This is a genomic window from Dokdonella soli, assembly GCF_039523175.1.
In the GTDB taxonomy this organism is placed as follows: Bacteria; Pseudomonadota; Gammaproteobacteria; order Xanthomonadales; family Rhodanobacteraceae; genus Dokdonella_A; species Dokdonella_A soli.
In genome coordinates, this window is record NZ_BAAAEU010000024.1 from 1 (window position 1) to 230,686 (window position 230,686).

Annotated in this window: 185 protein-coding genes, 13 tRNA genes, 1 other RNA gene, 4 pseudogenes and 2 riboswitches; of the genes and pseudogenes, 78 read left to right on the forward strand and 125 right to left on the reverse strand. The window is 65.2% G+C overall.

From position 1 onward, the window contains the following. From ABD002_RS14020 to ABD002_RS14030, 3 genes are all read left to right on the forward strand, one after another. Positions 1-296, forward strand: a 296-nt coding sequence (locus ABD002_RS14020; protein WP_343792166.1) for an integrase core domain-containing protein, incomplete at its 5' end; no start/stop codon positions are given. A gap of 106 nt (positions 297-402) precedes the next feature. Then, positions 403-939, forward strand: coding sequence for a MarR family winged helix-turn-helix transcriptional regulator (locus ABD002_RS14025; protein ID WP_343792168.1), 537 nt, complete (start codon positions 403-405; stop codon positions 937-939). 69 nt (positions 940-1,008) lie between these two features. Next, positions 1,009-2,130 carry a S41 family peptidase gene (locus ABD002_RS14030; RefSeq protein ID WP_343792170.1) on the forward strand — a complete coding sequence of 374 codons (1,122 nt, stop codon included), beginning with the start codon at positions 1,009-1,011 and terminating at the stop codon, positions 2,128-2,130. On the opposite strand, the gene ABD002_RS14035 is transcribed toward ABD002_RS14030, so the two are convergent. After that, positions 2,124-2,345: a hypothetical protein gene (locus ABD002_RS14035; protein ID WP_343792172.1), complete on the reverse strand. Its 222-nt coding sequence runs from the start codon at positions 2,343-2,345 to the stop codon at positions 2,124-2,126. The two genes, ABD002_RS14030 and ABD002_RS14035, sit on opposite strands and share 7 nt — an antisense overlap. A 147-nt stretch (positions 2,346-2,492) precedes the next feature. Beyond that, on the reverse strand, positions 2,493-5,642 hold the full coding sequence (locus tag ABD002_RS14040) for a S8 family serine peptidase (protein ID WP_343792174.1): 3,150 nt from the start codon (positions 5,640-5,642) through the stop codon (positions 2,493-2,495). Between the two features lie 579 nt (positions 5,643-6,221). Beyond that, positions 6,222-6,457: riboswitch (cobalamin riboswitch) on the forward strand. A 215-nt stretch (positions 6,458-6,672) separates the two neighbouring features. Here ABD002_RS14040 and metE point away from each other — a divergent pair. Next, a complete protein-coding gene (metE, locus tag ABD002_RS14045) occupies positions 6,673-8,964 on the forward strand; it encodes a 5-methyltetrahydropteroyltriglutamate--homocysteine S-methyltransferase (RefSeq protein WP_343792176.1) in 2,292 nt (763 codons plus the stop codon). Between the two features lie 267 nt (positions 8,965-9,231). Here the strand turns inward: metE and ABD002_RS14050 are convergent, their stop codons facing one another. Then, the gene (locus ABD002_RS14050) at positions 9,232-9,864 is read right to left on the reverse strand and encodes a hypothetical protein (RefSeq protein ID WP_343792178.1); all 633 of its coding nucleotides are present in this window, start codon (positions 9,862-9,864) and stop codon (positions 9,232-9,234) included. A gap of 689 nt (positions 9,865-10,553) precedes the next feature. Here ABD002_RS14050 and ABD002_RS14055 point away from each other — a divergent pair. From ABD002_RS14055 to ABD002_RS14070, 4 genes are all read left to right on the forward strand, one after another. After that, positions 10,554-11,288, forward strand: a complete 735-nt coding sequence (locus ABD002_RS14055; RefSeq protein WP_343792180.1) for a helix-turn-helix domain-containing protein — start codon at positions 10,554-10,556, stop codon at positions 11,286-11,288. 245 nt (positions 11,289-11,533) lie between these two features. Beyond that, positions 11,534-14,464 (forward strand): TonB-dependent receptor plug domain-containing protein, encoded by a 2,931-nt coding sequence (locus ABD002_RS14060; protein WP_343792182.1) that lies wholly within the window; start codon positions 11,534-11,536, stop codon positions 14,462-14,464. A 296-nt stretch (positions 14,465-14,760) separates the two neighbouring features. Next, positions 14,761-15,312 carry an ECF-type sigma factor gene (locus ABD002_RS14065; RefSeq protein ID WP_343792185.1) on the forward strand — a complete coding sequence of 184 codons (552 nt, stop codon included), beginning with the start codon at positions 14,761-14,763 and terminating at the stop codon, positions 15,310-15,312. Positions 15,313-15,376: 64 nt separating this feature from the next. Then, on the forward strand, positions 15,377-18,220 hold the full coding sequence (locus ABD002_RS14070; RefSeq protein WP_343792187.1) for a serine/threonine-protein kinase: 2,844 nt from the start codon (positions 15,377-15,379) through the stop codon (positions 18,218-18,220). A 205-nt stretch (positions 18,221-18,425) separates the two neighbouring features. Here the strand turns inward: ABD002_RS14070 and ABD002_RS14075 are convergent, their stop codons facing one another. The 13 genes from ABD002_RS14075 to ABD002_RS14135 form a co-directional block, all read right to left on the reverse strand. Further along, positions 18,426-19,163, reverse strand: coding sequence for a hypothetical protein (locus ABD002_RS14075; protein ID WP_343792189.1), 738 nt, complete (start codon positions 19,161-19,163; stop codon positions 18,426-18,428). 637 nt (positions 19,164-19,800) lie between these two features. Further along, a complete protein-coding gene (locus ABD002_RS14080) occupies positions 19,801-20,151 on the reverse strand; it encodes a winged helix-turn-helix domain-containing protein (protein ID WP_343792191.1) in 351 nt (116 codons plus the stop codon). A gap of 358 nt (positions 20,152-20,509) precedes the next feature. Next, a complete protein-coding gene (gene katG, locus ABD002_RS14085) occupies positions 20,510-22,693 on the reverse strand; it encodes a catalase/peroxidase HPI (protein ID WP_343792193.1) in 2,184 nt (727 codons plus the stop codon). Between the two features lie 409 nt (positions 22,694-23,102). Further along, positions 23,103-23,576, reverse strand: a complete 474-nt coding sequence (locus ABD002_RS14090) for an OsmC family protein (protein WP_343792195.1) — start codon at positions 23,574-23,576, stop codon at positions 23,103-23,105. A 10-nt stretch (positions 23,577-23,586) separates the two neighbouring features. Beyond that, positions 23,587-23,874, reverse strand: coding sequence for a GNAT family N-acetyltransferase (locus tag ABD002_RS14095; protein WP_343792197.1), 288 nt, complete (start codon positions 23,872-23,874; stop codon positions 23,587-23,589). Positions 23,875-23,910: 36 nt separating this feature from the next. Next, positions 23,911-24,429, reverse strand: a complete 519-nt coding sequence (locus tag ABD002_RS14100; RefSeq protein WP_343792199.1) for a DsbA family protein — start codon at positions 24,427-24,429, stop codon at positions 23,911-23,913. Continuing rightward, entirely contained in the window at positions 24,426-24,923 is a 498-nt protein-coding gene (locus tag ABD002_RS14105) for a redoxin domain-containing protein (protein WP_343792201.1), read from the reverse strand. Before ABD002_RS14105 ends, ABD002_RS14100 begins: the two co-directional genes overlap by 4 nt. A gap of 90 nt (positions 24,924-25,013) precedes the next feature. Beyond that, the gene (locus tag ABD002_RS14110; protein WP_343792203.1) at positions 25,014-26,987 is read right to left on the reverse strand and encodes a ferritin-like domain-containing protein; all 1,974 of its coding nucleotides are present in this window, start codon (positions 26,985-26,987) and stop codon (positions 25,014-25,016) included. A 26-nt stretch (positions 26,988-27,013) separates the two neighbouring features. After that, entirely contained in the window at positions 27,014-27,547 is a 534-nt protein-coding gene (locus ABD002_RS14115; RefSeq protein ID WP_343792205.1) for a Dps family protein, read from the reverse strand. An 83-nt stretch (positions 27,548-27,630) separates the two neighbouring features. After that, complete coding sequence (locus tag ABD002_RS14120; RefSeq protein ID WP_343792207.1) at positions 27,631-28,929, reverse strand: acetyl-CoA C-acetyltransferase; 1,299 nt, start codon at positions 28,927-28,929, stop codon at positions 27,631-27,633. Positions 28,930-29,187: 258 nt separating this feature from the next. Further along, positions 29,188-30,066, reverse strand: coding sequence for a DUF2182 domain-containing protein (locus ABD002_RS14125; protein WP_343792209.1), 879 nt, complete (start codon positions 30,064-30,066; stop codon positions 29,188-29,190). Then, positions 30,033-30,797 carry a DUF899 domain-containing protein gene (locus ABD002_RS14130; RefSeq protein WP_343792211.1) on the reverse strand — a complete coding sequence of 255 codons (765 nt, stop codon included), beginning with the start codon at positions 30,795-30,797 and terminating at the stop codon, positions 30,033-30,035. Before ABD002_RS14130 ends, ABD002_RS14125 begins: the two co-directional genes overlap by 34 nt. Positions 30,798-30,827: 30 nt before the next feature. Beyond that, the gene (locus ABD002_RS14135; RefSeq protein ID WP_343792213.1) at positions 30,828-31,481 is read right to left on the reverse strand and encodes a glutathione S-transferase family protein; all 654 of its coding nucleotides are present in this window, start codon (positions 31,479-31,481) and stop codon (positions 30,828-30,830) included. 196 nt (positions 31,482-31,677) lie between these two features. Here ABD002_RS14135 and ABD002_RS14140 point away from each other — a divergent pair, with 196 nt between their 5' ends. Together ABD002_RS14140 and ABD002_RS14145 are read left to right on the forward strand one after the other, a co-directional pair. Next, positions 31,678-32,838: a helix-turn-helix domain-containing protein gene (locus ABD002_RS14140; RefSeq protein ID WP_343792215.1), complete on the forward strand. Its 1,161-nt coding sequence runs from the start codon at positions 31,678-31,680 to the stop codon at positions 32,836-32,838. 69 nt (positions 32,839-32,907) lie between these two features. Then, the gene (locus ABD002_RS14145) at positions 32,908-33,555 is read left to right on the forward strand and encodes a Vgb family protein (protein ID WP_343792217.1); all 648 of its coding nucleotides are present in this window, start codon (positions 32,908-32,910) and stop codon (positions 33,553-33,555) included. Positions 33,556-33,700: 145 nt separating this feature from the next. Here ABD002_RS14145 and ABD002_RS14150 read toward each other — a convergent pair whose 3' ends face one another. From ABD002_RS14150 to ABD002_RS14160, 3 genes are all read right to left on the reverse strand, one after another. Further along, positions 33,701-36,313 carry an alkaline phosphatase family protein gene (locus ABD002_RS14150; RefSeq protein ID WP_343792219.1) on the reverse strand — a complete coding sequence of 871 codons (2,613 nt, stop codon included), beginning with the start codon at positions 36,311-36,313 and terminating at the stop codon, positions 33,701-33,703. Positions 36,314-36,752: 439 nt separating this feature from the next. Continuing rightward, a complete protein-coding gene (locus ABD002_RS14155) occupies positions 36,753-39,047 on the reverse strand; it encodes a TonB-dependent receptor (protein WP_343792221.1) in 2,295 nt (764 codons plus the stop codon). A gap of 186 nt (positions 39,048-39,233) precedes the next feature. Continuing rightward, positions 39,234-40,409, reverse strand: a complete 1,176-nt coding sequence (locus ABD002_RS14160) for an alpha-D-ribose 1-methylphosphonate 5-triphosphate diphosphatase (protein ID WP_343792223.1) — start codon at positions 40,407-40,409, stop codon at positions 39,234-39,236. Positions 40,410-40,487: 78 nt separating this feature from the next. On the opposite strand from ABD002_RS14160, the gene phnF reads away from it, so the two are divergent. Then, entirely contained in the window at positions 40,488-41,234 is a 747-nt protein-coding gene (gene phnF, locus ABD002_RS14165) for a phosphonate metabolism transcriptional regulator PhnF (RefSeq protein WP_343792226.1), read from the forward strand. A 14-nt stretch (positions 41,235-41,248) separates the two neighbouring features. On the opposite strand, the gene ABD002_RS14170 is transcribed toward phnF, so the two are convergent. The 6 genes from ABD002_RS14170 to ppsR form a co-directional block, all read right to left on the reverse strand. Next, entirely contained in the window at positions 41,249-42,409 is a 1,161-nt protein-coding gene (locus ABD002_RS14170) for a TIGR03364 family FAD-dependent oxidoreductase (protein ID WP_343792228.1), read from the reverse strand. After that, positions 42,406-43,749, reverse strand: coding sequence for a DUF5690 family protein (locus ABD002_RS14175; RefSeq protein WP_343792230.1), 1,344 nt, complete (start codon positions 43,747-43,749; stop codon positions 42,406-42,408). The genes ABD002_RS14170 and ABD002_RS14175 overlap by 4 nt, the downstream gene beginning before the upstream one ends. 16 nt (positions 43,750-43,765) lie before the next feature. Then, a complete protein-coding gene (locus ABD002_RS14180; protein WP_343792232.1) occupies positions 43,766-44,488 on the reverse strand; it encodes an HAD family hydrolase in 723 nt (240 codons plus the stop codon). A gap of 490 nt (positions 44,489-44,978) precedes the next feature. Next, positions 44,979-45,512: a Dps family protein gene (locus tag ABD002_RS14185; protein ID WP_343792234.1), complete on the reverse strand. Its 534-nt coding sequence runs from the start codon at positions 45,510-45,512 to the stop codon at positions 44,979-44,981. Positions 45,513-45,786: 274 nt separating this feature from the next. Continuing rightward, entirely contained in the window at positions 45,787-46,296 is a 510-nt protein-coding gene (locus ABD002_RS14190; RefSeq protein WP_343792236.1) for a DUF1249 domain-containing protein, read from the reverse strand. Positions 46,297-46,450: 154 nt separating this feature from the next. Beyond that, positions 46,451-47,266 carry a posphoenolpyruvate synthetase regulatory kinase/phosphorylase PpsR gene (gene ppsR, locus ABD002_RS14195; protein WP_343792238.1) on the reverse strand — a complete coding sequence of 272 codons (816 nt, stop codon included), beginning with the start codon at positions 47,264-47,266 and terminating at the stop codon, positions 46,451-46,453. Positions 47,267-47,436: 170 nt separating this feature from the next. Here ppsR and ppsA point away from each other — a divergent pair, with 170 nt between their 5' ends. Then, entirely contained in the window at positions 47,437-49,809 is a 2,373-nt protein-coding gene (ppsA, locus tag ABD002_RS14200) for a phosphoenolpyruvate synthase (protein WP_343792240.1), read from the forward strand. Between the two features lie 914 nt (positions 49,810-50,723). Here the strand turns inward: ppsA and ABD002_RS14205 are convergent. Both ABD002_RS14205 and ABD002_RS14210 read right to left on the reverse strand, forming a co-directional pair. Next, on the reverse strand, positions 50,724-51,257 hold the full coding sequence (locus ABD002_RS14205; protein ID WP_343792242.1) for an REP-associated tyrosine transposase: 534 nt from the start codon (positions 51,255-51,257) through the stop codon (positions 50,724-50,726). Positions 51,258-51,328: 71 nt separating this feature from the next. Then, on the reverse strand, positions 51,329-52,375 hold the full coding sequence (locus ABD002_RS14210; protein WP_343792244.1) for a hypothetical protein: 1,047 nt from the start codon (positions 52,373-52,375) through the stop codon (positions 51,329-51,331). A 423-nt stretch (positions 52,376-52,798) separates the two neighbouring features. Between ABD002_RS14210 and ABD002_RS14215 the strand changes: the two genes are divergently transcribed. Then, positions 52,799-53,617, forward strand: coding sequence for a CHAD domain-containing protein (locus ABD002_RS14215; RefSeq protein WP_343792246.1), 819 nt, complete (start codon positions 52,799-52,801; stop codon positions 53,615-53,617). Positions 53,618-53,674: 57 nt separating this feature from the next. Here the strand turns inward: ABD002_RS14215 and ABD002_RS14220 are convergent, their stop codons facing one another. Further along, complete coding sequence (locus tag ABD002_RS14220) at positions 53,675-54,811, reverse strand: RMD1 family protein (RefSeq protein WP_343792248.1); 1,137 nt, start codon at positions 54,809-54,811, stop codon at positions 53,675-53,677. 118 nt (positions 54,812-54,929) lie between these two features. Here ABD002_RS14220 and lexA point away from each other — a divergent pair, with 118 nt between their 5' ends. The 4 genes from lexA (at position 54,930) to ABD002_RS14240 (ending at position 61,448) form a co-directional block, all read left to right on the forward strand. Next, entirely contained in the window at positions 54,930-55,574 is a 645-nt protein-coding gene (gene lexA / locus ABD002_RS14225; RefSeq protein ID WP_343792250.1) for a transcriptional repressor LexA, read from the forward strand. 6 nt (positions 55,575-55,580) lie between these two features. Then, entirely contained in the window at positions 55,581-56,330 is a 750-nt protein-coding gene (imuA, locus tag ABD002_RS14230; protein ID WP_343792252.1) for a translesion DNA synthesis-associated protein ImuA, read from the forward strand. A 73-nt stretch (positions 56,331-56,403) separates the two neighbouring features. Continuing rightward, positions 56,404-57,876 (forward strand): Y-family DNA polymerase, encoded by a 1,473-nt coding sequence (locus tag ABD002_RS14235; protein WP_343792254.1) that lies wholly within the window; start codon positions 56,404-56,406, stop codon positions 57,874-57,876. Positions 57,877-58,043: 167 nt separating this feature from the next. Continuing rightward, positions 58,044-61,448 (forward strand): error-prone DNA polymerase, encoded by a 3,405-nt coding sequence (locus ABD002_RS14240; protein WP_343793264.1) that lies wholly within the window; start codon positions 58,044-58,046, stop codon positions 61,446-61,448. Here the strand turns inward: ABD002_RS14240 and ABD002_RS14245 are convergent. Next, positions 61,442-61,663 carry a hypothetical protein gene (locus tag ABD002_RS14245; protein WP_343792256.1) on the reverse strand — a complete coding sequence of 74 codons (222 nt, stop codon included), beginning with the start codon at positions 61,661-61,663 and terminating at the stop codon, positions 61,442-61,444. The two genes, ABD002_RS14240 and ABD002_RS14245, sit on opposite strands and share 7 nt — an antisense overlap. Positions 61,664-61,984: 321 nt before the next feature. Continuing rightward, complete coding sequence (orn, locus tag ABD002_RS14250; RefSeq protein WP_343792257.1) at positions 61,985-62,554, reverse strand: oligoribonuclease; 570 nt, start codon at positions 62,552-62,554, stop codon at positions 61,985-61,987. A 101-nt stretch (positions 62,555-62,655) separates the two neighbouring features. Between orn and sbcB the strand changes: the two genes are divergently transcribed. The 3 genes from sbcB to ABD002_RS14265 all read left to right on the forward strand — a co-directional run bounded on the left by sbcB (position 62,656) and on the right by ABD002_RS14265 (position 66,843). Beyond that, a complete protein-coding gene (gene sbcB, locus ABD002_RS14255) occupies positions 62,656-64,089 on the forward strand; it encodes an exodeoxyribonuclease I (protein WP_343792259.1) in 1,434 nt (477 codons plus the stop codon). Between the two features lie 547 nt (positions 64,090-64,636). Further along, positions 64,637-66,040 (forward strand): serine hydrolase domain-containing protein, encoded by a 1,404-nt coding sequence (locus tag ABD002_RS14260; protein ID WP_343792261.1) that lies wholly within the window; start codon positions 64,637-64,639, stop codon positions 66,038-66,040. Positions 66,041-66,156: 116 nt separating this feature from the next. Then, entirely contained in the window at positions 66,157-66,843 is a 687-nt protein-coding gene (locus ABD002_RS14265; protein WP_343792263.1) for a DUF2461 domain-containing protein, read from the forward strand. Here the strand turns inward: ABD002_RS14265 and ABD002_RS14270 are convergent. Then, the gene (locus ABD002_RS14270; RefSeq protein ID WP_343792265.1) at positions 66,810-67,007 is read right to left on the reverse strand and encodes a hypothetical protein; all 198 of its coding nucleotides are present in this window, start codon (positions 67,005-67,007) and stop codon (positions 66,810-66,812) included. The genes ABD002_RS14265 and ABD002_RS14270 overlap by 34 nt on opposite strands. 172 nt (positions 67,008-67,179) lie before the next feature. On the opposite strand from ABD002_RS14270, the gene ABD002_RS14275 reads away from it, so the two are divergent. The 11 genes from ABD002_RS14275 to ABD002_RS14325 all read left to right on the forward strand — a co-directional run bounded on the left by ABD002_RS14275 (position 67,180) and on the right by ABD002_RS14325 (position 86,562). Next, the gene (locus ABD002_RS14275; RefSeq protein ID WP_343792266.1) at positions 67,180-68,433 is read left to right on the forward strand and encodes an efflux RND transporter periplasmic adaptor subunit; all 1,254 of its coding nucleotides are present in this window, start codon (positions 67,180-67,182) and stop codon (positions 68,431-68,433) included. Between the two features lie 112 nt (positions 68,434-68,545). Further along, a complete protein-coding gene (locus ABD002_RS14280; RefSeq protein WP_343792268.1) occupies positions 68,546-69,310 on the forward strand; it encodes an ABC transporter ATP-binding protein in 765 nt (254 codons plus the stop codon). Beyond that, entirely contained in the window at positions 69,307-71,745 is a 2,439-nt protein-coding gene (locus tag ABD002_RS14285) for an ABC transporter permease (protein ID WP_343792270.1), read from the forward strand. The genes ABD002_RS14280 and ABD002_RS14285 overlap by 4 nt, the downstream gene beginning before the upstream one ends. A 48-nt stretch (positions 71,746-71,793) precedes the next feature. Beyond that, positions 71,794-74,190 carry an ADOP family duplicated permease gene (locus ABD002_RS14290; RefSeq protein WP_343792272.1) on the forward strand — a complete coding sequence of 799 codons (2,397 nt, stop codon included), beginning with the start codon at positions 71,794-71,796 and terminating at the stop codon, positions 74,188-74,190. A gap of 169 nt (positions 74,191-74,359) precedes the next feature. Next, on the forward strand, positions 74,360-76,777 hold the full coding sequence (locus tag ABD002_RS14295) for an ADOP family duplicated permease (RefSeq protein ID WP_343792274.1): 2,418 nt from the start codon (positions 74,360-74,362) through the stop codon (positions 76,775-76,777). 11 nt (positions 76,778-76,788) lie between these two features. Further along, on the forward strand, positions 76,789-79,203 hold the full coding sequence (locus ABD002_RS14300; protein ID WP_343792276.1) for an ADOP family duplicated permease: 2,415 nt from the start codon (positions 76,789-76,791) through the stop codon (positions 79,201-79,203). Between the two features lie 33 nt (positions 79,204-79,236). Then, entirely contained in the window at positions 79,237-81,675 is a 2,439-nt protein-coding gene (locus ABD002_RS14305) for an ABC transporter permease (RefSeq protein ID WP_343792278.1), read from the forward strand. 22 nt (positions 81,676-81,697) lie between these two features. Next, positions 81,698-82,381 carry an ABC transporter ATP-binding protein gene (locus ABD002_RS14310; protein WP_343792280.1) on the forward strand — a complete coding sequence of 228 codons (684 nt, stop codon included), beginning with the start codon at positions 81,698-81,700 and terminating at the stop codon, positions 82,379-82,381. Between the two features lie 49 nt (positions 82,382-82,430). Continuing rightward, positions 82,431-83,819 (forward strand): sigma-54-dependent transcriptional regulator, encoded by a 1,389-nt coding sequence (locus ABD002_RS14315; RefSeq protein WP_343792282.1) that lies wholly within the window; start codon positions 82,431-82,433, stop codon positions 83,817-83,819. Between the two features lie 151 nt (positions 83,820-83,970). Continuing rightward, the gene (locus ABD002_RS14320; protein WP_343792284.1) at positions 83,971-85,296 is read left to right on the forward strand and encodes a sensor histidine kinase; all 1,326 of its coding nucleotides are present in this window, start codon (positions 83,971-83,973) and stop codon (positions 85,294-85,296) included. Positions 85,297-85,362: 66 nt separating this feature from the next. After that, complete coding sequence (locus ABD002_RS14325; RefSeq protein ID WP_343792286.1) at positions 85,363-86,562, forward strand: MFS transporter; 1,200 nt, start codon at positions 85,363-85,365, stop codon at positions 86,560-86,562. Positions 86,563-86,599: 37 nt separating this feature from the next. Here the strand turns inward: ABD002_RS14325 and epmA are convergent, their stop codons facing one another. From epmA to ligA, 3 genes and pseudogenes are all read right to left on the reverse strand, one after another. Further along, the gene (gene epmA / locus ABD002_RS14330) at positions 86,600-87,532 is read right to left on the reverse strand and encodes an EF-P lysine aminoacylase EpmA (protein ID WP_343793267.1); all 933 of its coding nucleotides are present in this window, start codon (positions 87,530-87,532) and stop codon (positions 86,600-86,602) included. 240 nt (positions 87,533-87,772) lie between these two features. Continuing rightward, positions 87,773-88,072: pseudogene (locus tag ABD002_RS14335) on the reverse strand (endonuclease domain-containing protein); the annotation flags it as partial. Between the two features lie 191 nt (positions 88,073-88,263). Beyond that, positions 88,264-90,624, reverse strand: a complete 2,361-nt coding sequence (gene ligA / locus ABD002_RS14340; protein WP_343792288.1) for an NAD-dependent DNA ligase LigA — start codon at positions 90,622-90,624, stop codon at positions 88,264-88,266. 124 nt (positions 90,625-90,748) lie between these two features. On the opposite strand from ligA, the gene ABD002_RS14345 reads away from it, so the two are divergent. Next, positions 90,749-91,591: a tetratricopeptide repeat protein gene (locus tag ABD002_RS14345; RefSeq protein ID WP_343792290.1), complete on the forward strand. Its 843-nt coding sequence runs from the start codon at positions 90,749-90,751 to the stop codon at positions 91,589-91,591. A 175-nt stretch (positions 91,592-91,766) separates the two neighbouring features. Here the strand turns inward: ABD002_RS14345 and ABD002_RS14350 are convergent, their stop codons facing one another. Beyond that, positions 91,767-93,650, reverse strand: a complete 1,884-nt coding sequence (locus ABD002_RS14350) for an HAL/PAL/TAL family ammonia-lyase (protein ID WP_343792291.1) — start codon at positions 93,648-93,650, stop codon at positions 91,767-91,769. Between the two features lie 99 nt (positions 93,651-93,749). Further along, positions 93,750-95,147: a histidine--tRNA ligase gene (hisS, locus tag ABD002_RS14355; protein WP_343792293.1), complete on the reverse strand. Its 1,398-nt coding sequence runs from the start codon at positions 95,145-95,147 to the stop codon at positions 93,750-93,752. A 217-nt stretch (positions 95,148-95,364) separates the two neighbouring features. On the opposite strand from hisS, the gene ABD002_RS14360 reads away from it, so the two are divergent. Then, a tRNA-Pro gene (locus ABD002_RS14360) sits at positions 95,365-95,441 on the forward strand. A 236-nt stretch (positions 95,442-95,677) separates the two neighbouring features. Beyond that, the gene (locus ABD002_RS14365; protein WP_343792295.1) at positions 95,678-96,580 is read left to right on the forward strand and encodes an ion channel; all 903 of its coding nucleotides are present in this window, start codon (positions 95,678-95,680) and stop codon (positions 96,578-96,580) included. A gap of 119 nt (positions 96,581-96,699) precedes the next feature. On the opposite strand, the gene ABD002_RS14370 is transcribed toward ABD002_RS14365, so the two are convergent. Together ABD002_RS14370 and ABD002_RS14375 are read right to left on the reverse strand one after the other, a co-directional pair. Further along, positions 96,700-97,062 carry a hypothetical protein gene (locus ABD002_RS14370; protein ID WP_343792297.1) on the reverse strand — a complete coding sequence of 121 codons (363 nt, stop codon included), beginning with the start codon at positions 97,060-97,062 and terminating at the stop codon, positions 96,700-96,702. Between the two features lie 411 nt (positions 97,063-97,473). Next, positions 97,474-98,559 carry a PIG-L deacetylase family protein gene (locus ABD002_RS14375; protein WP_343792299.1) on the reverse strand — a complete coding sequence of 362 codons (1,086 nt, stop codon included), beginning with the start codon at positions 98,557-98,559 and terminating at the stop codon, positions 97,474-97,476. 210 nt (positions 98,560-98,769) lie between these two features. Between ABD002_RS14375 and ABD002_RS14380 the strand changes: the two genes are divergently transcribed. Next, positions 98,770-100,152, forward strand: a complete 1,383-nt coding sequence (locus ABD002_RS14380) for a glycosyltransferase family 2 protein (protein WP_343792301.1) — start codon at positions 98,770-98,772, stop codon at positions 100,150-100,152. A gap of 92 nt (positions 100,153-100,244) precedes the next feature. On the opposite strand, the gene argH is transcribed toward ABD002_RS14380, so the two are convergent. The 8 genes from argH to ABD002_RS14420 all read right to left on the reverse strand — a co-directional run bounded on the left by argH (position 100,245) and on the right by ABD002_RS14420 (position 109,557). Beyond that, on the reverse strand, positions 100,245-101,534 hold the full coding sequence (gene argH / locus ABD002_RS14385; RefSeq protein WP_343792302.1) for an argininosuccinate lyase: 1,290 nt from the start codon (positions 101,532-101,534) through the stop codon (positions 100,245-100,247). Next, positions 101,527-102,873 (reverse strand): proline--tRNA ligase, encoded by a 1,347-nt coding sequence (gene proS / locus ABD002_RS14390; RefSeq protein WP_343792303.1) that lies wholly within the window; start codon positions 102,871-102,873, stop codon positions 101,527-101,529. The genes argH and proS overlap by 8 nt, the downstream gene beginning before the upstream one ends. A 49-nt stretch (positions 102,874-102,922) precedes the next feature. Further along, on the reverse strand, positions 102,923-103,882 hold the full coding sequence (argC, locus tag ABD002_RS14395) for an N-acetyl-gamma-glutamyl-phosphate reductase (protein WP_343792304.1): 960 nt from the start codon (positions 103,880-103,882) through the stop codon (positions 102,923-102,925). 4 nt (positions 103,883-103,886) lie between these two features. After that, positions 103,887-105,194 carry an acetylglutamate kinase gene (locus tag ABD002_RS14400; protein WP_343793269.1) on the reverse strand — a complete coding sequence of 436 codons (1,308 nt, stop codon included), beginning with the start codon at positions 105,192-105,194 and terminating at the stop codon, positions 103,887-103,889. A 96-nt stretch (positions 105,195-105,290) separates the two neighbouring features. Beyond that, entirely contained in the window at positions 105,291-106,388 is a 1,098-nt protein-coding gene (locus tag ABD002_RS14405) for an acetylornithine deacetylase (protein ID WP_343792305.1), read from the reverse strand. Then, positions 106,385-107,587 carry an argininosuccinate synthase gene (locus ABD002_RS14410; protein ID WP_343792307.1) on the reverse strand — a complete coding sequence of 401 codons (1,203 nt, stop codon included), beginning with the start codon at positions 107,585-107,587 and terminating at the stop codon, positions 106,385-106,387. Before ABD002_RS14410 ends, ABD002_RS14405 begins: the two co-directional genes overlap by 4 nt. A 65-nt stretch (positions 107,588-107,652) precedes the next feature. Then, a complete protein-coding gene (locus ABD002_RS14415; protein WP_343792309.1) occupies positions 107,653-108,657 on the reverse strand; it encodes an N-acetylornithine carbamoyltransferase in 1,005 nt (334 codons plus the stop codon). Positions 108,658-109,017: 360 nt separating this feature from the next. Beyond that, positions 109,018-109,557 (reverse strand): glycine zipper 2TM domain-containing protein, encoded by a 540-nt coding sequence (locus tag ABD002_RS14420; RefSeq protein WP_343792311.1) that lies wholly within the window; start codon positions 109,555-109,557, stop codon positions 109,018-109,020. A 220-nt stretch (positions 109,558-109,777) separates the two neighbouring features. Between ABD002_RS14420 and cysS the strand changes: the two genes are divergently transcribed. Both cysS and ABD002_RS14430 read left to right on the forward strand, forming a co-directional pair. Further along, positions 109,778-111,229 (forward strand): cysteine--tRNA ligase, encoded by a 1,452-nt coding sequence (gene cysS / locus ABD002_RS14425; RefSeq protein ID WP_343792313.1) that lies wholly within the window; start codon positions 109,778-109,780, stop codon positions 111,227-111,229. Then, on the forward strand, positions 111,213-111,656 hold the full coding sequence (locus tag ABD002_RS14430) for a SufE family protein (protein ID WP_343792315.1): 444 nt from the start codon (positions 111,213-111,215) through the stop codon (positions 111,654-111,656). Before cysS ends, ABD002_RS14430 begins: the two co-directional genes overlap by 17 nt. A gap of 78 nt (positions 111,657-111,734) precedes the next feature. Here the strand turns inward: ABD002_RS14430 and ABD002_RS14435 are convergent, their stop codons facing one another. The 19 genes from ABD002_RS14435 to ABD002_RS14525 all read right to left on the reverse strand — a co-directional run bounded on the left by ABD002_RS14435 (position 111,735) and on the right by ABD002_RS14525 (position 126,043). Beyond that, positions 111,735-112,556 carry a hypothetical protein gene (locus tag ABD002_RS14435; RefSeq protein ID WP_343792317.1) on the reverse strand — a complete coding sequence of 274 codons (822 nt, stop codon included), beginning with the start codon at positions 112,554-112,556 and terminating at the stop codon, positions 111,735-111,737. Positions 112,557-112,634: 78 nt separating this feature from the next. After that, positions 112,635-113,564: a 2-dehydropantoate 2-reductase gene (locus ABD002_RS14440; protein WP_343792319.1), complete on the reverse strand. Its 930-nt coding sequence runs from the start codon at positions 113,562-113,564 to the stop codon at positions 112,635-112,637. 9 nt (positions 113,565-113,573) lie between these two features. Next, complete coding sequence (locus tag ABD002_RS14445; protein ID WP_343792321.1) at positions 113,574-113,939, reverse strand: PilZ domain-containing protein; 366 nt, start codon at positions 113,937-113,939, stop codon at positions 113,574-113,576. Positions 113,940-113,941: 2 nt separating this feature from the next. Continuing rightward, positions 113,942-114,919, reverse strand: coding sequence for a DNA polymerase III subunit delta' (gene holB, locus ABD002_RS14450; RefSeq protein ID WP_343792323.1), 978 nt, complete (start codon positions 114,917-114,919; stop codon positions 113,942-113,944). After that, a complete protein-coding gene (tmk, locus tag ABD002_RS14455) occupies positions 114,916-115,554 on the reverse strand; it encodes a dTMP kinase (RefSeq protein ID WP_343792325.1) in 639 nt (212 codons plus the stop codon). Before tmk ends, holB begins: the two co-directional genes overlap by 4 nt. Before the next feature lie 11 nt (positions 115,555-115,565). Next, positions 115,566-116,624, reverse strand: coding sequence for an endolytic transglycosylase MltG (gene mltG, locus ABD002_RS14460; protein ID WP_343792328.1), 1,059 nt, complete (start codon positions 116,622-116,624; stop codon positions 115,566-115,568). A 103-nt stretch (positions 116,625-116,727) separates the two neighbouring features. Next, positions 116,728-118,080: an aminodeoxychorismate synthase component I gene (locus ABD002_RS14465; RefSeq protein ID WP_343792330.1), complete on the reverse strand. Its 1,353-nt coding sequence runs from the start codon at positions 118,078-118,080 to the stop codon at positions 116,728-116,730. 140 nt (positions 118,081-118,220) lie between these two features. Continuing rightward, complete coding sequence (gene fabF, locus ABD002_RS14470) at positions 118,221-119,459, reverse strand: beta-ketoacyl-ACP synthase II (RefSeq protein ID WP_343792332.1); 1,239 nt, start codon at positions 119,457-119,459, stop codon at positions 118,221-118,223. 211 nt (positions 119,460-119,670) lie between these two features. Then, positions 119,671-119,910 (reverse strand): acyl carrier protein, encoded by a 240-nt coding sequence (gene acpP / locus ABD002_RS14475; protein ID WP_132000193.1) that lies wholly within the window; start codon positions 119,908-119,910, stop codon positions 119,671-119,673. Positions 119,911-120,122: 212 nt separating this feature from the next. Further along, complete coding sequence (gene fabG, locus ABD002_RS14480) at positions 120,123-120,866, reverse strand: 3-oxoacyl-ACP reductase FabG (RefSeq protein WP_343792334.1); 744 nt, start codon at positions 120,864-120,866, stop codon at positions 120,123-120,125. A 221-nt stretch (positions 120,867-121,087) separates the two neighbouring features. Then, positions 121,088-121,414, reverse strand: coding sequence for a hypothetical protein (locus ABD002_RS14485; protein ID WP_343792336.1), 327 nt, complete (start codon positions 121,412-121,414; stop codon positions 121,088-121,090). Between the two features lie 201 nt (positions 121,415-121,615). Then, positions 121,616-121,885, reverse strand: a complete 270-nt coding sequence (locus tag ABD002_RS14490) for a DUF899 family protein (protein WP_343792338.1) — start codon at positions 121,883-121,885, stop codon at positions 121,616-121,618. Between the two features lie 163 nt (positions 121,886-122,048). Continuing rightward, positions 122,049-122,483, reverse strand: a complete 435-nt coding sequence (locus ABD002_RS14495; protein WP_343792340.1) for an SRPBCC family protein — start codon at positions 122,481-122,483, stop codon at positions 122,049-122,051. Further along, positions 122,476-122,811: an ArsR/SmtB family transcription factor gene (locus ABD002_RS14500; RefSeq protein WP_343792342.1), complete on the reverse strand. Its 336-nt coding sequence runs from the start codon at positions 122,809-122,811 to the stop codon at positions 122,476-122,478. The genes ABD002_RS14495 and ABD002_RS14500 overlap by 8 nt, the downstream gene beginning before the upstream one ends. Before the next feature lie 108 nt (positions 122,812-122,919). Further along, a complete protein-coding gene (fabD, locus tag ABD002_RS14505) occupies positions 122,920-123,870 on the reverse strand; it encodes an ACP S-malonyltransferase (RefSeq protein WP_343792344.1) in 951 nt (316 codons plus the stop codon). A 1-nt stretch (position 123,871) separates the two neighbouring features. Further along, positions 123,872-124,117, reverse strand: coding sequence for a hypothetical protein (locus ABD002_RS14510; protein WP_343792346.1), 246 nt, complete (start codon positions 124,115-124,117; stop codon positions 123,872-123,874). A gap of 15 nt (positions 124,118-124,132) precedes the next feature. Next, positions 124,133-125,104 (reverse strand): beta-ketoacyl-ACP synthase III, encoded by a 972-nt coding sequence (locus ABD002_RS14515; RefSeq protein WP_343793272.1) that lies wholly within the window; start codon positions 125,102-125,104, stop codon positions 124,133-124,135. Positions 125,105-125,296: 192 nt separating this feature from the next. Next, complete coding sequence (gene rpmF / locus ABD002_RS14520) at positions 125,297-125,491, reverse strand: 50S ribosomal protein L32 (protein ID WP_343792348.1); 195 nt, start codon at positions 125,489-125,491, stop codon at positions 125,297-125,299. Between the two features lie 42 nt (positions 125,492-125,533). Beyond that, positions 125,534-126,043: a YceD family protein gene (locus ABD002_RS14525; protein ID WP_379988563.1), complete on the reverse strand. Its 510-nt coding sequence runs from the start codon at positions 126,041-126,043 to the stop codon at positions 125,534-125,536. Positions 126,044-126,175: 132 nt separating this feature from the next. Here ABD002_RS14525 and ABD002_RS14530 point away from each other — a divergent pair, with 132 nt between their 5' ends. From ABD002_RS14530 to ABD002_RS14555, 6 genes are all read left to right on the forward strand, one after another. Beyond that, on the forward strand, positions 126,176-126,607 hold the full coding sequence (locus tag ABD002_RS14530) for a hypothetical protein (RefSeq protein WP_343792352.1): 432 nt from the start codon (positions 126,176-126,178) through the stop codon (positions 126,605-126,607). Positions 126,608-126,618: 11 nt separating this feature from the next. Further along, entirely contained in the window at positions 126,619-127,200 is a 582-nt protein-coding gene (locus ABD002_RS14535; RefSeq protein WP_343793274.1) for a Maf family protein, read from the forward strand. A 109-nt stretch (positions 127,201-127,309) separates the two neighbouring features. Continuing rightward, positions 127,310-128,260, forward strand: a complete 951-nt coding sequence (locus tag ABD002_RS14540) for an AAA family ATPase (RefSeq protein WP_343792354.1) — start codon at positions 127,310-127,312, stop codon at positions 128,258-128,260. 4 nt (positions 128,261-128,264) lie between these two features. Beyond that, positions 128,265-129,251: a DUF58 domain-containing protein gene (locus tag ABD002_RS14545; protein WP_343792356.1), complete on the forward strand. Its 987-nt coding sequence runs from the start codon at positions 128,265-128,267 to the stop codon at positions 129,249-129,251. Further along, entirely contained in the window at positions 129,244-131,205 is a 1,962-nt protein-coding gene (locus tag ABD002_RS14550; protein WP_343792358.1) for a transglutaminase TgpA family protein, read from the forward strand. The genes ABD002_RS14545 and ABD002_RS14550 overlap by 8 nt, the downstream gene beginning before the upstream one ends. 80 nt (positions 131,206-131,285) lie before the next feature. Next, positions 131,286-131,864: a Slp family lipoprotein gene (locus ABD002_RS14555; protein ID WP_343792360.1), complete on the forward strand. Its 579-nt coding sequence runs from the start codon at positions 131,286-131,288 to the stop codon at positions 131,862-131,864. 18 nt (positions 131,865-131,882) lie between these two features. Here ABD002_RS14555 and ABD002_RS14560 read toward each other — a convergent pair whose 3' ends face one another. The 4 genes from ABD002_RS14560 to dnaX form a co-directional block, all read right to left on the reverse strand. Next, positions 131,883-132,227, reverse strand: coding sequence for a histidine triad nucleotide-binding protein (locus tag ABD002_RS14560; RefSeq protein WP_343792362.1), 345 nt, complete (start codon positions 132,225-132,227; stop codon positions 131,883-131,885). A gap of 83 nt (positions 132,228-132,310) precedes the next feature. Next, positions 132,311-132,910 carry a recombination mediator RecR gene (recR, locus tag ABD002_RS14565; RefSeq protein ID WP_343792364.1) on the reverse strand — a complete coding sequence of 200 codons (600 nt, stop codon included), beginning with the start codon at positions 132,908-132,910 and terminating at the stop codon, positions 132,311-132,313. Position 132,911: 1 nt separating this feature from the next. After that, complete coding sequence (locus tag ABD002_RS14570) at positions 132,912-133,235, reverse strand: YbaB/EbfC family nucleoid-associated protein (RefSeq protein WP_343792366.1); 324 nt, start codon at positions 133,233-133,235, stop codon at positions 132,912-132,914. Positions 133,236-133,465: 230 nt separating this feature from the next. Beyond that, on the reverse strand, positions 133,466-135,106 hold the full coding sequence (dnaX, locus tag ABD002_RS14575; protein WP_343792368.1) for a DNA polymerase III subunit gamma/tau: 1,641 nt from the start codon (positions 135,104-135,106) through the stop codon (positions 133,466-133,468). 208 nt (positions 135,107-135,314) lie between these two features. Between dnaX and ABD002_RS14580 the strand changes: the two genes are divergently transcribed. The 4 genes from ABD002_RS14580 to ABD002_RS14595 all read left to right on the forward strand — a co-directional run bounded on the left by ABD002_RS14580 (position 135,315) and on the right by ABD002_RS14595 (position 136,636). Further along, positions 135,315-135,406, forward strand: a tRNA-Ser gene (locus tag ABD002_RS14580). Between the two features lie 192 nt (positions 135,407-135,598). Further along, positions 135,599-135,695, forward strand: an RNA gene (gene ffs, locus ABD002_RS14585) — signal recognition particle sRNA small type. 426 nt (positions 135,696-136,121) lie between these two features. Further along, positions 136,122-136,319: a hypothetical protein gene (locus tag ABD002_RS14590; RefSeq protein ID WP_343792370.1), complete on the forward strand. Its 198-nt coding sequence runs from the start codon at positions 136,122-136,124 to the stop codon at positions 136,317-136,319. Between the two features lie 53 nt (positions 136,320-136,372). Beyond that, the gene (locus tag ABD002_RS14595; RefSeq protein WP_343793276.1) at positions 136,373-136,636 is read left to right on the forward strand and encodes a hypothetical protein; all 264 of its coding nucleotides are present in this window, start codon (positions 136,373-136,375) and stop codon (positions 136,634-136,636) included. 148 nt (positions 136,637-136,784) lie between these two features. On the opposite strand, the gene ABD002_RS14600 is transcribed toward ABD002_RS14595, so the two are convergent. The 6 genes from ABD002_RS14600 to ABD002_RS14625 form a co-directional block, all read right to left on the reverse strand. After that, the gene (locus tag ABD002_RS14600) at positions 136,785-137,228 is read right to left on the reverse strand and encodes a molybdenum cofactor biosynthesis protein MoaE (RefSeq protein WP_343792372.1); all 444 of its coding nucleotides are present in this window, start codon (positions 137,226-137,228) and stop codon (positions 136,785-136,787) included. Continuing rightward, the gene (locus ABD002_RS14605) at positions 137,225-137,464 is read right to left on the reverse strand and encodes a MoaD/ThiS family protein (protein ID WP_343792374.1); all 240 of its coding nucleotides are present in this window, start codon (positions 137,462-137,464) and stop codon (positions 137,225-137,227) included. Before ABD002_RS14605 ends, ABD002_RS14600 begins: the two co-directional genes overlap by 4 nt. Further along, entirely contained in the window at positions 137,461-137,973 is a 513-nt protein-coding gene (moaC, locus tag ABD002_RS14610) for a cyclic pyranopterin monophosphate synthase MoaC (protein WP_343792376.1), read from the reverse strand. Before moaC ends, ABD002_RS14605 begins: the two co-directional genes overlap by 4 nt. Positions 137,974-138,061: 88 nt before the next feature. After that, on the reverse strand, positions 138,062-139,108 hold the full coding sequence (gene moaA / locus ABD002_RS14615) for a GTP 3',8-cyclase MoaA (protein WP_343792378.1): 1,047 nt from the start codon (positions 139,106-139,108) through the stop codon (positions 138,062-138,064). A gap of 1 nt (position 139,109) precedes the next feature. After that, the gene (locus ABD002_RS14620) at positions 139,110-139,877 is read right to left on the reverse strand and encodes an MBL fold metallo-hydrolase (protein ID WP_343792380.1); all 768 of its coding nucleotides are present in this window, start codon (positions 139,875-139,877) and stop codon (positions 139,110-139,112) included. After that, on the reverse strand, positions 139,874-140,632 hold the full coding sequence (locus ABD002_RS14625; protein WP_343792382.1) for a 3-deoxy-D-manno-octulosonic acid kinase: 759 nt from the start codon (positions 140,630-140,632) through the stop codon (positions 139,874-139,876). The genes ABD002_RS14620 and ABD002_RS14625 overlap by 4 nt, the downstream gene beginning before the upstream one ends. A 75-nt stretch (positions 140,633-140,707) precedes the next feature. Between ABD002_RS14625 and ABD002_RS14630 the strand changes: the two genes are divergently transcribed. Then, positions 140,708-141,805, forward strand: a complete 1,098-nt coding sequence (locus tag ABD002_RS14630) for a glycosyltransferase family 9 protein (protein WP_343792384.1) — start codon at positions 140,708-140,710, stop codon at positions 141,803-141,805. Here the strand turns inward: ABD002_RS14630 and ABD002_RS14635 are convergent. Further along, positions 141,796-142,188, reverse strand: coding sequence for a DUF6165 family protein (locus tag ABD002_RS14635; protein ID WP_343792386.1), 393 nt, complete (start codon positions 142,186-142,188; stop codon positions 141,796-141,798). The genes ABD002_RS14630 and ABD002_RS14635 overlap by 10 nt on opposite strands. A 263-nt stretch (positions 142,189-142,451) precedes the next feature. Here ABD002_RS14635 and ABD002_RS14640 point away from each other — a divergent pair. Then, positions 142,452-142,542 (forward strand) — tRNA-Ser (locus ABD002_RS14640). A 223-nt stretch (positions 142,543-142,765) separates the two neighbouring features. Here the strand turns inward: ABD002_RS14640 and ABD002_RS14645 are convergent. After that, positions 142,766-142,918, reverse strand: coding sequence for a hypothetical protein (locus ABD002_RS14645; RefSeq protein ID WP_343792388.1), 153 nt, complete (start codon positions 142,916-142,918; stop codon positions 142,766-142,768). A 134-nt stretch (positions 142,919-143,052) separates the two neighbouring features. Here ABD002_RS14645 and ABD002_RS14650 point away from each other — a divergent pair, with 134 nt between their 5' ends. Next, on the forward strand, positions 143,053-145,641 hold the full coding sequence (locus ABD002_RS14650; RefSeq protein ID WP_343792390.1) for a choice-of-anchor Q domain-containing protein: 2,589 nt from the start codon (positions 143,053-143,055) through the stop codon (positions 145,639-145,641). Positions 145,642-146,559: 918 nt separating this feature from the next. Here the strand turns inward: ABD002_RS14650 and ABD002_RS14655 are convergent. Continuing rightward, positions 146,560-151,284 carry a S8 family serine peptidase gene (locus ABD002_RS14655; protein WP_343792392.1) on the reverse strand — a complete coding sequence of 1,575 codons (4,725 nt, stop codon included), beginning with the start codon at positions 151,282-151,284 and terminating at the stop codon, positions 146,560-146,562. A 289-nt stretch (positions 151,285-151,573) separates the two neighbouring features. On the opposite strand from ABD002_RS14655, the gene ABD002_RS19730 reads away from it, so the two are divergent. Then, positions 151,574-151,699: an FG-GAP repeat domain-containing protein gene (locus ABD002_RS19730; RefSeq protein ID WP_425545133.1), complete on the forward strand. Its 126-nt coding sequence runs from the start codon at positions 151,574-151,576 to the stop codon at positions 151,697-151,699. 17 nt (positions 151,700-151,716) lie between these two features. Here ABD002_RS19730 and ABD002_RS14660 read toward each other — a convergent pair whose 3' ends face one another. The 4 genes and pseudogenes from ABD002_RS14660 to ABD002_RS14670 all read right to left on the reverse strand — a co-directional run bounded on the left by ABD002_RS14660 (position 151,717) and on the right by ABD002_RS14670 (position 155,780). After that, positions 151,717-153,423, reverse strand: a complete 1,707-nt coding sequence (locus tag ABD002_RS14660) for an ATP-binding protein (protein ID WP_343792395.1) — start codon at positions 153,421-153,423, stop codon at positions 151,717-151,719. A 402-nt stretch (positions 153,424-153,825) separates the two neighbouring features. Further along, positions 153,826-154,107, reverse strand: a pseudogene (locus ABD002_RS19735) (winged helix-turn-helix domain-containing protein); the annotation flags it as partial. A gap of 37 nt (positions 154,108-154,144) precedes the next feature. Next, positions 154,145-154,315, reverse strand: a pseudogene (locus ABD002_RS14665) (nuclear transport factor 2 family protein); the annotation flags it as partial. A 565-nt stretch (positions 154,316-154,880) separates the two neighbouring features. Continuing rightward, positions 154,881-155,780 (reverse strand): LysR family transcriptional regulator, encoded by a 900-nt coding sequence (locus tag ABD002_RS14670; protein WP_343792397.1) that lies wholly within the window; start codon positions 155,778-155,780, stop codon positions 154,881-154,883. A gap of 160 nt (positions 155,781-155,940) precedes the next feature. On the opposite strand from ABD002_RS14670, the gene ABD002_RS14675 reads away from it, so the two are divergent. Continuing rightward, complete coding sequence (locus ABD002_RS14675) at positions 155,941-156,318, forward strand: VOC family protein (protein ID WP_343792399.1); 378 nt, start codon at positions 155,941-155,943, stop codon at positions 156,316-156,318. Next, complete coding sequence (locus tag ABD002_RS14680) at positions 156,305-157,111, forward strand: SDR family NAD(P)-dependent oxidoreductase (protein WP_343792401.1); 807 nt, start codon at positions 156,305-156,307, stop codon at positions 157,109-157,111. The genes ABD002_RS14675 and ABD002_RS14680 overlap by 14 nt, the downstream gene beginning before the upstream one ends. A gap of 244 nt (positions 157,112-157,355) precedes the next feature. On the opposite strand, the pseudogene ABD002_RS19740 reads toward ABD002_RS14680, so the two are convergent. Next, positions 157,356-157,439, reverse strand: a pseudogene (locus ABD002_RS19740) (isopropylmalate/homocitrate/citramalate synthase); the annotation flags it as partial. Positions 157,440-157,873: 434 nt separating this feature from the next. After that, the gene (locus ABD002_RS14690; protein WP_343792403.1) at positions 157,874-158,776 is read right to left on the reverse strand and encodes a DoxX family protein; all 903 of its coding nucleotides are present in this window, start codon (positions 158,774-158,776) and stop codon (positions 157,874-157,876) included. A 666-nt stretch (positions 158,777-159,442) separates the two neighbouring features. Here ABD002_RS14690 and ABD002_RS14695 point away from each other — a divergent pair. Continuing rightward, complete coding sequence (locus tag ABD002_RS14695; RefSeq protein ID WP_343792405.1) at positions 159,443-162,187, forward strand: Ig-like domain repeat protein; 2,745 nt, start codon at positions 159,443-159,445, stop codon at positions 162,185-162,187. A gap of 94 nt (positions 162,188-162,281) precedes the next feature. Here the strand turns inward: ABD002_RS14695 and ABD002_RS14700 are convergent, their stop codons facing one another. Continuing rightward, positions 162,282-162,677, reverse strand: coding sequence for a hypothetical protein (locus ABD002_RS14700; protein ID WP_343792407.1), 396 nt, complete (start codon positions 162,675-162,677; stop codon positions 162,282-162,284). A gap of 377 nt (positions 162,678-163,054) precedes the next feature. On the opposite strand from ABD002_RS14700, the gene ABD002_RS14705 reads away from it, so the two are divergent. Together ABD002_RS14705 and ABD002_RS14710 are read left to right on the forward strand one after the other, a co-directional pair. Further along, positions 163,055-163,633 (forward strand): YceI family protein, encoded by a 579-nt coding sequence (locus ABD002_RS14705; RefSeq protein WP_343792409.1) that lies wholly within the window; start codon positions 163,055-163,057, stop codon positions 163,631-163,633. Positions 163,634-163,966: 333 nt separating this feature from the next. After that, entirely contained in the window at positions 163,967-165,184 is a 1,218-nt protein-coding gene (locus tag ABD002_RS14710; protein WP_343792411.1) for a hypothetical protein, read from the forward strand. Between the two features lie 106 nt (positions 165,185-165,290). Here the strand turns inward: ABD002_RS14710 and ABD002_RS14715 are convergent, their stop codons facing one another. Beyond that, entirely contained in the window at positions 165,291-167,222 is a 1,932-nt protein-coding gene (locus tag ABD002_RS14715) for an SUMF1/EgtB/PvdO family nonheme iron enzyme (protein WP_343792413.1), read from the reverse strand. A gap of 176 nt (positions 167,223-167,398) precedes the next feature. Here ABD002_RS14715 and ABD002_RS14720 point away from each other — a divergent pair, with 176 nt between their 5' ends. The 7 genes from ABD002_RS14720 to ABD002_RS14750 all read left to right on the forward strand — a co-directional run bounded on the left by ABD002_RS14720 (position 167,399) and on the right by ABD002_RS14750 (position 174,120). Further along, positions 167,399-168,481, forward strand: a complete 1,083-nt coding sequence (locus ABD002_RS14720) for a ribonuclease D (RefSeq protein ID WP_343792415.1) — start codon at positions 167,399-167,401, stop codon at positions 168,479-168,481. 60 nt (positions 168,482-168,541) lie between these two features. Further along, positions 168,542-168,703, forward strand: coding sequence for a hypothetical protein (locus tag ABD002_RS14725; protein ID WP_343792417.1), 162 nt, complete (start codon positions 168,542-168,544; stop codon positions 168,701-168,703). 95 nt (positions 168,704-168,798) lie between these two features. After that, positions 168,799-171,300: a bifunctional aspartate kinase/homoserine dehydrogenase I gene (gene thrA / locus ABD002_RS14730; RefSeq protein WP_343792419.1), complete on the forward strand. Its 2,502-nt coding sequence runs from the start codon at positions 168,799-168,801 to the stop codon at positions 171,298-171,300. Positions 171,301-171,403: 103 nt separating this feature from the next. After that, positions 171,404-172,327, forward strand: a complete 924-nt coding sequence (locus tag ABD002_RS14735) for a homoserine kinase (RefSeq protein WP_343792422.1) — start codon at positions 171,404-171,406, stop codon at positions 172,325-172,327. Then, positions 172,324-173,628: a threonine synthase gene (gene thrC / locus ABD002_RS14740; protein WP_343792424.1), complete on the forward strand. Its 1,305-nt coding sequence runs from the start codon at positions 172,324-172,326 to the stop codon at positions 173,626-173,628. The genes ABD002_RS14735 and thrC overlap by 4 nt, the downstream gene beginning before the upstream one ends. A gap of 193 nt (positions 173,629-173,821) precedes the next feature. Next, positions 173,822-173,897 (forward strand) — tRNA-Ala (locus ABD002_RS14745). Between the two features lie 148 nt (positions 173,898-174,045). Further along, positions 174,046-174,120, forward strand: a tRNA-Val gene (locus tag ABD002_RS14750). A gap of 301 nt (positions 174,121-174,421) precedes the next feature. Here ABD002_RS14750 and ABD002_RS14755 read toward each other — a convergent pair. Further along, positions 174,422-176,095: an amidohydrolase gene (locus tag ABD002_RS14755; protein ID WP_343792426.1), complete on the reverse strand. Its 1,674-nt coding sequence runs from the start codon at positions 176,093-176,095 to the stop codon at positions 174,422-174,424. A gap of 264 nt (positions 176,096-176,359) precedes the next feature. Here ABD002_RS14755 and ABD002_RS14760 point away from each other — a divergent pair, with 264 nt between their 5' ends. Beyond that, complete coding sequence (locus ABD002_RS14760) at positions 176,360-177,064, forward strand: PP2C family protein-serine/threonine phosphatase (RefSeq protein WP_343792428.1); 705 nt, start codon at positions 176,360-176,362, stop codon at positions 177,062-177,064. A 126-nt stretch (positions 177,065-177,190) separates the two neighbouring features. On the opposite strand, the gene dnaQ is transcribed toward ABD002_RS14760, so the two are convergent. The 3 genes from dnaQ to ABD002_RS14775 are packed head-to-tail and all read right to left on the reverse strand — an operon-like array spanning position 177,191 to position 179,114. Next, positions 177,191-177,901, reverse strand: coding sequence for a DNA polymerase III subunit epsilon (gene dnaQ / locus ABD002_RS14765; RefSeq protein WP_343792430.1), 711 nt, complete (start codon positions 177,899-177,901; stop codon positions 177,191-177,193). Further along, on the reverse strand, positions 177,898-178,368 hold the full coding sequence (gene rnhA / locus ABD002_RS14770) for a ribonuclease HI (RefSeq protein ID WP_343792432.1): 471 nt from the start codon (positions 178,366-178,368) through the stop codon (positions 177,898-177,900). Before rnhA ends, dnaQ begins: the two co-directional genes overlap by 4 nt. After that, the gene (locus ABD002_RS14775; protein ID WP_343792434.1) at positions 178,365-179,114 is read right to left on the reverse strand and encodes a methyltransferase domain-containing protein; all 750 of its coding nucleotides are present in this window, start codon (positions 179,112-179,114) and stop codon (positions 178,365-178,367) included. The genes rnhA and ABD002_RS14775 overlap by 4 nt, the downstream gene beginning before the upstream one ends. 230 nt (positions 179,115-179,344) lie before the next feature. Here ABD002_RS14775 and gloB point away from each other — a divergent pair, with 230 nt between their 5' ends. Genes gloB through ABD002_RS14790 form a run of 3 tightly spaced genes read left to right on the forward strand, consistent with a single transcriptional unit; the run spans position 179,345 to position 182,310 of the window. Next, positions 179,345-180,127 (forward strand): hydroxyacylglutathione hydrolase, encoded by a 783-nt coding sequence (gene gloB, locus ABD002_RS14780; RefSeq protein WP_343792436.1) that lies wholly within the window; start codon positions 179,345-179,347, stop codon positions 180,125-180,127. Beyond that, a complete protein-coding gene (locus ABD002_RS14785; RefSeq protein ID WP_343792438.1) occupies positions 180,124-181,470 on the forward strand; it encodes a transglycosylase SLT domain-containing protein in 1,347 nt (448 codons plus the stop codon). The genes gloB and ABD002_RS14785 overlap by 4 nt, the downstream gene beginning before the upstream one ends. Positions 181,471-181,527: 57 nt before the next feature. Then, complete coding sequence (locus tag ABD002_RS14790) at positions 181,528-182,310, forward strand: enoyl-ACP reductase FabI (RefSeq protein WP_343792440.1); 783 nt, start codon at positions 181,528-181,530, stop codon at positions 182,308-182,310. Positions 182,311-182,679: 369 nt separating this feature from the next. Here the strand turns inward: ABD002_RS14790 and ABD002_RS14795 are convergent, their stop codons facing one another. The 24 genes from ABD002_RS14795 to ABD002_RS14915 form a co-directional block, all read right to left on the reverse strand. Beyond that, positions 182,680-184,599: a SurA N-terminal domain-containing protein gene (locus ABD002_RS14795; protein ID WP_343792442.1), complete on the reverse strand. Its 1,920-nt coding sequence runs from the start codon at positions 184,597-184,599 to the stop codon at positions 182,680-182,682. A gap of 277 nt (positions 184,600-184,876) precedes the next feature. Beyond that, a tRNA-Val gene (locus ABD002_RS14800) sits at positions 184,877-184,951 on the reverse strand. A gap of 65 nt (positions 184,952-185,016) precedes the next feature. Next, positions 185,017-185,289, reverse strand: coding sequence for an HU family DNA-binding protein (locus ABD002_RS14805; protein WP_343792444.1), 273 nt, complete (start codon positions 185,287-185,289; stop codon positions 185,017-185,019). 298 nt (positions 185,290-185,587) lie between these two features. Then, positions 185,588-188,053, reverse strand: a complete 2,466-nt coding sequence (gene lon / locus ABD002_RS14810) for an endopeptidase La (RefSeq protein WP_343792446.1) — start codon at positions 188,051-188,053, stop codon at positions 185,588-185,590. A gap of 127 nt (positions 188,054-188,180) precedes the next feature. Beyond that, entirely contained in the window at positions 188,181-189,458 is a 1,278-nt protein-coding gene (gene clpX / locus ABD002_RS14815) for an ATP-dependent Clp protease ATP-binding subunit ClpX (protein ID WP_343792448.1), read from the reverse strand. A gap of 117 nt (positions 189,459-189,575) precedes the next feature. Further along, on the reverse strand, positions 189,576-190,226 hold the full coding sequence (clpP, locus tag ABD002_RS14820) for an ATP-dependent Clp endopeptidase proteolytic subunit ClpP (RefSeq protein WP_343792450.1): 651 nt from the start codon (positions 190,224-190,226) through the stop codon (positions 189,576-189,578). A gap of 26 nt (positions 190,227-190,252) precedes the next feature. Continuing rightward, positions 190,253-191,530 carry a trigger factor gene (gene tig, locus ABD002_RS14825; RefSeq protein ID WP_343792452.1) on the reverse strand — a complete coding sequence of 426 codons (1,278 nt, stop codon included), beginning with the start codon at positions 191,528-191,530 and terminating at the stop codon, positions 190,253-190,255. A gap of 89 nt (positions 191,531-191,619) precedes the next feature. Next, positions 191,620-191,701, reverse strand: a tRNA-Leu gene (locus ABD002_RS14830). A gap of 64 nt (positions 191,702-191,765) precedes the next feature. Next, a tRNA-Lys gene (locus ABD002_RS14835) sits at positions 191,766-191,841 on the reverse strand. 126 nt (positions 191,842-191,967) lie between these two features. Continuing rightward, a tRNA-His gene (locus ABD002_RS14840) sits at positions 191,968-192,044 on the reverse strand. A gap of 107 nt (positions 192,045-192,151) precedes the next feature. Next, a tRNA-Arg gene (locus ABD002_RS14845) sits at positions 192,152-192,228 on the reverse strand. Between the two features lie 81 nt (positions 192,229-192,309). Beyond that, positions 192,310-192,386: transfer RNA gene (locus tag ABD002_RS14850), tRNA-Pro, on the reverse strand. A 158-nt stretch (positions 192,387-192,544) separates the two neighbouring features. Beyond that, positions 192,545-192,621 (reverse strand) — tRNA-Arg (locus ABD002_RS14855). 644 nt (positions 192,622-193,265) lie between these two features. After that, positions 193,266-193,358, reverse strand: a tRNA-Ser gene (locus tag ABD002_RS14860). A 99-nt stretch (positions 193,359-193,457) separates the two neighbouring features. Beyond that, positions 193,458-193,673, reverse strand: coding sequence for a carbon storage regulator CsrA (gene csrA / locus ABD002_RS14865; RefSeq protein WP_343792454.1), 216 nt, complete (start codon positions 193,671-193,673; stop codon positions 193,458-193,460). A gap of 259 nt (positions 193,674-193,932) precedes the next feature. Next, positions 193,933-196,578, reverse strand: coding sequence for an alanine--tRNA ligase (alaS, locus tag ABD002_RS14870; RefSeq protein WP_343792456.1), 2,646 nt, complete (start codon positions 196,576-196,578; stop codon positions 193,933-193,935). 181 nt (positions 196,579-196,759) lie between these two features. Beyond that, a complete protein-coding gene (locus tag ABD002_RS14875) occupies positions 196,760-197,233 on the reverse strand; it encodes a regulatory protein RecX (RefSeq protein WP_343792458.1) in 474 nt (157 codons plus the stop codon). Between the two features lie 4 nt (positions 197,234-197,237). Next, positions 197,238-198,269 (reverse strand): recombinase RecA, encoded by a 1,032-nt coding sequence (gene recA, locus ABD002_RS14880; RefSeq protein WP_343792460.1) that lies wholly within the window; start codon positions 198,267-198,269, stop codon positions 197,238-197,240. 121 nt (positions 198,270-198,390) lie between these two features. Further along, positions 198,391-198,900 (reverse strand): CinA family protein, encoded by a 510-nt coding sequence (locus ABD002_RS14885; RefSeq protein WP_343792462.1) that lies wholly within the window; start codon positions 198,898-198,900, stop codon positions 198,391-198,393. A 106-nt stretch (positions 198,901-199,006) separates the two neighbouring features. Continuing rightward, positions 199,007-199,408: an acyl-CoA thioesterase gene (locus ABD002_RS14890; RefSeq protein WP_379988621.1), complete on the reverse strand. Its 402-nt coding sequence runs from the start codon at positions 199,406-199,408 to the stop codon at positions 199,007-199,009. Next, the gene (locus tag ABD002_RS14895; protein ID WP_343792466.1) at positions 199,395-200,411 is read right to left on the reverse strand and encodes a ribonucleotide-diphosphate reductase subunit beta; all 1,017 of its coding nucleotides are present in this window, start codon (positions 200,409-200,411) and stop codon (positions 199,395-199,397) included. Before ABD002_RS14895 ends, ABD002_RS14890 begins: the two co-directional genes overlap by 14 nt. 136 nt (positions 200,412-200,547) lie before the next feature. Continuing rightward, positions 200,548-202,869 (reverse strand): ribonucleoside-diphosphate reductase subunit alpha, encoded by a 2,322-nt coding sequence (locus tag ABD002_RS14900; protein WP_343793278.1) that lies wholly within the window; start codon positions 202,867-202,869, stop codon positions 200,548-200,550. 323 nt (positions 202,870-203,192) lie between these two features. After that, a riboswitch (cobalamin riboswitch) is annotated at positions 203,193-203,411 on the reverse strand. 18 nt (positions 203,412-203,429) lie between these two features. Then, positions 203,430-204,287, reverse strand: a complete 858-nt coding sequence (locus ABD002_RS19745; RefSeq protein WP_379988540.1) for a YeeE/YedE family protein — start codon at positions 204,285-204,287, stop codon at positions 203,430-203,432. After that, positions 204,284-205,162 (reverse strand): MBL fold metallo-hydrolase, encoded by an 879-nt coding sequence (locus ABD002_RS14915; RefSeq protein ID WP_343792468.1) that lies wholly within the window; start codon positions 205,160-205,162, stop codon positions 204,284-204,286. The genes ABD002_RS19745 and ABD002_RS14915 overlap by 4 nt, the downstream gene beginning before the upstream one ends. 163 nt (positions 205,163-205,325) lie before the next feature. Between ABD002_RS14915 and ABD002_RS14920 the strand changes: the two genes are divergently transcribed. The 4 genes from ABD002_RS14920 (at position 205,326) to ABD002_RS14935 (ending at position 211,518) form a co-directional block, all read left to right on the forward strand. Continuing rightward, positions 205,326-205,700: a hypothetical protein gene (locus tag ABD002_RS14920; RefSeq protein WP_343792470.1), complete on the forward strand. Its 375-nt coding sequence runs from the start codon at positions 205,326-205,328 to the stop codon at positions 205,698-205,700. Positions 205,701-205,765: 65 nt separating this feature from the next. Then, on the forward strand, positions 205,766-207,055 hold the full coding sequence (locus ABD002_RS14925; protein ID WP_343792472.1) for a TolC family protein: 1,290 nt from the start codon (positions 205,766-205,768) through the stop codon (positions 207,053-207,055). A gap of 3 nt (positions 207,056-207,058) precedes the next feature. Continuing rightward, the gene (locus tag ABD002_RS14930) at positions 207,059-208,342 is read left to right on the forward strand and encodes an efflux RND transporter periplasmic adaptor subunit (protein WP_343792474.1); all 1,284 of its coding nucleotides are present in this window, start codon (positions 207,059-207,061) and stop codon (positions 208,340-208,342) included. Continuing rightward, entirely contained in the window at positions 208,339-211,518 is a 3,180-nt protein-coding gene (locus ABD002_RS14935; RefSeq protein WP_343792476.1) for an efflux RND transporter permease subunit, read from the forward strand. Before ABD002_RS14930 ends, ABD002_RS14935 begins: the two co-directional genes overlap by 4 nt. A gap of 19 nt (positions 211,519-211,537) precedes the next feature. On the opposite strand, the gene ABD002_RS14940 is transcribed toward ABD002_RS14935, so the two are convergent. Further along, on the reverse strand, positions 211,538-211,807 hold the full coding sequence (locus tag ABD002_RS14940; RefSeq protein ID WP_343792478.1) for a metal/formaldehyde-sensitive transcriptional repressor: 270 nt from the start codon (positions 211,805-211,807) through the stop codon (positions 211,538-211,540). 54 nt (positions 211,808-211,861) lie between these two features. Here ABD002_RS14940 and dmeF point away from each other — a divergent pair, with 54 nt between their 5' ends. Continuing rightward, positions 211,862-212,794 (forward strand): CDF family Co(II)/Ni(II) efflux transporter DmeF, encoded by a 933-nt coding sequence (gene dmeF / locus ABD002_RS14945; protein ID WP_343792480.1) that lies wholly within the window; start codon positions 211,862-211,864, stop codon positions 212,792-212,794. Positions 212,795-212,819: 25 nt separating this feature from the next. On the opposite strand, the gene ABD002_RS14950 is transcribed toward dmeF, so the two are convergent. Genes ABD002_RS14950 through ABD002_RS14965 form a run of 4 tightly spaced genes read right to left on the reverse strand, consistent with a single transcriptional unit; the run spans position 212,820 to position 216,566 of the window. Beyond that, a complete protein-coding gene (locus ABD002_RS14950) occupies positions 212,820-213,035 on the reverse strand; it encodes a GDCCVxC domain-containing (seleno)protein (RefSeq protein ID WP_343792482.1) in 216 nt (71 codons plus the stop codon). Further along, positions 213,025-213,681 carry a c-type cytochrome gene (locus tag ABD002_RS14955; RefSeq protein ID WP_379988536.1) on the reverse strand — a complete coding sequence of 219 codons (657 nt, stop codon included), beginning with the start codon at positions 213,679-213,681 and terminating at the stop codon, positions 213,025-213,027. The genes ABD002_RS14950 and ABD002_RS14955 overlap by 11 nt, the downstream gene beginning before the upstream one ends. 12 nt (positions 213,682-213,693) lie before the next feature. Further along, positions 213,694-214,749, reverse strand: coding sequence for a copper resistance protein B (locus ABD002_RS14960; RefSeq protein ID WP_343792484.1), 1,056 nt, complete (start codon positions 214,747-214,749; stop codon positions 213,694-213,696). After that, complete coding sequence (locus tag ABD002_RS14965) at positions 214,746-216,566, reverse strand: copper resistance system multicopper oxidase (RefSeq protein ID WP_343792486.1); 1,821 nt, start codon at positions 216,564-216,566, stop codon at positions 214,746-214,748. The genes ABD002_RS14960 and ABD002_RS14965 overlap by 4 nt, the downstream gene beginning before the upstream one ends. A gap of 187 nt (positions 216,567-216,753) precedes the next feature. Here ABD002_RS14965 and ABD002_RS14970 point away from each other — a divergent pair, with 187 nt between their 5' ends. Together ABD002_RS14970 and mutS are read left to right on the forward strand one after the other, a co-directional pair. Continuing rightward, positions 216,754-216,903, forward strand: a complete 150-nt coding sequence (locus tag ABD002_RS14970) for a hypothetical protein (RefSeq protein WP_343792488.1) — start codon at positions 216,754-216,756, stop codon at positions 216,901-216,903. A 506-nt stretch (positions 216,904-217,409) separates the two neighbouring features. After that, positions 217,410-220,028 (forward strand): DNA mismatch repair protein MutS, encoded by a 2,619-nt coding sequence (gene mutS, locus ABD002_RS14975; protein ID WP_343792490.1) that lies wholly within the window; start codon positions 217,410-217,412, stop codon positions 220,026-220,028. A 68-nt stretch (positions 220,029-220,096) separates the two neighbouring features. Here the strand turns inward: mutS and ABD002_RS14980 are convergent, their stop codons facing one another. The 3 genes from ABD002_RS14980 to sugE all read right to left on the reverse strand — a co-directional run bounded on the left by ABD002_RS14980 (position 220,097) and on the right by sugE (position 221,945). Beyond that, positions 220,097-221,092, reverse strand: coding sequence for a TolB family protein (locus ABD002_RS14980; RefSeq protein ID WP_343792492.1), 996 nt, complete (start codon positions 221,090-221,092; stop codon positions 220,097-220,099). 95 nt (positions 221,093-221,187) lie between these two features. Further along, positions 221,188-221,616 (reverse strand): RNA-binding S4 domain-containing protein, encoded by a 429-nt coding sequence (locus tag ABD002_RS14985; RefSeq protein WP_343792494.1) that lies wholly within the window; start codon positions 221,614-221,616, stop codon positions 221,188-221,190. Next, positions 221,613-221,945 (reverse strand): quaternary ammonium compound efflux SMR transporter SugE, encoded by a 333-nt coding sequence (gene sugE, locus ABD002_RS14990; protein ID WP_343793282.1) that lies wholly within the window; start codon positions 221,943-221,945, stop codon positions 221,613-221,615. Before sugE ends, ABD002_RS14985 begins: the two co-directional genes overlap by 4 nt. A gap of 547 nt (positions 221,946-222,492) precedes the next feature. Here sugE and ABD002_RS14995 point away from each other — a divergent pair. The 4 genes from ABD002_RS14995 to ABD002_RS15010 all read left to right on the forward strand — a co-directional run bounded on the left by ABD002_RS14995 (position 222,493) and on the right by ABD002_RS15010 (position 226,730). Next, entirely contained in the window at positions 222,493-223,800 is a 1,308-nt protein-coding gene (locus ABD002_RS14995; RefSeq protein ID WP_343792496.1) for a DEAD/DEAH box helicase, read from the forward strand. Between the two features lie 134 nt (positions 223,801-223,934). After that, positions 223,935-224,453 carry a Spy/CpxP family protein refolding chaperone gene (locus tag ABD002_RS15000; protein WP_343792498.1) on the forward strand — a complete coding sequence of 173 codons (519 nt, stop codon included), beginning with the start codon at positions 223,935-223,937 and terminating at the stop codon, positions 224,451-224,453. A 340-nt stretch (positions 224,454-224,793) separates the two neighbouring features. After that, positions 224,794-225,483, forward strand: a complete 690-nt coding sequence (locus ABD002_RS15005) for a response regulator (protein ID WP_343792500.1) — start codon at positions 224,794-224,796, stop codon at positions 225,481-225,483. Between the two features lie 2 nt (positions 225,484-225,485). After that, positions 225,486-226,730, forward strand: coding sequence for a sensor histidine kinase (locus tag ABD002_RS15010; protein ID WP_343792502.1), 1,245 nt, complete (start codon positions 225,486-225,488; stop codon positions 226,728-226,730). 38 nt (positions 226,731-226,768) lie between these two features. On the opposite strand, the gene ABD002_RS15015 is transcribed toward ABD002_RS15010, so the two are convergent. The 3 genes from ABD002_RS15015 to ABD002_RS15025 all read right to left on the reverse strand — a co-directional run bounded on the left by ABD002_RS15015 (position 226,769) and on the right by ABD002_RS15025 (position 230,659). Continuing rightward, positions 226,769-227,263 carry an MgtC/SapB family protein gene (locus ABD002_RS15015; RefSeq protein WP_343792504.1) on the reverse strand — a complete coding sequence of 165 codons (495 nt, stop codon included), beginning with the start codon at positions 227,261-227,263 and terminating at the stop codon, positions 226,769-226,771. Positions 227,264-227,347: 84 nt separating this feature from the next. After that, complete coding sequence (locus ABD002_RS15020; protein WP_343792506.1) at positions 227,348-228,610, reverse strand: winged helix-turn-helix domain-containing protein; 1,263 nt, start codon at positions 228,608-228,610, stop codon at positions 227,348-227,350. A gap of 108 nt (positions 228,611-228,718) precedes the next feature. Beyond that, positions 228,719-230,659: a M61 family metallopeptidase gene (locus ABD002_RS15025; RefSeq protein WP_379988530.1), complete on the reverse strand. Its 1,941-nt coding sequence runs from the start codon at positions 230,657-230,659 to the stop codon at positions 228,719-228,721. Positions 230,660-230,686: the final 27 nt, after the last annotated feature.

Consider the following 230,686-nt stretch of genomic DNA (forward strand, 5'->3'; position numbering starts at 1 on the left):
ACACCGCTCAGGTGCTGATGGACTGGTGTACTGCCCAGGGTGTCGAGCTTCGCTACATCCAGTCTGGCAAGCCGAACCAGAATGCCTACATCGAACGCTTCAATAAGACCTACCGCACCGAGGTACTCAACGCGTACCTGTTCGAGAGCTTGGAGCAAATCCGCGAGATCACCGACATCTGGTTGAGCCGCTACAACGAAGAACGCCCGCATGAGGCACTCGGCAACCTGCCGCCGAGTGTCTATCGCGAAGCCTGCGAACGGGCACAACTTTCTCATTTTGAATGCGCTACTTGACGGGGAAGGCTACGTGCGCGCTTGATTGAGCCGAAATTTCATGTGCGCAGAGCCATGACTGATGGCATATTTAAGCGCTTATATAAGTACCGTTATTCTAAGACCCATGAAACGCACTCTGGGCACTCAACTGCGCCACTTGATCGATTTGCTCGACGCCGCCGTCGAGGCCGCCTATGCGGAAGCGGGACTGGACTATCGCCCACGCTACACGCCCGTGATGAAGTCGCTGGCGGAACGTGAACCGCTGACGCTGGGCGATATTGCCAACCTCGCCGGTATCACCCAGCCGGCGGCGACGCAAACCATCGCGCTGATGCGTGAGCAGGGCTTGGTTCGGGTCACGGCGGGATCCGCAGACGCGCGTCAGAAGCTGATCCGCTTGACCGCCCAGGGGCAGGCGCTGCTGCCGCAATTGCAAGCCTGCTGGCTGGCGACCGAACACGCCGCGCGCGACCTAGAAGCGGAGCTGAGATTGCCGCTGTCGCAAACCCTGGAAAGCGCCATTACAGCACTCAGCGCACGGTCCTTTGGTACGCGTATACGCATCGCGCGTGACGCGCTCGCCAATCGCCGCGGCGACACCGGAGCGAAGCGGACGCGCGTTGCGCACAAGCGCAACGCGCGTCCTTGCTCGCCCTGACACGTGCCGCCCACGCCCATCACACACGCTGAGTAATCCAGTTAGTCCCCCTAGCCATCGGAGCTGTCCATGCTGCACACCACCCCCCGCCGTCTACTGCGCCATGGTTGCTGCCTGTTGTGCGCGCTGCTGCCCCTGTCGGCCGCCATCGCGCAATCCATTCCCGGCGGACCCGCGCAGGCCGATATGACCGTTGACACCACGCAACGCGACCATGTCGTCGAGGCCCTAATCCAAGCTTTGAATCAGGGTTATGTATTTCCCGAGCAGGCGCGCAAGATCGAGCAATCTCTGCGTGCGCATCGCAGGCACGGCGACTACGACAAGCTGAGCAGCGCGGAGAAACTCGCGGCTACGCTGACCGAGCAGTTGCGCGGCGAAACGAACGACCAACACCTTCTAGTCGTCTACAGCGAGCCAGAGATTCCCGAACAAGATGCCAATCACAAACCCTCTGCCGAGGAACAGGCCGAGGAATTGGCAGCGATGAAGTCGCATAACTTCGGCATCGAACGCGTCGAGCGCCTGCCATTCAATATTGGCTATCTCGACCTGCGCGCATTCGCGCCACCGAAAGAAGCCGCCGGCGCCATCGCAGCCGCCATGACCCTGTTGTCCAATACGCAGTCGCTGATCATCGACCTGCGCAGGAACGGCGGTGGCGAACCGCCGACCGTCGCCCTGATCGCGAGCTATCTGCTCGACGAGCGCACGCATTTGAACGACATCTATTATCGGGAAGGCAATCGCACCGAACAGATGTGGAGCGCGGACTTCGTTGCGGGGTCGCGCTACGGGCAGACCAAGGATGTCTACCTGCTCACCAGCAAGAACACCTTCTCTGCGGCCGAGGATCTGAGCTACACCCTGAAGAACCTCAAGCGCGCTACCCTGGTCGGCGAGACCACCGGCGGCGGTGCGCATCCCGGCGACTTCGTGCGTATCGACGCTCATTTCAGCGTCTTCGTGCCCAACGGCCGCTCCATCAGTCCGATCACGCACACCGACTGGGAAGGCAAGGGCGTCACGCCCGACCTCGCGGTGCCGGCCGAAGATGCGTGCAAGACAGCCCAAATGGCGATACTCAAGAAACTTCTTGGCTCGGAACACAACCCGCGTTCGGTCGCGCGATTGAAGGATAGGATTGCAAAGGTGGAACAAGAGAATACCGCGGGATCGATGGATCAGTAGTCCACGCGCCCAAGGCCGAGCATCGTTGCGAACCCCCTCCCTGCTGCGTACTGCGATGGCAATCGCTTCAGGGACTTCACCGTGAATCGAACCGGTTGCCGGCCCTGGACGATCTTCTCGATGATGTCCGGTGCGAGCAGCGAGCTGTAGTGGATGCGTGCGACGTAGCGTTCGTCGATATCCTCAGTCTTGGCAATCTCTCGGACCGATGGCATCTCTCCTGAGATGAGTTGCTCGTACATCCCAGTCAGCGTTGCTCAGACCGCCAAGCAACAGGGTTCGGTCGCGTCAATGAGGCTGCTACAACAAGTGATGCCTCGAACTACGGCGGGGTTCAGTGCGAACCCCGCCGTTCTTCCGACTCAGTGTTGTGTTGCGGTTACCGGTACCGCAAAGACCGGATGTGTTGCGTCGTTGCTGTCGAGGCACAGCAACGTGGCTGCCGTCGTCTTTCCGGGCGGGAACTTCGTGCTGTCCACGTTCACGGTTACCGCACCGTTGAGCAGGCCTCCCAACGTCAATGTCGGCGGTGTAGTGGTCAGCCAGGCCGCGCCGCAAGGAGCGATCTGCTCGATGTGCATGGCCATGCCCGGGAAATCACCGCTCAAGGTGTCATCGGTCCAGTTGCCTGTCGAACCGGTGAAGATCAGGCCGGGATCGATGTTCTGGGCATTGGTGCCGTTCGCAGCCGTCGACTCGAACCACAGCCAGCCGTTCGCGACGGCACCCGTACCGAACGTCGACGCTTCCAGATAGACCACCATCCAGTACTTGCCTGCGGGGAGATTGGTAGGCGTGACGGAAGGCGCAGCGGTCAGATCGAGCGAGATCGTGTTGCCGGCTACGTTCAGGCCAGCCGTGGTTCCGATCGTCGCAACGTAGTTCCAGAGGTAGCTAGGGGCGACGGTGTCCGGATTTCCACTCGGCACTCCGGCCATGTCGCCGTAGATCTCGAAATGGATCTTCCGCCCGGCGAAGTTGGTCGCCAGGCTGCCCCTCGATGGTGACAGGACGAATCCAGGGAAGATCAATCTGGACACGTTCGTGCCGGGGATGCTGACCACGAAATCGTCCGCCGCGTATGCGCCGTGCGGTCCCTTGTCACCCCATTTGTCGGCGAAGAAACCGAAATTGCCCTGGCTCGGCTGATCAATCACGACACCGCTTGCCGCTGTGGTCGTGTTGTCGTTGGTCTTGGTGACATTGAGCGTCGGGCCACCGATGTTGTTGACGCTGAGTGCCGCGGACGTGGTGGTCTGACCGTTCGCGATACTGAGCGCAAGCGGCGACGGCACGGTGGCGATCGCCGGCCTAGGCACCCTGATCGCCATCGGCAAGTGCAGCGGCGACAGGCTGGCATCGCTCGGCGTGAGAACCATCTCACCGAAATGGAAATTGCCGTCGGCGTTGTATCGGGTCGCGTCAACACGGATGTTCAAGGGCTGGCTGTTCGAGTGTGCCGCAACCGTCAGGGTCGGCATGCTCGCCGTGGCGGCGACATCCCCCGTGAAGCTCACCGCCCATGTGACCGAGTGATCCTGCGTGCTGCGGAACTTGCGCGTGAACGAACACGTTGTCGTGCTGGTCGGGCCCGTCGTGGAGACGGTGATGCAGGCATCCTTCTGCATGCTGGCAAGATTGAGCGCGCTGGGCCCGATGCTGCCGGGCTTTCCGGCATTGGCGGGATTGGCGTTCGAGAAGTTCAGACCCGTCTCGTTCATCACCAAACCGGCCCGGCTGGCGACATACGCCTGGATGCGTCCCGAGCCCCGATCGAAGAAATCGCTGAGCGTCGCGCCATCCGGTTTGGTCAAGCCTGCTTCCGTTGCAGTCATCATGAGCGCCGACTTCACCTCCATCGGTGTCCAGTCCGAATGCATGCCCATCAGCAGTGCGCCGGTACCGGCCGTATGCGGGGTCGCCATCGACGTGCCATCGTAGAAGTCGACGTTGTTGGCTCCGGCAGGCGTGCCGTCGTTCGCGACGGACGCCAGGACGGCCACGCCCGGCGCCTGCACATCCGGCTTGATGGCGTCGGTACCGACCGGACCAAGCAGGCTGAAGCTGGCTAGTTTGTCCGGCTGGGCCGGCAGGCGCGAATTGGCGGGGTAGCCGATATTCATGGCGGTACCCGGATGAGCTGCCGCGTAGACCTCAAGGGCGTTGCCCTGCCCGCTGCTCGTGGTAAACACCGGAATGGTCTGTGCAGCACCGCTGCTGATGTAGTCGTCGGTCGAATTGACCAGCAGTACCTGGACTGCACCCGCGGCCTTCGCATTCGCCGCCAGCGCATTCGTGCCGCAAGGGCCGCTCACGAAATGCAAGATGGCCATCTTGCCGGTGAACGTGCCTGATGGAAGCGCAGCGCAATCGTTGGCCGCACCGAAGTTCGGACTGACCGCCAGCACGGTCGCAATCGGCCCGCTTGGCTGGGTCGAGTTGGGGGCCGTGTTCATGCCGATTGGACCAGGTGCACCTGCACCCGAAACCGTCGCGGAGTAACCCAGGGGGCCACCCGTGTGGTTGCCCGCGGCAACCGTCGTGACCCATGGCTCCCAGTGATTTGCTGTTCCTGGGAGCGTTACCGGTGTGGTCTCGTTGTTGCCCGCCGCCGCCGCGACGAAAATGCCGGCATCGGTGGCTGAGAGGAATGCTTGCGAAACCGGATCATTCCAAGGATCGAGGCCGCCGCTGATCGAGTAGTTCAACACATCGACGATGCCGTCCTGGATCGCCTGGTTCGCCGCGGCGGCGAGCGCGGATGTGGAACCGTTTCTGTTGTAGAGGCCACGGTAGATCACCAGGTTGGCGTGCGGTGCGACACCCGACAGATGTGCTGTAAAGCTGCCGATGGTGGCGGAACGGCTGTTGCCGCCAGCGGTGCTGCCGGTGTGGCTGCCGTGGCCATCGAGCGGACTGTCCTCAACGGATTGAGCCGGCTCTTTGGGCTCCTGCACACCCAATTCGTCGTAGACGCCGATGACCTTGTCATTGCATCCGCCGGCCAGATTGATGCCCTGCACGCCGCATTGACCGATGTAGTGGCCAGAACCCAATGGGTTCTGGATGTGGTAGCCCTGATCGTCGACGGCTGCAAACGAGGGACTCTTGCTGTTGTAGCCGGTATCGATATTGCCGATGACGACACCGTCGCCTCGATAGCCCAGCAACGATTCGAAGCCGTTAGCGAACAGCGTGTCCTGCCCCGCCGGAGTTCCCCACCAGATCGAGGAGGCCCCGATGAAGCCCGGACCGACGTCGCTCGCCTGATGGACGATGTAGTCAGGCGTGACTGAAAGGACGTCGGGCAGCTTTTTCAGCTTCGCAACATCGCTTGCCGAAAGCCCGTCTATCACTGCAGCGTTCAGCGCATGCGCCATCGTCGATACCACGTTCGGCGTGCGGCCCAACGTCATCGCAATAGCACTCAAGTGGCTGGCCTGCCGGCCCTCGAGGTACTGCCGGTAGTTCGCCACCGCTGAATTGGCCGAATCGAGGTGCAGTCGGCCCAAGGCTCCGTTCGCCTTGTAGGGACCGACGGCCTGAACGGAGTTTGCCCCCGCCTGGCCCGCGAAATAGGTTGGTATCGTCTGCTCGACAAACCGCACGATGTAGCGATTCGGAACGGACTCCCGGGCAACTACAGTGGAGCTTCCGGAAGGCCCGTCGTCCGTGGAAGCCGATCCGGCGAACGCTGGCGCTACGGCCATCCCCGTACTACCAATGATTGTCGCGATTGCTGCTGCCAGCGGCCACTGCCGCGTGAAACGAACACCCATCACCGTGTCTCCTTCGATTGGCCCCAGATTCCGTCGAACCCGCCGACTCCCCCAGCGGCGCTGCACTACGAGACGTTGATTCATGCCTCTCCCCGTCTCGTGCCAGCTCATCGACCATTGCCACGCCCTACTACGGGGCAAGCGCCATCACGGCGGCGCCCCGTCACATTTAGTCAATGACGAATGAGCGACCCGGTTTTGAAATGGCCATCACTCAGGAGCCCTGTACTCGCTGGATTGCCGGGATTGGCTGGCGCCTTGCCGGAAGGGCCCGTCGACGCAGCGATGCTTGACGTCGTCCGATGCTGCGCGTACTTTTCCACGCGTCGATGGTTTCCATCGCTCTATCCGCATAGAGCGATGGAATTAAAAGGGAAGCCGGTGCGGCCGTCATGGGCCAATTCCGGCGCTGCCCCGCAGCGGTGTGTGGAAACGACCTTCGCCAGTAGCACTGGTCCCTAAGGACTGGGAAGCGGCGGACACTAGGCGAAGCGCTGATGCGCTTCACGTCCACGAGCCCGAAGACCTGCCTCGTCCAGGGAGAGATCCCTGTTTGACCTGGACCTTCCGTGGGGAAGCGGCCGGAGCTCTCGCACGATGCATTTCCATCGTGCGCGTACTCCCGCGCGCTCGCCACGCAGTTCCGGTTCGCCCGCGGGGGCGAAGGTCGCTGGCGTGACGAATCCCTTGTCTGTACTTGCAGGCGAGTCGACGCGCGGTTCCTTCGTTCCTCACTGCCACTGACGCATGAGGAATTGCATTCATGACTCTTGTTACCAATCTCGGCTTTCCGCGCATCGGCGCGAAGCGTGAGCTCAAACACGCACTCGAGGCCTACTGGCGCGGCGAAAGCTCGCCGCAGCAGCTGCAGGACATCGCGAAGGATCTGCGGCACCGACACTGGCGTATTCAACGTGAAGCCGGCGCAGACTCCGTGCCTTGCAACGACTTTTCTTTGTACGACCAGGTCCTCGACATGGCGTTTCTGTTCGACGCCATCCCCGACCGTTACCGGAAGCTTGCCGATCGCGATCCGCTAGAGGGTTATTTCGCGCTGGCACGCGGGGCGCAGAATGATGAATTCGATTTGCGCGCCCTCGAGATGACGAAGTGGTTCGACACCAACTACCACTACCTCGTTCCAGAGCTGCAGAGCACCCAGACCTTTCAACTTCGTGGCGACAAGCCGGTCGCCGAGTACCTGGAAGCGAAGGCGCTGGGCCTCGAAGCGCGTCCGGTGTTGCTGGGTCCCGTCAGTTTTCTAATGTTGGCGAAAACTGTCGATGGGAGCGATCGCCTGGCACTGTTGGATCGACTGCTGCCCGTCTACATAGAATTGCTCGGTCGACTCAAGGCCGCCGGCACCCAATGGGTGCAGATCGACGAACCCTGCCTCATCCTCGATCAGGATGCGGACGATCATGCGGCCTATCGCCGTGCTTACGCGGCATTCGCGAATGTGGATCGTCCCAAGCTTGTGCTGACGACTTATTTCGGCGCCCTCGGCGACAACCTCAACCTCGCTGTGGACCTGCCCGTCGACGGATTGCATGTCGACCTGGTTCGCGCGCCCGATCAATTGGATGCTGTACTCGACGCGTTGCCGGCAGAACGGACGTTGTCACTCGGTGTCGTCGACGGACGCAATATCTGGCGTACCGATCTCGATCGCGCGGTGCCGCTTGTACGCCGTGCGCATGATCGACTCGGCGGTGACCGCCTGCAGGTCGCGCCGTCTTGTTCACTCTTGCACGTGCCGGTCGATGCAACACTTGAGACGTCGCTTCCCTCCGACATCCAGTCCTGGCTTTCGTTCGCGCGACAGAAAGTCGAGGAAGTGCGCGCCATCGTCGACGCGCTGAACGGTCTCGTTTCCTCGGTGGATACGCTCGATGTTGCACGCGAACGGCGAGAGACGCGGAGCACCTCGAAAAGAGTCCACAAACCCCGTGTCGCGGAACGCGTGGCCTCTCTCGAAGCATCGTCCGCACGGCGTCGCTCCGCCTATCCGAAACGCCGAGTTCTGCAGGAAGAACGGATGCGGCTGCCGCTATTCCCGACCACGACGATTGGCTCGTTTCCGCAGACACATGAAGTGCGAGAGGCGCGCGCGAAGCACAAGTCCGGCAAGCTGTCGGATGCCGCCTATGACGCTTTCCTGGTGGCTGAGACGGAAAAGTGTGTGCGTTTCCAAGAGGAAATCGGCATCGACGTGCTCGTCCACGGCGAATTCGAGCGCAACGATATGGTTGAGTACTTCGGCGAGCAGCTCGATGGTTTTGCTTTTACGAAGAATGGCTGGGTACAGAGCTATGGATCGCGTTGCGTCAAGCCCCCCGTCATCTACGGCGATGTCGAGCGTCCGGCGCCAATGACGGTGCGCTGGTCGCAGTATGCGCAGTCGCTGACCGACAAGCCGATGAAGGGCATGCTGACCGGACCGGTGACGGTACTGCAGTGGTCATTCGTTCGCGATGACCAACCCCGAGCCGCCACCTGCCGGCAGATAGCACTGGCGCTGCGCGACGAAGTGATCGATCTTGAACGTGCGGGGATTCGCGTGATCCAGATCGACGAACCCGCGTTGCGCGAAGGTTTGCCATTGCGGCGAGCAGACTGGCAGGTCTATCTGGACTGGGCGGTGGAGTGCTTCCGTATCACAGCGTCGGGAGTTGCCGACGATACGCAGATCCACACGCACATGTGCTACTCCGAGTTCAACGACATCATTGACTCGGTCGCGGCGATGGATGCCGACGTGATCTCGATCGAGACCTCCCGCTCGCGCATGGAGCTGCTCGATGCCTTTGTGAAGTTTCGCTATCCCAACGAGATCGGGCCGGGCGTCTACGACATCCACTCACCGCGCGTGCCATCCGTGGACGAGATGACGGAGCTGCTGGAGAAAGCAGGCGCTGTGCTCTTCCCCGAGCAAGTGTGGGTCAACCCGGACTGTGGGCTGAAAACCCGCGGTTGGCCGGAGACGCGCACGACGCTCGCCGCGATGGTCGAAGCTGCGCGGCGGTTGCGATCTTCCGTAGAAAAAACAACCTGAGTCATGTCGAAGTGTCCGCTGCTCGCCTCGGTTGGGCAGCGGACATTTCCATCAGGTCGCTTGTCCCGCCACGCGACGGCGCACAGCGCGCATTTCAGGCGCCTCGTGATGAACCAGGGTTTCTGCTCAGGGCACCCACTCGAGCTCGCTGGTCGCCACGGTCAACCCCTGTCCAGGTTGTTCGCAGTGACGTTGCATTTGATGGTTCGACCCTGTGGGAGCAACCTGACCAGCGACAGCCGGACTTTGACACCCGCGCAGTCCTAATCAATCGGGCGCCCGACTCTGGGCGATCAGATTGGCAAGAAGGAGTAGGAAACTTCCGAAGATGGAGGAGATGAACCCGATGACTCGGCTCCTTTTCTGTGCCGCCCCGTTGGCGTTCATTGCCTTCTCCACTTCAAAGAGGCTGTTCTGCAGCAACGGGACGCGCGCTTGCCCTTTGGCGATGACCACCTGCTCAGCCTGCTTCAACTGGGTGAAGTTCGCGAACGAGAGATTCGCCCGCGCTTCGTCGTTGAGCTTCTCGTAGGCATCGTAGGTCTGGCGGTAGTCGAGCTGCTTGGCGATCGCCAATGCGCCGATCATGTTGCGAACGGGGGTCCCGCGATCGAGCATGTTGCCCTTATAGATCAGGCTGGCGACTTCCTGGCGCGCACTGTCCTGGAGCGCCAGGATGAAGATCAAGTCGCCCTGCTGATTGGCGATGAAATACTCGGATGCGATGCTGTTCAGCGATTGGACCTGCTGGGTCAGATCAGCCTTCGTGTCGGACAACTGCCTCATCGCTTCGCCGAGCCGGTCGACGACGATGAACGACCACGCAGTGCCGATCACACCCAATACGAAACCGGCGACGACCGAAATCGTCTTAGCGTGACGGACCAGAAAGCGAGGCATCGCCCCTCCGAACCTTGGTTCACCTTCAAGAATATCCGCCAACCCGCTGCTCAAGTCGAGCACCCTCCGGGCGGGAAGAATTTCTCGGTCTAGGCCGAGATGGCCACCAACATGGAGGCGTCGCAACTGCGGCCTCAAGGAGGTCGAGGCCGAGCTGTCGCAGCTCAAGCGCATGCGCGGCGATCCGGCGCTTGAGCATCATGCGCTAAGGGATCTCCTCTCGCGAAAGCTCTGAGCCAGGCGCGGCGATTGGAACTGCGCCTGGCCATGCAAACCCATCGCCACCCAAGTGCGCGACGTGCCGATCGAGCGCTGGCATTGCCACGCTCGGTGCGGCGCTACCAGCCGCGACCGCGCCCGCGTACCGAGGCACTTCTACGCATTCGCTTCCTGCCGAGTCGGTAGTGCAGGTCTTCGAAGCGCAGCCGCCGACCCGCCAGCGGACGTGCCGAGCGCTTGGTCACGGCTGCGCAATCATGTGTCGTTTTCCGCTTATAGGAATAGACCACAAGAGCGGAACCTATATGCGGATTGAATACGAGCAGTTGGCAAATAGTGGCAGGGTGGCTTGGAACGTCGATGGCGATCACCCGTCGGATCTGCTGAGGGTCCTTGTCGGGTTCGGTCGAGGCTGCGTCCTGCACGGAAAAACCACCTCACTACCCGTGTTGATTCCATTGCGCGGACATGTGCGCGTATCCGAAGGCGGCAATGTCCAGAGGACGCTGGCGCGCGGCGAGTTGTTCGTGGCGGAGATCGGGCAGGAGCTGCAGGTGATTGGGCAAGGCGCGGCCGTTTGGCTCGTGCTGCTCGCGAACCCCGCCCTCTGGCGGCGGCTGATTGGCAGCTCGACCGATGTCTTGCTTCCAGATCCCGTGCTGCTGCCGGCGGTGCATGGTGCCGACCGCGAGATACGCCGCGTTGCGGTGCGTCTGGTACGCAGCGTGTCTGCTGAACCATCGAACGATGCCGATGCGGTCGCGGCAGCGCTGGTGTTCACAGACCTGCTTGTCGATCTGCAGTCGGATTTCGAGCCACTCGTCGGACGCTGCCCGGGCCGCACGCTTTCACAGCGCCGCAGCGTGTTCCTGCGCCTGAAACGCGTGCGCAACTATATGGAGTCAGAAGGCAACGTGGATCTCGGAATCACCGGTTTTGCGCGCATGGCGAACTACTCGCCGTGTCATTTCGTTCGCGCGTTCTGCGCTGTGTACGGCGAGACGCCGCATGCGGTGCTCGTCGAACAGCATCTTCGACGAGCGCACAGGCTGGTCAACGACACATCGCTGACGATCAGCGAAATCGCAACAGTCGCCGGATTCGAGGACCGATGCGCGTTCGCGCGATCTTTCAAACGCCGCTTTGGCCAGACGGCCACGGTGGTGCGTGCATATGGTCAAGGTGCCGGGCGCGATGCCGCGTAGTCGCTCCGCTCGTTCTTCCGGAGCCTTCGCCGAGACGCCGCGATATCGAGCGAACAATTTCTGCATGGGCTTTTGCGAAAAATCGCCCAAGACGTGAAGTTCACATTTTCTTAATCTCGAAAGCAGTCCGCAGCGCGATGGGCGGACAGACATCCAAGAACCTGGAGACCTCTATGCAACACACGCTGCTCCAAGAATCGATCGAGCGAGCCCTGAACCCAGCCGCTACGATCGCGAAGACCACCATGAGCGTCACTCCGATCGCCGCATTGGCGACATTCGGTTTGCTTGTTGCACCGGCATTCGCGCAAGACGCCGCACAGGACCAAAGCGGTCAAAAACTTGAAACCATCACGGTGACGGGTTCGAACATCCGTCGCGTCGATATCGAAACGTCCAACCCGGTCGTCACCATCGATCGCGCCGCGATCGCGAAGTCCGGCAAGCTGACCCTCGGCGATCTCGTTCAGCAGCTGCCGGCGGTCACCGGTCCGAACACCAACCCGCAGGTCAACAACGGCGGCGGTACCGGTTCGTCGAGCATCGGCCTGCGAGGCCTCGGCTCGCAGCGCACGCTGGTCCTGATCAACGGCCACCGCTTCCTCAGCGGCGATCCGAACGCGATTCCGGCCAACATGGTCGAGCGCATCGAAGTGCTGACCGACGGCGCCTCGTCGGTGTACGGTTCGGACGCGATCGCGGGTGTCGTGAACTTCATCCTGCGCAACGACTACCAGGGCGCGGAGTTCTCGACGAGCTACGGCATTTCCGATCACGACGACGGCACCAGCAAGGGCTACCAGTTCACGTTCGGCCAGAGCTCCGACAAGGGCAGCATCATGGCCGGCGTCAGCTACAAGAAGATCGACGGCGTGCTGTCCAGCCACCGCTCGTTCTCGAAGAACGCGGTCTCGCGCTCGGGTACGACGAGCGCCCCGATCCAGACTGTCATCGGCGGTTCGACCCGGTCGCCGTACGGCCACATCTTGATTCCGGCCGCGTTCAAGCCGGATTTCCCAGGCTGCAAGTCCGGCTACATCGCACGCAATCCGGGCGCGAGCGGCCTGAACGTCGCCACCGATTACCACTGCTATACCGACAGCGACAAGTACAACTACGCGACGGTCAATCTGGTCCTGACTCCGCAGGAACGCACCGGCCTGTTCCTGAACGGCAACTACAAGCTGACCGACAACGTCGAAGCCTACCTGTCGGTGCTGCACAACAAGACCTCGGCGGCGTTTCAGCTCGCCCCGGCGCTGTTCGGCTCGCCGTTCGGTGCGGTGGTTTCCAAGGACAATTACTACAACCCGTTCCACGAGGACTTCAAAGATAAAGCGGGCTTCTTCACCACGCGTCTCGAGTCGCTGGGCAACCGCCGCGCCCAGACCGGTCGCAACGACGATCAGGCGTCGACCGGCTTCAAGGGGTCGTTCACGGTCTGGAACGAGCAGCAGTGGAACTGGGACATCGGCTACGACTACGGCCATGCGACCTTCCAGACGTTAACCCTGGCCCTGCCGAACGTCGACAAGCTGAATATCGCGATGGGTCCGTCGTTCCTCGACACCGACGGGATCGTCAAGTGCGGCAAGCCGGGGGCCATCATTGCAAACTGCACGCCATTCAATCCATTCAACGTACAGGATCCGAACAGCGTGGCAGTTCTGCGCGCCAACGGCTCGCCGGGCGTCAGCAACCTGTTCCTCAAGGAGACAGTTAAGCGCATCGACCTGAACGGCGGCCTGTTCGAGCTGCCGGCCGGCACGATGCAGCTCGCGGTCGGCGCGAACTACCGCACCGAGTACACGAATTCCGCCGTCGATACCAGCCTCGTCACCAACAGCCTCGGCCGATGCACGCTGGGCAGCCAATGCGCCTCGGCGCTGCAGGGCGGCTACAACGTCAAGGAAGCGTACGCGGAGTTGTTCATCCCGGTCCTCAAGGACCTGCCGTTCGCGCACGCGTTGAACGTGACGGTCGGCGACCGCTTCTCGAAGTACAGCACGTTCGGCAGCACCAACAACTCGAAGATCGCGATCGAATATCGCCCGATCGAGGACCTGCTGCTGCGCGGCACGGTGTCCAAGGTGTTCCGCGCACCGACGGTCACCAACATCTTCGGTGGCGCCGCAGCCGCTGCCCCGAAGATCTCGCGGGATCCATGCGCCTTCAACGCGCCGACGCCGACGACGCCGAATCCGAACGCAAGCAATCCGGCCTGTCTTGGCGTGCCGGCGCTGGGCTCGTTCTCCAACGAGAATGTGACCCAGGCCACGCAGCTCGACAACGCGATCTCTTCGGGCGCCAAGTACGCGAACTTCCCGATCGGTCCGGAGTTCGGCAAGTCGTTCGACTTCGGCGTGGTGTACGACCCGCATTGGCTGGAAGGTCTGTCAGTCAGCACCGATATCTGGCGTATGTACCTGAAGAACAACATTACCGGCGTTGGCGCGCAGAGCGTGATCGACCTGTGCTTCGGCGGCCAGACCCGGTATTGCCCGCTGATCAGTCGCGTCACCAGCGGTGCCCGCCAGGGTCAGATCCAGCTCCTCACCCAACCGACCACCAACCTCGGCCGCGTGGACGTGGGCGGTGTCGACTTCGCCGGCAACTACCGTCTGCCCGAGACCGCGTTCGGCCGCTTCAAGGTCGGCCTCAACGCGACCTACATGAAGCGCTACGACGTGGAGACCGCGCCGGGTCTGGCGGCCAACTCGGTCTATCACTACGCCGGTCACTTCATGAACTTCGGTTCGGCGCAGGCGTCGGCGTGTCCGGGTGCGGGCGGCGGCATCTGCCTGTTCCCACGCTGGCGTGCACAGGCCAGCCTCGGCTGGCAGATGGGTCCGTTCGATGCGTCGTGGGCGATGCGCTACATCGGTCGCTTCCGCATGGGCTCGCAGGCGGCGTCGCAGGACACCCATCCGTACGGCTCGGGCAACCCGTCGCTGGACGGCCTGTTCACCGACTTCGGTGCGACGGTCTACAACGACGTGCAGTTCGGCTACAACCTCGAGGCGCTGAACACGCGCATCGACGTCGGCATCAACAATATCTCCGACAAGCAGCCGCCGTTCCTGTACGCGAACAACACGCTGAACGCGAACACCGACCCGAGCGACTTCGACCTCTTGGGCCGCTACTATTTCGCACGCTTGACGGTCAAGTTCTAAGCTCGGTTCGCGCAATGACTCAGGCCGCGCGGATTCCCGCGCGGCTTTTTTTATACGACGATGAGCAAACCGACCTGACCAGATTTCGGCAGCCATCCGCATGGCGACGGGGCCGAGACCGGGCAGGAAGGCTGTGGAATCCGGTGGAGGGACGGCAACCCCGCTTGGCGGCGACGGCCTCCGACACGTTTTCGGGATCGACGCGACGTTGCGCCGCGTCCGGGCGTCTTTACGATGTCCCGGCCGAGGCTTGCGATCATGTGCAGCGTCCAATCGCGTGGCTCCAGCAGCCCATGTTGAGCGCCGAACTCGACATTACCGGCCTTCTGCAGCGCGATGCGCCCGCGCTCGACATGCTGATCCCGCAAATCTATGAACCGTTGCGTCGGCTGGCGCGTCGCCAGCGCCAGCGGGAATCTGCGCATACGCTCCAGACCACGGCGCTCGTCCACGAAACCTGCCTGGTGCTGATGAAGCAGGATGTGGCGAGGTTCAGCGACAGCGCGCACTTCTATGCCTATGTGAGCCAAGTGATGCGTCACGCCCTCATCGATCATGCGCGGTGCCGCAAGGCGCTCAAGCGACAGGCTCCGGCGGAATTCGCGTTGCAGGGGGAAGAAGCCCGGACAGATCCAGATTCCATCATCGATTTGCTGGCGCTCGATGAGGCGCTCAATCGCCTTAACACGATCGACGCGCGACTTGCGCAGATTGCGCAACTCAAGCTGTTCGCGGAGCTTAGCTGCCGCGAGATTGCCCGTGTGCTCAAGGTCAACTCGCGCAGCATCGATCGCGACTGGCTGAAGGCGCGCGCGTTCCTGAGCGATTGCTTGCAGGCGCCTTCATGAGCACCCTTGGTTCCCCGCCGTGCCGTTGCGCGAACGATGGGCACATCCGTCGCGGAGACGCGCGATGAACGCGGCTTTCGCCGATCGCTGGACCGAAATTGAGCCCCTGCTCAACAGGATATTCGACGTGCCTGACGAAGCGCGCGCCGCGTGGTTGCAACGGCATTGCCCGGACGCGACGCTGCGTGCACTCGTCGAAAGAACGCTAGGAAACACGCGTCGTGCAGAGGCACTCGAACGGGGCATGTCGCAGTGGCTCCCCGAATCGGCCGAAAAATGGCGCGATGATGTCATCGAGACGGCGTTGCCGAGGATTGCCGGCTATCGCGTGGTCGACTTCATCGGCGCGGGCGGCATGGCCAGTGTTTTCAAGGCGGAACGCGACCTGCCTGGAGGCCCGCAAACGGTCGCGCTGAAGTTGCTGCGCGTGAATGTGCACGACCCGCAGGAGCGTGCGCGCTTCCTGCGAGAACAACGCATCCTTGCGCGGTTGCAGCATCCGCACATCGCGCAATTGCTCGATGCGGGTTTCACGCCAACGGACACGCCATACCTCGCGCTCGAGTTCGTGGCCGGCGACACCCTGCTCGCGCACTGCGATCGGCACCGGCTGGGTATCCGCGCCCGCTTGGCCGTGTTCGTCGACGTGTGCACGGCGGTCGAGCATGCGCATCAGAATCTTGTCGTGCATCGCGACTTGAAGCCAAGCAATGTGCTGGTCAGCACCGACGGCCGCGTCAAGCTGCTCGATTTCGGCATCGCCAAGTTGCTGACCGGCGATGATGACGCCACGCGCACCGAGGCGTGCCGGTTGACGAGGGCATACGCTGCTCCAGAGCAGCTCGTCGGCGACCCGGCGACTACGGCGATTGACGTCTACGCGCTCGGTGTTCTGCTCGGCGAGTTGCTCGGCTGCAAGCGCGTTGGCGAAGGTAATGGCGACATCACCTTCGGCAGGGTCTTCGACGATGCGGCGGCTGCGGCGCGTGGGCTGAGCGCGAGCGCGTTGAGACGCCAGCTTCGCGGGGATCTGGCGGCCATCGTGCGAAAGGCGACGCAAGCCGATCCGAACCTGCGCTATGCCAGCGCGGCCGCGCTGCGTGGGGACTTGCTGGGCTACCTGCGTGGCGAACCCATTCAAGCACGGCCCGATGCGCCGGGCTATCGCCTGCTGAAGTTCGTGCAACGTCACACACTAGGGTTTGCGTTCGCCGCGCTGCTCGCCGCGACAATGGCCGCGGCTACCGCATTCAGCGCCAAAGAGGCAGCGCTGGCGAATCGCTCGGCGGATCGAGCCGAAGACGAAGCCGCCAGGGCTCATGCGGTCCAGTCATTCCTGCAGGGTCTTTTCGACAGCGCAACCCCGGGTGCCGCCGCGGCCGAAAATGCCGAAGAGCTTCTTGCGCGGGGTCGTGAGCGCGCGGACCGTGATTTCGCAGCCAGTCCGGTGTTGCGTGTGGAGATCCTTGGCCTCATCGGCGATCTGCAGCGGCGCAGTGGCTATCCGGACCATGCACGCGAACCGCTGGAGAGCGCGGCCACATTGGCCAGACAAACGTTTGGGGCCGGAGACAAACGCACGCTGTATATCGAATATCTGCTCGCGAAGCTGGCGTACGACGTGGGGCATTTCCGCGAGGGCGCTGCGCGCCTGCAGCAAGCCTTGGACGACTTCCACACAAGCGCGCATGCAGGATCAAAAGAAGAAGTGCAAGCGATGGCGTGGCTGGGCGGCTTGCATCAGCGCATCGGTGATTCTCGCAAGGCGGAAGCCTTGGGGGGAGATGCATTGGCCATTGCACGCCGGATACTGCCGCCTGACGATACGACCCTGACCGAGGCAGTCACCAACCTGGGCTGGGTATACACGGAAACCGGTCGCCCCACGGATGCCGTGTCGCTGCTGGGCGAGGCGTTGGCGAGCAAGCGCCGTCTGCTCGGCGAACAGCACGCCGATGTGGCGGATGCCATGGCATTGCTCGCGTCTGCGATGTTCAAACTCGGACGCTATGGCGAGGCCGAGCAGCTCATGCGTGGGGCGGCGGCAATCGACGCAAAGGCTTACTCGCGACCGCATCCTCGTGTGGCTTCGCATCTCAACGATCTAGCGACCGCGCTGGCCCTCGAAGACAAACTCGACGAAGCGATCGACTACTACCAGCAGTCGATCGCGCTGGGTCGCCGGATTTTTGCCAACGGGGATCTCAATAGCGCCATCGCGTTGACCAACGTGGCCGGAGTACGCTTTGAGCAGGGTTTGTATGCCGACGCGGAGGTGACCATGCGGAGCGGCATCGCCGAGAAGACTCGCCTCCTCGGCGCCGACTATATCGACAACGACTGCGATTACGACAAAGCCAGCCTGGCGCGCATCTTGATCCCTCTGGGCAGGCTCGACGAAGCTCAAGGGTTGCTGGACGAGGCCATCGCCGAAGGCCACAGGCGACGCGGCGGTAGTCATGCCGATGTCGCCTTCGCGCTGGTCGTCCAGGCCCGCCTCCTGGCTGCTCGCGGCGATCACGCGCAAGCGGCAACGAGCGCGCGCGAAGCCGTCGCCCTGTACGGGGCATTGGAGCAGCCAAACAGCAGCAAGGCTATCGCGGCGCTTCTGGTCCTTGGCGAGAACCTTCGGGCGCTTGACCGGAATTCAGAAGCGCGGACGATTCTCTCCGCGGCCTTGGATAACGCCCGCGCGTCCTCTCCGCCGGCACCATCCATGCTTGTGCGCGCGCTGACCGAATTGGCGCGCACCGAGGATGCGCTGGGACATTCCGCGAATGCACTCGAATTGCGCACCGAAGCCAGGGCGTCGATCCCCTCGATTCCGCCCGGCCGCAACATCGAACGTGACGAGGCGAAGCGATGGCTTGCGGAAATGCTCACGATGAAAGTGTGCTTGACTGATTAGGGTTCGTTCGCTGCAGCTGGCTACCAAACGCCGCTGATCATTATTGCGAGCGCCTTGACGCCATGATGACGCGACGCTGAGGAGCAGTGGCTGTCTCAGCGTCGGCCGGCATGCTTCGTCCCGCGACGCCTATGCCCACGATTGCGGCAGTCTCCTCAGTCGGGAGGCCAAGGGGATAGCGGTGGTTCTGTGCATTTTATTTTGCTTAATGTGGGAGGCAAAGAGAAGCGCGATAGGTGCACAGGGCCGCGAGAAGACCCTTTTCATCAGCCAAGATCTTGGCCTTCTCCGATTCTCCGACGAGATGGATAATGTAGCTTTGCTCAGCGACGCCATCTTTGATAACAAACGGAGAGAAATTGCTGGAGGAAGCCGGGACGGCCCCAATGTCATCGTTGGTGATATTGGGGGCATAGAACATCAGGTGCGGCATGGGCATGGTGTGAACGTTTCCATCGGGCATCCATGTACGCATGATTGGCGCGGCCATATAAGATAGACCAGATTTTTCCGGAGCTTTATAGGTCCTGTTTTTGTAGCGTTTTACAATTTCGGCTTTCAAGGCAACAGGACTCATTCCTTGAACGCGAAGCGTGGCCACATCCATGATGACTTTCAGGAAGGTCTTTGAGCCTTCAGCGTCGTAGCAGAATGGAACATAGATGTCGTTGCGAAAGTCAGCCTGATCCCATTCAGTGCGCGATACAAGACAGGTCACGCCGCTCGTTCCCTGCAGGGAACGTTGATAGCCTTTCGCGGGATCAAGGAGATAAACGGTTGCCTTGTCTCGCATCTCTGGGGGCAATGCGCTTTGTGCAAACTGAGTTTCGAGCTTGGCTGGCATTTGCTCGATAGTTGTCTCAGCCGCCCGGCTCGGAGATGCCGATATACCGACCACAACAAGATTGATCGTGGTTATTGCCAGAAAAAATTTAGTATTCATAACTCTCCATTCTATTTTACCAGATAGCCCGCTGATGTGAGCGAATAGCTGACGAGCAAAGCAATAGCGAGAACAATATTCTCTGAATATTGGACTCCTCAGATTTTCTTGATCGATCTCGTGCCGTCAGATCGTCAAGTCAGTGCCGGCGTGCGCGCCTCCGCAGCGCGAATCCTGTAACCCGCGCATGAGTGACGCGAGTGCGCAGCGATCGAACATCGGCCAGAACGAAGAGGCAAGCCCAACCCGAGCACCGTTCGCGCTTACTTCACTAACGACGTTTGGTTCGCCTATGGACGTTTACACACGCGATGCCGTCGCAGCTTGCTGATGTACTGACCGGAACTGTGGTCACGGCTGTCCATCGAGACACTGAATACCCTGAAGATTCCCCTGTTCGTGGGGAATTCGCGCACCGAGACGGGCTCTTTGGAATCTGCACGCACGGCCACACACCCGCCGGTTTGGAGGCCCTATCTCCAAATCGGCTTTTTATGCGTCGCATGCGGGAATTTGGGGAATCGCCACCGGACAATTTCGGTCTCTGCTCCCCTGCCCCGAATTCTGGCGCCTGTCTCTGCCGCCCTGTTTTTGCGGGTCCCGGTTCCCGCTGATCTGGATTGGACAGGCAACTGGGTTAGTACGGGTGTCTGCCGCCCTTCAGTCGCGCAGACGCTGCGACGGGGGCGGCCCAGTGATAACCGAAGCGGGTAGTGGTGCGGATGGCCGTGTGCTCGCCCGCCGTGTCTCCGATCGCTCGGCGCGCTCGCAGCATCGTCTGCACAAGCAACGTCTCACCGACTTCGGCGCGGCCCCAATCGGCCGCAATCAGCTCATCGCGACCGACGGCGCGGTCGCGACGCTCGATCGGATACGCGAGGCACTCGAAGGACTTGAGCGGCAAGGAAACACGCTCGTCGCCCCTCCATAGCTGGAGCGCCGCGGGATCGAGGCGGAAGTTGCGGAATCGAAAGATCGGTCGACGCATACGCGTCAGCGTATCGCAGCGCGCCCAGCGTTTGCCATATCGCGAACGGCCCTTCCAGAGAACGCTCCTGCATGGGGCAACTCAAGCAACGCGCAGCGATCGATAACCGGCCACTGAGTGTGGCCTTGCGGCAACCCTTTGCTCCATTCCTCTTCTACGACCTGATCGGCATGGTTGTGTGGTGCCTGGCGGGCATCGTCCTCGGTGCCGTTTTCTCCTCAGCGATCGGCGATGTCCTACATTTCCTGGATCGTTTTTTCGTGAATCGCCCCCGGTACTCGCCCCCACCCGACCCACAAAATTCCAGAGCCGGGTGGGGGCTGATCCGGTTCAGTAGACCCGGATCCCACGCTTCGAATCACGCAAGAGCAAAACGATCCAGATTCATCACCTTGTTCCAGGCCGCCACGAAGTCGTGGACGAACTTCTGCTTCGCGTCCGAGCTTGCATAGACTTCGGACAACGCCCGGAGCTGAGCGTGCGAACCGAAGACGAGATCGACGCGCGTGCCGGTCCACTTGAGTTCGTCGGTCTTGCGGTCACGCCCCTCGAACAGGTCCTTGGCATCCGCGACCGGCTTCCACTCCGTGCCCATGTCGAGCAGGTTGCGGAAGAAGTCGTTGGTCAGCGCCTCTGGTTGTTGGGTGAAGACGCCGTGCTTGGCCTTTCCGACGTTGGCGTTGAGGACGCGCAGGCCGCCTACCAGCACCGCCATCTCCGGCGCGGAGAGGTTCAGCAATTGCGCCTTGTCGACCAGCAGCGCCTCGGCCGAAACACCGTATCCGCCCTTGAGGTAATTGCGGAAACCGTCTGCGATCGGTTCGAGCGCGGCAAAGGATTCCACGTCGGTCTGCGCCTGCGAGGCATCCATGCGCCCAGGCGTGAAGGGAACCGTCACCGCGTGACCGGCATTCTTCGCCGCCTGCTCGACACCGGCGCAACCGGCCAGCACGATCAGGTCGGCAAGGGAAACCTTCTTGCCGCCGGATTGCGCAGTGTTGAACTCGCTCCGGATGCCTTCGAGTGTTTTCAATACCTTCGCCAACTGCTCAGGCTGGTTGACTGCCCAATCCTTCTGCGGCGCCAGACGAATGCGCGCGCCGTTCGCGCCGCCGCGCTTGTCGGAGCCGCGGAAGGTGGACGCCGACGCCCAGGCGGTCGACACCAACTGAGAAACCGCCAATCCGGAAGCGAGGACTTTCTGTTTGAGGGAAGCAATGTCCTTCTCGTCGATCAGCTTGTGATCGATGGCGGGAATCGGGTCTTGCCAGATCAGTTCTTCGGCGGGCACTTCCGGGCCGAGATAGCGCGCGCGCGGTCCCATGTCACGATGAGTCAGCTTGAACCAGGCACGCGCAAACGCGTCGGCGAGCTGGCCTGGGTTTTCCAGGAAGCGCCGCGAAATCTTTTCATAGGCCGGATCGACACGCAGCGAGAGGTCCGTGGTGAGCATCGTCGGCGCGCGGCGCTTCGACGAGTCGAAGGCATCGGGAATGGCGCCTGCGCCGGCGCCGTTCTTCGCAACCCACTGATGCGCACCCGCCGGGCTCTTGGTCAGTTCCCACTCGTAACCGAACAGGTTTTCGAGGAAATTGTTGCTCCATTTCGTCGGCGTAGTCGTCCAGGTGACTTCCAGCCCGCTGGTGATCGCATCGCGCCCCTTGCCCGTGCCGAAGGCGCTCGCCCAGCCGAGCCCCTGCGCTTCAAGGCCGGCAGCCTCGGGCTCGGGCCCGACGTGGGAGGCGGGGCCAGCGCCGTGGGTCTTGCCGAAGCTGTGGCCGCCCGCGATGAGCGCGACGGTCTCTTCGTCGTTCATCGCCATGCGCGCGAAGGTCTCACGAATATCCCTGGCTGCCGCGATCGGATCGGGATTGGCGTTCGGGCCTTCCGGGTTGACGTAGATCAGACCCATCTGCACCGCAGCGAGCGGATTTTCGAGATCGCGTTCGCCGGAATAACGTTTGTCTCCGCCGAGCCAGGTTTTCTCCGAACCCCAATAGACATCTTCGTCCGGCTCCCAGACGTCCTTGCGTCCGCCACCGAAACCGAAGGTCTTGAAGCCCATCGATTCCAATGCGACGTTGCCGGTCAGGATCATCAGGTCGGCCCAGGAAATCTTCCGGCCGTACTTCTGCTTGATCGGCCATATCAATCGTCGCGCCTTGTCGAGGCTGACGTTGTCGGGCCAACTGTTGAGCGGCGCAAAGCGTTGCTGGCCCGATCCCGCGCCGCCGCGGCCATCACCCGTTCGGTAGGTGCCTGCGCTGTGCCACGCCATGCGGATGAAGAGCGGGCCGTAGTGGCCGAAGTCCGCCGGCCACCAGTCCTGCGAGTCGGTCATCAGGGCGAGAAGATCCTTCTTCACCGCGGCGAGATCGAGGCTGTTGAATTCCTTCGCGTAGTCGAAGTCTTCCCCCATCGGGTCCGACTTGGAGGAATGCTGCTGCAGGATCTTCAGGTTCAACTGGTTCGGCCACCAGTCGCGATTGGACGCGCCGCTGCCAGCCGCATGATTGAACGGACACTTCGCTTCGGTCGACATGGCTTCTCCTTGGGTGAGTGGGTTTGACTGTCGAGGCCAGTCTGGAACTCGAGCTCCGATGGATCAAATTGTTCTTGCCAATGACTTCCATAGTGACGGCATATCAATGACACGAGTCATCTCTCCCTCGTGGTTCCGGAGGGTGAGGGACAAGGGTGACCAGGGGAGCGGCGTCAGAAACTCATGAGCACAGGCAACGAGCACTGCTGATGATGCCGAAGCGGCCTCAATGTCGCTCAAAGTGGCGGATATCTCCTTGCGCCCGAGTGTCGCTGAGCTCGTGAAGTAAGCAAGGCCCGGAAGCGACTCCTTGAAATCCAAGAGCCAGCTCTCTACAAAAGCCCCTTCCCTCCGACGTTGGTGGTTTGGCGCTCTCTGGAGAAGATGTCCACCGTGGGTCGAAAGCAGTCTAGCCCGCGAGGGTGCTGACGATCCGTATTCCGGATGCCAGCGAGCGATGCACCGGGCATTTGTCCGCGATCTCCATGATCTTCGCTTTCTGCTCGGCGCTCAGCGACCCGCTCAGCTCGATCTCGCGATCGATGCGGTCGAGCATCGCAGGCCTGGTTTCACAGTCCCTGCAGTCGTCGATATACGTCTTCGAATGTCTCAGGCGTACGAGAACCCTTTCGAGCGGCCACTTCTTTCGCCGCGCGTACAGTCGCACCGTCATCGACGTGCAGGCCCCGAGCGCCATCAGCAGCAGCTCATACGGACCCGGGCCTCGATCATTGCCGCCCGCGTCGACCGGTTCATCCGCGATCAGGCGATGGCGGCCGTCGAACAGGTTTTGTTCGAAGTCTCCCTCGCCCGTCTCGACGACGACCGTGCGCGGTTCGACATCGAATTCGCGAGTGCGCACATCCTTCATTGCATCCGTCATGAACGATTCCTCATGGCGAAGGGCGCGCGACCAGATCCTGGAATTCCGGATGCTTCTGGATGTACGCAGCGACGACCGGGCACTGCGGGATGACTTTCTCGCCGTGCGTGCGCGCCGCCTCGAACACCGCACGCGCCAGGACGGAAGCGAGACCGCGACCGCCCAGCGGCGGCGGCACCACGGTGTGGATGAACGTGATCAGGCCCGGTTCGCGCCGATAGGTCACGAACGCCGTGTTGCCGTCGATGACCAGCTCATAACGGTGATGCGAAGGGTTGTCCACGACCTCTTGCGACATGATCGATGCTCCAGGTTCGCTCGTTGATGGTGTGATCTAATCCTGTCTCCTGAACAATTCGATCAGGCTGTCGGCATCGCGCGGACCGTCGTAGCGCTGTCCGTTGATGAACAGGCAAGGTGTGCCGTTGACACCGCTGCGTACGCCGCCGGTGAAGTCGTGGCGCACGCGCTCGGCGAAGTCGCCGCGCAAGGTGGATTCGATGAGGGCCTTGTCGAATCCCAACTGGGCCGCGTAGCCGACCAGGCTGCGATCATCGAGTGCTTCCTGGTTTTCATAGAGCAGATCGTGCATCTCCCAGAATCGACCGATCGTCGTCGCTGCTTCGGCGAACTCCGCTGCGCGCTCGGCATGCGGATGCGCATTGGTCAGCGGGAAATGGCGGAACACGAAGCACAGTGCGTCGCCCATCGCCTGCTGCAGGGCCTTGAGTTCGGGATACGCCTCGCCGCAGTAGGGACATTCAAAGTCGCCGTATTCGACCAATACGATGCCGGCATCGCGCGGCCCCTGCACGTGATCGGCCGGGCCAACCGCAGGTGTGAGATGGCTCATGAGGAAGATCCCTGTTTGCGCGGCAACTTGTCGAGTGCGTCGAGGATGCCGTCGGCGCCCGGATTGATGCCGATCGGTGACACGTAACGCCAGCGCACGATGCCGTCGGCGTCGATCACGAACAGCGCGCGCTGGCTGGTGCCGCCGGATGCCTCGTAGACGCCGTAACGCCGGGCGACATCTCCCTTCGGTTCGAAGTCGGCCAGCAACGGGAAGTGCAGCTTGCGATCGCCCGCAAACGCGGCATGGCACCAGACGCCGTCGACCGATATGCCGATGATTTCTGAGTTGTAGGCGCGAAACTCGGCCAACAGTTCGTTGTACAGGCTGACCTGGTCACCACACACCGGACTCCAGTCGGCGGGATAGAACACGAGGACGACGGGACGGCCGCGAAGCTCGGACAAAGAGACCGTTTGATCCGGCGTTGAATGCAGGGTGAAGTCCGGCGCGGGCTGGCCGATCTCGACGGTCACCGGAGTTGCACTGGACATCGCGGACTCTCCTATGGCGCTCAACTCACACGAACGTTCGATGCTGCACGCGCGATTCGCCACCTCGCATATTGACCGCTGCGCTTTCGCTCAGCCTTGGCTCCTGAAACCGATGCGGGCATGGCTCCCATCGCAGAAAGGTTTCGTGTTGCTGGCGCCGCATCGACAAAGACGCGCACTTTGCACGCGGGCCACGACGCGCCCGGTGCCGCTCGTGATCTCGAGGTTGCCGCGAACCTGCAGTGGACCGTCGATCTGTGGATCGACGCTCAGCGTGCCGTCCCTCGTCTCGAGCATGTCTGCCTGACCGGTTGCCGGTTCGCCCGTGGCTGCGAATCCGACATCGTGATGGGAACCGTCACAGAACGGCTTGTTCTTCGAGGCGCCGCAACGGCACAACGTTGCGCGATAACCGGCCGCGTTTCCATCAAGGCGGATGTCAGCGCGGACCGCATACGGTCCGGCCTCGCGGATCGCGATCAGGTTGACCGGCGGCGCGGTTTCATCGGGACGCCCGTCCTTGCGCTTGTAGCGGATCGCCCCGGACGGGCACGCATGCGCGATCGCGGCCAGTGCCTCGACATCCATCGCATCGGGGTGGATCCATGGGCCCTGGACGTTCGCGAGAAAGACACGCGGCGCGCCGGTCACGCAGAACCGCGCATGGATGCAGCGTTTCGCCTCGAAGTCGAGCGTGAGGTGCGTGCCTTCGACCACCTCCACGCCGTCCACGACGGAAGACTCGACGACGGTCTCGACGGGCGTCGCTGCAGCGGTTTCACGAACCGGCGCTGCCTCAACATATGCGAACTCACGTTCCCCGCGCGCCGCCAGCGCAACGAGTTGCCGAGCGGCCGCATCGACCCGCGAATCCGGTGATGCCACGCGCAAGGCCTCGGCCGCTGCGGAAAGTTCGTACAACCGTTCGACGAAGAAACGTCGCGCGGCCGAACCCTCGGGAAACGGCGCGGAGTCTCGCAGCGCCGTGAAAGACACGCCAGCGTGACACTCCGGATTCGACGGGCCTGCAGGCAGCCGAGCCGCGCGTTCGCCGAGCAGCGCCATCGTCTGCATCAGCGCGATCGCGATGTCTACGGCCAGCGCCTTCTCCGGATGAGGCCCGCGGACCGAATACGCATAGGCGATGAGCCGCAGCATCAATCCGTAGGCGGCGTTCGCGAGGTCGACCGTCGTCGAGGCCTGCTCGTTCTCGATCCACACGCGCCCCTCGGGTCTCGGCGGCCGGCGCAGCACCGGATTGCGGGCCGCCGGGAACGCGGGCGCGAAGGACGGATTGGCGGCGAGCAGATGCGCGTACTCCGTCCGTATCGCGACGAATTTCTCGAAGTGCGAGTCCGTGCTTCCCTCCGGCGCGCCTTCGCCCTGCGCGACGATCGCATCGAACGCGGCGAGCGCAGTCTTCAGGCAGATCACGCGCGCCGCGCCTTTCATTTCGACTTCCGAGGGCGAAAGCTGCAGCGCCGGGTCGCCGCAGAACGCGGCCTTCTCGCCGACGCCATCGGCGAACCGGCGCAGGTTGACGCTGAGCTGCGCATAGAACGCGCCCACGGTCTCGTAGTCGAGCGCCATCGGCGTCAGGCGCGGCGCCCACATGCCGCGCGTGAATGTGCGTTCCGGCTCGAAGCCCTGGCCGTCCGGCTCGTTCGATCCCGCGGGGCGCTCGAGATAGACGAAATGCTGCAGCGTGCTCGCGTCGAACGGAGCCAGCTTCACGACGACGCCGGCTGGAAGATAGCCGGGGTCGAGCGGAAAATTGCCACGACCGAAGCGTGGAACGCCGCCCAGTGCGGAGGTGATGTTCCACACCGCGACGAGGTGCCCCATCTCGCCGATCGCGATATCCAGGATTGCCCGCCGCCAGCGTGCGATGGCAGCCGCTTCATCCGGCGTCAGCCCCTCTGCCTCGCCGGATTTCAGGCTGAACGCGGCATAGAGATACGTACACATGAGGTTGTGCTCGAGCTCGGCCGCCTCGTAAAGCGTATGAATGAGCTGCTCGCGGCTCGGCACGCCGGAACTCGCAGTAGATTCGTTGAATGTCATCCAGTCCTCGTCATCATCACGATCGATCAGCCGCGACGGCCGGCTTCGAACAGGAACCACGTGCGCCGCTCGGTCTCGTCGATCCAGTTTTCGATCAGGCTGGCCGTCGCGATATCGCGATGCACGTCGCAGACGTCATGCACCTCGCGCAGGCGCGCGGCAAGCATCTTGTTGTCCTCGCGCAACTCGGCCAGCATGTCCAGCGGATCGACATACTCGGCGTCGTTGTCCTTCACCCGCTGCATGCGGGCGATCTGACCGATCGAACGCAGCGTCGCGCCGCCGACCTTGCGGATGCGCTCGGCGATCGGATCGGTCATCGCATAGAGCTTGTCCGCCTGCTCGTCCAGCAGCAGGTGGTAGTCGCGGAAATGCGGCCCGCTCATGTGCCAGTGGAAATTCTTGGTCTTCAGGTACAACGCGAAGACATCCGCGAGGATCGCATTCATGCCGCCGGCGATGTCCCGCGTCGCCTTGGGTTTCAGGTCCGTTGGCGTGATCAGCGGCGCTTCCTGCCGGCGCTTGAGATCATCCGTCTTGCTTGCACTCTGCTTGGCCATGGTCGTTCCTCGGGGGATGTGACGCGTCCGGAGATTACGCCTCGAACGCATCGTGAAAAAGTCGATCGTTTCGGCTCGGCGCCCTACCCCTCCAGTATGGCGGTTACGCCGAGGCCTCCGGCGGCGCACATCGAAATCAACGTGCGGCCCGACGTCCCCGTCTTCGCACGATGCAACGAGAGTTGCTTGGCGGCGCTGGCGAGAATGCGCGCACCGGTGGCGCCGAACGGATGACCCAGACCCACCGAACCGCCATTGACGTTCATGCGGGTGCGATCGATCGTGCCCAAGGGTGCGCCAAGGCCCAGAGCGTTGCGGCAGTAGTCCGCGCTTTCCCAAGCCGCCAAGGTGCACAGCACCTGACCGGCAAATGCCTCGTGGATCTCGTAGAAATCGAAATCCTGCAAGGTGAGCCCGTTGCGGGCGAGAAGCCTCGGCACGGCGTACGCCGGCGCCATCAGAAGGCCCTCGGGCTTTGGACCGAAGAAGTCCACCGCCGCACTCTCCGCATCGACCAGCCATGCCTGCGGCGAGTGACCGCGATCGGCGGCCCACGCCTCCGACGCAAGCAGCACCGCGGCGGCGCCGTCGGTCAACGGCGTCGAGTTGCCGGCCGTCAGCGTGCCATGGCCGGACGTGAGATCAAAAGCTGGCTTCAGCTTCACCAGCTTCTCCATCGACGTGTCGGCGCGCAGATTGTTGTCGCGCTTCAGTCCGCCGAAGGGCACCAGCAGGTCGTCGTAGAAACCCTGCTCATAGGCGCGAACACCATTGCGGTGGCTGGCCAGAGCGAGCGCGTCCTGCGCTTCGCGGCTTATCTTCCATTGCTTCACCATCTGTTCGCAATGCTCACCCATCGACAGCCCCGTACGCCGCTCGTTGACGTTCGGGATCGAGGGTTTGAGCATCGACGGGCGAAGCTGCATCAGCATGCGCACGCGCTCGGATGTCGTCTTGCCGCGGTTCAAGGCGAGAATCAGCTTGCGCAGTTTCTCGTTGACCGCAATCGGCGCGTCCGATGCCGAATCGACACCACCGGCGATGCCGACTTCGATCTGGCCCAACGCGATCTTGCTTCCAACCAGCACCGCCGTCTGCAGCGACGTCGCACAGGCCTGCTGCACGTCATATGCGGGTGTCTGCGGCGAGAGCCCGCTGGACAGTGCGGCCTCGCGGCTGATGTTCGCGTCCCGCGAGTGCTTGAGAACGGCGCCGGCGGCGACCTCGCCAAGCCGCTCGCCGTTCAAACCAAAGCGATCGACGACCCCTTTCAGCGCGGCGGTCAGCATGTCGATGTTGCTAGCATCCACGTACTGCGTGTTCTGGCGCGCGAACGGAATGCGCGCGCCGCCCAGGATCCCGATCCGTCGAACAGGTTTCATGCCTTGGTCCTTTTATGCGACGCCAGCGGCGAGAGCATCCACCCGTGTTGCCGACAAGCACACGGCGATGCAGTGTCACTCACCTGCGCGTCCGCGTCGACCGGAAAGTGCTTGCGAGCCGACTGGGCCAGCACGACGCTTGGTTGTCCTTGCGCAATGTGCACGGATAAACGGATAACAGGAATGCGCCAGCCGTGCGACTTCCGGCCTATGATTTGAGCATGGGAAGAAGCCCGATGAGGGCGCGATGCGGACGCGTCATGCGAGTCCGGCTGCTCGCGCGATCAGAAACAACCCTGCCCCAACGACGACGAATCCAATGGCTCGGGCGATGCGCTCACCGGCCGGCGCGAGGCGTTCGACAGTGATGGCTGCCGTCACGACAACCATGGCATACAGGTCCATGACCCCGATGACGAAGAGGATTGCCGTCAAGCCGGCACAGCAGTAGCTGCAGTGGAGGCCGAGGTGCAGGCCGTGTCGCCAAGCCGTGCCGGCGTCTGCTGGAAACGTAGGGCCGCACACCGGTTCCTTCCGGCAGCAGGCAAGGTGATGCGCCTTCCATGCGGTGAACTGGAGCGCGCCGGCGATCAGCACAACCCCTCCGACCGCGATCGGAACGGTGCGCGCCAGCGCAGGCATCTGCATCTCGACCGCTGCCAGCGCGACACCCATCGGAAAGGCGGCCATTCCGAACACGGTCCACACGCAGAAGTACCCGGCGCCCACTAGCGCGGTCAGTCGACCCAGGCGCGTCTCGCCTGTCCTGCCGACGGCCTGGCGGTAGCGCCACAGCATGGGCACGAGGGACGGCAGCATCATCGCCACCATCATCACGAACCACATGCCGAGGAACGACGCCGCGGCGTTGGACCATGTCTGTCCGGGCATCCGCATCCACGTCATCGACATCGCCCAACCGCCGGGCATCGGCATCGCGCCCATCGCCGTCATGGACGCGCGCCCGACAATGGTCACCGCCGCGCTGGCGGCGAAGAGCAGCGCAGAGACGCCGAAGAAAGCTCGCTGCGAAGCTCGCTCGGCAACCATCTGTCGTGCGGCCTCCCGTTCCACGACTGCGCGATGACACACCATGACTTCGTTCAGTGCTTGCCGTACTCGTCGTGGCGCTTCCACCAGACGCCCGTCTCGTTGCGCCCCCTTGGTGCGCGATCGAGCCATTGGTACATGCCCCAGAGGCCATCGAGCCCACGCGCATAAGTGGAATAGGTGTGGTAGACGACACCGTCCTCGAGCACGAACGTGCTCATGCCCGGGCGGTCGCGCACGTACGTGGCCGCGTCCGTGCCGCACGTGGCCGCGAACTGATGGACGATCTCCGGGAGCTGCGCCTCGACGATCGGGTGGCCGCCGCGCCGGTAGTTGTATTCGACGCCGCCGGCGCGCTGCTGCGCCTCGGTGATCGAGACGTTGAAGTCGAAATTGAAATCACCGTCGCTCGCGGACGCCCACGGAAACGTCCACCCCAAGCGTCGCTTGTACGCCTGCAGTTTCGCGAGCGGCGCCCGCGACACCGCCGAAAGCGTGACGTCGTGGTTCGCCAGGTGCACGACGAAGCCGTCGAAGCCGTCCGCAATCATCGAGCAGGATGGACATCCCGCCGCGTAATCGGGCCCGAACATGAAGTGGTAGACGAGGAGCTGCGAGCGCCCTCTGAAGAGGTCCACCAACGAGGCGCCCCCCTCGTCAGTCTCGAATCGATACGCCTTGTCGATCCGAACCCACGGCAGCTCCTGCCGCCGCCGCGCCATCTCGTCGCTGCGCCGCGTAAGTTCCTTCTCGGCCTGGAGCAGCTCGAGCCGCGCTGCCAGCCACTCTTCGCGTGTTGCGGTCTTGTGGTCGTTCATCATTGTTCTCCTCTGTCTGCGCGCTCGAACTCAGGCTGCGACCGCTTCGTTGCGGGCGTAGTCGGCCAACTGATCGCGCAAGGCCGTCTGGAATGCCGGCCGCGCCTCACAGCGCTTGACGTAGGCGTCGAGAAGCGGGAATCCGGCGACCAGATCCGTATGCCGAATGAACCTCAGCGCGGTCGTCATCAGAATGTCGGCCGCGGTGAAGCGGCCCAGCAGATACTCGCGGCCGTCGAGCCATTCGGACAGCGCGGTCAATCGAACCCTTACCTGGTCCACGGCTGCAGGACGCCGCAGCTTTGCCCACTCTTCATCACGGTGCTGCAGATCCATCACCGAAAGAGTCCAAACCGGCGGTTCGACGGTATCGAGCGCAGCGAACATCCAGGCCAGCGTTTCAGCGCGCCGGTCTGAAGGCATGAGCGCCTCGCAATGCTCGGCGATGGCATGGACGATCGCACCCGATTCGATCAGGGTTCCCTCGCTGGATTCAAGCACCGGCACCAATCCAAAAGGATGCTTGCGCTGATAGGTATCGGAATGTCGCTCTTCGATACCGATGAACCGACTTTCATAAGCAAGCCCGGCCTCTTCGAGCGCCCAACGCACGCGCAGATCGCGCACTAACCCTTGCGCAAAAGCCGGCACCGAGCGAAAGCCCCAAACAGCGATCTTTTTCATGTCGTTTCTCCTCGCTTCTCGTGTTGTGGCACCGGTTGTTTCCGGCGCCTTGGTGGGTGGTCGTGAGATAGACTGCGACCGAACCATCGAACGGTGGGAGTGACAAGCTTGGCGCGATTGAAATGAGCCTGTTCCGATGGACTCACTGATCACGGCTGCGGCGCGCGCACTCGCGGCGGGTGATCCGCTCGGCGCTTTGAAGCGCGTCGCCCTGCGCGACGACGCGCCTGCGCTCGCGCTTCGAGGCATCGCGATGGCGCAGCTCGGCGATCACGTTCGAGCGAAAGCGCTCCTGCGAAGTGCCGCGCAAGCCTTCGGCAAGAAAGAGGCTGTAGCCCGCGCGAGGTGCGTGGTCGCCGAAGCCGAGATCGCGCTTGCCTCGCGCGACCTCGCCTGGCCTGCGAAGGCGCTCGACGCGGCGCGGGCGACGCTCGAAGAGCACGGCGACCGCGTGAACGCCGCGCATGCGCGGTATCTCGAAGTCCGGCGCCTCCTCCTGATCGGGCGCCTCGACGAGGCCGAGCGTGCGCTCGCCGAGCTCTACCCAACACCCTTCCCGCCTGCGTTAACAGCGGTCCACGAGTTGGTGGTCGCGGGGATCGCGATGCGGCGCCTCCGGGCGAAGGCGGCACGCGCGGCGCTCGCTCGGGCCGAGAGCGCAGCACGCCATGCAGGTATTCCTGCGTTGGCGGCGGAGATCGAAAGCGCACTCCTCGTCCTGAACACGCCCGCTGCGCGCCTGATTGAGGGTGGCGCGGAGCGACTCCTTCTGCTCGAGGAAGTCGAAGCGTTGCTGGCATCGAAAGCATTCGTCGTGGACGCTTGCCGTCATGTCGTGCGTGACGAAAGCAAGGTGGTCTCGCTCGCAAAGCGTCCGGTGTTGTTCGCGCTCGCGCGCGCGCTGGGTGAAGCGTGGCCGGGAGATGTATCGAGGGATACGCTCATTGCGCGCGCATTCCGATTGAAACTCGCCGATGAATCGCATCGCGCGCGCCTGCGAGTCGAAATGGGGCGGCTTCGCAGGATGCTGCGCACGCTGGCCGATGTGAGCGCGACGAAGCGGGGCTTTGCGCTGGCGCCGCGCCGCGCATGCGAAGTCGTGGTTCTGGCGCGGCCCGTTGAAGAGAAACATGCCGCTGTGCTCGCCTTTCTCGCTGACGGCGAATCGTGGTCGACCTCGGCGCTTGCGCTTGCCCTTGGCGCGAGCCAGCGAACCGTGCAGCGCGCGCTCGACTCGCTTGCGGCAGCCTGCAAAGTGCAGTCATTCGGTCGCGGGCGAGCTCGTCGCTGGACGACCCCGCCGATGCCGGGATTCGCGACGGCCTTGTTACTCCCGGCTCCTCTCGCGTTTGACTAGGATGAAACCATGAAAAGATCAACCGCTGATATCGTTCGCGAGTACGGACCCTTTCCCGGTGCCGATAGCGTGGGTGGCGTCACCTACGACGGCGAGAACGTCTGGTTTGCTTCAGGAGACAAGCTGAACGCCTTCGATCCCGCGAACGGGAACGCAGTACGCTCGATCGATGTCGCCGCGCATGCGGGAACGGCCTTCGATGGCCAGCACCTGTTCCAGCTTGCCGAGGATCGCATCCAGAAAATCGACCCGGGGACCGGTCGCGTGCTCGCCACGATTCCGGCGCCCGGCGGCGGCGGCGACTCAGGGCTCACGTGGGCCGAAGGAACGCTCTGGGTAGGACAGTATCGGGACCGGAAGATCCATCAAATCGATCCCCAGACCGGCACGATTCTTCGCACCATCGAGTCCAACCGCTTCGTCACCGGAGTCACCTGGGTCGATGGAGAGTTCTGGCACGCCACCTGGGAAGGTGACGAGAGCGAGTTGAGGCGAGTCGATCCTCGAACGGGAGAAGTCATGGAGAGCCTCGAGATGCCCGCTGGAGTCTACGTGTCGGGGCTCGAGTCCGACGGCGGCGATCGGTTCTTCTGCGGAGGCGGCAGCAGCGGGAAGGTGCGAGCCGTCCGGCGTCCCGGGCGAGGCTCCGAGATCTCCGTCGGCTCCACGAGCACGCAGTCGAAGCGGCCCTCGCGAGCGGCAAGCCGCAGGGATTGACCATCGCCTGGATTGACCGGCGGCGGCGCTCGATAGCCGCCGTGATCGTGCAGCTGGATCACCACTGATTTTTCGGACACCACAAGTCGAGAAAGCGGGCCGGCCCCAAGGGCCGGCCTGATCGAAGGCTCTCTACGAGCCTTATCTACTGGACAGTCAGAGTGACGTCATCGAGGGCGAAGGTTGTGTTCCCCGAGGACGAACTCTCTGTGCCGGTGAACTTGATCGTCACCGTCTGGCCAATATAGGCAGCGAGACTCGCCGTGTGCTCGATGTATCCGGACACCACATCGAGGTTCGAGAAGGTCGCCGCCGTTCCGAGTACCGTGCCCGACGTATCGAGCACTTGCACCGTCAGTGTGTCTTGTACGGTTCCGGTCTTGCTGCTGTCGACGTGCAGCCAATACGAAAGCGTTGTAGTCGTTTTGCCCGTCGGAATCGACACCTGCTGCGATAGCGTGTCGATGGCTGCGCTGCCATACCCGTCGAGCCAAGCAAAATAGCTGCCAGTATGCGGATACTGTCCGCTACCACAACTCGTCGCAGTACAGATATCGCTCGTCGTGCCCGTCCAGGGTGATGACCCGCTCTCAAAGCCCGTGTTGCCCAGCAGCTGGCGCGGACCACCGCTACCGGAGACTGCCACCACCTTGGTTGCTGAGTTGGTCCTTCCGCTGGCGCTGTCTGTGACCGTCTCGGTCACGCTAAAGGTGCCTGGCGCCGCATAGGAGTGGCTCGGGCTGGCCGCGGCGGAAGTGCCGCCGTCGCCGAAGGTCCACGCATGCGCGGAAATCGTGCCGCCGCTGTCGGTGGACTTGTCGGTGAAGTTGACCGACAGGCCACTGGCGACGAAGCCGAAATTCGCTGTCGGGGCGCCACTCGACTGGCCGACAAGCAGCAGCGACTCCCCCGCTTGGCCGCCCTGATAGATGTTCGATATCTCGCTGGCGCTGAGCACGCGCGACCAAATTGCCAGATCGTCGACATCGGCGGTCGCCGAATACGTACCGTTGCCACTACCGCCTATCAGTGTGTTGTAGTTCGCACTCAGCGAGACGGATCCCGTTGCGCCGAGCGTGCTGGTGTTTTTAGTTGCTCCATCCAGATAGGCAATGACCTGATTTTGCGTGCGGCTGAACGTCACAGAGACCAGGTGCCAGTTGCCGTCGGAGATCGAAAGGGCCACGTCGTGACGCGTGCCGCCAGCCGTATTCCAGTTGATCGCCTTGTTCGGCGTCGTCGCAATCACCCAACCGGGATAGCTGCCACTGGTCCAATCCTTGTTGCCGAAAATCGCGGCGTCCGTCGATGAGGTTGTGCGCACCCAGAGCGACAGCGTGAAATCGCCGGCATACACGCTGTCGAGATTGCCGAGCGAGGCGGCCCAATCACTCGGGCCGCTGCTGCTGTAGCCGTTGTTACTGAAACTGGCGGCCGCGCCGAACTTGCCGGCGACATAGCGCGCCGTGCCGCCGAGCACGTTGGCGCTCACGGTGCCGGCCTGGGCAGTGAGGTTGTTGTCGAGGTTGAGATATGTCACCAAACCCGTCGTATCCACCGGTACGATCGGATTGGTCCGCGCGACATACACGGGAGCCGAGCTGACGACGTTGCCGCCGTCGTACAGGGCTTTGACGCTCAACGTATCGTTACCCGCGGGTGCGTTGTTCCAGGTGAAGGTATACGGCGCCTGCGTCGCTTCGCCGAGCAAGCTTGCGCCGTTGTAGAACTGCACCTTGTTGATGCTGTGTCCGTTGGCGATGACGCTGGCGCTCAACGTGACAGTGCCGGCCATCGCGCTCGTCAGATTGCCCGGACTGTCCAGGGAGGCGATGGGCTGCGGGGCTGCGGTATTCCAGATGTCCGTGATCGGTGCAGCGCTCGCCGCGGCGCCGGCATGGCCGAGACCGTACATGTCCTCGAGCGTGCGCAGCACATTGTAGTGATTGATAGTCTCCGCGTAGTTTCCTGGCGTGACCATTGGCCCGATGAACAATGTCGCGATGTGATTGGTATCCGGCGCGTCTCCTCTCGATTCATCCCAGGTGAGGATCAACAAACTCCTGTGCGTCATCGCCCACTGCGCATAGCCGGACATGTGCAAACGCAGCCAATTGTCGCCGTGATGCACTCCGTCGTTGTGCATGTTGTCGTCTTCGGTCGCGTGTACGAAAGAGACGGTCGGTAGCTGGCTGTAGTCCGACGGAAAGTCCTGCATCGTATGCATGACTGAAGGCGGCATCGTGTTGGCCGGCTGGGGTGTAGCCGTGCTGGTCCACCAGACCGCAACGTTTTCGCTCGGATAGTAGGTGCCGTACGGACTGGAATATCCGCCCTCCGCCGTGCCGCCGAAACCATCGCTGGGCAGACCCTCTGCGTACTGGATAAACGTATCGCCAGCACCAAACAGTTGCGCGCCGAGGTTGGGTACCGTGAGCGGAAGATTGGCCGGCGTCTCATTCGCGACGATGCCCTGGGCACTTCCGGAAAAGAGTTCCATGTAGTTGGGTTCGCTCGGATGCTGCACGCCATGCGAGTCGGTGAAGCTGGCAGCGATCGGCAGCAGCGCATTGATGAACGGCGCGCCGGTATTCGGGTCGGCATTACCGACGATGTCCGCGTAGTCCTTGTTTTCCATCATGACGACGACCACGTGGTCGGGACGTGGAACGGTGGATGCTTGAGACTGCGTAGCCGCTCCAATGGCGGTCAATAGCAGCATGGAACTGCAACGCATGGCGCTCGCGAATTGACGCATGGTGCTGTCTCCGGAAAGGTGGGTGGAAGAGGCACCATCGCAACGACGCACCGGCCACACTGTGCCGATGCGAGTATGTGATCAGATACCTCACCCAGGGATTCCATACCTGGATGAGGTCAGTCGAATGTAGGTGCGGCTGCACGCCCGTTGCAGCGAGTAGCCAGACGCACGAACCTGTCTAACGCGTTCGGCTTTCGTGGCGCACCGAATAGATCGACGTAGCGAATTGCTCGCTGCGTCATCGCGTGGCGGTGACGTTTTCGCTCACCCTTGGATGAGGTCGAATAGACCCACTGGCTCAGACGATCAACCAACGCGTGGAGTGAATCGCTGGCGCTGGAATTGAGGTTGGGCCGACTGCGGGAAGTTGCTCGCGTGCAGGGCTACGCGTTGGAGCGGACGCCTGATACCAGGCGTCCGCATCGCCGACCACTCATCAAAACGACAGGTCGACAGTCAAGAATGCCTGGCGAGGAGCGCCGACCAACAAGGTGTCAAACGTGCCAGCCGGATCGCTACTGGTGAAACCATTGCTGTCGATCGTGGCAATGTACTTCTTGTTCAGCAGATTGCTGATCGCCAGCGACACCTTCAAGTTCTTCGTCCAGCCGACATTCCTGGGCTCCCACGACAGTCCTGCATTCCACAACCAGAAACCCGGAATGCGCTGGTCGTTCACGTACGTGTAGTAGCGCGCACCGGTATATTTTGTGCCGAGGTTCGCGCGAAAGTCGCCGTAGCGATAGGAAACATCGCTCGCGAACATCTGCTTCGGTGCATCGACCACTGTCTTGCCTTTGGTGGGAACGAGCACGCCGCCATCGGAGTAGCTATCGCGGTACGTCGAATCGTTGAACGTCGCGGAGTTGAACCAGCGCAAGTTCTCGGTCGGCTGCCACTGCAGCGTGAACTCGGCGCCGCGCGCGTTGACGCGGCCAACGTTTGCGATCTGGTTGGGACAACTGACCACGCCGGCGCAGGGCACGATGACGAGCAGGCGGTCCTTGAAATCGACGTTGTACAGCGCGAGCGATGACTGTATCTCCGGCGTCACGTAGCGCAAGCCCGCCTCGGTCGTAGTCGAGCGCTCGGGCTTGAGCGAGTTCTTCAACCCGTCGAAAGTCGCTTGGCTCGACGACCAGGCGCCGTTCGCGCCCGGCTCGAACGCATTCTGATTGACCGCCAGCGACGCGAATGTCTCGAAGCCGCCGCCAAGTCTGTAGTTGAGGCCGAGCTGCGGCAGGAACGCACTTTCAGCAGCCAGCGCACCGGCGGCGCGTCCCGGCACCAACGCCACCGCATTGGTGTTGACGTTGTGACCCTTGAAGCCGGCATCGACTTTGAGGTTATCGTCCAGGAAGCTCAAGCTGTCTTGCAAATACCACTGTCGCGTGAGCGTGGTGAAGCGCTGACGAAACTTGACGTGGTAGTAGGTATCGTAAATGGCGTCCTGATCGATCGGCCCCGGTATCGGTATCGGCTGGAAGCTGCGCGCGATGGTGTATTCGCTGTTCTCGAACCAGAAGCCACCCTGGATGTGGTGCATGCCGATGTCGTAGTTCAACGACGAAATCAGGCCCCCGCGCTGCATCAGATAGTGCGACAACCGAAGAGCGATCGGCTCTTCACCGGGCGCTGGGCTGTACGGAAGATCCGAAATTGGCGCGAACCAATGGCCCTGGCCGAGATCGTGATGAAAATACGGCTGCACGCTCAAGCTCAGGTTGTCGCTGAGATTGAATTCGCCCTTGAGCGAGCCGAGTTCATCGTGGCGGATGCCGTTGCCGTTGTAGTAGGTATCGTCTGGATTCGTGATGCAGCCCGAGTAGTTGCCGTTCGCGATCGCGACCGAGCGCTGCCAATCGGGAGCGAGGTAGTCGAAGTTGTAGCCACAGCGATGCAGGGTATCGATCGACATGTCGATATACGGCTGCTCGATGCGGCGTACCACGTCGAGGATTCCGGTGAGGCTGCCGCCGTTCCAGGCGTAGACGAATTTGCCGTTGATCTGTTTCTGCGTCTGGCTGTCGTCTCCTTTCCATTTGTCGGCATTTGTGAGCATGGCGGCCAGGTAGCCGCTGAAGCCGTTGAGATCGCCGGAGTCGCCGCGCACGAAAACGCGGCGGAAATTGTCCGAGCCGCCGGTGACGTTGACGCGCACGCCCGCCACGGCACTGGGGTTGTCGGTATGCAACTCGACCGTACCGCCGAGGTTGCTGGTCGATGCGGTGCCGAGTCCCCCGGACCCCTGCGCAAGCGTCAGCTCGCCAAGGTTCTCCGGGATCCAGGCGCGCGTCGTGGTGAGTCCGTCGCCCGTGTGGTAGTCGGTATTGCCCAGCGGGATTCCATCCAGCGTGTAGCCGAGCTGGGTATGGTCGAAACCGCGGATGGTAATGCGCTGCGACCACTCGTCCGTTCCGAACGGATCGTCGGAGACGAAGTGCACGCCCGGCAGTGTTCCCAGTATCTGGATCGGGCTCGTGCCCGGCGTGTACCGTTCGATCTGCGCTTTGTCGACACGTTGTACTTGCCGCGTTTCGCTTTGGCCAACGACCGAGATCGTCCCGAGGGCGCTTGTGTCTGGACTGGCATCGGCAGCGGGTGCCGTGTTTGCGTTGGACGCCGCGGCGTCGGGTTGTGCAATATCGTTGTTGCCGAGGGGATCGGCAAACGCAGGGGTCGCTGCGAATCCGAGCAGGGCCAGGTAGAGCGGGGTGCGTAGCAGATTCATTGTCGTACTCGTAGTAGATGCGTAGTCAGCGCGTGCGGGCCCTCCATGGCAGTCCCGAACGCACGCTTGCGTGGCGCGCATTGAACAGAGGGCGAGTTACGCGGCAGCGGCAGGTGATGGACTGCGCGGGTGGGTTGTCTACTGCGGACCGTGAAAGACCTGCGCCCGGCGGTCGTTGGCGGGCGCCTAATACATGCGAGCGCCGCGCACCCAGACGGCTTGCACGACGGGGAGACTGCCCGTCATGCGTACTCGCACGAGATCGGCACGCTGGCCCACGACGATCCCGCCGCGATCATCGAAGCCGAGCGCACGCGCCGGCGTACGGGTCACGGCAGCAACCGCACGCGGAAGGTCCCAACCTACGGATTCGTGCAGAAGGAAAGCGCCATGCAACAAACTGGCAGGCACGTAATCGGACGAAAGGATGTCGAGGCAATTGGCCTGAGCGAGTTCCAGCGCGGCCACATTGCCTGCATGCGAGCCGCCGCGTATCAGGTTCGGCGCTCCAGCGACGACCGCGAGGCCGGCTGCGCGCGCAGCGTGCGCGGCACCTCGCGTCGTCGGGAATTCAGCGATGGAGGCGCCGATCTGCAGCGCCTCGATCACATGTTCGGGCTCGGCATCGTCGTGGCTGGCGAGCACGAGCCGGTGCTGGCGCACCAGCGCAAGCACATCAGCCAGATGATTGTTGCGATAGCGGCTTTGTTGTTCGACGCGCGCCGCGATGAGCTTGATGAACTCGGCATCGTCCCAGGTAATGCCGCTGCGCGCGTAGAAACGGCGATACTGTTCGCTGTCGCGATACTGGCGTTGGCCCGGCGTGTGATCCATCACCGATAGCAAGCGCACGCGTGCGTGCGACACAAGCGGCCCCAGCAGCGCAGGCAAGTACGGATATGCAAGCTCGCAGCGTAGATGCAGGTAGTGTTCAGCTCGCAACAAGCCTTCCACGGAAGCGCGATCGAGCGCCGCGACCGTATCGGTCAGCGTTGCACTGCGCACACTGCCCTCTTCGAGATCGCCCAGCGTTACCGCAGCCAGCGCCGTAGTGATGCCTGCGGCGATCAATTGCGCATCGTGGCTCAGTACCGCCGACAGTCCCGGCCAGAGCACTCCGGCGCGGGGCATCAGATGTTTTTCCAGATTGTCGGTGTGCAGCTCGATCAAACCCGGCAGCACATAGTCGCCTGCGCAGTCGTATGTCGCGCCGGGCGCATCGCTTCGGCGTTCGATAGCTTCTATATGGCCGGCGCGTATGCGTAGCGCGCCATGTACGACGGCATCGGGCAGGATAAGTCGCGCATTGGTTAGACGAACAGCTTGTTCGGCCTGCGCAATGGGAGGGGCAAGAACGGTCATGGGACTGCAATCAAGAGCGGCAATGCTGCTCTGCTTATGTAATTCGCATCACTTCTAGCAACTGCCGATGGAAGACTCATGACAATACGGGTAGCCAAAGTGCAGATGCGCAACGCCAGCCAGCCGCTCTGGCGTCAGATCGAGCACGACCTGCTGAAGCGCATCCAGGCGGGCGAGCTGCGCCGCGGTGAGCGATTGCCTTCGGCATTGGCACTGGCTCGGGATCTGGGCGCGAATCGCCATACCGTACGCCGCGCGCTCGCCGCGCTGGAACAGCGCGGTCTGCTGCGCACGGAATTGGGTCGCGGCAGTTTCGTGTGCGAGGAGTCCTACGACTATCCAATCGGCCGCCGCACGCGTTTCACCCAGAACATGTCCCGGCTCAATGTCGAGGGTGGCAACGACGTGCTGGCCACCGGCATCGTCACGCCGCCCCCGCGCATCGCCAAGGCGCTCGCCCTGCTCCCCGGCGAATGCGCCTGGCGGACCGAATCTGCGGCTTGTGCGGAGGGCAAAGTCCTTGATCATTGCGAAGCGTACTTTCCACTGAAGCGTTTTGCGAAACTCGATCAGGTGTTCCTGCGCACGCGCTCGGTCACGCGCACGCTCGCCGAGTTCGGCATAACCGACTATTTCCGACGCTATACCAAAGTGTCGGCCAGCCTTCCCGGCGAAGCGACCGCACGCGTGCTCGGCCAAGCTGCCCGGCGGCCGGTATTGGTCGTGGAATCGCTCAACGTCGACACGCAAGGCGTGCCGGTGCAATACGGCCTCACGCGTTTCGCCGGCGAACGCGTGCAACTGGTGCTGACGACCGACGATTGAAGGGCGGAGCCTGCTCAGGCCGTTGCGAGCGACCGCGTCGATCGATAGGCTCCGGCGACCACTTCATCGGCAAGACCCAGCGACAAGGTCATGCCGAGTCCGCCGCCACCGATGGCGTTGACGATCGTCACGCCGGGCTCGGCTTCGACGACGAACTCGCTGCTGCCATCGGTCAATTTCGGATAGATGCCGTGCCAGCTCTGCGCTATGCGCGGATCGGGGAATCGTGCGAAGCGTGCGAGATAGTCGAGCACCTTCGCGTTGATCGCGTGCTCGTCGAACGGATCATGGGTGTGTGCATAGGCATGCGAATCGCCGAGCGTGATCTCACCGCGGCCGTTCTGCGCTGCCATCACGTGGATGCCGAGATCGAGCAGGTCGCCATGCTCGGCTTGATAGCGCGCGCGTAACTGAGCGATGTCGGCCGCAGCCTCAAAACCGGCGTAGTGCACCAGCGACAGCCCACCGCACAATGCGGGCCCTATACGGAACCCTTCGGGCTGCGCGGCGAGGCGCAGCATCTGCAATTTGCAGCGCGTGAGCGGCGCGGCAGCGAACAGGTCGGGATAGAGCTGCTCGAACTCCGGGCCGTTGCAGACAAAAATGCGGTCCGCCTGGAACCTGCGCGTTCCGGAGTAAGCCACGCCTTGTGTCACCGATGTAACCGGCGTGCGCCAGTGGAAACGCACGCCGTGGCGTTCTCCGAGATACCCCGGCAGCGATGCAATCACTTCGCGCGGATCGATCACCATCTCGTCGGTATTGAATAGCGCACCGCGTAAACCGTCGGCAACCAGCGCCGGTGACATGGCGAGCGCGGCCTCGCGCGTCAGCAACCGGCACGGGCGAACTCCATGATTCGCCGTCGCGTATTGTTCGAGAACCGCCCATTCGTCGTCCGCATACGCAACGTGCAGAGAGCCGCAGCGGTCGTGCCAGAGGCGCGCTCCCGCCAGCAATTCGAGCCAGATGTTGCGCGTCCGCAGCGCTCGCTCGTAGGGCGCGCCATTCGGCACTCCGATTGGCCAGACCATGCCGAAGTTGCGAATCGACGCACCGACTGCACGTTCATGCCGTTCGAGCACGGTCACTTCATTGCCACGTACAGCCAGCGCGCGCGCGATGGCGAGACCGACGATGCCTGCGCCGATCACGATGACGGATTCTTTCTTCACTTGGCACCTGCGATGGCTGGAGCGGAAACCAGCGGCGCGCCGGATTCGTGGCGCGCCTTGGCGTAGAAATACATGGCCGAGCACGCGACGCTGACCGCACCCAGCAAGGCAAGACCGAGTACGCAGTAGGCAAGAAACCCTGTCCATGACACATGCAGCCAGCCACTCTCGCGGACAAGGACCACGGCGATGCTTCCCAGATATCCGAAAGCGTCGCACACGTACATCATGAAGCCGACGTTACCCGAACCTTTGAACGTGGCCACCATGCGTTCCTCGAACGCGCAAGTGAACGGCACATAGGCAAGATACAAGCCGAAGCCGACCAAACCGAGCCACCACAGCGGAGGAAGCGTGCCGGCACGAAACGCGAGCGTCGCGCATCCAGCGAGTATCACGCCGGTGAACATCATCGCGTGCACGAGCATGAGCGCGCGCAAATTCTCCCGCACCATCACCAAGCCGGCGGTGCACAAGAGCAACAGAAAGGCGATGGGTGTCTCGACCTGCGCAAACAATGCGATGCGATTGCCGTAACCCAACTCGGTGAACAGCTCGATTTCGAAACTGTCGCGAAAATCCCGCACGATGGTCAAAGCCGCATAACAGAAGACCATCAACGCGATACCAGGCAGAAAACGCGTCGCGAAACGGCGCCGATCGGCGGCCGACATAGGTACGCGCGCGCCGCGCAGACCCCTATCAGCCGCATCCGGCTGCGGCATCCGTTCCAGCACGACAAGACACGCCAGCAACAACGGCACGAACGCAACGCCGGTGAGCACAGGCATCCAGTATTCGCTGACGCCCAAAGCGAGGAAATAGCGGCCAGCGGTTTTCACAATGCCCGACGCGAAGATCATGCTCGAAGCCATCATCGCGCCCATCAACTCGGTCGAGCGCCGCCCCTCGAGATAACTGAACAACACGCCCCAGACCAGACCCAGCGGCAAGCCATTCAGGAACAGGAACGCGATGTTCCACGGCGATGGTGTCAGTGCGAAGCCAAGAAGCGCGAGCGCTGCTGCGCCGATCAGCAGCAGCAGGAAGCGCGCGCGGCCCACGCGCTTGAGCCCGGAAATCACGCGAATGCCGAGAAACTTGCTGCACATGTAGCCAAATATCTGCGCGATGACCAACCACGCCTTGTAGTCGAGGCCGAGAACGTGCTGGCCGGTGAACGTGGCTGCCGCGAACGGCCGGCGAAACGCATACATGCACAGATAGGCCGCCATCGCCGCGCCGCCAGCGAGCACGCTGGCAAACAGGCGACTGCGCCATGATGCGTACGAGACGGCAGGCGCGGCGGCGCACGGCGAGACGGCGTCTTGAGCAATCATCACGATGCGCCTGGGCTTACAGCAAACCCGGCAAGTCCTGCAGGCGATCTATGATGTGATCCGGCTCGAAAGGCAGGAGCGCCTGGCGCGTAAACGCGCCGGTCGTCACCGCGACGACAAGACCGGCGCCGGCGTTGCGGCCCTCGCGAATATCGACTTCGGTGTCGCCGACCTTTACGACGCTGCGCGCGTCGGTCAGGCCTTGCCGTGCCATCAGCGTGCGGATCATGTGGGGTTCGGGGCGACCAGCGGGCACTTCGTCGGTCGCGATCAGATCGTCGATCACGCCGGCTCGCAACCAGCCGAAGCGCTCCACAATCGCGTCAGCGATAGAGCGCGAAAACGCGGTGTTCAGTGCCACGCGCATCCCGCTCCTGCGCAGTTCGGCGAATACCGCTTGCGCGTCGGCCATCGGCGCGACTTCATCGCTTTCCTGATAGCAACGCAGCATGCGCGTTACGAAATCACCATGAATGCGTTCCACTCGATCAGCGTCGGCGCGCTGCTCCTGCGCAAGCAGAAGGCGCCGGATTGCCTCGGGCTTTTTGTAGCCCATCAACGGCTGAGCGGCGGCTTCGTCCACTGCACAACCATCGTCTGCCAGCGCCCCGACCAAGGCACGTGCGACCAGGCCCGGGTCGCGCACCGTGGTCCCGGCCATGTCGAACACGACCATCTTGTAATTCATGCTGTTTCCCATATGCCGGGACATATTGGCCCCGGCAAAGAGCATCACCATGACAAGATCGCGACAATCGATGGGACTTGTCTAAGGCGAACGCCAGCAGCTCCGTCCGTTACTCAGGAGTGGGACAGGGTCGTGAACACCCATTTGCGAGGCGTATTCCTGGCCATGAAATACGACATCCCGGCGATGCTGAAGGTAGAGGCCAATCGTTGTGGCGTCGTCGTCCAATGCGACCGCCACGACCGATCGCCCGTCCGCCTACGGCGCGAGTTCGCGCCATCTGTTTGCCCGAAGCCTGCTCTTCGCAGAGCTAGCTACCGAACTCGCGCGTCCGAGAAAGGCATTACTAAACCGCTCGGGCAGCCTCCTCGACTTTGAGCTACGCGTAAACCGCGCGTCGCCTCGGCCGTATCGCATCGAACGCAGTTCGTTGCAGGCGGCGGAGGGCCGCTCAGCGACGAGTAATTGAAGGTGGCGCCCGAGCCGGTGAAAACCGGGCGCCTGATCGAGGATGTTATGCGTCATCCAGCCCTCTGACGGGCTAACCTCGGCGACCCGCTTCGAACAGGAACCACGTGCGCCGCTCGGTCTCGTCGATCCAGTTTTCGATCAGGCTGGCCGTCGCGATGTCGCGATGCACGTCGCAGACGTCATGCACTTCGCGCAGGCGCGCGGCGAGCATCTTGTTGTCCTCGCGCAACTCGGCCAGCATGTCCAGCGGATCGACATACTCGGCGTCGTTGTCCTTCACCCGCTGCATGCGGGCGATCTGACCGATCGAGCGCAGCGTCGCGCCGCCGACCTTGCGGATGCGTTCGGCGATCGGATCGGTCATCGCATAGAGCTGGTCCGCCTGCTCGTCCAGCAGCAGGTGGTAATCGCGGAAATGCGGCCCGCTCATGTGCCAGTGGAAATTCTTGGTCTTCAGGTACAACGCGAAGACATCCGCGAGGATCGCATTCATGCCGCCGGCGATGTCCCGCGTCGCCTTGGGTTTCAGGTCCGTTGGCGTGATCAGCGGCGCTTCCTGCCGGCGCTTGAGATCATCCGTCTTGCTTGCACTCTGCTTGGCCATGGTCGTTCCTCGGGATGTGACGCGTCCAGAGACTACGCCTCGAACGCATCGTGAAAAAGCCGATCGTTTCGGCTCGGCGCCCTACCCCTCCCACGCCCGCGGCTGGCGATGCAATTCGCCTTGGCTTTTCGTGCGCAACGCACTTCCTGACCCGCCGGCAGTTGCTTCCGCACCACAGCCCGAGCGAATTGTTGCGCGTCAACCTTGCCTGATTGGCTGTGCGCTGGATTCACGGCTCGCAGCATGCGGGGACGCAGCGATGGCGCTGACAAACCTACGGGCGCGACGCCGATCGGTCCAGCGAGGCCAACGCAGCGACCGGCGCCGGCATGGATTCCAGTGTGCCGATCGAATGTCCCTGCTCGGCCAGGTATTCGAGCCAGCGGTTCAGGAATGAACTCATGCGCACGCGCTGCTGGAAGATGCTGCGCGCCGGACGCAACGGGCCGATTGCGCGCGTGAGACGGCGGTCGGCGCGGCAGTCGAGCACCTCGGCCATGTGCGCATCGTGGTACATGCGCAGTTGCGCCGATGGCGCGCTCTCGCCGGTCTCGCTGTCGACGAAGCAGTAGGTCAGGTGCAGATCGAGCGTGTAGCGATGGCGTTCGAGCACGTCGAGGCGCAGATCGAGGCCGTCATCGAGCGAGGAGACATAGCTGCCGATCGCGAGCGCTTGCGGCGCGAACAGGCGCGCCAGCCGATGATAATTTTCCGAATACAGACCCATCAGCCACGAGAAGCGGCTTGGCAACAGCGATTGCGGGCGTTCAAGGACGGCTGACATGGGGGCGATCATAGGCGCGGTCTGCAGGCGCCGACAGTCTTATGTAGCGCCCACCAGCGCGGTAAGATGGGGTTCCTCGCACGGCTTCCAAGCCGGCCGTCCGATCTCTCCGGCGCTCCCCCGAAGCGCGGTGCCCCGCTGTCCGGGGCCTCCCCTAGAACATGTGCTTCTCGATGCCGAGCTGGGCGAGGATCTTGCTCGCGATCTCCTCGATCGAGGTATGCGTCGTGTTCTGCACCGCGATGTTGTCGCGGCGGAACAGCTTGTCGGCCTGCTCGAGCTCCCAGCGGCATTGCTTGAGTTCCGCGTAGCGGCTGCCCGGCCGGCGCGCCTCGCGCACCTGGGCGAGACGCTGCGGATCGATCGACAGCCCGTACAGCCGCGCGCGCTGCGGCACCAGACGTTTCGGCAGTTCGAGACGTTCGAGGTCTTCCTCGGTGAGCGGGTAGTTCGCCGCTTTCACGCCGTAGTGCAGCGCCATGTAGAGGCAGGTCGGCGTCTTGCCGACCCGCGACACGCCGACCAGGATCACGTCGGCGTCGGCGTAGTTCACGTCGATGCCGTCGTCGTGGGTCAGCGCGTAGTTGGTCGCGTTGATGCGCGCCTCATATTCGGTGAAGTCGGTGAGACCGTGGGCCTTGCCGACGCGGGAAGCACGTTTCGTGCCCAGTTCCGCTTCGAGTGGACCGATGAACGGCGCAAACACGTCCAGCATCAGCGCGCCACTCTCCGCGACGATGTCACTGAGCTTCTGGTCCATGATCGTGTTCACCACGATCGGCCGCGCCCCGGTCTGCGCGTAGGTGGTCTTGATGCGCACGGTCGCTGCCCGCGCCTTGTCTTCTGCGTCGACGAACGGAATGCGGTAAGTATCGAATTCCGCCGTGTCGAACTGGGTCAGCACGCTGTGGCCGATCGTTTCGGCGGTGATGCCGGTACCGTCGGAGATGTAGAAGATCGTGCGGCGCATGGGTTTTCCGGGCTGCGGAAGCGAACGCGAGTCTACGGGAAGGCGCACCGCCGAGCGCTCCTTTCAGGGGGAGGGCCGGAGCCTGAAACTTGCCCGAACCCGCGCAAAGCCCGAAAATTGCCGGCCTTGCCGGCGCCGCCCGGCCTCTCCCCACATCCCGGAGTATCCCCTTGAGCGACCTGGTCCTTTGGCTCGATGAGCTGCGCATGTCCGATCTCGGCAAGGTCGGGGGCAAGAATGCCTCGCTCGGCGAGATGATCGGCAACCTCGCCAAGCTCGGCGTCTCGGTGCCGGGTGGCTTCGCGACCACCGCGCAGGCGTTTGAGGACTATCTCGAGAAGAGCGGACTGGCCCGGCGTATCCAGGACCGCCTCGCCACGCTCGATGTCGAGCACGTCGACGCGCTGACCGTGGCCGGCACCGAGATCCGTGGCTGGATCGTCGACACGGCCCTGCCGAAGGAACTCGACCAGGCGATCCGCGACGCCTACGCGAAGTTGTGCAAGGACGCCGGCGCCACCGATATCGCGGTCGCCGTGCGTTCCTCCGCGACTGCCGAAGATTTGCCGGATGCCTCATTCGCGGGACAGCAGGAAACGTTTCTCAACGTCGTCGGCATCGACGACGTGCTGCACAAGGTCAAGGAAGTCTTCGCCTCGCTCTACAACGACCGCGCGATCGCCTACCGCGTGCACCACGGCTTCAAGCACGAGGACGTGTTCCTTTCCGCCGGCGTGCAGCTGATGGTGCGCTCGGACGTCGGCGCGTCCGGCGTGCTGTTCACGCTGGACACCGAATCCGGCTTCCGCGACGCCGTGTTCGTGACCGGCAGCTACGGCCTCGGCGAGATGGTCGTGCAGGGCGCGGTCAACCCGGACGAGTTCTATGTCTACAAGCCGACGCTCACGGCCGGCAAGCCGGCGATCCTGCGCCGCCAGATCGGCGCCAAGCAGCAGCGCATGGTCTATTCGAGCAAGCCGGGCGAGCGCGTGACGATCGAGGACACGCCGGCTGCCGACCGCGCGAAGTTCTGCATCGGCGATGCCGACGTGCATGAACTCGCCAAGCAGTCGCTGGTCATCGAGACGCACTACGGCCGCCCGATGGACATCGAGTGGGCGAAGGACGGCATCACCGGCATGCTCTATATCGTGCAGGCGCGCCCGGAGACCGTGAAGTCACGCGTGCGTGCGACGCAGATCGAACGCTTCCAGCTCAAGTCACGAGGCCCGGTGCTCGCCGAAGGCCGCTCGATCGGCCAGAAGATCGGCGCCGGCACCGCGCGCGTGATCCGCTCGATCAAGGACATGGCGCGTGTGCAACCCGGCGACGTGCTGGTCGCCGACATGACCGACCCGGACTGGGAACCGGTGATGAAGCGCGCTGCCGCGATCGTCACCAACCGCGGCGGCCGCACCTGCCACGCCGCGATCATCGCGCGCGAACTCGGCGTGCCCGCGGTCGTCGGCACCGGCAATGGCCTCGATGCGATCAAGGACGGCCAGGACGTCACCATCTCCTGCGCCGAAGGCGACACCGGCTTCATCTACGAAGGCAAGCTCGACTTCGAGCGCATCACCGCCGACCTCGGCCATATGCCGCCGGCGCCGCTGAAGATCATGATGAACGTCGCCAATCCCGAACGCGCGTTCGACTTCGCGATGCTGCCGAACGCCGGTGTCGGCCTCGCCCGCCTCGAGATGATCATCGCCAGCCACATCGCGGTACATCCGAAGGCGCTGCTCGAATACGATCGGCAGGACGCGGAAACGAAACGCCAGATCGACGAACGCATCGCCGGCTATGCGAGTCCGGTCGATTTCTATGTCGACCGCCTCGCCGAAGGCATCGCGACGATCACTGCCGCGTTCGCGCCGAACCCGGTCATCGTGCGCCTGTCCGACTTCAAGTCCAATGAATACGCGAACCTGATCGGCGGCAAGCGCTACGAACCGCACGAGGAAAACCCGATGATCGGCTTCCGCGGCGCGAGCCGCTACGTCGATCCGAGCTTCGCCGACGCGTTCGCGCTGGAATGCCGCGCGATGAAGAAGGTCCGCGACACGATGGGCCTCACCAACGCGTGGGTCATGATCCCGTTCGTGCGTACCCTCGACGAAGGCCGCAAGGTCATCGAGGTGCTGAAGAAGAATGGCCTCGTGCAGGGAGAGAACGGGCTCAAGATCATCATGATGTGCGAAGTCCCGTCGAACGCGCTGCTCGCCGATGAATTCCTCGACATCTTCGACGGCTTCTCGATCGGCTCGAACGACCTGACCCAGCTCACGCTCGGCCTAGACCGCGACTCCAGTATCGTCGCCAACCTGTTCGACGAGCGCGATCCGGCCGTCAAGAAGATGCTGTCGATGGCGATCCAGACGGCCAAGAAGAAAGGCAAGTACATCGGCATCTGCGGCCAGGGGCCGAGCGACCACCCGGATCTTGCCGAGTGGCTGATGGATCAGGGCATCGAGTCGCTATCGCTGAATCCGGATACGGTCGTCGATACCTGGCTCAAGCTGGCGAAGAAGAAAGCCAGCTGATTCCACCTCGCCAAGCGCAGTCTTGAACGCCGCGACGGTTCACGCCGTCGCGGCGTTTTTGTTCGTGCCGACCATGAGCCTTCCCCGCGCGCAGCACCGCGGCTTGCCCGGCCGCCGCAGCATGCAAGCATCGACCTCGACAGCCTTTGGAAAAGGCGGCGAGATTAGGCCGCCGGATTAGGCGGCACGATCAGCGGAAGTCGTTGATCCGGCCAAAGAAGTTCCGATGGCCGATCCCCGGGTGGCTGGATTAGGGTGCGGGAATAGGCTTCACTTTCAAACCGAGTAGTAGTTAGGCGGCAAGGAGGGACGTTATGCCAGGTAGGTCGGTTGCTGCTGCCGCTGTAGTTGTCTCGCCCTTCATCGCACCACTTGCCGCATCTTGTATTTTTGCCCGCGCGGATTCGCACGTTCCCGTTTTCATCATCTTTGCCTCGTTGCCGGTTCTTTTGGCTGCGCTTTGCATTGGTTTCTTCGGTAGCCTATTTTTCGCATTCAAAACGCGTACGTTTGCTTGGGTTCTTATCACCGTGCAACTTTTGCGGCTGGCGGCATTTCCGCCTCAATCTTGCACGACACCTTCACGTTTGGTCACTAGGCTCGTGGCCCATGCCCTCTAACTATTCGCTCGAGCGGACCGCTGCGGATGGGCTGCGATAGACTGTTAGGCACTGCGGCAGCAGCCGCTTAGCTCAAGCGTTAGGAGTCATGCAATGCAGTGTTTTGCGCATTCGAACGAAATCGCCGAGGGCCTGTGCAAATCCTGCGGCAAAGGCGTTTGTCGCTTATGCGCAATTCAAATCGATCGCGGCCTTGCCTGCTCCGAGGACCGTAGGTTGGGGTGAGCTTGCGAACCCCAACATCACGCGTACACCAATGTTGGGCATCGCTGCGCTCAGCCCAACCTACCCCCATCACTCGGAACGTTCGGCACGCGCGATGGCCAACTCTGGCGCGGCAGACCAATCGGCGCTCATTTCGCCTGCCCGTATATAGCGATGGATCGACGAATACGGCCAATCCGACGCTCGGCTCGCGTGCCCATGCTTGACCGGATTGATGTGCACGTAGTCGACATGACGTCGCAGATCGCCGTCATCGCGGATCTGGTGCTCCCAGAATCTTCGTTGCCAGATCCCGCGCTCGCCCTTGCGTAGACGGCTCTCCCGGATGGATTCGCCACGTTCGATACGCCGCGAGAAGCCCGCTTTTATCAGCATCCAGCGGGTAGAGAAATCCGCATCACCGGACGGCAAGCTCCATACCGCGTGCAGGTGATCCGGCAGTACCACCCAAGCCACGACCCCGAACGGGCGCTTGTCCTTGACTTCTCGCACGGCGTTCCGCAATGCGTCGATACGTTCCACCAGCAGGCGGCGGGAACGGTCGGCGAGGTTGACCGTAAAGAAGTACGTGCCGCCTGGGGCGTTGGCTCTCCGGTAACGCATGTCGCATCATCAGCCGGTCGCGTTGGGGTTCGCAAGCTCACCCCAACCTACGCCCTGCGTAACACGCCCCTTCAACGCGTGAACGCCGTGGCCGCGAGCAGTGGCCGCGCCTTCTTCATGGAACGCCGCCGCTTCCCGCCGGGCTCCGCCTCCGTCCCGTAGATCGGTTGCCGCGTCGCGACGATCAGGCCGAGCGCATCGAACGCGTTCACCACGTCGAACACGTCGGCCATGTGCGCCTTCGCGGACGCGGCGATGCGGTGCAGCGGCGCCTCGCGCATCAGGGTCAACGCGATGCGATGCTGCTTTCGATAGTCGGTATCGACCTGGAACCAGCGCTTGAGCCGGTAGTTCGCGCTGGGGTCGAGATGCTCGGCGAGCCAGCCGTTCGAGCGCAGCAGCGCGTGCAGCCAGCGCAGGCGCGCGAGCGGCCTTGCGGGCAGCTCCTTGCGCAATGCCGCCAAGGCGTGTCCGCCGACGCGGCGGCGCTCCTGGCCGTTGACGGCATCGAGAAAGTAGGGCTCGAGGTCGAGCATGCGCGCGCTGGTGTGGAACGTGTCGGTGACCGGATCGATCAGCAGCGCCGGGAGGCCGGGGCGTTCGAGCAACACCGCTCCGCGCTGGATCAACGCATCGAGGTTGGTGCAGGCGCGTACACGCTGGATATCGAGGAAGCAGGCGCGTGTCGACGGGGCGGTGGTGGGCCTGTCTTCCCGATGGGGCGCCTTGCGTACCTGCGGCACCACGACGCGACGCTCGGGTGCGCTGAAGTCCGAGTGTCGGCGCGGACCCGGCGCCGCGGTGTGGCCGACGTGATTGAGCAGACCGGCAATCGCCTTTGCGCTGATCGGCCGGTGCACGATGAGTTCCGCATCCAGCACGTCCGCACCGGGATCGGCGAGTACGGCGAAATGCCGACCTTCGTCCAGCGCACGCACGCGCGCGCAGCGGCCGCCGAAGTCGGTGAGATCGGACAGGACCAGATCGATGTCGTCGTCCTCGCCGGCGAACGACCATGTGTGATCGAGCAGCGGCTGCACCACGCGCAGGAAGGTTGCGATCTCGGCCAGATCAGCGGCGCCTGCGCCGGCAACGACCAGATGTTTCCGGGTTTTCATCGCGGACAGGGGTTCCGACGCGCCTTGCGGACAGATGCATGACGCTTGTGGTCGCCATTATCCGAACCGGAGCCGGCAAAAGTGTGCGCGCCTGCGTGGTTTCGCAACCCGACGCCTGCCCCGGAGTGCCTGGATGCGGCCCGTCCCGGTCGCGACGGCCGGACCTGACAATGGATCATCCGTTTGCCTGATGCGCTCTCACCCCGTAGTCCGACATTGACGCGCACCTGCCAAGGATTCCCCATGCGAACCGCCCTGCCCGATACAGGCGCTGGCGGCAATGACGTGTCCACCACCTTCGCCATGGCGAGGTGACTGCGGTTTCGCCAACCTCGAATGGACACGCTATGCTGACCGCATCGAAGTGCTTCGGCCTGCCGAGTGGGTCAACTCGACGTTTCCTCAACGCTCCCGTCGCCCGTATTGTCGGGCATCTGGCTGCGCAACTACGCGGCTGCGGAGCTTGCGCGGGCGATCGCCTGCCTGGCGTGGCGCGGCGGGCGCTTCCACACCGGCATACATCAGGCGCGCAAATCCTTGCGCCGCACGCGCGCCACACTCGCGCTGGGCATGCCGGCGCTGGGTCCGGGCGCGATCCTGATCGATCGCGAACTGCGCCGCATGAACCGCCGCCTGTCGAAGCTGCGCGATACGCACGCGCTGGTGGAAACGCTGGACCTGCTGCTCGAGAAAGTCGATGACGACGCTGCATCACGCGTCCTGCGCCGCGCGCGCCGGATCGCCGCGCATGCGCGGGCCGGGTGTGCGCGCTCGACCTTGACCGACGACCCGCAGCTGCAGGACAAGCGCGCACTGCTGGCCGCCCTGCAGGCCGCGCTGCCTGCGCTGCGCTGGGATGCGCTGAGCGAAGCCGACATGTGCGCCACACTCCGGCTCGGCCAGATCCGTGCCGATGAAGCAGGCGCGCGGGCGCAGGCCAACGGCCGCGACGAGGACTGGCATCGCTGGCGTCGCCGCGCGCGGCGCCTGTCGCAGCAACATCGCGCGCTCGGCGACCTGGCCGCGCAATTGCCCGAGGCCGGACACCGCCACAAGGCTCTGGCCGTCCTGCTCGGAGAGGCTCAGGACTACTCACTGCTGCGCGAGCATTGCGGCAAACGGTCGGCATTCGCCGAGTCCGATCGCCAGGTGCTGCGTGCGTTGACGGACCAGGGCATGAAGCGTCTTCGTGAGCGTGTCGCGAAGGTGATCGTGGAATCCGCTGCCGACATGCCGGGCTAGCTTCATTCACCCTCGCGTACGTATCGCCTGATTGCATGGCGCGGCGCTTGCGGACTCTCAACGACGCAGCAGCGCCAGCACGATCTCGATCACGATCAGGAAGACGATCGCGAGTTCGAGCAGCTCTGCGCGGCGGCTCGAAGCTTCATCGTAAAGCGCGGCATAGGTGTCGCGGATGATCGCGAGCTTGCGGTCGACCGCTGCGCCCAGCTTCGGCACGCGGAACAGCTCGAGCGCGGATGCGTAGATGCGCGCGAGATAGACGTCCTCGGTGACCTGCAGCGCGTTGTCCACCTTCTCGGTGAGTTCGGTAACCTCCGCCACCAGCGTGTACAGATGGCGCGCGAGCCGCGCGAAGCGGCGCGCCGCGAGCAGCGACGCTGCGCCGCGCGCCTCCTCGACCAGGTCGTACATGCGCGGCAGTTCCGCATCGAGCAGTTCGTCGTAGTAGCGTAGCTCCAGCAACTGCGCGTTCGCGACCTCGAGCACTTCGGCGACATCGGAATCGCCGCGTGGTTCGTAGATGAATGCGCGATCCCAGGTCAGCACCACGAGATCGTCCTCGTAGTAGGAAAAGCTCTGGCGCAGCAGGTCGCGCCGCGCGCCATCCGAAAGTCTGCGGCGCTCGCCCGACAGCAGCGGCGCCAGGTCGACGCGGTTCTGCAGCTCGATCGCACTCAGTCGCTCGCCGAGTTCGTGGACCTCGGCCAGCAGATAGTCTTCTTCCAGTGCCGCGCTCGAAGGACGCAACAGCGCCGGTGCGATCAAAGCGCGCACCTGGCCGAGCAGGCTGTCCCAGATCGCGTGCCGCGCGGCAGGGCCGATGGCCTGGTCTACCGACACGACATGGCCGACGAATTCCGACCAGGGCAGGTCCGTCACCGGCACGCGCAGGGCCAGCACGACCACACCGAAATCGTAGAACCGTGCGGTCGCGCCAACCTCGACCTCCACCCCACCGACGCTCAACGTCACCGGGCCCAGCCCGAGCGACACCGGTGGCACACCGAACGTGAGGGCTTTCTCGGGAACCGAGTTCAGTCTTCCGCGGTTGCTCATGATGCTGGTCCGCGCCGAGCACAGGGCCTCGACCCGGCCGAGATCGATCGAGTACGCGATATCGAAATGCCGCAGCACGACGATGGAGCCCGATTTCACCGTGACTTCGGCGCTTGCGGTGGCATCGCTTGCCATGGAAACCCTTCGGATCGGCATCAGGAATGCCACGCGAGCATGGCAGGTGGAAGTTTGCGCGCACTGGATTGCGTCCGAGGGCTTGCAGAGAACAACCAATATACGTACATTAGTACGTATGGACGATTTCCGCCTCACCGCTAACCAGCAACGCGTACTCGAGTGCATCCGGCATCATCTGGAACAGCACGGCCGCGCGCCAACCCTGAGGGAAATCTCTGAAAATCTTGGACTTAGCAGCCATAGCTCAGCCCAGGACTACGTCGAGGCCCTGGTCCGCAAGGGCGCGCTCGAACGTTTGCCGTATCATCGCGGCCTGCGCCTTCCGCATCGCTCACGGGCGCTGGCGGCAACCCAGCTTCCCCTCGTCGGCCGGGTTGCCGCCGGCAGCCCGATCCTCGCTGCCGAGAACATCGAAGCGCACCACGGCGTCGATCCCGACCTGTTCCGCCCACGCGCCGATTACCTGCTGCGCGTCGTCGGCCTCAGCATGCGCGACGCCGGCATCCTCGACGGCGACCTGATCGCGGTGCACCGCAGCGCCACGGCCGAGCATGGCCGCATCGTCGTCGCGCGACTCGATGACGAAGTCACCGTCAAGCAGCTCGATCACCGCAATGGCCAAGTGCGCCTGTTGCCGGCGAATCCGGATTTCGCGCCGATCGAGATCGACCCGCGTCGCCACGCGTTCGCGATCGAGGGTCTCTATGTCGGCCTGATCCGTCCAGATGCCCTTCCGTCCCGAACCCATCGACAAGGATGAGTCACGATGTTCACTTCCAGCTCGCCTGACGTCAGCACATCCTTCCCCGAATCAGCGGATTTCGCGCGTATTGCGCCGACTTCGCCGCGCACGCTTGCGCGGCCGGCCTTGGCGCCCGCATCGGTGCGCCCAGCCCGTGACGAGACTGCACTGGCCGGCGTGCTGCGCCATCCCGGCATCTGGCGGCGCAGCACATCGACGGTCATGGCCGTCGATGCGCAGCCGACCGGTCTCGCCGAACTCGATGCGCTGCTGCCCGGTGGCGGCTGGCCGCGCGGCGCGCTCAGCGAGATCCTGATCGAACAGGACGGCATCGGCGAATGCAGCCTGGTTCTGCCCGCGCTCGCTGCGCTCACGCAGGCGCGTCGACGCATCGCGCTGGTCGCGCCACCGTACATTCCCTATGCACCGGCGCTGGCTGCGGCCGGCATCGATCTCGCCCAGCTCGTGCATATCGACGCAGGCGCCACGGACACGCACTGGACTGCCGAACAATGCCTGCGCGCCGGTTGCTGCGGCGCCGTTCTGAACTGGCTGCCGAACGTCGACTACCGCCAGCTGCGTCGCCTGCAACTCGCCGCCGAAACCGGCGCCGCGATCGGCTTCGTGTTCCGCCCGCTCGGCGCGGCGAGCCAGACCAGCCCGGCTGCATTGCGCCTGATGGTCACCGCCTCTGAAAACGGACCGCGCATCGAGATCCTGAAGTGCCGCGGGCGCATCGACGGCAGGACGCAGGCGATCCGCCTGCGCGCCTGACTGCGCCGAGGCATGCGTGTTCTGGGCCTGCCTCCGCTTTCCCCGGCTGGCGCTGGATGCGGTCCGCGCCGACATGGGCGCGCAAGCCTCCAACAAGCCTTTTGCGGTCATCGATGGCCCGACGCAGCGCCGGCAGATCGTGATTGCGAATGCGCCCGCGCGAAAAGCGGGCGTGCGCGCCGGCCAGCCGCTGGCGACTGCGCAGATGCTCTGCCCTCGCCTTTCCGCAACGCCGCGTGATCGCGCAGCGGAACGCCAGGTACTGGAATCGCTCGCGAACTGGGCCTACCGCTTCAGCGCCGGGATCAGCATCGCCGCACCGGACACGCTCTTCCTCGAAGCCGGTGGAAGCCTCGGGCTGTTCGGCGGCTGGCCCACGCTGGAGCGACGGCTGCGCAGCGAACTCGGCACGTTCGGATTCGCCTGTTCGCTGGCCGCCGCACCAACCGCAGCCGGCGCGTGCGTGCTCGCAACACATGCGGACGGCATCGCGATTCCCGCGATCGCGCAGCTGGCGAATGCGCTCGGCGCCGTGCCGCTTGTCGCGAGCGGATTGGACGACAGGATCGTCACGGCACTCCACGGCATGGGCTTCCGCGAATTGCATGACCTGTTCCGCCTGCCCCGCGCCGAACTCGCGCGGCGTATCGGAGAGAACGCACTCGATCATCTCGACCGCATGCGCGGCCTGCTCGACGAAGCACTCCCGCGCTGGCGGCCAGCGGACCGGTTCGAACGGTGCATCGAATTTTCGTTCGGCATCGAGGCGCAAGGAGCGCTCGCGTTTCCGCTGCAGCGGCTGGTCCGCGAGTTCGCGCTGTTTCTGACCGCGCGTGACGGCGGTGTGCAGCGCTTCGCGCTGGTGCTCGGCCATGAGCGCGGCGCAAGCACGCGTGTCGAGATCGGTCTGCTCACGCCGCAACGCGACGCGACGTCGCTGTTCGATCTTGCTCGCACACGACTCGAACGCATCGAACTCGTCGCGCCCGTGCATTCGCTGACCCTGCATGCCGACGACCTGCCGTCGCTGTGTCCGCTGCACCGCGACCTGTTCGACAGCAATCACCGCGAGCAGCTCGACTGGCCGATGCTGGCCGAACGCCTGCGTGCGCGACTCGGCGACGGGGCGTTGAAGGGTCTGCGCTGCGTAGCCGATCACCGCCCCGCTCGCGCATGGCACTTCGTGCCGGCCACCGATGCCGTTGTCGCCCCCACGAGCGGCCGTAGGAGCGGCTTCAGCCGCGATGCTCTTTCTTCCGGCGTTCCAAGACAAAGCATCGCGGCTGAAGCCTGTCCTGAGCCCAGTCGAAGGGCCGCTCCTACAGGGAATACACGGCCATTCTGGCTGCTGCGTCAGCCGATCGTGTTGCGCGGCACGCCACCACGCGTGCTCACCGGTCCCGAGCGCATCGAAAGCGGCTGGTGGGACGAACGCGACCAGCGCCGCGACTACTACATCATCGAAACGCGCTCCGGCCAGCGCGCCTGGGCATTCGTCGAAGCCGGAACCACGGTGAACTGGACGCTGCACGGCTGGTTCGCATGAAGCCGTCCAAGCCACCGAAGCGCCGGCATCTGCGCGCGCCGATCGAACCCGACATCGCGAACGAGAGTGATCACGATCCGCGCAGCGTGTTGCACAAAATACAGCGGCACCCTGCAGGCGATTCGGCCGAAGCCGATTCAATCGTGCACAGGGATAGCCGTCTCGGCATGGAAAAGGCCTACGCCGAACTGCACTGCCTGTCGAACTTCTCGTTCCAGCGCGGCGCATCGAGCGCGCCCGAACTGTTCGAGCGCGCGAAGAAACTCGGCTATGCCGCGCTCGCGATCACCGACGAATGCTCGCTGGCCGGCATCGTGCGCGCGCTCGTCGCGGCGGAAGCGAGCGGCGTGAAGCTCATCGTCGGCTGTGAAGTGCTGCTCGTCGACGGCCCGAAGCTCGTGCTGCTCGCGCGCAACCGGGATGGCTACAGCGACCTCTGCAAACTGATCACGACAGGACGTCGACGCAGCGCGAAAGGCGAATACCGCCTGGCTCAAACGGATGTGGAGCAACTCGGCGACGGTGTGCTGGCCTTGTGGTCGCCACCGCATCGGACGAAGCCCTGCGATGAAGAAGCCGCATGGATTTCGCGACATTTCGCCAACCGGGCCTGGATTGCCGTCGAGCTGCATCGTGACGCGGACGATCCATCACGTCTCGCCACGCTTCGGGCGCTCGGCGAGCGCCACGAACTTCCCCTCGTCGCGAGCGGCGACGTGCACATGCATGTGCGCCGCCGTCGTGCACTGCAGGACGTGATGAGCGCGATCCGGCTCGGCTGCACCGTCGCCGAAGCCGGCCATGCACTGTTTCCGAACGGTGAACGCCATTTGCGCTGCGTCGAAGACATCGCGTCGCTGTATCCGCCGTCGCTGCTCGCCGAGACACTGCGCATCGCGGCGCTGTGCACTCTCGACTTGCGCAAGCTCGACTATCGCTACCCATCCGAAGTCGTTCCGCAGGGACTCCACGCCATCGAACACCTGCGCGACCTGACCTGGAAAGGCGCCGCCGAGCGCTGGCCCGACGGCATCCCTGCCGACGTGCGCGAACAGGTCGAAAAGGAACTCGACCTCATCGAGTACCTGAAGTACGAACATTTTTTCCTGACCGTCGCGGACATCGTGCACTGGGCGTGTGGGCGCGAGCCGCCGATCCTGTGCCAAGGACGCGGCTCGTCGGCGAACTCGGCCGTTTGCTACTGCCTTGGCATCACCGCGGTTACGCCCGAAAGCGGCAATCTTCTGTTCGAGCGCTTCCTGTCGAAGGAACGCGATGAACCGCCCGACATCGATGTCGACTTCGAGCACGAGCGCCGCGAGGAAGTCATCCAGTACGTGTTCGACAAGTACGGTCGCGACCGCGCCGCACTCGCCGCGACCGTGATCAGCTACCGCAGCAAGAGCGCGGTGCGCGACGTCGGCCACGCACTCGGCATCCCGGATGACCAGCTCGATGCATTGAGCGGACTGTTATCGCGCATCCGCAGCGGCCAGCCGTTCGAGACGGTACTGCGCGAAAGCGGCTTCGATCCGGCCAGCCGCGCCCTGCGCCGGCTGTTCGCACTCGCCGGCGAGCTGCGCGGCTTTCCGCGCCATCTGTCGCAGCATGTCGGCGGTTTCGTGATCTCTGACCAACCGTTGCACCATCTCGTGCCGGTCGAGAACGCGGCGATGCCGGACCGCACGATCATCCAATGGGACAAGAATGATCTCGAGGAAATGCGCCTGCTCAAGGTCGACGTGCTCGCGCTCGGCATGCTGACCGCGTTGCGCAAATGCCTCGACCTCCTGCATGCGCACGGCCTGTGGACGCGGCCTCGCCGTGGCGGAAAGCCGGTCCTGCAAGACATTCCGCCGCCTGATGACAAGGCCAGCGAGGAGGTCTACGAGATGATCTGCGCAGCCGACACGATCGGCGTGTTCCAGATCGAATCACGCGCGCAGATGTCGATGCTGCCGCGGCTGAAGCCGCGCAACTTCTACGATCTCGTGGTGCAGATCGCGATCGTGCGGCCTGGTCCGATCCAAGGCGACATGGTCCACCCCTACCTGCGCCGGCGCAAAGGCGAGGAAAAGGTCAGCTATCCGCAATCGCGCTTTGAGCGCGAGTCGGGACGCGGCACTTCGGCGGTCAAGGGCGTGCTCGAACGCACGCTCGGTGTGCCGATCTTCCAGGAGCAGGTGATGAAACTGATCCAGGCCGTCGCCGGCTTCACGCCCGGCGAAGCCGACCAGCTGCGCCGCGCAATGGCCGCCTGGGGACGCGGCGGCGACCTCGAACCGTTCCGCGAGAAGATCCGCGGCGGCATGCTTGCGCGCGGCTACGACGAAGCGTATTACGAACGCATCTTCGAACAGATCAAGGGCTTTGGCGAATACGGTTTTCCGGAATCGCACTCGGCGAGTTTCGCCAACCTCGCCTGGGCCTCGTCGTGGCTCAAGCACTATCACCCGGCCGCGTTCACCTGCGCGCTGCTGAACTCGCAGCCGATGGGCTTCTACCAGCCCTCACAGCTGATCCAGGATGCGCAGCGGCATGGAGTGCACGTTCTGCCGGTCGATGTCATGACCAGCGAATGGGATTGCACGCTGGAACCAGTAAAGCCCTCTCCCTCGGCGATGAATCCGCTGCACGAAAAAGCTCAGATCAACGCGCGAGTAAAGCCCTCTCCCCTAAGCTCGCTTGGGGGAGAGGGTTGGGTGAGGGGGCGGGGGTCCGAGGTCTCGCAAGCAGTCGTCCCTGAAGCGCCCACCAGTCGGCATCCTGCCTCCTCCGAAAACGGCATACGCGATGCCTGTGGGCATCGCGTGAGCATGCCGTTTTCGACCCCAACGATGAAACCGTTGGGGGAGAGGGAGCAGGCTGCGCTGCGCTTGGGCCTGCGCGAAGTCCGGGGACTGTCGGAAGACGTCGCCACACGCCTCGTCACCGCACGTCGCGAGGCGCCTTTCCACGATGTCGCGGACATGACGCGCCGCGCCCGCGTCAGCGCCCCCGAACGCGCGCGCTTGGCCGATGCGGGCGCCCTGCAGAATCTCAGCGGTCATCGCTATCGGGCGCGCTGGGAAGCCGCCGGCGCGGAACTGCCGGCGCCCATCCTCGAAAACGCGGTGATCACAGAAGCCCGGGTCACACTGCGCAGTCCCTCGCTGCGTGAGGACGTGATGACCGACTACGCAACACTCGGCCTTTCACTGACGCAGCATCCGCTGTCACTGGTCCGCGATGAACTCGCTCGGCGGCGTGTGTCTCCGGCAAGCGTGACCACGGACTCGGCGAATCGCGGACGTCCGCTGCGCTGCGCGGGGCTCGTCACCGTGCGCCAGCATCCAGGTACAGCGAAGGGCGTCACCTTCGTCACACTCGAAGACGAAACCGGCCAGGTCAATGTCGTGGTCTGGCGCGCGCTGGCGCAGAAGCAGCATCGCGTGTTGCTGGAATCGACCGTGATGGCGGTCGATGGCGTGCTCGAAGCCAGCGATGGCGTGCATCACCTGATCGCGAAGCGGCTGCACGACTTCAGCGCGCTGCTGCCGGAGTTCTCGTTCGCGTCACGGGATTTTCATTGAACGCAACCGCCACGACCTTGCGCTGCGGCCCGCTCCAATTCCGCGAGTACCGGATGCGACGACAGCATCGGGAACATGCGCGCCTTCGGCATGAACATGATCGAGTCGCCGAACGGAGTTGTGCGGCCGAAATGGACGGTAACGGGATTGCTGTTGATCCAGCGAATCTCGGTGACGCGATCGATTGCAGTCACGGGCACGGCAATCTCGCGCACGTAGTTCGAGACGTGCAGGACCGTACCTTCAAGCCGCACATGTTTCAGGAATACACCGTATCGCCAAAGCATTGCACTGATGGCGAGCTAGGCGCACAGAACGATCCATTTGAGGATGGCAGGGGTTGGCTGACGGTCGCTTCCCACCGGAGCCGGGTCCAGGAACAGCAGCACGGTCGTAAAACCCAGTGCACAGAACATGAGTGGCGGAAGCACGAACTTCCATCAGGAACGTCAGTCCGGATGACAACGATTCCGCCCGCGCTTCACTGCTCCCATGCCTTCCGCTCATCGTGCTCGCACTCCATTCAACGCGCGCTCTCAGGGCGCTTCCAGCGTCCCCGCGATACGCCCCATGAACGGCCGGTAGTAGCGCAGCTCGGCGATCGAATCGCGCACGTCGCTGAGCGCCGTATGCGCGGAGTCCTTGGCGAAGCCGCGACTCACCTCGGGCGCCCAGCGCCGCGCAAGTTCCTTGATCGTCGAGACATCGAGGTTGCGATAGTGGAAGAACCGCTCCAGGCGCGGCATCCGCCGGTACAGGAAACGGCGGTCCTGGCAGATCGAATTGCCGCACATCGGCGACTTGCCGGCCACCGCCCACTGGTTGAGGAATTCCATCGTCAACGCCTCGGCCGTCGCGAGATCGATGCGGGAATCGATGACGCGCTGCCACAGGCCCGACTTGCGATGCTGGTTGCGGTTCCAGTCGTCCATCGCCTCCAGCCGTTCGACCGGATGTGCGATCGCGAACTCCGGCCCTTCGGCCAGCGGGTTCAGGTCCTTGTCGGTGACGACCGTCGCGATCTCGAGGATCGAATCGTTGTCGGGATCGAGCCCGGTCATCTCCAGGTCGATCCAGATCAGGTTGTCCTCGCTCGGCTCGCGCATGCATTCCTCCGGCAGTCCGAGCCCGAGTCTAGGCAAGCCGCGGCGTGTTGGAAACCCTCGGCTCGCAGCGACCGCACCTGGCCCGCTATGCTCGCGGCACGATGACACAGACCTTCCTCTGGCACGACTACGAAACCACCGGCGCGGATCCGCGCCGCGACCGGCCCGCGCAATTCGCCGCAATCCGCACTACGCTCGATCTCGAACCGATCGGTGAGCCGGTCTCGCTGTACTGCAAGCCCGCACCGGACGTGCTGCCACATCCGGAAGCCTGCCTGATCACCGGGATCACGCCGCAGCAGATGCAGCGCGAGGGCGTGATCGAGGCCGAATTCGCCGCGGTCGTCAACGAACACATGGCCGAGCCCGGCACCTGCAGCGTCGGCTACAACTCGCTGCGCTTCGACGACGAGTTCACGCGCCATCTGCTCTATCGCAACTTCCACGATCCGTACGAGCGCGAGTGGAAGGATGGCAATTCGCGCTGGGACCTGATCGATCTCGCGCGCCTGTGCTACGCACTGCGCCCGGACGGCATCGAATGGCCGCGACGCGAGGACGGCTCGCCGAGTTTCCGCCTCGAACATCTCGCCGGCGCGAACCATATCGTGCAGCAACGCGCGCACGATGCGGTCTCCGACGTCGAGGCACTGATCGGCTTCGCGCGCCTGATCCGCGTGCGCCAGCCGCGGCTCTGGGAGTTCTATTTCGGCCTGCGTCGCAAGCAGCGCGTGTTCGAGCTGCTCGATGTCGCACGCATGACGCCGCTCGTGCACGTATCCTCGCGCTATCCGGCCAGCCGCGGCTGTCTCGCACTGATCGCGCCGCTGGCGATGCATCCGACCTTGCCCAACGGCGTGATCGCCTACGACCTCGACATCGATCCGGCGCCTCTGCTCGAACTCGACGCCGACGATGTCGCGGACCGCGTCTTCACCGCGCGTGCGGACCTCCCCGAAGAGGTTGAGCGCATTCCGCTGAAAGTCATCCATGCGAACCGCGCGCCAGCGCTGGCCCCGATCAGCGTGCTGAAAGGCGTCGATCTCGCGCGCATCACGCTCGATCCGGAACGCGCGCTCGCGCATCTGGAACGCCTGCGCGGCGTCGACGGGCTCGCCGCGAAACTGCAACGCGTGTTCTCCCGCGGCGAGGCACGCGCCGCAGCCGCCGACCCGGAACTGGCGCTGTATGACGGCTTCCCCTCCGATGCCGACAAGCAGTTGCTGCGCAGTGTGCGCAAGACGCCGCCCGAGCAGCTCGGCACGCACGCATTCCCGTTCCGCGATGCACGCTATCCGGAACTGCTGTTCCGCTACCGCGCGCGCAACTGGCCGGGCACGCTGAGCGCGGATGAAAGCGAACGCTGGGATGCATTCCGCCGCCGCCGACTGGACACCGCCACGCCGCTCACCGCACTGACGCGAGAGGACTATCTCGCGACGATCGCGCGCCTGCGCGCCGATCCCGCCCTGCCCGCGGACCAGCAACCGCTACTCGACGCGCTGGAGAGCTGGGAAGGCGAGCTGCGCGGATGACCGCGTCGTCAACCCACCATGCGAACACTCCGCCTGAACGCGGAGCGAACGCTCGACCAATTCGTCGCCCCCGGCGAACGCCGGGGTCCAGTGCCTTTCATGCACGCCCGGCGACGGCGCTGGATCCCGGCGTTCGCCGGGACGACGAGCATTCTTCGCGCAGGGTGCGAATACTCGGCCCGGGCGCGGAGCGAATACTTCACCCGGACGCGATGCGAACACCCCACGAACGCAACGCGAACACCCCACCAATTGGTCGCCCCGGCGAAGGCCGGGCCTGGTGCCTTTCATGCACGCCCGGCGACGGCGCTGGGTCCAGGCGTTCGCCGGGATGACAAGTATCGGGATGACAGGTATCGAGACGACGAACGCGCAGGCACCATCGACTCCGCATGACGCATGCAAGGAGGCAGCTCTGCCCTTGCCGCAACTACAATGGCTCGGCGACTACCCTGTTTCCGGACGCATCCTGCTTCGAGCGAATCCGCTCGCGGGTAGACTGCGCGCCGGTCCCGCTTGGTGAATCCTTGAATCGAGGCATTTCGGAATGATCCTGCGCTATCTCAAGCGATTCGTCGGAATCGTGCTGGCACTCGCACTGACCGTGGCCGTCTGCATCGCCGTATTCGGCAGAGACCTCATGCACATCGCCACCGGCTCGGTGAGCCATGCCCTGTGCGCAGCGACGTTCATCTCCGGCTTCGACCCGGACCAGGTGTACAGGGAACAGGAACTGCCTGAAAACGGCATGCACTGGATCGACTGGGCGCTGCACTACGACATCGACCGCGTTCGACAGGAGGTCCGCACCACCGTTGTCGGCGCATTCGGCGCTCGCGCGGTGTTCCGCCAGGGCCTCGGTTGTGTCCTCGTCCATGGCAATGACGAGATACCGCGCGTCGATGCCGAGGTGAGGGAACCCGTCGCGGCCAGCGCGTTCGCCGGACCGAACGTCGTGGAACCGACCGATCCGGCGCTGCGCAAAGCGCTGGATTTCGCCTTCGCCGAACCGGACCCGGTGCACCTGCGCTGGACCAAGGCCGTCGTGGTCCTGCATGACGGCAGGCTGATCGCAGAACGCTATGCGCCAGGCTACGGGCCGGACACGTCGATCTGGGCTCACTCGCTGTCGAAGTCCCTGACGAGCGCTCTCATCGGCATTCTCGTCAACCAAGGCAAGCTGCGGCGGGAACAACCCGCGCCGATCGCTGCCTGGGGCGACCCGGCGGACCCGCATCACGCGATCACCGTCGACCAGCTCGTGCGGATGACCAGCGGTCTGCCGTTCGACGAAACCAACAGTCCGGTCAATCCGGCGACGCGCATGTGGTTTCTGGAGCGCGACATGGCGGGCTATGCGGAGCACGAGCCGCTCGCACATCCGCCGGGCACCGCCTGGGGCTACAGCAACCTCGGCTACCTGATCCTCTCGCGCATCGTCCGCGACGCGGCCGGTGGCGGCATTGTGGACGCCGAACGCTTCGCGCGCCGCGAGCTTTTCGAGCCGCTGGGCATGCGCACGATGACGATCGATCACGACATCACCGGCACGCCGCTCGGTGCGAGCCACACCTACGGCTCGGCGCGCGACTGGGCGCGCTTCGGCCAGCTCTACCTCGACGACGGCGTCGCCGACGGACGTCGCATCCTGCCCGAGGGCTGGGCGTCCTACAGTGCTTCGCAGTCCCTTGATACCGGCTACGGTGCCGGTTTCTGGACCAATCTCGTCAACGAAGGAAGCGTGCCGATCTGGAATGCGCCCTGGGGCATGCCGCGGCTTCCGAAGGACATGTTCTTCGCTCGCGGTTACCTCGGGCAGTACATCGTGATCGTGCCGTCGGAACGCCTGGTGGTGGCACGCTTCGGCCTGACGCACGACGGCAGCACCGGCATCGGCGGCGCGGTCGCCGACATCATCACCGCACTGCATGGACAGCCGGCCCAGCCATAACATGGACATCGCGCGCCGCGCGCTGCCGTCGGCACAGCGCGATGCGCTGTACGACTATCAGTGATAGGAATGCCCCTCGCTCCAACGACCTTCAAGCATCGAGTCCGCCAAGACCTATGGGAACGTCCTACTTCAGCAACGCCACGTTCAAGTTCCTGCGCGACCTTGCCGCCAACAACAGTCGCACGTGGTTCGCCGCGAACAAATCACGCTACGAGGACGTGCTTCGCCAACCGTTCCTGCGCCTGATCACGGACTTGCAGGCGCCTCTTGCAAAGATCAGCACGCACTATCGCGCCGATCCGCGTCCGCAAGGCGGCTCGCTGTTCCGCATCCATCGCGATACGCGCTTCGCGAACGACAAGGCGCCCTACAAGACCTGGGCCGGCGCGCGATTCGCGCACGAGCGGCGCCGCGAGATCGAGGCGCCGTCGTTCTACCTGCACATCCAGCCGCGTGACAGCTTCACCGGCGGCGGCATCTGGCATCCGGAGCCGTCGACGCTGAAGAAGATCCGCGAATTTCTCGGAGACAACCCGGCGGCGTGGAAGAAGGCGACGCAGGCGAAGGCGTTCCGCGAACGCTTCGAATTCTTCGGCGAGAACCTGACGCGCCCGCCACGCGGCTTCGATCCTGCGCACGAACTGATCGAAGACCTGAAGCGAAAGAACTTCGCGGCCGGACAGAGTTTCGCGGATGCGCTCGCGTGCTCGGATGAACTGCTGCCCTTCACCATCGATACGTTCAAGCGCATCGCGCCGATGATCGACTACCTCTGCGCAGCGGTCGAACTCGAGTTCTGATCGCGCCGCTGCTGCATCGGCCGCAACACCACGGTCGCCGTCATGCCAGCCGCGAGCGTGACGCCGGCTGGCAGGTAATCGGGGTCGATCGCGATGCGCACCGGCACGCGCTGGGCGAGACACACCCAGCTGAACGTCGACGCCACATTGGCGAGCAGGTTCACGCAGGTCGGATTGTCGATGTCGCCACTTCCGCGCCTGTACGCACGCGGCCACCCGACTGTTCGCTGGCGGACAATCGTTCTGCGACGCCCGCTATCCGCCTGAAAATAATCCGCAGAAACAACACAGTAGATAGCATCCTCGGCGTGGCACGATCCCTGCTGTAATGCCGGCATGGATATCGCCCGCCCCGAACTCAAACAACGCAAACGCCGCCGTCAGTATCTGATCGGCGCTGGCGTCGTCGCTCTGATCACCGCCGCCGGCGTCGGACTCGCCGCACTCGGACCGGCGATGCCATCGGTCGATCGCTCCGGTGTGCTCATCGGCACGGTGAAACGCGGCGAGCTGCTGCGCGAGGTGCGCGGACCCGGCACGCTGGTGCCGAAGGAGATCCGCTGGATCGCCGCCGAGACCGCCGCGCGCGTCGAACACATCGTGGTCAAACCCGGCGCCACCGTGCAGCCGGATACCGTGATCCTCGAACTCAGCAATCCGGAAGTCGACGACCAGTTGCTCGCCGCCAAGGCGGCCGTGACCGCGGCGCAGTCCGATCTCGCCGCCAAGCGCACCGACCTCAGTTCGAAGCTGCTTGACGAGCAATCCGCATTCGCGCACGCAAAGAGCGACTATGAAGCCGCGCGCATGCAGGCCGAGGCGGAGAAAGTCGTCGCCGAGAAGGGCGTGATCCCGGCCGTGCAGTACAAGAAGAGTCTGGTCGTGCTCGAACAGCTGAAGAACCGCGTATCGATCGAGGAGCAGCGCGTGGGTGAATTCCGGCGCAATATCGCCGCGCAGATCGCCGCCGAACAGGCGCGCCTCGACCAGCTCGCCGCCACGCGCGAACTGCGCCAACGCCAGGCCGACGCACTGCATCTGCGCGCCGGCATCGCCGGCATCCTGCAACAGGTGCCGGTCGAGGAAGGCCAGCAGGTCGCGGTCGGCACGAACCTCGCGCGCGTCGCCAAACCCGGCGAACTGATGGCCGAATTGCGCATCGCCGAAACGCAGGCAAAGGATGTCGCGCTCGGCCAGCCGGTCAAGGTCGATACGCGCAACGGCATCGTCGATGGCAAGGTGCTGCGCGTCGATCCGGCCGTGCAGAACGGCACGGTGCAGGTCGACGTGGAACTCGTCGGCATGCTGCCGGCCGGCGCGCGGCCGGATCTGTCGGTCGACGGCACGATCGAAATCGAGCGCCTGCCGGACGTGCTCTATGTCGGCCGCCCCGCGTTCGGCCAACCCGATTCCGAGGTGCGCCTGTTCAAGGCCGACCCGGCCAGCGGCGTCGCCAGCCGCCTGCCGGTGCTGCTCGGCAAGAGTTCGGTGAACCTGATCGAGATCCGCCGCGGCCTGAATGTCGGCGACCAGGTGATCCTGTCCGACACCAGCGCGTACGACCAGCATGACCGGATCAGACTGAAATGACCCAGGCGCCATCGTCCCGGCGAATGCAGAGACCCGGCGTCTCTCCCGCGCCCAACCACACCGAGTCCCGGCTTGCGCCGGGACGATGAACACCCGCGAGGACCCTGCACCGATGAACGAGCAAACCCAGAACGGTTCCCTGATCCGTCTCGACAGCATCAAGAAGGTGTTCCTGACCGACGAGGTCGAAACGCACGCGCTGGCCGGCGTGCACTTCGACATCCGCCGCGGCGAGTACGTGTCGATCTCCGGCCCGTCCGGCTGCGGCAAATCGACCCTGCTCGCGATCCTCGGCCTGCTCGATACGCCGAGCGAAGGCGCCTACACGCTGAACGGTCGCGAGGTCGCCGATATCGGCGCCAGCGAACGCGCAGCGATCCGCAACCAGGAAATCGGCTTCGTGTTCCAGGCGTTCAACCTGATCGGCGACCTCAGCGTGTTCGAAAACGTCGAGCTGCCGCTGACCTATCGCGACGGCGTGTCCAAAGCCGAACGACGCGAACGCGCGATCGGCGCGCTCGAGCGCGTCGGCATGGCGCATCGCGTGAAGCACTACCCGGCGCAACTTTCCGGCGGCCAGCAGCAACGTGTCGCAGTGGCGCGCGCGCTGGTCGGCCAGCCGTCGATCCTGCTCGCCGACGAACCCACCGGCAACCTCGACTCGAAGAACGGCGAGGCCGTAATGGCCCTGCTCGACGAATTGCACAAGGCCGGTTCGACGATCTGCATGGTCACCCACGATCCGCGCTACGCGGAATTCGCCGATCGCCGCATCTTCATGTTCGATGGCAGGGTCGTCGACGAGGCAACCATGCACCGCCTGCGCCACGAGGAAGACCAGCGCCTGATCCGGCCGCGCGAGCGCGTGATGCCATGAATCAACTGACCGACGACCTGCGCCGTGCGCTGCGCTCGCTGCTCGCGCGACCGACGTTCTTCGTCACTGCTGTACTGACCTTGACCCTCGGCATCGGCGCGGTCGCGGCGATCTTCACCGTCTACGACGCAGTGCTGCTGAAGCCGTTGCCGTTCGCACACGCGGATCGGCTCGTGCGCCTGACGCGCACCCAGCCGCCGGTCAAGCTCGGCACGCTCTCGATGCCGGCGTTCACCGACTGGCGCGATGGCAGCGGCACGGCCTTCGATGCGATCGGCGCCTACTACGCCGAGACGCGCAACCTCGTCGGCGTCGGCGACGCACAGCACGTGACCACCACCATGGTGTCCCCCGGATTCTGGGACGTGTTCAGCCAACCGCTCGCATTGGGCCGCAGCTTCGGCAACGAGGAGGAAAACCGCACGGAACGCGCGGTCGTACTCAGCGACGTGCTCTGGCGCGAGCGCTTCGGGGCATCGGCGGACGTGATCGGCCGCAGCATCGACCTCAGCGGCGAATCGTTCCGCGTCGTCGGCGTGGCGCAGCCGGGCTTCCGCTATCCATCGGATGCGCACGTGTGGATTCCGACGTTCATTCCGACTCACGCGGCGCGAGACAAACGCGGCATGCATTTCCTGCGCGTCGTGGCGAGGTTGCGCGATGGTGTTTCGATGGCTCAGGCCAGCACCGTGATGAAGGGCATCACCGACGACGAAGCACGCAACTTCGCGGACGAGGAAGCCGGTATAAGCGTCGGCATCACGCCGATGCAGGAGCTTGTCGGCAGCGACCTGCGCCAGCCGCTGCACATGCTGTTGATGGCGGCAGCGCTGGTGCTGCTGATCGCCTGCGCGAACCTGGCCAACCTGATGCTCGCCCGCGGCCAGTCGCGCGCACACGAACTCGCTTTGCGCAGCGCACTCGGCGCCGGCCAGGCCCGCCTGATCCGGCAAGTGCTGGCCGAGGCGCTGCTGATTGCGCTCAGTGGAGCCGCCGCGGGACTTCTCGTCGCGAAGCCGGCCATCGCCGGCCTGCTCGCGCTCGCGCCGGATCTGCTGCCGGCCTACAACGCGCCGGACATCGACCTGCGCGTGATCGCCGCGACCACCGCCATCGCGTTGGGCACGCTGCTGCTGTTCGGTCTGCTGCCCGCATGGCGAGCCGCCTCGATCGATCCGATCCAGTCGCTGCAAGGCGCCTCGCGCAGCCAGACCGGCAGTCGCAGACAGGTTCGCGCGCGTGCCGCGCTGGTTTCCGCCGAGGTCGCCCTCGCAACGACCTTGCTCGCCGGCGCCACGCTGCTGATCGACAGCCTGCGCCGCGTCAGCGAAGTCGATTCCGGCATCGGCTCGTCGCATGTGCTGACCGCCCAGTTCTCGATCTCCACACCGGTCGTGCAGCCCAACGAGAAGATGGATGCGTGGGCCGCGCGTGCGATGGGACAATTGGCTCCGCACCTCGATGCAATCCAGGCCCATCTGCGCGAGCTGACGGGCGTCGAATCCGTCGCCCTCAGCGATCGCCTGCCCGCTTCCGGCGACTGGGGTTGGAACGGGAATTTCGAAGTGATCGGCCAACCGCATGACGACAAGGCCGCCGTCGAGTACCGCTTCGTCAACCCTGACTACTTCCGCACCTTCGGCATTCCGATCAAGGCGGGCCGCGCCTTCGACGCGCTCGACGGCACGCAGTCGCTGTACCCGACTGCCTTGCTGGTCAACCAAGCATTCGCCGACCGCTACATGGCGGGCGGCGATCCACTCAGCCGCGAAATCAAGACCTTCGGCGGCCCCGCTCCGCTTCGCGTGATCGGCGTGGCCGGCGACGTGCGCCAGGCCGGCCTCGACCAACCCGCCAACCTCGAGGTCTATTTTCCGATCATCAAGGCGGTGAAGGGCGACCTGACCGTCGCGATCAAGGTGCAGGGCAACGCGATGAGCTACGCCGAGCCGTTGCGGCGCGCGATGCGCGAAGCGGTTCCCGACGCGCCGGTGTATTCGCTGCGCACGATGGACGAGGTTACGGGAGAGACGCTGCGCCTGCGCCGCTTCAACATGATCCTGATGAGCGCATTCGCCAGTGTCGCCGTGGCGCTCGCCGCGATCGGCCTGTACGGCGTGATCGCCTACTCCGTCGGCCAGCGCCGCCGCGAGATCGGCCTGCGCCAGGCGATCGGCGCGTCGGCGCGCGATGTGCAGCGTCTCATGCTCGGCGCCGGCCTGCGCATGATCGTTCCGGGTCTGATCGCCGGCATCCTCGGCGCGCTCGCACTCGGTCGCATGATCGCCGCGCAGCTTTACGGCGTCGGCGCCACCGATCCCGTCGTGCTCGGCGGCGTCACCGTCCTGCTCGCGCTCGTTGCGCTGGCCGCCTGCGCGGTGCCCACGCTGCACGCCGCGCGCGTACCGCCGATGGAGGCGCTGCGCGATGAGTAAGCGTTCACAAGATTCCGCAACCCACGCGTGTCGACGAAGGGACTGCCCATGAACTTCCTGCAAGATCTGCGCTTCGCGATACGCAGCCTGCGCGCCCGTGCCGGCACGGCCGGCTTCGCGGTACTGACCCTCACCGCCGGCATGGCGTCGGCGATCGCGATCTTCTGCGTGATCGACGCGGTGCTGCTGCGCGCATTGCCGTATCCGCAGGCGGATCGGCTCGTGCAGATCCGCGAGCTCGCCGACAACGGCCACAGCATGGCGCTGGCGATGCCCAACTATGCGGATCTGGCCGCCTCAGTCGATGCCTTCGACGCGATAGCCTTCCACAACGCCTATCCGGACACGATCCGCAGCGGCGACACGACGATCCGCGCCACCGTCGGCACCAGCGGCGGCGATTTCTTCCGCGCGCTCGGCCAGGCACCGCAACTCGGCCGCGTATTCGCCGCGAACGAACACGAACCGGTCGCGGTGATCGGCTATGGCCTGTGGCAGAACCTGCTGCAGGGTCGCGCCGATGTGCTCGGCCAACCGCTCGATATCGGCAGCAAGCGCTACACCATCATTGGGGTGATGCCGGCCAGTTTCGCGTTTCCGGAACGCACCGTCGCCTGGCTGCCGATGCTGGAACCCGACGGCAACTCGCGCACCTCGCACAATTGGGAAGCCTTGGGGCGGCTGCGCGCAAACGCGGATCTCGATCAGACGCGGCTCGCTGCGAACGCACTGGCGACGCGCCTGAAAGCGCGCTTCGGCAAGGACATCGACGCGGTCGCGTTCGGCCTCACCCCGCTCGGCGACGCGATTGCCGCACCGGTGCGCAGCGCGCTGCTGCTGCTCGCGGCCGGCACCGCATTCCTGCTGCTGATCGCGATCACGAATACGACCAACCTGCTGCTCGCGCTGAACGGATCGCGCACACGCGAACTCGCGGTACGCGCCGCGCTCGGCGCGAGCGCGGCGCGACTGGCGCGGCAAGTCCTGCTGGAAAGCCTGCTGATCACCGCCATCGCGACGACGCTCGCACTGGGCGTGGCCTACGCCGCGGTGCATCTGCTCGTCCGTCTCGCCGGCGACAGCCTGCCACGCGCGGACGAAGTCCAGCTCAGCGTCGGCATCGTCGCGCTCAGTGTGTCGGCCGCACTCGCGATCGCGCTGGTCGCCACTGCCGCGGTGCTGTGGAGCAACCGCAAGCAGAACCCGATCGGCGAACTTCGCGAAAGCGGCCGCGGCCAGTCGCCGAGCCGCAGCCATCTGCGCACGCGCGCGCTGCTGCTGGCCGGACAGACCGCGCTGACCACCGTGCTGCTGATCGGCGCCGGTCTGCTCGGACGCAGCTTTCTCGCGCTGCTTGACGTGGATCCCGGCTTCGATGCCGAGGGCGCAGTCAGCGTGCAGGTCTCACAGCCGTGGACGCGCGACACCGCAGCCGCCGCAGCCACCACTCGCCGTTACGACGAACTCATGAGCACGTTCGCGCAATTGCCGGGTGTCGGCGCGGTCGGCGGCGTCAGCAGCCTGCCGCTGACCGGCGGCGCCGATGGCGCGTTCTGGGACGGCAGCGTGACCAGCCTCGGCCAATCCCCGCCGCCACCGATCGGCTACGCCCAATTCCGCGTCGCCAGTGCGGACTATTTCAGGGCGGTCGGCATCCCGCTGCTGCGCGGACGCAGCTTCGACAGCAGCGATCGCGCCGATGGCGCACCCGTCGCCGTGATCAGCGCGGACGCCGCGCGCGCGGCCTGGGGCGAGCGCGATCCGATCGGCCAGCGCATCCAGGTCGGCAACATGGACGGCGACATGCGCGCGGTCACCATCGTCGGCGTGGTCGGCGACGTGCGCGAGCGAAGCCTCGACCGCGCGCCGATGGGCGCGGTCTATGTCGATCTCGATCAACGCCCGGTCGTCGCCGCCGAATTCAACATCGTGGTGCGTTCCACGCTGCCGATCGCCACGCTGATGCCGACGCTGCGCGGCACACTCGAACGCCTTGCCACCGGCATCCCGTACAGCCTGCGCCCGCTGGCCGACGTGCGCGCCGCGGCGCTCGCGGATCGCCGCTTCAGCCTGATCCTGCTCGGTGCGTTCGCCAGCGTCGCATTCGTGCTCGCGATCGGCGGCCTGTACGGACTGATGGCGTTCGCGGTCGGCCAGCGCCAACATGAATTCGCGCTGCGCCAGGCGCTCGGCTCGTCGCGCAGCCGCATCGCGCGGCTGGTGCTCGGCGGCGGCCTGCGCATCGGCGCCGGCGGCGTCGCGCTCGGCCTCGTCGCCGCATGGTTCGGCGCACGTGCGGCACGCAGTCAACTCTACGGCGTGCCCGCCAGCGATCCGTGGACCCTGATCGGCGTCAGCGCACTGTTGCTCGTCACCTTGCTGCTTGCCTGCCTGCTGCCGGCGCGACGCGCCTGCGCGGTCGCGCCGCGCGATGCGTTGAGTTGATGAGTTGAGTTGAGGTGGAGTGAGGTGAGCTTCCCTTCTCCCGTCGGGCGAAGGTGGCGCGAAGCGCCGGATGAGGGTTCGGGCAAGCGTGGTGGTTCACGCTCGTGCCGAACCCTCACCCCAACCCCTCTCCCGATGGGAGAGGGGCTTACCAATCGAGGAGTTTCCGATGATCGGCGTATTGCATGAACTCAAAACTGCCGCGCGCGCCATCGCGACACGGCCCGCGTTCTCCGCGCTGGTCATCGGCGTGCTGGCGGCGGGACTGGCCTGCGTGATCTTCATGCTGGTGATGGTGAACGCCTTCGTGGTCCGACCGCTGCCGTTCGCGGCGCCCGAACAACTGTTGCACGCGGGCATTGCGGACAACCACGGCAGCGACAGCCTGGACGACGTCGCCGGACGCGACCTGATCCAGCTGCGCCGCCAACTCGAGGGCAGCGCCGAAGTCGCCGGTTTCGAGCAGGCGACCGTGAACCTGAGCGACCTCGATCGCCCCGAGCGTTTCGACGGCGCGAAAGTCAGCGCGAACCTGTGGCGCGTGTTCGGCGTCGCACCGATGCTCGGGCGCGATTTCGCGGCGGACGACGAGCATCCGGGCAGCGCGGCGGTGGTCATGCTGTCGTGGGATCTGTGGCAGCACCGCTACGGCGGCGACCGCGCGATCGTCGGGCGCCAGGTGCGCGTCAACGCGCAGCCGGCGACGGTGATCGGCGTGATGCCGGCGGACTTCAGCTATCCCTACAAGGAAGTCGTCTGGATACCGGCGAGCCTGAGCGAGGCCACGCCCGCATCGGACGACGACGCCTACACCGTCGTCATCCGGCGTCACGCGAATATCGAAAACGCCGCGATCACGGCCGCACTCGATACCTGGTTTGCCGGCGCAGCGCGCGCGGAGCCGGACCGGTTTCGCGGCCTGCACATGGGCATCGAACCGCTGTCGTACCTCACTGTGAGCCGCACCACGCGCGCGGTGCTCGACGTCATGCTCGCCGCGGTCGCCTTGGTGCTGCTGGTCGCCTGCGCGAACGCGGCGAACCTGTTGCTGACGCGCACGCTCGGCCGCGGCCAGGAACTCGCCGTGCGCGTCGCGCTCGGCGCCAGCCGCGCACGCCTCACCTTGCATCTGCTGATGCAGAGCCTGCTGCTGAGCCTGATCGCGACGCTGATCGCGCTGCTGCTCGCCAAGATCGGCGTGGCCTGGCAGCACGCGCAATGGCACGCAGCCACCAATGGACCGCCCCATTGGCTGCGCTTCGACATGGACCCGATCGTGATCGCGCAGGTGGTTGGCGTCGCGCTGCTGACTGCCCTCGCGACCGGCCTGCTGCCGGCCTGGCGCGCCGGCGGCGAAGCGCTGGCCGGAAACCTGCGCGATGGCACGCGCAGCGTGGCCGGCGGACCGTTCGCGCGCATCAGCCGCATTCTTGTCGTCGGCGAGATCGTGCTGTCCTGCGCGCTGCTGATCAGCGTCGGCACGATGGTGCGCGGCATCGCCGCGCTTGATCGCATCGATGTCGGTATCGACAGCTCGCATCTGCTGACCGCACGGCTCGGCTTGTTCGCCAACACCTATCCGACCGGTGCAGACCAACTGCGTCTGTACGAGCGCCTGACCGACCGGCTGCGCGCCGATGCGGGCGTCGTCGACGCCAGCGCCTCGACCCTGCTGCCGCTGCGCTACAGCAGTGGCCTCGACGTGCTGCCCGAAGGCACGCCGTTCGACGGAGGCCCGCTGCCGCAGGTGCGCCAGGGAGCCGTCGACGATCATTTCCTTTCCGCCTACGGCGTCCGGCTGCTCAGGGGCCGCTTCTTCGACGACCGCGACCACGCGGATGGCGAGCGCGTCGCCGTGGTCGACCAGCATTTCGCCGATCGCTACAAAGCCGGCGGCGACGTGATCGGTCGGCGCTTCCGCACCGATCCGCGACAGGCCGACGGACCCGTCGTGACCGTGATCGGCGTCATCGCGCCGCTCAGGCTGAACAGCCCCGGCGCCGAGCCGCAACCCGCTTTGCTGACTTCGCTGCGTCAGGCGCCGGCGCGCTTCGTCAGCCTGGCCGTGCGCACGCGCAGCGAGCCGGCTGCCTTCGCGCAGCATCTGACCGAACTGATGCGCCAGGTCGATCCGGACACGCCACTGTACTGGGTGCGCGACTATGCGGCGGTCGTCCGCGACGTCACCTTCGGCGAACGCGTGGTCGCGCAGTTGTTCGGCATTTTCGGAGTGATCGCGCTCGCTCTCGCCGGCGCCGGCCTCTACGGCGTGGTGGCATTCAACGTCAGCCAACGCACCCGCGAGATCGGCGTGCGTCGCGCGCTCGGCGAACCCAACGCCAGCGTGTTGCGCAACGTGTTTGCCCGCACAGGTTGGCAACTCGGCGTCGGCCTCGCGCTCGGACTCGCCGCCGGCATTCCGTTCACTCGCCTGTTGACGCGCTCCCTGCCCGCCATCGCCGCCAGCGATCCGATGGCGATCGTCAGCGCCCTGCTCGTGCTGATCATCGCCGCATTCCTTGCCGTAATCCTGCCGGCGCGGCGCGCGCTGCATGTCGATCCGATGATTGCGCTGCGGCACGAGTGAGGAGTCTTACGTTGAATACCCTGCTGAAAGAATTCAGGAACGCCGCGCGCGGCATCCTGGCACGGCCTGCGTTTTCCGCGCTCGTGGTCGGTGTGCTCGGCGCCGGGCTGGCCTGCGTGATCTTCATGCTGAGCATGCTCAACGGATTCGTGTTGCGGCCGTTGCCGTTTGCGCAGCCGGACCAACTGCTGCAGGCGGGTTTTCACGGCGATGGCGGCCTCGGCGATGTGTTTCCGGTGACCAGCCAGGACCTGATCCAGATTCGCCATCGCCTTGCGGACGTCGCAGCGGTCGGCGGCATCGCGCGCTCGACCATCAGCCTCAGCGACCTCGACCAACCGCAGCGCTACAACGGCGCGCATGTCAGCGCGAACCTGTTTCAGGTGCTTGGCATTGCGCCCCTCCTCGGCCGCGATTTCGCTGCCGAGGACGAGCGACCCGGCGCGCCGCTGGTGGCGATACTGTCCCACGAATTGTGGCAAGCAAGGTATGGCGGCGATCCCGCCATCGTCGGCCGACAGGTTCGTGTCGATGCGCACGCGGCAACGGTAATCGGCGTCATGCCGAAGAATTTCAGCTATCCGCGCAGGGAATCGGTGTGGGTGCCGGCGGCACTGGTCGAAGGCGAAAAGGCCGACGCCTACGCCTATTGGCCGGTGCTGCGTCGGCATGCCGACATCGGCGACACCGCCGTCGTCAGCGCCTTCGAGAGCTGGTTCGCCGATGCCGCGCGCGCCGATCCGGCGCGTTTTCGTGGGCAAAGTCCGCAAGTGGAGCCGCTGGCGCGCATGGCGGCCGACCGCACGACGCGCTCGACGCTCGGCATCATGCTCGCGGCGGTGTTCATGGTGCTGATCGTCGCCTGCGCCAATGCGGCGAATCTGCTGCTGACACGCACGCTGGCGCGCAGCCAGGAATTGTCGGTGCGCGTCGCGCTCGGTGCCGCACGCAAGCATCTGATCACGCACCTGCTCGCCGAGAGTTCTCTGCTCAGCCTGATTGCGACTGTGATCGGATTGGCTCTCGCACGCGCCGGCGTGAGCTGGCAGCAATCGATGCTGCGCGAGTCGGAATTCTTCCCGCTGTGGCTGCGCTTCGATATCGACGACACGGTGGTCCTGTTCGCACTCGGCGCCGCCTTGCTGACCGCGCTGGTCACCGGCGTTCTGCCCGCGTTGCATGCCGGCGACATGGCTGCGGCCGGCCACTTGCGCGATGGCTCGCGCAGCGTCGGCAGCAGTTCCTTCGCGCGTGTGAGCCGCGTGTTGGTCATCGGCGAGGTGGCCTTGTCCTGCGCGCTGCTGATCTGCGTCGGCACCGTGGTGCGCGGCATCTTCGCGCTCGATCGCAGCGATCTTGGCGTCGACACCCACCATCTGCTCACCGCGCGCGTCGCGCTGGTCGCGAATGCCTATCCGACCAGCGCCGACCAGTTGCGTCTGTACGAACGAGTCGCCGCGCGCCTGCGCCTGGAAACCGGCGTGGTCGATGCAACGGTCGGCACCGCGCTGCCGGGCACTTATTTCAACGAAGGCCATACCGTGCTGGCCAGCGGCGTGGTGCCCGGCGACGGCGAACTGCCGCAAGTCTATTCGGGCGCGGTCGACGAACACTTCGCCGCAGCCTACGGCATCAAGCTGGAGCAAGGCCGCTTCTTCGACAGCCGCGATCGCGCCGACAGCGATCGCGTGGCCGTCGTCGATCGAACCTTCGTCACGCGCTACGGCAATGGCGAATCGGTACTCGGTCGCCAGTTCCGCCTCGACCCGCGCGATCCGAAAGGAACCACGGTCACCGTGATCGGCGTGATCGGCACGCTGACGCTCGACACGCCCGGCCAGCCGATCCAACCGGCCATGCTGGTTCCGCTCAGCCAGAACGTATTCCGCATCGCCAGCATCGCGGTGCGCACGCAGGGCGATCCGCTCGCATTCGCGCCGCGCCTTGCCGAGGTCATGCGCGAAGTCGATGCCGATACACCGCTGTACTGGCTGCGCGACTACCCGGCCGTGATCCGCAACATGACCATCGGCGAGCGTTCCGTGGCGAAGAGCTTCGGCGCGTTCGGCATCATCGCTCTGATCCTCGCCGCCGCCGGGCTCTACGGCGTGATGAGCTTCACGGTGGGACGACGCACCCGCGAGATCGGCGTGCGCCGCGCACTCGGCGCGCCGACCTTGCCGATCCTGCGCAACGTGTTCGGCCGCAGCCTGCTGCAACTCGGCGGCGGATTGGTTATCGGCGTCGTCGCCGGACTGCTGTTCGCGCGCCAACTGACCGGCTCGCTGCAGAGCATCGAAGCCACCGACTCGCTGGCCGTGCTCGGCGCGCTCGGCGTGCTGACCCTCGCCGCCACGCTGGCGGTGATCGTGCCGGTGCGCTGCGCGTTGCGCGTCGATCCGATGGTGGCGTTGCGCAATGGGTGAGTCACCCCTGCTCGTTCAACCAGAGGAAATCCCATGTTCGCGATCCTGATCCAGGACATTCGCCATGCGGCTCGGCAACTGCTGAGGCAGCCCGGCATGACGGTGTTCGCGGTGCTGTCGCTGGCGATCGGCATCGGCGCCAGCACGGCTCTGTTCAGCGCGGTCAACACCGTCCTGCTGGCGCCGGTGCGCGGCGTCGGCACGGCGCACGAGCTGGTCGAACTCGGCAGCACAAGGCATGGCGAAGGATTCAACACGTTCTCGTACCCGGACTATTCCGACTACGCTGCGCGCGCCAAGGACGTTGCCAACGTGTTCGCCTACGCGCTGGAGCCGCTCAACGTGAGTGTCGCGACCGAGCCACAACGCGCGCTCGGCATGGTCGTCAGCGGAAATTATTTCGACGCGCTGCAGGTATCGGCGTATCGCGGCCGCCTGCTCAATGCGAACGACGACCATGCCGGCGCACCGCCCGTCGCCGTGGTCACCTATGCCGCATGGCGCAAGTATTTCGACGCAAGCGATGCGGCGATCGGCAAGCCTGTTTCGATCAACGGCCACGCATTCACCCTGATCGGCGTCGCCGCGCCCGAGTTCAGCGGCACCATCGCCGTACTGGCACCCGCGTTCTATGTGCCGGTGACGCAACGCCCCCTGCTCAAATCCGGAGCGCCGCGGATGCTCGACCAGCGCACTTCCCGCTCGTTGAGCCTGGGTGCGAGGCTGGCACCCGGAGCGACCACGGCGGTTGCGCAAAGCCAGCTGTCGGCGATCGGTGCCCAACTCGCGTCGGAGTATCCGCGGCCGCGGATGGATGGCGGAATCCGCATGGTTCCGCTGCGCGGCATGCCGCAGGAGTTTCGCGGTGCATTGATCGCGTTCTCAGGTCTGCTGTTCGCTCTGATCTCGCTGGTGCTGCTGGTTGCCTGTGTCAATGTGGCATCCATGCTGCTGGCGCGCGGCGAAAGCCGTCGCCACGAGATCGCGATGCGTTTCGTACTCGGCGCGAGCCGCGCTCGCGTGATGTCACAACTGCTGGCGGAAAGCGTGCTGCTGGCGCTTGCGGCCGGCGCGATCGGCGTGCTGATCGGCGACTGGTGCTGCCATGCGCTGACGCGCGTCGATCTGCCGACGCCGATTCCTGTTTCGATGCAGGTGTCAATCAATGGCAGCGTGCTGCTGTTCGCGCTCGGCTGCACCGCCATCACGGCGCTGGCGTTTGGATTGCTGCCGGCGCTGCGTGTGTCGAACCGCGCGCCAGGCGCCAGCCAGGCCCTCGCGGGCCGCCAGATCGTCGGCCACCGCTCGCGACTCGGAGGCGCTCTGGTGGTCGCGCAAATCGCGCTGACCATGTTGCTGCTGGTCTGCGGCGGCCTGTTCCTGCGCGCGCTGCAGCGTGGGTCAGCGATCGACTCCGGCTTCGATCCGCAGCAGATCCTGACTGCCGATTTCAACCTCGATCCGAGCGGCTACCCGGAACCGAGGCAACTGCAATTGCAGGAGAGCCTGCTCGATCGCGTGCGCGCCTTGCCCGGCGTGGAACACGCGGCACTCGCCGCCGTGATTCCGCTGGATGCCAGCCAGCGCATGAATTTCGGCAGCTTCCAGGTGGCGGGTATCCCCGAAGACGCGCTGAGCCCCGATGCCAACCTGGTATCCCCGGGGTATTTCGAGACGCTCGACATCACCCTGCGTGGGCGCGGCTTCAATGCGCGGGATGTGAAGGGGGGCGCGGAAGTCTGCGTGGTCAACGCCACGTTGGCGCACCGGCTTGCCCCGGATGGCGACGTGCTCAACCGCAGTTTCAGCTTCGGCTCCGACAAGGACCTGCGCACCCTGACCGTGGTCGGCATCGCGCCAGACGGCAAGTACACCTCGTTCAATCAGGAAAACGAACCCTTCCTGTTCCTGCCGTTGACGCAATCGCCGCACGCGGAAACCTCGTTGATCGTGAAAACCGCGCTGCCGGCCAACGCATTCGCCGGACCCTTGCGCGGCGAACTGCGCGCACTCGATGCTTCATTGCCTGCTGGACAGGTTCATCCCTTGACCGATGTCATTGCGCTGTCGTTGCTTCCGCAGCGGATCGCCGGCATGACTTCGCTCGCGCTCGGCGCCATCGGCCTGCTGCTCGCCGGCATCGGTCTGTACGGCCTGATCGCCATGCACGTGGTGAGCCGCACCCGCGAATTCGGCGTACGCCTCGCATTGGGAGCGAGCCCCCAACGCATTCTGTCCGAGGTGCTGCGCCGTGGTGCGCTGCTGTCGGGGATGGGTCTGGCCATCGGCGCCGTGCTCTCGCTGGGCGCCGCCGCGCTCGTCTCCAGCCTGTTGTTTGGCGCCAACGTCGGCGACGCGATCGCGTTCCTCGTCGCAGGCGCGTTGCTCGCCGCCATTGCACTGCTAGCCTGCTGGCTGCCGGCACGGCGCGCTGCAGCGGTTGACCCGGTCGTCGCGCTGCGCAATGAATGACTCCAGCCTTCAGGACCAACCCATGCCTCTGATCGAACTCCGCGACCTCGAAAGATCCTATCCCCTCGCCGGCGGGCGCAGCTGGGTGCTGCGCAACATCCATCTCGACATTGGCGAAGGTGAGTTCGTCAGCGTGATGGGGCCATCGGGCGCGGGCAAGAGCTCGCTGCTCAACGTGCTGGGACTGATGGATCACGACTGGCAGGGCGGCTATTCGCTCGACGGTACTGCCGTCGAGAAGCTGAATTCGAAGCAACGCCAGACGCTGCAGCGCGAAAAGGTCGGCTTCATCTTCCAGCACTATCACCTGATCGACGATCTCAAGGTCTGGGAAAACCTCGACCTGCCGCTGCAGTACCGCGACGTTCCGGCGAAGGAGCGCGCGGCGCAGGTCGCCGACCTGCTCGACCGCTTCAACATCGTCGGCAAGAAGGACCTGTATCCGAGCCAGCTCTCCGGCGGCCAGCAGCAGCTGGTCGCCGTTGCGCGCGCGGTGATCACCAAGCCACGCCTGCTGCTCGCCGACGAGCCGACCGGCGCGCTGCATTCGAGCCAGGCACGCACGATCATGGACCTGCTGCACGAACTGCATCGCGGCGGCATGACCATCGTGCAGGTCACGCACAACGAGGGCTACGCGAAGGAAGCGCAGCGCATCGTGCGGTTGTTCGACGGCTGGATCGAGAAGGTGGCTTCGGCCGCTTGATCTTGCGCAACCGGCGGGCTCACCTCAGGATGCGCCAAAAGGAGAATTCATGTCCGCCAAGGAACGCCCCTGCATCCTGATTGCCGACGACCAGCGCGACGTGCGCGAGGCACTGCGTTTGCTGTTCAAGGCCGAGGGCATCGATGCGACCAGCGTCGACGGGCCGCGCGCCGCGCTGGACGCGCTGCGCCGGCAGCGTTTCGATGTGGCGCTGATCGATCTCAACTACACGCGCGATACGACGTCCGGTCGTGAAGGTCTCGACCTGCTGCGTGAACTCAAGAAGCTGGACAGCGAATTGCCCGTCGTCGTGATGACGGCGTGGGGCACCATCAATGTCGCGGTCGAGGCGATGCGTCACGGCGCCGGCGATTTCATCGAAAAACCATGGGACAACCAGCGCTTGATGAGCGTGCTGGGCAATCAGCTCGCGCTCGGCCGTTCGCGTGGCGAAGCCGCCCGATTGAAGCGTGAGAACGAGATCCTGCGCGCCGATGGCGATGCGGAATTCGTCGCTGAATCCAGGGTCATGCGCGCGCTGCTGGCCCAGCTCGACCGGGTTGCTCCCACCGACGCGAACGTGCTGATCCTGGGTGAGAACGGAACCGGCAAGGGCGTCATCGCGCAGCGGCTGCACGCCGGCTCGAAGCGTGCCCAGCGAACGCTGGTCAAGGTCAACATGGGCGGCATCCCGGAATCCGTGTTCGAGGCCGAGATGTTCGGCCACGTGCGCGGCGCGTTCACCGACGCCAAGAGCGATCGCATCGGCCGCTTCGAACTCGCCGACGGCGGCACGCTGTTCCTCGACGAGATTGCCAATATCCCGACGGCCCAGCAACCCAAGCTGCTGCGTGTCCTCGAGGACGGCGAACTCGAGAGAGTCGGCTCCTCGCGCACGCTGAAGGTCGACGTGCGCCTGATCTCGGCGACCAATGCCGATCTCGCCGCCGAAGTCGCGCGCGGCGCGTTCCGCAAGGATCTGCTGTTCCGCCTCAATACGGTCGAGTTGCGCCTGCCGCCACTGCGCGAGCGCGAGGCGGACATCGCGCTGCTCGCACAGGCGTTCCTCGCGCATTTCGCGAAACGCTACCAGCGCGACACGCTGCGCTTCGCGCCTTCGGCGCTGCGCGCGCTCGAAGGCTATGCGTGGCCCGGCAACGTACGCGAACTTTCGCATGTGATCGAACGCACGGCGTTGATGCTGGACGGCGATGTGGTCGATGACGCCGCGTTGAATCTGAAACCGGGCACCACGCACGCGCTGTCCGGCGCCGCGGCGCTCGCTGCCAGCGGATCGATGACTGTCGACGCCGCCGAGGAACAGCTCGTGCGGCAGGCGCTGGAAAGCACCGGCGGCAATATCCAGCGCGCCGCAACACTGCTCGGCTTGAGTCGGCCGTCGTTGTATCGCCGCATGGAGAAGTACGGAATCGAGTGAGTGGCGAGCCATCTTCGGCGAGTAGGTTGGCGGTGAGCGAAGCGAACCCCAACGGTCCAAACGCTCGATGTCTGCGACGTGTTGGGGTTCGCTTCGCTCACCGCCAACCTACGATGCACACGAAAACCGCAGTTGGGCAACGACAGTCACGATGCGCGACAAACGATTCCGCTGGAACTACGAAACGCGCGTTCTTGCCGGCGCGCTGCTGGCCACCGCGCCGGCCTTGCTCGCGCTCGCTGTCGCACTGGGATTCGCACTGGACGATCACGCGCGCGCCGCGGCGATCTGGGGCGTTGTTGCCCTCGTCACGATCGGCCTCGTTTTCGTCCTGCGCCGCAACGTGGTGTATCCGCTCTACACGTTGTCAAACTTGCTCGAAGCGCTGCGCGAAGGCGACTATAGCTTGCGCGGCTCGCGAGCCCGACGCGGCGACGCGATCGGCGAAGTGGTGCTGGAAATCAATGCGCTGTCGCAAACCCTGCGCGAACAACGGCTCGCATTCGAGGAAAAGAGCGCGTTGCTGGCGAAAGTTGTCGCTGCGCTCGATATCGCCGTGCTCGCGTTCGACGCGGAAGGCCGGCTCAGGCTCGCCAATCCCGCAGCCCAGCACCTGCTCGATGCCACTTCGGCAGAATTGGCCGAACAAACGGTACAGTCGCTCGATCTCGATGATTGCCTGGCCATCGCCGACGTGCGCATGCTCGAGCGCAGCTTCGCCGGCGGCAGCGGGCGCTGGGAAGTCCGCCACGCGCGCTTCCGCGAAAACGGGCGCCCTCACGATCTGCTCGTCATCACCGATCTCAGCCGCGCGTTGCGCGAGGAGGAACGCCTCGCCTGGCAACGCCTGCTGCGCGTGCTCGGCCACGAGCTGAACAATTCGCTCGCGCCGATCCGGTCGATGGCAGGCACGCTGACCAAGGTGATCGCCTGCGAGCCGTTGCCCTCCGATTGGCGCGACGACGTGCAAGGCGGCCTGCGCGTCATCGGCGATCGTGCCGAGGCGCTCGCGCGTTTCATGTCGCGCTACACGCAGCTCGCGCGGTTGCCACCGCCGAACCCGCGGGAAATCGAGTTCGGCGCGATTGCACGCCGCGCGGCGCTGCTCGAACAACGCGTGGCTATCGCCATCGACGCAGGTACGACGCTGCACCTGCATCTCGACTCCGATCAGATCGAACAGGCACTGATCAACGTGACGCAGAACGCGGCCGACGCCGCGCTCGCGGGCGGCGGCAGTGTGACGTTGCGCTGGCGCGTCGCCGATGACGCGCTGATCGTCGAGGTGATCGACGACGGTCCCGGCCTGCCTCCCAGCGAAAATCTGTTCGTGCCGTTCTTCACGACCAAACCCGGTGGCTCCGGCATTGGTCTCGTCCTGGCCCGCCAGATCATCGAGGCACACGGCGGCACGTTGACCCTGGAGAATCGCCGCGACGTACGCGGCTGCATCGCGCGGCTGCGCCTTCCCGTGTGAGCGCGACGCCCGACCTGTGCGTCGTACGCTTCCGCGCTGCTCGACGAATATGTCAGGCTCGGCGCCATGCGACCGATTCCCGCCACCCGCCTGTCCGGCTTCTATTTCGCCTACTACGCCGCACTCGGCGCGTTCACGCCGTACTGGAGCCTGTTCCTGAAGGCACGCGGGCAGGACGTGGCTGCGATCAGTGTGCTGATGAGCCTTTGGTACGCGACACGCATCGTCGCGCCGAGTTCGTGGAGCTGGCTCGCGGAGCGCTCACCGCGTCCGGTGCGCTGGCTGCGCATCGGCTGTGCGATCACCTTCGCCAGCTTTGCGCTGTTCCTGCTGCCGATCGACTTCGCGGGATTGTTCGTCGCGATGTGCGTATTCTGCTTCGCCTACAACGCGGTCATGCCGCAGTTTGAGGCGATCACGCTGTCACACCTGACCGGCCGCAGCGAGCTGTATGGCCGCGTCCGGGTCTGGGGCTCGATCGGCTTCATCACCGTCGTGGCCGTGTTCGGTCTCGCGTTCGATCACGTTCCGGTCACGTCATTGCCGCTGCTGATGCTGCCGCTCTACGCGGGCCTGCTGGCAAGCAGCTTTTGCAACGACTACGGCGCGGACATCCCCGACGCGTCACCGGCGCGGACCGGCTTTCGCGAGCACCTGCTGCGTCGCGAAGTCATCATCTTCTTCGTGGTCGCGCTGCTCACGCAGATCTCATTCGGCCCTTACTACACTTTCTTCTCGCTGTACCTTGAACAGCACGCCTACCGGCCGTCCGCGCTCGGCGCGTACTGGACGATCGGGGTCGCCGCCGAAATCCTGATGTTCTTCCTCTCGGCTCGTGTGTTCATGCGCTGGGAGCCGACCTACGTGCTGGTCGTCGCGCTGGTCTCCGCCTCCCTGCGTTGGTGGGTGACCGCACTGCTGCCCGACAACATCCTGTTGATGGCGCTGGCGCAGGTGACGCACGCGCTCAACTTCGCCGCGTTCTTCGCCGCCTGCATGCAGTTGCTCGTGCGCTTCTTTCCGGGACGCCTGAATGGCCACGGCCAAGGGCTCTACTACGGGTTCTCGTCCGGCGTCGGCGGCGTTCTGGGCGCCTTGCTGGCCGGTCGGCTGTGGGCGATCGACGGCGGGCGGACTGCGTTCCTCGTGGCCGGCGTGATCGCCGCACTCGCGACCATCCTCGCGTTGCTCATGCTGCGTCCACGCCGGCGTCCCACGTCCGTCGGGCACTGCACCGACGAAGACCGTCGCGAGAAGCTGAGCTGAGGCCCGACGCGCACGCCGCCGCAGAGACGCCGGCGGCTCAGGCGTTCGCGAACGGAAACGCGATCATCTCGCGAATGTCGTCGCTTCCGGCGAGGCACATCAAGAGGCGATCGATGCCCAGCGCGACGCCGGCGCAGGGCGGCATGTCCTGGAGCGCCGCAAGCAGACGCTCATCGACCGGCAACTCACGCTGGCCGCGCGCACGGCGGCGCGCGTTATCCCGCTCGAAGCGCGCACGCTGTTCGGCTGCGTCGGTCAATTCGTGATAGCCATTCGCGAGCTCGTACGGCCCGAGATACAGCTCGAAGCGCTCGGCGACCGGAGGATCGCCGTCGCGGATCTTCGCTAGCGCGCATTGCGTCGCCGGAAAATCGTGGATCAGCGTGACGTGGTCACGCGACAGCGCAGGCTGCAGGTGATGCGTTATCAACAAATCGAGCCAGTCGTCACGACTCAGGCTCTGCGCATCGATGCGAAATTCGGCGAGCGGCGCCTGCAGCGCCTCGATCGACGCGCAAAACGGGTCGATGCCGAGCTCCGCTGTGAACCACTCGCGATAGGTGCGCTCGACGACGTGCGCGCTGCGCCCTACCAGCGCGAGTGCCGCGTGCACGAGATCGCTTGCCTCCGTCATCAGGCGGCGATGGTCGATGCCGACGCGATACCACTCCAGCATCGTGAACTCGGGATTGTGGCGCTGCCCGGCCTCGCCATTGCGGAACACGCGACCCAGCTCGTAGCAGTCGCCGACGCCCGCAGCCAGCAGGCGCTTCAACGGAAACTCCGGCGACGTGCGCAGCCAGCGCTCGCGCGCGCCGGCATCGGCATGACCGGAGAACATCGTGCTGAAACTCTCGATGTTCGGCTCGGTGTTGCCGGCTTCGCTGAGCATCGGCGTCTCGACTTCGAGCACGTGTCGCTCGGCGAAGAACGCGCGGATCAGGGTGTAGAGCCTTGCGCGCAGGTGCAACGCCGACCAGGAATCCCTGACTTCGCTGGACCTACTGCCATTGGCCGGCAGGCTCGCGATCTGTGCGCTCCGCCCCCTCTCCCAACCCTCTCCCCCCAACGATGAAGCTGTTGGGCGGAGAGGACTTTCATCGCTCGCCCGTCTGGCGGATGAGTCGGGGACCGCTTGGCTCCCTCTCCCCCGACGCAGTCGGGGGAGAGGGTTGGGGTGAGGGGGCGGGGCATCGGTCAGCGCGGCGACGATGGCATTCAGAACATCGCCGGTTTTTTCCAGCGCATCGTTGTTCCAGAAACGCAGCACGCGAAAGCCCAGTGCTTCGAGTGCCTGATTGCGTTTCACGTCATAAGCATGCTGGTCAAAATGCTGGCTACCGTCGAGCTCAACAATCAGGCGATGCTCGACGCTGACGAAGTCAGCGATATACCCATCGAGTGGATACTGGCGGCGGAACTTCGCGCCAAGCTGGTTCGCGCGCAAGCGCGACCAGAGCTTCCTCTCGGCATCGGTTTGCGCCTTGCGCAGGGTTTTGGCACGTTCCACGCGTTACCTCTGGGCGACGCGATTGGCCCGCACTTCGCGCATTCGCGGCCCCGCCCCCTCACCCCCACCCTCTCCCCCAACGATAGAGCCGTTGGGGGAGAGGGAGTGGATCGGCACGCTCTTGAAGCCCTCTCCTCCAAGCTTGCTTGGGGGAGAGGGTTGGGTGAGGGGGCGGGGCTCCAGGCACGCGATCACGTTGGATGCCCAATGAAAAACGCCAGCAGGCGTTCCTCATCCCAGATCTCGACGCCGAGTTCCCGCGCCTTGTCGAGTTTCGAGCCGGCGGATTCGCCGGCCACCACGAAGCTGGTCTTCTTCGACACACTGCCGGCGACCTTCGCGCCGAGCGCTTCGAGCTTCGCCTTCGCTTCGTCGCGGGTCAGTCCGGACAACGTGCCGGTCAGCACGACGGTGCTGCCCTCCAGCGGCCCCGTTTCGATGGCCGCTGCGCCAGCGGTCGCCGCGCGCAATTGCTCAACCGCATGCTCGCAGCGCAGCAGCAGATCGCGCCCGTCGTGGGTGACGATGAACGCCTGCACGGCATCAGCCGTGTCGCGCGGCAGACCGGCACCGGCCAGCGCGACCGCATCTGCCTTCAGCATGGCGCCGATCGAATCGAACGCGGCAGCAACCTGTTCTGCGCGCTTTGCGGTGAGTTTCGGAATCTCGGCTTGCTCGAGCACGCTCGCCATCGCCAGCTCGGCGCGCAGCTTTGCCGACGGCGCGTGCATGTCGATGATCGTCACGCCGCGTGCGATCAGGTCGTCGATCACTTTCTGGTTGCCAGGCTGCTGGAAGAACGCATCGATCGCGCGCGCGACTTCGCCGCCGATGTCCGGCACCAGCTTCAGGATCGGCCACGGCAGATGACGAATCAGTGCGAGGTCGCCGAACCAGACGGCCAGCGCCTTCGCGGTGCTTTCGCCTACATGTTCGATGCCGAGCGCGTAGAGAAACCGCTCCAGCGTCGTGCGCCGGCTGTGCCCTATCGCTTCGATCAGGTTCTCGGCCCACTTGGTCGCGACCTTGCCGGCCTTGACCCCGCTCTTGAGGAGATGTGCCGGTGTGGTGCCATCGCGCTCGTCAGCGCGGCGTTTCATCTCGAGCAGGTCGTCGAGCCTGAGCTTGTAGAGATCGGCGACGGACGTGACGTAGCCGAGTTCGCCCAAATCCTCGATATAGCGCTCGCCGAGGCCGTCGATGTCCATCGCGCGGCGCGCCGCGAAATGGAAGATCGCCTGCACGCGCTGGGCGGCGCAGGTCAGTTCGCCGGTGCAGCGCGCGACGACTTCGCCTTCCTCGCGCACGATATCCGAGCCGCAGATCGGACAATGCGCCGGCATCTGCCAGGGCTTCGCGTGCGGCGGCCGATGTTCCGGGATCACGCGCACGACCTCCGGGATCACGTCGCCGGCGCGGCGCACGATCACGGTGTCGCCGACCCGCACGTCGAGGCGCGCGACCTGGTCGGCGTTATGCAGCGTCGCGTTGGTCACGGTGACGCCGCCGACGAACACCGGCGCGAGCCGCGCGGTCGGCGTCGCCGCACCGGTGCGGCCAATGTTGACATCGATCGCCTCGACCGTTGTCTGCTGCTCCTGCGCCGGGAACTTGTGCGCGATCGCCCAGCGCGGCGTGCGGCCGACGAAGCCGAGTTCGCGCTGGCCGGCGAGGTCGTCGAGCTTGTAGACGACGCCGTCGATGTCGAACGGCAGCGCGTCGCGCTGCGCGCCGATGCGCGCGTAGTACGCGAGGCAGCCGGCCGCGCCGCGCGCGGTGTCGACCAGCTCGCTGACCGGAAATCCCCATTCACGCAGCTTCTTCAGCGTCGCCGAATGCGTCGCCGGCAACTCGCCGCCTTCGACCACGCCCAGCGCGTAGGCGTAGAACGCGAGCGGACGCTGAGCGGTGATGCGCGGATCGAGCTGGCGCAGGCTGCCGGCGGCGGCGTTGCGCGGATTGACCAGCGGCTTGATTCTGCCTTCCGACGCGCGCGCCTTTTCGTTGTAGCGCTCGAAACCGGCGCGCGGCATGTAGACCTCGCCGCGCACTTCGAGCACGCGCGGCCAGCCCTTGCCACGCAACTTCAAAGGGATCGCCTTGATCGTGCGCAGGTTCGGTGTCACCTCCTCGCCTTTCTCGCCATCGCCGCGCGTCGCGCCGCGTACGAACATGCCATCGTCGTAGCGCAGGCTGATCGCGAGTCCGTCGAATTTCGGCTCGACCGAGAAGAGTGGATCGCGCACTTCCAGGCGCTGCTCGATACGGCGCTCGAACTCCTCGACCTCGGCGTCGCTGAATGCATTGCCGAGCGAGAGCATCGGGATCTCGTGGCGCACCGTCGCGAACGCGCCTGATGGCGCGGCGCCGACCCGCTGCGTCGGCGAGTCCGGTGTGACCAGTTCGGGATGCGCCGTTTCCAGCGCGACGAGTTCGCGCATCAGCCTGTCGTATTCGGCGTCCGGGATGTCCGGATCGTCGAGCACGTGATAGCGGTGATTGGCGTCCTCGATGCGTGCGCGCAGTTCGGCGGCGCGGGCGGCGGGTTCCATGTCGACGGCATGTGTGCGGTTCATTGCTGCGAAGTTTACCGGGCTTGCCGCAGGGCGGCGTGACGACCCACGCAAGGCGCGTTCAAACTCGGGCTGCCGACCCGCAACCACCGAGGATACGACGATGGCGAAGAAAGCCTGGGCCGCTTTTCCGTATCCGGACAAGGCCTTCGACTATGCCGGCGACAAGCTCGCCAAGGCGTGGCCGGCGCTGCATGCGGGTGACCAGGAACCGTTTCCGGACGAGAAGCGCGTTGCCGCCCTTCTCAAATCCAGCCCGAAGCTAGGCGAGGACCCGAAGGCGATCGCGACCGCATTGCAGGATGCCTGGCGCGCGTTCCATCGCGGCGACTTCCAGCAAGCGTTCGAGGACGCTGTTGCGCTGAAGGCGCTCGGCGCCTCGGTCGCGGTCAAGGCCGGCGGCATCCACGCGACCTATCTGGTCGACGATGCCAAGGCGAAGACCGCGCGCTACGAGGAACTGATCGATCTTGCCGATGCGGCGATCACGGCGCTGCCGGACGAAGCGAACAGCCACTACCGGCACGCGTTCGCGATCGGCCGTCTCAGCCAGACCATCTCGATCACCAAGGCGCTCGCGCAGGGCCTGGCCGGCAAGGTCCGCGCCTCGCTCGATGCGACGCTGGAACTCGCACCGAAGCACGCCGAAGCGCAGACCGCGCTCGGTCTCTATCACGCCGAGATCGTCGGCAAGGTCGGCGGCATGCTCGCCAAGCTCACCTACGGCGCGAGTGCGATCGATGCGGAGAAACACCTCAAGCAGGCGCTCAAGCTGACGCCGGCGTCACCGATCGCGTGGATCGAATACGGCAACGGCCTGCTGCTCCTGCATGGCGAGAAGCGCGAGGACGAAGTCGCTGAAGCCTACGACAAGGCCGCCAGGCTGAAATCGCATGACGCGATGGAAGCGCTCGATGCGGCGTGGGCCAAGGAGCAGCTCGCATAGGCGACCGCGCTCCGCCAGCCGCTTCTATGGCGCACTGCATGACGTCGCTGCGCGCAAGCTCGATCGGCCATGTCGCGCACGTATCCAGCTCCGCCCCCTCACCCAGCCCTCTCTCCCAACGATGAAGTCGTCGGGGGAGAGGGAGTTAAAGGCGAGCCTGAGCGTCGGGAGATCCTCAGCCCAAACCACCAGCGGTAATCAGCTCGCAGATCACGCGCACGTCGCCATCCATCGCGCGGTCGCGGGCCATGAACGCGATGTGTTCGCGGATCTTCGCGTGCGCACGTGCGACCGCGGCTCCCGCATGGAAGTCCTTCGCTCCGACGAGCGATTTCGCCAACGCCTGCACTTCGCTCTCGAACTGTGCGCGCGCCGGATGGTTCGCGTCCGGCGCGTTCGCGATCTTCGCCGCGAGCGCGCGCCAGTCGCCGCGCTGGGCGAGGCGGCGCGCGGCATTCAGCATGTCCTGCCGGTAGTCGAGCGCCTGCGCGGCGGTGTACAGCTCCAGCGCGAGCACATGGCCGAGGTCCTCGGTCATCTCGAGCACGTGGCGCGCCTCGTTCGCGCCCATCGAGACATGATCCTCGGCGTTCGCGCTGGTCGGAATCGAATAAACCGAGGCCGGATGCGCACGCGTGGCCAAGTCGTTGACCAGCGCGGCGGCGGTGTATTGCACGATCATGAAGCCTGAATCGGTCGCGTCCTCGTTGCCGATCAGGAACGCGGGCAGGCCGTCGTTGGTCGCCGGATCGACGAGCTTGTTGAGACGCCGCTCGGAGATCGACGCAAGCACCGGGATCGCGGCCTTCACATAGCTCATCGCCAGCGCGAGCGGCATGCCGTGGAAATGGCCGGCCGAGATCACCTGATCCTCGATCACCATCGTTCCGGATTTATCAGGAAATATCAGCGGATTGTCGGTGACCGCGTTGAGCTCGATGTCGATCACGCGGCAGGCCTGATCGAACGCATCGCGCACCGCGCCGTGCACCTGCGGCATGCAGCGCAGGCAGTAGGCGTCTTGGGGCTGGTGCTTCTTGCCGCCCTTGAACGGCAGGAAGCGCTGATAGAACGCCTCGCGGCCATGACGCTGGCTGGGTGGCACGTAGTCCCAGGCGATGTCGAAATGCTGTTTCTGGTCCTCCGCGTCGCTCCACGAGTCGGCGAGCCAACTGCGGAAACGAGGCACGAGGTGATAGGGAATATCGGTCAGCGTCGAGCCATCAAGCAGCTCGCGCACGTGTCGCGCGGTCTCGACCTGGCCCGGATGCGGGCGCAGCGCATGCACTTCCTCGCGCAACGCGCTGCCGCGACCGGCGAACGCGTCGAGTGTCATCGCGGCGGCGAGATCCGCGGTCGCGAGCAGACTCTCCATCCGATCCAGCGCGAGCACGGCGGTCGCGAGCATCTGCGTGGTGCCGTTGTTCAGCGCGAGGCCTTCCTTGAACGACAGCCGTACGGGTGCCAGGCCCGCGCGCTTCAACGCCTCGGCGCCGGACAGGCGCTCGCCATCGAAGAACGCCTCGCCGCCACCGAGCAACACGATCGCGAGATGCGACAACGGTGCGAGATCGCCGCTCGCGCCGACCGAGCCTTTCTCCGGGATCACCGGAATCACGCCGCGATTGAGCAGATCGGCCAGCGCCTTCAGCGTGGAGACGCGGATACCGGAATACCCGCGCATCAAGGTGTTGATGCGGATCGCCAGCATCGCGCGCACGACTTCGGTGCTGAATGGCTTGCCGACGCAGACCGCATGCGTGATGACGAGGTTGTGCTGCAGTTCCTCGAGCAGCGTGCCGTCACGCTGCTCCGGATTGCCGCCCGGCAACTCGTCACGCGCGCGGTGAGCGCCGAGCAACTTGTCGGCATTGCTGCCGAAGCCCGTGGTGACGCCGTAAATCGGTTCGCCGCAGTTGACCTTGTCGGCAAGGAAATCCGCTGCGCGCTGCACGTGCGCAAGCTGCGCTTCGTCGAGCGCGATGGCGGCGCCGTGGCGCGCGACCGCGACCAGTTGTTCGCGGGTCAAGCTGTTGCCGTCGAGAAGAATCGTCTGCATGTGCATGAAAGAGTTGGGTAGGAGCGGCTTCAGCCGCGATGCTCTTTGTGAAAGTTGCCAACCAGGAATCGCGGCTGAAGCCGCTCCTACAGGTCGGTTTTATCCGGCAGCGGCTTTTCCCATCACCGCCGCCTGCTCGATCTCCACGCGCAAGGTCTCGGCGAGTTCCGCACGCGCGACCTCGAACTGGTCCTGCTTGCGCAGGTCCTTGACCGTGACGACGCCCTTCGCAATCTCGTCCGGACCGAGCACGAGCACGAAGCGGATGCCGGCGCGGTCCGCGTACTTGAACTGCCTGGCCAGCTTGCCCGGCTCGACGACCGCCTCGGTATTGATCCCGGCATCGCGCAGTTCGGTCGCGAGTTCCAGATAACGCGGCAGTTCGTTCTCGTCCATCTGCGCGACCAGCGCCTGCACCGTGCTGCGCCCACCCTTCAGCAATCCCGCTTCGCGCAATTGCCAATACAACCGCGTCGCGCCGATCGAGATGCCGACGCCGGGCAGGCGCGACTTCGTGTAGTGGCTGGCAAGGTTTTCGTAGCGCCCGCCCGAGCAGATCGATCCGACCTGCGGATGCCCGTTGAGCGTGGTCTCATAGACCGTGCCGGTGTAATAGTCGAGGCCGCGCGCGATCGAGAGATTCAGCGCGAAATGCGATTCCGGCACGCCGAATGCCTTGACCAGGCTCAGCACTTCCTTCAACTCCGCCCTGCCCTGTTCGAGCGCCTCGCTGCCGATGCCGAGCGCGTCGAGCTTCGTCAATGCGTCGGCGAGCGAGCTCGATCGGAACTGCACGAAGTCGAGCAGCTTGGCGGCGACATCGGCCGACAGGCCGAACGCGTCGCCGGCCAGCGTCTCTCGCACCGCATCCGCGCCGCGCTTGTCGAGCTTGTCGACTTCGCGCAGCACCGCACCCTGTCGCTCGGCATCGGCGATGCCGAGGCCTTCGAGCCAGCCGCGCATCAGCTTGCGGTTGTTGATCTGGATCGTGAACGCGCCGATGTCGAGGTCGCGGAACACGTTGTAGATGACCGCCGGCAACTCGGCGTCGTAGCGCACCGACAGCTGATCCTTGCCGACCACGTCGATATCGCACTGGTAGAACTCGCGGAAGCGACCGCGCTGCGCGCGTTCGCCGCGGTAGACGCGCTGGATCTGGTAGCGCCTGAACGGGAACACGAGATCGCGCTCATGCTCGGCGACATAGCGCGCGAGCGGCACCGTCAGGTCGAAACGCAGCGCCAACTCCGGCACTTCGCCGGCACCGGCGGCCTGCAGCGCGCCGGTCGACTGCACGAAATAGACCTGCCGCTCGGTCTCGCCGCCTTCCTTGGTCAGCAGCACGCTGGAGAACTCCATGACCGGCGTCTCGATCGGCAGGAAGCCGAAACGCTCGAAATTGCGCCGGATCGAATCCTGCATGGACTGGAACGCGACCTGGTCGAGCGGCAGCAGCTCGAGCACGCCGGGCATCGTGCGGGCTTGGGTGACGGCCATCGGTTTCCTTCGGATCGGCGCCGCGGCGGGGGAACGCACGGCGCGTGGAACAGTGATCGTCTAGATTACCAGATGGGTCGCGGATCCCGATCCTGCGCGCGTCGTCGCCCGCGTATCTGCGCCGCACGAAACCGGCCCACCGACCGGATGGTTCGATGATCGGTTGCGCCAGCGCCGGAGCGCCGTTAGAATTCGCGCCCCGCTACGGCGGTCCGGTCGGGGTGTAGCTCAGCCTGGTAGAGCGCTACCTTCGGGAGGTAGAAGTCGCAAGTTCGAATCCTGTCACCCCGACCAATAGAATCAACGAATTAGGCCACCGTGACCCGGTGGCCTTTTTCGTTTCTGCATGCCTTGAAGCAAAGCCTCGAGAGCAGCTTGGCGCACCTCGGCCGCACACTGTGTTCCAACGTTGTCACCGAGGTGACGACAAGGATACCGTTCGGCGTGCGGCGTCCTGATCCTGCGACGATGGATAACCGCCTACCACCTGCTGCTGCGTTGCAATTACCCCGTTTTGCAGAGATCCATCCATGACCAAAACATCGCACCGCCACCATGGTATTACGGTCAAAGTGGGTCAGGTCGAAGTCACCAAGCTCGGCGTACCGCGGTTCAGTCCGCACGATGCTTATCACCTGATCATGTCGCTGACCTGGCCGCAGTTCTTCGCCGGCGCCATAACGGTGTATCTACTCGCGAATCTCGTGTTTGCGACGGTCTATTTCCTTGGCGACCACGCGATCAACAACGCAGCCACATTCTCCGACTGCTTCTTTTTCAGCGTCGAGACCCTGGCGACAGTCGGTTACGGAAACATGAGTCCGGCCACCTTCTATGGACACTGCGTCGCGACATTGGAGATCCTCAGCGGCATGTTGAGCATGGCGGTGATCACCAGCCTGGTGTTTGCGCGCTTTTCCAAGCCGACGGCGCGCATCCTGTTCAGCCGCGTTGCGGTCATCTCCCCCTACAACGGCGTGCCGACGCTGATGCTGCGCGTGGCGAATCAGCGGCGCAGCTATATCGTCGAAGCAGCGGCGTCGCTCGTGCTGGTGCGTGACGAAGAAACACCGGACGGGCACAGCTTGACGCGCTTCTACGATCTGAAGCTCGAGCGTGCGCGTTCTCCGATGTTCGCGCTCAGTTGGCAGATCATGCATCGCATAGACGAGGCGAGCCCGCTGCACGGCGTCACCGCGGAGGCGATCAGGGACGGCGACATGCGTCTTGCGGTGACACTATCGGGCGTGGACGAGATCTTTGCTGCCGGTATCACTGCGCGCCACTCATACTCGCACGAAGACATTTTGTTCGAACGCCGCTTCGTCGACATCTTCAGTGAAGGTGACAACCCGCGGCATACGTACGTGGATCTGGGGCGTTTCCACGATCTTGAGGCCGAGGCCCCGGCGACCGAAATTTCCGCAGGATGAATGAAGCCAACAACGGATGAGGACACCAAAGCTCGCCTCGGCGCCCTGACCTTCAGGCACAAAAAACCCGGCACGAGGCCGGGTTTTTTGTGTCGATCGCGACGCGCTGGCCGAATGCGTCAGCGCTTCGATTGCTTGCGGTCGCCCGGACGGCTCTTGGACTGCGGGCCGGCCGACGGCTGCGGGTCGAGGTCATTGAGCAGTGCACGCAGGTCGACGGATATCGTGGCGCCGTTGCCGGCGATGTCCAGCGCCGCCATCGAACGTTTCGACAGTGCTGCACGATCGATGTACAGCTCGCGATCCTGTTCCGGTGGGCGCGTCGAGCTGCACAGGTTGCGGTTCAAGCGCAGCAGGCTGGTGCCGGAGCGCTGCCAAGGTTGGTCGGGCGAGAGCCGCTTGACCATCACGCTTTCGAGTTTGACGACGACGGTGTCTTCACTCACTTCCGCGCAACGCCCGATCCCGATATCGTAAGTCATGGAGTCTTGCATCCTCTAACAGTCAACAGGTTACACTCGTCCTCTCGCGCGACTTGAAACACGACACTTTCGGCCGTGGGCTTTCGCCGGGCGTAGGAGAACTGTCTATTATGAGGCCCCGCCCGTAAGATTCCGTTAGCCAAGCTCGAAATCGCTTTGCGTTTACATTCCAATAGTTTGATTTAAATAATAATTATTACAAATCCATGGCGGTCATGGATGGGACGCATTTGTCCCTCTGGCTTCGCGTAGACGCCGGCTGTCCCGCATCTACGTCACCCGTGACGTGCTCGGCCAACCACGCTCAACCGCCTCTGGTGTCCTCGATCGTCCACGCAGGCGGCCGCAACGCACAACGTCGCCCCATCGACCATCGCTGCGCCGTGCGTGCGAACTGGCGCCAGCCATCACTCAGGTCAGGCCGGCCGCAGGCCGCCGTTCGACGAACGGCGCGGAACCCTGCAGCAGCTCGTGCGTGTCGTGCCAGCATTCCCTGTCGAAGATGTTCAGGCGCGGCTTGACCCGATCGAGCTTCGCGTAGACCGCGAGCAGCGGCGCCGCATGCGCCGGCAAGGTCAGAATCAACGCGCCATCGGTCCATTCGACCGGCAACCTGCGGCCGTGCGTGTCGATGAGGGTTGCGGGCGCCGCACCCCTGGCCGGGAGTCGTGGCAGTGCGAAACGGAACCTCAGCGTTTCCGTCTTCGTCGCAAGTACGACCAGCAGTTCGTGACGGCGATGCAATGCCCAGCCGGGACGATGCGGGATGCGGATTTTCACGGACTCGGCGTGCGGTACGGAGACCGTGTTATTCGCATCGAAGTTTTTCGCATCGATAATGTCGAAGCACTCGGGCCGGGCCGCAAGAGCGAGCAGGCGGCGCCGACTCAGCGCGATCTGGCTGAGGTGAGCGAGCATGGCCTGCTGCTTGCGATGCTGGCCTGCCGCGTCAACCGCGGCCACGCGCGCATTCTCGAGGGCCTTGTCACCATGCACGACATAGCCGAGGCGGACACACGCACGGCCAGCGCGCAGCAACGCGAGATCGAACATCACGCGCAGCGCGCTGTGGTCCGGATGACGATCGCCCAATGCCGGCAGCGCGACATGGGTCGGCGCGAATGCGGCGATCTCGTCGGCGAGCGCGACGATCGCGCGATCATCACGCATCAGGTCATCGGTCAGGCCCTGGTCCGGCCAGCCCAGGAAGCGGGCGGACTGCATGTCCACGCCCAGCACCGCTAGCGCCGCTGTCGCCTCGCGACGCCGCCGCTCGCCCCAACGCGCACGCTGCTGGGGTCCGATGCGCCATCGCCGTTCGAGCCAACGCTGTGGCCACGGATTGTTGTCGCCATCGGTCGCGAACACGACGCGCAACGCTGCACCCGCAGCCAGCGCGGACTGGATCAGCGCGCCCGTAGCCAGCGTTTCGTCGTCCGGGTGCGGCGCGAACACAAGCAGGCGGTCATTGGAGGACAGTAGCAACGACGCCGTCATCGATCTTCCATTTCGGTAAACACGGGATCGCGGCGGATCGCCGCGTGATGTGCGGCAGCCTACCTGAAGTAGCCGGACAGCGGCGAGATCAACGGTACGCGCTGTACCGCGACGACAACAACACGCCTGATTGAAATTGCATGGTTCCGTTCATGCACGGTTATCGCATGGACCGGAAGATCGCGCCCTTCGAACACCCGTGTTCCTCTCATGCAGAATCCGACAGCAGCGGCGCGGCCGCAGGGCTCTACGCGCCGCGCGCACGACTACCATGAAATCCCGGGCGACAGCTTCTACCGTCTCGTGATCCTGCTCGGCTTCGCGCTGATGCTCTATGCGAGCTGGCGTTTCAACGTGTTCCACGGTGTGCTGCATTCGGCGCGCCATCATGAATGGGGCCGCTTCGTCGTCGGTCCGGCGATCCTGTGGGCGGCGATGGGTCTCTTGATGCTGCTGTTCCGCACGCTGCTCTGGTTCCGCTACCGCACGCCGCCGCTGGCGAACGCAGCCGATGCTCCGACGATGACCGTGATCATTCCGGCGTACAACGAGGGCGCGATGGTCGCGCGCTCGATCGAATCGGTCGCGCAGGCACACTATCCGCACGACCGCCTGGAGATCTTCGTCGTCGACGATGGCAGTGAGGACGACACCTGGGCGCACATCCAACGCGCGGCCGACGCGTTTCCCGCTCTGGTCACGCCGCTGCGCTTCGAGCGCAATCGCGGCAAGCGCGCCGCTCTCGAGGCGGGCTTCCGGCGCGGTCGCGGCGAAGTGATGGTCACGATCGATTCGGACAGCGTGATCGAAGCGGACACGTTGCTCGCGATGGCTGGCGCATTCCGTGATCCGAAAGTGGGTGCGGTGGCCGGCAAGGTCAGCGTGTTCAATCGCGAGGATGGGCTGATCCCGCGCATGCTGAAGGTGCGTTTCGCGCTGTCGTTTGATTTCCTGCGCGCGGTGCAGAGCACCTATGGCACCGTCTACTGCTGTCCGGGTGCGCTCGCCGGCTACCGATCGAGCGTCGTGCGCAAGGTGCTGGATGCGTGGATGAAGCAGCGCTTCCTCGGCCGCGCCTGCACCTACGGCGAGGATCGCGCATTGACCAATGACATCCTCAACGAGGGTTACGACTGCGTCTACCAGCGTGCCGCGATCGTGCATACGCTGGTGCCGACGACCTACCGACGCCTGTGCAAGATGTTCCTGCGCTGGGACCGCAGCTACGTGCGCGAGGAACTGCGCTTCATCGGCGGCATCGTCTGGAAGCGGCCATTGCGCGCACGCGCGATCGCGATCGTGGAATTCCTGATCACCAACCTGCGCTATCCGATCGGCTGGGCGACGCTGGCGCTGCTGGTCTCGATGACGCCGGTGCATCCCGAAGTGCTGCTGCGCTTCTGCTGTGCGTTGCTGCTGGTTTCCGCGTTCAACATGCTCTACTACCTGCGCAGCGAGCGCAGCTGGGATTTCATCTACGGCATCGGCTACGCGTTCTTCTCCGCGTTCGCGCTGTTCTGGATCTTCCCGTACGCGCTATGCACCGCGCGCGCAGGGCTGGCTGACGCGCTGACGCTGCGCGACTGTGGGTAGGAGCGGCTTCAGCCGCGATGCTTTCCTCGCGCTCGTCAAAAGCGCAAGAGCATCGCGGCTGAAGCCGCTCCTACAGAGGCGCGCAGGCGCCCTTACAGGGCCTTCAGACGCGCGCGCAACTCGTCCAGGCGCAGATCGGCGGCAGCACCCGGCGACACGCGCGCGGCCAGGCTCGACTCCGGCGTGCGGCCCTGCCCGGCTGATGCGGCGGTTTCCGCAGCCTGGCGGTACGCCTCGCGGAACGGCACGCCGGCCGCGGCCTGCTCGATCGCGACATCGGTCGCGTACATCGCAGGTTCGATCGCGGCACGCATCGCCGGCGCATTCCATTCGAACCGGGCGAGCAGGTCCGGCAGCAATTCCAGCGCCGCGAGTCCGTGCGTGAACCCGTGGAACAGAGACCCCTTCGAGAACTGCAGGTCGCGCTGGTAGCCGGACGGCAGCGACAGCAGGTGCTCGATCTCGGTGCGCGCCGCAGCAACGCTCGCATAGCTCGCACGCATCAGCTCGACGACATCCGGATTGCGCTTGTTCGGCATGATCGAACTGCCGGTCGTGTATTCGGAGGGCAGCGTCACGAAGCCGAACTCCGCCGTCGTGAACAGCGACAGATCCCAAGCCAGGCGACGCAAATCGAGCAGCGCAGTGCCGAGCGCATCGAGCGCGCCGATCTCGAACTTGCCGCGCGAAAGCTGCGCATAGATCGGGTTGACCTGCAGCCGCGCGAAGCCGAGCGCTCGCGTCGTGTACCCGCGGTCGAGCGGCAGGTTTACGCCATAGCCGGCCGCGGTGCCGAGTGGATTCGCATCGATCCACGCGAGCGTGTCGCGCGCGCGCCGCGTGTCATCGATGAACGCCTCGGCGAAGCCGGCGAACCACAGTGCGGTCGACGACACGACCGCGCGCTGCAGATGCGTGTAGCCCGGCAGCGGCAGGGACTCGCGTCCGGCACGGTCAAGACAAGCCTCGGCGACTGCGCGGCACGTCGTGAGCAATTCGCCCAGCTTCGCCTTCAGCCACAGTCGTGTCGCGACCAGGATCTGGTCGTTGCGGCTACGCCCGGTGTGTACCTTGCGGCCGGTGTCGCCAAGGCGTTCGGTCAGGCGCGCCTCGATCGCCGAATGGCCATCCTCGTAGCGCGCGTCGAGCACGAAGCGTTCGTGGCGGAAATCGTCGGCGAGCATGTCGAGTTCGCGCGTGATCGCATCGGCCTCCGCCACACTCACGATCCCGATGTTCGCGAGGCCACCGACATGCGCCTTGCTCGCTTCAATGTCGTGCAGGAAGAACTCGCGATCGAGCATCACGTCGTCGCCCGCGAGGAAGCGCATGATGCGCTCGTCGGTGCGCGTGCCGGATTTCTGCCATAGCAGGTCACTCATGCCGATTCCTCTCTGTGCTCGCGTCGACCAGCCGCGCGACAACCGCTTCGATCGGCAGTTCGCTGCGCTCGCCGCTGCAACGCCGTTTCAGTTCTGCCATGCCATTCGCCAATCCGCGTGGGCCGACCGCGATCTGCCATGGCAGGCCGATCAGGTCCATGTTCGCGAATTTCGCGCCGGCGCGAGCGTCGGTGTCGTCGTGCAGGACGCCGATGCCGCGCGCCTCGAGCTTCGCACGCAGCTCGGCGCAAGCCGCCGCGGTCGCCGGGTCGCCCGGCTTGACGTCGAGCAGGCCGACATCGAACGGCGCGACCGCATCCGGCCAGACGATGCCGGCTTCGTCGTGACAGGCCTGGACGATCGCACCAACGAGACGCGACACGCCGATGCCGTACGAGCCGCCGTGCAACGCGCGCGCGGAACCGTCCGGCATCGTCACCTGCGCACGCATCGCCTCCGAATATTTCGTGCCGAAATAGAAGATCTGGCCGACCTCGATGCCGCGAGTGCGCAGCCGCCGCGGCTCGGGAACCTCCGCTTCGTAACGTACCGGATCGTGCACGTCCGAGGTCGCCGCGTAGCGCGTAGTCCACTCGCGAATCACCGGTTCGAGATCGCCATCGTAGTCGACATCGGCATCCGGAACCGGCAGGTCCAGCACGCCACGATCGCAGTACACCTCGGACTCGCCGGTCTCGGCGAGCACGATGAACTCGTGCGACAGGTCGCCGCCGATCGGTCCGGTTTCCGCGCGCATCGGGATCGCCTTGACGCCGAGGCGCGCGAAGGTGCGCAGGTAAGCGACGAACATGCGCTGGTACGAGCGACGCGCGCCGGCCTCGTCGAGGTCGAACGAATAGCCGTCCTTCATCAGGAACTCGCGCCCGCGCATCACGCCGAAGCGCGGCCGCTGCTCGTCGCGGAACTTCCACTGGATCTGGTAGAGGTTGCGCGGCAGGTCGCGCCACGAGCTGACCCCGGCACGGAAGATCCCGGTGACCATCTCCTCGTTGGTCGGTCCGTACAGCATCTCGCGCTTGTGACGATCGCGGATGCGCAGCATCTCGGGGCCGTAGGCCTCGTAGCGGCCGCTCTCGCGCCACAGGTCGGCGAGCTGCAGGGTCGGCATCAGCAGCTCGATCGCGCCGGCGCGATCGAGTTCCTCGCGCACGATGCGTTCGATGTTCTTCAGTACGCGCAGGCCGAGCGGCAGCCAGGCGTAGATGCCGGCTGCCTCCTGCCGGATCAATCCGGCGCGCAGCATCAGGCGATGCGAGGCGATCTGTGCCTCGGCGGGATTGTCCTTCAGGGTCGGCAGGAAGTAGCGGGAGAGTCGCATGGGTTTCCTCGATGCGGATTGGCGATTTCGGATGCGTGACGCATACGCGTCACGGTCGCGGGATCGCCTCCATCTCATCGAAACCGAACGCGAGGTTGAGGTTCTGCAGCGCCTGCGTCGCGGCGCCCTTGAGCAGGTTGTCGAGCGTCGCGACGATGACGACGCGCTTGCCGCCGGGTGCGACCGCAAATCCGCCGACTTCCGCATAGTGCTTGCCCGCGATGGCGCTTACCCACGGCGCCTCATCGATCACCCGGACCAAAGGCTCGCCGTCATAGAACTCACGATAGTGCGCCTTGACCGCATCAGCGTTCGTCGACTGCTGCAGCCACAGATTCACCGTCATGGTGATGCCGCGGAAGTGCGGCCCGACGTGCGGCATGAACTCGACCGGCACGCCGAGCTGGCGCGTGACTTCGCGCTCGTGCAAATGATCGACCAGTGCATACGGCATCAGGTTGTCGCGCAGCTTTTCCGGGTTGTTCTTGTCCGACGGTGTGGTGCCGGCGCCGGAATAGCCGGATACGCCGAAGCAGGCCGGTGGCGCAGCGAGTTCGTCCTTCAGCGGCGCAATGGCGAGCTGCATCGCGGTCGCATAGCAGCCGGGGTTGCTGATGCGCTTCTGGCCGGCATAGCGCGTGCGCGTGAGTTCAGGCAGGCCGTAGTACCAGGCATTGTCGAAGCGGTAGTCCGCCGACAGGTCGACGATCACGGCGTCCGGCTTCTCCGCATCGATCGCGGCGACGATCTCCTTCGCCTTGCCGTTCGGCAGCGCGAGCACGACCGCATCGGCGCGTCCAGCGGCCACCGCCTCGTGCGACAGGTTCTCGTAGCGCAGCCCGCCGGCGAATTCGGCGACGTGATCGGTCACGCGCTGGCCGTCCAGCTCGCGCGAGGATACGAACGCGAGTTCGAGGCCGGGATGGCGCGCGATCAGGCGGATCAGCTCGGCGCCGGTGTGGCCGCGCGCGCCGACGATGCCGACCGATTTGACGTCATGGGCATTCATCGTCTCAGTCCGTCAGCGTCGGAGTGCGTTCGCGGCAATGCGCGACGCAACGCTCGATGTCGGTGAAGTCCTCGATGCCGTACCAGAACACCTTCCACTTCGGCATCTTGATGCAGCCGTCGCTTTCGGCGAAGTAGAACGCATTGACCGGATTGCCGCGACGCGAACGCCAGAACAGGTGCGGCGTCTGCTCGCGCATGACCTGCCACACGGCACGGCCGAGGCCTTCACCCTGCGCGTCGTCGAGCACGGCGAATTTGTCGAGATAGATGTGGTTGTCCTCATCGGTCAGGATCACAGCCGCACGGTAGTTCTCGCTGACATAGGCGCGCTGCAGGCGCGTGCGCTGGAAATAGTCCGGCAGCAGGCGACGCCCGAACGCGGATTCGATCAGCTCCTTCAGGCGCGGCAGGTCGAGTTCGTCCCATGCACCCACGCGCAGCACGCGTTCGCCGCGCCGCACCAATGTGCCCGAGCCCTTGTGGGTGAACAGCTCCTTGGCCAGCTCCGACGGTTTGGTGATCGACACCGACGACGACGGCGGCAGGCCATCGAGCAGGTCCTTGATCTGCTCCAGCTTCACCCGCATGCCACCGTTGATCCACGGCTGCGCGATCAGGTGCTCGTACTCGGTGGACAGGTTGATCGAATCGATCACGCGGCCATGCTCGTCGAGCAGGCCGCCGGTCCCGGTCAGGAACACGATCTTGTACGGCTGCAGCACCTGCACCAGTTCGTTCGCGGCGAAGTCGGCATTGACGTTGACGATCTGGCCGTCGCCGGTTTCCGCGAGCGAGGCGATCACCGGGATCGAGCCGACCTTGATCGCGGCCTCGATGCCGTCGGTATCGACGCGCACGACCTTGCCGACCAGGCCGTAGACGTCGCGATCGAGGTACTCGGCCTCGAACACGCCGGACTGGATCGAAGTCGCGCGCACGCCCTGCGCCTGCAGCGCCTCGACCAGCTTCAGGTTCTCCTGCCGCATGACCTGGCGCACGACCGCGAGCACGGCCGCGTCGGTCACGCGCAGGTTGTCGACCGTGCGCTTCTCGATGCCGGCCGCCTTCATGCGCTCGTCGAGCTGCGGGCCGGCGCCGTGCACGACGATCGGCGTCAGGCCGACCTGCTGCAGGAATGCGAGCGAGGACACCAGCGCGTCGAGTTCATCGCGCAGGATCGCGCCGCCGACCTTGACCACCGCGAAGCGGGCAGCGTCGAGCTGCGAGAAGCGTTTCAGGTATTGCTGGATCTCCTTCGTGCTGGCCATGTTGGACAGCAGGCGGACGATCGTGGTGCGCATATCGGCCATGGTCACGTGCGACTCAATTCCCGCATACCGGAAGCAACCCCCGATCGCCGCGGGCGTTCGAGGACGAGAGCGCGGCGCGCGCGGACAGCGGGGCAGTCATGGTGTCTTCTCCAGCAGGCGTTGATAGGTAGTAGCGACGGCTTCGAGCTGGTCCAGCGCGACCCATTCGTCGGCGCTGTGCGCCTGCGCAATGTCGCCGGGGCCGTAGACGATCGTGGTGTAGCCAGCCTGCGAGAACAGCGCAGCCTCGGTCCAGAAATCGACCGCGTTGCCGATGGTCAGATCCAGCGCATCGGCTAGATCGCGTGCAGCGAGCCGGCGTGCCTCGGCGTGTGCGATATCGCCGGCCGGCAGCGACGGGCCGCGGAAGGTTTCCGTGAATTCGACAGGAGCAACCTCGGCGAGATCACGGAACGTGCGCAGCAGATCGTCGGTGTCCATCGACGGCAGAGGACGGAAGCCGAAGCGTACTTCGGCACCCGGCGCGATCACGTTCGCCTTGATGCCGCCCTCGACACGGCCGATATTGAAACGCAGACCGGTGAGTCCGCCGAAGCGCGCATGCGAGAGCGAGTCGACATGATCGAGCGCCCGATCGCCCCAGCGGATCGCCTGGTGCAACGCGCTGTCGGTCATTTTCTGTTCGCCCGACGCATGGCCCGCGCGACCGGCGAAGCGCATCAGTACCGAGCTGATGCCGCGATGCGCGAGCACGGCTTCGCCGCGCGTCGGTTCGGCAACGATGACTGCATCGATTGCCGGCGACTCACGCAGGAACGCTGCGATACAACGCGGATCGTTCGCCTCCTCGTCGCTGGTGAACAAGAACGCGGCCTCTCCGTCACTCGCCTGCGCAGCGGCGACCAATGCCGCCGCGGCGCCCTTGATGTCGCAGGCGCCGAGGCCGATCGCGCGATTTGCGCTCACGCGCAGTTCGTGCGGGCTGGCGGTCCACGCCGGCGAATCCGGCACGGTGTCCAGGTGCACGTTGAACAGCCATTTCGGCGCGCCGCGCACGGCGTACAGGCTGACTGCGCCGGCGCCGTGGTCGGTGACTGTGCAATCGAAGCCCGAGAGCTGCGCACACAAGTAGTCGAAGATGCCACCGGTACCCATTGCACGCGGCGGATTGCGTGTGTCGAATGCGACCAGCGCACGCAGGTGAGTGAGCGTGGCATCGAGCAGGTCGCTCACTTGACGGAGCCCCGGTTCACTTCCGCCCACAACGTCGAGCTCATGCCGAACAGCTTGATGAAGCCCTCCGCCTCGGCCACGCCCCAGTCCGCCGCCTGCGCATAGGTCGCGCCCTTCGCGTTGAGGATGTGCTTCGACTCGATCGCGACCGCGTTGACGACTCCGCCGCTGGTCTCCAGCATCACTTCGCCATTGACCATCGCCTGGCTTGATTGCAGGAATGCCTCGAGGTCGGTCTTCAGCGGGTCGTGGAAGAAACCTTCATAGACCAGCTCGACCCACTTGCGCGCGACTTCGGGCTTGAAGCGGTTCTGCTGCTTGGAGAGCACCGCTTCTTCCAGTGCTCGGTGCGCGGTCAGCAGCGCGGTCAGGCCCGGCGCTTCGAAGATGATGCGTCCCTTGAGGCCGATCGTGGTGTCGCCGGTGTACAGGCCACGACCGACACCATATTGCGCGAACAGGCCGTTGAGCTTAGCCAGCATCGTGTGGCCGGCGATCTTTTCAGCGTCCAGCGCGACGGCCTCGCCGTGCTCGAAGCTGATCTTCACGCGCAGCGGCTGCGACGGCCATTCCGCACGCGGCTTGCACCAGCCGCGCACACCCTCGCCGGGCGCCTGCCAGCGGTCGATCTCGCCGCCGGACATCGTGAGTCCGAGCAGGTTCTCGTTGATCGTGTACGCCTTCTGCTTGGCGCGCACGCCGAAGCCGCGCTCCTCGAGGTACTTCTGCTCGTAGGCGCGGACCTCGGTGTGTTCCTTCTGGATCTCGCGGATCGGCGCGACGATCGTGTAGTCACCGAGTGCCTTGACAGCGAGGTCGAAACGCACCTGGTCATTGCCCATGCCGGTGCAGCCGTGCGCGATCGCCTTGGTGCCGAGCTCGGCCGCGCGCTTCAGCGCCGCCTCGACGATCAGGTAGCGGTCCGACACCAGCAGCGGATACTGGCCCTGGTAGCCCTCGCCGGCCCAGACGAACGGTTTGACGAAGTCGCTCCAGATCGCCGGGCCGCCGTCGACGGTGACGTGCGAGGCGACACCCAGTTCCTCCGCGCGCTGCTCGATGAACGCACGCTCTTCCGCGTCCACGCCGCCGGTATCGGCGAACACGGTATGCACGCTCCAGCCGCGCTCCTTGAGATAAGGCACGCAGAAGCTGGTGTCGAGGCCGCCGGAGAAGGCAAGAACGATGGATTTGCTCATTTCGATTCTCGTAAGGTGGGCCTCGGCCCACCGTGGTAGTGGAATGGATGGGGTGGCTGAAGCCCCTACGACACCAGCGCCGCCATCACCGCCTTCTGCACGTGCAGCCGGTTCTCGGCCTCGTCGATCGCGATGCAGGCGGGTGAATCCATCACCGCGTCGGTGGCCTTGACGTTGCGGCGCAGCGGCAAGCAGTGGCTGAACACGCCATGGTCGGTCAGCGCCATCTTGGCTTCGTCGACGATGAAGTGCTTGTGCGCATCGCGGATCGGCTTTTCATCAGCCCAGCGACCGAAGTACGGCAGTGCGCCCCAGCTTTTCGCATAGACGACATGCGCGCCGCGGTACGCGCTCTGTGGATCGTGGCTGATCGTCAGCGACCCGCCGTTCTCGGCGACATTCGCCCGTGCGAAATCCATGTAACGCGAATCCAGCACGTACTCTGGCGTCGGGCACAGCAGGGTCACGTCCATGCCGTAGCGCGTGGCGATCTGCAGCGCGGAGTTCGCCACCGCGGTGTTCAGCGGGCGCGGGTGGTAGGTCCAGGTCAACACGTATTTCTTTCCGTGCAGGTCCCTGCCGAAGCGCTCCTGCAGCGCCTGGATATGCGCAAGCTCCTGGCATGGATGGGTGATCGTTTCCATGTTGATCACAGGCACGGTCGCGTACTTCGCGAACGCATGGATCACGCGGTCCTGGCGATCGATCGACCAGTCCTGGAATTTCGGAAACGCGCGCACGGCGATCAGGTCGACATAACGAGAAAGCACACGCGCGACTTCGGCCACGTGTTCCTCGGTCTCGCCGTCCATGACCGAACCGACATCGAATTCGATCGGCCACGCGTCCTTGCCTGGTGCCAGCACGACGGCGTGACCGCCGAGCTGGAACGCACCCAGCTCGAAGCTCGTGCGCGTGCGCATCGAGGGATTGAAGAACAGCAGCGCGATCGACTTGCCTTCGAGCTGACGACCGGCCTTCGAGCGCTTGAACGCCGCCGCCTGGTCGAGCAGCGCGTCGAGATCGGCGCGGGACCAGTCCTGGGTACTGAGAAAATGGCGTAGCGTCATCGAGGGTTCCTGTTGTTTCGTCGAAGATCAGGCCGGAAAAAGCTCAAAAACAAAAACCCGGCGCTCGGGCCGGGTTTTATAGTCGAAGCGTATTGAAGACGCGCGACAGCCTACCCGGCGGAATGGCGGGGTTCCGGTCGGCGCGCGCGCGAAGTCATGCCAGCGGCCATGCGGGCGCTGGTGACAATCTGCGGCTGGGCGGCGACTCTGGACATCGGGCTGGTCGTAGGGGGAAACAAAACGGAAACGCAACTTACCGGCAAACGTGACGCAGTGCAATATGCGGTTCGCGCGAGCATCTAAAGCAAAACGACCAGGCAGTGCCTGGTCGTCATTCCTACCGCGAACCCAAGTGTGAGGTCACTCGGCCGGTTCGATGCTCACGCGCACGCGCAGGCGGTCACCCGGATCGTAATTCAGGCGCGACATATAGACGTCGCCGCGATAGCGGTACTGCACGTCGTAGGCAACGATCCGACGCTCGTCGGCCATGTCCTGGACGACCCGGCAATGACGCTCCGTATCGGTGTAGTAGCGATCATCGCCCTTCGCGACGTTGTTACCGACCGCGCCGCCGACGACCGCACCGGCGACCGTCGCCGCCTTGCGACCGTCGCCCTTGCCGACCGTACTGCCGAGCACGCCGCCGACGATGGCACCGAGCACGGTGCCGGCTGCGCGATTGCCATTGTCGACGTGGCGTTCGACAGGCACGTCCGCACATTCCTCGCGGGGAGCGCTGGTCTGCACGCGGTCATAGATCGGGTCGACGCGCAGCACGTCGGCCCACGCCACCTTCACGTTGTCCGGCGGGCCGCCGCGGTCGTAGCCGCGATCCTGTGCGCTGGCCTGGGTTCCCACCAGGAGCAGCGCGAGTGCCACGAAAACCATCACTTTCATCACAGCCTCCAAACTTGAAACCGCCACGCTGCGCCGGTCGATGCCGGTCTGGTCACGCGCGCAGTTCCTGCAAATTCGCGACGATTACAGCATCCGATCGCTGAACCCAACCCTAAGCCCACCTCCGCATAACCCCTTCCATGCGTTCAGAAAAGTCGCCGTTCCGGCAGAGGGCGCAGGCTCCTCCTGCTATCATCGAAGACCGCAGAGGCCAGCCCTGATGCAACTGAGACTCCATAACAGCCTGACCCGTCGCACCGAGGATTTCGTCCCCGCCGACCCCGAGCGCGTGACGATGTACGTCTGCGGCCCGACCGTCTACAACTACGTGCATATCGGCAATGCGCGCCCGCCGGTCGTGTTCGGCCTGCTCGCGCGGCTGTTGAAGCGGCGTTATCCGAACGTGGTCTACGCGCGCAACATTACCGACGTCGACGACAAGATCAATACAGCCGCCAAGGATGCCGGCGTGCCGATCGACGCGATCACCTCGCGCTTCGCCGCCGCCTACGTCGCGGACATGGCCCGGCTCGGCGCGGACATGCCGGACGTCGCGCCGCACGCAACCGGGCACATCAGCCAGATCGTCGCGATGTGCGAGCGCCTGATCGCGAATGGCCACGCCTACGCGGCCGAGGGCCACGTGCTGTTCGACGTCGCGAGCTTCGCCGAGTACGGCCGCCTGTCCGGCCGCTCGACCGAGGACATGATCGCCGGCGCCCGCGTCGAGGTCGCGCCGTACAAGAAGAACCCGGCCGACTTCGTGCTCTGGAAGCCGTCGACGCCGGACCTGCCCGGCTGGAACAGCCCGTGGGGCCGCGGCCGCCCCGGCTGGCATATCGAGTGCTCGGCCATGGCCGAGGCCCACCTCGGCGAGACGATCGACATCCACGCCGGCGGCAACGACCTGATGTTCCCGCACCACGAGAACGAGATCGCGCAGAGCACCTGCGCGCACGGCGGCAAGGTGTTCGCGCGCTACTGGCTGCACAACGGCATGCTGACCTTCGACGGGCGCAAGATGTCGAAGTCGCTCGGCAACGTGCTGATGCTGCACGAACTGCTGGAGAAGTACCCGGCCGAGGTGCTGCGCTTCCTGCTGCTGAAGGCGCACTACCGGCAGCCATTGGACTGGTCGGACACGGCGCTGCAGCAGGCACGCGCGACCCTGGATGGCTGGTACGGCGTGCTGCGCGACCTGGCCGACGTCGAGGTCGACGCGGCCGATTGCGCGGTGCCTGCCGACCTCGAAGCAGCCCTGCTCGATGACCTCAATACACCCGAGGCCTTCGCGGCGATCGCGCGCCTTGCCAATGCCGCCCGTGCAGCCGACACGTCCACAGCGAAGCACGCCGCCAAGGCGGCCCTTCTCGGTGCAGGCGAGATGCTCGGCATCCTGCGGCAGGACCCGGAGCACTGGTTCAAGCAGGATCTGCAGCACGTGGATTTTCGGGGAAATGACTCCATATCCGCAGATGCACAGGCTGACACGGCAGTCCTGAAGGTCAAGGAGATCGATCGCTTGATCGCAGCGCGCGACGAAGCGCGCAAGGCGCGCAACTTCGCCGAGGCCGATCGCATCCGTGACCAGCTCGCCGCCATGGGCATTGTGATCGAGGACAGCGTCCACGGAACACGTTGGAAAGTCGTGAACAATGAATGCACTGCTTGACTCCGTCGACACCAGCGCCGAACAGGCGCAGGCCACGATCGCCGACGAATTCGCGTTCTTCGGCGACTGGACCGAACGTTACCAGTACCTGATCGACCTCGGCCGCAAGCTGCCGCCGTTTCCGGACTCGCTGAAGACCGAGGAACGCAAGGTGCACGGTTGCCAGTCGCAGGTCTGGCTGCTGCCGAGCGGCGACGCGCGGCGGCTGGATTTCCAGGCGACCAGCGATTCATCGATCGTGTCCGGCCTGATCGCATTGCTGCTGCGGGTGTACTCGGGCCGCTCCGCGCAGGAGATTCTCGCGACCGAGCCCCGCTTCATTGAAGCGATCGGCCTCGCCAAGCATCTGTCACCGACCCGCTCGAACGGACTCGCCGCGATGCTCGCGACGATCAAGCAGTACGCGCGCGAGGCGCTCGCGCACTGATCGGAAGCGGCGCCGCTCGAGCTTTCGGCTCCTTCCATCGCTGCGCTCCGGACCGCTCGCCGTCAAACCCGCCGACGCCTATCCGCCGCGGCGCTCGGCAATACGCGCACGAGCGCGCTGCAAGGCTCCGTCCAACAAGCGATCGCTGCGGCTGCGCCGATACTCGAGCCAGGCACGCAGCAGGCTGGCAAGCATCAGCGGGATCCAGATCAGGGTTGCCAGCGGCCACACGTTGACGTCCTGGCAAATTCCCGTCCAGAGGTCGCAGCGCGTTACCGTGCCGAAACGAAGGAGCGTTTCAAGTCCGCGCGTGAACAAGGCCCAGGCAGCGACACCGAGCAGGATGGGCAACGTCAGGTCGAGCACGATGGCCCACCACGGCATCACCAGTACCGTGACCAGAAGACCGAAAAGGAAACGCTGGGAAGAGCCGGCCAGCAGCAGGGCCATCACCAGGCTGACCAGACCGCGCTTGATCAGCCATGGCAGGTGGCTGGCCAACCATTGAAGGAATCCACCGGCCGCCACCAGCGTGGCTGGGGGCTGCTCCACGAGCTGCACGGAGCGCTCGACCAGCGCATCGACGGCATGCCCACCGATCGCGCCCAGTCCGCGGCTGATCGCACCGGCCGTGGTCGTGGCAGCCGCCAGCGCGTCGCCAGGCTCTTCGGGGGGCATTCGCCGGGCGTTTGGAAACATCGGCTCACCCCGCCACGCGGCGGCTGTCCGGGCCACACGTCGGGGTTCGAATACGAGGAAGGCCACGCCCGCAACCATCCACCAGAAGGCCAGCGCAAATTCGCTGGCACGATGCAGGTGCCGGTCGATGTCCACGTCCGCCGCACCTGCCGACAACGGTTCGATGTGATCGACGAGGCCTGAGCCGGGCGGCAGCAACAACGGAAACGTCTGAATGAGCACCGGCCAGCACAGGATCAACAGGACGGTGAAAGCGGCGAAAACCAGACTGCGCATGGATCAGTGTCCGATCGCCGCTGCCTGCGACAACTCGTGGACACGCACATGCGCGAGCGCTGCAGCGAGCAGCGGCGTGTCGAGAGCATGCGCCCATGCGCGTTCACGCAGGTCGCCGAGAATATGTTCGCATTCGGTGCGTGCACCGCGTTCGACGTCTCGCAACATCGACGCCTTCAGCGGCGAACCCGGCATCGTCAGGATGCGCTCGGCCTCGGCCATCGCGACCGCCGACGGAGCATGGCCGCAACGCTGCGCGGTTTCCGCGCATTCGGCATACAGACGGCGCGCCAGTTCGACGCCCTCGGGACTCGCGACGATCTCGCCGACCGAGCCGCGCAGCAGGCAAGTCAGTCCCGCAAGGGCCGCAATGAAGACGAACTTGTCCCACATTGCCGCCAGGATGTCATTGCGTTCGATGACATTCGCACCCAGCTTGCGGAGGCCGGCGCTCGTGACCGCCGGCACCGGCGAGGCCGGATCGCGGCTGCCGAAGGTCAGTCGATCCAGTGTCCCGAACTGGCGGATCGCGCCGTCGGCATCGAGCGTCACGGAGATATGGCAGAGGCCGCCCAGCACACGCGCCGGGCCGAAAGCGGCATCGAGCATGTCGAGTTGGCGCAATCCATTCAACAGGGGCAGCACTCGAGTATCGGCGCCGACCGCGGGAGCCATCGCAGCGATCGCCGAAGCGAGGTCGTAGGCCTTGCACGACAGCAGGACCAGGTCATGGCGCGCGCCCGGCGCGATTTCGGTGACTGCGGTGATGGGTTGTGCGAAAACACCGGCGTCACTGCGCAGGCGCAAACCCGTTTCAGCAAGCAATGCCGCGCGGGCCGGACGCACCAGGAACGCGACGTCGTGTCCCGCCTCGATCAGGCGCGCGCCGTAATAGCCGCCGATCGCGCCCGCACCGAGGATCAGGACGCGCATGCGGACCGCCTACATCGTGTGGGTCGGGCGTTCCTGGGTCAGGATGCCGGCCAGGATCGATTCGATCTTGGTGCGCGCAGCCTCGCCGTCGGAGGAATCGTTGAACTGCACGCCGATGCCGGCCATGCGGTTGCCCTGCGCACCGGACGGCGTGATCCAGACGACCTTGCCGGCGACCGGCAGGCGGTCCTTCTCGTCCATCAGCGAGAGCAGGATAAACACCTCGTCGCCGAGGCTGTAGCGCTTCGCGGTCGGCACGAACAGGCCGCCGCCGCGCACGAACGGCATGTAGGCGTTGAACAACGCGCCCTTGTCCTTGATCGCGAGCGACAGGATGCCCTGTCGCGGTGCTCCGCCCGATGCCGGCGTGGCCATGTCTACTCTCTCCGTGCAGTGGTTTCCCCCGACTGCCACGCGCGCAGCAGATCGAGCAGGACCAGATCGATGCGCAGCGTCGTCGCGAGCAGGCCGCGCGCACGATTGGCGCGGCCGGACCACGCCGCTAGCTTCGGGATTTCGTCGCGCGCGGTCAAGCCGAGCGCACCACTGCCCCCTAGGGCGAGGCTGCGCGCCTCGTCGCGCGCCAGTCCTGCAGCGAACCAGAGCCGTACGTCCGGACGATCCGCGGCCCAGCGCTCGGCGACTTCGGATGCCGTCCGGCGTCCACGCACAAGGGCGGCGAGATCTTCCGCGCAGGCCTTGCGCACCGTGATCGTCTCGTCGGCAAGCCAGCCGAGCGCCAGCCCCGGGTTGCCGAGGCTGGCGTCGAGCGCGGCCGCGGCCTGCGCCGGCTCGATGCGCTGCGCGCGCAGCCACGCGATCGATTCCTCGCGCGTCGGCGGCCGGATCTTGATGCGTTGGCAACGGCTGCGGATCGTCGCCGGCAGGCGTGCGGGATCGTCGGCGATCAGCATGATGATCGTCGCGGAAGCCGGCTCCTCGAGGGTTTTCAGCAAAGCATTGGCCGCGCTCGCATTGAGGCGGTCGGCCGGATCAATCAGAGCAATCTGCAGGCCGCCGAACTGGCTCGACATCGCGAGCCGCTGCGAGAGCGCGCGCATCTGGTCGATCGTGATCTCGGTGCGCGGCTTGCCGTCGTCACGCAGTTCGAAGGTGACGCGCACGAGGTCCGGATGCGAGCCGGCGGCGACCAGCTGGCAGGCACGACACACGCCACAGGCATGACCATCGGCCGTGCGCTGCGTGCACAGCGCGGCGGCGACCAGCGCATCGGCGAGTGCGCGCTTGCCGAAACCGGCCGGCGCCGCAAACAGCAAGCCGTGATGCAGGCGCTGCTCCGCCAGCGCACCGGCGAGCACGCGCCAGGATTCCGCAAGCCAAGCCTGCAGGCTCATGCGTCCCTCGTGACGGAATCGACATAGGCATCGATCGCCGCGCAGGCGGCTTCGCGTACCGCATCGACCGGTTGACCCGCGTCGATCACGCGGAACCGCGCGGGTTCGGCCGCGGCGCGCGCACGGTAGGCGGCGCGCACGCGCTCGAAGAAATCCCCGTTCTCCAGCTCGATGCGGTCGGCCTGGCCGCGCGCACCCGCGCGCGCCATGCCTTCGGCGACCGGTAGGTCGAGCAGCAGGGTGAGATCCGGCTTGATCAGGGCGGCCCAGCGTTCCAGATCCTCGATGCGCGCGAGCGGCTGGCCGCGGCCGCCACCTTGGTAGGCAAAGCTCGCATCGGTGAAACGGTCCGACAGCACCCAGCGCCCGGCGCCCAGCGCGGGTTGGATCACTTCGCGCACCAGCTGCGCGCGCGCCGCGAACATCAGCAGCAGTTCGCTTTCGGGGCAGACGTCCTTTCGCACCGGATCCAGCACGATCGCGCGCACCGCCTCGCCGAACGCGGTGCCGCCGGGTTCGCGCGTGACCACCACATCATCGAGGCCGCGGCTCGCGAGACGTTCGCGCACGGCTTCGAGCACGGTGCTCTTGCCGGCGCCCTCGCCGCCTTCCAGGGTGATGAGCCGTCCACTCATGGGGCGTCCGTTCATGGATTCCGGTGCAACTGGTACTTCTGCACCGCACGGTTGTGCGCGTCCAGGGTCGGCGAGAATTCGTGGCTGCCGTCGCCACGTGCGACGAAGTACAGCGCGTCGCCCGCAGTCGGATGCAGTACCGCCTCGATCGCGACTGCACCCGGCAAGGCGATCGGCGTTGGTGGCAGGCCATCGCGGGTATAGGTGTTGTACGGCGTGTCGGTATCCAGATCGCGGCGGTGAATGGTGCCGTCGTAGGCGTCGCCGAGGCCGTAGATCACGGTCGGATCGGTCTGCAGGCGCATGCGGAACTTGAGGCGACGCAGGAACACGCCGGCGATCAGCGGCCGCTCGTTCGGCTGCGCGGTCTCCTTCTCGACGATCGAGGCGAGGGTCAGTGCCTGGTATGGCGCATCCAGGTTAACGTCGGCTCCGCGCGCGGCCCAGAGCTTGTCCAGGGTCTTCTGCATCGACGCACGCGCGCGCTTGAGCACGTCGAAATCGGACTCACCCTTCACCCAGGCATAGGTTTCCGGCAGGAACCAGCCCTCCGGTTTGCCGTCGTCAATACCGACACGTCGGGCGATGTCCTCGTCGGATGCGCCTGGCAAGGTCTGTACGAGTCCGGCTTCCGCAGCGAGCGCGAGCCGCAGCTGCCTGAACGTCCAGCCATCGACGATCGTGAAACGATGCTGCACAACCTCGCCGGCGGCCATGCGGCGCAGCAGTTCGCGCGGCGTGATCCCCGGCGGCAGCGCGTACTCGCCGGCATGCAGGCGACCGGCGACGCCGAGTTCGCGCCCCAGCAGGCGCCAGTACAGCGGTGCGGCGCGGCTGACGCGCTCGCGGCGCAACTGGCGCACGATGTCGCGGTAGCGCGCGCCGCGTGCGATATCGATCGTCGCATCGGCGTGCGCGCCGGGCAGCGGCGACTCGGTGAAGCGCCGGTAGTCGAGCCAGGTGGCGACTGCGACGCCGACGATCATGAGCAGCACGAGGAGGATCAGCAGGCGCATCGCGGCGCCCCCTCGCACTGCATGCGGATTCAGCGGGTTTCGGAAGGTCGGCATAGGTCGGGCAGCGTAACCGGATTGGGTAGCGGAGAGCGAGGGATTGGGGTGATCAGGAGCTGAAACGGCATCCATCGTCGCCCCGGTGCGTCGCTCTCGGCCTTCAGCCCTGCGCACCCAGTGCGCGCAACATGCCGCGCGCCTTCGCGCGTGTCTCATCGAGCTCGCGTTCCGCGATCGAGTCGGCGACGATGCCGGCGCCGGCGCGCAAGCTCACCTCGTCACCACGCAGGGTCAGGGTGCGGATCAGGATATTGAGGTCGAGGTCGCCGTCACGGTTCAGATAGCCGAGCGAGCCGGTGTAGGCGCCGCGGCCGACGCGCTCGAGGTCGGCGATGATCTGCATGCAACGCACCTTCGGGCAACCGGTGATCGTGCCGCCCGGAAACACCGCGCGGATCGCCTGTCCTGGTGTCATGCCGGCGCGCAAGGTACCGCGCACATTCGAAACGATGTGGTGCACATGCGCGTAGCTCTCGACCGCCATGACCTCGTCGACGACGACGCTGCCGGGCACGCAGATGCGGCCGAGATCGTTGCGCTCCAGGTCGATCAGCATCACGTGTTCGGCACGTTCTTTCGGATGGCCGACCAACTCGCGGACCATCACTGCGTCGTCATCGACGCCGCGCGGGCGGGTGCCGGCGATCGGTCGCGTCTGCACCGTGTCGCCACGGATTTCGATCAGGCGCTCCGGCGACGAGCTCGCGATCGCCCAGTCCTGCGTTTGCAGCAGCGCGGCGAACGGCGCCGGATTCGCCTGCCGCAACGCGGCGTAGAGATCCGCTGCGGCCGGCGCGGCCGTGCAGCGCGCACGCCATTCGCGCGAGAGGTTGACCTGGAAAACGTCGCCGGCGCGCAGATGCTCGTGGATGCGCGCAACGCCCTCGAGAAAATCTGCCGGCGCGTCCTCGCCGATTGCAGAAACTACAAGCGGCGAAGGTTGCAGCACGGGCGCCGCATCGAGATCGGCCTGCAAGCGGTCGAGCAGGTCGCGACGCCCTGCCTCGGCAACCAGAACCGTGCGTTCGCGCTCGTGATCCACGACGACGGCGGCCGGGCAGCGCAGCGCCAGCGCCATCGGTAGCGCTTTGTCGCGCGGCGCCGGCAGATGCAGGCTCGGCTCGATCTCGGCCGCGAGTTCGTAGCCGAGATAGAGCAGCCAGCCGCCACGGAACGGCAGCTCTACCGCGTCGGCGCGCGGCAACCGCGCGGCACGCCACGCCTCGTCCAGTGCTTCCAGGAAGCGCGCACCAACGCGCTGGCCGTGTGCATCGCGCACCCCATCCGCATCGAGCCGCAGCGTGGCTTCCGGAAACGCGAACAGGATGTCGTAGCGCGCCCGCGCGTTGCCACGCGCGACGCTTTCGAGCAGGCCGGGATAACGGGCGGGATTGGCAGCAGCGAGCGACAGCAGGTCGCGAGCGCCCGGAAGTTCACGAATGAGCGAAACCATCGCCTGCCGCTTCCTGTAGGAGCGGCTTCAGCCGCGATGCTGTAGCCCTCCCCTTCAAGCCTGTCCTGAGCGCGGTCGAAGGAGGGAGGGTTGGGTGAGAACGGTATTCGGCAGCGAGAGCATCGCGGCTGAAGCCGCTCCTACAGGCGACGGAAGACCAGGGTGCCGTTGGTACCGCCGAAACCGAATGAATTCGACAGCACGACATCGAGTTTCGCCTCGCGCGCGGTGTGCGGCACGAAATCGAGGTCGCAGCCTTCGCCCGGATTGTCGAGGTTGATCGTCGGCGGCACCACGTTGTCGCGCAACGCGAGCACCGAGAAGATCGCCTCGACACCGCCCGCCGCACCGAGCAGATGGCCGGTCATCGACTTGGTCGAGCTGACCATCAGCTTGTTCGCGTGATCGCCGAACACGCCCTTGATGCCGTAAACCTCGGCGACATCGCCGGCCGGGGTCGAGGTGCCATGCGCGTTGATGTACTGCACGTCGGTCAGGTTCAACCCGGCGTCCTTGACGGCCGCGGCCATGCAGCGTCCGCCGCCCTCGCCATTCTCGATCGGCGCGGTCATATGGAACGCGTCACCGCTCATGCCGAAGCCGACGAGCTCGCAATAGATGCGCGCGCCACGCTTCTTCGCATGCTCGTAGTCCTCGATGACCAGCACGCCCGCGCCGTCGGAGAGCACGAAGCCGTCGCGGTCCTTGTCCCACGGACGGCTGGCCTTCTCCGGCTCGTCATTGCGCGTGGACATCGCGCGCGCCGAGCAGAAGCCGCCAACCGCGGTGCCGACCGTCGAAAATTCAGCGCCGCCGGCGACCATCACGTCGGCATCGCCGTACTGGATCATGCGCATCGCGAGGCCGATGTTGTGCGTGCCTGTGGTGCAGGCCGTCACGCAGGCGATGTTCGGACCCTTCAGGCCGAGCATGATCGACAGGTTGCCGGACGCCATGTTGATGATCGAACTCGGCACGAAGAACGGCGAGATCTTGCGCTGGCCGTGTTCGTGATAGGTGATCGCGGTCTTCTCGATTGTCGCGATGCCGCCGATGCCGGCGCCGACCGCGACGCCGATGCGTTCCTCGTCGTGCTCGTGCGGATGCAAACCGGCATCCGCGAGCGCCTGCACCGAGGCGGCGATGCCGTAGTGGATGAACGGGTCCATCTTCTTGACGTCTTTCGCCGCCACGTACTGCGCGGGATCGAAGTCGCGGATCTCACCGGCGATGCGCGTCGGGAACGTCGACGCATCGAAATGCGTGATCGGGCCGATGCCGCTGCGTCCGGCCGTGATGTTCGCCCACGCACTCGCAACGTCGTTGCCGACGGGACTGACGATGCCGAGACCGGTGACTACGACGCGACGCTTGCTCATGGCTAAAACTTCTCGATTCCAGCGATCGGCGAGATCGCGATTGCTCTTGTCGAAAAGTGCGGCCAAGGATGGCCGCTTCTGGACTCTCACGGCCGAGGATGCCCGCAAGCAGGACCATACTTCTCGATTGCGGCGATCATGGATGATCGCACGAGTAAAACGAAAGCTGCGCCTCGTGGGCGCAGCATCGCGTGACGCTTGAGGCCGAGGCTCAGGCCTTGACGTGTGCCTTCACGTAGTCGATCGCCTGCTGGACCGTGGTGATCTTCTCGGCTTCCTCATCCGGAATCTCGCATTCGAATTCCTCTTCGAGCGCCATCACCAGCTCGACCGTATCCAGCGAATCCGCGCCGAGGTCGTCAACGAACGACGCGTTCGGCGTGACCTCGTCTTCCTTCACACCCAGCTGTTCGACGACGATCTTCTTGACGCGCTCTTCGATAGTGCTCATGTGTACCTGTACCTCCCGATGGGAATTCGTGCGGCGGGCGGCGCATTCGGCGGCGCCGAGCCCGAAAAAGACGCCGCATTGTAGATGAAGCAGGGAACAGGGGCTAGGGATGAGGTGCGACGGCGCCAAAATCGGGATTCGCCGCCAGCGGCCGCGCCACAGACGGGTATTCCGACGGCAGCGCCCGACTGCACACCCGCTTCCCTCGATCCTCAGGGCATGTACATCCCGCCATTGACGTGCAGCGTCTCGCCGGTGATGTACGCGGCCGCCGGCGAAGCCAGAAACGCGACCGCCTTGGCGATATCGTCGGCGGCGCCGAGACGACCGAGCGCAATCTGACCGAGCAGCGCGTTGCGCTGCTCTTCCGGCAATGCACGCGTCATGTCGGTATCGATGAAACCCGGCGCGACGACGTTGACCGTGATGCCGCGCGAGCCGATCTCGCGCGCCACCGACTTCGAGAACGCGATGATGCCGGCCTTCGCCGCCGCGTAGTTCGCCTGACCCGGATTGCCGGTCAGGCCGATCACCGAGGCAATCGAGATGATGCGGCCCTTGCGCGCCTTCACCATGCCGCGCAGCACCGCCTTCGAGCAGCGATAGACCGAACTCAGATTGGTATCGAGGATCGCCTGCCAGTCCTCGTCCTTCATGCGCATCAGCAACTGGTCGCGCGTGATGCCGGCGTTGTTGACCAGGATCGAGACCGCGCCAAATTCCTTCGTGATCGCATCGATCAGCGCCTCGACCGCAGCGCCGTCGGTCACGTTCAGTGCGCGCCCGGTGCCGCCATGCGCGGAGAGACGTTCGCCGATCGCGTTCGCGCCCGCTTCCGTCGTCGCGGTGCCGATCACTTTCGCGCCGAGCGCCGCCAGTTCATCCGCGATCGCCGCGCCGATACCGCGGCTCGCGCCGGTGACCAGCGCGATTTCACCTTCGAATAGCTTGCCCATCGTCCGGCCCGTTCGTTTATGCGATCGTCCATGATCGCAAAAGACCGAGCAACCATCCATGCCTGCACTGTTCAAAAACGCGAGGGCGCGAACCTTACACGGAATCGTTGGTGCCCTGCACGCCGGCCTGGGCCGACTGGCGATTCTCCAGCGAGCCGCAAATCCCCTGTCGCATCACGCCGCTTCGCGCTGGTGCGGTACGGGCGGCCAGAAGTGGCGAATCAGGGACGGGTCTTGTCGTCGACCCGACGCCAGCTCGAACGGGTCTCTATGCCGGTAATCGTCGTGGTCGATGTCATCGACTTGCCGTCTTCTGAAATCACGTACTTCTCGTCACGTCGACTGCCATCGGCGAACAGCAACGTGGCAGCGATGTGCTGATCCCCGGGATCTTCGGCGTCGACTCTGTATTGGTGGTGGAACCCCCCCCTGACTGGATGGACATGCATCAGGACATAGCCGCCGGTCTTGTAGGTCGGGTCGACCGCGTCGAAATACAGCTCGTCATTGCCGTCACCCCAGTGCCCGACCAGCTGGGTGGACGGCAATCCGAGGCTGGAGAGATCCCTGTCGACGTCCGTGCGATGCGAGCATGCACTCAGTGATATCGCGAAAAGCGCGCACCAAAGAATCTTCCACCGCATACAGCCCCTCCCGGTAGTGGTATGCCAGCGAACGATCCCGCATCGATCGTACGCGATCCGAAGGCACGGACCTTACATGGAATCGCCGGAGCGCGGCATATGCCGTCAATGGCAACAGGCGGCACCCAGGTTGCCGTACCCGTCGTGCCGGCGCAGCCAGTACATGCCGCGATCGCCCTCGTCGCGCCTCGCCGGCACGATGTCGAGGTAGTGATAGGCGACGTTCAGCATGTCGAGGCCACGCGCATAGGTCGAGGTCGAGTACGTATGGAAGACCTGGCCTGACGGATCCTTGCAGAACACGCTGACTCCCTCGCGTTCGGAGAGCGCGGGATCCTGAAGCGTGAAGTTGTAGTAGGCCTTCTTGTTCGCCACCTCCTCATCGATCGCCGTTGCCGGACGACACCCACTTGGACGTCCATCCCATTCTTTTCCTGTATGCAGCGATTTTTTTCCGGCGACGCGCGCGAAACGGCGATCAGCGTGACGTCCGTTGCCGCGGCACGCCGTGCAGATAGCGCACATCGGTTGTCTTCTTCTAGACCAGACGCTTGATCAGCGATTCCAGGAATTGCGACCAGCCGCCACGATGGTCTTCGGCCAGCGCCTCGGTCGGCAGTCCCTCGTGGGTCAGACGCAGCTCGGTCTGCTTGCCGCGCGACGTCAGCTCGATCGTCACGACCGATTCCTTGCCCTGCGTGCCTTCGCTGACCCAGGTGAATTCGAGCAGGCGCGGACGCTCGACGCGCAGGTAGCGGCCGTAGTGCGGATAGATGCGCTCCTGCCATGGCATTTCGATGTAGAACAGACCGTCCACACGAGGATCGACGCTCGCGTTCTGGCCGTCGGCGAGCCACGCCTTCACGCTGGCCGGATTGACCCAGGCGTCGAACATGCGCTCCGCACTCGCCTCGTAGGTGCGCGGCACGCTGGTGCTGAACGGCCCCATCGCTTTTTCATTGCGCTCAGTCATCGACTTTCTCCCCGTTGTCGGTCCTCGCAAGAAATTCGCCCAGCGCATCGAGACGCTGGTTCCAGAAGCGTTCGTACTGTGACGCCCAGCGCGCGATCTCGCGCAACGGCAACGCACGCAGGTGCAGGTAATGCTCGCGCCCATGCCGGTGCCGGCGCACGAGCCCGGCACGTTCCAGCACCTTCACATGCTTGGACACCGCGTTGAGCGACATGTCGAACGGCTGCGCGAGATCGGTCACGCGCACCTCGCCCCGTGTCAGGCGGGAGACGATGCGGCGCCGGGTGGGATCCGCAAGCGCGGCGAACGCGAGATCGAGTTTCGACATGGCAGCAGTAATTCAACCTTTAGGTTGAATAATACGCCACTCAAAAAGCGCGTCAAGCGCGTGCATTCAGCAGGGAAGCTTGAGGTGCAGCGGTGCGCGGTGCAGCGTTCAGCCGCGCCAGTCGCCCAGCGCCGCGTCGAATTCGCCTGGCGTACCCAGCGCGCGACCGTCGATCGCCTTGTCGATGCGCTTGACGAGACCCGTCAGCACCTTGCCCGGCCCGCATTCGGCGATGCGTGTCGCACCGTTCGCAGCGAGCGCCTGCACGCATTCGGTCCAGCGTACCGGCAGGTAGAGCTGGCGCACCAGCGATTCGCGGATCTCCGCGAGTCCGGGATGCACGCGGGCATCGACGTTCTGCACCACCGGAATCCGAAGCTGGCTCCAGCTGTAGGCCTTGATCGCCTCGGCGAGACGATTCGCGGCTTCGCGCATCAGCGGCGTATGCGAAGGCACACTGACCGCCAGCTTGACCGTCTTGCGCACCCCACGTTCGGTGAGCTTCACCAGCGCGGCGTCGACGGCCTGCACGTGGCCGCCGATCACGATCTGGCCGGGCGAGTTGTAGTTCGCCGGCGTGACCACATGATCGCCCGAGACTTCGCGGCAGACCTCCTCGACCAGCGCATCGTCCGCGCCGAGCACGGCGGCCATTGCACCGACGCCTTCCGGCGCAGCTTCCTGCATCGCCTGGCCACGGATGCGCACGAGGTGCGCGGCATCGTGCAGCGAGATCGCGCCGGCCGCGACCAACGCGGTGTATTCGCCGAGGCTGTGCCCGGCCAGCCGCGCCGGCATCACACCACCGGCCGCGAGCCATACGCGCCAGACCGCTACACCGGCCGCGAGCAGCGCCGGCTGCGTGTATTCGGTGCGATTCAGCATCGCTTCCGGGCCGCCTTGCGACAACGCCCACAAGTCGACGCCCGCGCCTTCGGACGCTTCCGCGAACGTCTCGCGCACTTGCGGATGCAGCTCGCCGAGTTCGGCCAGCATGCCGATCGACTGCGAGCCTTGGCCCGGAAAGACGAACGCGAGCACGGAGGAATGCGTATTCATCTCAAACGTGTTCCGTATGAAGATTGTTGTAGAGCGCGAGCATGGACCATGCCATCACGAGCACGGCGAAGCCAGCCGCGCAGATGCGGTTGACGTGGGCGTCAAGAAGGCGGCCGTGCGGGTAGCGCCCCGCCGTCATCAGCAGAAGCGCGTAACGCCCGAGGTTGAACAGCACGATGTTCCAGACGAAAGCGATGAAAACCGCTTTCAAGGCGGCGGCGACAGCGTCGATCGCTTCCGACAACATCGCCGCAGCAGCCGGTCAGTATTTCAACAACGCCGACGACCAGGTAAAGCCGCCGCCGAACGCTTCCAGCAACAGCGTCTGCCCGCGCTTCACCTTGCCCGAGCGCACCGCTTCGTCGAGCGCGAGTGGCACCGAGCCGGATGAGGTGTTGCCATGGCGGTCGACGGTCACGATCACGCGCTCCATCGACAGCTTCAGGCGCTTCGCGGTCGCCTCGATGATGCGCAGGTTGGCCTGGTGCGGAATCAGCCAGTCGATGTCGGATTCGTGCATGCCGGCCGCCTCGAGCGTCTCCTCGACGATGCGGTCGAGCGTCTTCACCGCGACCTTGAACACCTCGTTGCCGGTCATCAGCACGCGCACGCCGGCGTTCGGCTCACCGAGCTGGAAGCCGGCGGAAACGCCGACCGGGTTGTACAGAAGATGCTTGTAGGCGCCGTCCGCGTGCAACTTGGTGGTGATGATGCCGGGTTCGCTCGAGGCTTCCAGCACGACCGCGCCGGCACCGTCGCCGAACAGCACGCAGGTGGAGCGATCGCTCCAATCGAGCATGCGCGTCAGTGTCTCGGCGCCGACGACGAGCGCCTTCTTCGCCTGGCCGCTGCGGATGAACTGGTCGGCCACGCCGAGCGCGTACATGAAGCCCGAGCAGGCGGCATTGACGTCGAACGCGGCGCAGCCGTTCGCGCCGAGGCGGTGCTGCAGCAGGCAGGCGGTCGAGGGAAAGATGATGTCCGGCGTGGTCGTGCCGAGCACGATCAGGTCGAGGTCCGAACCCTTGATGCCGGCCGCGTCGAGCGCGTGGGTGGCCGCGTAGAAGGCCAGATCGCCGGTGGTCTCGCCGTCCGCGGCCATGCGCCGCTCGCGGATGCCGGTGCGCGAGGCGATCCACTCGTCGGTGGTGTCGACGCGCTTCTCGAGGTCGGCGTTGGTGACGATTTTCTCCGGCAGGTAACTGCCGGTGCCGGCGATGCGTGAGTAGATCAGGGTCGTTCCCCGGTCGATGTTTGCGGAATCAGGCGACGAACGCCTGACTCGTCCTGACGCCCGCCGCGCTGCGGTGGGCGGTGCCGCCAAGCCTCGCCTTCCCGGCTTCGCCAAGCGACCATGCCGCGGATGTCCCTCCCGCGGCCTTCATCCGGGCGCGATGCCTTGCGGGGCGTCGCGCAACCGAAGGACTCAGTCTTCGTTGCGAGCCTGCGTCTTCGACTCGATGACCTTCTTGCCGCGGTAGTAGCCGTCCTTGGTGACGTGGTGGCGAATATGCACCTCGCCCGAGGTCGGATCGGTCGACAGCTGCTTGGCGGTCAGCGCGTCGTGGGAACGGCGCATGCCGCGCGTGGAAGGGGTTTTGCGACTCTTGGCAACAGCCATGACACTCTCCGGTTGTGGTCCGCATTGTGCTGCGAACCGCTTTCAATGTTTTTTCAGCGTCCCGAGCACCGCAAACGGGCTGGTCGGCTTGGTATCGGACGGCACCTCGTCGTCCGAACGGTCACTCCACTCCAGCGGAGCGCCAGGCTTCAGCGGCACCACCGGCAACGCGAGAATCAGTTCATCCTCGATCACATCGGCGATCACCAGTTCACCCTCCGGCACGAGCAACGGCTCGTAACCCGGCGGCAGCGAAGCTTCTTCGCTTTCGTCCGCGATCAACCCGAGACGCTGGTCGATCGACACACGATAAACGAAGGGCTCCAGTGTACGCTGGCAGAGCAGCGGCAATCCCGCCTCCACGCGCAGCGCGAGGTAGGAGACACCGAGCCCGTCCTTGCCGAATTCGACCGCATAGTGCGCCTCGCCCTCATCCGAGACGAGGCTTCCGCGCAAACGATGCATCGAGGCCAGCGGCAGCACACCATCGAATGTGCGCCGCGCCTGCACTTGGCGTGCAACATCCACGCGATCTGGCAGGGCCGAAGACATAGGGCGCGCGATGGTAGGTGCGCACCCCTGCCCTGTCAACCCGAATCGCCGGATTTGCCCCCCGCCGGCCCGGACAGCAGACTAGGCGAAGCCGGGTATACCGGCCCACGCCCTCCCGCCAGCAAGGTAGCCGTGACCATCCTTCTCCTGTGTGCCGCGACCGCGCTGCTGGTCGTACTCCTCGCCTGGTTGCGTGAGCGCCAGCTGCGCCGCAAGCCGCGCCTGCTCGGCGAGATTCTCGACCTGGCCGACGCGCTGGAGCGCGAGCTGCTCGAATGCCGCACGCGGCTGCGCGAGATCCCGGCACTGACCGCGAACCTGCCGCCATCGGACCAATTGTCGGCCCGTACGACACTGGCGGCCGAGCCGCAGGTGCAGGACGCCTTGCGCGACCTGCTCGCGCACCGGCTCTGGCTGAAGGAACATGCGACACAAGCCACCTACACCGAACTGCTCTCTGCGCGCGATGCGCTGGCCTCCACGCGATCCGCGCTGGCGACCCAGCTTGCACGCCTCGCCGACGTGCGCGCCGACTTCGAGCACACCCGCGCGACGCTGCGATGACGCCCGCCCGCATCGATCTGGTGCTGGCATCCACATCGCGCTACCGGCATGAGCTGCTGGCGCGCCTCGGCCTGCCATTCCGTGCGTTGGCCCCTGATGTCGACGAAGCCCCGCAGGTCGGCGAAACACCCGTCGTCCTGGCCGCGCGCCTGGCGGAAGCAAAAGCCCGCGCAGTCGCTGCGAACTGCCCGGACGCGCTGGTCATCGGCAGCGACCAGGTCGCCGACCTCGACGGAAGCGCGATCGGCAAACCCGGCTCTCCGGACGCCGCCCGCGCCCAGCTCGCCGCGTGTTCCGACCGCAGCGTGGTCTTCCGCACCGCGATCTGCCTGATCGACACGCGTGCCCGCCCACCACGGGCGCATGCCGAAATCGACCTCACGCGCGTCGTTTTCCGCCGTCTGGACGCCGAAACGATCGCCCGCTATGTCGCTGCCGAGCAGCCGCTCGACTGCGCCGGCAGCTTCAAGGCCGAAGGACTCGGCATCGCGCTGTTCGAACGCATCGAGACCGCAGATCCGACCGCGCTGATCGGGCTGCCGCTGATCGCACTGGCGCGGCTGCTGCGCGCGGCCGGCGTGGCGTTGCCGTAACCCGTGCCCGAAGCGCGATGGGGCGCGCGTTCACCGACCAGCGCGCGTCGCTACACTGCCGGCTCCGGCATGCCTTGCGTTGCACGGCCAAGCACCCAGATCGAACGTCATGATCGAATCGCCGAAAGCCGCCCTTCCAACCGAACTGCGCGATCCGCTGGCGCGCGCGATCGCCCAGGTCAACACCGTGGTACTCGGCAAGCGCCGCGAGGTCCGCCTCGCGTTCGTCTGCCTGCTCGCCGGCGGCCATCTGCTGATCGAGGACCTGCCCGGCGTCGGCAAGACCACGCTCGCGCATGCGCTCGCGGCCACGCTCGGGCTCGGCTTCCAGCGGGTGCAGTTCACCTCGGACCTGCTGCCGTCGGACATCATCGGTGTCGGCATCTACGAACGCGAGGCGAACCGCTTCCGCTTCCACCCCGGTCCGCTGTTCACGCAATTGCTGCTCGCCGATGAGATCAACCGCGCGATGCCGAAGACGCAGAGCGCGCTGCTCGAGGCGATGGCCGAGGAGCAGGTGACCGTCGACGGCACCACGCACCGGCTGGCGCCGCCGTTCTTCGTGGTCGCGACGCAAAATCCGCTCGACCTCGCGGGCACCTGGCCGCTGCCCGATTCGCAGCTCGACCGCTTCATGCTGCGCATGAGCCTTGGCTACCCGGACCGTGACGCCGAGCGCGCGATGCTCGGCGCGGCCGACCGCCGCGGCGTCATCGAGGCGCTTTCGCCGTGCCTGACACCGGAACAGATCATCGAGCTGCGCCACGCCTGCACCGCGGTATTCGCAAGCCCGGCCCTGATCGACTATGTGCAGGCATTATTGGCCGCCAGCCGCACGCATGCGGAAATCCGCGTCGGCCTGTCGCCACGCGCCGGTCTCGCACTGCTCGCGGCGGCGCGCGCGCATGCGCTGCTCGCCGGGCGCCCGCATTGCGTGCCCGAGGACGTGCAGGCGGTGTTCCCGTTCGTCGCCAGCCATCGCCTGACTCCGGGTGCCGGCGCGCGCGTGGATCGCGACAAGCTGGCGCTGCAATTGCTCGAGTCGACGCCGGTGCGGTGAGCCGATGTCCGCGTCGATCGCCGGGCTGCGCACGCGTGTCCTCGCCGCGGCCGAACGCCGCCTCCCCGCGCTGACCCGCCTGCGCCGCACGGAACCGCTGCCGATCCGGCTCGACCGCCGCCGCATCTATGTGCTGCCGACGCGCTTCGGTCTCGGCTTCGCCGCGTTGCTGTTCGTGATGCTGCTCGGCGCGTTGAACTACGGCAACAACCCGGCATTGCTCTTGACCTGCCTGCTCGGCGCGGCCGCGGGCGCGAGCGTGTTCTTCGGCTTTCGCATCCTGAGCGGCCTTTCGCTGCAACGGCTGCGCGCCGACGAGACGCATGCGGGCGAGCCACTGCGGCTGCATCTGTGCTTCACGCCCGGCGCGCGTGTACGCCCCAGCCTGCGCCTGCGCCGCGGTGACACCGAAACCGCGTTCGCAGTGCAGGCGAATGTGGATTGTGACGCCGCCCTGAGCGTGCCAGACACCCGGCGCGGCTGGTTCCGGCCCGGCCGGATTCGTGTCTGGACCGAGTACCCGCTCGGGCTGTTCCAGTTGTGGAGCTGGCTGCATCCGGACAGCGAATTCCTCATCTATCCGGCGCGCGAAACGCCGCCGCCACCGCTGCCTTCCGGCGACGGTCGCCTCGGCGAGCAGCTGAATGCCGGCGCCAGCGAGGAGCATGCCGGGCTGCGCGACTATCACCCGACCGATGCCTCGCGACTGATCGCGTGGAAGGCCTCGGTGCGCCACGACAGCCTGCTGGTCCGCGACGTCGAACGTCGCTCGGGTGAGGCGCTGACGCTCGATTACGCCGGCCTGCGCGGCCTCGACACCGAAGCGCGTATCCGCCGGCTCACCGCGTGGGTGCTCATCGCGGAATCCGCGCAGCGCAGCTACACCTTGCGCCTTCCGAACGAGACCATCGGCCCCGGCCTCGGCGCGTCGCAACGCCGCGAGTGCCTGCGCGCGCTTGCGTTGCTGCCGGCGGATGGCGCGCATGACTGAGCGCCTCGACGATCGCCAGTTCGCGATACTGACCGCAACTGTCGCGGCGACGCTGGCGACGCACCTCGGTCACCTGCCGATCTGGCTGGCCGCATCGCTCGCGATCCTGCTGCCGCTGCGCGCATGGACGCGACGGCGCGGCGCGGCCGCCGTCGGCGCCTGGATCCGGTTGCCACTGACCGCGCTGCTTTTCGTACTGGTGATCACGAACTTCGGCAACGTGTTCGGTCGCGAACCCGGCAGCGTGCTCGGCTGCGGCCTGCTCGCGCTGAAGCTGCTGGAGACCGAGAAGGTGCGCGACGCGCGCGTTGCACTCGGCTTCGCGGCATTCGTGCTGATGTCGGCATTACTGTTTGCGCAGAGCCTGTTGTTCACGCTGCTGATCTGCGCCGTGCTCGTGCTGTTGCTCGCCGCGCTGGTCGCGCTGCAGCCGGCGCCGATCGCGCCGTCGCAACCTTGGCGTGCGCCGCTGCGGCTCGCCGCGCTGCTGCTCGGCGCCGGCCTGCCACTCGCCGCTGCCGCGTTCGTGCTGGTACCGCGACTCGGCTCGCCGCTGTGGGGTTCGCCCGGCAACGACACGCTCGCGCGCACCGGGCTCAGCGAACGCATGGCGCCGGGCGACCTCACGCAATTGCTGATCGATGACTCGCCGGCGTTTCGCGTCGACTTCGATGGAGCCGTACCGCCGCCGCAGCAGCGCTACTTCCGCGCGATCGTGCTCTGGGATTTCGACGGCACCAACTGGACGCGCGGCCGCTTGCACGACTACGGACCACCCGAAGCGCTCAAAGACGCCGGCGCGCCGATCGACTACACGATCACGCTCGAGCCGACCGATCGTCGCTGGCTGCCCGCGCTGGACCTGCCGCTGGGTGCGCCCGCGACCACCCGACTCGGCGCCGACCGCACCCTGATCGCGAACGCGCAGGTCGTGCAGCCGCGCCAGTACCACGTGCAGTCCGCCCCCGCCTACACGCTGGCGCCGACGCTCAGTACTGCGCAGCGCACCCGCGCGCTGGCGTTGCCGGACGCCTTCGACCCGCGCTCGCGTGCGCTGGCCGGGCGCTGGCGCGCCGAGGGCCGCGACGACGATGCGGTCGTCCATGCAACGCTCGAGCTGTTCCACGCCAGCTTCACCTACACGCTGAGTCCACCGCTGCTCGGTCGCGACTCGGTCGACGATTTCCTGTTCGACACCCAACGCGGCTTCTGCGAGCACTATTCGTCCGCGTTCGTGTTCCTGATGCGCGCAGCCGGCATCCCCGCACGCGTGGTTACCGGCTACCAGGGCGGCTGGTGGAGCGCGGCGAACCGTTACCTGCTGGTGCGCCAGTCCGATGCGCATGCCTGGGCCGAGGTGTGGATGACGGGTCTTGGCTGGCAGCGTGTCGATCCGACCGCAGCAGTCAGTCCGGCGCGCATCGAACGCGGAGCGGCGGCTGCGAACGGCAGCGCCGGCTGGGCGCAATCGGACTGGCTGCGCGGGCTACGCAACCAGCTCGACTTCGCGAACCGGCTCTGGACCGAAGGCATCATCGGCTTCGATGCGCTGCGCCAGAAAGGCCTGCTGACACCGTTCGGCGTCACCGACGCGAATCCGGGCGACCTGCTGCTCATGCTGTCCGCGGCGCTCGGCATCGCGATGCTGATCGCGGCAGCCTGGGCGATGTGGGGCAGCCCGCGTCGCCACGGCGACGCGCTCGATCAGGCATGGGCGCGGCTCGGCACGCGGCTCGCGCGCGCCGGTATCGCGCCGCTCCCGAGCGAAGGCCCATTCGATCTGCGGCAACGCGCGCATGCCGCGGCACCGGCCTTGTCCGCGATGCTCGACCCATTGATCGAGGACTACGTCAGCCTGCGTTACGGCATCGGTGAACCGGCACCTGAACGGATTGCCGCATTCACCGTGGCGGTGCGTAAACTTCGTGTGCCCCAGCGCGTACAAACATCATGATGGCGCAACGAATGGGCATTCAGCCACGTCCCGGTATCATGCGGACTTGGCAGGTATCCGCCGATTGACAGAGGTTTCCGATGAGCAAGCAATACGCGATCGTTCTCCTTGCGGCTGGCCTCGCATCCTGCGCGACCGTACCGACGCCGCTGCAGGGCCAGTTCTCGGCGGCGATGCCGCGTGACACGGCGAATGCCGGCAGCGGCCAGACCGTGCGCTGGGGCGGCGAGATCATCAAGGTCGAGCCCAAGACGGATGCGACCTGCTTCGAGATCCTCGCGCGCCAACTCGACGACAGCGCGCGCCCACGCTCGAGTGACGCCAGTGGCGGACGCTTCATCGCCTGCCGCAATGGCTTCTATGACCCGGAGGAATTCCAGCGCGGTCGCGATCTGACCATCGTCGGCCGCGTCACCGGTACCGACCGCGGCAAGGTCGGCGAATTCGACTACAGCTATCCGCATGTCGCCGCCGACGCGATCTATCTTTGGCCGAAACGGCCGCTGTATGTGCGGACGCCGTACTACGACCCCTGGATGTACGGTTTTGGCCCGTACTGGGGTTACGGCCCGTACTGGGGGCCGTACTGGGGCGGTGGGACCGTGATCATCCGCGAGCGCCCGAACACCCCGCCGAATCCAAAGCCGACCGGCCACTGAAACCCGGCGCTGGCCGGTTCAGCCGGGCGGCCACTGCATGACACGGCCACCGAGCAGGTGCAGATGCAGGTGGAACACGGTCTGGCCGCCGTCGCGGTTGCAGTTCATCACGCAACGATAGCCATTCTCGGCGAGACCTTGCGCCTTCGCATAGCGCGTTGCCGCGAGCACGAGCTTGCCGACGCTGAGCGAATCGGCGTCGGTCAGGTCGTTCAAGGTCGCGATCGGCGTCTTCGGCACGAACAGCACATGCACCGGCGCCTGCGGGTTGATGTCGCGGAACGCGAGTACGGCTTCGTCCTCGTAGACGATGTCTGCGGGAATCTCGCGGCGGATGATCTTGGCGAACAGCGTGTCGGTCATTGAGCGGCGAATCGGGAATGGAGAATCGGGAATGGTAGAGCAGGTTTCCCCAATTCCCAATTCTCCATTCCCAATTCCCGGCCCTAAAGCGTCTGGCGCCCGCCGAACGCGTGCGCGAGCGTACCGCGATCGATGAACTCCAATTCGCCGCCGAGCGGCACGCCATGCGCGAGCCGGCTCGCACGAATGCCAGCCGCCCGCGCGAGCTGCGCAAGCAGATGCGCGGTTGCCTCGCCTTCGACAGTCGGGTTGGTCGCGACGATGAGCTCCTGCACCTCGCCTTCGGCCAGCCGCTGCGCGAGCAGGTCGAGGCCGAGTTCCTTCGGTCCGAGCCCGTCCAGCGGCGACAAGCGCCCGAGCAGCACGAAATAGTGACCGCGGAAACCGGTCGCCTGCTCGATCGCGAGCTGATCGACCGGTGTCTCGACGACACAGAGCAGGCTGCGGTCGCGCGAAGGATTCGCGCACAGCGCACAGATCGGCTCTTCGCTGAACGTGCGGCAGCGCGTGCAGTTGCCGATGCGCTCGACCGCGGCAGCGAGCCGCTCGGCCAGTTTCCTCGCTCCGGCACGGTCGCGTTCGAGCACATGGAAAGCCATGCGCTGCGCGGTCTTCGCGCCGACGCCGGGCAGGCAGCGCAGCGCGTCGATCAGGTCGGCGAGGAGTGGCGAACCGGAACTCACGTCAGAATGGGAGCTTCAATCCGGCCGGCAGGTTCATGCCCGCGGTCAGGCCACCGAGCTTTTCCTGACTCAGCGCGGCGATCTTGTTGACCGCGTCATTCACCGCCGCTGCGACCAGATCCTCGGCCATCTCCGGATCGTCGGCGAACAGCTTGCGGTCGATCGTCACGCGACGTACCTCGTGACGGCCGCTCATCAGCACGCTAACCAGACCGCCACCGGCCTGACCGGTGACTTCGGCCTGCGCAATCTCCTCCTGCGCGCGCTTCATGTCTTCCTGCATGCGCTGCGCCTGCTGCATCAATCCGGCAAGTGGACCCTTCATGGCGACTCCATGTTTCAGTTTTTTGAGAAGTGCGGCCAAGGATGGCCGCTGGTAGATCTTCCGAACTCTGAACGTCCGCAAGCCACGCGGCCGTCCAGATCACAGCGATCCCGGAAGGATCGCTCAAGTTTGAAAAGTGCGGCCATGGATGGCCGCCGGTAGATCTTCCGAAGCCTGAACTTCTGCTAGCTTTGCGGCCGTCCAGATCGCGGCGATCCTGGAAGGATCGCTCAAGTATCCGCCGGGCGCACGCTCTCTGGAATCACGCGTGCGCCGAAGGTGTCGATCAGGGATTGCACGAGCGGATCGCCATGCACCGCATCCGCGGCGGCCTGCCGGCGCGAGTTGTCGGCGCGCGCGCGCTGCTCCGCAGGGCTTTCCGAGCCGCCGGTGTCGCGCTCGAATTTCACCTTGACCTCACGGCCGAGCGCCGCACCGAGGCGCTGTTCGAGCTGCGCGACCATCGGCCCGACCGCGAGATGCTCGTGCGCCGGCTTCAGCGCGAGCCGCACCAGCCGTTCCTCGATCGCCACCAGGCTCGCGTGCCGCGCAAGCTGACCAACCGGGCCGCGCAGCTCGGCGCGTTCAATCAGGTCGGACCAATCGTTCGTCGAATGGGGGGCGCTGGCGGTCCTGGGGACGCTTGTGTCGGCGACACGCGACGGCTCCGATGCGGAGGGCCGAGCGCCGACCGCTGGGGGCTGAGGGCTGGACACCGCAGCACGCGTGGATGCCGGCGTCGCACGCGCGGCATTCGGCGTCGCCGCGACCGACGGTGTACGCGATGGCGTGACGCCGGCTGGAGCAAAGGCGAGCATGCGCAGCAGCGCCATTTCGAAACCGACGCGCGGCGTCGGTGCCAGCGGCAGGTCGCGCCGGCCGGTCACCGCCATCTGGTACCAGAGCTGCACGTCCTCGGCACCGACGCGACCGCTCAGCGCGAGCAGCTCCGCATCATCCTCGCCGGCTGCAGCCGGAATCAGCTGCAGCAACTGGATGCAGTGCAGCAGGCCGGCCAGTTCGTCGAGCACCTGCGCGAAATCCGGCGCGAAGCTTGCGATGCGCTCGATCTCATCGAGCAGCGCCGCCCCGTCACCGTTCGCGAGGACATCGAGCAGCACGCGTACCTTGGCGCGCTCGACGGTACCGAGCATCGCATGCACCTCGCCCGCGTGCAGCGCGCCGCCGCCGTGTGCGATCGCCTGGTCGAGCAGCGAGAGTCCGTCGCGCAGCGAGCCGTCCGCCGCGCGTGCGAGCACGTCAATGCCCTCCGCATCGAACGCAATGCCCTCGGCGCGGAGGATGTGCTGCATCTGGCCGGTGATCTGCTCCGGCGTCAGGCGCTTCAGGTTGAACTTGATGCAGCGCGACAGCACCGTGACCGGCAGTTTCTGCGGATCGGTCGTCGCAAGCAGGAACTTGACGTGCGGCGGTGGCTCCTCGAGCGTCTTCAGCAGCGCGTTGAACGCGCTCTTCGAGAGCATGTGCACTTCGTCGATCAGGTAGACCTTGTGGCGGCCACGGGTCGGCGCGTACATCGCGTTGTCGATCAGCTCGCGCACGTTGTCGATGCCGGTGTTGCTGGCCGCGTCGATCTCGAGCAGGTCGACGAACCGGCCTGCGTCGATCTCGACGCACGCGCTGCATTCGCCGCAGGGGTTCGAGGTCGGGCCCTTCTCGCAATTCAGCGACTTGGCGAAGATGCGCGCGATCGTGGTCTTGCCGACGCCGCGCGTGCCGGTGAACAGGAACGCATGGTGTAGCCGCCCGCTGTCGAGCGCGTGGGTGAGCGCGCGCACGACGTGCTCCTGCCCGACCAGTTCGGAAAAGCGGCGCGGACGCCATTTGCGCGCGAGGGCTTGGTACGACATCGGAGATCCGCGTATGCAGGGCTGGATTGTAGCAAGCGGGATGTTAGCCGACTGGAGGTCCGGCGCCTCGCCGGGAAGCGTTCCGCTTGTATGCGGAGGGTGCGCCTAGTATCCTCCGCGGCCCGCAATGCGGGCGCGACATGAGGTGAGGCAGGATGCCGATCGGCGATCGCTCCATGGACGGATCGGATCGCAAGGTTTCAAATGCGGAGAGGTGTCCGAGCGGTTGAAGGAGCACGCCTGGAAAGTGTGTAAACGGGTCAAACCGTTTCGCGGGTTCGAATCCCGCCCTCTCCGCCAGTTTCGAAAAGGTAGCAAGCATCACGTCTGATCGCAGCTTCGTCGAAGCTGAAAGGGCGGGATGCGAACCCGCGAAATAGGTAAACCGGGTTCGACAAATTCGTCTGGAACGAATTTGTACAGCGAAGCTGCCCGCAGGGCGAGGCACAGGATGTGCCGAGTACATCCCGCCATCCAAGTTTATGGCGGCTCCGTCGGTTCTCCCGCGACGATAGCTTGCAAACCCCGCCAGGTCCGGAAGGAAGCAACGGTAGTGAGTGATTCGGGCGCCGGGATGTAGCTGGCGGAGCTGCCACCCTCCAAAGCCTTAGAGCAGTCCTCAAGCAGCCCTCCCTTGGCCGGCCCGGCCGCCCACGGCCGGTCGATCGGCCATGCGCGCAATGCCCGATGGCGTTGCGTGAGCACGGCGCCTCGCTCGCCAGACCGAAAGGAAGCGACGGAAGGCGATTCGGGTGCCGCCAAAATGCGACGGGCCACCCGGCATCCGTCATCGCAGATACGCGAAGACAATTACTGCGAAACGGATCGCTTATTTCATTATTTCCAATGTCACCCGTTTCCAGTATGGTCCAGCGCGGTCGATAGACGTCATCGCGCAACGGTCGCCCCTGCCCGCTCGCGAAACAATCGGACGATTCGACACCGTCGCGGCGCCGCATCTCCGGTTCCCCGGATGCATGCAGCGTCGAACACTGCCAGGCAAAGGGGGGATACCGTGGGACTGTTCAGCAACTGGTTCAAAGGCAAGCCCGCCCAGCAGACGCCGCCGGCACAAACCGTGCTGAGCGCAGTCCAGCCACCCACCCGCTCCATCAAGTACGACGCGAGTCTGGTCGCCAAGCTGAAGAGCGACCACGGCGAGCTGGTCGAGCTTTACGGCACGCTTGGCAAGGATGCGCAAGCGGGCCGCTAGCCGGTATCCCGAACAGTCTGCTCTCGTTCAAGACGCGTCTCGAGGCTCATCTGCTGACCGAGAACGTGCATTTCTACGTCTACCTCGAACAATCGTTCAGGGGCGACGAAGAGAACAAGGCGCTCATCCACGACTTCCGACGCGAGATGAACGGCATCGCGCGCGGCGTCGTCGAATTCGTGCGTCGCTACCAGCAGGCTCCGGTAAGCGCAGACAACTGCGCCGCATTCCTCAAGGAATACGAGGCCGTAGGCAAGCTGCTGGTGATGCGGATCGAGCGCGAGGAAGGCAATCTGTATCCGCTGTACCAGGCCTAGGACTGCGCGACCACGCAACCGGACCCCGCGCGATCCGGTCGACGGCATCACGACAACGCGATCGCCGTCGGCTTGGTCTCGAGAGCGGTGCGCCGCTTCAGCCAAGCGCGGTCACCTTCTCGTACACGATGCCAAGCCGAGCGGATAGTCAGTCGGAAGCGGGCCCGACGGGCGTATTGTCCGGATGCAACCACCCCGACTCGCCGTCGGCGTAGTGCTCGTTCTTCCAGATCGGCACGCGCCGCTTCACCTCGTCGATGATCCAGCGGCAGGCCGCGAACGCGGCGTCGCGGTGGTCGGCGCTGACACCGACCCAGACTGCCATGTCGCCGATTGCGAGCGCGCCCACACGGTGGATGCAACGCGCCTCGCGCACGCGAAAACGCGCAAGCACCTCGGCGAGGACCGACTCGCCTTCATGCTCGGCCAGCGGCGCGTATGCCTGGTAGTCGAGCCGCTGCACCGCGCGTCCATCATTGTGGTCGCGCACCCAGCCCTCGAAGCTGACGTACGCGCCAGCGGCCGTGTGATCGAGCGCGCTGCGTTCGCTGGCGATATCGATCGCCGTATCGCTGAGTCGGAAACGTCTCATCCGCCGGACACCGGCGGCAGGAATACCACTTCGTCGCGATCCGCAAGCGCATGGTCCCAGCCGACGAACGCGCCGTTCACGGCGACGCGCAGGCGCTCCACGGCGAACGCAAAGCCGTGCGCATTTGCGACCTCCGCGTACAGCTCACGCGGCGTACGTGCAGCACTGTCGCACGTTTCCTCCGCGCGACCGGCGCGGTCGGCGAGGCTCGCGAAATACAGCAGCCGGTAGTTCATGTCACCACCTTGCCCTGCCGCACGCGGCGCTTGCCGCCGCTCTTCTCGACCAGATGCAGATGATCGATAACGATCTCGTGCGACAGCGCCTTGCACATGTCGTAGACCGTCAACGCGGCAACACTGGCGCCGGTCAGCGCTTCCATCTCGACGCCGGTCTTGTGCGTGATCGCGACCGTGCAGCGGATCACGAGCTCGGTCTCCGACTCGAAGCCGATCTCGATACGGCAGTTCTCGACCGGCAGCGGATGGCAGAACGGGATCAGCTCATGCGTACGCTTCACCGCCATCGTGCCGGCGATGATCGCGGTGTCGATGATCGGCCCTTTCGCGGAGCGCAGATCCTGTGTGCGCAGCGTCTTGGCGATGTCCCATGGGAATCGCACGCGGACCTCGGCTGCGGCTTCCCGGCGGGTCGCCGGCTTCGCGCCGACGTCGACCATGCGTGGCCTGCCGTCTGCATCGAGATGGCTGAGCAGAACGTTCTCCTGCTCGTCATTCCGGCGCAAGCCGGAATCCATTGAAAGCAAACCGGACCCCGGCCTTCGCCGGGGTGACGGCTTGTTCTGCGAAATCCTTGGCGCGCGCTTCGTCAAATCATCCTCCGATCGCGTACATCTCGACATGTTCGCGCGATACCGGCGTCGCTTCGCTGCGGATTTCGCTGTAGCGGTCGTCGCGCGCGTTCCATACCGCGCGGATCAGGCCGGATAGCTCCGCATCGCTCGCGCCCGCGCGCAACGGGCCGCGCAGGTCGTGTCCGGAATTCGCGAACAGGCAGGTGTAGAGCTTGCCGTCCGCGGACAGACGCGCGCGCGTGCAGTCGCCACAGAACGGCTCGGTCACCGAACTGATGAAGCCGATCTCGCCCGCGCCATCGGCGAACGCATAGCGCCTCGCGACCTCGCCACCATAGTTCGGCTCGAGTTCCACCAGCGGCCAGCGCGCAGCAATGCGCGTGCGCAACTCGGCACTCGGCACGACCAGATCGCGGCGCCAGTCGTTGCAGGTGCCGACATCCATGTATTCGATGAAGCGCACGACGTGGCCGCTGCTGCCGCGGAAATGTTCGACGAGGTCGAGCACGTGACCATCATTGGTGCCGCGCATCACGACACAGTTGATCTTGAGCGGCGCGAAACCGGCGCGTTCGGCGGCCGTGATCGCGGCGAGCACCGTCCCGATGTCGCCGCGACCGCCGGACATCACGCGGAAGGTTTCCGGATCGAGCGTGTCCACGCTCAGTGTGATGCGTTTCAGGCCGGCCTCTCGCAGGGCACCGGCCTGCTCCGCGAGCAGGTTGCCATTCGTGGTCAGCGCGATGTCGTCGATGCCGGGCACTGCGGCGAGCTTGCGCACGAGTTCGGGCAGGTCGCGGCGCAGCAACGGCTCACCGCCGGTCAGGCGCAGCTTGTGCACGCCGAGGCTCGCGAACAGCGTCGCCAGGCGCTCGATCTCCTCGAAACGCAGACGCTCGGCCTTGCTCAGGAATTCATGGTCGCGCGGATACTGGTCTTCCGGCATGCAGTACGGGCAACGGAAGTTGCAGCGATCGACGACCGAGATGCGCAGGTCCGAAAGCACTCGCCCGCGCTGGTCGCGCGGCGGCCCGAGTTCGAGCTTGAGGGGAATCGCAGCGCCCATCTCAACCCACCTTGGCCGGCGCCGGCATCGGCACCCGCGGCGTCGCCAACGCGGCCACGTCGCCGCGCCGCGCGACGCGATAGCCGCGCGCTTCCATCGTCGCCGCATCGGCTTCGTTGGCGTAGTGGTACAGCATCAGGCGGCTCCGCATTTCGGCGGGATACTCGCGTGCCAGATCGTCGAGACCGGTGTGCGAGGGATTGCCGACGAGTGCGCAATCGTGCGCGACGAGCTCTCCATGCGCAGCATACTCGCCCAGCATCTCCGGTACTGGCCGGGTGTCGCCGGTCCAGACGACGCTGCCCTCCAACGCGATGCCGAATGACGTGTTCGGCGCGTGGTGCCGCGTCGCGAACACGTCGAACCAGAGCCCGTCGCACCAGAACCCGCGCGAGACCGGAATCAGCCGGAACGCATCCCAGAAATTCGCACCGCCTTCGGCGAGCACTTCGGGATAGTCGGCGACACGCGCCTGCAACAGCGGCACCAGTGCCGCGTGCGCATAGATGCGTACGGCACCACGCAATTCGGAGTCGAAATAGATCCGGTAGAACAAGCGCTCGAGGCCGCCGACATGATCCATGTGCGTGTGCGTGATGTAGATCGCATGCGGAGGTCCGGCATAGCGGTCCAGGTACGCGGACAGCGCCTCGGCGCCGCAATCGATCATCAAGAGCGGCGAGCCGTCCTGCTCGAGCACACCGCAGGCCGAGCCGAGCTCCGGTGCCTGGGCGCTACCGACGCCGAGAAAGCGCAGGGCGAGATTCACGACAACGCTCCATCCACATGCGCGGCCGGTGGATCCTGCGACAGGGCGGAATGATAGGCCGCCAGCAGCGGATGCCAGAACTGCGCATCGAAATCGCCGACTCGACGCGCGCCGAGCTTTTCGAACGAGCGGCGCAGGCGCGCGATATTCGCCTGCTGCCAGGCGAGCTTCGGCTTGCGCATGCGGCCGCGGTCGAAATCGATCAGCCAGACCGCGTCGGCGACGTCGACGAGGATATTGTGCGCGTTGAGATCGGCGTGCCAGACGCCGGACGCGTGGAACCGCGCGATCGTGCGACCGACGCGAAGAGCGAGCGCCAGTCCGAGCGCACCCACGGCGAGGCGCTCGGCCAGCGTGTGCGAGGATTCGATACGGCGCGTCATCAGATCGGCACGGTAGTACAGGCCGTCGCGCACGTAGCGTGCGACAACCGGCGCGGGCACGGGCAAACCGGCACCGGCGAGTTTCGCCAGCAGATGGAATTCGCGGAACGCGCGCGTGCGCGCGGCGCCGGTCCACAGATAACGGTCGGCGCTGATGCGCGCGGCGAAACCGCCGCGATGGTAATGACGCAGCGCGCACTCGCCCGCCGGCGTGTCGACGAACGCGACGCCGCCGCGGCCACCGCTAGGCACGGCCGCGGCAGCGCCTGATGCGCGCGCGCGATCGAACCAGGCATCATCCGGTGCGATGCCGAGCGCGCGGTCGAACACGATCGCGCCGGTTGCCGTCGATTGAACTTGCGCCTCGATCATGCGTCTGCCAAGTTGCGTTTTCGCGGGGCGCACACACTTCCGCCCACACCCACCCCAGATGGTAGCAAGCGTCGCATGGATCAAGCTCCAATACCCGGAACGGAACCCGGCTCGCTTTGCCTGTTGCGCACCTCGGCGATCGGCGACGTCACCCACGTCGTGCCTCTGCTGCGCACCGTGCAGCGCCATTGGCCGCGGACGCAGCTGACCTGGCTGATCGGCAAGCTCGAACACCGGCTCGTCGGTGATCTGCCCGGCGTCGAGTTCATCGTGTTCGACAAGCACGCCGGGCGTGCCGGCTTCCGCAGCGTACGCGAGAAGCTCGCCGGCCGCCGTTTCGATGCGCTGCTGCACATGCAGGTCGCGCTGCGCTCGAATCTGCTCAGCCTCGCAGTGAAGGCGCCGCTGCGGATCGGCTACGACCGCGCCCGATCCAAGGACCTGCACGGATTATTCGTGAACTGTCGCATTCCGGCACGCCGCGGCGATCATGTGCTCGACGCGATGGCGAGCTTCCTGGAACCGCTCGGCTTGAAGCAGACCGAGGTGCGCTGGGACATCCCGATTCCTGACGAGGCGCACGCGTTCGCACGGATGCACCTGCGCGACGACACGCCGACCCTGCTGGTCAGCCCGGTGTCCAGCCACCGCCTGCGCAACTGGCGGCCGGAGCGCTATGCAGCGGTGATGGATCACGCCGCGCTCGCGCTTGGCTGGCGCGTCGCGCTGTGCGGCGGCCCGAGCGCGTTCGAGCGTGAATTCGGCGACGCGATCCTCGCGCACACGAAGACGCGCCCGCTCGACCTGATCGGCAAGGACACGCTGAAACAACTGCTCGCGCTGCTGCAACGCGCGAGTCTGGTGCTTTGCCCGGATTCGGGTCCGATGCACATGGCCAATGCGGTCGGCACGGCGGTGCTCGGCCTGCACGCAGCGAGCAATCCGGCGCGCTCTGGCCCGTATTCCGATCGCCAATGGTGCGTCGACCGCTACGACGAGGCCGCGCGCAAGTTCCGCAGAAAACCGGCCGAGGCGCTGCCGTGGGGCACCAAGCTCGAACATCGCGGCGTGATGGACCTCATCGAGGTCGACGACGTCATCGAGCGCCTTGAGGCGTTCGCGGCCGCCCATGGCGACCGCATGGTGCTCCGCGCGGAGTCGCCTCAGCGGTAGTTCTCGTAGGACTTTTCCTCGACCAGGGTCGAACCCAGCTTTTCGTTGATCGCGCGCTTGATAGCGGCGCGTTCATCGTTGCGGATGTAGACCGAGCGAGCGAGTTCGATGAACTCCGCGTCGAACGCCTTCGCCTTTTCCTTGACGCGGATGCGGTCCTCGATGTCCCACAACGCCTCGTTGACCGCACGCAACTGCGCGCGCTCGGTCGTGATGTCGGTTTGCGAGGCCGGATGCGCGCCCCAGGTCGTGTTCAGCAGGTCCAGCTCGGTGCGCACGTTCGCGCGCTTGGCCGGATCGCCGATGCGTTCGGATTTGATCTCGAGGATCGTGATCTTGTCGATCAGTTCCCCGAAGGAAACCGGGGTGGAAATCGTGCTCATGCTGGATTGGCCCGGGAAGGGAAAGCGCCGGCGGCGGGGGGCCCAGTTTAACGGGACTGCGCGCCATCTTGTCTCGCGGACGTTCACCCCGTATCATGCGCGGCCCACTTCGGAGAGGTGGCAGAGTGGTCGACCGATTCGCCGGGAGCGAATCGGGACAGCCGCAGGCTGGCCCTGCAGCGCACAGCGCGGAGGGTGAGTCCCACGGATCGGATGAACAATACGCCGGTGCGCGCGACACTCCGTGTCGCCGGCAGATTTCTGGAGAGGTGGCAGAGTGGTCGAATGCGCCGGATTCGAAATCCGGTTTACGGTTATGCCGTAACGTGGGTTCGAATCCCACCCTCTCCGCCACGCAGTTGGCCTATCGAAGACCCGGTCTCTGTAGAACCCCAAAAGCGCGCCAAATGGCGCGCTTTTGCGTTGTGGCGCCGGACTCCTGGTCAGAGTTTTCAAGCCAATAGGCCGATTCAGGCGACGAGTCTCGCGGGCGAGGAATGCGGAGTCCGGAGTTGCCAAATCGAATTCGCTTGCCGAACGAGGGGTTTTGCCCGACTGCGCGCCCACCGCGCAGGCTCTACGCGGACGTGATGCCGAACTGCCGGCGCTGCTCAGCCCAGTCGATCGGGGGCGGATCGAGCAGTTGCCGGACCGTGAGACCAACCGGCTGATGACCATCGAGGATGCGCTGCATCCACAGCGGCAAGTTGGCGCCATCTGAGCAACGCATTTGCGAGGTGGTGGCCGCGCGACATCCCCTGGATTTCTCTTGCTGTCGAGTCCGGCTCTGAAATTCCTGTTCGTTCGCCCTTCGACGTGCATTGACTACGTCGAAAGGCTTTCGACTCTTCAGGGAGACGTGTCATGCGTTACGGATTCGGCGTCAAATGCATTCTTGGCCTGCTGTTGGTTGCGCTAGGGGCGAGTTCCTCCGCGCACGCCTATTCGGTGTTTTGTGTTGGCAACGCGCCGCAGCTCAACTTCGCTCTGCAGCACGCGCTGTTCGCATCCGACACCACGGTGATTGAGCTGGTGCAGGGCACCTACAACCTCAACGGAACCTTGCTGACAACCGCGTCAGCGAGCGACGCCGGGGTTCAACTCAACGCCGTGAAGCTGCTGGGCGGTTACGACAGTACGTGCGCAAATCGCACTCTGAATCCGGAAAACACCGTGTTCGACGGAGGCGGCCTGTTCGGCAATCTGGATATGCAAGGCAGCCTGACGATCGAGGGCATCCGCTTCCAGAATTTCAACGCCAGCACCGAGTTCTATGTGCGGATGGCACATATCGACAACACGTCCACGACCGTGCGAAACAACCATTTTGCCGGCACCGGGTTGCGTGTTCTTTATCTTTGTTCAGACGACGGTTCCGTTGACGTCACCAATAACCTCATCTCGCGCTCTCCGGTCAACGGGTTGTGGCTGACTTCAGCCTGCCACAGCTTGCTTACCGGAACGCTGCACACTACGAACGGCCTTCGGATTGTATTTGTCACCAGCAATACCGTAGTGGATTCGGCGGGACGGGGCGTGATTATGCAGTTCGGCGAGCCAGTCCCACCGGGGGTCACTCCGCCTGTCGGCGAGGGGGGGCTGACCAACAATATCGTATGGGGCAGCGCCGGGCAGGACGTGTACTTGCAAACCGGCGATCTCGATCACAACAACGACCCTAGCTCCGATATTTTCATAGACAACATCTATGGCTCGCTCTTTGGCAGCGAAATCAGCAACTCTTCCGGTTCGATGAACATTGATCCGCAATTCGTCAATCCTGGTGCGATGCCCGACGGTGATTTCCGCCTGCAAAGCAGCTCCCCGGCGATCAACAGCGCATTCGCGTTTGACGGCCTCACGAGCACGGACCTCGACGGCAATCCGCGCGTGATCGGTTCCGCGCCGGATCGCGGCGCCTATGAGTCGAACGTCAACGATATCGCGTCGACCACCCTGATCGTCACCAACGCCCACGACAGCGGCGAAGGTTCCCTGCGCCAGGCGATCATCGACGCGAACGCCTCCGGTGGTACGCACTACATCGAGTTCAACATCGACAGTAGCGGTTGCCCGTTCGTGATCAATCTGGCGAGCGATCTGCCGAATATCACCGTGCCCACATTGAGCATCAATGGATTCACCCAGCCCGGATCGAAGAGGAATACGGTCAGCAACGGCGACAGCGCGATCCGTTGCATCGTACTCAACGGCCAGAGCCGGCCAAACAGCACGGGCTTGCTGTTTTACGGTGCGCGCAGTGGGTTCTACCAGGTGCAGGGCCTGGCTTTCGAGGGCTTCACATCCGCCGCGTTGAATCTTTCCGCCGGCCAGAACAATCTCGTCTGGGGCAACCAGTTCGGCGGCCAGTTGCGCGGCGCAAGCAACCTGCACTTGAGCCCGAATGCGATCGACATCTGGCTCTATGGCGCCAATACAACGTCGCAGATCGGCGGCACGGATCCCGGCAGCCGCAACATCATCGCCGGCGCCAGTGGCAGCGATCTGAACTATGGCGGTCGCGGCATCGCGCTACCGAACTACGGCAGCGCTTCATCAACCGGCAACTCGATCATCAACAATCTGATCGGACTGGACTATCGGGAATCGACGAGCGGCGGCAAAGCGGTCGGCGTGCAGATCGAAACGGCCGGCAACAGCGTCCTCAACAACGTCATCGGCAACAGCAATAACGGCATCCAGGTGCGGGGCGCCAGTACATCCGGTAACGTAATTCAGAACAACCGAATCGGCCTGACCGAGCCGTTCTGCTCGCCAGCGCTTCCGCCACTCACGGGCTGCATCTGGTTCGACGGCACTTCGGCGCCGAACCAGGCAGGCATCTATTTCTGGCAGGGTGCGCACGACAATCGCGTGCTGGGCAACACGATTACCAACAACACGCTATTCGGTATCGAGCTGACCAACGACGGCACCTATCGCAACCAGATTGCATCGAACAGCATTTACGCCAATCCCGCAGTTTGGGCTGGGTTCATCGGCAATCACCACACGCGTCACCGCGCGCAGATCAATCTGGATGGGTTCAAGTACGGCTACAACAACCCCGATTCGACGGCCCCCAATCGCGGCTTGAACTATCCAGTCATCCAAAGCGCCAATGGTGGCCCGCTCAGCGGAACGATCACAGGCTATCTGTCGTCCAGCAACGACAGCTACGCCATCGAGGTCTTTTCGACGCCGACGTGCGAAGCAGGTGGTGCTGTGGCACATACTCCGAAAGGTGCGACGACCATAGCGAACGGGCTACCAACATTGGGTGCTAACGGTGTTGGAACCTTCTCGTTCGCGTTCACTTCGCCGCCGGGGCTCAATCTGGCCGGCCGCTACATCACGGCGACTGCCACGGACAGCCATGGCAACACATCGCCGTTCTCCCACTGCGTCGCCTACCAGTGCGTCAATCCGATCAAGGGAGGAGGCTGTCAGTGAATACTCCGAAGCGGCCGCTCGCGAGCGGCCGCTTCGGGCCGGAAGCCGCTCAGCTACTGCTGAAAAAAAAGTTGCGGCTTTCCTGTTCCCTTCCCTGGAGACGGGTTCTCACTGATCTGCGCACACCGCCACGCAGTTAGCCGATCGGAGACCCAGTCTCTGAAGAACCCCAAAAGCGCGCCACATGGCTCGCTTTTGCGTTGTGGCGCCGGACTCCCGTCTAGAGTTTTCGAGCCAATGGACCGATTCAGGCGAGGCGTCTCTCGGGCCCGGATTGCGGAGTCCGGAGTCGCCGAGTCGAATTCGCTGGCCGAACGAGGGGTTTTGCCCGACTGCGCGCCTGCCGCGCAGGCTCTACGCGCGCCGGTTCGCTGCAGCGGCTGGGATAAGACAAGCGTAAAGTGACGCCAGTCCCATGAGGGAGAGCGCGATGGTTCTTTGCCCTGTTGCAATTGCGGTTGGCTGCAAGCGCTGCCCAGTCTTCAACGTCTGCCCAGTGAAAGGAATTATCGGCGACTACCGGCCGCCGGATGAGTCCGGTCAAACTGCACAGGACAGGCAGAAAGCTGCCACGGGAGCCGAGAAAAAGCAGTGAGCTGTTGAAGGCTGCGGCATCGACATCGGTCGCGCTACCCGCTCCGCCGAAGAGCGCCAGGTGCAAGGGGGATTCATACTTCGCCGATCAGCTGGCTGTACCGCCCACGTCAGGCCGAGTGCAGTTGCGCGGCGGGAATTGCCGCGTGGAATGTGCTCGACGGTCGAGCATCTGGTCGAGATCGCCGGGATGTCCGGCGTAGCGTTCGATTGGCTGGCGACGGGGCGCGGTCCTGTCGCGCTCGCAGGCTCGCGGCGCAGGGCGGAGCAACGTCCTCGCATTCGGCTGGCGTCGCGTTGGCGACGCCAGCCGAAGCGAACCGATTACTCGAAACCGTTGGCAAAGATCGTGTCGCTGCCGATCAGCAGCGAGAAACTTGTCGAGGCGTGGTCCGATGGGTTGTTCTGGTCGCTTACTGTCACCGTAACGACCGTGCTGCCAACGAAGTTGGGGTCCGGGATGAGATCGAACGTGTCACCGGGTGCGTTGCCATGCACGACGGCGGTGACATGGGCGCCGCTGACGCTTACCGTGTCGGGGCCAGTGCCGTTGTCGTGATACAGCACCGGGATGTCGTGCAGCGTTGTGTTGGGCGCCGTAATCTGGTCCGCGATGCCCGCAAGCGTCAGATTTCCGACGACTTGAATGACCGCATCGACATTGCGATCCGTCATGCCATCGATGTGGCTGGCCCAGTGCAACAGTTGATTCGTTCCCGCGGCCAATTCACTGACCCGAACCTTGAAGTTCAGATCGAACTGAGTTGATTCCGGTCCACGATAGTCGTAGCAGACCAGCAGGCCATTGCTAAGCTTCGATTGCAAATCATTGTAGGCGTAATTGACAGCAAGATCGCCATTGAGCGGACCAAACGAAGTCAGTGGGCCGTGATAACCCTGGACACCGATCGAACCTTGGCTGGCCTGGCTGCCGAAATTCAAATTGTCGTACGCCATGATCATCTCGAACTCGCCATCGCCGAAGCGGTAATCACGATTCAACAGCAATTCGAAGTCGTACTTGTCGTCCAGCGTGGTGGTCACGCCCGTATTGAGATCGATGTGCTCGCTACGCGCGCCGACCCATTCGAATATCAAATCGTGGCTGTTCGTGCCGTACGCAACGGCCATGCCGGTGGTTTGGCTGGGGTCCATGCTGATATTCAACGGCGTAGCCAAGGCGTCGACCGCGCTCGGGCCATTAAATCCCAGACCCTGCGGCGTGCCCTTCCACAACACACCGATCATCGGCGTATAGGGCAAGGTGAGGTAGGGGAATTTCTGATGCAGAAACATGGTGTAGCCAAAGTTCGGCTCCATGATCACCCAACCTTGCGGCGATATCTGCAAATCGGGGTACGAGAAGAATTCGCTGTTGTTGTACAGCGAGTAACCGCCGTCCCAGTAATTTGCCAGCGGTATGGTGGCCGAGGCCGTTGCATACAGGTCTGCATGACCGCCGAAGTTCGGCTGCAGTCCAAGCGTCTTGACCAACCCGACAAAGCCGCCACTGCTGGATTGCCCATTCGCGGAGAAGATCGGCGTGCGGCAAAGGGGATCGTTCCGGCTCGTGGTGACCACGTAGTCGCGCGGCCAGTTCTCCGAGTCCTTTTGGGTGCCAGCAATTTGCAAGCTGTTGCCGGCGACGCTCAGATTCGCGCGCTGGGCGCTGGTGTTGACCGTGGCCGAGCCCGGTACCAGGGTGAGCCCCGATGGCAGGATGGATTGCAGATTGAAAAAGCGGTCCATACCACTGTCGTTCTCACGCACATGCATATGGACGTCGATCACATCGCCCGGACGGGCGCGTGTCTGGCTCACGGTCATTCCGACGTCGTCGCCGCCGCGCGTGATCTTCACCGGAACGAAACCGACGCTGCCCGGTGCGTTGCCGAGTCCGACGTCGAAGGCCGCATAGGCGACGTCGTCCGTCGCCATCGGTGGCAAGTTCCAGTTCAGATCCAAATCGACAGGCGCGCCGGTGGTACTCGCCGGCCCTGAAACCTGGACACCCACGCCGGGCGTTTCCGGCACGACCGCGGTAGCGAGGCGATAGGTGTCGAGGATGATCGTTGGATCACCATCGGCCAGACCGCCGCGCACGTTGTTGATGAACACCCAATAGCGCCCCGCATCCGGATGACTGATGCTGCAATAATTGAGTTCCACTTCGGTATTGGAAACGCACAGCGTTTCGTTGGTGAAATCCGGCACACCGGTGCCGTTGCTGTCGATCCCCACGTAAATCGTCAACCAGCCCGCCTTCCAGCGCGCATCAGCGGTCGTCGCGACATTCTTCAGGTTCTCGACAACGAGCCGCGCACTGCCGGCCGGCACATCGACCAGGTACGTCCGCGTGTTGTTGTGGCTGTAGTCGCCGTCATCCTGCGGCGGAATGTGATCGATGTCCTGGTTGAGTGAGATGTCCTGCACGGACGGTCTCGTGAGGCCGTAAGTGCGGTAGCTGGTGCTCGCCATCGCCGGCAGGTTCACGTTGTGCAACCGGTACGAACCTTGATCGCGATGCGCATTCAATTCGAGCGTTTTAGGCAGCACACCGTGATCGAAGTTGACCGAAATGGGCCAATGCGCGGCGGGAATCGCGCTGTTGCTCGGAGTGAAGAGCACTTTGCTCCACAACTCGATCTGCTCCGACGCGCTGGTGTGTGTGGTGCCGTCGTAGCGGAATTGCGCGTCGGTAAGATCGGCGCGCAGCAGTATCGATTTGCTTTCGCCGGCACGCAGCGTAAACGTTGCCGGATAGGCATCGAACCGGATGCCGTTCTGCGAAATCTCGCCTTCGCCCGTGCTCCAGCGATCGAAGGTCCAGGGTCCGGCGCTGACCGTCCAGGTGCCATCGCGTGTCGCGGTGACCGTGCGAATCCACGAGCAGACATCGCGACAATGGCTGTCAACGAGTTGCGGCAAGTTCAGTTGCAGCACATCGCCGCCGTTGTGCGGATTGGCCCAGGTGAAATTCGCCGCAGACTCGTCCATCACAAGGCCCGCATTCACCGCCGCGAGCACGTCGACGCGGCCGGACCCGGCACGATAGGTACCGGCGGGCTTGGCCGGCGTGTACGGGGTGGCACCGTAGGTAACGGTCTGAGAAGCGGTCATCTGCAAGGCCGACTGCACTTCGGCAGCTGTCCAGTCGGGATGCGCCTGGCGCACCAATGCCATCGCGCCGGCCACGTGCGGACTGGCCATGGAGGTGCCGCTTTCCAGTGCCCAATCGCGCGACAGCGCCGAACCGGGATCGAACGGATGCTCGTCGGCGAACGCGGCGAAGATGTCTACGCCCGGCGCGCTGATGCCCGGTGACAGGCTGCCCTCGAACGTGCTGCTGGGGCCGCGCGAGGAGAAATCTGCGAGTTGATCGCCCGTGGCCGGGTCGAGACTGCGCGTAATCGTTGTCGCGGAGATCGTCGCGTTGTGCGCGCTGACGCCGTCTGCCATCCAGGCCTGCAGCGCCTGTCCGTCCCACGAATGAAGTTGCACGCCCGGCAGCGGATACACATCGTTGCTCAGATCGTCCAGGTCGTTGGGGTAGCCGGCGTTGACTAGCACAAAGCCGCCGGCGCCGCCGGCGCGGACGTTCGCCGCTTTGGCCAAGTGTGCGACTGCGCCACGCTTGCAGACGACAATCTGGTTACTGGTAAAAGTCCCGGCCGCGAACGGGTTCGCGCAAAGCCCGTCGCCGGTGGCGTTGACCAGGATCCCCGTGACTCCGCTGGCAGAAATGCCGCCGTAAGTCGTCGACGGATCAGTGGCAAATGCAGGCGGTGCCGTGGCGCCGCCGGTTAACGTCAGTTGTTTCTGCGGGATGTTCAGCACACGATCGTGAGTGCTGGCGGCGACTGCTAAATACCAGGGCGCAGAGTGCGACAAGGTGAAGAAATTAGGTCCATTGTTTCCTGCTGCCGCTGCGATCGCAATGCCCGCTGCGCGCGCCGACAAGAACGATAGTGCAAGGGCATCGTCCCATGGAAATCGTTCGTTGCCCCCGATCGAGAAGTTGATGACATCGACACCATCCTGGATGGCCTGATCGACTGCCGTAATGACTGCTTCGTCTGGGCAGCCGCCGGTCGGGAAGCATACTTGGTAGGCGATGATGTTCGCATGCGGTGCGACTCCCGAGACTTTCGCGAAGGAGAATCCGGTCGGTGTACCGGCTCCATCGCCAAGCGAGGACCCAACCAGCGGCACATTGTTCACAACGTTGCCCGCTGCGGTGCTCGCGGTGTGGCTGCCGTGGCCGTTGTAGTCTTCGCCGCTGGGCGGACGAACGCCCTGGTAGCTATTGGTGATGACGGGCCAGCTCCACACGCCAATCAACTTGTCGTTGCAGACTGCGGTACCCTTCGCGCAATCGCCCAAATAGTGGCCCGAACCGAGCGGATTGGTGTGGACATAACCGTCGCCGCCGACTGCGGCGAACGAAGGATGATCTGTATTGGCACCGGAATCGAGCATTCCGACCACGATGCCTTCGCCTTGGTAGGGTAGGCCCGAGTTCGAGCCGCCCGTCCAGACGGTCTTGGCGCCGATGAATTCGGGGCCGCGATCGGTCAGCATCGGGCGCAGATCAGAGCGTTGCACGTAGGCGACCTGCGGCAGCTGTGCCAGTGTCGACGCCTGCTGCTGGGTCAGCGCGACGGTGAAGCCATTGATGGAGTCGGTGAAATGACGCCGTACAGGCGCGTCGATGCCTTTGCTGTGAGCCGCCGCCAGCACCGCCTCGTGCCGGCTCTGGAGGTACTGGCGGTAAGCAGCAACGGGCGCTGCATTGCTGATCGGCGATCGAGCCGACATTGAATGGTGCTGCAGCGCATCCTTCGTTGCGGCGTAACCGCGCACGCGTCCATCGTATGTGGCTACCGACAAATCGTGCAGACGAACGATATAGACATCGGTGCCGTTGCGATCCGGTTCCGCGATGAACTTGCTGCGACTGGAGGGTTTCACCTGTTGGTTCAGGCCACCTGGATGGCCTTGATGCACGCCCGCGGAGTCGACGGCCGTGGCGCCCGCCTTGGGCGGCAACAGAGGGACCTGTTGGAGGCTGGTGGGTGCCGAGACACCGGCTGCGACGGTTATGGATGAAACAAGAGTCAGCAGAACGCCGGCGGATGCCCGTCGCCGCCAATATGATTTACGCACGAGTGAATTCCCCTAGCGAAACGGATCCGGCACAGCGCCGTGCCTCGATAGTCTTGGTCGCCTAGGGGATCACGCCATTCACAGGGGATTCGGGTTTCATTCGGGTTTCATTCGGATCTCATCGGGGCTTCGTTCTTGCCACGTTTTCGGTGCGCTCGACAGCGCGACCGGTATCGGCCCGACGCCGAGCTTTGCCACGCAGCAGACCTTCGCCACCGGAACGCTTCCCCAGTCGGTCACGGTCGCCGATGTGAATGGCGATGGCAAACCCGATCTCGATGTGCCGTCAGCGATCTGATTCGTATTGCCTGGCGTTCAATGCGCGGGGGCTTCGCGGGCCGATACAGGCACGGCTCGAGCGTCTTGCGGGATCGTCCGCTCCCCGGCGAGGACGCCAGCCCTTGCCAGCGCCGCCTGGTGCGCCTCGTCGCGACCGAGCGCGGCATACAGACGCGCTTCGAGAACAGCGCAGCCAAAATCGCGGTCAGACCAGCGTGACAGTCGCCCGACCTCGACGGCAGCGGCTTCGAGGTCGCCCTCGGCCATGAGCGCATTGGCATACGCCGAGGCGACCGCCGCGACATCCGCGGGCACTGCCTGCTGCTCAGCGAGCGAGCGAGCGCTGTCGAACTCGGCGCGCCATTTCCGGCTTTCATCGAAGTGCTGGCCATAAACGGCGCGTGCCAGCTGCGCGAGCAACCTGGCGCGGGGCTCGCCGATCTCGTCCGCCCAAGCCTTGAAGGCATCAAGCTGCGCGGATGCCCTCGCCGCATCCCGCGCGCGTGACAGCGCTTCAACCTCGATCAGCCAACCCCGCGCTCGCAGGTCCGTATATCCCGGTTGCCCCAACGTGTCGACGGCGGCGGCGGCCAGTTGCGCGGCGGTAGCGAAATTCTCGCCATCGAGTTCGAGCTGCGCTAGCGGAATCGCGGCGGCCGCGGAGGTTGCGTCCCCCGCCGCGGGATGGGCATCGCGGACCCCGGCGAGGACGGCACGCGCGTCGCGCAGGCGGCCGACCCCGGCAAGCGCCTTGCCGCGCGATATCGAGAGTGAGTCCCGCGTATCCTGGTTTTCGATTCGCGTGGCGAGCTTCGCCGCAGCGTCGACTGCGTCCATGGCCTTGGCGGGTTCAAGCAGCGAGAGCTGGCAGCTGATCTGGCCGATATACGTGAAGATCGCCTCGTTGAGCGCGCCCCACTGCTCGAAGCCCGCGCTGGCGCGGACGAATTGGGGCAGCGCCTGCGCCGGCCGGCCCTGATCGAGATCGAGAAAGCCCTCGTTCGCCTCTACACGTATGAGCGCAAGCGTATCGTTGGCCTGCTTGAGCGCGATGCGTGCGCGTGAGTAGTCGGCGGCGGCAGCCTCGAAATGACGCTGCTCTTTCGCTGCCCCCGCGCGGCCGAGATACGCCTGCCCCAGCTGCGCGGGTTCGGACCGCGCGACGAGCAGGTCGATGGCTTCAGCGAAAAAGCGTTCGGCTTCCTGCGGTTGATCGCTGCGAATCGCGACTGCGCCGAGTCCGTTCAGAACCGAGGCGCGCAGGACCGGCGCCGTCTGCGCGGGCGCCTCGTTGAGCAATGCGACGAGACGGCGGCGAGCGGCATCCAAATGTCCACCGCGAAAATCGATCTTGGCCAGCCGCAAGCGAACTTCCGGCGCTTGCTGCTCGACCGCCGGCGTGCGCTCGATCAGCGCCTGGGCGGTGGCGGGGTCATCGGCCAGAATCGCGGCATCCATACGTTTGATCAACTCCGCATACGGCGCAGCATCATTAGTGACTGCGGGCGCTTCGCGGCCGAGCGCGATCAGCAGCTTGTCGGCAGCGAGGCGCGCCGCTTCAGTCGCGTCGTGCGCCGTCGCTTCGGCGACATGGTGCTGCCCTTCCCCGTCGTCAGCGTCGAGGTGTACGCGCCAGCCGTCATCGCTGCGGCTCGCTCGCGGCGACACCAGCAGGCGGAATCCGGCCGCGTCGCGCAACGAACCGCTACGGCGACTGGCCGGCAATTGCAGCAGTGCGATCATGTTTTCGCTGGGCACGGTCGGCACGCCGGATTTGCGCAAACGCGTCGCAACGACATCCATGACACTGAAGCGCAGCCAGCTCCAGTCGGAGCCGGGTTCAACCTCAGCAGGAACCACGGCCGCAGTTATCGCTCCTTCGGCCGGCGACACGGCGACTGGGCGCTCGCGCCGTGCTTCGTCGCGGAAGTACGGCCTGACAAGGATGGCCGCGAGCAGCACGAGACCCACCAGAGCGATCGGCCCAAACACGTGGAATCGACGTTTCGTCGCCGGCGTCGTGGCAGACACGACGCTCGTAGATGCCACCCGCGTGTGCGCTATGGCGAGCGCGGCCGCGGAATCGCCGCCGTCCGCAGACTGCTCCGGCGCTATGTCTACCGAAGCGGCCCAGCGATAGCCGAAACGCGGGATCGTGCGAACGATGCGCTGCTCCTTGCCGTCGTCGCCGAGCTCGCGTCGGATGCGCAGCATCGTCTGTCCCAGCAGCGTGTCGCTGACTTCGGCCCTCCCCCACACCGCCGCCACGAGCTCGTCGCGCCCCACCGCTCGATCGTGATGTTCGACCAGGTACGCCAGACAGTCGAACACGTGGGGCGGCAAGGCAACCAGGCTGCCGGCGCGCCATAGCTCGCGGCCAGCGGGATCCAAGCGGCAGTTGTCGAAACAATAGATACAACGTGTCATCCGACCAGCCTAGCCGGTTCGCGCACGCCGCGCATCCGAAGAACGCACCGCCGGGCAGCCCGTACCTCTGACCGCGCGCAGGCGGCAAGCCCTCGTCGGCGACCTTGTACGTGCCGTGCACGACGTACTCGGCGGCGGCGTGCGCGCCGTCCGGATTCGACGTCACAACGATGTCGTGCAGCTGCTCCGAATAGCTGCGGCCCATGCGTGCGGATTCCGGTCAAACTGAACATCGATTCCGGCGAGGGCTGAACATGCTACTGGTGGTAACCAAGCCACCGTAATGAGCAAATTCCGGCCTGGCTAAATACGGTCGCTGCCGCTATGGGGGCGTGCCCGGATGCTGAATGGCGCCAATGGTTGTGCGTGCCACGCGTCATGCTTCCGTGGATCGCCGCCCAACGCAATAAGCCATCCGCTTTCCGGGCGAAGCCTCGGACATCCGCAAATTAGCTCGATACGCGCCCTGGACAAACGGGAGTAGGGCAAACAACGAGGTCAAAGCATCAATGAGCCAAGCCGGGATCGTTTCTGGCGAGCTGATCAATGCCGGAGTGTCTTGCTCCAGTTCGACCTTTTCGATCGTTGCCACTGCCCCGGTGCTTAAAGGACCCCGATCTCTTCCGGATACAACGTGCCGTTGGTGTCGTTCATATTGTCCTGGGGCGCCGCCGGGCTCGATGAACCGAGCGAAAAGCTCGAAGTACCGGGCACGGCTGGGGCGCCGAGCTTTGAGCTCGGACTGTCGAGTTCGATGCCCGGCACGCCAGGCTTCAACCCTGCGGATTGATCTGCCCTTCCATCGATGCGAATTCCAGCACCATGAAATCAACCAGCGCACGGATGCGCGGGGTGTCCCGCATGTCGGAATGAAAGCCGACACGCACGGCGCGCACCACGCCGGGATGCGGCACTGCCACTCGGCGCAGCGAGGGCTCCCGATTCGCCAGCAGGCAAGGCAGCACGGCCATGGCCGTGCCACTGCGCACGGCCGCAAGGTGCGCGCGCAACCCGTTGGCATGAAGCACCGTGCGTGCGCGATGCGCCAACACCGGTAGCCAGGCCTCATGGGGCACCTCTCCAGCCGCACGATCCAGAAGCACCAGCAGGTGGCCGCTGAAGCCATTGGTGGCTTCCGGCGATCCATGACGTTCGAGATAGTTTTCGGAGGCGTACAGCGCGTAGGCGATTTCGCCTATGCGGCGCTCCACCAGGTTTTCCTGCGCAAACGACCCGAAACGGAAGGCCAGGTCCGCCTCGCGGCGCGCAAGGTTGAACACCTTCGTGTCGTTGACCAGTTCGATCACCAGTCCGGGATGCACCGCCCCGAACCGTGCCAGCATCGGGGCGATCACCTCATCCCCCAGCCAATCCAGGCTGGTCACCAGGATCTCGCCACTCAGGCCGGTATCGCGCGCGGCCACCTGTCGCTGCACCGACAGGGCGCCCGCATCCATCCGCTCCAGGCCATCGACGAGGGACTGGCACAACACGGTGGGGCGCAGGCCGCCCGCTTCGCGGTCGAACAGTTTCGCGCCCAGGCGTCGCTCCAGCCCATCAAGCCGTCTGCTTGTAGTGGGCTGCGTCGTACCGAGTGAGCGCGCAGCGGCGCTCAAGGTGCCATGGCGCACGATGGCCAGCGCCACTTTCAGATCGTTCCAGTCCATCGTCATCGGGCAGGGCCTTCCCCATGCGTTTTTGAATGACGGGTATGCCAAATCAATGACTGCATCCGCCCATAGCGCTTCCTAGACTGTCACGCATCTTCCGCTGCCAAACAAGCCGCGCGCGCCGATGCCGCGGACCGCGTTCCGACTTCAGGAAACCGACGACATGCTCCAGATCGACCACCTCATCCTTCGCGTCAGCGACGCCAAGGCATCCGCCCGGTTCTACTGGCAATTTCTCGGTCTGCGCCACGAGGGAACCGCGGCGTCATTCGAAGTGCTGCGCGTCAACGACCACTGCACGCTCTACCTGCTGGCCGAGTCCCCGAAGGATCCCGTCCATCTGGCTTTTTGCCTGGACCGGAGCGCCTTTGAAGGCGTGCGCGTGCGGCTGCAGGCGGCGGGCGTTCCGTTCGGAGGTGCGCCGTTTGTCCGGGATGGCCAACCCGCCTCGCAACTTGGTGCCCGCGGGTGGGCAGAGGCGCTGTACTTCTTCGATCCCGATCAACACAACATCGAGGTGCGAACCCATGACGAACACTGATGCTTCCGACCTTGCCGGCGGCGCCATTCTCCCCACGTTCCCGGGCCTGCAAGGCAAGGTGGCCGTGGTCACTGGGGGCTCGCGCGGCATTGGCGCCGCCACCTGTCTAGCCCTCGCACGCAACGGCGTGCGCCTGGCAATCAACGGACGCGACCGCGTGGCGCTGCAGGCAAGTCTGGAGGCCGTGCAGGGTATCGGCGGGGAAGCGATCACCGTGGAAGCCGACTGCTCGGATTTCGCGCAGGTCCAGCACATGCGGACCCGGGTTGAAGCGCACTTCGGCGTGCCGGATTTCGTGCTCGCCTTCGCAGGCGGCGGTACGGGAAAGCCCGTTCCCGTGCAGGACATCACCGAACAGGACTGGCGATCAAGTATCGACAACAACCTCACGTCGACATTCTTTACGCTCAAAAGTTTCCTACCCGGCATGCTCGCACGCGGCAGTGGCGGCATGTTGACCATGGCCTCTGCCGGCGCGCGCGTGGCATCGGGAGCGCCAGCGGGATATGGCGCGGCGAAGGCCGCCATCATCATGCTGACGCGCCACCTGGCGCGGGAGGTGGGCCCGGAGGGGTTGCGCGTCAACTGTATTTCGCCCTCGGCGGTGCTGACAGAACGCACGCGGGCCACACTCCCGCCCGAGCGGCAGACACGCATGCTGGAGGCGTTTCCACTCGGACGCCTGGGTACGCCGGAAGACATTGCCGCCGCCTCCCTGTTCCTGCTGAGCGGTGCCTCCGCGTGGATCACCGGCGTGGTGCTTGATGTGGCGGGAGGCCGGGTCATGGTGTGACCAGTGCGCGAAGGTCCACCATCGGTCGGAAGCGATCGCTGGACGGAGCGAGCGGTGGCAGGCAAGCCGGTTGCCCGTTGGGCAATACGCTGTATGGCAAGCGAGAAATCACTCCCCACACAAATTTCCCAGTCGTGACGCAAGGGCTCACGCAAGAGCCACTTGCTCACTTCCAGCAACCGGTTCAATACCAACGGCGTGTTCAGCCTTCATCGGAACAGATGTTCAATCTGACCGGAATCCGCATGCGCGCGAGAAACGTCTTGAACGCATCGCGGCCGGTCTCGCGCGGCCCCTGGTTGAGGTCGTGCACGACATCGTCGGTCAGGTGTAAGCAAACATACTTTGCGCCCACGGCCAAGCCGGTGACGTACCTGTTCTCTTCCCTGATCGTTCCCTGAGCCTTCCCTGTTGGCTTCCCTGTTCAGATCACAGGAAAGTGGCGTCTCTATCGGCTCAATCTGGCCAGACAGGTTCTCTCGAATCTGCGCCCACCGCCACGCAGTTGGCCCATTGGAGACCAAGTCTCTGCGAAGCCCTCCAAAGCGCGCCACATGGCGCGCTTTTGCGTTGTGGCGCGGACTCCTGGCCAGAGTTTTCGAGCCGATGGGCCGTGAGATCGACCGGCTGACGACCATCGAGGATGCGCTGCATCATCTCGGGTGCGAGCAGTGCGCCACGGAGCACCGTCCAAGCGCGGATAGTCACAGTGCAGCGATCGACAACCGGCCCTGAGTGTGGACGATGGCCCGCAGCGGGACGTCAATCAGCCTCCGAACGTGCCGAACGTGCCGAACGTGAAGCCAACGCAAACCACGCACACCGTTGGTATGAGGCGGCGACGACCCACGCTCCTGCAGCGATCGCCATCGAGATGAAGAACGCCGTCCATTGCGTACGGTCGCCGGGCTTTGCAAAGAGTCCCAAACCCCATACGAGCAGCGTGATGATCGTGAGCATCGCTGCTTCGAGCGTGGCCGCGAGGCGTGGAACGACCCCGAACAAAATCGCTACGCAGGCAGCAATGCTGCCCGCGCCTGTGAGATACGCCCACCCGAGCTTGTAGGGTAGCCAGACGGGCACGAACGCGGCGGTCTGTGCACTGTAGATGAAATGGGAGAGCCCAATCATCGGCAGCGACAGAGCGAACAAGAGCCTCGCATAGCGCACGCCGCTCGCGCCGTTCGCAAAGCGGAGAAATCCCTGCTCACCACCCGCAGCACTCGACCAGAGAATCCATGCGCCGGTGAAGATGACTGCGATCTCGCCAAACCCGAGCCAGGTTGCCTCCATGCCCGGTACGGCGACGACCGCCGGCAGCTTGAGCAGCACGACCCAGATCAGAAGAAACGCCGTCAGCACGCCGACTGAGAGTCGGAAAAAGCGCTCGAACAACAGGCCGAAACCGGTCGCCAGTTCGATTGCGGCGAAGAGGTAGGCGAACAATCGCCTTGCGGGCAACTGTTCCATTGGAATGCGTTGCCAGACGAGCGCGAAATCACCGTAGATGAAGCCAATGACGCCGAGGCCGATCATCGTGCCCGCAAGCAATGTCCTGGACCAGCGCATCTCCTCGAAGATCTCGGAGGTAGCGCCGCTGACTTCATCTTTGCGCAACGCCGGTAGCACGAAGCGAGCGCTGGAGGTTGGCGTGGACGGGTTCATTTTTCTAGTCTCGTTCGCGGACGGCGCAAACTACCCATGGATACCGAAAGAGCGAAATTCGCCACTGCTTCGATAGCACCAATACATGAAATTCGTGCTCTCACTTCATAAGCGAAGACGAGACGCAGGAGATGACAAAAAGTGCTGGTTTGCGTGCTCGATTGAGCCGTATTTTCGCCCAGCGTTGAGCCAGGTCGGCCCGGTCTTCGCTGGGCGCCGCGGCTGTTCACGAGACGGGCTCTCTCGAATCTGCGCGCACCGATACGCCGCCGGAAGTCGCCCACTCTCATCGCCAGCAGCATCTGCGCATGTGCTGCCGAGCGGTGCGAGTAGCGGGAAACAGCGATGTGAACTACGACTACGCGGACCTGGCACGCACAAATGAAGAAGAGAGCGCCTCGGCATACAGGTAAATGCCTTGACCACTATTGCAACGCAATCCAGCTGTAAGTTCTCGCAGGTTTCATTTAGCACTTGACGGGGCAATATCGCTTCCACGAGAGAGCGTGGCACGCGCGCTAGCGAGGGAGGGGCCTGTTCGACTCGCACACCACTGCCCCCGGCAGGGCCGTCTGACAATGCAGTCGTCGACACGCTGAGGCGGCAGATCGTGTTCGTCACTCCAGCTGTCGATCGCGTCGCCCGGCGCGCATCCACTACCGTTCGGTGAATATCCAGCTCGAAGACATGCCCGCGCCGTCCAGGTTATCGACGCTGCTCCAAGGACGTTCCGCGCTCGATCCGGGCAGGAAACCGAACAGCACAGACTTAACGTCGTTTTGGGAATTGGCGTCTCAAAAGGAGAGTGCGATGAGAAGCAAAGTGTTCTTCGCAAGGTTGCGTGGTTGGGGCTCGCTCGCTCACCTGCTTTTCGTTGCGGTCCTGATCCTGGCATTCCCGGTTTCGGGGTTCGCCAAGATGTACGAGGAGCCCAGGAGTTTCTCGTTGAAGGACAAATCCATCGAACGGGTCGAGCGCAAGACTCTGCCCAAGCTCAATATCGAGCGCCTGCTGGAGGAAGATCGCGCTCGCGGCAAGGAACCGCAGCATCCAGGCCCGCACCGCTTCGCGGTTTCCGCCGATGTCGCTTATGCCCTGGACAACTCCGGCACCTGGCAAAAGCTGCCGGACGGACGCCTGTGGCGGCTGCGCATTCAGTCGCCGGGAGCAAAGAGCCTGAACCTCGGCATCACTCGTTTCGAGATGCCCGAGGGCGCGAAGCTCTGGATCTACGATCCGAAGCAAACGCATGTGGAAGGTCCCTACACGTCCAGGCATCGCAACCGCCTCGGCGGCCTATGGACCCCGGTGATCGAGAGCGACGAAATCGTGGTCGAAGTTTTCGTGCCGACCGGTGTTTCCCAGCCGGTGGTGGAAATCGGCAAGGTCAACCAGGGATATCGCGGTTTTGACAAGGGCGTTTCCGGTGGTGGGACGGAGGGTGCCTGCGAGAACGACGTGATCTGCCCTGTCGGCGACCCATGGCGCAACCAGATACGCGCGGTAGGCGTTTACACGCTCAACGGAACCGCTGATTGCTCCGGCACGCTGCTCAATGACACCGCGCATGATTTCAAGCCCTACTTCCTTTCAGCAAACCACTGCGGAGTAAACAGTACGAACGACTCCACTATCGTCGTTTACTGGAACTATCAGTCGGCAACTTGCGGTACCCACGGCCCTGGCTCTCTCACCGACAACCAGACTGGCGCGACGTATCACGCCAGCTATGCGCCCAGCGATTTCCTGCTTTTCGAGCTTTCCGCCGTGCCCGATCCCAGCTTCAACGTCTTCTATGCGGGTTGGGACGCCACGGGAACGACGCCTCCGTCGACCGTGGGCATCCATCATCCCGCGGCCGACGTAAAGGCCATCAGCTTTTCGAACAGCGCACCGGATACCACAGCGTACATGTCGCCCACGCACGATCCGTCGGGCAACCATTGGTATGTCCTCTGGAACTCCGGGGTCACGGAACCCGGCTCCTCCGGATCGTGCCTCTTCAACACCGGCAACGGGCGATGCATCGGTCAGCTTCATGGCGGACCTTCGATCTGCGGAGGCTCTGACCTGCATGACTACTACGGAAGATTGAGCGTGAGCTGGAACGGAGGCGGTACGGCCGCCACGCGCCTCAAGGACTGGCTCGACCCCGGCAACACCGGCAGTTTGGGCATCGACGGCGATCCGCACATCACCACGCTCAACGGAATACATTACGACTTCCAGGGCGCAGGTGAGTTTGTCTCTCTCCGCGACTCTGACGGTCTGGAAATCCAGACGCGCCAGGCACCCATCGCGACGACGTTCAACCCCGGACCCGATGCCCACGACGGACTCGCAACCTGCGTGAGCCTCAACACGGCCGTCGCGACGCGCGTAGGCAAACACAGAGTCACCTACGAGCCGAACTTCAGTGGCGTGCCGGATCCCGCGGGACTTCAACTCCGCGTGGACGGCGTCTTGACGACGTTGGGTTCGGCGGGCCTCGATCTGGGGGACCGCGGTCGCATCGCGAAAACGTCGGCCTCAGGTGGTCTTGAAGTCGACTTCCCGGACGACAGCATCCTGTTCGTGACGCCAGGCTGGTGGGCCGACCAAGGCAAGTGGTATCTCAACGTGGACGTTGTCCGTCCTGCGGCGACGAATGGGACCCCGGGTGCCGCGCCGGGCAGTTTCCCCACGGGAGGAATCGCAGGCGCCATCGCGCCGGACAACTGGTTGCCGGCACTTCCGGACGGTACCTCGATGGGGCCGATGCCCGGCTCGCTGCATCAGCGTTACCTCGACCTCTATCAGAAATTCGCCGATGCCTGGCGCGTGACGGACAAGACCAGTCTGTTCGACTACGCATCGGGTACGTCCACCGACACGTTCACGATGCGAGATTGGCCACTCGAGAAGCCGCCATGCGTCCTCCCGAAGACGAAGCCGGTGCGGCCGGCCAGCGAACGTGTCGCGCAAAAGGCCTGCCGGCCGGTCACGGGCGAGAATACGCACAACAACTGCCTATTCGACGTGATGGTCACGGGCAACCTCGGCTTCGCGAAGACTTACGCCATCGGCCAGCGGGCCCTCGCTGATTCGACCAGGATCACGATCAGCGACAACAAGGATCCGACGACGGTCGAGGAACCCGTAACGTTCACTGCGACCGTGAATCGGATCGCGCCGACCGGAAGCGACGTTCCGACCGGGATGGTCCAGTTCGCCGTCGATGGAAACAAGGCGGGCGACCCTGTCAAGCTCGACGCGAAGGGTCAGGCGATGTGGAGGACATCAGGCCTCAAGCCCGGCAACCACAAAGTGGCGGCCAGCTTCCTGCCTACGCAACGCAGCGCGTTCCTGGCGAGCACCAGTCCGGACAAGGAACACACCGTCCGCGGTGAGCGGCAGGACCAGGGCCGTTGACGTTCGGTAAAACGAGCGCCGGACCGGTCTTCTCGTGTCGAAGGAGACCGGTCCGGCGAGTTCCATTTCCAAAGGGCCGGCCTGCTCGAAGGATCTACTCCGAGCAAACACAGTGTGGCAGCGGTTTGGTTGCGATGTACGTGAGGTTGTTCGTGTAAGACACGAATCCTCTGCGCCGACCGTAGAGCCGCAATAGACACTCAGGCTTCTTGAGCTGAACGAAGAACGTATAGTCGGTTCCAGATGGTGAGGCTACGAGGAACGGACGCGGGCCGTGGTCAGAGAGGTTCTTGGCTGTCCGCTCGGCGAGGCTGTCCGCAATTTCCTGCGTCTCATCTTGCTCGACGAGCACGGAAGAAAGTGCCTGTGAAAACGTGCTCTGACACGCGATGTCGGTCAGGTTTCCGACCCGACCGATCGTAGCGCACCCCGGAGTAAGCGCCAGGGTGACGAGGGACGCAAGAATGGCAAGATGAGACGTGAAGCTCATGCTGGGCCTGCGCGAATTAGGCACTCATGCAAAGCGGTCGCCATCGCATACATTAAAAGTATACAGCAGACCGGCGCAGCAGTCCGTTGACTTGTCTGAGAACCGCCGCTCGTCACCGCTCGTTTGGGGTCGAAAGCCGACGATGGTGCGTGCCAGCCCTGCCCACTATAGCCTCCAAGGTACGTTACTAATGAAATGACTGACTTTGCCTAGTTCCGGGCCGCGACCGTGTCGCCATCCCTCTTCGCTGGTTCGACCGGAAAGGAGCCATGCAATCGAGCGGCCCTGCTGTCGAAACGCCTCAGCTGCGTCAGCCAGATGCAGGAAGCCCATAACGCGATACGATTTGCCTGCAACCACAATCAGGGGCGGGTGCAATGAACAAGAATTGCAGATTCTTTCTGTTTTCGTGGATGGCTCTAGTGACGTCGGCACCCGGTGCGGCGACCGATACCTATCTCATTGATTCAATGCATAGCATGCCTAGCTTTGCCTACAAACACCTCGACTTTTCCACGTTTCGAGGCCGTTTCGACAAGATCAGCGGTGTCATAACGCTCGACTCGGTCGGGCACACCGGCACTGCGGATGTGACAATTGAAGTTCGCTCTGTCAGCACCGGCGTCCCGATGTTGGACGAATTCTTGAGGAGCCCAAAGTTCTTTGATGCCGCGAAATTCCCATCTATCACCTTCAAGTCCGGCACATTCATGTTCAATGGCGACAAGCTTGCATCGGTTATCGGTGATCTGACCGTGCATGGGGTTACTAAGTCGGTCGCTCTCGATGTTGTTTTTGTCGCTTGTCACCAGCACCAGTTGCTGAAAGTTCCCGCTTGCGGTGCCGATGCCCGCACCACGATCAGGCGATCGGACTTTGGCCTTGCGATGTTCATTCCCAACGACAGTGATGAGGTGACGCTCGAGATTGGCGTTGAGGCCTTGAAGAAGGAGTAAATGGCTGCGCGTTTCCGAAATACCAATGAGTCTGCCACCGCCGGCGCCGGTTGGCGCGACAACGTGACGTGCGCGCACCGTCGACCGTGGTTATCGATGACCCGCGGCGGCGCGGTCCCGCAAACGAAGCAGTCCCCTGTCCCCGTCATCCTGCCTAAACAGTGACAAATCCGTCAGAAACGAATTGGGACGCCGCAGGCTTGGCCTGTGCACTCCACCGGCAAGACTTCGCGGATCGCCTCGGCCGCGTCGCACGCGCAGTGCTGTTCGCCGGATTGAACTCGCGCGGCGCCACGCCGGTCCCAACCGGGGTTGCCGCATGCAGGCTTGCCCATGATTGCGATGCCAACGACGCGGACGCTCGCCGGATGCCTCGCCGCGCTTTTGTTGTCGATCGCCCGGCCGGGCAGTGCCGCCGCGCCAAATGTCTTTCCGCAGATCGCGCAGCGCGCAGCGGCCTGCGTCGCCGACCAGCGGTTCGCTGTCGGCGATTCCGTCGTCGAACTGACGTTCGATCCCGCCGCGTTCGCGGTCGGCGCGACGCCCGTCTGCCGCTGGGTCGCGCAGGCGGCCACGGCGGTCGCGGGCTATTTTGGACGATTCCCGGTGCGCCACGAGCACGTTGTCATCCGGCCCGTCGACGGCGACGGTGTGCATGGCGGCACCACGTGGGGAGCCGGCGACACGGATGGCCGGCCGCTCAGCGTGATCCGGCTCGGCCGAGCGGTCACGCTCGCGGAACTCGATGACGATTGGGTGATGACGCACGAGATGGTGCACCTTGCGGTGCCGTCCGTGCCGCGCAACAGCCACTGGCTCGAGGAAGGCATCGCGACCTATGTCGAGCCGATCGCGCGCGTACAGCAAGGCCAGCTCTCTGCGAAAAAGGTCTGGGCCGACATGCTGCATGGAATGCCGAAGGGATTGCCCGCGGAAGGCGATCGCGGACTCGACCGCACGCCCACCTGGGGCCGCACGTATTGGGGCGGCGCGCTGTTCTGCCTGCTCGCCGATGTGGAGATCCGCCGCCGCACGCACAATCGATCCGGGCTGCGGGAAGCCTTGCGCGGCGTGATCGCCGCAGGCGGCAACATCGAACAGGACTGGCCGGTGGCGAAGATCATCCGGATCGCCGACGACGCCACTCGCGACGCGGGCGCGCTCGCCGGGCTCTACTCCGAAATGGGCGACGCACCGGGTCCTGCCGACATCGACTCGTTGTGGCGCCGGCTCGGCGTCGTCGCGGACGGAGCCGGTATCCGCTTCGTCGATGACGCGCCGGATGCGGCGATCCGCAAGGCGATCACGGCGACCGATGCGACCGGCGCCTACTCGAGTCCGGCGCTGACCCTGGGCGGCCACTATGTCGTGGCGTTTGGAGCGATTCCTCCCGACCTTTCGTTCTACTACCCTGCCTATGTCTGCGCGTATCCGAATTGTTCGCTCGCGAACGCCCAAGCCGTGCAACTCGGTGCGGCCCAGAACTACCCGAACATCGATCTTGCGATCCCGCACCTCGACCTGATCTTCCGCGGTGGATTCGATCCGTGACGCAGCACGTCGCCGTCATGCGTTGACAAGTTGCGGGCCAGCACTTCACGTTGACGAGTCGTGCGGGACGTTTGCTCGGCGCTTTTCGCGGATCGCGACATCGCGTTCACAAATCACGCGCAACGCGGATTCCGACGCGCGCGCTGCGCGTGTCAGCCGGCGCGGCGATGCGGAACGCGGAGCGCACCTGGTCCGGATCACTGCCCCAGGAACCGCCGCGCACGACACGCTGCGCGCAGCCGGGATTGACCCAGGCTGCGCTGTCGCGCGGGGCGCGCACGTAGTTGTCGTGCCAGCAATCCTCGACCCATTCCGAGACATTGCCTTCCATGTCGTACAGGCCGAATGCATCCGCGGGGAAACTCTTGACCGGCGCCGGCCCCCAGTAGCCATCGCTGTAGTGCGGGAACGCGACGCTCCAGCTGCGCTTGGTCGGCGAGCGGTCGCCTTCGCCCGTGAAGTTGCCGACGACTTTGTCGGGATTGCCATCGCCCCATGGATAGCGCGTGTGCGATCCGGCACGCTCGGCGTATTCGAATTCCGCCTCGCTCGGCAACCGGTAGTGCTTGCCGGTGCGCGCGGACAGCCAGGTGAGATAGGCGCTGGCGTCGTTCCATGAGATGTTGATCACCGGCAGGTTGTCGCTGGCGCGCTCGCCGCGGTAGTCGTTCTGCCAGGTCATGCCGCGGCGATCGGCGATGCGTCCGGAGCTTTCCTCGTAGACCGCGCTGGCGCCGAGCTTCTCCGCGTCGCTGACGTACTCGGCGGCACGCACGAATTCGCGGAACTGGCCGACCGTGAGCTCGCTCTGGCCAAGCGCGAAACCAACCTCGATGCGCACACGCCGCTGTGGTTCCTCACTGTCCGTGTGCCCGACCTCGTCGGCCGGCGATCCCATCACGAATTCGCCAGTCGGGATCACCACGACCGCCGGCGCGTTGCCGGCGATGTCGAGGAAACGGTCGCGGATCACCTGACCCGGCGACAGGCTCGCGTACAGGCGCGCGTTGCGCAGGCGCAGGTTGAACTTGTCGAGACCTGCGAGATCGGGGCTGATCGACTGCGCCTTCCTGGCCAACTGCTCGGCGAGGTCCGCGTTGCCCGAATCGAGGGCCGAGCGCGCCTGCGCAAGCACGGTCTCGGCACGCTGACCACGGATGCCGTCGATGCGCGTACGCGTCTCCAGCAACGCCTGCGATCCGGGGCGGATCGCGGAGGCCTGCGCCAACATGCTGTCGGCATCGGTGAAATTGTCCTGCGCGGCGTCGGCCAAGGCGTGATCGAGATAGCCGTGCTCGATCTCGGCGAGGCCTGCGTCGGCGAGGCGATTGCCCGGATCGAGCTTGAGCACGTTGCGATACACCGCGAGCGCGCTCGCGTCCGCGGGCTCGGTGGCGTGCCCCGCCTTCATCAGGCTCGCCGCATGCGTCAGCATCGGCAGGATCTGGCGCAGCGTCTTCAGGCGCGCACGCGCGCTGGCGAGCTCGTCGTCGATGTGAGGCAGCTCCGCATACACCGCGAGATAGCGCTGCGCCGCGTTCTCGTCGCCGCGATCGATCGCCGCAAGGGTCCAGTCGCGCAGCGCGCCGCCGATGCGCTCGAGCGCGGCCTCCGCCTCGATATTGTTCGGCGCGGCCGCAAGCACCTCGCGATACAGCGCGATCGCATTGCCTTCCTTCGGCTCCAATAGCGCGCCCTGCTCCTCCGTGTTGCGCGCCTTCTTCAGCAGGGCCGCGACCTCTTTCGTGGTCGCGACCGGCGGGCCCATGCGCACCGCCTCGGCGAACGAGGTGCCCGATTCGGGCTCGGGCGAGGCGCTCGCCGGCGCCGTCTGCGCGGGTGGCGCCTGCACCGCCGACCAGGTCGCCGGCGCCGATACGTGCTGTCCGGGCAGGCTCGTCGCGAACCGCTGCTCCGGCTGCGGCTGGATATGCAACACGCCCGGGAAGAAGCGGTACGCCAGCGCGAAGGCGAGCAGGGCCAAGCCTGCGGCGCCGCCGAGGGTGTGCTGCTTGCGTGCGACTTCGGTACCGGGCATCGTGCCTCGATTATCGGCGCTCGGCGCCGCTTATTGAAGCCGTCATCGATCATCGTCGCGACGATGGGCGCCGGCGTCAGACCCCAGCCACCGCTCGTCCTGAGGTATCGAAGGATGAACGGTCGCGCAACTCACGACCGGACGCGACATCCATCGTCCGCACAGAGGGACATCACTTGACCGACTGGATCGAACGCAGCGACGCGCTGCACCGCCTGCTGGATGCGGCTCCGATGTCGATAGGACTCGACACCGAGTTCATGCGCATCGACACCTTCCTGCCGCGCCTCGCGCTGGTGCAGGTCGAGATCGACACACGCATTGCCCTGATCGATCCGACCGCCGAAGTCGATCCTGCGCCGCTGGCCGCCCTGCTCGCCGATCCCGCGCGCACGATCGTGATGCACAGCGCCAGCGAGGACCTGGAAGCGCTGGCGACCTGGTCCTGTTCGATCGCGCGGCTGTTCGACACGCAGATCGCCGCCTCGTTTGCCGGCCTCGGCGCCGGACTTGGCTACCAGAAACTGGTGCGCGAGCTGACCGGCGTCGAGCTGCCGAAAGGCGAGACACGCTCGGACTGGCTGCGCCGTCCGCTCAGCGAGCACCAGCTCGAATACGCCACGCAGGATGTCGTGCATTTGCCGGTGCTGCACGCAGAACTCGGAGCGCGCGTCGAGCGGCGCGGCTACAGTGCGTGGCTGGCCGAGGACTGCGCGCGCATGCTCGAACGCGCGCGCCAGCGCGAACCCGATCCGCAGCCGCAAGTCGCCTTGCGTGGCGCCGCCGAGTGGCCATCGGAACGCCAGGCACTGCTGCGTCGCGTGCTGCTCTGGCGCGATGCGACCGCGCGTGCGATCAACCGGCCGCGGCCTTGGCTGCTCGATGACGCGCATGCGCTCGATCTCTGCGCGCGGCCGCCGGTGGATGGCGATGAACTCGCGGAGCGCAGCAGGGGCCTGCGCGCGCTACGCGGCCCGCAGCGCGCCGAACTGCTCGCGGAGCTGACCGCACCGCTGGCAGCGGACGAGCTCGAGTTCGCGCCGATCCCGCGTGCACCCTCCGCGGGCGACAAGACCGTGATCGCCGCGATGAAGGAAGTCGTCGCCGCACGCGCCACAGAACTCGACTTGCCCGAAGGCCTGCTCTGCGCGCGCAGGCATCTGGAATCCCTGCTGGCGGCGCGACGCTGGCCGTCCGCACTCGACGGCTGGCGCCGCGATGTGCTGCACGACGCATTGGTCGCGCTGCTGCCTGCTTGACCGAAGCCACTCCGCCTGGAACTTGACAAGCCCCCCGCGCATGCCCGCACACTGCAGACCATGAACCTCAGTCACGACCACCTTGCGCACATCCTTCCGGCGATCCGCCGGAGCGCGCCGGTGTGCGCGACCGCCTGCATCACCGCTTCCGCGACGACGACCACCACGACGACCACGACGACCACGATTACTACCGTGGAACGGGTGCCCGCGCGCGATTGATCCAATCCAGCAACGGCCCCGCCCCGCAAGGGACAGGGCCGAGCTGCATAGCCCTGACCGCGCGGAACGGGGCCTCCACATCAGGAGGCCATTCCATGTCCGAACCCGCCAGTCACGTTGCCGTCAAGGCCCCGACGCCGGCCCAGCAGATCGTCGCGCACAAGTTCGGCGGATCCAGCCTCGCCGACGCGAGCTGCTTCCGGCGCGTCGCCGCGATCCTGCATGCGCAACCCGAATTTCGTCAGCTCGTCGTCGTCTCGGCGATGCATGGCACCACCAACGCGCTGATCGCGCTCGCCGAGACGGCGGCGAGCGGCGCACCGGACTGGAACACCGGCTGGCAGGCGTTGCGCGACCGCCATCTCGCCATCGTGCACGACCTGCTCGATGCACGCGCGCACGCGACACTCGCGTGGATCGAGCAGGGCTTCGCGCAACTTGCGAATCTGCTGGGCGCGTTGGCCGTGCTCGGCACGCCGAATCGCGAGGCATTCGAATCGATCCAGGGGCTGGGCGAAGTCTGGTCGGCACGCCTGCTCGCGGACTTCCTCGCGATGCAAGGCGTCGACTGCGCCTGCCTCGATGCGCGCGAGGTGCTGGTCGTCAACCACGGCGAGCTCGGTGCGGCTGTCGACTGGAGCGAGAGCGGCGCGCGGTTCGCCGAATGGCGCGCGCGGCATGCGCAATCCTGGCTGATCGTGACCGGATTCATCGCGCGCACACGGACCGGCCGCGCGACCGTGCTCGGCCGCAACGGCAGCGACTATTCCGCGGCGATATTCGCAGCGCTGTGCGATGCCCGCGAACTGACCCTGTGGGGTGACACCGACGGCGTGCTCTCGGCCGACCCGCGCCTGGTGCCGGATGCGATTCCGCTGCCTTCGTTGAGCTATGACGAAGCCTGCGAGCTCGCATACTTCGGCGCCAAAGTCATCCATCCGCAGACCCTGACGCCGGTGATCGCGCGCGGCTTGCCGGTGCGCATCCGCAACACGTTCCACCCTGAGCATCCCGGGACCGCGATCGGTGAGGTCGCCGCGGTGGGCGCGCATTCGCCACCGGTCAAGGGCATCAGCACCGCGCGCGAGCTTGCCGTCGTCACGCTCGAAGGCGCCGGCATGATCGGCGTGCCCGGCACCGCCGAGCGCACGTTCGGTGCGCTGCACCGCGCCGGCGTATCGGTGGTGATGATCTCGCAAGGTTCGTCCGAGCACTCGATCTGCTGCGTCGTGCGCGACGCCGACGTGGCCGACGCGGAAACGGCGCTGCGCCGCGCATTCGCGGCCGAGATCACGCGCGGCGAGATCCACAGCGTCGGCGTGGCCCGCGACATCAGCGTGCTCGCCGCCGTCGGTGACGGCATGGCCGGCACGCCAGGCATTGCCGCGCGTCTGTTCGGCGCGCTCGCGCGCACCGGCGTCAACATCCGTGCGATCGCGCAGGGCGCCTCCGAACGCAACATCTCGGTCGCGGTCGCCAGCGCTGACGCGCCACGCGCGCTGCGCGCCGTGCATTCGGCGTTCTGGCTCTCGCCGCAGACCCTGTCGATCGGTCTGATCGGGCCGGGCAAGGTCGGCGCGGCGCTGCTCAGGCAGATCCAGTCGGCGCGGCCGAGGCTGCTGCACGACATCCAGCTGGATCTGCGCGTGCGCGCCGTCGCCACCAGTCGTCGGATGTGGCTCGGCGAGGCCGGCGCCGCAGACGGCTGGAACAACGCGGCCGACATGACGTGCGATCTCGACGCATTCGCACGCCACGTGCAGGCCGAGCATCTGCCGCACGCGGTCATCATCGACTGCAGTGCCAGCGATGCGGTCGCGCAACGCTACGCGGACTGGCTCGGCGCCGGTATCCACGTGGTCACACCGAACAAGCACGCCGGTGCCGGTCCGTCCGCACGCTGGCGCGCGATCCGCGCCGCGACCGCGGGCGGCGCACGCTTCCGCTACGAGGCGACCGTGGGCGCCGGCCTGCCGGTGATCTCGACCCTGCGCGACCTGCTCGACACCGGCGACGAGATGATCGCGATCGACGGCATCCTGTCCGGCACGCTGGCATGGCTGTTCAATCGCTACGATGGCACGCAGGCGTTTTCGGATCTCGTGCGCGAGGCACATGCGCTCGGCTACACCGAACCCGATCCACGCGATGATCTCTCCGGCACGGACGTCGCGCGCAAATTGGTGATCTTCGCGCGCGAGGCCGGCGTCGAGCTCGATCTCGCCGATGTCGCGGTCGAGAGCCTTGTTCCCGAATCCTTGCGCACCCATTCCGCGGAAACATTCATGGACCATCTGCCCCAACTCGATGCTGCGATGGCCGCGCGTCACGCGCACGCGTCGCGCAACGGCAGCGTGCTGCGCTACGTCGCGCATCTCGATCACGTCGGCACGGCGCGCGTCGGTCTCGTCGAGCTGCCGTCCAGCCACGCATTCGCGCATCTGCGCCTGACCGACAACATCGTGCAGTTCACGACGCGGCGCTATCGAGACAATCCGCTGGTCGTGCAGGGCCCGGGCGCCGGCCCGGAAGTCACCGCAGCCGGCGTGTTCGCCGATCTGCTGCGCGTCTCCGCCGCACTCGGAGCGAAATTATGATGTTTGCGCTCGTCCATGATCGCGTGAATCAAACGCCGGCCATCCATGGCCGCACTTCTCACCAAAAGCGTCATTCCTGCCGACGTTCCCAGGAACATTCAGCGTGAAACAAATTGCCACTGCATTCGCGCCGGCCAGCGTCGGCAACGTAGGCGTCGGCTTCGACATCCTCGGTCACTCGATCATCGGCCCCGGCGACCGCGTGACCGTGCGACGCATCGCCGAACCGACGGTGCGTATCGCCGCGATCCGCGGCAGCATGGCACTGCTGCCGTTCGAGGCCGAACACAACACCGCCGGCGCGGCGCTGATCGCGATGCGCGCGGCGCTCGCGCTGCCGTTCGGCCTCGAGATCGAGATCGACAAGGGCATTCCGTTCGGCTCCGGCATGGGCGGCTCGGCCGCATCGGCGGTCGCCGCGCTGGTTGCCGCGAATGCGCTGCTCGACCGCGCGCTGCCGCGCGAGCTGCTGTATCCGTTCGCACTCGCTGGCGAAGCGGTCGCCAGCGGTGGTCGCCATGGCGACAACGTCGGGCCGATGCTGCTCGGTGGCCTCGTGCTGGCAACCGCGGACCAGCTCGTACGCATTCCCGTGCCACACGGGCTGCATTGCGCGCTGGTGCATCCGCATGCAGTGGTGGAGACGCGCGAGGCGCGTGCCGCGCTCGAAGGCAGCTACGCCCTGCCGGACTTCGTCGCGCAGAGCGCGAACCTGGCCATGCTGCTCGCCGGCTGCCATGGCAACAACATCGGGTTGATCCGCGCCGGTCTGCACGACGTGCTGGTTGAGCCGCGCCGTGCGCCGCTGATCAAGGGCTTCGCCGCCGTGAAGCAGGCCGCGCTCGATGCCGGCGCACTCGGCGCGAGCATTTCCGGCGCGGGACCCAGCGTGTTCGCGTGGTGTGCCGACGAGCGCTTGGCCAAGATGGCGGCGGACCGCATGCGAGCGGCGTTCGCTGGCGCGCACCTTGGCAGCGACGCCTGGATTTCGCCAGTGAACGGGCCGGCAGCGGAACTGGTTGCATGAAGTACGTCAGCACCCGCGATGAATCGCCCGCGCTCCACCTCGGCGCCGCGCTCGCCGCCGGACTCGCGCAGGATGGCGGGCTGTATGTGCCGCAACGCCTGCCGCGCTTCACGAGCGCCGATTTCGACGACCGCAACAATCTAGCCAGCGTGGCCTCGCGTCTGTTGCAGCCATTCTTCGCTGAAGACCTGCTCGCGCATGAACTCGATGCGATCTGTCGCGAGACGCTGGATCTGCCAACGCCGCTGCGCCAGCTGGATGCGCGTACGCAATCGCTGGAGCTGTTCCATGGCCCGACGGCAGCCTTCAAGGATTTCGGCGCACGCTTCCTTGCCGCCTGCCTCGCCCGCACCCGCCCACTCGATGCGCCGCAATTGACGGTACTCGTCGCGACCTCCGGCGACACCGGCGCCGCAGTCGCGGCGGCATTCCATCGCCGGCCCGGATTCCGCGTCGTGATCCTGTATCCGGATGGTCGTGTGTCACCGCGCCAGGCGAACCAGCTTGGCTGCTTCGGCGACAACGTGCTCGCGCTGCGGGTGGCCGGCACGTTCGACCAGTGCCAGACGCTGGTCAAGCAGGCGCTCAACGACGATGCGCTGAAACGCAGCATTCCGCTGACCTCGGCGAACAGCATCAGCCTCGGCCGCCTGCTGCCGCAGATCACCTACTACGCGCTGGCCGCACTGTGGCACTGGCGCATGCACGGCGAGCCGCTGAGCTTCGTGATCCCGACCGGCAACCTCGGCAACGCGCTGGGCTGCGTGCTCGCACGCACGATGGGCCTGCCGATCGGCGACATCGTGCTGGCAACGAATGCGAACCGCGTGCTGCCGGAATTCTTCGCCGGCACCGACTACGCACCACGCCCGAGCATCGCGACCCTGGCCAACGCGATGGACGTCGGCGCGCCGAGCAATTTCGAGCGCCTGCGCTGGCTGTATCCGGACGCCGGCGAGCTTCGCCGCGCGTTGCGCGCCGAGGCCGTCGACGACGCGCAGATCCGTGACGCGATCCGCGCGAGCCGCGAACGTTACGGCACCCTGGTCTGCCCGCACACCGCGACCGCGCTGCGCGTGCTCGAACGCATGCGCGTGCGCGGAGACGAGCGACACTACGCCATCGTCGCGACCGCGCATCCGGCGAAATTCGATTCCGTCATCGAGCCGCTGATCGGAGCGGCCGTCGACGTCCCACCGACGCTGGCTGCGCTGCTCGCCCGACCCTCGCAAGCCGAGCCACTGGCTGCGGACTACGCGGCGTTGCGCGAGCGACTCGTCGCATCGAGCGGTCGGGTGTGAGCGGCTATGAACATTGGTCGACTTGCTTCTGCTTCCCTGCGCAACGGGGAACGAAAAGCCGATCAAGTCATCGTTCCTGGCCACGTGCAGGCAGCCGAACGGGCCGATCATGGGTGTCAGGCTTGGCGATCCGCGGTTCGCACGCTATCATTCGCGCCCCTTTCGCGGCCGATTGGCCCGAAAACAGTATCGTGGGGCGGTAGCTCAGCTGGGAGAGCGTCGCGTTCGCAATGCGAAGGTCGGGAGTTCGATCCTCCTCCGCTCCACCATTCAATCCAGTGCGAAAGCCCCTGAAAGCCAACACTTTCCGGGGCTTTCTTGCTTCTGGACTCGTTGCAACACCGCCATCGCCGAACGGGCCGGCGCCGCTCGCGGGCCGGATCTTGCGGGTGCCGAGGTTCGCGAGCAGACTTTTGCCGCGGGGTAGAGCAGTGGCAGCTCGCTAGCCTAACCTGCTGGAGGTCAGTGGTTCGATTCCACTCCCCGCTACCACGGGGGTGCTTCCGGCGCGGCCGGAGCGATTTGCGACCCCTGTTCCCTGGACCGTCAGACTGGAGGTGTCGGGTTATTGCAGTTACCGCAATTCCTCTGCCCACCCTGAGCGACATCTGCCTCTTTGGCATGGCCGCGCTCATGTGCGTGGTGGCCTACCGACAGCTGCGCAAGACAGCGCGTTAGATCCAGATCCACGATTCGTTCGAACGGCACCGCTCGGTGCCGTTTTTTTTTACCGCAGGCGGTCCGGATACGACGATCCTCGCGGCAGGCGCGCTGATGCTCGCCCGCCTCGTGCTCAGCCCGTACCACTGTGCGCATACACGCGCTTGCCTCCGACCCAGGTTTCGAGCACCTGCGTCTGCCAGATCCGTGCCGGCTTCACCGCGAACAGGTCACGGTCGATCAGGATGAAGTCGGCCCACTTGCCCGGCTCCAGCGTGCCGAGCGTCTTCTCCTGGTGCGCGGCATACGCGGCATCGAGCGTGAACGCGCGCAACGCTTCCACCAATGTGAGGGCCTGCTCCGGATGCCAGCCGCCGGGCGGATGGCCCGCATGATCCTGACGCGTGACCGCCGAGTACAGGCCGTAGAACGGATTCGGCGATTCCACAGGGAAGTCCGATCCGCCCGCGACCACCGTGCCCTGCTTCAGGAACGTGCGCCACGCATATGCGCCCTCGATGCGATCGTGGCCGATACGATCCTCGGCCATGTTCATGTCGGACGTCGCGTGGGTCGGCTGCATCGACGCGATCAGCTTGAGCTTCGTGAAGCGCGGAATGTCCTGCAGCGAAACCACCTGCGCGTGCTCGATGCGGTTGCGCAGGTTTTCGCCGCCATGCGCCATGTAGGCCGCGGCAAAGCTGTCGAGCACCTCACGGTTCGCGCGATCACCGATCGCATGAATGCAGACCTGATAACCCTTGCCGAGCGCCTTGCCGATCATCGCGGCCAGCTCGTCGGGCTTGTAGAACAGCAACCCCTGGTTGTGCGGGTCATCCGAGTACGGCGCGAGCATCGCCGCGCCGCGGCTGCCGAGTGCGCCATCGGCGTACAGCTTGACGCTGCGCGCGCTCAGGAAATCGTCGCCGTAGCCGATCAACGGACCACCCTTGCTGATCGTGTCGAAATCCTCGCCTGTGCCTCGGATCATCGCGTAGATGCGCGCAGTGAGCTTGTGCTCGTCGGCATAGCGTCGGTAGAGCGCAAAGGTCGCCGTGTCGATGCCGGGATCGTCGACCCCGGTGAGGCCGACGCTGGCCATCTCGGCCAGCGCCGCATCGAGCGCGGTGGCGGATTCGATAGGTGTGGGTGCCGGCATCCTGCGTTCGATCAGCTCCATCGCGCCGTCGACGAACACGCCGCTCGGATTGCCGCTTGCGTCGCGTTCGATGCGGCCGCCGGCCGGGTCCTTTGTCCCCTTGTCGATGCCGGCGAGTTTCATCGCGGCACTGTTGGCCCAGCCCGCGTGGCCGTCGACACGGCTCAACCACGCCGGACGATCGCCGACCACCGCATCGAGTTCGTGCGCCGTCGGAAAGCGACCCAGCTTCCAGATCACCTGGTTCCAGCCGCGACCCTGCACCCACGCGCTGGCCGGATGCGCGGCCGCGAACGTCTTCGCGGCGGCCAGCGCCTCGTCGAGCGTCTTCGTCGCGGTCAGATCGAGCTGACTCTTCATGAAGCCGAGGCCCATCACATGCCCATGCGCATCGATCAGTCCCGGTAGCAGCGTGCGGCCCGTGCCGTCGACGACACGGGCGCCATCCGCGCGCTTCGCGAGGTCGGCATGGCTGCCGGTTGCGACGACCTTGCCGCGATCGACCAGCAACGCCTCGAAGCGTTGCAGCTTGCCCGCACTGTCCAGCGTGTAGCCGTTGACGTGGTCGACGAGCAGGTCGGCGCCGAGCGCCAGTGGTGCGACCAGCAGCATGGCGAGCAGCAGGGGAAAACGGAGCGGAACCGTCATGTCGCGAACTCCCGGCGATGGAATCGCAACGATACGCGATCGGCGCCAGCGATCGCATCGCCGATGGATCCGCGGGCTGGGCCACAGTCCGAGGCTTGGCCGGGCGCCTCGGCCAACGCCCCACCCCGGCTCGCAGGCGAGCGCGGGCACGCGAACTTGCGCATGGCGCAAACTCGGCGGCATCCTATGCCGCCACGGCGCCGAAAAGGTGGCCGCATGCGCCCGTGAGAAGGCGTTGGCCCCTTCAGGAACCCTGCCCTGCGCATGATCGAATTCGGACACAGCACCCACGTCGGCTTGCGTCGCGAGCACAACGAGGACACCTACTACGCGGACGCGGAGCTCGGCCTCTGGCTGGTGGCGGACGGCATGGGCGGGCATGAGCACGGCGAGGTCGCCAGTGCACTCGCGCGAGATACCTTGGTGCGCGAGGTCGGCAACGGTGTTGAACTCGTGCGCGCGATCCAGCTCGCCGACGAGGAGATCATCCGCCACTCGACGCGCCGTTCCGAGGCGCTGCCGATGGGCACCACGATCGCCGCGCTGCGTCTGTCCGGCAACGAGTTCGAGGTCGCCTGGGTCGGCGACAGCCGTGTTTACCTGTGGAACGCGGACGGCCTCAAGCAGCTCTCGCAGGACCATTCCTATGTGCAGGAGCTGATCGACCAGGGCGCGATCACCAGCGAACAGGCGCGCAGCCATCCACACCGCAACGTGGTCACCCAGGCGCTCGGCGTGACCGATCCGCAATCGCTGCGCGTTGAGAGCGTGCGCGGCCAGCTGCTGCCGGGCATGCAGCTGCTCCTGTGCAGCGATGGCCTGACCGAGGAGGTCAAGGACAGTGCGATCGCCGCGATCGTCGGTCGCCAGGACCTGACTCCGCAGGAATGCGTCGATCACCTGATCCTCGCCGCGCTCGACGGTGGCGGCTCGGACAACGTGACCGTGATTCTGGTGCGCGCGCGCTGAGCACGCGTGCTCCTGCGCAGGGGTTCTGTAGGAGCGGCTTCAGCCGCGATGCTCCGAGAGCGTATCACTCAAGAGCAGAAGCATCGCGGCTGAAGCCGCTCCTACAAGGGAGCTCCTGCGGGTATCTTATTGCGCGTCCAGCCGTTTCCAGACGCAGGCGCCACGGCTCGCCTTGTCGATCGCCTCCAGGCGCGCGGCATGCAATGCGAGTTCGGCATCGGGCGCTCGCAGCACGCGTGGGCGCACCAGGATCTGCATCTCGGCCGCCACCGCGCGCACTTCCGCCGGCGTGCGCTCGTCGGCGAAGCCGAGATGGCCCTGTCCCGCGGTCAGCGCCAGGTAGACATCGGCGAGCAGGTTCGCATCGAGCAGTGCGCCATGCATCTCGCGATGGCTGTTGTCGACACCGAGCCGCTTGCACAACGCGTCCAGGCTGTTGCGCTGGCCCGGATATTTCTCGCGTGCGAGCGCAAGCGTGTCGAGCACGCGCGCGCGATCGGCAAGCCGCGCGTTCTCCACGCCGGCCCGCGCGAGTTCCGCGTCGATGAAGCCGACATCGAATGTCGCGTTATGCGCGATGACCTCGGCGCCGTCGATGAATTCCAGGAATTCGACGACAATGTCGCGAAAGCGCGGCTTGTCGAGCAGGAACTCGTCGCTGATGCCGGTCACCGCGCGTGCGCCTTCGTCGATCGCGCGATCGGGATTCAGATAGGAATGGAAGGTGCGTCCGGTCGCGCGGCGCTGCACCAGTTCGACGCAACCGATCTCGATCAGGCGATGTCCGCGCTGCACTTCCAGCCCGGTGGTCTCGGTGTCGAGGATGACTTGCCTCATGCGTCCTGCTGCTCCCTGAATACCAGCGCGGCGTCGCGCGCGAGCGTGTCGACCCGTTCGTTCTCGGCATGGCCGGCATGGCCCTTGACCCAATGCCAGGTCACGCGGTGGCCGGCAAGCGCCGCGGACAGCCGCTCCCAGAGATCCTGGTTCTTGACCGGCTTTTTGTCGCTGGTGCGCCAGCCGTTCGCGCGCCAGCGCGCCATCCATTCCTCGACGCCGCGCTTGACGTACTGCGAGTCGGTGGTCAGCACGACCTCGCACGGGCGCTTCAACGCCTCGAGGCCGGCGATCGCGGCCATCAGTTCCATGCGGTTGTTCGTGGTCTGCGCCTCGCCGCCGCTGAGCTCTTTCTCGCGTGCACCGGTGCGCAGCAACGCACCCCAGCCGCCGGGGCCCGGATTGCCGAGGCAGGCGCCATCGGTGAACAGCTCGACGCGGTCGACGCGCTCCCTTGCGGCCGTCATGCGCAGGCGCGTCGGCTCGGCGTGGCCAGGTGCGGCTGGATCACGACCCTTTCGCGCGCCGCGCGCGGACGCAGCGGCGTCAGCACCGCGCGCTGCTTCGTCGCGGCGATCAGCCAGGCACCGCGCAGTGGTGAAAGGAGGGCGCTGCGCCCGATCGCCGAGCGCTTGCTGCGCTGCGGCCAGCAGGTGCCGAGATAGTCGGTGCCGGCCGGTGCAAGCTGCCGCTTCAGCAGGCGCATGCGCACGATGTCCGCGTGCATGACGCGCGGCACCGGCAGACCACGTCGCGCCTGCCAGTGGATCCAGGCGAGCCATGGACTCCACGGATTCAACCCGCACCAGAGCAGCACGCCACCCGGTGCAAGCACGCGCGCCAGTTCGTCGATCAGCGCACGCGACGACGGCAGCACATCGCCGACGTGCTGCGCGAACACCAGCTGGAACGCCTCGTCCTCCCACGGCAGCGCGTCGGTGGTACAGGCCACGTCACCACGCAGCGCATCGCGCTCCACATGCCCGCGTATCGCGCCCAGATGGCGCGTGTCGACCGGCAGACCCCGGTTCGCCGCGCAGGCTTGCAGCAGCAAGGCGCGGCCGGCCGGCTGGCGCGCCGCGCGCACGGCCAACGTCGCGAGCTCCTCGCGCAACAGCGCCTCGAGTTCGGGCAACGCAAACAGGTTGTCGGGGCCGGTGATCACGGGCGAGTGCGGGGTCCTGAACGGCAGCGGGAAGTGTAGCGCGTTCATCCACCAGCTAATGTTTGCTTAACGTCAATGTCGGGGGCGCTGGCTATATTCGCGCGGCCCATGCGCGACTTGGAGCCTGTCCATGATCTTCCAGCACCCCGCGTTGCTCCGTAGAGGTCGTCAGGTGGAAGTGCGTCGCGCCGGACAGGCTGGTTGCCCGTTCAAGCGGCGCGTTGCCGCATGGCGGCCTCTGCGGACCAACCCGTAGGGCCCCGGGGTACTGGAAGATCATGGACAGGCTCTTGCGCCTCACCGCCGTGCCCGCTTTCGCGGACAACTACATCTGGCTGCTCGCGAACGCGAGCGGTGATGCCGTGGTCGTCGATCCCGGCGATGCGGGGCCGGTGCGTGCGGCGCTGGCACGCGACCAGCTGCGACTGCGCGCGATCCTGCTGACCCATCATCACGCCGACCATATCGGCGGCGCAGCCGAGCTCGCGGCGGAGGCCGGCGCCACGGTCTACGCACCGGTCGACGCGCGGATCGCCAGTGCCGACGTGCGCGTCGGCGACGGCGAGCGGGTGGAGCTCGATGCGCCGCGCCTGCGTTTCGAGGTGATCGCGATTCCCGGTCACACGCTGAGCCATATCGCGTACTTCGGGCATGGCCTGCTGTTCTGCGGGGATACCTTGTTCAGCGTCGGCTGCGGGCGCCTGTTCGAAGGCAGTCCTGCACAGATGCTGGCCTCGCTGGACCGGCTCGCCGCACTGCCCGGCGACACTCTGATCTGCTGCGGCCACGAGTACACGCAGGCGAACTGCGCGTTCGCGCGTACGGTCGAACCGAACAACGAAGCGCTCGCGGCGCGCTCGGCGCAGGTGGAAACGCTGCGCGCGCAAGGTGCGGCGACGTTGCCGGTCGCGCTGGACGTGGAGCGTGCATGCAATCCGTTCCTGCGCATCGACAGCGCGGCGCTGATCACTGCATTTGACCGCCACAGCCATGCCGACCGCGTCGGACGCTTCGCCGAACTTCGGCGACTCAAGGACCACTTCCGGATGCCGGCTCCATGAGGCGCCCGCCGGTCGCGCAGGCGCGCGTCGCACTGCCCGGCGTACTGGCGCTGCTGCTCGCCGCGTGTGCGACGCCACCTGCGCGGCCCCCGACATCGCCATCCGCTCCACCGCCGGAAGTCGTTTCGAGCGCGCCACCGGCTGCCACATCGGCACCAGCGGCCAAGGAAGCCGACACCTCGCCCTGGCCACGCCTGCGCCAAGCCTTCGCGATGCAGGGCTGCGACTACCGGCCACAGGTGCAACGGTGGGCGCAGACCTATGCGAAAGGTGCGCGCCAGTTCGCTGCCAGCTGGAAGCGCGCGATGCCATTTCTGCTCATCGTGGTCGATGAGCTCGCCAAGCGCGATCTGCCGGGCGAATTCGCGATGCTGCCCTACCTCGAAAGCAGCTATCAGCCCGTCGCGACGCGCGGCGACCGGCCGGCCGGCATGTGGCAACTCGTGCCCGATACCGCGCGCGAAGCGGGCGTCGTCATCGGCGCCGGCTACGACGGCCGCCTCGATGCGCTTGCGTCCACCTCGGCTGCGCTCGACCTGATCGCGCGCTATTACAAGGAATTCGCGGACTGGCGCCTCGCCGACATGGCGTTCAACAGCGGCGAATTCCGGGTCCGCAAGCTGCTTGGTCAACGCGATCCGCACGCGCTGTCGGCCGACGAACTCGCGCGTTTCGCGTTCAATCCGGGCACGCACGAGCACCTCGACCGCTTGCTCGCGCTGGCCTGCATCATCGACGACCCGGCGCGTTTCGGCATCAAGCTGCCCGAACCGGATGAGGACGACCGCCTGCAGAGCGTTACGCTCGAAGCCGGCATGGACCTGCGCCTGGCCGCGCGGCTGGCCGGCCTCGGCATCGACGACGTGAAGCGCTGGAACGCCGGGTACCGGCGCAACCGCATGGCGCCCGACGCGGTGCATCGTCTGCTGCTGCCTGCAGCGCGCGTGGAGCGCTTCCACGCGGCCGCCGACGCGGTGCCGCTTGCGCTGTGGAGCGACTGGCGCGAGGAACGCGCGGCGCGCACCAGCGGCATCGGCAGCTGGGCTACGCAAATCGGCGTCCCGGTTGCGGTGCTCGCCGCCGCGAACGCGGTCGACGAGGGCGCGACCGTGATGCCGTCGACGACGCTGCTGCTGCCGGGCCACGAGCCGGAACCGGTCGACGACGGACGGCGGAAACCGGCACGCAACCCACGTGTCCATGTCGTGGTCGCCGGCGACACGCTGTCGCGTGTCGCGCACCATTACGCGATCCCGCTGGACCGCCTGCAGCGCCTGAACCCGCAGGCGCGTGGCACCCTGCACCTGGGCGAGCGGCTGCGCCTGGAACTCACCGACGACTGAGCCGGCGGCGCTCGGTTAAACTTTGCGCTTCCGCTTTACTCGACTCACGGAGAGCACATGGGTTTCCTGCACGGCAAGCGCGCCTTGATCACCGGTATCCTCAGCCAGCGTTCAATCGCCTGGGGCATCGCCAACGCGATGCATCGCGAAGGCGCGCAACTCGCGTTCACCTACGTCGATGAGAAGCTCAAGGATCGCGTCGACGAGGCGGCGACCACGTTCGGTTCGAACATCGTGCTGCCCTGCGACGTGACCCGCGACAGCGACATCTCCGCGCTATTCGAGAACCTCGGCAAGCACTGGGACGGCTTCGACATCCTCGTGCATTCGATCGGCTTCGCGCCGCGCGAGGCATTGCAGGGCGAATTCCTCGACGGTCTGACGCGCGAGAGCTTCAGCATCGCGCACGACATTTCCAGCTACAGCCTGGCCGCGCTCGCGAAGGCCGCGCGTCCACTGATGAAGGGCCGCGGCGGCGCGATCCTGACGCTGACCTATCTCGGCGCCGAGCGCGCACTGGCGAACTACAACGTGATGGGCCTGGCCAAGGCCAGCCTCGAGGCGAACGTGCGCTACCTCGCCTACAACCTCGGTCCGGAAGGCACGCGCGTGAATGCGATCTCGGCCGGCCCGATCAAGACATTGGCCGCGTCCGGCATCGCGAACTTCCGCAAGATGCTCGACCACGTCGAGCAGAACGCGCCGCTGCGCCGCAGCGTGACGATCGACGAGGTCGGCAACGTCGGTGCGTTCCTGTGTTCGGATCTCGCCTCGGGCATCACCGGCGAAGTGACATATGTCGACGCGGGCTACAACACGCTGGGCATGACGGGGCTGTGAGGCCTCGGTGCCGGTAGCCGGGCAAAACATCACCTATTCGTCGTCCCGGCGTACGCCGGGACCCAGCGACTCCGCTTGGCGCATGATCACGAGGCACTGGATGCCGGCATTCGCCCGAGCGACGAGAAACGAGGCGCGGGTCCCTGCGGGTTGCTACCGGCCGCAAGGCGCTGCCGGTGCTGGGTGCCCGTGAGCCGTTATCCGAACCGGAAGCCGATCAAAGCATCCCATCCCAACGCTCACCGGGGACCCAGCGACTGCGCTGGGCGCACCGTCACAAGGCACTGGGTCCCGGCGTGCGCCGGGACGACGAGAACGAAGCGCCGAGCTTGAGTTGCCCGTGTTCGGTGGTGAGTGCCTGCTTCCAGCTTACAGATCCTGCAGCTTGTCCGCCGAGATCTTGATCTTGGTGCCCTTGCGCAGCGCAGCGATGAATTCCTGCGTGACCGCCGTGCCGGCGCCCTGCGTCAGCGTGGTGCGCGCGGCTTGCTTGGTCTTCGCGTCCAGCGTCGACGGATCGCCGTCGACGACGCCATCGAGCTGAACCAGCGCATAGTTGTCGCCACCCAGATCGACGAGCTGGTTGCCAGGCTTGCCCTGCTGCGGACGCGGCATCGCGAACACCGCCTTGACCAGCGCGCTGTCCACGTTCGCGGCGTCGCGGCCGATGCCTTTCTGATTCTCGACCTTGAGTTTCTGCGCGGTCGCCAGCTGGTCCAGCGTCTCGCCCTTGCCGAGTTCCGCAAACAACGTATCGGCATGCGTCTTGGCCTGCTTGGCGACGCGCTCGGCGACGAGCTTACCGCGCACCTGGTCGCGCACCTGGTCGAGCGGGATCGGCGTCGCGGGCTTGTGTTCCGCAATGCGCACGACGGCGATGTGGTTCGTGCCGAGCTCGATCGGATCGGAGTTGTTGTTCTGCACGAGCACGCTGTCCGAGAACGCGGCCTTGGCCACCGCAGGATTCGCAGCGACGCCTTCGCCGCCGCCCTGGCGCGGGAACAGCGCGGTCTTCTGGACCTTGAGTCCGAGTTCCTTGGCGGCCGCATCCAGCGAGGACGGATCCTGATAGGTCAAGTCGGTCAGCTTGCCGGCCTTTTCGGTATAGACGCGCTCACGCTCGGAGTCGGCGAACTCCTTCGCGAGCTCCGGCTTGACCTCGTCGAAGCTGCGCGTCTTGCCGGGACGGACGTCGCGCAGGTCGATGATGTGATAACCCTCGCTGGTCAGCACCGGCGCGGAAACTTCACCCTTCTTGAGCGCGAACAAGGCAGTCTCGAATGCCTCGTCGGTGGTGCCCTTGTCGAGCCAGCCGAGGTCACCGCCCTGGTTCTTCGAACCGAGGTCGGCAGAATCCTGCTTCGCGAGCGTGGCGAAATCCTTGCCGTCCTTGAGCTGCTTCTCGATGTCCTCGGCCTTCGCGAGCGCCCGCTTCTGGTCGTCGGCACTGCCCTTGCCGCCGACCTTGACCAGGATGTGCGAGGCAAGACGCTGCTCGTTCGTGACGAAGCGCGCCTTCTCCTTCTCGTAGCGATCCTTGAGTACGCTGTCGTCGGGCGTCAGGTTGACGTCGAGCTTGGCGCCATCGAGCTCGATGTAGTCGACCGCGACGCGCTCGGGAACCATGAACTCGGCCGTATGCGCCTTGTAGTAGGCATCGATCTCGTCGGCGCCGACCTCGGTGTTCTCCGGCGCCGGCTTGTCGAGCTTCACGTAGCGGAAATCGCGGCGCTGGTCCTTCAGGCGCAGATAGGTGTCGACCTCGGCGTCGGTGACGAGTGCGGTCGCGGCGACCTGCATCGGCAATTCGCGCAGGCCGAGATCCTGGCGCACGCGTTCCTCGAAACCGGCCGGCGACATGCCCTGCGACGAGAGCACCAACTTGTACTGCGCGGGATCGAACTTGCCATCGTTCTGGAACGCTGGAATGGCGAGAATCTCCTGGCGAATGCGCTCGGCCGGAACCACCATGCCGAGTTTCTCGTTCGCGGAAAGCAACACCTGCTCATCGACGAGTTGGTCGAGCAGTTGCCGCTTCACCTCGGGCCTCTCGAAGAACGAGGCATCGGCCGCGCCGCCCATCATCTGGATCATGCGCTGGCGATACTGGTTGAAGCGGTCGCGGAACTGGTCCTGGCTGATCTCCTTGTCACCGACCTTGGCCACGCTCGTGCTCGTGTTGGCGACGAAGTACGACTCGATGCCGAAGAACGAGAAGCCGATGGTGATCAGCACCAGCGCGATCTTCACGAACAGATCGGATTTCTTTCCGCGGAGGAGTTGCAGCATGAGTTCAGAACCTGTTCTGGTTGAGCATGTGTCTGCGACGAGGCGCAGTTCGTCGAACCGGCGATTTTACGCGTTCGCCGGCGCCAGTACCGCAAACGGGGCACATCCGATGCGCGATCCGGGAAAAACGAGGGCGCCACGCGGGCGCCCTCGCTGGGTCATGCAGTGGCCGGGCATCGCATCGCACCTAGGCGGCGCTGCGTCCGGTACAACAGGTATCGACCGTTGCCCAGACCCGGATCCGGAAGCGATCCATAAGGATCCAGCCGGAAAGTCTTGGTGGGTGCTGAGGGTTTCGAACCCCCGACCCTCGCCTTGTAAGGGCGACGCTCTACCGCTGAGCTAAGCACCCGGAGTCTTCTCCGGGAAGTCCGGCCACGAATGACCGGCTCCTCCACGGAGGGACCCGCGTGGATCTTAACCCAGCGCGTCCTTGAGCGCCTTGCCGGCCTTGAACGCGGGCACCTTCGACGCCTTGATCTTGATCGTGTCTCCGGTGCGCGGATTGCGGCCGGTACGCGCGGCGCGCTTGCGCACGACAAAGGTGCCGAAGCCGACCAGCGAAATCGATTCGCCGGACTTCAGCGTCTTCTTGACGACCTTGAACATTCCCTCGACAGCACGCTCCGCATCGGCCTTGGTCAATCCGGAGGCATCCGCAATCGCGCCAACAAAATCGCCTTTATTCATTTAGGACTCCCGCACGGGGCTGTTGCCCCGCAGTGAATTTGATTGAGTCGAAACGCGCGTCTTCAGAGGTTCGCTCGCCTCGCGTTCGCGCATCTCGTTTCTCCGCAATCGCCCGGACATCGGCGTCACCTGGATCGCGGCGCGCTCTTTATACCAGCGCCTCCAAAGCCGCGCAACACAAGGCGCAGCGCGCTTTTCGGGCACTTCCACGACCGTTGCGAACGCGAAATTCCGCATCCGCCCTTGACAGCGCGCAAGAGATTTTCCGTCGCATCGATGCCGCCGGACCGAACTCCGTTCAGTGAGGTCGCACGGTCGACTCGACCGCGTGTTCGTCACGCGCGTGCGGAGCGTCGCCATCGGCGCGTGTCGCCGGCGCGATCGGGCGCTCCAGCGCGAGATCGAGCACCTCGTCGATCCAGCGCACCGGATGGATATCCAGCGATTCGGTCACGTTCTTCGGGATATCGACCAGATCCTTGCGGTTTTCCTCGGGAATGATCACGGTCGTGATGCCGCCGCGATGCGCCGCGAGCAGCTTCTCCTTGAGACCGCCGATCGGCAGCACGCGGCCGCGCAGCGTGATCTCGCCGGTCATCGCGACTTCCGAACGCACCGGCACGCGGGTCAGCACCGAGACGAGCGCGGTGCACATCGCGATGCCAGCGCTCGGTCCATCTTTCGGCGTCGCTCCTTCGGGTACGTGCACGTGCACGTCGAGCTTCTGGTGGAAATCGGGATCGATGCCAAGCCGGTCCGCGCGTGCGCGCACGACACTGAGCGCGGCCTGGATCGACTCCTGCATCACATCGCCGAGCTGGCCGGTGTGGATCAGCTTGCCCTTGCCCGGCACCACGGTCGCCTCGATGCTGAGCAGGTCGCCGCCGACCTCGGTCCAGGCCAGGCCGGTGACGAGTCCGATCTCGTTCTGCTGCTCGGCGCGGCCGAAGGTGAACTTGCGCACGCCCAGATAGTCGTCGAGGTTCTTCTCGGTCACGCTGACCTTGCGCTTGCGCTCCTCGACGGCCTTGCCTTTCTTCGCGGCCTTCGCCGCGGCCAGGCTGAGTTCCTTGACCACCTTGCGGCAGATCCTGGAAATCTCGCGCTCGAGGCTGCGCACGCCGGATTCGCGCGTGTAGTAGCGGATCATGTCACGGATCGGGGCCTCGGCAATCGACAACTCGGTCGCCTTCAGGCCGTTCGCCTTGAGCTGCTTGGGCACCAGATAGCGCACGGCGATGTTGAGCTTTTCCTCTTCGGTGTAACCCGGGATGCGGATGACTTCCATGCGGTCCGCGAGCGCGGGCGGGATGTTCAGCGAGTTCGCGGTCGCGATCCACATGACCTCGGACAGGTCGACATCGACCTCGAGGTAGTGGTCGTTGAACGTGTGGTTCTGTTCGGGATCAAGCACCTCGAGCAGCGCCGCCGACGGATCGCCGCGGAAGTCCATCGACATCTTGTCGATCTCGTCGAGCACGAACAGCGGATTCTTCGTGCCGACCTTGGCCAGGTTCTGGATGATCCTTCCGGGCATTGAACCAATATACGTGCGCCGATGGCCGCGGATCTCCGCCTCGTCGCGCACGCCGCCGAGCGACATGCGCACGAACTTGCGGTTGGTCGCCTTCGCGATCGACTGGCCGAGCGAGGTCTTGCCGACGCCGGGCGGTCCGACCAAGCACAGGATCGGACCCTTCATCTTGTTCACGCGCTGCTGTACGGCGAGGTATTCGAGGATGCGCTCCTTGACCTTCTCGAGACCGAAGTGGTCCGTGTCGAGCACCTCCTGCGCGCGCTGCAGGTCGCGGCGCACCTTGGTCTTCTTCTTCCACGGCACGCCGAGCAGCGAATCGACGTAGTTGCGCACGACCGTCGCCTCGGCCGACATCGGCGACATCTGCTTGAGCTTGTTGAGCTCGGCGCGCGCCTTCGCCTCGATCGGCTTGGGCATGCCGGCCGCGCCGATCTTGCGGGCGAGTTCCTCGAGTTCGTTCGGCGCGTCCTCGATGTCGCCGAGCTCCTTCTGGATCGCCTTCATCTGCTCGTTGAGGTAGTACTCGCGCTGACTCTTCTCCATCTGAGTCTTGACGCGGCCGCGGATGCGCTTCTCGATCTGCTGCACGTCGATCTCGCCATCGACCATGCCGACCAGCAGCTCCTGGCGATCGGCGACGTCGATCGTCTCGAGCACGCGCTGTTTCTCGGCGACGCGCACCGCGATATGGGCTGCGATGGTATCGGCCAGCCGCGACGGATCCTCGATGCCGGCCAGGGTCGACATCAGTTCCGGCGGAATCTTGCGCGACAGCTTGACCAACTGCTCGAACAGGCTGGTCAGCTGGCGGCCGATCACGTCGATCTCACGCTCGCTGCGCGTGTACGCCGCATCGAGCACGCGCGCATGCGCGACCATCAACCCGTTGCGCTCGCCAAAGGTGGCGATCTCGGCGCGGTCGGCGCCCTCGACGAGCACCTTGATCGTGCCGTCCGGCAGCTTCAGCAGCTGCAGCACGCTCGCGATCGTGCCGATCGTGTAAAGGTCGCCGGCGCCTGGCTCGTCGACATCCGGACTGCGCTGCGCGACCAGCATGATCTTCTTGTTGCCAGCCATCGCGATCTCGAGCGCGCGCACCGATTTCTCGCGGCCGACGAACAGCGGAATCACCATGTGCGGGAATACCACGACATCGCGCAGCGGCAGCACCGGCAGCTCGATGAGGTCGGCGGAAGTCTTCTGGGGCTTGTTCGGCTTGTCGGTCATCGGGTTCGGTCGGACTGGGTACTGGACGTATGGGTCTTGCAAACGCAAACGGCAGCGTGGACCCACGCTGCCGTATCGTCAAGTAAGGATTTTTGCCGCGTTTACAAGTGTCGCGCGCAGCAGCGGATCACTCCGCAGCCGCGCGGTTCTGCATGTTGCCGCGGTAGATCAGGTAGGGCTCGGCCTGGCCATTGATGACCGCCTCGTCGACGACGACCTTGCTCACGTGCTCGAGCGAAGGCAGGTCGAACATCGTGTCGAGCAGCACCTGCTCGAGGATCGTGCGCAGGCCGCGCGCACCGGTCTTGCGCTTGATCGCCTTGTGCGCCACCGCGGTCAGCGCATCCGGGCGAAACTCGAGCTCGACACCCTCCATGTCGAACAGGCGCTTGAACTGCTTGGTGATCGCGTTCTTCGGCTCGGTCAGGATCTTGACCAGCGCCGCCTCGTCCAGCTCCTCCAGCGTCGCGACCACCGGCAGGCGGCCGACGAATTCGGGGATCAGGCCGAACTTGATCAGGTCCTCGGGTTGCACGTCCGCCAGCAGGCGACTCGTGTCGGCCTGGCGGTTCTTGCTGCGCACCTCGGCATTGAATCCGATGCCGGTCGCTTCCGAGCGCTGCTGGATGATCTTCTCGAGGCCGGAAAACGCGCCGCCGACGATGAACAGGATGTTCTTGGTGTCGACCTGCAGGAATTCCTGCTGCGGATGCTTGCGTCCGCCCTGCGGCGGCACCGAAGCGATCGTGCCCTCGATAAGCTTCAGCAGCGCCTGCTGCACGCCTTCGCCGGACACGTCGCGCGTGATCGATGGGTTCTCGCTCTTGCGCGAGATCTTGTCGATCTCGTCGATGTAGACGATGCCGCTCTGCGCCTTCTCGACGTCATAGTCGCATTTCTGCAGCAGCTTCTGGATGATGTTCTCGACGTCCTCGCCGACGTAGCCGGCTTCGGTCAAGGTCGTCGCATCGGCGATCGTGAACGGCACGTTGAGCAGGCGCGCCAGCGTGTCCGCAAGCAGCGTCTTGCCCGAACCGGTCGGGCCGACCAGCAGGATGTTCGACTTCGCGAGTTCGACTTCCTCGCTGCGACCGCGCGTCTCGAGGCGCTTGTAGTGGTTGTAGACCGCGACCGCGAGCACCTTCTTCGCACGCGCCTGACCGATCACGTACTGGTCGAGCACCTCGAGGATCTCGGCCGGCTTGGGCAGGTCGCTGCGCGCGCTGGCCGCCTTTTCCTCGAGTTCCTCGCGGATGATGTCGTTGCACAGCTCAACGCACTCGTCGCAGATGAACACCGACGGGCCCGCAATCAGCTTGCGCACCTCATGCTGGCTCTTGCCACAGAAAGAGCAGTAGAGAATCTTGCCGTTGTCGCCCGATCGGCTCTGCCGCTCGTCTGTCATGCCCCGCCTCGGGATATCGCCGTATTCAATGCCGGCTCAGGATAGCACAGCGCGACCGGGCGACTAGCCGGGGCGCGCTGGCATCGGAAAGGTGAAAAATCGTGTGGCGTCCGGCGCTTACGCGCCGGTCGTGGTTTCGAGCGGGCGACGGTCCAGCACCGCGTCGATCAGGCCGTAGGCCTTGGCGTCCTCGCCGCTCATGAAGCGGTCACGCTCCATGTCGCGCTCGATCTGCTCGAGGCTCTGGCCGGTGTGATTGACATAGAGCTGGTTCAGGCGGCCACGCAGGTAAAGGATCTCGCGCGCCTGGATCTCGATGTCGGTGGCCTGGCCCTGCGCACCACCGGACGGCTGATGGATCATCACGCGCGAGTTCGGCAATGCGTAGCGCTTGCCCTTCGCGCCGGCCATCAGCAGCAGGGACGCCGCGCTGCTGGCCTGGCCGATGCACATCGTGCTGACGTCGCAGCGGATGTACTGCATCGTGTCATAAATCGCCAGGCCCGCGGTGACGACGCCGCCCGGGCTGTTGATGTAAAGGTTCACGTCCTTGTCGGGATTCTCCGACTCGAGGAACAGCAACTGCGCAACGATCACGTTCGCCATGTAGTCGTCGATTGGACCGACCACGAAGACGACGCGTTCCTTCAACAGACGCGAATAGATGTCGTAGGCGCGCTCGCCGCGCGAGGTCTGCTCGACGACCATCGGCACGAGGTTCAGACCGGTGGTCGGCCCGCTTGTCGACAGAATGCTCTGGCTGGACATTCGATACTCCCGAGCGCCAAGCGCGCTCAGGCGCCGGGCCGCATGACTTCGTTGAAACTCAACTGCTGTTCGCTGTGCTTCGCATGCTCGGCCATCCACTCGACGACCTGATCCTCGATCACGCGATTCTGCAGCGCACTCATCAATTGGGGGTCGCGTGTGTAGAGTTCAACGACCTTCTCGGGCTCCTCGTAGGTCGAGGCGATCGTCGCCAGCGCTTCGCTGACGCGGCGCGAATCGAGGCGGATGTCATTCTGACGCGCCAGCTCGGCGATCAGCAGGCCCGCGATCACGCGGCGACGTGCCGGCGCGAGGTAGGCAGCGACCGCTTCCTGCGACTGCGCACCGGCCTGGCGCGCAAGCAGGTTCGCCTCGTTCTCGACCATGCCCTGCGGCACTTCGAGTTCCGGATGCGCGTCGACCAGCTTCTCGATCGCACCCGCTTTCAGCCGTCCCATCAGCACGCCCTTGAGCTCGCGCTCGAGATTCGCGCGCACGTCCTCGCGGAATTTCGCGAGGCCGCCTTCCTTGACGCCGAAGCTGGCCGCGAAGGCCTCGTCGACCACCGGCAGCTGCGCTTCCTGCACGCGCACCAGCTTCACCGCTACATCGGCCGACTTTCCGGCGAGTGCCGGCGTGCGAACCGCGGTCGGGAAATCGATGTGCGCGGAAAATTCATCGCCGGCCTTATGCCCGGCGAGCTTGTCTTCGAGCTCCTTCGAATACGCACCCGAGCCGAGGATCGCTCCGACGCGGTCCGTGCCGGCTTCCGGATGACGGAAACCTTCGCCCTGCGCGGAATATTCGAACAGCACCATATCGCCAGCCTGCGCAGCGCGCTCGACCTGGGTCCAGCTGCGGCGCTGCAGGCGCAATGTCTCGATCATCTGGTCGATATCGGCGTCGGCGACGCTCGCGACCGGCTTGACGATCTCCAGGCCGCTGACGTCGAGTTTGCCGATTTCGGGCAGGATCTCGAACGTGGCCGTGTATTCGATCTCGCCGTTCTCGGGGCGGCCGGTCGTCGCGATCGACGGCTGCACGGCCGGGCGCAGCTTTTCCTGGCTGACCGCCTCCTGGAAGCTCGAGCCGATCATCTCCGACAGCGCTTCGTTGCGGATCTGGCTGCCGTAACGCTGCTCGATCACCTTGGTCGGCACCTTGCCCGGGCGGAAACCCTTCAGGCGCGCTGTGCGGCCCATTTCCTGCACACGCGAACGGATCGTGTCCTCGAGGCGCTGCGCGGGAAGGCGGACGGTGAGCTTGCGGCCGAGCGAGCCGACGTTTTCGATCGAGACTTGCATGGTGTTCCTCTAAACGATGTGCGGATCGCGCCAGGTCGCCGGCAGCACGCGGTTGGCTGCGCGGAAGGGCTCGATTCGATGCGAAGGCGTGCGAAAGGAGAGACTCGAACTCTCACGGGTCACCCCGCCAGAACCTAAATCTGGTGCGTCTACCAGTTCCGCCACTTTCGCCCGGATCGGACCCTCGCCCGCGCGGTCGACTGGTAGCCGCCGCGCGCGGTTGCGCAAAGGAAATTGGTGGGCCGTCTAGGACTCGAACCTAGGACCAAGAGATTAAGAGTCTCCTGCTCTACCAACTGAGCTAACGGCCCGCTTTTATCTTTTACTGCAGTCGCGCGCCAACGCGACAATCACTCCCCTCTCCCGCTGGCGGGAGAGGGCAAGGGGGCGAGCGCCATACGCCCCACCCAAACCCGAACTTCGGATTGTAACCAAATTGGGGTGAGCGAGGGGACTCGAACCCCCGACATCCGGAATCACAATCCGGGACTCTAACCAACTGAGCTACGCCCACCATTGAAACTGTATGAAACATTCCGCAGGTACGCGGAACGTTCCTGCATCTCGCTGCCAAGATCCTCGCGTACCACCGAGCGCTCGAACGACCCGCACTTTACCCGCTGGCACGCCCGACAGGACTCGAACCTGCAACCGTCGGCTTAGAAGGCCGATGCTCTATCCGGTTGAGCTACGGGCGCATCGTCAGCCGCATTGTCGCGGAAAACCGCAAGCGGAACGCGTTCCGCGAACAACTCACCGCTCCTGCGCGCGGGCCGGAATGGTCGGGGTAGAGGGATTCGAACCCCCGACATCCTGCTCCCAAAGCAGGCGCGCTACCAGACTGCGCTATACCCCGAAGCACCCGACTTCCGACGACCTCGCGACTATCGGAAGGGGTCGAAGATACTACGGAACCGAAGCCCGTCGCGTCAATCCGGCGCGTGCACGCAAGCAGCACGAGCACAACCGGTGGAGCAAAACAAAAAGGGTGCCGCAGCACCCTTCGTGTTCAAGTGGCGCGCCCGGAGAGATTCGAACTCCCGACCACCAAGTTCGTAGCCTGGTACTCTATCCAACTGAGCTACGGGCGCGCTGAAACCTGTTCCCGCCAACTGCACGGCCGCAAAGTTTAACACCATGCGTGCCGCCGGTGCTGCCGGCGAAGAGCGCGCGATTATTCTGATCGAGGTTGCGCGCGTCAACCTTTTTTTGCTGGGTTGGGCAAAATCGACGGATGCGGCGCGCTCTACGCAATCCTCGATTGGGCGGCGCGCATGGGAAGGAGGGGTTGTTCGCCCCCATCCCTGGGGCTCGCCCCTCCGCGCTGCGCGCTACTGGGTCGGCCATTCGGCCGTCCAAAATCGCTCCCGGCGATTTTGTGTTCGCCCATTCACAGGGTTCACTCGCCCACGCTGCGCGCTGCGGGGCCGGCTTGAAGCCGCCCCGATTCGCTTCAGGCAAATGGTCGAACCCGAGAGGGCTCTCCTGCGACCTCTCTCTCCGCCAGAAAAACGCCTCGCGAACGGCGATGCGCGCGGATGGGCGGAGGGATTGTTCGCCCCATCCATGGGGCTCACCCCTCCGCGCTGCGCGCTGCGGGGCCGGCCGTTCGGCCGTCCCAATTCGCTCCTGGCGAATTGGTCGAACCGGCATCTCCTTCGGAGCTGCCGGTTCTCCCTTCCCTCTCTCTCCGCCAGATACGAAAAACGCCCCACTAGGGGGCGTTTTTCGTATCTGGCGGAGAGAGAGGGATTCGAACCCTCGATAGAGCTTTTGACCCTATACTCCCTTAGCAGGGGAGCCCCTTCGGCCTCTCGGGCATCTCTCCGGATGTACGCTGGTGTCCGCTCTTCGAAGCAACGCACGCGCAGTGCGCTTGCAACTTTCGGGGCGCGGAGGATAACCAGTGCAGTCGCATCGGTAAAGCTCAACTTGCGGCGCCGCCTCCGGAATTGTCGGGAGCTTCCTCACCCGGCGCCAGCTCGCGCTTGATGCGCTGATAGATTTCCTCGCGATGCACAGCCACGTCCTTCGGGGCGTTGATCCCGATCCGGACCTGGTTTCCCTTGACGCCGAGAACGGTGACGGTCACCTCGTCGCCGATCATCAGTGTCTCGCCGACGCGGCGAGTCAAAATAAGCATGTGGTGCTCTCCGTAACACGATTTGTCGGTCCGATGGATGCCATCGCGTATTGCCTCTCACCCGCGCGCCGATGCAATCCCGGGAACCAGGCAGCCGCCTCCCTTGCTGCCGTTTCCCCTCCTGTCCTACTCGTCGCTCTTGTTCCGCCACGGCCTTGCGGGTGGCGGTGGCGACGATGTGGGACCAGCCGATACTAACCAAGGCACCCGGTGCACGCAATGAACTGAAGTACCGGGCAAAGCCACGCTTTCTTTACATTCATGCCAGCCGGTTGGCAATCCATTCCGGCAATGCGGCGAGCGCACTGTCCAGCGCCGGTGAATCCACACCGCCGCCCTGAGCCATGTCCGGGCGTCCGCCGCCCTTGCCGCCGATCAGCGCGGCAACATGCGCAACGACGTCGCCGGCCTTGACCTTGCCGAGCGCGGCGCCATGCACGCCGCCGACCAGCGAAGCCTTGCCATCGCTGCCGGTTGCCAGAAGAACGACGCAGTCGATGAGCTTCTGCTTCAACGTGTCGACACCCTCGCGCAACGCCTTCGCATCGAGCCCGTCGACGCGCGCGGCGACGATGCTGATGTCACCGACCTTGCGCGCGTTCGCAGCAAGATCCTGCGTCGCCGAACTCGCCGCCTTGGCCTTGAGGGATTCGAGTTCGCGCTCGAGCTTCTTCTGGCGGTCGAACAGCTGGCGCAGCTTGTCGACGAGTTCACCACCGTGTGCGGACAACAACCCGCCGATCTCGTCGAGACGCGCCTCTTCCTCAGCGACGAACGCGATCGCGGCTGCGCCCGTCACGGCCTCGATGCGGCGCACGCCCGCGGCGACGCCGCTTTCGCCGACGATCTTGAACAGACCGATATCGCCGGTGCGGCCCACATGCGTTCCGCCACAGAGTTCGGTCGAGAACTCGCCCATGCGCAACACGCGAACCTCGTCGCCGTACTTCTCGCCGAACAACGCGAGCGCGCCGAAATCGAGCGCGTCCTGGTACGCCATCTCGCGCACTTCCGCTTGCGTGTTGCGGCGGATTTCCGCGTTCACCAGATCCTCGATCCGGCGCAATTCGTCGGCGCCGATCGGCTGGAAATGCGAGAAGTCGAAACGCAGGCGATCCGGCGCGACCAGCGAGCCCTTCTGCTGCACATGCGTGCCGAGCTCCTTGCGCAAGGCCGCGTGCAGCAGGTGCGTCGCCGAGTGATTCAGCACCGTCGATTGGCGGCGCGCGCCGTCGACCTGCGCAGTGATGCTCGCGCCCGGTTTCAGCACCTTGCCGCCCCAGCGCCCGACATGGGCGTGGAACACGCCGCCGAGCTTGATCGTGTCGCCCACCTCGAAGCGGCCGTCCGCGTTCGTCAGAACGCCAGAGTCGCCAACCTGTCCGCCGGACTCGGCGTAGAACGGCGTGCGGTCGAGAATCACGATCGCATCCTCGCCGTCGTTCAATGAATCAACGGCGCGGCCAGCGCGCACGAGTGCGAGCACCTTGCAGCCATCCGCTGCCAGCGTCTCGTAGCCGAGGAACTTCGTTGGCGCGAGCGTGCTCGCGAGTTCGGCTGGCAAGCTCGCTCTGCCTTCGAACTGGCTCGCTGAGCGCGCGCGTTCGCGCTGCTGCTCCATCGCGAGCTCGAAGCCGGCCATGTCGACGGTCAATCCGCGTTCGCGTGCGATGTCGGCAGTCAGGTCGACCGGAAAACCGTAGGTGTCGTAGAGACGAAACGCCGCATCACCCGGAATCGCGTTGCCGGATTTCTTCGCGACGTCTTCGAATACCTTCATGCCCTGCTCGAGCGTCTCGCCGAAGCGCTCCTCTTCCGCCTTCAGCGCACGCTCGACGAATTCGCGCTTGGCCAGCAATTCCGGATACGCATCGCCCATGACCTCGACCAGTGCGCCGACCATCGCGTGGAAGAACGGCTGCTTCTGGCCGAGCCCGCCTTGTTGAAGCATGTAGCCGTGGCGCAGCGCGCGGCGGATGATCCGGCGCAGCACGTAGCCGCGCCCCTCGTTCGAGGGCAGTACGCCATCGACGATCAGGAACGAGCACGCGCGGATGTGGTCGGCGATCACGCGCAGCGACTTGTTCTCGAGATCCGCGGTATTGGTCAGCTTGGCGGCGACCTTGATCAGGTGCTGGAACAGGTCGATCTCGTAGTTCGAATGCACGTGCTGCAGCACGGCGGCTAGGCGCTCCAGGCCCATGCCGGTGTCGACGCAGGGCGCGGGAAGTTTCGACAAGGTGCCATCGGCGGCGCGGTCGAACTGCATGAACACGAGATTCCAGATCTCGATGTAGCGGTCGCCGTCCTCGTCCGGCGAGCCCGGTGGACCACCGGGGATGCCGGGGCCGTGGTCGTAGAAGATCTCGGTGCATGGTCCGCACGGCCCGGTGTCGGCCATCTGCCAGAAATTGTCCGAGGCATACGGCGCGCCCTTGTTGTCGCCGATGCGCACGATGCGCGCCGCCGGCACGCCGATGTCCTTGTTCCAGATGTCGAACGCTTCGTCGTCGGTATGGTAGACGGTGACCCAGAGACGGTCCTTGTGGAGCTTCAGCGTTCCGGTCAGGAATTCCCAGGCCCAGGCGATCGCTTCGCGCTTGAAGTAGTCGCCGAACGACCAGTTGCCGAGCATCTCGAAGAACGTGTGATGACGCGCGGTGTAGCCGACCGAGTCGAGATCGTTGTGCTTGCCGCCCGCGCGCAGGCAGCGCTGCACGTCCGCGGCACGCACGTAGCCGAGCTTCTCGCTGCCGAGAAACACGTTCTTGAACTGCACCATGCCGGAGTTCGTGAACAGCAAGGTCGGGTCGTTCGACGGCACCAGCGAGCTCGACGGCACGATCGTGTGGCCCTTGGAGCGGAAGAACTCCAGGAACGCAGAGCGGATTTCTGAGGTTTTCATGGACGAACGATCGCAATCATGTGGAATAGGACAATCGAAAAATCGCCTCGTCGTTCCGGTGAACGCCGGAACCCAGCGTCTTTGCCGAGCCGAAGAAGGCACCGGATCCCGGCGTTCGCGGGGACGACGACACAAGGGGGCCTGACACAGATACAAAGCCCCGCGCCAGGCACTCGAAAACCTAGCCCGGATCGCCTACGTCGGCGCGCGTGACGGCGCGTACTGTCGCCGGATCGAAGCCGCGGCGCAAGAGAAAGTCCGCGCGCCGGGCGCGCTCGTCGTGATCCGCTGGTGCGGCCGCGCCATGGCGACGGCGCAGCTGCGCGGACGCCATCGCCTGCCAGTCGATATCGACCGCCGCGATCGCCTCGCGGATCGCGGGATCGGCGAGGCCGTGGGATTTCAGCTCGGCGGCGATCCGGCGCGGGCCGTAGCCCTGCCCCGCCCTGCGCCGAGCGAGGCTCGCGGCGAAGCGGTCGTCGCTCTGGTATTCCTGTTCCTTGAGTCGATCGATCGCCTCGCTCGCCTCACCTGCCGCGTGACCACGTACAGCGAGCTTGGTCTTCAGTTCCCGAGTGGAATGATCGCGCCGCGCGAGCAGGCCGAGCGCCTTGTCGTAGACGCTGCGCGTGTCATCCTTCGGCTTGCGCGGCAACTCCTTACGCCTCCTCGACCTCCACCGCCGGCAGCGGCGAAGCACCGCCCTTCGCAAGCAGCTTCGCGCGCAGCTGTGCGTCGATCGCGGCACCGATTTCCGGATGCTCCTTGAGATACAGGCGCACATTGTCCTTGCCCTGGCCGATGCGATCGCCGTTGTAGCTGTACCAAGCGCCGGATTTCTCGACCATGTTGTGTGCAACGCCGAGCTCGATCAGCTCGCCCTCGCGCGAGGAGCCCTCGCCGTACAGGATCTCGAACTCGGCCTGGCGGAACGGCGGCGCGACCTTGTTCTTGACGACCTTGACGCGCGTTTCCGAACCGATCACTTCCTCGCCGCGCTTGACGCTGCCGATGCGGCGGATGTCCAGGCGCACCGAGGCGTAGAACTTCAGCGCGTTGCCGCCGGTGGTGGTTTCCGGATTGCCGAACATCACGCCGATCTTCATGCGGATCTGGTTGATGAAGATCACCAGCGTGCCGGACTTCTTGATGTTTGCGGTCAGCTTGCGCAGCGCCTGGCTCATCAGTCGCGCCTGCAGGCCGACGTGCGAATCGCCCATCTCGCCTTCGATTTCGGCCTTCGGCGTCAATGCCGCAACCGAGTCGATGACGACCACGTCGACGGAATTCGAACGCACCAGCATGTCGGCGATCTCCAGCGCCTGCTCACCGGTGTCCGGCTGCGAGACCAGCAGGTCGTCGACATTCACACCGAGTTTTTCGGCATAGGTCGGATCGAGCGCGTGTTCCGCATCGATGAAGGCCGCGGTGCCGCCATTGCGCTGGCAGCTTGCGATGACCTGCAGGGTCAAGGTCGTCTTGCCGGACGACTCCGGCCCGTAGATCTCGACCACGCGGCCGCGCGGCAGGCCGCCGACGCCGAGCGCGATGTCGAGGCCCAGCGAGCCGGTCGAGACCACTTCGATCGCTTCGTCGACGCGGTCGCCCATGCGCATGACCGCGCCCTTTCCGAACTGCTTCTCGATCTGGCTGAGTGCGGAAGCGAGCGCGCGGCGCTTGTTGTCATCCATCGTGGAATCCTCTGTTGTTGTCCCGGCGAGTGTGCCGTCGCCACGTCTCAGCAGTTAGGACGTAGCGAAGTCGAAGCGATTATCCCACAGCGATCGCGTCAGGCGATCCGCGGATTGCGCGTCAGCTCGTAAGAATCCGCCGCACACCGTCGAGCGCTGCGCCGACGGTCTGGCGACGCACGGCCTCGCGGTCGCCGTCGAAATGGAACAGCTCGGCGCGCGCGTAGCCGCCGCGGCGTTTCCAGCCGATCCAGACCGTGCCGACCGGCTTGTCGGGCGTGCCACCCGAGGGACCGGCAACACCGGTCACCGCGACCGCGACGCTGGCACCGTAGCGGGCGAGCGCGCCCGACACCATCTCGACGACGGTTTCGTGACTGACCGCGCCGGTGCGTTCCAGCGTCTGCGGCTGCACGCCGAGCAGCGACTCCTTCGCCTCGTAGCTGTACGCGACCACGCCGCATTCGAACCAGTTCGAGCTGCCCGGAATATCGGTCAGCACCTTGGCGATCCAGCCGCCGGTGCAGGACTCGGCCGCGACCATCGTCTGGCCGCGCGCGAGCAGGCATTCGGCGACGGCCTGAGCTTGCCCATTCAAGGTCTCGTCCGAGGGAACAGCGGCTACAGCCATGAATACTCCGACCTGGCGAAACGAAATGCCGAGCATACTCCCGGCGCCATCTGCCGCGGCATCGCGACGGTCTCGCGCGAGCACCAGACGTGCTGTGTGAAGGCAATCAGGCGCGGTCGAGCGCGCGCGCAACGGGCACCGCGCGCCCTGCCTCGTCGACCGCGACCATCACGAACTCGCCGCTGGTCGCCAGCTTCTGTGCGGCGCCGGGCTTGGCCTCGCTGAGCATCTGCACGCGCACGGTCATCGAGCTGCGCCCGACGCCGACCACGCTCGCGACCAGCTCGACGATCTCGCCAAGCTTCACGGCCTGCTTGAAGTCGATACGGTCCGAACGCGCAGTGACGACCGTGCGCCCGGCAAAGCGGCTGGCGACAAGGAACGCGGCCTTGTCCATCCAGGCCAGCGCCTGGCCGCCGAACAACGTGCCGAGATGATTGCAGTGGTGCGGGAACACGATCTCGACGAAGCGCGCCTCGCCTTCGCACGCACCGTCAGAACGCATGATCGAAACCCACCTCGCCCTGCACCGCGACCTGGTACGCCGAGACACGGCGCTCGAAGAAGTTGGTCAGTTCCTGCACGTCCTGCAGTTCCATGAACGGGAACGGATTGCGCGCGCCGTAGCGCGGCGGCAGGTGCAGCATCGCGAGGCGCTGGTCGGCGACGTACTCGAGGTACTGGCGCATCTCCTTCAGCGTCATGCCGACCACGCCGCCGCCGAGCACGTCCTCGGCGAACGCAGTCTCGCAGTCGACCGCCTCGGTGATCATCTGCGTGACCTGGGCGGCCCACTCGGCATCGAACAGCTGTGGCTCCTCACGCTCGACCGTACGCAGTACCTCGAACGCGAAACCCATGTGTGCGGATTCATCGCGGAACACCCAGGCGGTGCCGGCGGCGAGCCCTGGCAGCAGGCCACGCGAACGCAGGAAATACACGTAGGCGAACGCGCCGAAGAAGAACAGGCCTTCGATGCAAGTCGCGAAACAGGTCAGATTCAGCAGGAACTGGCGCTTGTCCGCCTCCGAATCGATGCGATCGAGGGTCTGGATCGAATCGATCCAGCGCTGGCAGAACGCGGCCTTGCGCCGGATCGAAGGAATGTTCTCGACCGCGGCGAATGCCTGCGCGCGCTGTTCGGGCTCGGGAATGTAGTGGTCGAGCAGGGTCAGGTAGAACTGCACATGCAGTGCTTCTTCATACAGCTGGCGCGACAGGTACATGCGCGCCTCGGGCGCGTTGATGTGCCTGTAGAGGTTCAGCACGAGGTTGTTCGCGACGATCGAATCCCCGGTCGCGAAGAACGCGACCAGACGCTGGATCAGATGACGATCGGCAGGCGTCATGCGCTGGACCAGATGGCCGAGGTCGATCTGGAAATCGATCTCCTCGACGCTCCAGGTGTTCTTGATCGCAGCGCGGTACATCTCGTAGAACTGCGGATAGCGCATCGGCCGCAGGGTGAGGTCGAAGCCGGGGTCGAGGAGGCGCGTTGATGGAACGGACATGGGCATTCCTTGAGTTCTTGCAGTACGCGAAACGACTGAACCTTCTGGCTCGTCATCCCGGCGAAAGCCGGGATCCAGTTTCTTCGATGAAGAGCAGACGCTGGATCCCGGCTTTCGCCGGGATGACGAGCTTTCTCTACTGGCAGGCCTCGCACATCTCCGGATTCTCCAGCGAACAGACCACTGCTTCCGCATCGGTATAGGTCTTCGCCGGCCCCGCGCCCACCGTCGCCTTCGCGATCCGCGTCGCCGGCCGCGAGCGCAGGTAATAGGTCGTCTTCAGTCCTTGCTTCCATGCGTACATGTACATGCTCGACAGCTGGCCGATGTTCGGATTCTCGATGAACAGGTTCAGCGACTGGCTCTGGTCGATGAATGCGCCGCGCTCGGCGGCCATGTCGATCAGTGCGCGCATCGGCGTCTCCCAGACCGTGCGATAGATCGTCTTGAGCTCGTCCGGCAATGCCACGATCGGCTGCACCGAGCCTTCGGCGAGCTTGATCGCGTCGCGGATCTCGGCGGTCCACAAGCCGAGCCGTTTCAATTCATCGACCAGGTAGCGGTTCACCTGCAGGAAATCGCCGGACAAGGTCTCGCGCTTGAACAGGTTCGACACCTGCGGTTCGATGCATTCGTAGCAGCCGGCGATCGAGGCGATCGTGGCCGTTGGCGCGATCGCGATCAGCAGCGAGTTGCGCAGGCCATGAGCCTGGATCTCCGCACGCAGCACATCCCAGCGCGCGCTGTCGCGCGGGGTGACGTTCCAGGCGTCGAATTGCAACTCGCCACGCGCGGCGCGCGTGTCGGCGAAGGCCGGATGCGCGCCCTTCTCGCGCGCGAGGTCGAGCGACGTGCGCAGCGCCCAGTAGTAGATCTCCTCGGAGATCCGCGCCGACAGTTCGCGCGCCGCTGCGCTGTCGAACGGCAGGCGCAACGCGAAGAACACGTCCTGCAAGCCCATCAGGCCGAGGCCGACCGGACGCCAGCGCAGGTTCGACGCGCGCGCGGTGTCGATCGGATAGAAATTCAGATCGATCACGCGGTCGAGCTGGCGCACCGCGACCTGCACGGTGTGCGCGAGCTTGTCGAAATCGAACGCGACACCGTCGTGATGCCGCGAAAGATTGATCGAGCCGAGATTGCAGACCGCGGTTTCGCCGTCGTTCGTGACTTCGATGATCTCGGTGCACAGGTTCGACAGGTGCACCACGTTGCCCGGCTTCGCGGTCTGGTTGCCGGCGCGGTTGCAGGCGTCCTTGAACGTCATCCAGCCGTTGCCGGTCTGCGCCAGCGTGCGCATCATGCGTGCGTAGAGGTCACGCGCCTTCACGGTCTTCTTCGCGAGCCCCTGCGCCTCGGCCTGCACGTACGCGCTTTCGAACGCCTCGCCCCACCGGTCCGGGAAATCCGGCACGTCCTTCGGATCGAACAGCGACCACATCCCGTCCGTATCGACGCGATGCATGAACAGATCCGGGACCCAGTTCGCAATGTTCAGATGATGCGTGCGGCGCGCGTCGTCGCCGGTGTTTTCGCGCAGCTCGAGGAACGCCTCGATATCGGCGTGCCAGGATTCCAGGTACACGCAGGCCGCGCCCTTGCGCTTGCCGCCCTGGTTGACCGCGGCGACCGAGGAATCGAGCGTCTTCAGCCACGGCACGATGCCGTTGCTCAAGCCATTGGTCGAGCGGATCAGCGAGCCTTCCGAACGCACGCGATGCCAGGCGAGACCGATGCCGCCCGAGAACTTCGACAGCAGCGCGACGTCGCGGTACTTGCCATAGATCGCCTCCAGCGAATCCTCAGGCGAATCGAGCAGGAAGCAGCTCGACAACTGTTCGTGGCGCGTGCCGGAATTGAACAGCGTCGGCGAACTCGGCACGTAGTCGAGACCGGCGAACAGCTGGTACAGCTCGATGGCGTCGCCCGCGCTCTCGCTGAGCGCGCAGGCGACGCGCAGCCAGAACTGCTGCGGCGACTCGATGACCTGACGCTGAGTCGGATGCTTGAGCAGGTAGCGGTCGTACAAGGTGCGTAGGCCGAAGTATTCGAAGCGCAGCGTGTGGCGCGGATCGATCGCGTCGTTGAGCTTGCGCGCATTCGCCTCGACGAACGCGAGCACGCGCTCGTTGATCAGACCCGCATCGAAACCGAGTCGGATCGATTGCGAGAACGAATACACGCCGAGCCCCTGCACTTCCTTGTCGATGTAGCCGGCAAGCAGGCGCGCGGCGACCTTCGAGTATTCGGGCTCCTCGGCGATGAACGAGGCCGCGGTGCGGATCGAGAGTTCATCCAGTTCGCGCGTGGTCGCACCGTCGTACAGGCCGGCGATCGTCTTCAGCGCGACGCGCATCGGCTCGACATCCGCGAGCCCCTCGCAGCAGCGCGTGACCGCGCGCACGATCTTGTTGAGGTCGACCGGTTCCTTCGCGCCCGAGCGCTTGGTCACCTGCATCGCGATCGGGCCCGCGTGCGGCGCGGTCAGGCGGAAACCCGGTTGATTCGGCGGGACGGCGGCGGCGGGAGATGCGGCGGACTCGGCGACAACTTCGGACGTGGACATGCGTTCTCTCCTTCGCGAGCAGCGGACCCGCAGAAGTAAAGGCACGGCGACGCACGGAATGAGACTTGGGCCCGCGATCCGCCGGCCTTCGCTCCCGCGAGCGAAAGAAGAACCTGCGGATGACGCCAGTCGAAAGGGACGCGGGCTCCGGACGGAGGCGCGACGACTTTCGGCCTGCCCCTCCCGCGAGGGCCTTCGAGCCAGACGCTCCGCATTGCGGCGGAACGGTCGCGGCGGGTATTCGGACTCTCGGGCGCGAGGCGTTTGCCTCACCTACTGGACGCCGCTTCCCAAGCCGAAGCTCAGTGCCTGATGCGTCGTTCGCTCCCGATCACCGCTGCGGGGCAGCTCCGGATTCGCACCGGATTCCCTCGGAGGTTTTGTGACCCCCAACCCAGATGTTGTGCTGGGCGCCATCGACGACCACAAGATATGCCCTCGTGACCGGAAGTTCAATCGGTTTCTTGCCGCACACGAGTTTCCATGAGTCGGCAGGCGACGGCCCCCACCAGCATCGCCGGCACGAACCAGAGCACTTCATGCACCCCACCCGCCAGGCCGACCAGCGCAGGACCCGGGCAGTAGCCGACCAGTCCCCAGCCGATGCCGAATATTCCCGCGCCCACAATCAGACGGCGATCGATCCGCTGCGTCGCAGGCAATTCGAACCCGGGCGCGAAACGCGGTTTGGGCAAGCGAAGAATCCAGCGGAACGCGATCACGGTAACGCCGACAGCAGCGCCAAGCACCAGGATCAGGGTTGGGTCGAACTGGCCGAAGATATCCAGGAAGCCTTGCACGACGCGCGGATCAGTCATGCCCGAGATCGCCAGGCCGACCCCGAACAAGGCTCCTGAAAAAAGAGCCGCGAACCAGCGCGCATTCATGCCGACCATCCCGGCCAATGGCGCATCACGAACACCGTCGCCATCGCGGCGGCCATGAAGGTCAGCGCCGCGGGCCAACGAGCGCAGCGACAACCTGCCCAGGCCACACACGCCATGACCGCTGGTGCAACCGCTGCCCATGCGCGTGCCGAAGCCGACGAGCAATCCACCCACGACGAGCAGGATCACCGGATAACCTTGCCGATGTGGCTCACCCACGGCGAACCAGCGCATCGTCCCCCCGCCCGCAAGCATCAAGCCGAGCAGGAACGCAACACGCCAGCCACGATCCGACGACGCGGCCCCGGTCACGGCGTTGACGATGCCGCTGATGCCCGCGATGCGGCCGTTCAGCCACAGCAGCAAAGCGGCGGCCATGCCGATCAGCACACCGCCGACCCATCCGCTCATCCGGGCGTTCATGCCATGCCTCCCAGCTGGTTAAGCGGCAACTTCAACCAGACGATGCCGTTGGTGTCCGGCGGCGGCAGGCGCCCGCCGCGGATGTTGACCTGCAACGCCGGCAGGAGCAGTCGTGGTACCGTCAGGTTGGCGTCGCGCGCACCGCGCATCGCCACGAACTCGGCTGCAGTGATGCCGCGACCGACATGCAGGTTGTCCCGCACCTCGGCGGCGATCGACGTCTCCGCCATCGGCGCACGTCCGGCCGGCGGATAGTCGTGGCAGAGGAAGATACGCGTGTCCGCTGGCAGCGCCAGGATCGTCTGGATCGAGGCATGCAGCCGCGCGGCATCGCCACCCGGGAAGTCGCAACGTGCGGTGCCGACGTCCGGCGCGAACAGGGTGTCGCCGACAAACGCTGCATCGCCGACAAGATAGGTCAGGCTGTCGCCGGTGTGGCCGGGCGTGGCGAGGACGCGCGCCTCCAGGCCGCCGATGCGGAAGCGCTCGTCGTCGTCGAACAGGCGGTCGAACTGGCGGCCATCGGGGACGAAGTCCTCGCCCAAGCCGAACAGCGGCTTGAAGTGCGCCTGGACCGCAGCGATGCCGCGGCCAATCGCCAGCGGCGCCCCGAGCACGTCATGCAGATGGCCGCCGGCGCTCAGATGGTCCGCGTGCGCATGCGTTTCGAGGATCCATTCCACGCGCAGGCGGTGGTCGCGCACGAACGCGAGCACCGCGTCGGCGGACGCGGTCGACGTGCGCGCCGCTGCCGCATCGTAATCGAGCACCGGATCCACGATGGCCGCGGCCCCGCCCTCGCCCTCCCATACGACATGGGTGAAGGTGCCGGTGTCCTTGTGGAAGAACGTTTCCACCCATGGCCGTGATGGCATGAAATGCGCGCCTCGGATGCGACCGTCATCTGGACGGAGGGGATTCTATACGCCCCCTGCTGCGGAGGGATGGGTCATCGTCGCAGCACGCGGACGGCCCAATTGGGCGTAAGCTCGTGCCACGTTTCCTGGTCCTGTCGGCAATCCTCCTGACACCGTCGCAATGCTTTTTCGACGCCGCCGCCATCGCCGCCTGATTGCGCTGATCGCGCTGCTCGGCCTGCTGTTCCAGCAGTTGGCCATGGCCGGATACATGTGTCCGCTGGAGCAATCCGGGGCGACGGTGGCCGTGTCGAAGCCGACCTGTCACGAGCAAGGCGCGGCGGACCCGCGATGCCACGAGCATTGCCATCCGCAAACGCCTTCCTCCGATCATCCACCGGTTCCTTCGGTGCCGGCAGCGCTGTTTCCACCGACCACGTGGCTGCGCGATGCTGCGTGGTTCGTCGCCGACACGCGCGTCCATCATCGCGGCGAAATCGTCGCCCGCGCCGCCGCGCCGCCGCTGACCATCCGGCACTGCACGTTCCAGATTTGAGCTCCGTCCGCTGACATCCATGGCGCCGCGATTGCGGCACGTGTGTCCCTTGCGTCGGAGTTCCCATGCCCACCGTCCATTCCATACTCGCGCAGCCTTTGCGGCGCGGTTTTCGTGTTGCTGCCACTTTCTGCCTCGGTCTCCTCGCGCTGCCCGGCGCGCGCGCTGACGACGCTCGCCTGTCGCTGCTCGATGCGGTGCGAATGGCCGAGGCGTCCGCACCCGATATCCAGGCACGCCGCGCCGCGCTGACGTCCGCCGAGGATGCGGTCAGTCCGGCCGGCCAGCTTCCGGATCCGCAACTCGTGGCGGGCGTCGAGAACCTGCCGGTCACTAGCGGAGACGCGTTCAGCCTGACCGACGACTTCATGACCATGCGCAAGGTCGGCATCTCGCAGGCTTTCCCACGCCGCGAGAAACGTGCACTGCGGACCGCGCGCGCTGAAGCGATGGCCGGGCAAGCACGCGCGCGGCTCATCACGGAACAGCTCTCCGTGCGCGAAGCGGTCGCGCGCGCGTGGATCGCGCGCGCCGCCGCCGAGCGTCGTCTGGCACTGCTTCAATCCCTGCGCTCGCGCGCCGAAGCGACGGTGGCCGCAGCCGCCGCGGCGCTCAGCGCCGGCCGCGGCTCCGCGGCCGACGGCATCGCGGCGAGGTCGTCGCAACAGCAGCTCGAAGACCGCATCGACCAGGCCGGACGCGACGTCGAGGAAGCGCAGGCCGATTTCACACGCTGGCTTCCCGACGCGGCCGGGCGACCGCTTGGCGAAGCGCCGGACTGGACCGACCTCGGCGGCGACCCGTCCCGGTTGATCGGCAACATCGCGCACCATCGCGAGCTGCTCGCCTACGATGCCGCCGAACAGGCCGCGGATGCCGACGTCGCGCTGGCGCGCGCGGAGAAGCGCCCCGACTGGTCGCTGGAAATGGCCTACGCACAGCGCGGCCCGCGCTACTCGAACATGGTCACGGTGCAGGTGCGCGTGGACCTGCCCCTGTTCGCAGCCAGCCGTCAGGATCCGACCATCGCATCCAAACAGGCGGCCGTGGCGCAACTCGAAGCGGAGCGCGAGGTCGCGCTGAGAATGCACACCGCCGACCTGCGCAAGGTGGTCGCGACCTGGCGCAGCGCGTGTGCGCGTGCGCAACGCTACGAACGGGAGCTGCTGCCGTTGGCGGACGACCGCGCCGACGCCGCGCTGGCTTCCTATCGCGGTGGTCGCGGCGACCTGCAAACGTCATTGGCCGCGTTCGACAACGCGATCGAACAGCGGATCGCCTACACGGACGTCACGAACACGCTCGGCCAATCCTGGGCCGCACTCCATTTCGCTTTCCCGAACGAGGAGCGCTGAGCCATGCGTCCCCGATTCCTCATCCTGATGGTGGCCGCCGCGTTCGTGCTGGGCATCGCCTCGACGGTGCTGGTGATGCATCAGCGTACCGGCGCGCCGACTGCTGCGGCATCGCACACCGAAGAAGCAGCGGCGAAACAGCCGCTGTACTGGTACGACCCGATGGTGCCGCAGCAGCACTTCGACCATCCAGGCAAGTCGCCGTACATGGACATGCAACTGGTCCCGAAATATGCGGATGCCGTGGATGAAGGTCCGGGCACGGTCCGCATCGATCCGCGGCTGGTGCAGAACCTCGGCGTGCGCACGGGACACGTGACGCGCAGCACGCTGGCGCCGATGCTGCGCGTCGCCGGCACGATCGCGTTCGACGAGCGCTCGGTCGTGCTGGTCCAGGCGCGCGTGGCCGGCATCGTCGAACGCCTCGACGTGCGCGCGCCGCTGACGCTGGTCACGGCAGGTCAGCCGCTGCTCACGCTGCTGGCGCCGGACTGGACCTCGGCCCAGGAGGAATACCTGTCGCTGCGCCGCGCGCGCTCGAACGGGCTGGAGGGCCTGCGCAGGGCGGCACGCCAGCGCCTGCTGCTGCTCGGGATGAGCGAGGGGCAGATCCGCGCGATCGAGCGCAATGGGCACGCGCAGACGCGCATCACCGTGACCGCACCGCAGGACGGCGTCGTCAGTGAACTGTCGGTGCGCGAAGGCGCTACGGTAACCGCGGGCTCGCCGCTGCTGCGCTTGAACGGACTCGACCCCGTGTGGATCGACGCCGCGATCCCGGAGTCGCAAACCGGCCGCGTCGCGGCGGGCGATGCGGTGACCGCGGAGGTGCCCGCATTTCCCGGCACCTCGTTCAAGGGGACGATCGAAGCCGTCTTGCCGGACCTCGACACGGTGACACGCACGCAGACCGCGCGCATCGTGATGGCGAATCCGCAAGGTCGTCTCGCGCCCGGCATGTTCGCGAAGGTTGCGATCACGCCATCGGCCTCCGCAGAACAGCTGCTCGTGCCGAGCGAAGCCGTGATCGCGACCGGCACGCGCCAGGTCGTGATCGTCGATGCGGGCCAAGGGCGTTTTCGCGCCCAGGAAGTGCGGATCGGCGACGAGGGTGATGGCAACAGCGTCGTGCTCGACGGCCTGCACGACGGCGAAACCGTGGTCCTGTCCGGCCAGTTCCTGATCGACTCCGAAGCGAGTCTGACCGGCACGTTGGCGCGACTCGGCGGTCCGCGCGGCGAGCACGCGGCCAAAGCGGCGACGCCGCCGAACGGGAGCCCGCCATGATCGCGCGCGTGATCCGCTGGTCGTTGAGCAACCGCTTCCTGATCCTGCTCGGCGCGTTGTTCGTTACGGGCTGGGGCGTCTATGCACTGCGGCAAACACCCGTGGATGCGTTGCCGGACCTGTCCGACGTGCAGGTGATCGTGCGCACGACCTGGCCCGGCCAGTCGCCGCAGATCATCGAGGATCAGGTGACCTACCCGCTCGCGACGACGATGTTGTCGGTGCCGGGCGCGAAGACCGTGCGCGGCTACTCGTTCTTCGGCGATTCCTATGTCTACGTGCTGTTCGAGGACGGCACCGATCTCTACTGGGCGCGCTCGCGCGTGCTCGAATACCTGAACCAGATACAGTCGCGGCTGCCAGGTGCGGCACGCGTGGCACTCGGACCCGACGCGACCGGCGTCGGCTGGATCTACGAATATGCGCTCGTCGACCGCAGCGGCCGGCACGACCTGTCGGAACTGCGCGCGATCCAGGACTGGTTCCTGCGCTACGAGTTGAAGAGCGTTCCCGGCGTTGCCGAAGTGGCTACCGTCGGCGGCATGGTGCGCGAATACCAGATCGTGCTCGATCCGGACCGCCTGCGTGCGGTTGGCGTGACCCAAGCACAGGTGATCGACGCGGTGCAGCGCGCTAACGGTGAGGCCGGCGGCTCGGTGCTGGAACTCGCCGAAGCCGAATACATGGTGCGCACGAACGGCTATCTGAAATCGCTGGATGAATTCCGCGCGATCCCGCTCAAGGCCGGCGCCGGCGGCGTGTCGGTCCGGCTGGCGGACGTGGCACGTATCCAGATCGGCCCCGAGATGCGCCGCGGCATCGCCGAGCTCGACGGCCAGGGCGAGGTCGTCGGCGGCGTGATCGTGATGCGCTCGGGCAAGAACGCACAGGCGACGATCGATGCAGTCAAGGCGCGGCTGGCCGCGGTGCGCGGCAGCCTGCCGGCCGGCGTGGAGATCGTCGAGACCTACGACCGCTCGCAGCTGATCGGACGCGCGATCGACAACCTGCGCGGCAAATTGCTCGAGGAGTTTCTGGTGGTCGCGCTGGTATGCGGACTGTTCCTGCTGCATCTGCGTTCCGCGCTGGTCGCGATCATCGCGTTGCCGCTGGGCGTGCTCGCCGCGCTGGCCGTGATGCACGCGCAGGGCATCAACGCCAACATCATGTCGCTGGGCGGCATCGCGATCGCGATCGGCGCGATGGTCGACGCGGCGATCGTGATGATCGAGAACGCGCACAAGCATCTGGAAGCCTGGCGGCACGCGCATCCCGGCGAGGTCATCGACGACGACACGCGCTGGCGCCTGATCGCGGACGCCGCCGTGGAAGTCGGCCCCGCGCTGTTCTTCAGCCTGTTCGTGATCACGCTGTCCTTCGTGCCGGTGTTCACGCTGGAGGCGCAGGAGGGTCGCTTGTTCGCGCCGCTGGCCTACACCAAGACCTATGCGATGGCCGCGGCTGCCGGGCTCTCGGTCACGCTCGTTCCGGTCCTGATGGGCTACTGGATCCGCGGCCGCATTCCGGACGAACGCGCCAATCCGCTGACCCGAGGACTGATCGCGGTGTACCGGCCCGGCCTCGACGCCGTGCTGCGTCACCCGCGGATCACCCTTGTCGTTGCTGCGCTGCTGTTGCTGGCGACCGCGTGGCCGCTGGCTCGACTGGGCGGCGAGTTCATCCCGCCACTCGACGAAGGCGACCTGCTCTACATGCCGAGCGCGCTACCGGGACTCTCGGCGGGCGAAGCCGCGCAGATCGTTCAGCAGACCGATCGCATGATCCGCAGCGTGCCAGAGGTCGCCAGCGTATTCGGCAAGATCGGCCGCGCGGAGACCGCGACCGATCCCGCGCCGTTGGAGATGATGGAAACCACGGTGCGACTGAAACCCCGGGATCAATGGCGCGCCGGCATGACGCCCGAGAAACTGCGCGGGGAACTCGACCACGCCGTGCATCTGCCCGGCCTGACCAACCTGTGGGTGCCGCCGATCCGCAATCGCCTGGACATGCTCGCGACCGGCATCAAGAGCCCGATCGGCATCAAGGTCAACGGCAACGACCTCGCCGAGATCGACCGCGTCGCCAGCGCGATCGAGCAGGCGGCCAGGACCGTACCCGGCGTCAGCTCGGCGCTGGCCGAACGAGTGACCGGCGGACGCTACATCGATGTCGACATCGACCGCGCCGCAGCGGCGCGCTACGGCCTCAACATCGCCGACGTGCAAGGCATCGTCTCGGCCGCGATCGGCGGCGAGACGATCGGCGAGACGGTCGAAGGCCGCCGGCGCTTTCCGATCAGCGTGCGCTATCCGCGCGAGCTGCGCGACAGCGTGCAGAAACTGCGCGATCTGCCATTGCTGACATCGGCAGACGCACAGATTGCGCTCGGTGCCGTCGCGCGCGTCGACATCGCCGACGGTCCGCCGATGATCCGCAGCGAGAACGGACGCCTGTCCGGATGGATCTACGTCGACGTGCGCGGACGGGATCTGGTGGCGGTCGTGCATGACCTGCGCGAACGCGTGGCCCGCGAGGTGAAACTGCCGGCCGGCGTGTCGGTGACCTGGTCAGGCCAGTTCGAATTCCTCGAGCATGCGATGGCCCGGTTGCGCATCGTCATCCCGGCGACGCTGGCGATCATCTTCGTGCTGCTCTATCTGACCTTCGGCCGCCTCGACGAAGCGCTGCTGATCCTCGCCAGCGTGCCGTTCGCGCTGATCGGCGGCTTCTGGTTCATCTACCTGCTTGGCCATGCGATGTCGGTCGCCACCGCGGTGGGTTTCATCGCTCTGGCCGGCGTATCGGCCGAGTTCGGTGTGATCATGCTGCTGTATCTGAAGCACGCGTGGGAGCGGCGTCTGGCAGCCGGCGAGCCCGCTTGCGCGGCGACTCTGCTGGCAGCGGTCCGCGAAGGCGCGGTGCAGCGCGTCCGCCCGAAGGCGATGACGGTCGCCGTGATCCTGGCCGGTCTGCTGCCGATCATGTTCGGCCACGGCACGGGCTCCGAGATCATGCAACGCATCGCCGCACCGATGGTCGGCGGCATGATCAGCGCGCCGCTGCTGTCGATGCTGGTGATTCCCGTGATGTATCGATTGATGCGCGGGCGTTCATTCGAACGGACAGCCGGACGCGATGATCCCGCCGGCGATCGGGTCGGAATCGGTCGATGAGGACAAGGCCTGATGCGCCCTATTTGAGATAGCTCCGCAGGACGGCCAATACCGGCTCCAGCTCGGCCTGATCGCGCCGGCGTGTGCTTGAAACCACGTGCTCACGCAGATGCCCTTCGAGCACCTGGAGCATCAACCCATTGACCGCGCCGCGCACGGCGGCAAGCTGCTGCAGGATTCCGCCGCAATCGGCCCCTTCGGCGAGCGCACGCTCCAGCGAGGCGACTTGCCCGCCGATCCGGCGCACACGTGCAGTGAGTTTCTTGTTGTCTCCGGCAAGGTGCGCCATCGTGCTCTCCGTTTGATTCACATACTATAGGGGGGTATTGCATCAGGGACCACCATGAAGCCGCTCGACGTCTCCCGTTACACCCATGCCCATCAGTTCAACGAGGGCAACCCGCTGGCGGAAAAGAACACGCTGCGCGCGGTCGTCATCACAGCCGTGATGATGGTCGTGGAAATCGTCGGCGGCTACGTGCTCAATTCCATGGCCTTGCTCGCGGACGGCTGGCACATGAGTTCGCATGCGTTGGCGCTCGGGCTGTCGGCGGGCGCGTATGCGCTGGCCAGAAAGCTTGCCGGCGATCGTCGCTTCGCGTTCGGCACCTGGAAGATCGAGGTCCTCGGCGGTTACAGCAGCGCGTTGCTGCTGGGCGTGGTCGCGGCGCTGATGTTGTTCCAGTCGGTGGAGCGCCTGTTCTCACCCAGCGCCATCCACTATGACGAGGCAATCATCATCGCCATCATCGGCCTGGCAGTGAACGTACTCTGTGCGTGGCTGCTGAAGGATGGTCACCATGGCCATGAGCATGCGCACGGCCACGACCACGACCACGCGCATCATCACCATGACATCAATCTGCGCTCGGCGTATCTGCATGTCATCGCCGATGCGGCCACCTCGGTGCTCGCCATCGGCGCCCTCGTCGGCGGCAAGTTCCTCGGCGCCGCCTGGCTCGATCCCGCGATGGGCATCGTCGGTGCGGGGCTCGTCGCGAACTGGGCCTACGGACTGCTCCGGCAATCCGGGCGCATCCTGCTCGACGCGGAGATGGACAGCCCCGTCGTGCAGGAAATCCGCGATGTCGTGGCGCAGGACTTTCCGACGGCTGCGATCAGCGACCTGCACGTCTGGCGGGTCGGCAAGGGGCGCTATGCGTGCATTCTCGCGCTCGTCGACACGACGCCCATCGCAGCCGACGCGGTGCGGCGCAGTCTCGCCGTGCATGAGGAAATCGCGCACGTCAGCGTCGAGGTGGCGCAGCACCCGTAACGCGCACCTCACGGTAACCCAAGGCCTATCCGCAACAGGCCTTCTGCTGCTGGACTGGCGGGCATGGCACGCTGCCGTAGGAGCAGAACACGCAGCAGTCTCCGGGTTTGGGCCGCAGCAGTTCGCCGCAGCCCGGGCAGTCGTAGAAGAACAGGCAGGCGTTCGTCGGCATGACCTCGCTGGCCCGATGACCGCAATGCGGACAGGTCAGCGTGCTCTGCAGGACCGGTTCAGCCGCCATGTGTTTCTGCCTCCGCGGCGTGATCGTGGGCGTGCGTGTCGCCCTCGGCTGCGGCGCCGTGTTCGTGGCTGTGGGCGCCTTCATCCGCCTCGCCGCTACCGTGGTGATGGTGGTGGTCGTCCGCGTCCTCATCCGTCGGCGCTTTGACAACCATGTCCTCGTATTGCGCGGGCGTGAGATCGGGCAGCTTCTGCAGGAACGCGACCATGCTCCAGATCGTCGCGTCGTCGTGGCTCGTGCCCCAGGCCGGCATCGCGCTCATCTTGATCCCATGCTTGATCGCCCAGAACGCGTCCTGCGGGTCGATGCGCACCTGCGACAGGTTCGGCGGTTGTGGATAGAGACCGGGGCGGATCTCGGAATCCGTCATGCCCGGTTTCAAATGGCAGCCCGTACACATGGCGTCATAGTGGCCCGCGCCTTCGAGGATCCGCTGCGGGTCATCGAGATCTGGCACGCGGATGTCTTTCGCGCGCAGGCGGATCGAGCGGTCGCGCAGGGTTTGCATCAGCGCGAATACCGGTCGCGTGTGCGGGGCGTCGGCGCCAATGTTGTACACGCCGGAATAGACGAACGCCGCCGCGCCGACCACGACCACGGCGCTCAGTCCCGCGACCGCGATCATCACTTCAGCCAATCGTTTCATGATGAATCTCCCTTAGAACCAGAGGCGCACGCCGGCCACGATCTGCCGGTCGAGGACGGGCTGCCGATCGTCGCGCGCGTAGTCGGCGGTGGTGCCGACGCGGCGCACCCAGTTCACGCCGATGTAGGGCGCGAACTGCCGGTTCACCTCGTAGCGCAATCGCAATCCGAACTGCAGGTCCGAGACACCATTGCCGATGCGCCGGGCCGGATCGTTCCGGCCGTACAGATTGATCTCCGCTTCCGGCTGCAGGATCAGGCGCTGCGTCAGCAACAACTCGTATTCGGCACGCAGGCGCGCGGCGGTGCGCCCGGACGCGGCGACATAGCCGGTCGCCTCGAGCTCGAACCAGTATGGCGCCAATCCCTGCACGCCGAACGCCGCCCAAGTGCGCGACGGACCTTCGCCGAAGTCGTGACGGACGCCGAGCTGCGTGCCCCAGAACGTGGCGACGTTGCGGTTCCAGAGCACCTCGAGGTCGGCGTCTTCGACCTTTCCGCTGCTGCGTTCACCTTCGGTGCGCAGCCACAGCTTGTCCAGGTCGTTGCCGTACCAACCTTCGATTTCCCAGGCCTGGCCGTTCGCGCCGCGGCCGCGGAAGGCTTCCAGCTGATCGATCGACAGCATGCCGTACGGCGCGTTGTCGAGCATCTCCATGCCCTGCATCGAACCGTAACCGATGCCATCGGAATAATCCGGACTGCGCGCATTCGGTGGCGCACCACCGCCCTGCATCGGCCCCATCGTCATGCCGGACATCGCGCCGTGGTCCATGCCCGGCATGCCGCCGTGATGATCCACGCCCTGCATCGCATCGGGCTTCGTCGATGCCTTCTTGTGATCCATGCCCGGCATCGACGCAGTGTCCGTGCCGGACATCGCACCGTGTTCCATGCCCTGCATGCTGGAGTGATCCATGCCGGACATGTCCAGCCTGTCCGTCTCCGGGGAACCCGTCGACGCGCGGCCGTCCTGCGCCAACGCAGTCAATGGCGCGACCAGGAGCATAGCCGCCAACAGCGCGGAATGGCGGAGCGTGGATGAGGTGAAGCGGCCTTTCGTGCTCACGACACCACCACCTCGCGCATCATGCCGGTCTCCATGTGATAGAGCAGATGGCAGTGGTAGGCCCAGCGCCCCGGGTTGTCGGCGCTGACCTGGTAGCTGATGCGCTGCGCCGGCTGCACGTTGATCGTGTGCTTACGCACCTGGAACTGCCCGCGCGGGTCGTCCAGCTCGCTCCACATGCCATGCAGGTGGATCGGATGGTTCATCATCGTGTCGTTGACCAGCACGATACGCAGGCGCTCGCCGCTGTTGAAATGCACGGGCTTCGCCTCGGAGAACTTCAGGCCGTCGAACGACCAGGCGAAGCGCTCCATGTTGCCGGTCAGGTGCAACTCGATCTCTCGGGACGGCTCGCGTGCATCGATCGGGCCGCCGATCGTGTGCAGGTCGGCGTAGGTCAGCACGCGACGGCCGTTGTCGCGCAGGCCGATGCCGGGATCGTCGAGGTTCATGCGCGGCATGTCGACATGCATGTCGACGTTCGGACCGTATTCGGTACGCGCATGGCGAACCGGTGATGCGGCGCCCATTGTCGTGTGCTCGATCGCGCCATGGTCCATGCCCGCCATCCCGTGTGAGGACGCGCCGGCTTTCATGGCCGCGCCGCACCCGCCTTCCATGCCCTTCATGCCGGGCATGCCACTGTGACCCGCGGAGCCGCCCATCGTCATCGCGCCCATCATGTCCTGCATGCCGAGCCAGACGCGCGGATCCATCGCGGGCACTTCCGCCTCCATGCCGGGACGCGGCGCGAGCGTGCCACGCGCATAGCCGCTGCGGTCGATCGCCTGCGCGAACAGCGTGTAGGCGCGCTCGTCCTCCGGCTGCACGATCACGTCGTAGGTCTCTGCGACCGAGATGCGGAACTCATCGACGGATACCGGCTCGACATCCTGGCCGTCGGCCGAGATCACCGTCATCCTGAGACCGGGAATGCGCACGTCGAAGATCGTCGACGACGAGCCGTTGATGAAGCGAAGACGAATCTTCTCACCGGGGCGGAATCGCCCGCTCCAGTTGCCGGCCGGCGCCGTGCCGTTCATCAGATAGGTGTAGGTGTGACCCGACACGTCGCTGAGATCGGTCGGGTTCATGCGCATCTGGTTCCACATCCTGCGCATCGCGAACGCTTCGCCCAGACCTTTGCTGCCGACATCGCGAAGAAAATCGGCGGCCGTCGGCCTCGCGAAGTTGTAGTAGTCGCTCTGCTTCTTGAGCTTGGCGTAGATGTGTTCGGGATCCTCGTCGGTCCAGTCGTTGAGCATGACCACGTAGTCGCGATCGGCCGGATTACGCTCCGGACCCGCCGGCTCGATCACCAGCGCGCCATAGTGGCCGGTCTGCTCCTGGAAGCGGTTGTGCGCGTGGTACCAGTAGGTGCCGGACTGGCGCACCTTGAATTCATAGACGAAGGTTTCGCCCGGCGCGATGCCGGCGAAGCTGATACCGGGCACGCCGTCCATCTGGAACGGCACGACAACGCCGTGCCAGTGGATCGAGGTCGGCGTGCGCAACCGGTTCGCGACGCGCAGCGTGACCGTGGTGCCTTCCTTCCAGCGCAGGATCGGCCCCGGAACACCGCCGTTGACCGTGGTCGCGAGGCGTGTCGCGCCGGTGAAATTGACCGGCGTTTCGGCAATCTCCAGCGCGAAATCGGTGCCGCTCAGCACGGTTGGCTGGCCCGGACTGATCAGCGCCCAGGCAGGCGAAGGACGCAGCAGTCCGAGGCCGGCGAGCGAGCCGCCGATCGCCAGGCCCTGGACAAAGCGGCGACGGGGCAGGCAGAGCGCCGGCTCCGGTGTACGAATACGTTTCACGATGCATCTCCAGACAGGGAACCCGGTGACCGGGATCAGTCAATGCGGCCCGTCACATGCAAGGCACTCGACGAAGAGCCGAGGTCCGCAACGAGCACAGTCGGATGGAGCGCGTCAGGCGGCGGGCGGACGCAAAGGAGGTGCGCGATCGGACCCTGGAACGGCCGCACCGCGCCGCGACCACTGCATGGTCGAGATCATCGCGCTCGCGAATCCGCTCATCGCCGGTGCAGCCAGCACGCTGCTGCAAGCGGCCCCGCAGCCACAGGCCTGGCCCGCGCAGCAGCTGTCGTGCGTTCCACAACACGAACCATCCGCCTTCTCCGGCGCCGTGTGATGGCAATGATCGGCGGCGTGTGTCGATTGGACCGCGTGCCCGGCGTGCTGCGACCCGCCCGTCATCCCGAGCGGCATGCCATAGGCGGGCGTGATGATCAGGAACAACCACGCCAGCAACGCCATCACGCGCAGGCGCGGCGAGTCGGTCAAATGGCGGATCGTCCTAGTCATCCATCGAAGCTTAGTCGCACGCCCACCGGTCCTCAACTCTGGAGTCGCGTCCATCACGGAACCAGGAAGATTCGCGACTCGCGGATCCAGTTCAGGCGGATGCGCGTGGCGACTCCCGATGCCGGCGCGGCATGGCCCGACGCCCATGGTCATGTCGTCACTGCTTGCGGCTGGCTGCGCCGGCACCGCACACTTCCGCGCCAGCCCCAACTCCAGACCGCGCCTTCGCTTCGCTCCACGGCTTCGTCCGTCGCCTGCGCTGAGGGCATTCGCTCGCCAGCGCCGGGCTCACATGAGCTTCGTCAGCAACGCACCTCGAACCTTTCCGCATTCATGAACCGCAACGATCTCGCCGGGCACACGCCGCTGATGAAGCAGTACTTCGCCGCCAAGGCGGAGTATCCGGACACGCTCGTGTTCTTCCGGATGGGCGATTTCTACGAGCTGTTCTACGACGACGCGCGCAAGGCGGCGCGCCTGCTCGATATCACGCTGACCCAGCGCGGCGCGTCGGCCGGCGCGCCGATACCGATGGCGGGCGTGCCGTATCACGCGGTCGAGGGTTACCTCGCGCGTCTCGTGAAGCTCGGCGAGTCGGTCGCGATCTGCGAGCAGATCGGCGATCCGGCCGCCTCGAAAGGCCTGGTCGAGCGCAAGGTCGTGCGCGTCGTCACACCCGGAACGGTGACCGATGCGGCGCTGCTGGAGGAACGCCGCGACAACCTGCTGCTCGCGATCGCAGCGTCCCGATCCTCGAACGCACTGACGCGAGGCGCGCCGGCGGGGTACGGCCTCGCGTGGATCGATCTCTCGTCCGGCCGCTTCCTGGTCAGCGAAGTCGCCGACGCCGAGGCGCTCGCAGCGGAACTCGCGCGGCTGACGCCAGCCGAGACGCTGGTCGGCGAGGACGTGGCGTGGCCGAACTTCGTGACCGCCCTGCCCGGCCTGCGCAAGCGCGCGCCCTGGCATTTCGACGCGACGACTGCACAGCGCGAGCTCGCGCGCTTCTTCGGCACGCGCGACCTGTCCGGCTTCGGCACGGAAGGGTTGCCGCTCGCAGTCGCTGCAGCGGGCGCCTTGCTCGGCTATGTCGAAGAAACGCAGAAAGCCGCACTGCCGCATCTGGCCGGACTGGGCGTGGAGAACGCGAACGAGACGATCGCGCTCGACGCGGCGACGCGGCGCAACCTCGAACTCGATACGCACGCGAGCGGCAACCGCGAGTTCACGCTGCTCGGCGTGCTCGACCGTACGATCACGCCGATGGGCGCGCGCCTGCTCAGGCGCTGGCTGCACCGGCCGCTGCGCGAGCACAGCGTGCTCAATCGCCGCCAGCAGGCGATCGACGCGTTGATCGACCAGTGCCACCACGAGTCCTTGCGCGAGATCCTGCGCGGTATCGGTGATCTCGAACGCATCCTGGCAAGGGTCGCGCTGCGTTCGGCGCGACCGCGCGATCTTTCGACCTTGCGCGACGGCCTTGCGTTGGCACCACGTCTGAGGGAGGAGCTTGCCGCTTGTGACAGCCCGCTTCTGCGCGAGCTCGTGGACCGCCTCGGTGAGCATGCCGACGTCGCGCAGCATCTCGCTAATGCGGTCGTCGAATCGCCGCCCGTGCTGGCGCGCGACGGCGGCGTGATCCGCGGCGGCTTCGATGCCGAGCTCGACGAACTGCGCGCGCTGGCCACGAATGCAGACCAGTTCCTGATCGATCTCGAAGAACGCGAGAAGGCAGCGAGCGGCATTCCGACGCTGAAAGTCGGCTACAACCGCGTGCACGGCTACTACATCGAAATCAGCAAGGGCCAGGCCGACAAGGCGCCGGTGCACTACACGCGCCGGCAGACGATCAAGGGCGCCGAACGCTACGTGACCGAGGAGCTCAAGGCGTTCGAGGACAAGGTGCTGTCCGCGCGCGAGCGTTCGCTGATGCGCGAGCGCGCGCTGTACGACGGCCTGCTCGATTTCCTGCTCGAACGCCTCGGTCCGTTGCAGATGGCGGCGGCCGCCATCGCCGAACTCGACGTGCTGGCCACGCTGGCCGAACGCGCCGACGCGCTCGGCTGGACCCGCCCCGAACTCGCCGATGCGCCCGGCATCCGCATCGTGCGCGGCCGCCATCCGGTCGTCGAACAGGTGCGCGAGGATCCGTTCGAGCCGAATGATCTCATGCTGGACGATGCGCGCCGCATGCTGATCGTGACCGGCCCGAACATGGGCGGCAAATCAACCTACATGCGCCAGGCCGCGCTGATCGTGCTGCTCGCGCACCTTGGCAGTTTCGTTCCCGCCGACGCGGCGACGATAGGGCCGATCGACCGCATCTTCACGCGCATCGGTGCCGGCGACGACCTCGCTCGTGGGCAGTCGACGTTCATGGTCGAGATGAGCGAGACCGCGAACATCCTGCACAACGCGACCGCATCGAGCCTTGTGTTGATGGACGAAGTCGGCCGCGGTACCTCGACTTACGATGGCCTTGCGCTCGCGCGCGCCAGCGCGGTGAGCCTGGCAACGACGAACCGCGCATTCGCACTGTTCGCGACGCATTATTTCGAATTGACCGAGCTCGCCACCGAGTACGACGGCATCGCCAATGTGCATCTCGATGCAGTCGAATTTCACGACAAGGAGCGGGGCGACCGGCTCGTGTTCATGCACGCGGTCAAGGAAGGCCCCGCGAACCGCAGCTTCGGCCTGCAGGTCGCCGCACTGGCGGGTTTGCCGAAAGTGGTGATCGCGGATGCGCAGCGCTACCTCGCTGCGCTCGAACGGCAACATGAAGTGCGCGCAGCAGACACTCCGGCGACCGCGAGTCCTTCGCCGCAACTCGGCCTGTTCGCACCGCCGCTGCCCTCAGCCGCCGAGGAAGCATTGCGTGCGCTCGATCCCGATGCGCTGACACCGCGCGATGCACTGGATGCGCTGTATCGGTTGAAGAAACTCGTTTGAGCATGCGGGCATTGCCGGCCGGGCTGCGATCGCGTCGCGCCCGAGCCTGCAGATTTCCTTCGATGGCCTCAGCGCGTGATGCCGTGCGCACGCAGCACGTCGGAGATATCGAAACGCCAGATGTTGCGGGAACCGTTCAAGGGACTTTCCAGCGTCTTCATCATCGACGCGTAGTCGTCGCGCGGCTTGGGGAACTTCACGTCCGCGCCGCGCTGACTTGCTACGTACAACTCTCCGAACGCGCGGCCCAATACGGGCGCATTCTCGAGCGCCGGGCTGTTGACGCCGCCGCCGAGATGCTCGGGTTTGCTCCAACGTCCATCCTTGTCGCGGAACGCGATATAGATATCCGCGCTGCCGAGCGAGTCGCCTTCGTTGCCGGCATAGACGAGGAAGCGCTGCTCCGGATCGATGCCCGGATCCATGCGGTTGTGCGTGACGTCGCCCAGGTCGACACGCTCCGGGTTGCTGTAGCCGGCACCGTTCCGGTGCGCGACATATATCTGGTAAGCGCTGCCGGAATCGTCTCGGTGCGCGGAAAAATACAGATCGCCGTTGTTTGCGATCGAGGGGTTGTACAGCATCGCGCCGCGATTGAGTTCGCCATCGACATGCAGCGGTGCGCTCCAGCGACCATCGCGCCCGCGCTCGACGTACCAAAGGTTCGTGCCAGGAAAATGCTGGCCGTTCATCTCGGCGGTGACCGGTGCACCGCCGGGCGCCGGCGGGCGATTCGAGACGAAGTACAGGCGCTTGCCGTCCGGAGACAGGGCAGGTTCGGAGTCATGCCACTCCCCCGAGAACGGAGCGACGACCGGCGTGCTCCAGGCATGGCCGCTGCGATGCGATTCGAGGATCGTCGTGTTCGCTTCCGCGAAATCCGAACGCATGAAATACACCGTGTCGCCATCCGGTGTGAACGTCGCCGATGTTTCCTGCAGGGCCGAAGAGATCACTCCCGGCGCAAACAATTCACCCTTCGCGGAATCGGCATGGACCGGCAGCGAAGGGATGACGAGCAAACAACACAATACAGCGGCGGACAAGACACGGTAGGCGGGCATGCGTGGCTCCAGTGAGCGAATGGGGACAACCGGCGAGGCGCGCAGGCTAGCAACGCGCATGCGCACACACCCGTGCCATTCGTCTGGCGGACCCATCAGGACATGTCGATGTCACCGAGCGCGCGGATCAGGCGACGTGCGCGCTTGTCCGGTTTCGTCGACGGCTTGGCATAGCCGGCCCCGGTCAGCCGGCGCTGCTCGGCCGCCGCTTCGCGCGTGGTACGACCGGCTTCGGTTTCCCGATAAAGACGCTGCGCGACGCTGGCCGGACCGCGCGTTTCGCTGAGCGCAACAACGTCGATCTCGAAGCGATCCTCGCCACGCGCGACCTTGACACGGTCGCCGACGTGGACCGGCCGGGCCGGCTTGGCGGCGCCTGCGGCGAGTTCGACCTTGCCGCCCTCGATCGCCTGCTTGGCCAGCGCGCGCGTCTTGAAGAAGCGCGCAGCCCACAGCCAGATATCCAGGCGGACGCCGGCGTGACCACCGGTATCGGCAGGCGCGTGGCTCACCACTTTCTTCATTGCGCGGAGCCCGCTCCACCCAGCCATTTCAGGCCCACGACGCCGGCCAGGATCAATGCGATGCAGGCCAGCCTCGCGAGGTCACGCGATTCGCCGAAAAGAATCATGCCGAGGATCACCGTGCCGACAGCACCGATGCCGGTCCAGACCGCGTACGCGGTGCCGAGCGGAATCGCACGCATCGCCAGCGCGAGAAAATAGAAACTCACGATCATGCCGGCCACGGTTGCGACGGTCGGCAGTGGGCGCGAGAAGCCTTCGGTGTACTTGAGGCCGACCGCCCAGCCGATTTCGGAAAGGCCGGCAATCAGCAGATAGAGCCAAGACAGGTTCGCATTGGACATCGTGCATGGGCTCCGATGACGGATCGTCCGCCGTGTTCCGGGGTGGCGAGCGTAGCGCGCACGATGTGCGGAGTCGAAGCGGCACGGTGGCGAGGTTTCAAACGGATCCTCGGCCGGGCGTCGCGTTCCGGCACCGACACGTTCGTCGGCGTGAACGAGCGCCGAACCTGAACGGTTGCCGCGATCGATGCGCCTGCCCGCGTCGATCAGGCGGTTTCGTGTATGATGCGCCGCGTTCGTAGCGTCGCTGCGCGATTTTCCCTTTGGGATGTGATCCGACAGGTGGCTTCCCGGCCACGGTCCACTTCCCGCACCGCTCGGCTTTCGTCGCTCCTGAACCGGAATCCTGCGCCACGATGGCGCGCGATCCGCCACCTTTCGCACCTGCAGCGCGGTTTCTTGGGAACGCTCCGGGTTCGCCCCCGATCCTCGCCGGTCGGGACTTCCGCGCATGACACGCGCCGGTTTCCGATCCTCTCCGATCGCGAACCGCGCGTCGATGCGCGGGCCAGTCAACTTGGAGTTTTCCATCATGTCGTTTGAATCCCTCGGGCTTGCGCCCGCATTGCTGCGCGCACTCACCGAACAGGGCTACACCGAACCCACGCCGATCCAGGCCCAGGCCATTCCTGCAGCGCTGGAAGGCAAGGATCTGCTCGCCGGCGCGCAGACCGGCACCGGCAAGACCGCCGCGTTCTCGCTGCCGCTGCTCGACCACATCTACGTTTCCAACCGCAAGCCGGCGCAGCCGAAGGCGCCGCGCGCGCTGGTGCTGACGCCGACCCGCGAACTCGCCGCACAGGTGCACGAAAGCGTGCGCGGCTACGGCAAGCACCTCGGCGTGCGTGCGACCACCGTGTTCGGTGGCGTCGGCATGCAGCCGCAGGTCGATGCGCTGCGCCGTGGCGTCGAGATCCTGGTCGCAACGCCGGGCCGCCTGATCGACCACATCGAGCGCCGCAGCGTGAACCTGTCGAACATCGAGGTGCTGATCCTCGACGAGGCCGACCGCATGCTCGACATGGGCTTCCTGCCCGCGATCAAGCGCATCCTCGGTCACCTGCCGAAGCAGAACCGCAAGACGTGGCTGTTCTCGGCGACGTTCGCGCCGGAGATCAAGGCCCTCGCCGCGCAGTTCATGCGCGATCCGGTCGAGATCCAGGTCGCCAAGCCGAACAGCGTCGCGGCCACGGTCACACATCGCGTGCATCCGGTCGATGGCGCGAAGAAGCGCGACCTGCTGCTGCACCTGCTCCACAACGATGCGCGCCAGACGCTGGTATTCGGTCGCACCAAGCACGGCGCGGACAAACTCGCGCAGGTGCTCGAGAAATCCGGCCTGCGCGCCGCGGCGATCCACGGCAACAAGAGCCAGGCGCAGCGTACGCGCGCGCTCAAGGACTTCAAGAGCGGCAAGGTGGCCGTGCTGGTCGCGACCGATATCGCCGCGCGCGGCCTCGACATCGACCAGTTGCCGATGGTGATCAATTTCGATCTGCCGATGGTCGCCGAGGACTACGTGCACCGCATCGGCCGCACGGGCCGCGCCGGCGCCGAGGGCCTCGCGATCTCGCTGGTCTCGCGAGATGAGGAAGGCCTGCTGCGCGACATCCGCCGCCTGCTCAAACAGGACATCGCGATCGAGCCGATCGCCGGCTTCGAACCTTCGCAGCCGCTGCGTCTCGACGGCACCTCGCGCCCGGCGCAGACCCAGCGCCAGCGTCCGCCGCAGAGCCATGCGCGCCGTCCGCACCCGGCGAACAACACGGACGCGCGTCCGGGCGCGCGCAAGAAGACCCCGCACCGCGGCGGCGGCCAGCGCTACTCGCGCCCGGCCTGACGCAACACCATCGCGATGCGGCAGATGCCGCATCGCGGTCTGCTTCACAGAACTTTACCTGCGCGACAAAGCCGGCCAACGCAAGGCCGGCAGAGTCCTCGTCCGGGCACCCCGCCCATAACGAGGACCGTCGCATGAAAACCCACCCCGAAGCTCCCTCTACCACGCAGCAGGGCAAACTCCGCTTCGCGCGGCGCACCGCGACCTACGCACTGCTCGCCTGCATCGCGATCGGCGGAACCGTCGCTGCGGTTGCCAACAACCTGGACGCATCCGGCTTCCATCACGGCGCGATGACTGCGCAGGACATGAGCGGTCATGTCGACCAGATGCTGCAGCACCTCTATGCCGAAACCGCTGTGAGCGACGCGCAGAAGGCGCAGATCGAACCGCTGGTCAAGCAGGCAGTCACCGATCTCGCACCCCTGCATGCCCAGTGTCACGCCGCGCACGCGACGCTGCTCGCGCTGTTCAGCGCCGACACGATCGATCGCGCAGCGATCGAAAGCGCACGCAGCGAGCAGATGCATCTGTTCGACCAGGCTTCGCAGCGCATCGCACAACTGGTCGAAGACGTTTCCGACGTACTGACGCCTGCACAGCGCATGACACTGGCCACGCAGCTCGCGCAGCATCTCGCGGCGCACGGGTGAATCGCCCGGCTCGCCAGCGGTGTGAACGCGGGCTAGGGATGCTCTGATCTGTTCCGCACAGGCGGCATGATGTCCAGAAGGTTCGCAGAGTGGGTGGGGTGCGTGGCGCCGCCCAGGCTGGCTGCCTTGGCCAGCCGCGCGCGCCACTCTGCGGGCCTTCTGGACATCACCCCATCATTTGCGATCATTCGTTGGGGCCGGCCTTTCTGCCCGCATCTCGTCGTTGCGCCGGCTCGACAGACCGCCCGTCTGCCTTCGCCGACGCGCCTCGATCTGCGGGCAGAAAGGCCGGTGACGCCTGTGTGGAATAGATCAGAGCATCCCTAGAGTTCGCACCGCCATGACCGAGCGCATCCTGATCGTCGAAGACGACTCGCGCCTGGCCGAGATGCTTGAAGAATATCTCGGTCAGGCGGGATTCCGCGTAAACCGCGCCGCATTCGGCGCAGCCGCGCTGGAGCAGCTGGCATCGAGCGTGTTCGATGCGGTCGTGCTCGACCTGACGCTGCCGGATATGGACGGCCTTGATCTTTGCCGCCAGCTGCGTGCGAAGTCGGCCGTACCCGTGTTGATGCTGACCGCACGGGGTGCGGCCACCGACCGCATCATCGGCCTCGAACTGGGCGCGGATGACTATCTGCCCAAGCCCTTCGAGCCCCGCGAGTTGCTGGCGCGCCTGCGCGCGATCTGGCGCCGGAGCAGTGCTCGCACACCTGCCGATCGGCCGTTGCGTTTCGGCCGGCTCGAGATCGATCGCGCAGGCCATGCGCTGCGCCTCGATGGAGACCTGCGCAGCGTCACCAGCTACCAGTTCTCGCTGCTGGTCGCACTGGCGGAGAATGCCGGCCGCGTACTGTCGCGCGAGGCGCTGATGGATCTGGTCAAGGGCGAGCAGCTGGAAATGTTCGATCGCTCGATCGACGTACACATCTCGCGCATCCGCGCCGCGATCGAGGATGATCCGAAGGCGCCGCGCCGGATCATCACCGTACGCGGTGCCGGTTATGTGTTCGCGCGGGCACAGGATTGATCGTGTCGCGCCTGTATCTACGCTTTTATCTCGCGCTGCTGGGCAGCCTGCTGGTATTCGCGCTGGCAGCCGGTTGCATCTGGCACCTGTTCATCGCACCTGCCCCGCCCGCGAGCGGCCCGCTGGGCCGGCTGCTGCAGAACGCGCTGCCGGCTGCCGACACGCCACCCGCCGAACAGCAGGCGGCGCTTCAACGACTCGTCGCTGGTCTCGGCGCCGATGTCACGCTGATCGCCGATGACGCGACACCGCTTGCCAGGGTCGGCAAGCCGTTGCCGATACCGCGCCGCGAGCAGGCACATTCGGCAGCGACGCCCTTGCACGCAGGCGCGGTCTGGACGATCCAGCTGCCGGATGGACGCCGCCTGCTTGCAAGCACCGCGATCATCGGTGGTCATCAGGACATGTTGCTGCTGATCCTGCTCGTACTCGCGCTGGCGGTGGGCATTGCCGCGCTTCCGGTCGTGCGCCGCCTGGCCACGCGGCTCGAACGTCTGCAGGCCGGAGTCGAATCGCTGGGTGCGGGCGACTTGTCGACCCGCGTCGCCGTCGAGGGCAACGACGAAGTCGCGCGCCTCGCGGAGAGCTTCAACCGTGCCGCGGAACGCATCGATGAACTGGTCGGCGCGCACAAGCAACTGCTTGCCAATGCGTCCCACGAACTGCGTACGCCGCTGACGCGCATCCGCCTCGCGCTCGAGCTGATGAAGGGCGCGGCCGATCCGGTACGCAAGCGCGGCCTGAACCAGGACATCGAGGAACTCGACCGGCTGATTGACGAGATCCTGCTCGCGAGCCGCCTCGACGCGGTCAGCGAAACGGGCGCCAGCGAGGAGGTCGATCTGCTCGCCCTCGCGGCCGAGGAATGCTCGCGCTACGAAGAAGCAGAACTCGATGGAACACCCGCCGTGCTGCGCGGCGATGCACGACTGCTGCGCAGGCTGCTGAGGAATCTGCTCGAGAACGCACGTCGCCACGGCCTCCCGCCGACACACGTGACCGTGGGGCGGAGCGTGCACGGAGTCACGATCACGGTCAGCGATCGCGGCCCGGCCATTCCCGTGGGCGAGTGCGAGCCGTTGTTCGCACCTTTTCATCGCCGCGCACAAGCCGGGGATTCCAGCGGAACCGGTCTAGGACTCTCGCTGGTGCGCCAGATCGCCCGGCGTCACGGCGGCGACGCACAGTGCGAGCCGACGCCGGATGGTCACATGCGATTCGTCGTCACGCTCGCTGACTCCCACTGAGCATTCGGCACGGGCGCCATGACGAGCTGAGCGTCGACTCAACTCTTGCCCGGAGGCTGCTGCTCATCGGAGTTCTCGCCGTGCCAGAACCGGCGATGGAACGCGCCTTCGATGCCGCCACCGAACATCAGCACGAGTACGCCGAGCACCAGTGCGACTGCCACCGGCAGATAGAAGCCGGCACCACAGGCGACGCCGAGCAAGGCGGTCAACCAGATCGTTGCCGCGGTCGTGAGTCCGCTGACATGTTGCGTGCCGGGGTCGCGCAGGATCACTCCGGCGCCGAGGAATCCGATGCCGGTCAGCACGCCCTGGATCACACGGCTGAGCGCATCGTAGTGAGTGCCGTCGAGCGTGCCCGGTGGGATTACCACGATCACCATCAGCGCGGTTCCGAGGCTGACCAGCGCATGCGTGCGCACGCCCGCGGGCTTGTGATGCAGGTCGCGGTTCAAGCCGATCAGGCCGCCGACCAGGACGGACAGCGCGAGGCGGGTTCCGATCGCCAGCATTTCATCAGTCAGCACACTCATCTCCGCAACTGCTTGGCGCGATCTTGCGCAAGTTCGCGGAGCACGGCAACTGCTTCCGGTCCCCTCCTGCGCTGCTGAAACAGGCTAGGTACTTTCGAGACGGCGCAAGGCGCTCTGCAGCTCTCGACGGAGGCCTTGGGGGTCGCAGCGGCCCAGGCTCACCCGCGGCGTCGCGTGCCAGTCAGCACAGTGCCGGATCGCCTCCACGATGGCTTCAGCTACAGCGGGCGTCGGCGCGATGCCTTCTTCCAGAAACAACGCCTTCACTTCGAACACGCCATCCACACGATGCGCTTTCGCATCGAGCCGCCCGATCAGGCGACCCCGATGCAGAATCGGCAGCACGTAGTAGCCGTACCTGCGTTTCGGTGCCGGCGCATAGCACTCGATGCGGTAGTCGAAATCGAGCATCGTCGCGGCGCGCTCGCGATCCCAGACGACCGGATCGAACGGCGACAGCAGCACGGTATGCGTCGCACGCAGACGATTCTCCGCTGCCTTGGCCAGCACGTCGCGATTGTCCCGATGTACATAGCCCGGCGCGCGCCAACCATCGACCACCACGCGCAGCAGTTCACCGTCGTCGACGAGCGCGTCGAGATCGGCATCCTTGAGCTTGCGGCCCGAGCGGAAGTAGTCGTTGATCCAGCGCGCCTGGGTGATGCCGAGCGCGCGCACTGCGCCGACGACGAATTCATGGCGCATCGCGGCTTCGGAGAGCGAGTCCGCTCGAACCACCGTTCCGCGCGCTGTCGCGTTCGCGATCACACGCTCGGTGACATCGTAGACGCGATGGAAATTCTCGCGCCGCGCGATCATCAGCTCACCGAGCGCGAACAGGGCCTCCAGCCAGCGCTTTTCCGCTTTCCAACCCCACCATCCGCCTCCGGTGATGCCGTCGCTGCGCTCGAAGTCGGACGCCTTGACCGCGCCACCCTCGCGGATCCGCTCCAGAAGCGCATCCATGCTCGCCGCATGGTCGCGCCGCACGCGCTGCGCGTGCTTCATCGCCCAGTGGCCATCGCGGCCCAGCAGATGCTGCCGGTGCAATGCGTAGTCGCCGAATGGTGCAAAGCAGGCCTCGTGCGCCCAGCTCTCGAAGATCGCGCCCTCGGCAAGCAGTTCGACCAGCCATTGCGGCTCGTAGGCGCCGAGCCGCGAGAACAACACGAGGTACGGGCTGCGCGCGACGACGTGGATCGTGTCGATCTGCAGCACGCGCATGCGCTCGATCGCCGCAAGCACGTCGGCCTTGCGCGCGCGCCGGCGCGGACGCACGAGCAGGCCCTGGGCGGCGAGATGCAGGTTGCGCGCCTGCTGGGGGGCGAGTCGAATCGGCGACGTCATGGCCGTACCGCTTCGGCCCTCCCCTTCAAGCCTGTCCTGAGCCAGGTCGAAGGAAGGAGGGCTGGGCGGGGATGGTGTCGTATGACCAACGACCACGTAAGCGACCGATCAGCGCCGTGGCGCAAGGATCGCGTTGAGCCGATCCGGCGTGCCCACAATGCGTTCGAGATGCGGATACTTGAGCCCGCCGTGGTAGTCCACGCGCACCGTCTTGTACTCGTCCCCATTCTTGACCAGCAGTTCGACCGGCGCACCAGGGCCCTTCGCAGCGGTGATCGCATCCTTGAGGCGCTCGGGCTTGAATTCGCGGCCGTTCACCGCGACCAGCGTGCTGGTCGGCGCCAGGCCGGCCTTGAACGCGGGGCCATCCCAGCGCACATCGGCGACCTTGCCGTCCTTGCTGCTGACGACGAGCCCGAGTGACGCCGAGTAGTCGAGCGTCTTGCGGTTCGCTTCGGCGGTCTTCTGGAACGCGCCTGGCTCGTCCGTGTAGACCAGTTTCCAACCACTCGCGGCGAGGCCGTCCAGCGGCGGCGCGTGCGCATCGACGCGTTCATGCAGGAACTTCGCCCAGTCGTAGGGCGCCACGCCGTTCAGCGTGCCTGCGACATCGTCGAAGGCATAGGTCTTGACCACGTAGCTGCCGTCATCGACGCCGAAGAACGCGCGCGCGAAGTCGTCGAGTGAGCGCTTGTCGTGCGTGAGTTCGCGCAGCTTCGCATCAACCGCCAGCCAGATCAGCTGACCGGCGCTGTAGTAGTCCTCGCTCATCTGGTAGTTGCGATACGGCAGCGGACGACGCTGTGCGACGATCGGATCGTTGGTCGTGTCCTGCACATCGCGCCAGGCGAAGCCAGGCCGGTTGTCGGCATAGGTCGCCGCGACCAGTGCGATCGCGTCGCGCGCCTGTTCGGCGCTCCACAGGCCCGAACGTGCGGCGAGCACGAAACCCCAGTACTGGGTCTGGCCCTCGTAGACCCAGAGCAGACTGCCCTGCATCGGCACGTTGAAGTTCGGCGTCGTGAGGTCGGCGCCGCGGCGGAACTTGCCGTTCCACGAATGCGTGTATTCGTGCGCGAGCAGGTCGCGGCCCGGCGCCTGCTTGTCCCAATCGGTGAAGTAGCCGGGATCGGCGCTGTTCTCGCTGGAGCGGTGGTGCTCGAGGCCGATGCCGCCGAGTTGGTCGGTCAATGCGAGCAGGAAATCGTAGTGATCGTAGTGCTGGGAGCCGTACAGCTTGCGCGCCTGCGCGACGAGATCCTGGTGCGCCTTGAGCTGCGCCGGCTTGATGTCCAGGCTCTTCGCATCGTCGGCGACGATGTTGAGATGCACCGGCACCTTGCCATCAGCGAGTTCGACACGCTTGAAATGACGGCCCGCGAACAACGGTGAATCAACCAGCGTGCTGAACGCGACCGGCTTGAACTTCACCGCGCCATCCGTGCCGATCGCATTGGGCGACTCCCCGGCAGCGACCTCGAGCGCGCCGCCGAATTGCCAGCCCTGCGGCAATCGCGCGCTCGCCGCGATCGTGATGCCGTGCGCGTAGTAGCCCGCCGGATACAGCGCGACCGTATTCCATTGCAGGTTCAGCATGTCCGGCGTCATCACCACGCGACCCTGGCTGGAATCCTGCGGCGACAGGAACTCGAAATCGATCGAGAGCTTCGACACGCCCTGCGGCACATCGATATGGAACGCATGGACCTCGACCGGATCGCGCTTCCACGCGATCGGCTGGCCGTTGCCGCTGATCGCGAGCCCGGCCAGTTTGTCGAGCGGTCCGCGTGGCGCATGGTTGCCCGGCAACCATTGCGGATAGAGCAGCGTGAGCGGACCGGCCGCGACCGGAATCTCCTCGTGCACGCGGAAGATGCGGTGGTCGAGATCGGTCGCGTCCACGGCGAGCCGTATCGTGCCGGGGTACGCGACATCCGCGGGCGCAGGGACATCCGCGTGCGCGACCGGGACAGGTCCGATCGCGACAACCATGCCGAGACCGGCCGTCGCATACACGCAGCGCACCGCTACCATCGTCTTCCACTTCATCAGGACCTCCGACGTGTTCGTATGCGG

Excerpts from the sequence above, each read along its gene's own strand:
- ABD002_RS14025 (WP_343792168.1), top strand. The coding sequence starts at position 403 with ATGAAACGCACTCTGGGCACTCAACTGCGCCACTTGATCGATTTGCTC.
- ABD002_RS14030 (WP_343792170.1), top strand. The coding sequence starts at position 1,009 with ATGCTGCACACCACCCCCCGCCGTCTACTGCGCCATGGTTGCTGCCTG.
- ABD002_RS14035 (WP_343792172.1), bottom strand. The coding sequence starts at position 2,345 with ATGCCATCGGTCCGAGAGATTGCCAAGACTGAGGATATCGACGAACGC.
- metE (WP_343792176.1), top strand. The coding sequence starts at position 6,673 with ATGACTCTTGTTACCAATCTCGGCTTTCCGCGCATCGGCGCGAAGCGT.
- ABD002_RS14050 (WP_343792178.1), bottom strand. The coding sequence starts at position 9,864 with ATGCCTCGCTTTCTGGTCCGTCACGCTAAGACGATTTCGGTCGTCGCC.
- ABD002_RS14060 (WP_343792182.1), top strand. The coding sequence starts at position 11,534 with ATGAGCGTCACTCCGATCGCCGCATTGGCGACATTCGGTTTGCTTGTT.
- ABD002_RS14070 (WP_343792187.1), top strand. The coding sequence starts at position 15,377 with ATGAACGCGGCTTTCGCCGATCGCTGGACCGAAATTGAGCCCCTGCTC.
- ABD002_RS14075 (WP_343792189.1), bottom strand. The coding sequence starts at position 19,163 with ATGAATACTAAATTTTTTCTGGCAATAACCACGATCAATCTTGTTGTG.
- ABD002_RS14080 (WP_343792191.1), bottom strand. The coding sequence starts at position 20,151 with ATGCGTCGACCGATCTTTCGATTCCGCAACTTCCGCCTCGATCCCGCG.
- katG (WP_343792193.1), bottom strand. The coding sequence starts at position 22,693 with ATGTCGACCGAAGCGAAGTGTCCGTTCAATCATGCGGCTGGCAGCGGC.
- ABD002_RS14090 (WP_343792195.1), bottom strand. The coding sequence starts at position 23,576 with ATGACGGATGCAATGAAGGATGTGCGCACTCGCGAATTCGATGTCGAA.
- ABD002_RS14095 (WP_343792197.1), bottom strand. The coding sequence starts at position 23,874 with ATGTCGCAAGAGGTCGTGGACAACCCTTCGCATCACCGTTATGAGCTG.
- ABD002_RS14100 (WP_343792199.1), bottom strand. The coding sequence starts at position 24,429 with ATGAGCCATCTCACACCTGCGGTTGGCCCGGCCGATCACGTGCAGGGG.
- ABD002_RS14105 (WP_343792201.1), bottom strand. The coding sequence starts at position 24,923 with ATGTCCAGTGCAACTCCGGTGACCGTCGAGATCGGCCAGCCCGCGCCG.
- ABD002_RS14110 (WP_343792203.1), bottom strand. The coding sequence starts at position 26,987 with ATGACATTCAACGAATCTACTGCGAGTTCCGGCGTGCCGAGCCGCGAG.
- ABD002_RS14115 (WP_343792205.1), bottom strand. The coding sequence starts at position 27,547 with ATGGCCAAGCAGAGTGCAAGCAAGACGGATGATCTCAAGCGCCGGCAG.
- ABD002_RS14120 (WP_343792207.1), bottom strand. The coding sequence starts at position 28,929 with ATGAAACCTGTTCGACGGATCGGGATCCTGGGCGGCGCGCGCATTCCG.
- ABD002_RS14130 (WP_343792211.1), bottom strand. The coding sequence starts at position 30,797 with ATGAACGACCACAAGACCGCAACACGCGAAGAGTGGCTGGCAGCGCGG.
- ABD002_RS14135 (WP_343792213.1), bottom strand. The coding sequence starts at position 31,481 with ATGAAAAAGATCGCTGTTTGGGGCTTTCGCTCGGTGCCGGCTTTTGCG.
- ABD002_RS14150 (WP_343792219.1), bottom strand. The coding sequence starts at position 36,313 with ATGCGTCAATTCGCGAGCGCCATGCGTTGCAGTTCCATGCTGCTATTG.
- ABD002_RS14155 (WP_343792221.1), bottom strand. The coding sequence starts at position 39,047 with ATGAATCTGCTACGCACCCCGCTCTACCTGGCCCTGCTCGGATTCGCA.
- ABD002_RS14160 (WP_343792223.1), bottom strand. The coding sequence starts at position 40,409 with ATGACCGTTCTTGCCCCTCCCATTGCGCAGGCCGAACAAGCTGTTCGT.
- phnF (WP_343792226.1), top strand. The coding sequence starts at position 40,488 with ATGACAATACGGGTAGCCAAAGTGCAGATGCGCAACGCCAGCCAGCCG.
- ABD002_RS14175 (WP_343792230.1), bottom strand. The coding sequence starts at position 43,749 with ATGATTGCTCAAGACGCCGTCTCGCCGTGCGCCGCCGCGCCTGCCGTC.
- ABD002_RS14180 (WP_343792232.1), bottom strand. The coding sequence starts at position 44,488 with ATGGTGATGCTCTTTGCCGGGGCCAATATGTCCCGGCATATGGGAAAC.
- ABD002_RS14185 (WP_343792234.1), bottom strand. The coding sequence starts at position 45,512 with ATGGCCAAGCAGAGTGCAAGCAAGACGGATGATCTCAAGCGCCGGCAG.
- ABD002_RS14190 (WP_343792236.1), bottom strand. The coding sequence starts at position 46,296 with ATGTCAGCCGTCCTTGAACGCCCGCAATCGCTGTTGCCAAGCCGCTTC.
- ppsR (WP_343792238.1), bottom strand. The coding sequence starts at position 47,266 with ATGCGCCGCACGATCTTCTACATCTCCGACGGTACCGGCATCACCGCC.
- ABD002_RS14205 (WP_343792242.1), bottom strand. The coding sequence starts at position 51,257 with ATGCGTTACCGGAGAGCCAACGCCCCAGGCGGCACGTACTTCTTTACG.
- ABD002_RS14210 (WP_343792244.1), bottom strand. The coding sequence starts at position 52,375 with ATGAAAACCCGGAAACATCTGGTCGTTGCCGGCGCAGGCGCCGCTGAT.
- ABD002_RS14220 (WP_343792248.1), bottom strand. The coding sequence starts at position 54,811 with ATGGCAAGCGATGCCACCGCAAGCGCCGAAGTCACGGTGAAATCGGGC.
- lexA (WP_343792250.1), top strand. The coding sequence starts at position 54,930 with ATGGACGATTTCCGCCTCACCGCTAACCAGCAACGCGTACTCGAGTGC.
- imuA (WP_343792252.1), top strand. The coding sequence starts at position 55,581 with ATGTTCACTTCCAGCTCGCCTGACGTCAGCACATCCTTCCCCGAATCA.
- ABD002_RS14235 (WP_343792254.1), top strand. The coding sequence starts at position 56,404 with ATGGGCGCGCAAGCCTCCAACAAGCCTTTTGCGGTCATCGATGGCCCG.
- ABD002_RS14240 (WP_343793264.1), top strand. The coding sequence starts at position 58,044 with ATGGAAAAGGCCTACGCCGAACTGCACTGCCTGTCGAACTTCTCGTTC.
- orn (WP_343792257.1), bottom strand. The coding sequence starts at position 62,554 with ATGCGCGAGCCGAGCGAGGACAACCTGATCTGGATCGACCTGGAGATG.
- sbcB (WP_343792259.1), top strand. The coding sequence starts at position 62,656 with ATGACACAGACCTTCCTCTGGCACGACTACGAAACCACCGGCGCGGAT.
- ABD002_RS14260 (WP_343792261.1), top strand. The coding sequence starts at position 64,637 with ATGATCCTGCGCTATCTCAAGCGATTCGTCGGAATCGTGCTGGCACTC.
- ABD002_RS14265 (WP_343792263.1), top strand. The coding sequence starts at position 66,157 with ATGGGAACGTCCTACTTCAGCAACGCCACGTTCAAGTTCCTGCGCGAC.
- ABD002_RS14275 (WP_343792266.1), top strand. The coding sequence starts at position 67,180 with ATGGATATCGCCCGCCCCGAACTCAAACAACGCAAACGCCGCCGTCAG.
- ABD002_RS14280 (WP_343792268.1), top strand. The coding sequence starts at position 68,546 with ATGAACGAGCAAACCCAGAACGGTTCCCTGATCCGTCTCGACAGCATC.
- ABD002_RS14285 (WP_343792270.1), top strand. The coding sequence starts at position 69,307 with ATGAATCAACTGACCGACGACCTGCGCCGTGCGCTGCGCTCGCTGCTC.
- ABD002_RS14290 (WP_343792272.1), top strand. The coding sequence starts at position 71,794 with ATGAACTTCCTGCAAGATCTGCGCTTCGCGATACGCAGCCTGCGCGCC.
- ABD002_RS14295 (WP_343792274.1), top strand. The coding sequence starts at position 74,360 with ATGATCGGCGTATTGCATGAACTCAAAACTGCCGCGCGCGCCATCGCG.
- ABD002_RS14305 (WP_343792278.1), top strand. The coding sequence starts at position 79,237 with ATGTTCGCGATCCTGATCCAGGACATTCGCCATGCGGCTCGGCAACTG.
- ABD002_RS14310 (WP_343792280.1), top strand. The coding sequence starts at position 81,698 with ATGCCTCTGATCGAACTCCGCGACCTCGAAAGATCCTATCCCCTCGCC.
- ABD002_RS14315 (WP_343792282.1), top strand. The coding sequence starts at position 82,431 with ATGTCCGCCAAGGAACGCCCCTGCATCCTGATTGCCGACGACCAGCGC.
- ABD002_RS14320 (WP_343792284.1), top strand. The coding sequence starts at position 83,971 with ATGCGCGACAAACGATTCCGCTGGAACTACGAAACGCGCGTTCTTGCC.
- ABD002_RS14325 (WP_343792286.1), top strand. The coding sequence starts at position 85,363 with ATGCGACCGATTCCCGCCACCCGCCTGTCCGGCTTCTATTTCGCCTAC.
- ligA (WP_343792288.1), bottom strand. The coding sequence starts at position 90,624 with ATGGAACCCGCCGCCCGCGCCGCCGAACTGCGCGCACGCATCGAGGAC.
- ABD002_RS14345 (WP_343792290.1), top strand. The coding sequence starts at position 90,749 with ATGGCGAAGAAAGCCTGGGCCGCTTTTCCGTATCCGGACAAGGCCTTC.
- ABD002_RS14350 (WP_343792291.1), bottom strand. The coding sequence starts at position 93,650 with ATGCAGACGATTCTTCTCGACGGCAACAGCTTGACCCGCGAACAACTG.
- hisS (WP_343792293.1), bottom strand. The coding sequence starts at position 95,147 with ATGGCCGTCACCCAAGCCCGCACGATGCCCGGCGTGCTCGAGCTGCTG.
- ABD002_RS14365 (WP_343792295.1), top strand. The coding sequence starts at position 95,678 with ATGACCAAAACATCGCACCGCCACCATGGTATTACGGTCAAAGTGGGT.
- ABD002_RS14370 (WP_343792297.1), bottom strand. The coding sequence starts at position 97,062 with ATGACTTACGATATCGGGATCGGGCGTTGCGCGGAAGTGAGTGAAGAC.
- ABD002_RS14375 (WP_343792299.1), bottom strand. The coding sequence starts at position 98,559 with ATGACGGCGTCGTTGCTACTGTCCTCCAATGACCGCCTGCTTGTGTTC.
- ABD002_RS14380 (WP_343792301.1), top strand. The coding sequence starts at position 98,770 with ATGCAGAATCCGACAGCAGCGGCGCGGCCGCAGGGCTCTACGCGCCGC.
- argH (WP_343792302.1), bottom strand. The coding sequence starts at position 101,534 with ATGAGTGACCTGCTATGGCAGAAATCCGGCACGCGCACCGACGAGCGC.
- proS (WP_343792303.1), bottom strand. The coding sequence starts at position 102,873 with ATGCGACTCTCCCGCTACTTCCTGCCGACCCTGAAGGACAATCCCGCC.
- argC (WP_343792304.1), bottom strand. The coding sequence starts at position 103,882 with ATGAATGCCCATGACGTCAAATCGGTCGGCATCGTCGGCGCGCGCGGC.
- ABD002_RS14400 (WP_343793269.1), bottom strand. The coding sequence starts at position 105,194 with ATGGCCGATATGCGCACCACGATCGTCCGCCTGCTGTCCAACATGGCC.
- ABD002_RS14410 (WP_343792307.1), bottom strand. The coding sequence starts at position 107,587 with ATGAGCAAATCCATCGTTCTTGCCTTCTCCGGCGGCCTCGACACCAGC.
- ABD002_RS14415 (WP_343792309.1), bottom strand. The coding sequence starts at position 108,657 with ATGACGCTACGCCATTTTCTCAGTACCCAGGACTGGTCCCGCGCCGAT.
- ABD002_RS14420 (WP_343792311.1), bottom strand. The coding sequence starts at position 109,557 with ATGAAAGTGATGGTTTTCGTGGCACTCGCGCTGCTCCTGGTGGGAACC.
- cysS (WP_343792313.1), top strand. The coding sequence starts at position 109,778 with ATGCAACTGAGACTCCATAACAGCCTGACCCGTCGCACCGAGGATTTC.
- ABD002_RS14430 (WP_343792315.1), top strand. The coding sequence starts at position 111,213 with ATGAATGCACTGCTTGACTCCGTCGACACCAGCGCCGAACAGGCGCAG.
- ABD002_RS14440 (WP_343792319.1), bottom strand. The coding sequence starts at position 113,564 with ATGCGCGTCCTGATCCTCGGTGCGGGCGCGATCGGCGGCTATTACGGC.
- ABD002_RS14445 (WP_343792321.1), bottom strand. The coding sequence starts at position 113,939 with ATGGCCACGCCGGCATCGGGCGGAGCACCGCGACAGGGCATCCTGTCG.
- holB (WP_343792323.1), bottom strand. The coding sequence starts at position 114,919 with ATGAGCCTGCAGGCTTGGCTTGCGGAATCCTGGCGCGTGCTCGCCGGT.
- tmk (WP_343792325.1), bottom strand. The coding sequence starts at position 115,554 with ATGAGTGGACGGCTCATCACCCTGGAAGGCGGCGAGGGCGCCGGCAAG.
- mltG (WP_343792328.1), bottom strand. The coding sequence starts at position 116,624 with ATGCCGACCTTCCGAAACCCGCTGAATCCGCATGCAGTGCGAGGGGGC.
- ABD002_RS14465 (WP_343792330.1), bottom strand. The coding sequence starts at position 118,080 with ATGGTTTCGCTCATTCGTGAACTTCCGGGCGCTCGCGACCTGCTGTCG.
- fabF (WP_343792332.1), bottom strand. The coding sequence starts at position 119,459 with ATGAGCAAGCGTCGCGTCGTAGTCACCGGTCTCGGCATCGTCAGTCCC.
- acpP (WP_132000193.1), bottom strand. The coding sequence starts at position 119,910 with ATGAGCACTATCGAAGAGCGCGTCAAGAAGATCGTCGTCGAACAGCTG.
- fabG (WP_343792334.1), bottom strand. The coding sequence starts at position 120,866 with ATGGGCAAGCTATTCGAAGGTGAAATCGCGCTGGTCACCGGCGCGAGC.
- ABD002_RS14495 (WP_343792340.1), bottom strand. The coding sequence starts at position 122,483 with ATGACTGAGCGCAATGAAAAAGCGATGGGGCCGTTCAGCACCAGCGTG.
- ABD002_RS14500 (WP_343792342.1), bottom strand. The coding sequence starts at position 122,811 with ATGTCGAAACTCGATCTCGCGTTCGCCGCGCTTGCGGATCCCACCCGG.
- fabD (WP_343792344.1), bottom strand. The coding sequence starts at position 123,870 with ATGAATACGCATTCCTCCGTGCTCGCGTTCGTCTTTCCGGGCCAAGGC.
- ABD002_RS14510 (WP_343792346.1), bottom strand. The coding sequence starts at position 124,117 with ATGTTGTCGGAAGCGATCGACGCTGTCGCCGCCGCCTTGAAAGCGGTT.
- rpmF (WP_343792348.1), bottom strand. The coding sequence starts at position 125,491 with ATGGCTGTTGCCAAGAGTCGCAAAACCCCTTCCACGCGCGGCATGCGC.
- ABD002_RS14525 (WP_379988563.1), bottom strand. The coding sequence starts at position 126,043 with ATGTCTTCGGCCCTGCCAGATCGCGTGGATGTTGCACGCCAAGTGCAG.
- ABD002_RS14540 (WP_343792354.1), top strand. The coding sequence starts at position 127,310 with ATGATCGAATCGCCGAAAGCCGCCCTTCCAACCGAACTGCGCGATCCG.
- ABD002_RS14545 (WP_343792356.1), top strand. The coding sequence starts at position 128,265 with ATGTCCGCGTCGATCGCCGGGCTGCGCACGCGTGTCCTCGCCGCGGCC.
- ABD002_RS14550 (WP_343792358.1), top strand. The coding sequence starts at position 129,244 with ATGACTGAGCGCCTCGACGATCGCCAGTTCGCGATACTGACCGCAACT.
- ABD002_RS14555 (WP_343792360.1), top strand. The coding sequence starts at position 131,286 with ATGAGCAAGCAATACGCGATCGTTCTCCTTGCGGCTGGCCTCGCATCC.
- ABD002_RS14560 (WP_343792362.1), bottom strand. The coding sequence starts at position 132,227 with ATGACCGACACGCTGTTCGCCAAGATCATCCGCCGCGAGATTCCCGCA.
- ABD002_RS14570 (WP_343792366.1), bottom strand. The coding sequence starts at position 133,235 with ATGAAGGGTCCACTTGCCGGATTGATGCAGCAGGCGCAGCGCATGCAG.
- dnaX (WP_343792368.1), bottom strand. The coding sequence starts at position 135,106 with ATGTCGTACCAAGCCCTCGCGCGCAAATGGCGTCCGCGCCGCTTTTCC.
- ABD002_RS14600 (WP_343792372.1), bottom strand. The coding sequence starts at position 137,228 with ATGAGACGTTTCCGACTCAGCGATACGGCGATCGATATCGCCAGCGAA.
- ABD002_RS14605 (WP_343792374.1), bottom strand. The coding sequence starts at position 137,464 with ATGAACTACCGGCTGCTGTATTTCGCGAGCCTCGCCGACCGCGCCGGT.
- moaA (WP_343792378.1), bottom strand. The coding sequence starts at position 139,108 with ATGGGCGCTGCGATTCCCCTCAAGCTCGAACTCGGGCCGCCGCGCGAC.
- ABD002_RS14625 (WP_343792382.1), bottom strand. The coding sequence starts at position 140,632 with ATGATCGAGGCGCAAGTTCAATCGACGGCAACCGGCGCGATCGTGTTC.
- ABD002_RS14630 (WP_343792384.1), top strand. The coding sequence starts at position 140,708 with ATGGATCAAGCTCCAATACCCGGAACGGAACCCGGCTCGCTTTGCCTG.
- ABD002_RS14635 (WP_343792386.1), bottom strand. The coding sequence starts at position 142,188 with ATGAGCACGATTTCCACCCCGGTTTCCTTCGGGGAACTGATCGACAAG.
- ABD002_RS14645 (WP_343792388.1), bottom strand. The coding sequence starts at position 142,918 with ATGCGTTGCTCAGATGGCGCCAACTTGCCGCTGTGGATGCAGCGCATC.
- ABD002_RS14650 (WP_343792390.1), top strand. The coding sequence starts at position 143,053 with ATGCGTTACGGATTCGGCGTCAAATGCATTCTTGGCCTGCTGTTGGTT.
- ABD002_RS14660 (WP_343792395.1), bottom strand. The coding sequence starts at position 153,423 with ATGATCGCACTGCTGCAATTGCCGGCCAGTCGCCGTAGCGGTTCGTTG.
- ABD002_RS14670 (WP_343792397.1), bottom strand. The coding sequence starts at position 155,780 with ATGACGATGGACTGGAACGATCTGAAAGTGGCGCTGGCCATCGTGCGC.
- ABD002_RS14675 (WP_343792399.1), top strand. The coding sequence starts at position 155,941 with ATGCTCCAGATCGACCACCTCATCCTTCGCGTCAGCGACGCCAAGGCA.
- ABD002_RS14680 (WP_343792401.1), top strand. The coding sequence starts at position 156,305 with ATGACGAACACTGATGCTTCCGACCTTGCCGGCGGCGCCATTCTCCCC.
- ABD002_RS14690 (WP_343792403.1), bottom strand. The coding sequence starts at position 158,776 with ATGAACCCGTCCACGCCAACCTCCAGCGCTCGCTTCGTGCTACCGGCG.
- ABD002_RS14700 (WP_343792407.1), bottom strand. The coding sequence starts at position 162,677 with ATGAGCTTCACGTCTCATCTTGCCATTCTTGCGTCCCTCGTCACCCTG.
- ABD002_RS14705 (WP_343792409.1), top strand. The coding sequence starts at position 163,055 with ATGAACAAGAATTGCAGATTCTTTCTGTTTTCGTGGATGGCTCTAGTG.
- ABD002_RS14710 (WP_343792411.1), top strand. The coding sequence starts at position 163,967 with ATGATTGCGATGCCAACGACGCGGACGCTCGCCGGATGCCTCGCCGCG.
- ABD002_RS14715 (WP_343792413.1), bottom strand. The coding sequence starts at position 167,222 with ATGCCCGGTACCGAAGTCGCACGCAAGCAGCACACCCTCGGCGGCGCC.
- ABD002_RS14725 (WP_343792417.1), top strand. The coding sequence starts at position 168,542 with ATGAACCTCAGTCACGACCACCTTGCGCACATCCTTCCGGCGATCCGC.
- thrA (WP_343792419.1), top strand. The coding sequence starts at position 168,799 with ATGTCCGAACCCGCCAGTCACGTTGCCGTCAAGGCCCCGACGCCGGCC.
- thrC (WP_343792424.1), top strand. The coding sequence starts at position 172,324 with ATGAAGTACGTCAGCACCCGCGATGAATCGCCCGCGCTCCACCTCGGC.
- ABD002_RS14755 (WP_343792426.1), bottom strand. The coding sequence starts at position 176,095 with ATGACGGTTCCGCTCCGTTTTCCCCTGCTGCTCGCCATGCTGCTGGTC.
- ABD002_RS14760 (WP_343792428.1), top strand. The coding sequence starts at position 176,360 with ATGATCGAATTCGGACACAGCACCCACGTCGGCTTGCGTCGCGAGCAC.
- dnaQ (WP_343792430.1), bottom strand. The coding sequence starts at position 177,901 with ATGAGGCAAGTCATCCTCGACACCGAGACCACCGGGCTGGAAGTGCAG.
- rnhA (WP_343792432.1), bottom strand. The coding sequence starts at position 178,368 with ATGACGGCCGCAAGGGAGCGCGTCGACCGCGTCGAGCTGTTCACCGAT.
- ABD002_RS14775 (WP_343792434.1), bottom strand. The coding sequence starts at position 179,114 with ATGAACGCGCTACACTTCCCGCTGCCGTTCAGGACCCCGCACTCGCCC.
- gloB (WP_343792436.1), top strand. The coding sequence starts at position 179,345 with ATGGACAGGCTCTTGCGCCTCACCGCCGTGCCCGCTTTCGCGGACAAC.
- ABD002_RS14785 (WP_343792438.1), top strand. The coding sequence starts at position 180,124 with ATGAGGCGCCCGCCGGTCGCGCAGGCGCGCGTCGCACTGCCCGGCGTA.
- ABD002_RS14790 (WP_343792440.1), top strand. The coding sequence starts at position 181,528 with ATGGGTTTCCTGCACGGCAAGCGCGCCTTGATCACCGGTATCCTCAGC.
- ABD002_RS14795 (WP_343792442.1), bottom strand. The coding sequence starts at position 184,599 with ATGCTGCAACTCCTCCGCGGAAAGAAATCCGATCTGTTCGTGAAGATC.
- ABD002_RS14805 (WP_343792444.1), bottom strand. The coding sequence starts at position 185,289 with ATGAATAAAGGCGATTTTGTTGGCGCGATTGCGGATGCCTCCGGATTG.
- lon (WP_343792446.1), bottom strand. The coding sequence starts at position 188,053 with ATGACCGACAAGCCGAACAAGCCCCAGAAGACTTCCGCCGACCTCATC.
- clpX (WP_343792448.1), bottom strand. The coding sequence starts at position 189,458 with ATGACAGACGAGCGGCAGAGCCGATCGGGCGACAACGGCAAGATTCTC.
- clpP (WP_343792450.1), bottom strand. The coding sequence starts at position 190,226 with ATGTCCAGCCAGAGCATTCTGTCGACAAGCGGGCCGACCACCGGTCTG.
- tig (WP_343792452.1), bottom strand. The coding sequence starts at position 191,530 with ATGCAAGTCTCGATCGAAAACGTCGGCTCGCTCGGCCGCAAGCTCACC.
- csrA (WP_343792454.1), bottom strand. The coding sequence starts at position 193,673 with ATGCTTATTTTGACTCGCCGCGTCGGCGAGACACTGATGATCGGCGAC.
- alaS (WP_343792456.1), bottom strand. The coding sequence starts at position 196,578 with ATGAAAACCTCAGAAATCCGCTCTGCGTTCCTGGAGTTCTTCCGCTCC.
- recA (WP_343792460.1), bottom strand. The coding sequence starts at position 198,269 with ATGGATGACAACAAGCGCCGCGCGCTCGCTTCCGCACTCAGCCAGATC.
- ABD002_RS14885 (WP_343792462.1), bottom strand. The coding sequence starts at position 198,900 with ATGGCTGTAGCCGCTGTTCCCTCGGACGAGACCTTGAATGGGCAAGCT.
- ABD002_RS14895 (WP_343792466.1), bottom strand. The coding sequence starts at position 200,411 with ATGTCCGTTCCATCAACGCGCCTCCTCGACCCCGGCTTCGACCTCACC.
- ABD002_RS14900 (WP_343793278.1), bottom strand. The coding sequence starts at position 202,869 with ATGCAGGTGACCAAGCGCTCGGGCGCGAAGGAACCGGTCGACCTCAAC.
- ABD002_RS19745 (WP_379988540.1), bottom strand. The coding sequence starts at position 204,287 with ATGAACGCCCGGATGAGCGGATGGGTCGGCGGTGTGCTGATCGGCATG.
- ABD002_RS14915 (WP_343792468.1), bottom strand. The coding sequence starts at position 205,162 with ATGCCATCACGGCCATGGGTGGAAACGTTCTTCCACAAGGACACCGGC.
- ABD002_RS14920 (WP_343792470.1), top strand. The coding sequence starts at position 205,326 with ATGCTTTTTCGACGCCGCCGCCATCGCCGCCTGATTGCGCTGATCGCG.
- ABD002_RS14925 (WP_343792472.1), top strand. The coding sequence starts at position 205,766 with ATGCCCACCGTCCATTCCATACTCGCGCAGCCTTTGCGGCGCGGTTTT.
- ABD002_RS14930 (WP_343792474.1), top strand. The coding sequence starts at position 207,059 with ATGCGTCCCCGATTCCTCATCCTGATGGTGGCCGCCGCGTTCGTGCTG.
- ABD002_RS14935 (WP_343792476.1), top strand. The coding sequence starts at position 208,339 with ATGATCGCGCGCGTGATCCGCTGGTCGTTGAGCAACCGCTTCCTGATC.
- ABD002_RS14940 (WP_343792478.1), bottom strand. The coding sequence starts at position 211,807 with ATGGCGCACCTTGCCGGAGACAACAAGAAACTCACTGCACGTGTGCGC.
- dmeF (WP_343792480.1), top strand. The coding sequence starts at position 211,862 with ATGAAGCCGCTCGACGTCTCCCGTTACACCCATGCCCATCAGTTCAAC.
- ABD002_RS14950 (WP_343792482.1), bottom strand. The coding sequence starts at position 213,035 with ATGGCGGCTGAACCGGTCCTGCAGAGCACGCTGACCTGTCCGCATTGC.
- ABD002_RS14955 (WP_379988536.1), bottom strand. The coding sequence starts at position 213,681 with ATGAAACGATTGGCTGAAGTGATGATCGCGGTCGCGGGACTGAGCGCC.
- ABD002_RS14970 (WP_343792488.1), top strand. The coding sequence starts at position 216,754 with ATGGTCGAGATCATCGCGCTCGCGAATCCGCTCATCGCCGGTGCAGCC.
- mutS (WP_343792490.1), top strand. The coding sequence starts at position 217,410 with ATGAACCGCAACGATCTCGCCGGGCACACGCCGCTGATGAAGCAGTAC.
- ABD002_RS14980 (WP_343792492.1), bottom strand. The coding sequence starts at position 221,092 with ATGCCCGCCTACCGTGTCTTGTCCGCCGCTGTATTGTGTTGTTTGCTC.
- ABD002_RS14985 (WP_343792494.1), bottom strand. The coding sequence starts at position 221,616 with ATGAAGAAAGTGGTGAGCCACGCGCCTGCCGATACCGGTGGTCACGCC.
- ABD002_RS14995 (WP_343792496.1), top strand. The coding sequence starts at position 222,493 with ATGTCGTTTGAATCCCTCGGGCTTGCGCCCGCATTGCTGCGCGCACTC.
- ABD002_RS15000 (WP_343792498.1), top strand. The coding sequence starts at position 223,935 with ATGAAAACCCACCCCGAAGCTCCCTCTACCACGCAGCAGGGCAAACTC.
- ABD002_RS15005 (WP_343792500.1), top strand. The coding sequence starts at position 224,794 with ATGACCGAGCGCATCCTGATCGTCGAAGACGACTCGCGCCTGGCCGAG.
- ABD002_RS15015 (WP_343792504.1), bottom strand. The coding sequence starts at position 227,263 with ATGAGTGTGCTGACTGATGAAATGCTGGCGATCGGAACCCGCCTCGCG.
- ABD002_RS15020 (WP_343792506.1), bottom strand. The coding sequence starts at position 228,610 with ATGACGTCGCCGATTCGACTCGCCCCCCAGCAGGCGCGCAACCTGCAT.
- ABD002_RS15025 (WP_379988530.1), bottom strand. The coding sequence starts at position 230,659 with ATGAAGTGGAAGACGATGGTAGCGGTGCGCTGCGTGTATGCGACGGCC.